Annotated in this window: 235 protein-coding genes, 1 tRNA gene and 2 pseudogenes (2 of these 238 only partly in view); 127 read left to right on the plus strand and 111 right to left on the minus strand. The window is 69.1% G+C overall.

What is annotated here, in order from left to right; genetic code table 11:
• Both upp and ITJ64_RS04165 read left to right on the plus strand, forming a co-directional pair.
• A protein-coding gene (gene upp, locus ITJ64_RS04160; protein ID WP_173183097.1) for a uracil phosphoribosyltransferase crosses the window boundary here: on the plus strand, nt 1-173 show its 3' portion. 460 nt of this gene lie to the left of the window's left edge; the window shows 173 of its 633 coding nt (coding positions 461-633); its start codon lies beyond the left edge, outside the window; its stop codon occupies nt 171-173.
• A 72-nt stretch (nt 174-245) separates the two neighbouring features.
• Entirely contained in the window at nt 246-1,151 is a 906-nt protein-coding gene (locus ITJ64_RS04165; RefSeq protein ID WP_370545031.1) for an NAD(P)H-dependent flavin oxidoreductase, read from the plus strand.
• A 276-nt stretch (nt 1,152-1,427) separates the two neighbouring features.
• Here ITJ64_RS04165 and ITJ64_RS04170 read toward each other — a convergent pair whose 3' ends face one another.
• Entirely contained in the window at nt 1,428-2,921 is a 1,494-nt protein-coding gene (locus ITJ64_RS04170) for an MFS transporter (protein ID WP_194679485.1), read from the minus strand.
• A 394-nt stretch (nt 2,922-3,315) separates the two neighbouring features.
• On the opposite strand from ITJ64_RS04170, the gene ITJ64_RS04175 reads away from it, so the two are divergent.
• Nucleotides 3,316-4,014, plus strand: a complete 699-nt coding sequence (locus tag ITJ64_RS04175) for a winged helix-turn-helix domain-containing protein (protein ID WP_194680730.1) — start codon at nt 3,316-3,318, stop codon at nt 4,012-4,014.
• A gap of 261 nt (nt 4,015-4,275) precedes the next feature.
• Here ITJ64_RS04175 and ITJ64_RS04180 read toward each other — a convergent pair whose 3' ends face one another.
• Nucleotides 4,276-5,748: a cell wall-binding repeat-containing protein gene (locus tag ITJ64_RS04180; protein ID WP_194679486.1), complete on the minus strand. Its 1,473-nt coding sequence runs from the start codon at nt 5,746-5,748 to the stop codon at nt 4,276-4,278.
• Between the two features lie 196 nt (nt 5,749-5,944).
• Between ITJ64_RS04180 and ITJ64_RS04185 the strand changes: the two genes are divergently transcribed.
• Both ITJ64_RS04185 and ITJ64_RS04190 read left to right on the plus strand, forming a co-directional pair.
• Entirely contained in the window at nt 5,945-6,388 is a 444-nt protein-coding gene (locus ITJ64_RS04185) for a MarR family winged helix-turn-helix transcriptional regulator (protein WP_194679487.1), read from the plus strand.
• Between the two features lie 78 nt (nt 6,389-6,466).
• Nucleotides 6,467-7,849 (plus strand): deoxyribodipyrimidine photo-lyase, encoded by a 1,383-nt coding sequence (locus ITJ64_RS04190; protein ID WP_194679488.1) that lies wholly within the window; start codon nt 6,467-6,469, stop codon nt 7,847-7,849.
• A 73-nt stretch (nt 7,850-7,922) separates the two neighbouring features.
• Here ITJ64_RS04190 and ITJ64_RS04195 read toward each other — a convergent pair whose 3' ends face one another.
• The 7 genes from ITJ64_RS04195 to ITJ64_RS04225 form a co-directional block, all read right to left on the minus strand.
• Nucleotides 7,923-9,449, minus strand: a complete 1,527-nt coding sequence (locus ITJ64_RS04195) for an FAD-dependent oxidoreductase (RefSeq protein ID WP_194679489.1) — start codon at nt 9,447-9,449, stop codon at nt 7,923-7,925.
• Nucleotides 9,446-10,384: an FAD:protein FMN transferase gene (locus ITJ64_RS04200; protein WP_194679490.1), complete on the minus strand. Its 939-nt coding sequence runs from the start codon at nt 10,382-10,384 to the stop codon at nt 9,446-9,448. Before ITJ64_RS04200 ends, ITJ64_RS04195 begins: the two co-directional genes overlap by 4 nt.
• Before the next feature lie 32 nt (nt 10,385-10,416).
• The gene (locus ITJ64_RS04205; RefSeq protein WP_370545032.1) at nt 10,417-10,911 is read right to left on the minus strand and encodes a hypothetical protein; all 495 of its coding nucleotides are present in this window, start codon (nt 10,909-10,911) and stop codon (nt 10,417-10,419) included.
• Nucleotides 10,912-11,083: 172 nt separating this feature from the next.
• Nucleotides 11,084-11,752 (minus strand): trimeric intracellular cation channel family protein, encoded by a 669-nt coding sequence (locus ITJ64_RS04210; protein ID WP_194679491.1) that lies wholly within the window; start codon nt 11,750-11,752, stop codon nt 11,084-11,086.
• 83 nt (nt 11,753-11,835) lie between these two features.
• Nucleotides 11,836-13,479 carry a carboxylesterase/lipase family protein gene (locus ITJ64_RS04215; RefSeq protein WP_194679492.1) on the minus strand — a complete coding sequence of 548 codons (1,644 nt, stop codon included), beginning with the start codon at nt 13,477-13,479 and terminating at the stop codon, nt 11,836-11,838.
• Nucleotides 13,480-13,488: 9 nt separating this feature from the next.
• Entirely contained in the window at nt 13,489-14,820 is a 1,332-nt protein-coding gene (locus ITJ64_RS04220) for an MFS transporter (RefSeq protein WP_194679493.1), read from the minus strand.
• A gap of 53 nt (nt 14,821-14,873) precedes the next feature.
• Nucleotides 14,874-16,478 (minus strand): FAD-dependent oxidoreductase, encoded by a 1,605-nt coding sequence (locus ITJ64_RS04225; protein ID WP_194679494.1) that lies wholly within the window; start codon nt 16,476-16,478, stop codon nt 14,874-14,876.
• Nucleotides 16,479-16,560: 82 nt separating this feature from the next.
• Between ITJ64_RS04225 and ITJ64_RS04230 the strand changes: the two genes are divergently transcribed.
• Nucleotides 16,561-16,740, plus strand: a complete 180-nt coding sequence (locus tag ITJ64_RS04230; RefSeq protein ID WP_173183081.1) for a hypothetical protein — start codon at nt 16,561-16,563, stop codon at nt 16,738-16,740.
• A gap of 84 nt (nt 16,741-16,824) precedes the next feature.
• Here the strand turns inward: ITJ64_RS04230 and argG are convergent, their stop codons facing one another.
• Entirely contained in the window at nt 16,825-18,264 is a 1,440-nt protein-coding gene (gene argG / locus ITJ64_RS04235; RefSeq protein ID WP_194679495.1) for an argininosuccinate synthase, read from the minus strand.
• A 55-nt stretch (nt 18,265-18,319) separates the two neighbouring features.
• Here argG and ITJ64_RS04240 point away from each other — a divergent pair, with 55 nt between their 5' ends.
• Complete coding sequence (locus ITJ64_RS04240) at nt 18,320-19,675, plus strand: alpha-amylase family glycosyl hydrolase (protein WP_194679496.1); 1,356 nt, start codon at nt 18,320-18,322, stop codon at nt 19,673-19,675.
• Nucleotides 19,676-19,716: 41 nt separating this feature from the next.
• Here ITJ64_RS04240 and ITJ64_RS04245 read toward each other — a convergent pair whose 3' ends face one another.
• From ITJ64_RS04245 to ITJ64_RS04255, 3 genes are all read right to left on the minus strand, one after another.
• Nucleotides 19,717-20,049 (minus strand): hypothetical protein, encoded by a 333-nt coding sequence (locus tag ITJ64_RS04245; protein ID WP_194679497.1) that lies wholly within the window; start codon nt 20,047-20,049, stop codon nt 19,717-19,719.
• Nucleotides 20,050-20,118: 69 nt separating this feature from the next.
• Nucleotides 20,119-21,009 carry a CoA ester lyase gene (locus ITJ64_RS04250; protein ID WP_194679498.1) on the minus strand — a complete coding sequence of 297 codons (891 nt, stop codon included), beginning with the start codon at nt 21,007-21,009 and terminating at the stop codon, nt 20,119-20,121.
• A gap of 134 nt (nt 21,010-21,143) precedes the next feature.
• Nucleotides 21,144-22,037 carry an SDR family oxidoreductase gene (locus ITJ64_RS04255; protein ID WP_194679499.1) on the minus strand — a complete coding sequence of 298 codons (894 nt, stop codon included), beginning with the start codon at nt 22,035-22,037 and terminating at the stop codon, nt 21,144-21,146.
• Between the two features lie 120 nt (nt 22,038-22,157).
• On the opposite strand from ITJ64_RS04255, the gene ITJ64_RS04260 reads away from it, so the two are divergent.
• The gene (locus ITJ64_RS04260) at nt 22,158-24,116 is read left to right on the plus strand and encodes a glycoside hydrolase family 15 protein (protein WP_194679500.1); all 1,959 of its coding nucleotides are present in this window, start codon (nt 22,158-22,160) and stop codon (nt 24,114-24,116) included.
• Between the two features lie 38 nt (nt 24,117-24,154).
• Here ITJ64_RS04260 and ITJ64_RS04265 read toward each other — a convergent pair whose 3' ends face one another.
• Complete coding sequence (locus ITJ64_RS04265; RefSeq protein WP_194679501.1) at nt 24,155-24,934, minus strand: GntR family transcriptional regulator; 780 nt, start codon at nt 24,932-24,934, stop codon at nt 24,155-24,157.
• Nucleotides 24,935-25,036: 102 nt separating this feature from the next.
• Here ITJ64_RS04265 and ITJ64_RS04270 point away from each other — a divergent pair, with 102 nt between their 5' ends.
• The 4 genes from ITJ64_RS04270 to ITJ64_RS04285 all read left to right on the plus strand — a co-directional run bounded on the left by ITJ64_RS04270 (nt 25,037) and on the right by ITJ64_RS04285 (nt 29,028).
• Nucleotides 25,037-25,807 carry a nucleoside phosphorylase gene (locus ITJ64_RS04270; protein WP_194679502.1) on the plus strand — a complete coding sequence of 257 codons (771 nt, stop codon included), beginning with the start codon at nt 25,037-25,039 and terminating at the stop codon, nt 25,805-25,807.
• 98 nt (nt 25,808-25,905) lie between these two features.
• Nucleotides 25,906-26,871, plus strand: coding sequence for a nucleoside hydrolase (locus ITJ64_RS04275; protein WP_194679503.1), 966 nt, complete (start codon nt 25,906-25,908; stop codon nt 26,869-26,871).
• 1 nt (nt 26,872) lies between these two features.
• The gene (gene add / locus ITJ64_RS04280) at nt 26,873-27,850 is read left to right on the plus strand and encodes an adenosine deaminase (protein ID WP_194679504.1); all 978 of its coding nucleotides are present in this window, start codon (nt 26,873-26,875) and stop codon (nt 27,848-27,850) included.
• 65 nt (nt 27,851-27,915) lie between these two features.
• The gene (locus ITJ64_RS04285) at nt 27,916-29,028 is read left to right on the plus strand and encodes a BMP family protein (protein WP_194679505.1); all 1,113 of its coding nucleotides are present in this window, start codon (nt 27,916-27,918) and stop codon (nt 29,026-29,028) included.
• Nucleotides 29,029-29,068: 40 nt separating this feature from the next.
• On the opposite strand, the gene ITJ64_RS04290 is transcribed toward ITJ64_RS04285, so the two are convergent.
• The 4 genes from ITJ64_RS04290 to ITJ64_RS04305 form a co-directional block, all read right to left on the minus strand.
• Entirely contained in the window at nt 29,069-29,545 is a 477-nt protein-coding gene (locus ITJ64_RS04290) for a hypothetical protein (protein ID WP_194680732.1), read from the minus strand.
• A 100-nt stretch (nt 29,546-29,645) separates the two neighbouring features.
• Nucleotides 29,646-30,236, minus strand: coding sequence for a serine O-acetyltransferase EpsC (epsC, locus tag ITJ64_RS04295; RefSeq protein WP_194680733.1), 591 nt, complete (start codon nt 30,234-30,236; stop codon nt 29,646-29,648).
• 118 nt (nt 30,237-30,354) lie between these two features.
• Complete coding sequence (gene cysK, locus ITJ64_RS04300; protein WP_194679506.1) at nt 30,355-31,293, minus strand: cysteine synthase A; 939 nt, start codon at nt 31,291-31,293, stop codon at nt 30,355-30,357.
• Nucleotides 31,294-31,497: 204 nt separating this feature from the next.
• Complete coding sequence (locus ITJ64_RS04305) at nt 31,498-31,965, minus strand: DUF4190 domain-containing protein (RefSeq protein ID WP_194679507.1); 468 nt, start codon at nt 31,963-31,965, stop codon at nt 31,498-31,500.
• A 230-nt stretch (nt 31,966-32,195) separates the two neighbouring features.
• Here ITJ64_RS04305 and ITJ64_RS04310 point away from each other — a divergent pair, with 230 nt between their 5' ends.
• Nucleotides 32,196-33,131, plus strand: a complete 936-nt coding sequence (locus ITJ64_RS04310; protein WP_370545034.1) for an aldose 1-epimerase family protein — start codon at nt 32,196-32,198, stop codon at nt 33,129-33,131.
• On the opposite strand, the gene ITJ64_RS04315 is transcribed toward ITJ64_RS04310, so the two are convergent.
• Nucleotides 33,132-34,586, minus strand: coding sequence for an MFS transporter (locus ITJ64_RS04315; protein ID WP_370545035.1), 1,455 nt, complete (start codon nt 34,584-34,586; stop codon nt 33,132-33,134).
• A gap of 157 nt (nt 34,587-34,743) precedes the next feature.
• On the opposite strand from ITJ64_RS04315, the gene ITJ64_RS04320 reads away from it, so the two are divergent.
• Nucleotides 34,744-35,397, plus strand: a complete 654-nt coding sequence (locus ITJ64_RS04320) for a TMEM175 family protein (RefSeq protein ID WP_194679509.1) — start codon at nt 34,744-34,746, stop codon at nt 35,395-35,397.
• Here the strand turns inward: ITJ64_RS04320 and ITJ64_RS04325 are convergent.
• Nucleotides 35,303-36,211: an alpha/beta hydrolase gene (locus ITJ64_RS04325; protein WP_194679510.1), complete on the minus strand. Its 909-nt coding sequence runs from the start codon at nt 36,209-36,211 to the stop codon at nt 35,303-35,305. The genes ITJ64_RS04320 and ITJ64_RS04325 overlap by 95 nt on opposite strands.
• A gap of 31 nt (nt 36,212-36,242) precedes the next feature.
• Between ITJ64_RS04325 and ITJ64_RS04330 the strand changes: the two genes are divergently transcribed.
• From ITJ64_RS04330 to ITJ64_RS04350, 5 genes are all read left to right on the plus strand, one after another.
• Nucleotides 36,243-36,677, plus strand: a complete 435-nt coding sequence (locus ITJ64_RS04330; RefSeq protein ID WP_194679511.1) for a YchJ family protein — start codon at nt 36,243-36,245, stop codon at nt 36,675-36,677.
• Between the two features lie 114 nt (nt 36,678-36,791).
• Nucleotides 36,792-37,181: a hypothetical protein gene (locus ITJ64_RS04335; protein WP_194679512.1), complete on the plus strand. Its 390-nt coding sequence runs from the start codon at nt 36,792-36,794 to the stop codon at nt 37,179-37,181.
• A gap of 97 nt (nt 37,182-37,278) precedes the next feature.
• Nucleotides 37,279-37,929 carry a DUF5701 family protein gene (locus ITJ64_RS04340; protein WP_194679513.1) on the plus strand — a complete coding sequence of 217 codons (651 nt, stop codon included), beginning with the start codon at nt 37,279-37,281 and terminating at the stop codon, nt 37,927-37,929.
• Nucleotides 37,930-38,004: 75 nt separating this feature from the next.
• Nucleotides 38,005-38,235 (plus strand): type II toxin-antitoxin system ParD family antitoxin, encoded by a 231-nt coding sequence (locus ITJ64_RS04345; RefSeq protein ID WP_194679514.1) that lies wholly within the window; start codon nt 38,005-38,007, stop codon nt 38,233-38,235.
• On the plus strand, nt 38,232-38,549 hold the full coding sequence (locus ITJ64_RS04350; RefSeq protein WP_194679515.1) for a type II toxin-antitoxin system RelE/ParE family toxin: 318 nt from the start codon (nt 38,232-38,234) through the stop codon (nt 38,547-38,549). Before ITJ64_RS04345 ends, ITJ64_RS04350 begins: the two co-directional genes overlap by 4 nt.
• A 243-nt stretch (nt 38,550-38,792) precedes the next feature.
• Here the strand turns inward: ITJ64_RS04350 and ITJ64_RS04355 are convergent.
• Nucleotides 38,793-38,869 (minus strand) — tRNA-Arg (locus tag ITJ64_RS04355).
• 124 nt (nt 38,870-38,993) lie between these two features.
• On the opposite strand from ITJ64_RS04355, the gene ITJ64_RS04360 reads away from it, so the two are divergent.
• Complete coding sequence (locus ITJ64_RS04360) at nt 38,994-42,077, plus strand: DEAD/DEAH box helicase (RefSeq protein WP_194679516.1); 3,084 nt, start codon at nt 38,994-38,996, stop codon at nt 42,075-42,077.
• 39 nt (nt 42,078-42,116) lie between these two features.
• Here the strand turns inward: ITJ64_RS04360 and ITJ64_RS04365 are convergent, their stop codons facing one another.
• Both ITJ64_RS04365 and ald read right to left on the minus strand, forming a co-directional pair.
• Nucleotides 42,117-42,524: a hypothetical protein gene (locus ITJ64_RS04365; protein WP_194679517.1), complete on the minus strand. Its 408-nt coding sequence runs from the start codon at nt 42,522-42,524 to the stop codon at nt 42,117-42,119.
• A gap of 149 nt (nt 42,525-42,673) precedes the next feature.
• Nucleotides 42,674-43,831 carry an alanine dehydrogenase gene (gene ald, locus ITJ64_RS04370; RefSeq protein WP_194679518.1) on the minus strand — a complete coding sequence of 386 codons (1,158 nt, stop codon included), beginning with the start codon at nt 43,829-43,831 and terminating at the stop codon, nt 42,674-42,676.
• Nucleotides 43,832-43,973: 142 nt separating this feature from the next.
• On the opposite strand from ald, the gene ITJ64_RS04375 reads away from it, so the two are divergent.
• Entirely contained in the window at nt 43,974-44,486 is a 513-nt protein-coding gene (locus ITJ64_RS04375) for an Lrp/AsnC family transcriptional regulator (protein ID WP_194680735.1), read from the plus strand.
• Between the two features lie 50 nt (nt 44,487-44,536).
• Here ITJ64_RS04375 and ITJ64_RS04380 read toward each other — a convergent pair whose 3' ends face one another.
• The 6 genes from ITJ64_RS04380 to ITJ64_RS04405 form a co-directional block, all read right to left on the minus strand.
• Entirely contained in the window at nt 44,537-45,043 is a 507-nt protein-coding gene (locus ITJ64_RS04380) for a nucleoside deaminase (RefSeq protein ID WP_194679519.1), read from the minus strand.
• A gap of 69 nt (nt 45,044-45,112) precedes the next feature.
• On the minus strand, nt 45,113-46,333 hold the full coding sequence (locus ITJ64_RS04385; RefSeq protein ID WP_194679520.1) for a cation:proton antiporter: 1,221 nt from the start codon (nt 46,331-46,333) through the stop codon (nt 45,113-45,115).
• 100 nt (nt 46,334-46,433) lie between these two features.
• Nucleotides 46,434-47,555, minus strand: a complete 1,122-nt coding sequence (locus ITJ64_RS04390) for a bifunctional 2-methylcitrate synthase/citrate synthase (protein WP_194679521.1) — start codon at nt 47,553-47,555, stop codon at nt 46,434-46,436.
• Nucleotides 47,556-47,599: 44 nt separating this feature from the next.
• The gene (prpB, locus tag ITJ64_RS04395) at nt 47,600-48,505 is read right to left on the minus strand and encodes a methylisocitrate lyase (protein WP_194679522.1); all 906 of its coding nucleotides are present in this window, start codon (nt 48,503-48,505) and stop codon (nt 47,600-47,602) included.
• Nucleotides 48,505-50,013, minus strand: a complete 1,509-nt coding sequence (locus ITJ64_RS04400) for an MmgE/PrpD family protein (RefSeq protein ID WP_194679523.1) — start codon at nt 50,011-50,013, stop codon at nt 48,505-48,507. Before ITJ64_RS04400 ends, prpB begins: the two co-directional genes overlap by 1 nt.
• Nucleotides 50,010-50,765 (minus strand): GntR family transcriptional regulator, encoded by a 756-nt coding sequence (locus ITJ64_RS04405; protein WP_228507659.1) that lies wholly within the window; start codon nt 50,763-50,765, stop codon nt 50,010-50,012. The genes ITJ64_RS04400 and ITJ64_RS04405 overlap by 4 nt, the downstream gene beginning before the upstream one ends.
• A gap of 104 nt (nt 50,766-50,869) precedes the next feature.
• On the opposite strand from ITJ64_RS04405, the gene ITJ64_RS04410 reads away from it, so the two are divergent.
• Both ITJ64_RS04410 and ITJ64_RS04415 read left to right on the plus strand, forming a co-directional pair.
• A complete protein-coding gene (locus ITJ64_RS04410; RefSeq protein ID WP_194679524.1) occupies nt 50,870-51,748 on the plus strand; it encodes a neutral zinc metallopeptidase in 879 nt (292 codons plus the stop codon).
• Between the two features lie 123 nt (nt 51,749-51,871).
• On the plus strand, nt 51,872-52,273 hold the full coding sequence (locus tag ITJ64_RS04415; RefSeq protein WP_228508068.1) for a tryptophan synthase subunit alpha: 402 nt from the start codon (nt 51,872-51,874) through the stop codon (nt 52,271-52,273).
• Nucleotides 52,274-52,292: 19 nt separating this feature from the next.
• Here ITJ64_RS04415 and ITJ64_RS04420 read toward each other — a convergent pair whose 3' ends face one another.
• A complete protein-coding gene (locus ITJ64_RS04420) occupies nt 52,293-52,580 on the minus strand; it encodes a hypothetical protein (protein ID WP_194679525.1) in 288 nt (95 codons plus the stop codon).
• Nucleotides 52,581-52,716: 136 nt separating this feature from the next.
• Complete coding sequence (locus tag ITJ64_RS04425; protein WP_194679526.1) at nt 52,717-52,878, minus strand: hypothetical protein; 162 nt, start codon at nt 52,876-52,878, stop codon at nt 52,717-52,719.
• Between the two features lie 108 nt (nt 52,879-52,986).
• Between ITJ64_RS04425 and ITJ64_RS04430 the strand changes: the two genes are divergently transcribed.
• Both ITJ64_RS04430 and ITJ64_RS04435 read left to right on the plus strand, forming a co-directional pair.
• The gene (locus tag ITJ64_RS04430; RefSeq protein ID WP_194679527.1) at nt 52,987-53,544 is read left to right on the plus strand and encodes a tetratricopeptide repeat protein; all 558 of its coding nucleotides are present in this window, start codon (nt 52,987-52,989) and stop codon (nt 53,542-53,544) included.
• 84 nt (nt 53,545-53,628) lie between these two features.
• On the plus strand, nt 53,629-53,931 hold the full coding sequence (locus tag ITJ64_RS04435; protein WP_194679528.1) for a hypothetical protein: 303 nt from the start codon (nt 53,629-53,631) through the stop codon (nt 53,929-53,931).
• A gap of 112 nt (nt 53,932-54,043) precedes the next feature.
• On the opposite strand, the gene ITJ64_RS04440 is transcribed toward ITJ64_RS04435, so the two are convergent.
• A complete protein-coding gene (locus ITJ64_RS04440) occupies nt 54,044-55,240 on the minus strand; it encodes an LLM class flavin-dependent oxidoreductase (RefSeq protein WP_194679529.1) in 1,197 nt (398 codons plus the stop codon).
• A gap of 156 nt (nt 55,241-55,396) precedes the next feature.
• Here ITJ64_RS04440 and ITJ64_RS04445 point away from each other — a divergent pair, with 156 nt between their 5' ends.
• Both ITJ64_RS04445 and ITJ64_RS04450 read left to right on the plus strand, forming a co-directional pair.
• The gene (locus ITJ64_RS04445) at nt 55,397-55,696 is read left to right on the plus strand and encodes a helix-turn-helix domain-containing protein (RefSeq protein ID WP_194679530.1); all 300 of its coding nucleotides are present in this window, start codon (nt 55,397-55,399) and stop codon (nt 55,694-55,696) included.
• Entirely contained in the window at nt 55,696-56,934 is a 1,239-nt protein-coding gene (locus ITJ64_RS04450) for a type II toxin-antitoxin system HipA family toxin (RefSeq protein ID WP_194679531.1), read from the plus strand. The genes ITJ64_RS04445 and ITJ64_RS04450 overlap by 1 nt, the downstream gene beginning before the upstream one ends.
• A 10-nt stretch (nt 56,935-56,944) precedes the next feature.
• On the opposite strand, the gene ITJ64_RS04455 is transcribed toward ITJ64_RS04450, so the two are convergent.
• The 7 genes from ITJ64_RS04455 to ITJ64_RS04485 all read right to left on the minus strand — a co-directional run bounded on the left by ITJ64_RS04455 (nt 56,945) and on the right by ITJ64_RS04485 (nt 62,606).
• On the minus strand, nt 56,945-57,586 hold the full coding sequence (locus tag ITJ64_RS04455) for a GNAT family N-acetyltransferase (RefSeq protein ID WP_194679532.1): 642 nt from the start codon (nt 57,584-57,586) through the stop codon (nt 56,945-56,947).
• Nucleotides 57,587-57,608: 22 nt separating this feature from the next.
• The gene (locus tag ITJ64_RS04460; RefSeq protein WP_194679533.1) at nt 57,609-58,589 is read right to left on the minus strand and encodes an alpha/beta fold hydrolase; all 981 of its coding nucleotides are present in this window, start codon (nt 58,587-58,589) and stop codon (nt 57,609-57,611) included.
• 11 nt (nt 58,590-58,600) lie between these two features.
• The gene (locus ITJ64_RS04465) at nt 58,601-58,891 is read right to left on the minus strand and encodes a hypothetical protein (protein WP_194679534.1); all 291 of its coding nucleotides are present in this window, start codon (nt 58,889-58,891) and stop codon (nt 58,601-58,603) included.
• Nucleotides 58,892-58,966: 75 nt separating this feature from the next.
• Nucleotides 58,967-59,785 carry a carbohydrate ABC transporter permease gene (locus ITJ64_RS04470; protein ID WP_228507662.1) on the minus strand — a complete coding sequence of 273 codons (819 nt, stop codon included), beginning with the start codon at nt 59,783-59,785 and terminating at the stop codon, nt 58,967-58,969.
• An 11-nt stretch (nt 59,786-59,796) separates the two neighbouring features.
• On the minus strand, nt 59,797-60,774 hold the full coding sequence (locus ITJ64_RS04475) for a carbohydrate ABC transporter permease (protein WP_194679536.1): 978 nt from the start codon (nt 60,772-60,774) through the stop codon (nt 59,797-59,799).
• Complete coding sequence (locus ITJ64_RS04480; protein ID WP_228507667.1) at nt 60,764-62,161, minus strand: ABC transporter substrate-binding protein; 1,398 nt, start codon at nt 62,159-62,161, stop codon at nt 60,764-60,766. Before ITJ64_RS04480 ends, ITJ64_RS04475 begins: the two co-directional genes overlap by 11 nt.
• Nucleotides 62,162-62,360: 199 nt before the next feature.
• Nucleotides 62,361-62,606 carry a hypothetical protein gene (locus tag ITJ64_RS04485; RefSeq protein ID WP_173183037.1) on the minus strand — a complete coding sequence of 82 codons (246 nt, stop codon included), beginning with the start codon at nt 62,604-62,606 and terminating at the stop codon, nt 62,361-62,363.
• Between the two features lie 22 nt (nt 62,607-62,628).
• Between ITJ64_RS04485 and ITJ64_RS04490 the strand changes: the two genes are divergently transcribed.
• Complete coding sequence (locus tag ITJ64_RS04490; protein ID WP_194679537.1) at nt 62,629-63,084, plus strand: MarR family winged helix-turn-helix transcriptional regulator; 456 nt, start codon at nt 62,629-62,631, stop codon at nt 63,082-63,084.
• A gap of 16 nt (nt 63,085-63,100) precedes the next feature.
• Here the strand turns inward: ITJ64_RS04490 and ITJ64_RS04495 are convergent, their stop codons facing one another.
• The 3 genes from ITJ64_RS04495 to ITJ64_RS04505 form a co-directional block, all read right to left on the minus strand.
• On the minus strand, nt 63,101-64,330 hold the full coding sequence (locus tag ITJ64_RS04495; protein ID WP_194679538.1) for a kynureninase: 1,230 nt from the start codon (nt 64,328-64,330) through the stop codon (nt 63,101-63,103).
• 46 nt (nt 64,331-64,376) lie between these two features.
• Nucleotides 64,377-65,291, minus strand: coding sequence for a cation diffusion facilitator family transporter (locus ITJ64_RS04500; protein ID WP_194679539.1), 915 nt, complete (start codon nt 65,289-65,291; stop codon nt 64,377-64,379).
• Between the two features lie 72 nt (nt 65,292-65,363).
• Nucleotides 65,364-65,639, minus strand: coding sequence for a hypothetical protein (locus tag ITJ64_RS04505; RefSeq protein ID WP_194679540.1), 276 nt, complete (start codon nt 65,637-65,639; stop codon nt 65,364-65,366).
• A gap of 168 nt (nt 65,640-65,807) precedes the next feature.
• Here ITJ64_RS04505 and ITJ64_RS04510 point away from each other — a divergent pair, with 168 nt between their 5' ends.
• The 4 genes from ITJ64_RS04510 (at nt 65,808) to ITJ64_RS04525 (ending at nt 69,535) form a co-directional block, all read left to right on the plus strand.
• A complete protein-coding gene (locus tag ITJ64_RS04510) occupies nt 65,808-66,800 on the plus strand; it encodes an APC family permease (RefSeq protein WP_194679541.1) in 993 nt (330 codons plus the stop codon).
• A 147-nt stretch (nt 66,801-66,947) separates the two neighbouring features.
• Nucleotides 66,948-68,357, plus strand: coding sequence for an L-serine ammonia-lyase (locus tag ITJ64_RS04515; RefSeq protein WP_194679542.1), 1,410 nt, complete (start codon nt 66,948-66,950; stop codon nt 68,355-68,357).
• A 71-nt stretch (nt 68,358-68,428) separates the two neighbouring features.
• Nucleotides 68,429-69,004, plus strand: a complete 576-nt coding sequence (locus ITJ64_RS04520; RefSeq protein WP_194679543.1) for a hypothetical protein — start codon at nt 68,429-68,431, stop codon at nt 69,002-69,004.
• Between the two features lie 105 nt (nt 69,005-69,109).
• Complete coding sequence (locus ITJ64_RS04525; RefSeq protein ID WP_194679544.1) at nt 69,110-69,535, plus strand: hypothetical protein; 426 nt, start codon at nt 69,110-69,112, stop codon at nt 69,533-69,535.
• Nucleotides 69,536-69,562: 27 nt separating this feature from the next.
• Here the strand turns inward: ITJ64_RS04525 and ITJ64_RS04530 are convergent, their stop codons facing one another.
• From ITJ64_RS04530 to ITJ64_RS04580, 11 genes are all read right to left on the minus strand, one after another.
• Nucleotides 69,563-70,798, minus strand: a complete 1,236-nt coding sequence (locus ITJ64_RS04530; RefSeq protein WP_194679545.1) for a hypothetical protein — start codon at nt 70,796-70,798, stop codon at nt 69,563-69,565.
• A 217-nt stretch (nt 70,799-71,015) separates the two neighbouring features.
• Nucleotides 71,016-71,297 (minus strand): hypothetical protein, encoded by a 282-nt coding sequence (locus ITJ64_RS04535; protein ID WP_194679546.1) that lies wholly within the window; start codon nt 71,295-71,297, stop codon nt 71,016-71,018.
• Nucleotides 71,298-71,301: 4 nt separating this feature from the next.
• Entirely contained in the window at nt 71,302-72,255 is a 954-nt protein-coding gene (locus ITJ64_RS04540; RefSeq protein ID WP_194679547.1) for an Asp23/Gls24 family envelope stress response protein, read from the minus strand.
• Nucleotides 72,256-72,286: 31 nt separating this feature from the next.
• Nucleotides 72,287-72,895 carry a hypothetical protein gene (locus ITJ64_RS04545; RefSeq protein WP_194679548.1) on the minus strand — a complete coding sequence of 203 codons (609 nt, stop codon included), beginning with the start codon at nt 72,893-72,895 and terminating at the stop codon, nt 72,287-72,289.
• Nucleotides 72,892-73,470 (minus strand): DUF6286 domain-containing protein, encoded by a 579-nt coding sequence (locus ITJ64_RS04550; RefSeq protein ID WP_194679549.1) that lies wholly within the window; start codon nt 73,468-73,470, stop codon nt 72,892-72,894. The genes ITJ64_RS04545 and ITJ64_RS04550 overlap by 4 nt, the downstream gene beginning before the upstream one ends.
• Nucleotides 73,467-73,829 carry a hypothetical protein gene (locus ITJ64_RS04555; RefSeq protein WP_194679550.1) on the minus strand — a complete coding sequence of 121 codons (363 nt, stop codon included), beginning with the start codon at nt 73,827-73,829 and terminating at the stop codon, nt 73,467-73,469. Before ITJ64_RS04555 ends, ITJ64_RS04550 begins: the two co-directional genes overlap by 4 nt.
• Nucleotides 73,826-74,014, minus strand: coding sequence for a DUF2273 domain-containing protein (locus ITJ64_RS04560; protein ID WP_194679551.1), 189 nt, complete (start codon nt 74,012-74,014; stop codon nt 73,826-73,828). Before ITJ64_RS04560 ends, ITJ64_RS04555 begins: the two co-directional genes overlap by 4 nt.
• Entirely contained in the window at nt 74,011-74,430 is a 420-nt protein-coding gene (locus ITJ64_RS04565; RefSeq protein ID WP_194679552.1) for an Asp23/Gls24 family envelope stress response protein, read from the minus strand. The genes ITJ64_RS04560 and ITJ64_RS04565 overlap by 4 nt, the downstream gene beginning before the upstream one ends.
• A gap of 146 nt (nt 74,431-74,576) precedes the next feature.
• Nucleotides 74,577-75,821, minus strand: a complete 1,245-nt coding sequence (locus tag ITJ64_RS04570) for an FtsX-like permease family protein (RefSeq protein ID WP_194679553.1) — start codon at nt 75,819-75,821, stop codon at nt 74,577-74,579.
• Entirely contained in the window at nt 75,818-76,519 is a 702-nt protein-coding gene (locus ITJ64_RS04575) for an ABC transporter ATP-binding protein (RefSeq protein ID WP_194679554.1), read from the minus strand. The genes ITJ64_RS04570 and ITJ64_RS04575 overlap by 4 nt, the downstream gene beginning before the upstream one ends.
• Nucleotides 76,516-77,541, minus strand: coding sequence for a hypothetical protein (locus ITJ64_RS04580; RefSeq protein ID WP_228507669.1), 1,026 nt, complete (start codon nt 77,539-77,541; stop codon nt 76,516-76,518). Before ITJ64_RS04580 ends, ITJ64_RS04575 begins: the two co-directional genes overlap by 4 nt.
• Nucleotides 77,542-77,738: 197 nt before the next feature.
• Here ITJ64_RS04580 and ITJ64_RS04585 point away from each other — a divergent pair, with 197 nt between their 5' ends.
• Genes ITJ64_RS04585 through ITJ64_RS04600 form a run of 4 tightly spaced genes read left to right on the plus strand, consistent with a single transcriptional unit; the run spans nt 77,739 to nt 81,680 of the window.
• Nucleotides 77,739-78,767: an iron-siderophore ABC transporter substrate-binding protein gene (locus tag ITJ64_RS04585; protein WP_194679556.1), complete on the plus strand. Its 1,029-nt coding sequence runs from the start codon at nt 77,739-77,741 to the stop codon at nt 78,765-78,767.
• The gene (locus tag ITJ64_RS04590; protein WP_370545038.1) at nt 78,764-79,810 is read left to right on the plus strand and encodes a FecCD family ABC transporter permease; all 1,047 of its coding nucleotides are present in this window, start codon (nt 78,764-78,766) and stop codon (nt 79,808-79,810) included. The genes ITJ64_RS04585 and ITJ64_RS04590 overlap by 4 nt, the downstream gene beginning before the upstream one ends.
• Before the next feature lie 2 nt (nt 79,811-79,812).
• Entirely contained in the window at nt 79,813-80,859 is a 1,047-nt protein-coding gene (locus ITJ64_RS04595; protein ID WP_228508080.1) for an iron chelate uptake ABC transporter family permease subunit, read from the plus strand.
• The gene (locus ITJ64_RS04600) at nt 80,856-81,680 is read left to right on the plus strand and encodes an ABC transporter ATP-binding protein (protein ID WP_194679558.1); all 825 of its coding nucleotides are present in this window, start codon (nt 80,856-80,858) and stop codon (nt 81,678-81,680) included. The genes ITJ64_RS04595 and ITJ64_RS04600 overlap by 4 nt, the downstream gene beginning before the upstream one ends.
• Here ITJ64_RS04600 and ITJ64_RS04605 read toward each other — a convergent pair.
• A complete protein-coding gene (locus ITJ64_RS04605; protein WP_194679559.1) occupies nt 81,677-82,009 on the minus strand; it encodes a hypothetical protein in 333 nt (110 codons plus the stop codon). The genes ITJ64_RS04600 and ITJ64_RS04605 overlap by 4 nt on opposite strands.
• A gap of 95 nt (nt 82,010-82,104) precedes the next feature.
• On the opposite strand from ITJ64_RS04605, the gene ITJ64_RS04610 reads away from it, so the two are divergent.
• The gene (locus tag ITJ64_RS04610) at nt 82,105-83,328 is read left to right on the plus strand and encodes an MFS transporter (RefSeq protein ID WP_194679560.1); all 1,224 of its coding nucleotides are present in this window, start codon (nt 82,105-82,107) and stop codon (nt 83,326-83,328) included.
• Between the two features lie 18 nt (nt 83,329-83,346).
• Here the strand turns inward: ITJ64_RS04610 and ITJ64_RS04615 are convergent, their stop codons facing one another.
• Nucleotides 83,347-84,183 (minus strand): alpha/beta fold hydrolase, encoded by an 837-nt coding sequence (locus tag ITJ64_RS04615; RefSeq protein ID WP_194679561.1) that lies wholly within the window; start codon nt 84,181-84,183, stop codon nt 83,347-83,349.
• A 90-nt stretch (nt 84,184-84,273) separates the two neighbouring features.
• Between ITJ64_RS04615 and ITJ64_RS04620 the strand changes: the two genes are divergently transcribed.
• Together ITJ64_RS04620 and ITJ64_RS04625 are read left to right on the plus strand one after the other, a co-directional pair.
• Nucleotides 84,274-84,834, plus strand: coding sequence for a TetR/AcrR family transcriptional regulator (locus tag ITJ64_RS04620; protein ID WP_194679562.1), 561 nt, complete (start codon nt 84,274-84,276; stop codon nt 84,832-84,834).
• 105 nt (nt 84,835-84,939) lie between these two features.
• Entirely contained in the window at nt 84,940-86,301 is a 1,362-nt protein-coding gene (locus ITJ64_RS04625; protein ID WP_194679563.1) for an HNH endonuclease signature motif containing protein, read from the plus strand.
• A gap of 152 nt (nt 86,302-86,453) precedes the next feature.
• On the opposite strand, the gene ITJ64_RS04630 is transcribed toward ITJ64_RS04625, so the two are convergent.
• The gene (locus ITJ64_RS04630; RefSeq protein ID WP_194679564.1) at nt 86,454-87,461 is read right to left on the minus strand and encodes an LLM class flavin-dependent oxidoreductase; all 1,008 of its coding nucleotides are present in this window, start codon (nt 87,459-87,461) and stop codon (nt 86,454-86,456) included.
• Between the two features lie 572 nt (nt 87,462-88,033).
• Here ITJ64_RS04630 and ITJ64_RS04635 point away from each other — a divergent pair.
• The 9 genes and pseudogenes from ITJ64_RS04635 to ITJ64_RS19260 all read left to right on the plus strand — a co-directional run bounded on the left by ITJ64_RS04635 (nt 88,034) and on the right by ITJ64_RS19260 (nt 98,878).
• Nucleotides 88,034-88,726, plus strand: coding sequence for a GntR family transcriptional regulator (locus ITJ64_RS04635; RefSeq protein ID WP_194679565.1), 693 nt, complete (start codon nt 88,034-88,036; stop codon nt 88,724-88,726).
• A gap of 89 nt (nt 88,727-88,815) precedes the next feature.
• The gene (locus ITJ64_RS04640) at nt 88,816-89,790 is read left to right on the plus strand and encodes a carbohydrate ABC transporter permease (protein WP_194679566.1); all 975 of its coding nucleotides are present in this window, start codon (nt 88,816-88,818) and stop codon (nt 89,788-89,790) included.
• Nucleotides 89,790-90,611, plus strand: coding sequence for a carbohydrate ABC transporter permease (locus tag ITJ64_RS04645; RefSeq protein WP_194679567.1), 822 nt, complete (start codon nt 89,790-89,792; stop codon nt 90,609-90,611). The genes ITJ64_RS04640 and ITJ64_RS04645 overlap by 1 nt, the downstream gene beginning before the upstream one ends.
• Before the next feature lie 9 nt (nt 90,612-90,620).
• A complete protein-coding gene (locus ITJ64_RS04650) occupies nt 90,621-93,320 on the plus strand; it encodes an alpha-L-rhamnosidase (protein ID WP_194679568.1) in 2,700 nt (899 codons plus the stop codon).
• Nucleotides 93,321-93,378: 58 nt separating this feature from the next.
• Nucleotides 93,379-94,647, plus strand: coding sequence for an ABC transporter substrate-binding protein (locus tag ITJ64_RS04655; protein WP_194679569.1), 1,269 nt, complete (start codon nt 93,379-93,381; stop codon nt 94,645-94,647).
• 94 nt (nt 94,648-94,741) lie between these two features.
• Nucleotides 94,742-95,629: a dihydrodipicolinate synthase family protein gene (locus tag ITJ64_RS04660; protein WP_194679570.1), complete on the plus strand. Its 888-nt coding sequence runs from the start codon at nt 94,742-94,744 to the stop codon at nt 95,627-95,629.
• A gap of 48 nt (nt 95,630-95,677) precedes the next feature.
• Entirely contained in the window at nt 95,678-97,393 is a 1,716-nt protein-coding gene (locus ITJ64_RS04665; RefSeq protein ID WP_370545039.1) for a fucose isomerase, read from the plus strand.
• A gap of 7 nt (nt 97,394-97,400) precedes the next feature.
• A pseudogene (locus ITJ64_RS18785) lies at nt 97,401-98,117 on the plus strand (FGGY family carbohydrate kinase); the annotation flags it as partial.
• Nucleotides 98,069-98,878 (plus strand): FGGY-family carbohydrate kinase, encoded by an 810-nt coding sequence (locus ITJ64_RS19260; protein WP_370545145.1) that lies wholly within the window; start codon nt 98,069-98,071, stop codon nt 98,876-98,878. The pseudogene ITJ64_RS18785 and the gene ITJ64_RS19260, both read left to right, overlap by 49 nt.
• A 78-nt stretch (nt 98,879-98,956) precedes the next feature.
• On the opposite strand, the gene ITJ64_RS04675 is transcribed toward ITJ64_RS19260, so the two are convergent.
• From ITJ64_RS04675 to ITJ64_RS04685, 3 genes are read right to left on the minus strand one after another with little or no spacing between them, the layout of a single operon-like run.
• Nucleotides 98,957-99,586, minus strand: coding sequence for an AMP-binding protein (locus tag ITJ64_RS04675; RefSeq protein WP_194679571.1), 630 nt, complete (start codon nt 99,584-99,586; stop codon nt 98,957-98,959).
• A complete protein-coding gene (locus ITJ64_RS04680; protein WP_370545146.1) occupies nt 99,568-100,278 on the minus strand; it encodes an AMP-binding protein in 711 nt (236 codons plus the stop codon). The genes ITJ64_RS04675 and ITJ64_RS04680 overlap by 19 nt, the downstream gene beginning before the upstream one ends.
• A gap of 27 nt (nt 100,279-100,305) precedes the next feature.
• Nucleotides 100,306-101,172 carry an NmrA/HSCARG family protein gene (locus ITJ64_RS04685; protein ID WP_194679573.1) on the minus strand — a complete coding sequence of 289 codons (867 nt, stop codon included), beginning with the start codon at nt 101,170-101,172 and terminating at the stop codon, nt 100,306-100,308.
• Between the two features lie 78 nt (nt 101,173-101,250).
• On the opposite strand from ITJ64_RS04685, the gene ITJ64_RS04690 reads away from it, so the two are divergent.
• Entirely contained in the window at nt 101,251-101,682 is a 432-nt protein-coding gene (locus ITJ64_RS04690) for a MarR family transcriptional regulator (protein ID WP_194679574.1), read from the plus strand.
• A gap of 52 nt (nt 101,683-101,734) precedes the next feature.
• On the opposite strand, the gene ITJ64_RS04695 is transcribed toward ITJ64_RS04690, so the two are convergent.
• Complete coding sequence (locus tag ITJ64_RS04695) at nt 101,735-102,391, minus strand: TetR/AcrR family transcriptional regulator (RefSeq protein WP_194679575.1); 657 nt, start codon at nt 102,389-102,391, stop codon at nt 101,735-101,737.
• A 129-nt stretch (nt 102,392-102,520) separates the two neighbouring features.
• On the opposite strand from ITJ64_RS04695, the gene ITJ64_RS04700 reads away from it, so the two are divergent.
• Genes ITJ64_RS04700 through ITJ64_RS04720 form a run of 5 tightly spaced genes read left to right on the plus strand, consistent with a single transcriptional unit; the run spans nt 102,521 to nt 108,658 of the window.
• Entirely contained in the window at nt 102,521-103,915 is a 1,395-nt protein-coding gene (locus ITJ64_RS04700) for a GH1 family beta-glucosidase (RefSeq protein WP_194679576.1), read from the plus strand.
• Between the two features lie 31 nt (nt 103,916-103,946).
• Nucleotides 103,947-105,188 (plus strand): sugar ABC transporter substrate-binding protein, encoded by a 1,242-nt coding sequence (locus tag ITJ64_RS04705; protein WP_194679577.1) that lies wholly within the window; start codon nt 103,947-103,949, stop codon nt 105,186-105,188.
• Complete coding sequence (locus tag ITJ64_RS04710; RefSeq protein WP_194679578.1) at nt 105,181-106,119, plus strand: carbohydrate ABC transporter permease; 939 nt, start codon at nt 105,181-105,183, stop codon at nt 106,117-106,119. Before ITJ64_RS04705 ends, ITJ64_RS04710 begins: the two co-directional genes overlap by 8 nt.
• On the plus strand, nt 106,116-107,027 hold the full coding sequence (locus ITJ64_RS04715; RefSeq protein ID WP_194679579.1) for a carbohydrate ABC transporter permease: 912 nt from the start codon (nt 106,116-106,118) through the stop codon (nt 107,025-107,027). The genes ITJ64_RS04710 and ITJ64_RS04715 overlap by 4 nt, the downstream gene beginning before the upstream one ends.
• Entirely contained in the window at nt 107,024-108,658 is a 1,635-nt protein-coding gene (locus tag ITJ64_RS04720; protein WP_194679580.1) for a beta-galactosidase, read from the plus strand. The genes ITJ64_RS04715 and ITJ64_RS04720 overlap by 4 nt, the downstream gene beginning before the upstream one ends.
• A gap of 19 nt (nt 108,659-108,677) precedes the next feature.
• Here the strand turns inward: ITJ64_RS04720 and ITJ64_RS04725 are convergent, their stop codons facing one another.
• Entirely contained in the window at nt 108,678-109,184 is a 507-nt protein-coding gene (locus tag ITJ64_RS04725) for an isochorismatase family protein (RefSeq protein ID WP_194679581.1), read from the minus strand.
• A 12-nt stretch (nt 109,185-109,196) separates the two neighbouring features.
• Here ITJ64_RS04725 and ITJ64_RS04730 point away from each other — a divergent pair, with 12 nt between their 5' ends.
• Complete coding sequence (locus ITJ64_RS04730) at nt 109,197-109,724, plus strand: TetR/AcrR family transcriptional regulator (RefSeq protein WP_194679582.1); 528 nt, start codon at nt 109,197-109,199, stop codon at nt 109,722-109,724.
• Nucleotides 109,725-109,736: 12 nt separating this feature from the next.
• On the opposite strand, the gene ITJ64_RS04735 is transcribed toward ITJ64_RS04730, so the two are convergent.
• The 4 genes and pseudogenes from ITJ64_RS04735 to ITJ64_RS04750 all read right to left on the minus strand — a co-directional run bounded on the left by ITJ64_RS04735 (nt 109,737) and on the right by ITJ64_RS04750 (nt 113,318).
• On the minus strand, nt 109,737-110,984 hold the full coding sequence (locus ITJ64_RS04735; protein ID WP_194679583.1) for an MFS transporter: 1,248 nt from the start codon (nt 110,982-110,984) through the stop codon (nt 109,737-109,739).
• Nucleotides 110,981-111,802: an alpha/beta fold hydrolase gene (locus ITJ64_RS04740; protein ID WP_194679584.1), complete on the minus strand. Its 822-nt coding sequence runs from the start codon at nt 111,800-111,802 to the stop codon at nt 110,981-110,983. Before ITJ64_RS04740 ends, ITJ64_RS04735 begins: the two co-directional genes overlap by 4 nt.
• Before the next feature lie 90 nt (nt 111,803-111,892).
• A pseudogene (locus tag ITJ64_RS04745) lies at nt 111,893-112,747 on the minus strand (LLM class flavin-dependent oxidoreductase); the annotation flags it as partial.
• Between the two features lie 40 nt (nt 112,748-112,787).
• Nucleotides 112,788-113,318, minus strand: coding sequence for a TetR/AcrR family transcriptional regulator (locus ITJ64_RS04750; RefSeq protein ID WP_194679586.1), 531 nt, complete (start codon nt 113,316-113,318; stop codon nt 112,788-112,790).
• A gap of 96 nt (nt 113,319-113,414) precedes the next feature.
• Between ITJ64_RS04750 and ITJ64_RS04755 the strand changes: the two genes are divergently transcribed.
• From ITJ64_RS04755 to ITJ64_RS04780, 6 genes are all read left to right on the plus strand, one after another.
• The gene (locus tag ITJ64_RS04755) at nt 113,415-114,857 is read left to right on the plus strand and encodes an MFS transporter (protein WP_194679587.1); all 1,443 of its coding nucleotides are present in this window, start codon (nt 113,415-113,417) and stop codon (nt 114,855-114,857) included.
• Between the two features lie 13 nt (nt 114,858-114,870).
• Entirely contained in the window at nt 114,871-115,716 is an 846-nt protein-coding gene (locus ITJ64_RS04760; RefSeq protein ID WP_194679588.1) for an SDR family NAD(P)-dependent oxidoreductase, read from the plus strand.
• A gap of 134 nt (nt 115,717-115,850) precedes the next feature.
• Nucleotides 115,851-116,897, plus strand: a complete 1,047-nt coding sequence (locus tag ITJ64_RS04765; protein WP_370545040.1) for a transporter — start codon at nt 115,851-115,853, stop codon at nt 116,895-116,897.
• Between the two features lie 93 nt (nt 116,898-116,990).
• On the plus strand, nt 116,991-118,193 hold the full coding sequence (locus ITJ64_RS04770; protein WP_194679590.1) for a nucleoside hydrolase: 1,203 nt from the start codon (nt 116,991-116,993) through the stop codon (nt 118,191-118,193).
• A gap of 15 nt (nt 118,194-118,208) precedes the next feature.
• Entirely contained in the window at nt 118,209-119,078 is an 870-nt protein-coding gene (locus ITJ64_RS04775) for an oxidoreductase (protein ID WP_194679591.1), read from the plus strand.
• Between the two features lie 5 nt (nt 119,079-119,083).
• The gene (locus tag ITJ64_RS04780) at nt 119,084-119,938 is read left to right on the plus strand and encodes an SDR family NAD(P)-dependent oxidoreductase (RefSeq protein ID WP_194679592.1); all 855 of its coding nucleotides are present in this window, start codon (nt 119,084-119,086) and stop codon (nt 119,936-119,938) included.
• Between the two features lie 62 nt (nt 119,939-120,000).
• Here the strand turns inward: ITJ64_RS04780 and ITJ64_RS04785 are convergent, their stop codons facing one another.
• Nucleotides 120,001-122,505, minus strand: a complete 2,505-nt coding sequence (locus ITJ64_RS04785; RefSeq protein ID WP_194679593.1) for an excinuclease ABC subunit UvrA — start codon at nt 122,503-122,505, stop codon at nt 120,001-120,003.
• A gap of 123 nt (nt 122,506-122,628) precedes the next feature.
• Between ITJ64_RS04785 and ITJ64_RS04790 the strand changes: the two genes are divergently transcribed.
• On the plus strand, nt 122,629-123,660 hold the full coding sequence (locus ITJ64_RS04790) for an NADPH:quinone reductase (RefSeq protein WP_194679594.1): 1,032 nt from the start codon (nt 122,629-122,631) through the stop codon (nt 123,658-123,660).
• Between the two features lie 10 nt (nt 123,661-123,670).
• Here the strand turns inward: ITJ64_RS04790 and ITJ64_RS04795 are convergent, their stop codons facing one another.
• The 4 genes from ITJ64_RS04795 to ITJ64_RS04810 all read right to left on the minus strand — a co-directional run bounded on the left by ITJ64_RS04795 (nt 123,671) and on the right by ITJ64_RS04810 (nt 127,173).
• Nucleotides 123,671-124,297: a DNA-3-methyladenine glycosylase 2 family protein gene (locus ITJ64_RS04795; RefSeq protein ID WP_194679595.1), complete on the minus strand. Its 627-nt coding sequence runs from the start codon at nt 124,295-124,297 to the stop codon at nt 123,671-123,673.
• Complete coding sequence (locus ITJ64_RS04800) at nt 124,294-124,662, minus strand: RidA family protein (RefSeq protein ID WP_194679596.1); 369 nt, start codon at nt 124,660-124,662, stop codon at nt 124,294-124,296. The genes ITJ64_RS04795 and ITJ64_RS04800 overlap by 4 nt, the downstream gene beginning before the upstream one ends.
• A 20-nt stretch (nt 124,663-124,682) precedes the next feature.
• The gene (locus tag ITJ64_RS04805) at nt 124,683-125,411 is read right to left on the minus strand and encodes an alpha/beta fold hydrolase (RefSeq protein ID WP_194679597.1); all 729 of its coding nucleotides are present in this window, start codon (nt 125,409-125,411) and stop codon (nt 124,683-124,685) included.
• Between the two features lie 121 nt (nt 125,412-125,532).
• Nucleotides 125,533-127,173 (minus strand): GAF domain-containing protein, encoded by a 1,641-nt coding sequence (locus ITJ64_RS04810; RefSeq protein ID WP_194679598.1) that lies wholly within the window; start codon nt 127,171-127,173, stop codon nt 125,533-125,535.
• 79 nt (nt 127,174-127,252) lie between these two features.
• Here ITJ64_RS04810 and ITJ64_RS04815 point away from each other — a divergent pair, with 79 nt between their 5' ends.
• From ITJ64_RS04815 to ITJ64_RS04875, 13 genes are all read left to right on the plus strand, one after another.
• The gene (locus tag ITJ64_RS04815; RefSeq protein ID WP_194679599.1) at nt 127,253-127,939 is read left to right on the plus strand and encodes a response regulator transcription factor; all 687 of its coding nucleotides are present in this window, start codon (nt 127,253-127,255) and stop codon (nt 127,937-127,939) included.
• An 84-nt stretch (nt 127,940-128,023) separates the two neighbouring features.
• Nucleotides 128,024-128,860, plus strand: a complete 837-nt coding sequence (locus ITJ64_RS04820; protein WP_194679600.1) for a GntR family transcriptional regulator — start codon at nt 128,024-128,026, stop codon at nt 128,858-128,860.
• A 38-nt stretch (nt 128,861-128,898) separates the two neighbouring features.
• Nucleotides 128,899-130,263, plus strand: coding sequence for a PTS sugar transporter subunit IIC (locus ITJ64_RS04825; protein WP_194679601.1), 1,365 nt, complete (start codon nt 128,899-128,901; stop codon nt 130,261-130,263).
• Nucleotides 130,264-130,295: 32 nt separating this feature from the next.
• A complete protein-coding gene (locus ITJ64_RS04830) occupies nt 130,296-130,637 on the plus strand; it encodes a PTS lactose/cellobiose transporter subunit IIA (protein ID WP_255524898.1) in 342 nt (113 codons plus the stop codon).
• A gap of 2 nt (nt 130,638-130,639) precedes the next feature.
• Nucleotides 130,640-130,972: a PTS sugar transporter subunit IIB gene (locus ITJ64_RS04835; protein WP_194679603.1), complete on the plus strand. Its 333-nt coding sequence runs from the start codon at nt 130,640-130,642 to the stop codon at nt 130,970-130,972.
• Nucleotides 130,969-131,718, plus strand: coding sequence for an amidohydrolase family protein (locus ITJ64_RS04840; RefSeq protein WP_194679604.1), 750 nt, complete (start codon nt 130,969-130,971; stop codon nt 131,716-131,718). The genes ITJ64_RS04835 and ITJ64_RS04840 overlap by 4 nt, the downstream gene beginning before the upstream one ends.
• Complete coding sequence (locus tag ITJ64_RS04845) at nt 131,715-132,437, plus strand: amidohydrolase family protein (RefSeq protein WP_194679605.1); 723 nt, start codon at nt 131,715-131,717, stop codon at nt 132,435-132,437. Before ITJ64_RS04840 ends, ITJ64_RS04845 begins: the two co-directional genes overlap by 4 nt.
• On the plus strand, nt 132,434-133,426 hold the full coding sequence (locus ITJ64_RS04850) for an SIS domain-containing protein (protein ID WP_194679606.1): 993 nt from the start codon (nt 132,434-132,436) through the stop codon (nt 133,424-133,426). The genes ITJ64_RS04845 and ITJ64_RS04850 overlap by 4 nt, the downstream gene beginning before the upstream one ends.
• Nucleotides 133,423-134,397, plus strand: coding sequence for an HPr family phosphocarrier protein (locus ITJ64_RS19265; protein WP_194679607.1), 975 nt, complete (start codon nt 133,423-133,425; stop codon nt 134,395-134,397). Before ITJ64_RS04850 ends, ITJ64_RS19265 begins: the two co-directional genes overlap by 4 nt.
• A gap of 9 nt (nt 134,398-134,406) precedes the next feature.
• The gene (tdh, locus tag ITJ64_RS04860; RefSeq protein ID WP_194679608.1) at nt 134,407-135,438 is read left to right on the plus strand and encodes an L-threonine 3-dehydrogenase; all 1,032 of its coding nucleotides are present in this window, start codon (nt 134,407-134,409) and stop codon (nt 135,436-135,438) included.
• On the plus strand, nt 135,438-136,613 hold the full coding sequence (locus tag ITJ64_RS04865) for a glycine C-acetyltransferase (protein WP_194680740.1): 1,176 nt from the start codon (nt 135,438-135,440) through the stop codon (nt 136,611-136,613). The genes tdh and ITJ64_RS04865 overlap by 1 nt, the downstream gene beginning before the upstream one ends.
• A 159-nt stretch (nt 136,614-136,772) precedes the next feature.
• Nucleotides 136,773-137,186 carry a MarR family winged helix-turn-helix transcriptional regulator gene (locus ITJ64_RS04870; protein ID WP_228507671.1) on the plus strand — a complete coding sequence of 138 codons (414 nt, stop codon included), beginning with the start codon at nt 136,773-136,775 and terminating at the stop codon, nt 137,184-137,186.
• A gap of 5 nt (nt 137,187-137,191) precedes the next feature.
• Nucleotides 137,192-138,289, plus strand: a complete 1,098-nt coding sequence (locus ITJ64_RS04875) for a CE1758 family FMN-dependent luciferase-like monooxygenase (RefSeq protein WP_228507676.1) — start codon at nt 137,192-137,194, stop codon at nt 138,287-138,289.
• 44 nt (nt 138,290-138,333) lie between these two features.
• Here ITJ64_RS04875 and ITJ64_RS04880 read toward each other — a convergent pair whose 3' ends face one another.
• The 8 genes from ITJ64_RS04880 to ITJ64_RS04915 form a co-directional block, all read right to left on the minus strand.
• Complete coding sequence (locus tag ITJ64_RS04880) at nt 138,334-139,092, minus strand: SDR family NAD(P)-dependent oxidoreductase (protein ID WP_194679610.1); 759 nt, start codon at nt 139,090-139,092, stop codon at nt 138,334-138,336.
• A 32-nt stretch (nt 139,093-139,124) separates the two neighbouring features.
• Entirely contained in the window at nt 139,125-139,439 is a 315-nt protein-coding gene (locus tag ITJ64_RS04885; protein ID WP_194679611.1) for a hypothetical protein, read from the minus strand.
• 86 nt (nt 139,440-139,525) lie between these two features.
• Nucleotides 139,526-139,975 carry a MarR family winged helix-turn-helix transcriptional regulator gene (locus tag ITJ64_RS04890; protein WP_194679612.1) on the minus strand — a complete coding sequence of 150 codons (450 nt, stop codon included), beginning with the start codon at nt 139,973-139,975 and terminating at the stop codon, nt 139,526-139,528.
• Between the two features lie 23 nt (nt 139,976-139,998).
• Nucleotides 139,999-140,748 carry a maleylpyruvate isomerase family mycothiol-dependent enzyme gene (locus ITJ64_RS04895; protein ID WP_194680742.1) on the minus strand — a complete coding sequence of 250 codons (750 nt, stop codon included), beginning with the start codon at nt 140,746-140,748 and terminating at the stop codon, nt 139,999-140,001.
• Nucleotide 140,749: 1 nt separating this feature from the next.
• Complete coding sequence (locus ITJ64_RS04900) at nt 140,750-141,586, minus strand: fumarylacetoacetate hydrolase family protein (protein WP_194679613.1); 837 nt, start codon at nt 141,584-141,586, stop codon at nt 140,750-140,752.
• A gap of 15 nt (nt 141,587-141,601) precedes the next feature.
• Nucleotides 141,602-142,678 carry a cupin domain-containing protein gene (locus ITJ64_RS04905; RefSeq protein ID WP_194679614.1) on the minus strand — a complete coding sequence of 359 codons (1,077 nt, stop codon included), beginning with the start codon at nt 142,676-142,678 and terminating at the stop codon, nt 141,602-141,604.
• A gap of 86 nt (nt 142,679-142,764) precedes the next feature.
• A complete protein-coding gene (locus ITJ64_RS04910; protein ID WP_194679615.1) occupies nt 142,765-143,505 on the minus strand; it encodes an SDR family NAD(P)-dependent oxidoreductase in 741 nt (246 codons plus the stop codon).
• Between the two features lie 31 nt (nt 143,506-143,536).
• Nucleotides 143,537-143,998 carry an SRPBCC family protein gene (locus ITJ64_RS04915; protein ID WP_194679616.1) on the minus strand — a complete coding sequence of 154 codons (462 nt, stop codon included), beginning with the start codon at nt 143,996-143,998 and terminating at the stop codon, nt 143,537-143,539.
• Between the two features lie 184 nt (nt 143,999-144,182).
• On the opposite strand from ITJ64_RS04915, the gene ITJ64_RS04920 reads away from it, so the two are divergent.
• Complete coding sequence (locus ITJ64_RS04920) at nt 144,183-144,992, plus strand: GntR family transcriptional regulator (protein WP_194679617.1); 810 nt, start codon at nt 144,183-144,185, stop codon at nt 144,990-144,992.
• A 57-nt stretch (nt 144,993-145,049) separates the two neighbouring features.
• Here the strand turns inward: ITJ64_RS04920 and ITJ64_RS04925 are convergent, their stop codons facing one another.
• Nucleotides 145,050-145,970 carry a VOC family protein gene (locus ITJ64_RS04925; RefSeq protein ID WP_194679618.1) on the minus strand — a complete coding sequence of 307 codons (921 nt, stop codon included), beginning with the start codon at nt 145,968-145,970 and terminating at the stop codon, nt 145,050-145,052.
• Between the two features lie 88 nt (nt 145,971-146,058).
• Between ITJ64_RS04925 and ITJ64_RS04930 the strand changes: the two genes are divergently transcribed.
• From ITJ64_RS04930 to ITJ64_RS04940, 3 genes are all read left to right on the plus strand, one after another.
• On the plus strand, nt 146,059-146,826 hold the full coding sequence (locus ITJ64_RS04930) for an IclR family transcriptional regulator (protein WP_194679619.1): 768 nt from the start codon (nt 146,059-146,061) through the stop codon (nt 146,824-146,826).
• Nucleotides 146,827-146,916: 90 nt separating this feature from the next.
• Complete coding sequence (locus ITJ64_RS04935; RefSeq protein ID WP_194679620.1) at nt 146,917-148,167, plus strand: flavin-dependent oxidoreductase; 1,251 nt, start codon at nt 146,917-146,919, stop codon at nt 148,165-148,167.
• Nucleotides 148,164-148,952: an SDR family NAD(P)-dependent oxidoreductase gene (locus tag ITJ64_RS04940; RefSeq protein WP_194679621.1), complete on the plus strand. Its 789-nt coding sequence runs from the start codon at nt 148,164-148,166 to the stop codon at nt 148,950-148,952. The genes ITJ64_RS04935 and ITJ64_RS04940 overlap by 4 nt, the downstream gene beginning before the upstream one ends.
• A gap of 87 nt (nt 148,953-149,039) precedes the next feature.
• Here ITJ64_RS04940 and ITJ64_RS04945 read toward each other — a convergent pair whose 3' ends face one another.
• Genes ITJ64_RS04945 through ITJ64_RS04965 form a run of 5 tightly spaced genes read right to left on the minus strand, consistent with a single transcriptional unit; the run spans nt 149,040 to nt 154,634 of the window.
• Nucleotides 149,040-150,500 carry an aldehyde dehydrogenase family protein gene (locus ITJ64_RS04945; RefSeq protein ID WP_194679622.1) on the minus strand — a complete coding sequence of 487 codons (1,461 nt, stop codon included), beginning with the start codon at nt 150,498-150,500 and terminating at the stop codon, nt 149,040-149,042.
• Nucleotides 150,501-150,530: 30 nt separating this feature from the next.
• A complete protein-coding gene (locus ITJ64_RS04950) occupies nt 150,531-151,544 on the minus strand; it encodes a PDR/VanB family oxidoreductase (RefSeq protein ID WP_194679623.1) in 1,014 nt (337 codons plus the stop codon).
• Nucleotides 151,526-152,623 carry an aromatic ring-hydroxylating dioxygenase subunit alpha gene (locus tag ITJ64_RS04955; RefSeq protein ID WP_194679624.1) on the minus strand — a complete coding sequence of 366 codons (1,098 nt, stop codon included), beginning with the start codon at nt 152,621-152,623 and terminating at the stop codon, nt 151,526-151,528. Before ITJ64_RS04955 ends, ITJ64_RS04950 begins: the two co-directional genes overlap by 19 nt.
• A 41-nt stretch (nt 152,624-152,664) precedes the next feature.
• Complete coding sequence (locus ITJ64_RS04960; protein WP_370545041.1) at nt 152,665-153,747, minus strand: zinc-binding alcohol dehydrogenase family protein; 1,083 nt, start codon at nt 153,745-153,747, stop codon at nt 152,665-152,667.
• Nucleotides 153,744-154,634 carry a fumarylacetoacetate hydrolase family protein gene (locus ITJ64_RS04965; protein WP_194679625.1) on the minus strand — a complete coding sequence of 297 codons (891 nt, stop codon included), beginning with the start codon at nt 154,632-154,634 and terminating at the stop codon, nt 153,744-153,746. Before ITJ64_RS04965 ends, ITJ64_RS04960 begins: the two co-directional genes overlap by 4 nt.
• A 182-nt stretch (nt 154,635-154,816) precedes the next feature.
• Between ITJ64_RS04965 and ITJ64_RS04970 the strand changes: the two genes are divergently transcribed.
• Nucleotides 154,817-155,185 carry a nuclear transport factor 2 family protein gene (locus ITJ64_RS04970; protein WP_194679626.1) on the plus strand — a complete coding sequence of 123 codons (369 nt, stop codon included), beginning with the start codon at nt 154,817-154,819 and terminating at the stop codon, nt 155,183-155,185.
• On the opposite strand, the gene ITJ64_RS04975 is transcribed toward ITJ64_RS04970, so the two are convergent.
• The 5 genes from ITJ64_RS04975 to ITJ64_RS04995 are packed head-to-tail and all read right to left on the minus strand — an operon-like array spanning nt 155,176 to nt 159,181.
• On the minus strand, nt 155,176-156,051 hold the full coding sequence (locus ITJ64_RS04975; protein ID WP_194679627.1) for a fumarylacetoacetate hydrolase family protein: 876 nt from the start codon (nt 156,049-156,051) through the stop codon (nt 155,176-155,178). The two genes, ITJ64_RS04970 and ITJ64_RS04975, sit on opposite strands and share 10 nt — an antisense overlap.
• On the minus strand, nt 156,048-156,839 hold the full coding sequence (locus ITJ64_RS04980) for an IclR family transcriptional regulator (protein ID WP_370545042.1): 792 nt from the start codon (nt 156,837-156,839) through the stop codon (nt 156,048-156,050). Before ITJ64_RS04980 ends, ITJ64_RS04975 begins: the two co-directional genes overlap by 4 nt.
• A gap of 7 nt (nt 156,840-156,846) precedes the next feature.
• Complete coding sequence (locus tag ITJ64_RS04985; RefSeq protein ID WP_194679629.1) at nt 156,847-157,308, minus strand: nuclear transport factor 2 family protein; 462 nt, start codon at nt 157,306-157,308, stop codon at nt 156,847-156,849.
• Nucleotides 157,305-158,462: an NADH:flavin oxidoreductase gene (locus ITJ64_RS04990; RefSeq protein ID WP_194679630.1), complete on the minus strand. Its 1,158-nt coding sequence runs from the start codon at nt 158,460-158,462 to the stop codon at nt 157,305-157,307. Before ITJ64_RS04990 ends, ITJ64_RS04985 begins: the two co-directional genes overlap by 4 nt.
• The gene (locus ITJ64_RS04995) at nt 158,459-159,181 is read right to left on the minus strand and encodes an SDR family NAD(P)-dependent oxidoreductase (protein WP_194679631.1); all 723 of its coding nucleotides are present in this window, start codon (nt 159,179-159,181) and stop codon (nt 158,459-158,461) included. Before ITJ64_RS04995 ends, ITJ64_RS04990 begins: the two co-directional genes overlap by 4 nt.
• 189 nt (nt 159,182-159,370) lie before the next feature.
• Between ITJ64_RS04995 and ITJ64_RS05000 the strand changes: the two genes are divergently transcribed.
• The 6 genes from ITJ64_RS05000 to ITJ64_RS05025 are packed head-to-tail and all read left to right on the plus strand — an operon-like array spanning nt 159,371 to nt 164,375.
• Nucleotides 159,371-159,826 (plus strand): SRPBCC family protein, encoded by a 456-nt coding sequence (locus ITJ64_RS05000; RefSeq protein ID WP_194679632.1) that lies wholly within the window; start codon nt 159,371-159,373, stop codon nt 159,824-159,826.
• 53 nt (nt 159,827-159,879) lie between these two features.
• Complete coding sequence (locus ITJ64_RS05005; protein WP_194679633.1) at nt 159,880-161,214, plus strand: MFS transporter; 1,335 nt, start codon at nt 159,880-159,882, stop codon at nt 161,212-161,214.
• 5 nt (nt 161,215-161,219) lie between these two features.
• Entirely contained in the window at nt 161,220-162,161 is a 942-nt protein-coding gene (locus ITJ64_RS05010) for a VOC family protein (RefSeq protein WP_194679634.1), read from the plus strand.
• On the plus strand, nt 162,158-162,925 hold the full coding sequence (locus ITJ64_RS05015; protein ID WP_194679635.1) for an SDR family NAD(P)-dependent oxidoreductase: 768 nt from the start codon (nt 162,158-162,160) through the stop codon (nt 162,923-162,925). The genes ITJ64_RS05010 and ITJ64_RS05015 overlap by 4 nt, the downstream gene beginning before the upstream one ends.
• Entirely contained in the window at nt 162,922-163,497 is a 576-nt protein-coding gene (locus tag ITJ64_RS05020; protein WP_194679636.1) for a nuclear transport factor 2 family protein, read from the plus strand. Before ITJ64_RS05015 ends, ITJ64_RS05020 begins: the two co-directional genes overlap by 4 nt.
• Nucleotides 163,494-164,375, plus strand: a complete 882-nt coding sequence (locus ITJ64_RS05025; RefSeq protein ID WP_194679637.1) for an alpha/beta fold hydrolase — start codon at nt 163,494-163,496, stop codon at nt 164,373-164,375. Before ITJ64_RS05020 ends, ITJ64_RS05025 begins: the two co-directional genes overlap by 4 nt.
• On the opposite strand, the gene ITJ64_RS05030 is transcribed toward ITJ64_RS05025, so the two are convergent.
• Entirely contained in the window at nt 164,366-164,629 is a 264-nt protein-coding gene (locus tag ITJ64_RS05030) for a hypothetical protein (RefSeq protein WP_194679638.1), read from the minus strand. The two genes, ITJ64_RS05025 and ITJ64_RS05030, sit on opposite strands and share 10 nt — an antisense overlap.
• 222 nt (nt 164,630-164,851) lie before the next feature.
• On the opposite strand from ITJ64_RS05030, the gene ITJ64_RS19080 reads away from it, so the two are divergent.
• The 3 genes from ITJ64_RS19080 (at nt 164,852) to ITJ64_RS18805 (ending at nt 166,669) form a co-directional block, all read left to right on the plus strand.
• Nucleotides 164,852-164,983 (plus strand): hypothetical protein, encoded by a 132-nt coding sequence (locus ITJ64_RS19080; protein WP_255524899.1) that lies wholly within the window; start codon nt 164,852-164,854, stop codon nt 164,981-164,983.
• A 398-nt stretch (nt 164,984-165,381) separates the two neighbouring features.
• Nucleotides 165,382-165,780, plus strand: a complete 399-nt coding sequence (locus ITJ64_RS05035; RefSeq protein WP_194679639.1) for a hypothetical protein — start codon at nt 165,382-165,384, stop codon at nt 165,778-165,780.
• 448 nt (nt 165,781-166,228) lie between these two features.
• Nucleotides 166,229-166,669 carry a hypothetical protein gene (locus tag ITJ64_RS18805; protein WP_228507681.1) on the plus strand — a complete coding sequence of 147 codons (441 nt, stop codon included), beginning with the start codon at nt 166,229-166,231 and terminating at the stop codon, nt 166,667-166,669.
• 370 nt (nt 166,670-167,039) lie between these two features.
• On the opposite strand, the gene ITJ64_RS05045 is transcribed toward ITJ64_RS18805, so the two are convergent.
• From ITJ64_RS05045 to ITJ64_RS05055, 3 genes are read right to left on the minus strand one after another with little or no spacing between them, the layout of a single operon-like run.
• On the minus strand, nt 167,040-168,056 hold the full coding sequence (locus ITJ64_RS05045) for a magnesium and cobalt transport protein CorA (RefSeq protein ID WP_194679641.1): 1,017 nt from the start codon (nt 168,054-168,056) through the stop codon (nt 167,040-167,042).
• 17 nt (nt 168,057-168,073) lie between these two features.
• A complete protein-coding gene (locus ITJ64_RS05050; RefSeq protein WP_194679642.1) occupies nt 168,074-168,640 on the minus strand; it encodes a hypothetical protein in 567 nt (188 codons plus the stop codon).
• Nucleotides 168,589-169,062 carry a hypothetical protein gene (locus tag ITJ64_RS05055; protein ID WP_194679643.1) on the minus strand — a complete coding sequence of 158 codons (474 nt, stop codon included), beginning with the start codon at nt 169,060-169,062 and terminating at the stop codon, nt 168,589-168,591. The genes ITJ64_RS05050 and ITJ64_RS05055 overlap by 52 nt, the downstream gene beginning before the upstream one ends.
• A gap of 342 nt (nt 169,063-169,404) precedes the next feature.
• Here ITJ64_RS05055 and ITJ64_RS19085 point away from each other — a divergent pair, with 342 nt between their 5' ends.
• Genes ITJ64_RS19085 through ITJ64_RS05090 form a run of 7 tightly spaced genes read left to right on the plus strand, consistent with a single transcriptional unit; the run spans nt 169,405 to nt 177,670 of the window.
• Nucleotides 169,405-169,494 carry a potassium-transporting ATPase subunit F gene (locus ITJ64_RS19085; protein WP_194679644.1) on the plus strand — a complete coding sequence of 30 codons (90 nt, stop codon included), beginning with the start codon at nt 169,405-169,407 and terminating at the stop codon, nt 169,492-169,494.
• A 1-nt stretch (nt 169,495) separates the two neighbouring features.
• Nucleotides 169,496-171,169: a potassium-transporting ATPase subunit KdpA gene (gene kdpA / locus ITJ64_RS05065; RefSeq protein WP_194679645.1), complete on the plus strand. Its 1,674-nt coding sequence runs from the start codon at nt 169,496-169,498 to the stop codon at nt 171,167-171,169.
• A complete protein-coding gene (gene kdpB / locus ITJ64_RS05070; protein WP_194679646.1) occupies nt 171,169-173,328 on the plus strand; it encodes a potassium-transporting ATPase subunit KdpB in 2,160 nt (719 codons plus the stop codon). The genes kdpA and kdpB overlap by 1 nt, the downstream gene beginning before the upstream one ends.
• An 18-nt stretch (nt 173,329-173,346) precedes the next feature.
• Complete coding sequence (kdpC, locus tag ITJ64_RS05075; protein WP_194679647.1) at nt 173,347-173,949, plus strand: potassium-transporting ATPase subunit KdpC; 603 nt, start codon at nt 173,347-173,349, stop codon at nt 173,947-173,949.
• Nucleotides 173,950-173,977: 28 nt separating this feature from the next.
• Nucleotides 173,978-176,455 carry a DUF4118 domain-containing protein gene (locus ITJ64_RS05080; RefSeq protein WP_194679648.1) on the plus strand — a complete coding sequence of 826 codons (2,478 nt, stop codon included), beginning with the start codon at nt 173,978-173,980 and terminating at the stop codon, nt 176,453-176,455.
• Nucleotides 176,452-177,153, plus strand: a complete 702-nt coding sequence (locus ITJ64_RS05085; protein ID WP_194679649.1) for a response regulator — start codon at nt 176,452-176,454, stop codon at nt 177,151-177,153. Before ITJ64_RS05080 ends, ITJ64_RS05085 begins: the two co-directional genes overlap by 4 nt.
• Nucleotides 177,140-177,670 carry a hypothetical protein gene (locus ITJ64_RS05090; RefSeq protein ID WP_194679650.1) on the plus strand — a complete coding sequence of 177 codons (531 nt, stop codon included), beginning with the start codon at nt 177,140-177,142 and terminating at the stop codon, nt 177,668-177,670. Before ITJ64_RS05085 ends, ITJ64_RS05090 begins: the two co-directional genes overlap by 14 nt.
• Nucleotides 177,671-178,124: 454 nt before the next feature.
• Here the strand turns inward: ITJ64_RS05090 and ITJ64_RS05095 are convergent, their stop codons facing one another.
• The 3 genes from ITJ64_RS05095 to ITJ64_RS05105 all read right to left on the minus strand — a co-directional run bounded on the left by ITJ64_RS05095 (nt 178,125) and on the right by ITJ64_RS05105 (nt 180,942).
• Nucleotides 178,125-179,051 (minus strand): LysR family transcriptional regulator, encoded by a 927-nt coding sequence (locus tag ITJ64_RS05095; protein ID WP_194679651.1) that lies wholly within the window; start codon nt 179,049-179,051, stop codon nt 178,125-178,127.
• Between the two features lie 154 nt (nt 179,052-179,205).
• Entirely contained in the window at nt 179,206-180,057 is an 852-nt protein-coding gene (locus tag ITJ64_RS05100) for an SDR family NAD(P)-dependent oxidoreductase (protein ID WP_194679652.1), read from the minus strand.
• A gap of 39 nt (nt 180,058-180,096) precedes the next feature.
• On the minus strand, nt 180,097-180,942 hold the full coding sequence (locus tag ITJ64_RS05105) for an oxidoreductase (RefSeq protein WP_228507683.1): 846 nt from the start codon (nt 180,940-180,942) through the stop codon (nt 180,097-180,099).
• A gap of 202 nt (nt 180,943-181,144) precedes the next feature.
• Between ITJ64_RS05105 and ITJ64_RS05110 the strand changes: the two genes are divergently transcribed.
• The 14 genes from ITJ64_RS05110 to ITJ64_RS05175 all read left to right on the plus strand — a co-directional run bounded on the left by ITJ64_RS05110 (nt 181,145) and on the right by ITJ64_RS05175 (nt 192,524).
• Nucleotides 181,145-182,059: a DMT family transporter gene (locus ITJ64_RS05110; RefSeq protein WP_194679654.1), complete on the plus strand. Its 915-nt coding sequence runs from the start codon at nt 181,145-181,147 to the stop codon at nt 182,057-182,059.
• Nucleotides 182,056-183,117: a hypothetical protein gene (locus ITJ64_RS05115; RefSeq protein ID WP_194679655.1), complete on the plus strand. Its 1,062-nt coding sequence runs from the start codon at nt 182,056-182,058 to the stop codon at nt 183,115-183,117. Before ITJ64_RS05110 ends, ITJ64_RS05115 begins: the two co-directional genes overlap by 4 nt.
• Entirely contained in the window at nt 183,114-184,091 is a 978-nt protein-coding gene (locus ITJ64_RS19270) for a GlxA family transcriptional regulator (RefSeq protein WP_370545045.1), read from the plus strand. Before ITJ64_RS05115 ends, ITJ64_RS19270 begins: the two co-directional genes overlap by 4 nt.
• Before the next feature lie 124 nt (nt 184,092-184,215).
• Entirely contained in the window at nt 184,216-184,518 is a 303-nt protein-coding gene (locus tag ITJ64_RS05125) for a tautomerase family protein (RefSeq protein ID WP_194679656.1), read from the plus strand.
• A gap of 121 nt (nt 184,519-184,639) precedes the next feature.
• A complete protein-coding gene (locus ITJ64_RS05130) occupies nt 184,640-185,860 on the plus strand; it encodes an alpha/beta fold hydrolase (protein ID WP_194679657.1) in 1,221 nt (406 codons plus the stop codon).
• Between the two features lie 40 nt (nt 185,861-185,900).
• Nucleotides 185,901-186,725 carry an NAD(P)H-binding protein gene (locus ITJ64_RS05135; protein WP_194679658.1) on the plus strand — a complete coding sequence of 275 codons (825 nt, stop codon included), beginning with the start codon at nt 185,901-185,903 and terminating at the stop codon, nt 186,723-186,725.
• Complete coding sequence (locus ITJ64_RS05140) at nt 186,722-186,967, plus strand: PLDc N-terminal domain-containing protein (RefSeq protein ID WP_194679659.1); 246 nt, start codon at nt 186,722-186,724, stop codon at nt 186,965-186,967. The genes ITJ64_RS05135 and ITJ64_RS05140 overlap by 4 nt, the downstream gene beginning before the upstream one ends.
• Before the next feature lie 10 nt (nt 186,968-186,977).
• A complete protein-coding gene (locus ITJ64_RS05145; protein WP_194679660.1) occupies nt 186,978-187,364 on the plus strand; it encodes a nuclear transport factor 2 family protein in 387 nt (128 codons plus the stop codon).
• A gap of 37 nt (nt 187,365-187,401) precedes the next feature.
• Nucleotides 187,402-188,196 carry an alpha/beta fold hydrolase gene (locus ITJ64_RS05150; protein ID WP_194679661.1) on the plus strand — a complete coding sequence of 265 codons (795 nt, stop codon included), beginning with the start codon at nt 187,402-187,404 and terminating at the stop codon, nt 188,194-188,196.
• Between the two features lie 40 nt (nt 188,197-188,236).
• Nucleotides 188,237-188,956 carry an SDR family oxidoreductase gene (locus ITJ64_RS05155; RefSeq protein WP_194679662.1) on the plus strand — a complete coding sequence of 240 codons (720 nt, stop codon included), beginning with the start codon at nt 188,237-188,239 and terminating at the stop codon, nt 188,954-188,956.
• Nucleotides 188,957-188,983: 27 nt separating this feature from the next.
• A complete protein-coding gene (locus tag ITJ64_RS05160) occupies nt 188,984-189,778 on the plus strand; it encodes an SDR family NAD(P)-dependent oxidoreductase (protein ID WP_194679663.1) in 795 nt (264 codons plus the stop codon).
• The gene (locus ITJ64_RS05165; RefSeq protein ID WP_194679664.1) at nt 189,775-190,413 is read left to right on the plus strand and encodes a TMEM175 family protein; all 639 of its coding nucleotides are present in this window, start codon (nt 189,775-189,777) and stop codon (nt 190,411-190,413) included. The genes ITJ64_RS05160 and ITJ64_RS05165 overlap by 4 nt, the downstream gene beginning before the upstream one ends.
• 79 nt (nt 190,414-190,492) lie before the next feature.
• Nucleotides 190,493-191,278, plus strand: a complete 786-nt coding sequence (locus tag ITJ64_RS05170) for a type 1 glutamine amidotransferase domain-containing protein (RefSeq protein ID WP_194679665.1) — start codon at nt 190,493-190,495, stop codon at nt 191,276-191,278.
• Between the two features lie 403 nt (nt 191,279-191,681).
• A complete protein-coding gene (locus ITJ64_RS05175) occupies nt 191,682-192,524 on the plus strand; it encodes an alpha/beta fold hydrolase (RefSeq protein ID WP_194679666.1) in 843 nt (280 codons plus the stop codon).
• A gap of 47 nt (nt 192,525-192,571) precedes the next feature.
• Here ITJ64_RS05175 and ITJ64_RS05180 read toward each other — a convergent pair whose 3' ends face one another.
• On the minus strand, nt 192,572-193,528 hold the full coding sequence (locus ITJ64_RS05180) for a GlxA family transcriptional regulator (protein WP_370545046.1): 957 nt from the start codon (nt 193,526-193,528) through the stop codon (nt 192,572-192,574).
• A 379-nt stretch (nt 193,529-193,907) separates the two neighbouring features.
• Nucleotides 193,908-194,939 carry an amidohydrolase family protein gene (locus tag ITJ64_RS05185; RefSeq protein WP_194679668.1) on the minus strand — a complete coding sequence of 344 codons (1,032 nt, stop codon included), beginning with the start codon at nt 194,937-194,939 and terminating at the stop codon, nt 193,908-193,910.
• A gap of 228 nt (nt 194,940-195,167) precedes the next feature.
• On the opposite strand from ITJ64_RS05185, the gene ITJ64_RS05190 reads away from it, so the two are divergent.
• Entirely contained in the window at nt 195,168-195,812 is a 645-nt protein-coding gene (locus tag ITJ64_RS05190) for a TetR/AcrR family transcriptional regulator (RefSeq protein ID WP_194679669.1), read from the plus strand.
• Entirely contained in the window at nt 195,809-197,497 is a 1,689-nt protein-coding gene (locus ITJ64_RS05195) for an MDR family MFS transporter (RefSeq protein WP_194679670.1), read from the plus strand. Before ITJ64_RS05190 ends, ITJ64_RS05195 begins: the two co-directional genes overlap by 4 nt.
• On the opposite strand, the gene ITJ64_RS05200 is transcribed toward ITJ64_RS05195, so the two are convergent.
• Nucleotides 197,494-198,057, minus strand: a complete 564-nt coding sequence (locus tag ITJ64_RS05200; protein ID WP_194679671.1) for a TetR/AcrR family transcriptional regulator — start codon at nt 198,055-198,057, stop codon at nt 197,494-197,496. The two genes, ITJ64_RS05195 and ITJ64_RS05200, sit on opposite strands and share 4 nt — an antisense overlap.
• 50 nt (nt 198,058-198,107) lie before the next feature.
• Here ITJ64_RS05200 and ITJ64_RS05205 point away from each other — a divergent pair, with 50 nt between their 5' ends.
• Nucleotides 198,108-198,842, plus strand: coding sequence for an SDR family oxidoreductase (locus ITJ64_RS05205; RefSeq protein ID WP_228507685.1), 735 nt, complete (start codon nt 198,108-198,110; stop codon nt 198,840-198,842).
• Nucleotides 198,843-198,908: 66 nt separating this feature from the next.
• Here the strand turns inward: ITJ64_RS05205 and ITJ64_RS05210 are convergent, their stop codons facing one another.
• Nucleotides 198,909-199,427, minus strand: coding sequence for a hypothetical protein (locus ITJ64_RS05210; protein ID WP_194679672.1), 519 nt, complete (start codon nt 199,425-199,427; stop codon nt 198,909-198,911).
• Nucleotides 199,428-199,597: 170 nt separating this feature from the next.
• Between ITJ64_RS05210 and ITJ64_RS05215 the strand changes: the two genes are divergently transcribed.
• Nucleotides 199,598-200,767 carry a hypothetical protein gene (locus ITJ64_RS05215; RefSeq protein ID WP_194679673.1) on the plus strand — a complete coding sequence of 390 codons (1,170 nt, stop codon included), beginning with the start codon at nt 199,598-199,600 and terminating at the stop codon, nt 200,765-200,767.
• Nucleotides 200,768-201,422: 655 nt separating this feature from the next.
• Here ITJ64_RS05215 and ITJ64_RS05220 read toward each other — a convergent pair.
• The 6 genes from ITJ64_RS05220 to ITJ64_RS05245 form a co-directional block, all read right to left on the minus strand.
• A complete protein-coding gene (locus ITJ64_RS05220) occupies nt 201,423-202,997 on the minus strand; it encodes an arylsulfatase (RefSeq protein ID WP_194680746.1) in 1,575 nt (524 codons plus the stop codon).
• A gap of 89 nt (nt 202,998-203,086) precedes the next feature.
• Entirely contained in the window at nt 203,087-203,701 is a 615-nt protein-coding gene (locus ITJ64_RS05225; RefSeq protein WP_194679674.1) for a TetR/AcrR family transcriptional regulator, read from the minus strand.
• A gap of 80 nt (nt 203,702-203,781) precedes the next feature.
• On the minus strand, nt 203,782-205,422 hold the full coding sequence (locus tag ITJ64_RS05230) for an ABC transporter ATP-binding protein (RefSeq protein ID WP_194679675.1): 1,641 nt from the start codon (nt 205,420-205,422) through the stop codon (nt 203,782-203,784).
• Nucleotides 205,419-206,288: an ABC transporter permease gene (locus ITJ64_RS05235; protein WP_194679676.1), complete on the minus strand. Its 870-nt coding sequence runs from the start codon at nt 206,286-206,288 to the stop codon at nt 205,419-205,421. Before ITJ64_RS05235 ends, ITJ64_RS05230 begins: the two co-directional genes overlap by 4 nt.
• 2 nt (nt 206,289-206,290) lie before the next feature.
• The gene (locus ITJ64_RS05240) at nt 206,291-207,238 is read right to left on the minus strand and encodes an ABC transporter permease (protein WP_194679677.1); all 948 of its coding nucleotides are present in this window, start codon (nt 207,236-207,238) and stop codon (nt 206,291-206,293) included.
• Nucleotides 207,239-207,241: 3 nt separating this feature from the next.
• A complete protein-coding gene (locus tag ITJ64_RS05245; RefSeq protein WP_194679678.1) occupies nt 207,242-208,813 on the minus strand; it encodes an ABC transporter substrate-binding protein in 1,572 nt (523 codons plus the stop codon).
• A gap of 145 nt (nt 208,814-208,958) precedes the next feature.
• On the opposite strand from ITJ64_RS05245, the gene ITJ64_RS05250 reads away from it, so the two are divergent.
• From ITJ64_RS05250 to ITJ64_RS05270, 5 genes are all read left to right on the plus strand, one after another.
• Entirely contained in the window at nt 208,959-209,918 is a 960-nt protein-coding gene (locus tag ITJ64_RS05250; RefSeq protein ID WP_194679679.1) for a formylglycine-generating enzyme family protein, read from the plus strand.
• Nucleotides 209,915-210,277, plus strand: coding sequence for a YidH family protein (locus ITJ64_RS05255; RefSeq protein WP_194679680.1), 363 nt, complete (start codon nt 209,915-209,917; stop codon nt 210,275-210,277). The genes ITJ64_RS05250 and ITJ64_RS05255 overlap by 4 nt, the downstream gene beginning before the upstream one ends.
• Nucleotides 210,274-210,600, plus strand: coding sequence for a DUF202 domain-containing protein (locus ITJ64_RS05260; protein WP_194679681.1), 327 nt, complete (start codon nt 210,274-210,276; stop codon nt 210,598-210,600). The genes ITJ64_RS05255 and ITJ64_RS05260 overlap by 4 nt, the downstream gene beginning before the upstream one ends.
• Before the next feature lie 424 nt (nt 210,601-211,024).
• A complete protein-coding gene (locus ITJ64_RS05265; RefSeq protein ID WP_194679682.1) occupies nt 211,025-211,177 on the plus strand; it encodes a helix-turn-helix domain-containing protein in 153 nt (50 codons plus the stop codon).
• Between the two features lie 241 nt (nt 211,178-211,418).
• Nucleotides 211,419-212,468: a TerC family protein gene (locus ITJ64_RS05270; RefSeq protein WP_194679683.1), complete on the plus strand. Its 1,050-nt coding sequence runs from the start codon at nt 211,419-211,421 to the stop codon at nt 212,466-212,468.
• Between the two features lie 51 nt (nt 212,469-212,519).
• Here the strand turns inward: ITJ64_RS05270 and ITJ64_RS05275 are convergent, their stop codons facing one another.
• The 3 genes from ITJ64_RS05275 to ITJ64_RS05285 all read right to left on the minus strand — a co-directional run bounded on the left by ITJ64_RS05275 (nt 212,520) and on the right by ITJ64_RS05285 (nt 214,623).
• Nucleotides 212,520-212,885, minus strand: coding sequence for a cupin domain-containing protein (locus ITJ64_RS05275; protein ID WP_228507687.1), 366 nt, complete (start codon nt 212,883-212,885; stop codon nt 212,520-212,522).
• Between the two features lie 396 nt (nt 212,886-213,281).
• Entirely contained in the window at nt 213,282-213,818 is a 537-nt protein-coding gene (locus tag ITJ64_RS05280) for a DUF2231 domain-containing protein (RefSeq protein ID WP_194679684.1), read from the minus strand.
• A gap of 70 nt (nt 213,819-213,888) precedes the next feature.
• The gene (locus tag ITJ64_RS05285; RefSeq protein WP_194679685.1) at nt 213,889-214,623 is read right to left on the minus strand and encodes a VIT family protein; all 735 of its coding nucleotides are present in this window, start codon (nt 214,621-214,623) and stop codon (nt 213,889-213,891) included.
• 135 nt (nt 214,624-214,758) lie between these two features.
• On the opposite strand from ITJ64_RS05285, the gene ITJ64_RS05290 reads away from it, so the two are divergent.
• The 7 genes from ITJ64_RS05290 to ITJ64_RS05320 all read left to right on the plus strand — a co-directional run bounded on the left by ITJ64_RS05290 (nt 214,759) and on the right by ITJ64_RS05320 (nt 220,731).
• Nucleotides 214,759-216,183, plus strand: coding sequence for a ferric reductase-like transmembrane domain-containing protein (locus tag ITJ64_RS05290; protein WP_228507689.1), 1,425 nt, complete (start codon nt 214,759-214,761; stop codon nt 216,181-216,183).
• Complete coding sequence (locus ITJ64_RS05295) at nt 216,180-216,716, plus strand: FMN-binding protein (protein ID WP_194679686.1); 537 nt, start codon at nt 216,180-216,182, stop codon at nt 216,714-216,716. Before ITJ64_RS05290 ends, ITJ64_RS05295 begins: the two co-directional genes overlap by 4 nt.
• A 2-nt stretch (nt 216,717-216,718) precedes the next feature.
• Entirely contained in the window at nt 216,719-217,477 is a 759-nt protein-coding gene (locus tag ITJ64_RS05300) for an FAD:protein FMN transferase (protein WP_370545047.1), read from the plus strand.
• A 36-nt stretch (nt 217,478-217,513) separates the two neighbouring features.
• The gene (locus ITJ64_RS05305; protein WP_194679687.1) at nt 217,514-218,182 is read left to right on the plus strand and encodes a response regulator transcription factor; all 669 of its coding nucleotides are present in this window, start codon (nt 217,514-217,516) and stop codon (nt 218,180-218,182) included.
• Nucleotides 218,179-219,399, plus strand: coding sequence for a HAMP domain-containing sensor histidine kinase (locus ITJ64_RS19275; RefSeq protein ID WP_194679688.1), 1,221 nt, complete (start codon nt 218,179-218,181; stop codon nt 219,397-219,399). Before ITJ64_RS05305 ends, ITJ64_RS19275 begins: the two co-directional genes overlap by 4 nt.
• A 207-nt stretch (nt 219,400-219,606) precedes the next feature.
• Nucleotides 219,607-220,461, plus strand: a complete 855-nt coding sequence (locus ITJ64_RS05315) for a polymer-forming cytoskeletal protein (RefSeq protein ID WP_194679689.1) — start codon at nt 219,607-219,609, stop codon at nt 220,459-220,461.
• Nucleotides 220,462-220,464: 3 nt separating this feature from the next.
• The gene (locus tag ITJ64_RS05320; protein ID WP_194679690.1) at nt 220,465-220,731 is read left to right on the plus strand and encodes a hypothetical protein; all 267 of its coding nucleotides are present in this window, start codon (nt 220,465-220,467) and stop codon (nt 220,729-220,731) included.
• Nucleotides 220,732-220,922: 191 nt separating this feature from the next.
• Here the strand turns inward: ITJ64_RS05320 and ITJ64_RS05325 are convergent, their stop codons facing one another.
• Both ITJ64_RS05325 and ITJ64_RS05330 read right to left on the minus strand, forming a co-directional pair.
• Nucleotides 220,923-221,462 carry a flavodoxin domain-containing protein gene (locus tag ITJ64_RS05325; RefSeq protein ID WP_194679691.1) on the minus strand — a complete coding sequence of 180 codons (540 nt, stop codon included), beginning with the start codon at nt 221,460-221,462 and terminating at the stop codon, nt 220,923-220,925.
• A 70-nt stretch (nt 221,463-221,532) separates the two neighbouring features.
• Entirely contained in the window at nt 221,533-222,087 is a 555-nt protein-coding gene (locus ITJ64_RS05330) for a BON domain-containing protein (protein ID WP_194679692.1), read from the minus strand.
• Between the two features lie 603 nt (nt 222,088-222,690).
• Here ITJ64_RS05330 and ITJ64_RS05335 point away from each other — a divergent pair.
• Nucleotides 222,691-222,860, plus strand: partial view of a hypothetical protein gene (locus tag ITJ64_RS05335; protein ID WP_194679693.1) — the 5' portion only. The gene runs 283 nt beyond the window's last position; only the first 170 of its 453 coding nucleotides appear in the window; its start codon is at nt 222,691-222,693; its stop codon lies off the right edge, out of view.

Here is a 222,860-nt window from a genome sequence, read left to right on the forward strand (position 1 = left end):
TCACCGCGATCTGCCTGCTCGGCGCCCCCGAGGGTGTCGCGGCGCTCGAGAAGGCCACGGAAGGACGCGACGTCACCCTCGTGCTCGGCGCCCTCGACGAGCGCCTGAACGAGAAGGGCTACATCGTGCCGGGCCTCGGCGACGCGGGCGACCGCCTGTACGGCCTGGTCTAGCCGGCCGCCCACCCTCCCGACCCGCCCGTCGCTCGCCCGCCCGTCGCCCACCCACCGCCTCCGCTCGCTCGCATGGTCTCGCTCGACGACACTCTCGGGGTCGAGACCCCCGTCGTGCTAGGGCCCTTCGGCGGGGTCTCGTCGATCGAGCTCACGGCGCTCGTGAGCGATCGCGGCGGGCTCGGCTCGTTCGGGCTGTACGGGTACGACGCCGACCGCATCCGGCAGACCGCCGCGGCCATGCAAGCCCGCACGCCGCGGCCGTTCGCCCTCAACCTGTGGGTGCCGACCGGTGACGAAGCCGAGCCCGCCGACGCGGCGACGGCGTTCGCGGAGGCGGCGGCATCCGTCGCGTCGCTGTTCGCCGAGGTGGGGCTCGAACCGCCCGGGCTGCCCGAGAGCTTCCTGCCGCCGTTCGGCGAGCAGGTCGACGCCGTGCTGGAGGTGCGGCCGTCCGCCGTGTCGTTCGTGTTCGGCGTGCCGCCCGCCGACGTCGTCGAGCGTGCGCACCGCGCGGGGATCGTCGTGCTCGGCACCGCCACCACCGTCGACGAGGCGGTCGCGCTCGAGCAGGGCGGGGTCGACGTCGTCGTCGCCTCGGGCTCGGAAGCCGGAGGGCACCGCACCTCGTTCCTCCGCCCGGCCGAGCAGTCGCTGGTCGGCACGATGGCGCTGGTGCCGCAGGTGGTCGATGCCGTCGGCGTGCCGGTCGTGGCGGCCGGCGGCATCGCCGATCGGCGCGGGGTGGCGGCGGCCTTCGCGCTCGGCGCCGTCGGGGTTCAAGTAGGCACGGCGTTCCTGCGGACCCGGCAGTCGGCCGCGCCCGAGTCGCACCAACAGGCCATCGCCGCCGCCGCGGCCCACGACACCGTGCTCACCCGGGCGATGAGCGGCCGCCTCGCCCGCGGACTGCCGAACCGGGCCCTCCGCCGGATCGAGGCGGGCGGCGCGATCGCCCCCTTCCCGGCGCAGAACTAGCTGACCGGGCGCTTCCGCTCCGAGGCGTCCCGCCTCGATCGACCCGAGCTGCTCTCGCTCTGGGCCGGTCAGGCCGCGGGGCTCTCCCGGCTCGACGACGCCGAGGCCGTCTTCGACGAGCTCCGCGCCGGCGTCCCGCCCGCTGACCCGCCCGCCCGCTGACCCGCCCACCCGCTGGCGGGCCCACGCCCGGGCAATTCGCTAGACGCCGGCCCGCCAGGGCCCGAGCGCCGGCACCCGACGCCTCACGCCGAGGCCCCGGTGACGCGACCCCGTCTACGGAGCCGCTGAACCGGCCGGCTCGCCGGCATCCGGAGCGGCCGCCTGCTTCGCCCGCCGCCGCAGGTCGAGCAGCCCGATCACGAGCGCCACCGCCAGCAACCCCAGCGCCACGAAGAACGCGTTGCGGAACCCGTCGTGGTAGATCATCACGTTGTCGGCGTTGCCCGGCCCCTCGCGGTACAGCGTCGCGAAGAAGATCGACGAGGCCGCCGCGACGCCCATCGCCGTGCCGACGCGCTGGCCGACCTGCGCCATCGAACCGGCCACGCCGCCCTCGGTCACCGGGATCTCGGCGAGCGTCAGCGTCTGGTTCGGCGAGATCACGAAGCCTCCGCCGGCCCCCGCGACCGCCATGGCCCCGGCCATCAGCCAGATCGACCATCCGGCCGGCGGCAGCACCGCCGCCAGCAGCACCAGCACGAAGCCGACCATCGCCACGACGACGCCGATGACGACGAGCTTGCGGCCGACGCGCATCACGAGCCGCCCGCCGATCAGCGACGCGATCGCCGAGGTCAGCGCGAACGGGATGCTCACCATCCCCGCGAACACCGGCTCGAACCCGAGCCCCTCCTGCAGGAACAGCGTCGTCAGCAGGAACACCGCCGGCACCGCCGCGAACCAGGCCGTCGCGAGCAGCAGCCCGTTGCGGTACGAGCTGATCGTGAAGAGCGAGAAGCGGATGGCCGGCGACTTGCCGCTCGCCTGGTACCGCCGCTCCCACCAGATGAACAGCGCCACGGCGACGACCGTGCCCGCCAGCCAGAACCAGCGGAAGTTGCTGTCATCGGGCCCACCGGTGGTCAGCACGAACGGCAGCATGAAGGTGAAGACGGATGCTCCGAGCAGCACGATCCCGACGAGGTCGAGGTTCCTCGCGCCGGGGTCGCGCACCTGCGTCTTGGGCAGCAGCCTGATGGCGATCAGCAGCAACACGATGCCGAGCGGCACGTTCATCCAGAACAGCAGGCGCCAGCCATCGGTGGGCCCGCCGATCGCGATGAGCAGCCCGCCGAGCGTCGGACCGAACGCCGTCGCCACGCCGATCGTCGCCCCGAAGAGTCCGAAGGCGCGGCCGCGCTCCTCGCCCTGGAAGAGCTGCTGCACGAGCCCGAGCACCTGCGGCATCTGGATGCCCGCCGCCACACCCTGCACGATGCGCGCGATCACGAGCGTGTTGATGTCCGGCGCCACCGCGCAGGCCGCGCTCGCGAGGGTGAAGGCGCTGAGGCCGATGATGAACAGCAGCTTGCGCGAGTAGAGGTCGCCGAGCCGGCCGGAGGGCACGAGCGCCAGGCCGAACGCGAGGGCGTACCCGGCGACGATGATCTGCAGCTCGGTCGGGCCGGCGCCGAGCGACTTCTCGATCGACGGCAGCCCGACGTTCACCTTCGACAGGTCGAGGATCGTCAGCGCGGCGACCGCGACGCAGACCGCGAAGGCCTGCCAGCGGGCCCGGTCGGCGATGGGTGGGGACGTCTGGGTCATGCCTCGCTCCGGGTCATGGGGTCGAACCTATACCTCGGGCGACGCCGTGCCACTGCACAGAAGTCGAGTGGATGCTTGACTTTCGTCTCACGGATCCGCTTTGATTGTGCACATGACTGACAACGCGTTCGCCCCGACCTCCTTTGAGGCCCCCGGGAACGCCGGCATGATGGCCGGCGGCGCCGTCATGTGCTGTCGAATGTGTCGCTGACGAGAACCTTCCTCCTCTCGCTCGAGCATCGACCCCCGCGCATCTGATCGCGGAGAGCGTCGTGCTCCCCGGCATCCGTCTCATCTGATTCGGTCTGCCGTCTCCGGATCCGCACCAGGATCCTCCGGAATGACACATCTCCGGCCCGTCGACCACGGGCCGCTCCCGCAAGGACACTCCGCCATGTCGATCGCCCACCTGGATTCCCGCCCCACCACCGTCACCCCCCTCCGTTCGGGCGTCGCCGCGGAGCCCACCGCCCGCATCCGCGCCGTGCCCGACGGCACCGAGGCCCGCGGCTTCGTGCTCTACGTCGGCATCGACGAGGACAAGGCCGCCGCCGACGGAACCGACCTCGGCCGCATCGTCGAGCAGCTCAAGGCCCTCGCCGCGCAGATCGCGCCGTCGTCGGAGACCTATGCCGCCGTCGCCCTCGCCCCCCGCGGCGCCGGCGGTCGCGACGTCGAGGTCGTGCGCCTCGCCCTGCAGGACCCGGCCGCCCTCGCCAAGCACCGCCAGGCTCCCGAGGAGGAGCAGGACCGCGCCCGCGACGGCGTCGTCGTCGACCTCTCCCGCAAGCGGGTGCTGCTCGACAACCAGGCCGCCAACCTCACCTACAAGGAGTTCGAGCTGCTGCAGTACCTCGTTCTGCGCGAGGGCCGCACCATCGAGCGCGCCGAGCTGATCGCGTCGCTCTGGTCGGCCGGCGACGAGGAGGTGCCGAACGAGCGCACCATCGACGTGCACGTGCGGCGCCTGCGCTCGAAGCTCGGCGACTACGAGGACATCGTGCGCACCGTGCGCGGCGTCGGCTACCGCTTCGACCGGCACGCCGACGTCTCGGTGCGCCACACCTCGACGCCCTCGCCCGACCTGTTCTGAGCCCTGCGTGCCCCTCGTTGTGGTGACACAGCGAACTCCCAGAAAAATAACGATTCGATAACTAGCGCTCCGTTACCTAGCCGTTATATATTCATGGAGCGGAAGTTGTTTGCTGTGGCAGCTCCCGCGGAATGTGATTGCAGGACACTCTTGGTGCAAGGGAGAGGGCCCGTCGTTAGCCTCTACGACGGGCCCTCAATCATTTAACCTGCGGGGCCTATTGCCCCCTGCCCCTGCCCTTGCCTCTCCCGGCTCGCCGGTTCAGCTGCACGGTGTGAGCTGCTCGACCTCCGGGCTCAGGGCCCTCTCGCCGCCGAGCAGCACGACGTGCTGGGCCCCCAGCCGCGCCATGTCGTCGAGCACCGACTGAGGCACGCAGTTCCCGGGGACCGTGTAGATCGGAGAGTGCCCGGCCCCGGCGGCCACACTCCCGACCAGCGCGTCGGGGAAGTTCAGCCCGGTGGCGAAATACACCGTGTCGGCCGTCGAGAAGACCGCCTTCGACACCGCCACCGCGGTCTCGTATCGATCAGCACCCATCAACCGGTCGACACTCGCCAGCCCCTTCAGCGTCGTCTCGATTCCATTCGAGACCGCATTGGGCCCGCCGACGACGGCCAGCCGCGACGTCGACAACCCCGACAGCGCCGCCTTCGTTTCCGCATCCACTGTCTCGGCCTGCCCGTTGACCATCAGCACCGGCTCGCCTCCGCTCCCGGCCGCGGCCCCCGCGGCCAGCGCATCCGGGAAGTTCAGCCCCGTGGTCACGAACGAATGCGCCGACGTCCCGAAGAACTGCTTCGCGATGGCCCGACTCACGACGAACCGATCGGCCCCACCGATCCGCTCGACCTTCGCCCCGACCGGCAGCAGCCGCGCGATCTCCGCCACCACTCCGTCCGAAATGGCCGCCGGCCCACCCACGACCGTCACCTTCATCGGCCTCAACCGCGATATCTCCCCCGCCGTAGCGCTTGGCAACGTCGCCTTGGTCGCCAGCAGCAACGCGGCCCCACTCTTCACGGCAGCCGGCGCAGCACTCAACGCATCGGCATACCCCTCCCCCGACGCCACCACCACATCCGCGGGCCCCACCGGATGCTCCCGCTGCGCCACCCCCGCAGCCACCGCAAACCGATCGGCACCCCCCACCCGCACCACGTCCGGCCCCCCGCCTACGTTCAGGACGACAACGGCAGGATCGGACGCACAGGCCCCGCCGCCAAAGGTAGCCAGGCAGTACTGGAATGTGTCCAACCCGATGTATGCAGGGTCCGTGAGGTTGTAGGTGAAAGCCCCGAAAAACGGGCTCGCCATGAAACTACCGTGCGTCGGCTTGGTGAGCCATGTCGGCTGCAAGCCACCCGACGGTTGATCATTGGCCATGACGCCCGGGGTGGTTACGACGAGAGGCGATCCGGCGGTGACGTCATATTGGTCGGGAACAGCGACTGACGCAGTGACGTCGATGTTTACTGTGGCGTCAGCCGAAACACACGGGCCACCGTCGAAATCTGCCGCCAGGCAATACGTGAAGTCGTCGTGACCGACGAAGGTTGCGTCGGTGGGTTCGTAAAGGAAGCCGCCCGGCACGGTCATGAAGTTGACGCTTCCATGTTTCGTTTTCGTCTTGAGCGTGTAGTGCAACCCAGGTGTGTCGTTCGCCAGATAGCCTGGACTTTCGACCTTCAGCTGCACCCCCTGATATGAGCTGTAGAAGTCATCCCTTGCCACCGGCAGACTGTCCGCAGATGCTGGCGAACTGCCAAGGCAGGTGACTGTGAGCAGGACAACAGCTGCTGAAGGCACCACAACGGGTGCTGTGAGTCGCCGCATGAAAATCAACCTCGCTTTTGATATTTGCTCAACTATAGACACAGCTGTAGCGTCTGTCGAGTAGACCTCAGGCACGAGAACTATCGGAGGGTCCATGGGCGCGGAGGTGGGGCCGGTCGCGGCGTGGGAGTCGTTGTTCCGCGCGCAGGTGAGCGTGATGCGGGAGTTGGCCGCCGAGTTCCCGTCGAGCATCGTGTCGTTGAACGAATACGACGTGCTGTTCAACCTGTCGCTGTGCCCGGGGCGCACACTGCGCATCAAGGATCTGGGCGAGAAGGTGCTGCTCACCCAGCCGAGCATCAGCCGGCTCGTGGATCGGCTGGTGGCGCGCGGCATCCTCGAGAAGGCCGACGACCCGAACGACGGGCGGGGCACGCTGGTGCGGCTGACCGACGAGGGCGTCAACGTCTACCGGCAGGCCGCCGTCGTGCACGCGCAGTCGATCACCGCGCACATGACCGGGCACCTCTCCCCCGACGAGCTGGCCGAGCTGGCCCGCCTCTGCGACAAACTCCGCGAGGGCGTCTCCGGCCACTGACTCCAGAATTGACCCCGGCCGCGAAGGCCACCTGCGATCGCGAGGGAGACGCGGCGGGGGGCCGCGGGGTGGGGTTGGATGGGGAGGGTGAGCGAGAGAGCTACTTCCGTCGTCTGGTTCCGCGAAGACCTGCGCGTGGCCGACAACCCGGCCCTGCACGAGGCCGTGCGGCGCGGCGACCCGATCGTGTGCCTGTACGTGCTCGACGACGAGTCGCCGGGCATCCGGCCGATCGGTGGGGCGGCCCGGTGGTGGCTGCATCACTCGCTCGAGGCGCTCGGCGAGCGGCTGCGCGAGGTGGGGCTGACGCTGACCCTGCGGCGGGGCCCGGCGCGCGAGGTGGTTCAGAGCGTCGTCGACGAGGTCGGTGCGACGCGGGTGCTGTGGAACCGACGGTACGGCGAGATCGAGCGGGGCATCGACGGCGACCTCAAGGCGGGCCTGCGCAAAGCAGGCCTGGAGGTCGAGAGCTTCCAGGGCTCCCTGATCGCCGAACCGTGGACGGTACTGACCGGCCAGGGCGGCTGGTACAAGGTCTTCACCCCCTTCTATCGGGCGGTGCTCGCGAAGCAGACACCGCGGCATCCGCTGCCGGCGCCGACGAAGGACGACGGGCTGCACCACCGCGAGGTCCGGTCCGACGCGCTCGGCGACTGGGCCCTGCTGCCCACGAAGCCCGACTGGGCGGGCGGGCTGCGCGAGCGCTGGCGACCGGGCGAGGCGGGGGCGGCCGAGCGGATGGAGACGTTCCTGACCGAGCGGGTGTCCCATTACGTCGCCGAGCAGGATCTGCCGGGCGAGGAGGGCACCTCGATGCTGTCACCGCACCTGCGCTGGGGCGAGATCAGTCCATTCCAGTTCTGGCATGCGCTCGACGGGCACCGCGCCCGGGCCTCGAAAGACGCCGAGGGAGCCGCCGCCGTGCTGCGGCAGCTGATCTGGCGCGAGTTCTCGTACCACCTGCTCTACCACCTGCCCTCGATCACCACCGAGAACATGCGGTCGGAGTTCGACCGCTTCCCCTGGGCCGAGCTGACGGACGCCGAGCTGCAGCAGTGGCAGCAGGGCGAGACGGGCATTCCGCTCGTCGACGCCGGCATGCGCGAGCTGTGGCAGACGGGCGTGATGCACAACCGGGTGCGGATGGTCGTGGCGTCGTTCCTCGTCAAGAACCTCCGGGTCGACTGGCGCGTCGGCGAGGCCTGGTTCTGGGACACGCTGGTCGACGCCGATCCGGCCGCGAACGCCCTGAACTGGCAGTGGGTGGCGGGGTCGGGTCCGGACGCGGCGCCGTACTTCCGCATCTTCAACCCCGAGCTGCAGGCGTCCAAGTTCGACAAGCACGGCTCGTACGTCAATCGCTACGTCCCCGAGGCGGGCACGCCGGCCTACCCCGAGCCGATGGTCGACCTCAAGGAGTCGCGCCGGGCCGCGCTCGACGCCTACGCGACGGTCAGATGAGCCAGGTGAATCAGATGAGCCAGATGAATCAGGTGAGCCAGGTGAAGACGGTCACGCAGGGCCTGGCAAGGGCTCAGTAGCCCGCGAACGCGTCCGTGTGCACCCGCCGTGCCCCCGCCCGCCGCAGCTGCGCCGCGACATGGTCCACGTACCCGGGAGGCCCTGACACGTACGCCCGCCGGGACGCGAGGTCGGGCAACGTCGCACGAGCCGCCTCGGCCGTGAGCCGCGCGGGCCCGAGGTACGTCCACCCGGGCGCCAGCTCGGCGGGCCGGTCCGGTGCGATCACCAGCACGCGGATGCCCGTGGCCGCGATCTCGTCGGCATATGCCAGCTCGTCCGGAGCCGACGCCGAGTAGATCAGCACCACGTCGCCCGCCGTGCCGCGCCGGGCCCGTTCGGCGAGCTGGCTGACGAACGGCGTGACACCGATCCCGCCGGCGGCGAGCACCAGCGGCACCGAGACGTCGGACGGCAGCAGGAAGTCCCCGCCCACCCAGGTGGCGTTCACGGTCGTCCCGGGCGTCAGGGAGGTCAGCGTCCGCTTGAACGAGCTCGACGGGTCCGAGAGCTTCACCCCGAGCGAGACCGGCGCGGGCGTCGAGGCGTGCAGGCGGGCGGGTGGCGGCGTGGTGATGCTGAACATCCGCCGCGCACCGCGGGTGTCGGGGCGCGCGTGCGGCAGCGACAGCTCGAGGTACTGTCCGGCGCGGAAGGGAACAGGCGAGAGGGGCTCGAAGTCGAACGCCGCCGAGGTCGGGGTCAGCGCGCGGCTGCCCGCGAAGCGGAGGCGCACCCCCCGCCGCTGGCCGAACGCGAAGGCGACGACGTTGCCGATCACGAGCGCGATCTCAGGCGTCGAGTAGACCGTTCCGATCGTGAACGGGATCGAGAACGGCACCGCGACGACCACCGCGACGAGCAGCTGCTGCCAGCGCCGGGGCGGCAGCGTCAGCGGCTCGCTCAGCATGAAGCCGGCGAGGAAGACGATCGGGAACGACCCGTAGGCGAGCACCAGGGCGTCGGGGAAGGCGGTGCCGGTCAGCATGATCCGGCCGATCGTGATCGCTCCGGCGGCCACGACGAAGGTGAGGCCGAGGGCCAGCTTGCGGGTGCGCCAGAGCACGAGGAACGCACCGATCGCCACGAACGGCAGCAGCACCGGCGTCGCCACCCACCACGCCGACGGGTACAGGCCGGTGACGCTCATCACCACGGCCGCCGCGGCGACCGGGTTCAGGATGTGCCGGCCCCGGAAGGCGAGCACGAACTTCGACGCCGCCGCGAGCACGCCGGTCAGGGCGATCAGCGCGAGCCCGGCGGGGTCGGCCGTCGGCATGAAGACGAAGACGATGATCAGCCCCGAGATCGCCGACGACGGCAGGTGCGCGCGGGTGCGGAACAGCCGCGCCAGCAGCCAGCTCGCGGCCGCGGTCGCCACCACCGCCACCACCGTCGACAGCAGCAGCTGCAGCGGCGTGTAGAACAGCTGCCCGAGGGCGCCGGCGACGATCGCGATCACGACCAGCGCCGCGAGCACCAGCACGATCAGGTTGTACATCGTGACGCGCCCGATCAGCGTGTCGAGTCGTGCTTTCATGCGAAGAGCTCCCCGGGGAAGTCACGGGAGCGCTCGGCGCGCCCGTCGGCGTACATGCGGACATAGCTGAAGTGGAATGTCTTCGCCAGCTGGTGCGCGCCGGTGAAGAAGAGGGCGGTCGCGAGACCGTCGGCGAGGGCGGTCGACGAGGCGACGACCCAGGTGGCGATCACCTCGCGGGCGGGCGATCCGGTGCGCGGGTCGACGATGTGGTGCAGCCCGTCGCCCCAGGCCCGCCGGTTGCTCGCCGAGGCGCAGAGCGAGAGGCCGGCGAACTCGGCCACGCCGATCGCCTTGCGCGGGTCGAGCGGATGCTCGAGCCCCACCCGCACGGGAGCACCGCCCGAGTGCGCCAGATCCCCGCTCCCGTCGACGACGTACTCGCGGTGACCGGCGTCGCGCAGCACGGTCGCGACCAGGTCGACGAGGTACCCCTTGCCGGCGGCACCGAGGTCGATCACCGTTCCGGCGGGGGCCGAGACGGTCACGCCGGAACCCGGCGACGCGGAGGCGCGGGTGACGGTGGTGGACCAGCGGGGGCGGGCTCGGGCATCCGGAATCGAGGACTCACCCGCGGGCGACGCACGCAGTGAGTAATTCGCGTCGTATCCGAGCTGTTCGAGGCGCGCGCCGACCAGCGGGTCGACCGCCCCGTCGGTGGCGGCGTGCAGCCGGTCGTAGAGCTCGAACAGCGGCTCCGCGTCGGCCGGGAACTCGACCGAGGCCGCCCCGCGGGCGAGCGCCGTGACGAGCGAGTCGGGCCGGAACCGCGAGTAGTCGCGGTCGAAGGCCTCGACCCGCATGAGAACGGCGGCCCGGGTGGCCGCCGGGAGCGGCTGCGGCGTCTCGATCTGCCAGTGCGTGCCGATCGCCTCGAAGTCGAAGCGCGCCGGACTCGGCGCCGGGGCGACGGGAACGGACGGATCGGCGATCATGGCGAGGTCGATGGCGGCGAGGACGGCCGGCGTCAGGCCGCGTCGGACTTGATGGTCTCGACGGCCTCGTTGAAGCCGCCGCTCGTCAGGCTCGAGCCGGCGACGCGGGACACGTCGATCTCGTCGATGTCCTTGCCCACGACGACCTCGGAGATGCCGTCGGCGAACTGGGTCTGGTAGTTGACCGAGTTCGGGTTGGTGGCCTCGGGCGTGACCGTGACGGCGGTGATGACGTCGCCCGCGAGGGTGAGCGAGACGTCGATCTCCTCCTGGCCGTTGGGCGAGGTGTAGCTGCCCTTGGCCTCGTAGGTGCCGTCTTTGTAGGTGGACGAGGCGGAGGAGGAGCCGGCGGCGGCGGTCGCGCCCGGAGTCGCGGCCGGGGTCGCCGCGGCCGAGGCGGCCGGCGTGGAGGCCGAACCGGTGTCCGACTCGGCCGTCGCATCGGTGGCGCAGCCGGCCAGGGCGACGGAGAGGGAGACTCCGGCGAGGGCGGAGAGGCCGATCTTCTTCTGTCGGGTGGTCATCATGGGCGCATCCTGTCGTTCGGGAGGGGGCGGGCGGGGGTGCGAGCGGTCTCGACGGTATTCAGCGAAGCTGGCAGAGCCCTATGGCGATTCTCTGCGCCCGGCCTGAAGCCGGTGTGCGAGGAGGGCTGCCGACGGCCTCATCCTCGGACAACGGGGGTCGCCGCCGAAACGTTCAGGCGCGTTTCTGCCGCCGCAGCCGCCGGAGGGTGCTGATGGTGCGCTGCTCCGGCAGGCTCCAGCCGAAGCGCACGGCCAGCAGGCGGATGAGCGTGGTCACGATCACGCAGCCGATGCCCGCGATCGTGATGTTCGCGCCCACGCCGATGGCCACGGTGAGGAAGATCGCGCCCACGCCCGCCGCGACGGCGTAGAGCGACCCGACGTGCATCACGCCGATCGGCAGCCCGAGCAGGATGTCGCGGAGCATTCCACCGCCGACCGCCGCCACGATCCCGACGAAGATCGCCGGCACCACGGGCAGGCCGAACGAGAGCGCCTTGCTCGTGCCGATCGCGCAGAACAGCCCGAGGCTGACGGCGTCGAGCACCGTGACCAGCACGTTCAGCCGCGTGAACACGCGCTCGAGCGCCATTCCGAGCAGCGCGGCCACGATCGCGACGGGGATGAACCAGTTCGACTCCAGCGCCGCCGGCACGGTGTTCAGCAGCAGGTCGCGGATGAGACCGCCGCCGAACCCGGCGACCACCCCGATCAGGCCGACGCCGAGCAGGTCGAGCCGTCGGTCCTTGAACTGCGCCGCGAACGACGCCCCCTGAACGCTGCCGAGGCCGGTCGCCGCGAGGTCGAGCCAGAACGGCGTGACGAACTGCTCGGCGACCATGCAGCATTCCTATCACGACGGCACGACGCGGCGGGTGCGGCGGCCGGCAGGCGAGGGCAGAGGGGCGGATGCTCGCCCGCTCGTCACCGGAAGGCGAGGATCTCCGGCCCCCACGCCTCGCGGATCTCCCCGTCGGGGTCGTGCTCGACCCGCTCCTCGCGGTCGATGATGAGCGTGGGACGGGTCTCGGGATCGTAGGGCGGCCAGGGCACGACGTCGTCGGAGCCCGCGGCGTCCGGATCTGCGCCGGCCGAGAGCTCGGGCGCCTCACCGCGGGCGAACGCGATCCAGCGGCCGCGCATCCGCCCCGCCACCCGCAGCGCCTCGGGTCGGCCGCCCAGCCCGAACACGATGTCGCGGCCGCGCGGCGCGAACGAGCCGAAGACGTAGGCCAGCTCGGCGGCGTGGGTGGCGCCGATGCCGGTGACCTTGAGGAGGGGCGTGGCGTGGTCGAAGCGGTACATCCAGGTGGGGGCGTTCCGGCTGTGGGCCTCGGCGAGCCAGATGCTGGGCATCCGGAACCCCGCGTCGCGGGAGACCTCGGCGGGTGTGCGGCGCCGGGGGTAGCTCGGGTAGGCGCTCGTGATGCGCGCCCCCGCCTCGTCGAAACCGGGCGCACCGGGGTTGTCGGCGGCGATCTCGGCGAACATCTGCTCGATCTTCTCGGAGGTGATCGGCAGGAGCGGCGAACGCATCAGCTTGAAGAACGACGACTCGTCGCGGTTGGTGCCGATGATCAGCGGCAGGCGGGGCACATGCCCCTCGCGGAATGCGGTCAGCGGGTACTCGGGCACGACCTCGTCGTCGATCACGGGCGCCATCGCGAGCGTGCCGGGCACCGAGCCGGAGACCTCGTGCACCAGCTCGGCGCCGGCGTCGACGAGGTCGAAGGGGTCGAGCTCGCGCAGGCGGTGGGCGTCGCCCGGCTCGATGCCGACGATGTCGAGGAAGCGGTGGGCCACGGTGGCCGCGCGCTCCCGGCCGTAGACCGAGGTGACGGGGGCGCTCTGCGCGATGGCCCGGTGGAAGAGGCCGGCCGTCAGGGGCGAGGCCATCAACGCGATGACGGATGCTCCCCCGGCCGATTCGCCGAACAGCGTGACGTTGCCGGGGTCGCCGCCGAAGGCGGCGATGTTCTGCTGCACCCACGTCAGGCCCGCGATCTGGTCACGGAGGCCGACGTTCGCGTCGAAGCCGTGGCCGAACGACTCCCCGGTCGCGCGGTTCAGGGAGGAGAAGTCGACGAAGCCCAGGATGCCCAGCCGGTAGTTGACCGTGACCACGACGACGTCGCCCTCGGCCGCGAGGGTCGTGGCGTCGTAGAAGCGCTGGGCGGTGGAGCCGGCGAAGTAGCCGCCGCCGTGGATCCAGACCATGACCGGCCGGCCCGCCGCGCCGGACGCGCCCGCGCCACCCGGCGCACCCGCCGGGGCCGCCGCGCCCGCCGGCGCCCAGACGTTGACCGTCAGGCAGTCCTCGCTGAGCGGCACCGAGGGGTCGACGTCCATCGACTTCAGCACGTGCTGCGGGGCCATCGCCCCGAACGCCGTCGCATCCCGCAGCTCGTGCCAGGGCGCGGGCGGCTGCGGCCGGCGGAAGCGGCGGTTCCCGGTGGGCGCGGCCGCGAACGGGATGCCCTTCCAGCTGAGCACCTCGCCGTCCCGGGCGCCGCGCACGGCACCGGCGGCGGTCTTGCGGATGAGCGATTCCCGGTCTCCGCGCGTCATGCTCCGATGCTACTCACGGCGGCTGGGTTCGGCCGGAGCGTCGGCGACGCCCGCGTCGACCGCCGGCGAGGCACCCTCCGGCGCTCCGGAGTCGCCCGCCGCCTCCTTCTCGGCCACCGCCCGCGACGCCGCGATCGCCGCGCGCCCCGAGGGCAGCGCGATCGCGACCACCACCACGACCACCGTCACCGCGCCCGCCACGACGAGCAGCAGCTGCACGCTGATCACGTCGGCCAGCGGCCCGAAGACGCTCATGCCGATGGGGGCGGCCAGCGCCATCACGATCCCCACGTAGCTGAACACCCGCCCGTGCTTGTCGGGGTCGACCGTCTCCTGCACCAGCGTCATGAACGGCGCCGAGAACAGGGGCACCAGCAGGCCGAAGCCGAACATGAAGCCGTAGAACACCCAGAGGTTCGGGCTCAGCCCGAGGGCCGTGGTGAACACGGCGAAGCCGAAGGTGGCGAACAGGATCAGCCCCATCCGGCTGAACCGGGCGAGCACGGTCGAGACGAGGACGCCGCCGATGATCATGCCGACGCTGAAGGCGAGTTCGAGCACCGTCACCATCCACACCTCGTCGCCGAAGGTGCGCGCGACCAGCAGCGGGGTGATGAACGACGGCGCCACCGTGAGCAGGAAGATGATGGCGAACACCACCAGCAGCCAGCGCACCACCTTGTGCCGCCAGATGTACTGCAGCCCCTCGACGAGGTCGTAGCGGAAGCTCGTCTCCTTCGCCGCGATCGACGCCAGCGTCGGCACCGTCACGAACGCGAGCAGGCCGACGCCGATCACCGCCGTCACCACGTCGATGAAGAACACCGGCACGATGCCGAACACCCCGAACACCGCCCCCGCCGCGGCGGGCGCGAGCAGCGCCATGGCCGACTGGATGGTCTGGAACAGCCCGTTCACCCGCATCAGCTGATCGGGCGGCGCGATCTGCGGGATCATCGCCTGCACAGCCGGCGACTGCACCCCGGCCCCGATCGAGCGCACGCCGACCGCGACGAGGATGATCCACAGATCGGTGAGGCCGTTGAGCATCAGCAGGGCCAGCGCGAGCGTGGCCAGCGCGATGCTGCTGTCGGCGATCATCACGAGCACCTTGCGGTTGACCCGGTCGGCGATCACCCCGCCGAAGATCGACACGATGCCCTGCGGCAGGAAGGCGGCGAGCGCGTAGAGCGCCACGGCCAGCCCCGACCGGGTCTCGAAGGTGACGTACCACATGACCGCGTACTGCACGATCATCGACCCGAACAGCGACACCGTCTGCCCGGTGAGGAACAGACCGGTGTTCCTCTTCCAGTGCTCCGGAGCTTCGGCGGTGGTCATGTGAACAGCGTACACATCACCACCGACACCGGGGAAGGTGCGGGCCGGAACCCCTAGGCGCTGTGCCGGTGGCGGGTGCGCGGCAGGGTCGGCAGGTCGCTCAGCGCCGGGCCCTCGAGCCGCGTGCCGTCGGCCGCGAAGCGCGAGGCGTGCAGCGGGCAGTCCCAGCTGCGCTCGGCGTCGTTCCACTCCAGCACCCCGCCGAGGTGCGGGCAGACGGCGCTCACGGCACAGGTGCGACCCTCCACCGTCGAGATCCCCACGGGGCGACCGGCCGAGTTGGCCACCACTCCCTCGCCCTCCCGGGGCTTCGGCACGGGCGTCGAGCGGGTCTCGGCGCCCAGCCACCCCTTGGCCGTCTGAAGGCCCACGGATGCTCCTGCCGCCGCCCCCTTGGCCAGGTCGGCCGGCCGCGTGAGCCGCGTGCCGAGCACCGTCTGCCAGTGCGCCCGCTCACGCCGCGGCGTGCCGGTCAGCTCGTCGGTCAGCCGGATGGCGGCCCCCGCCGAATTGGTCAGCCCCCACTTGGCGTACCCGGTCGCGAGGAGGATCCGGCCGCGACCCCGCGGCAGCGACCCCACGAAGGGGATCATGTTGAGCGACTCGTAGTCCTGCGCCGACCAGGCGTGCGTCAGCCGGGCCCCCGGCCACTGAGCCTCGGTCCAGCGCTCGAGCTGGGCGACGCGCTCCTTCTCGGAGCGGTCGCCGGGGCGCCCGACCGAGTGGCCGTCGCCGCCGATCACCAGCAGCTCCGTCCCCTCGTGCGGGGCCGTGCGCACCGAGCGCGAGCCCTCCTCGGCCGAGTCGCCGACGGAGATGAACATGCCGTCCGGGAGTGCGCCGGCACGGGCATCCGGAATCTCGAACGCCAGCCCGTAGCTGCGGAGGCCCTCGACCTTGGCGAAGTAGAGGCCCCGGTCGAGGATCGGCGTCGCCGTCGCGAGCACGACCGACCCGGCCCGCAGCTCGCCGCGGCTCGTGCGCACGCGCGCCGGCTTCGAGGCACGCACCCCGGTGACGCGGGTCTGCGTGTGCAGCACCCCGCCGGCGGCGACGAAGGCGGCGGCGAGCGCCTCGAGCACGTCCATCGTGTCGAGCTGCGCCTGCTCGGGCAGAGCGACACCGAAGGCGAAGGGGAACGGCACGTCGACGTCGTCGGGGGTGACGAGCGACACCGGCAGCCCGGCCTCGCGCGCGGCCCGGTACTCGGCGTCGACCGTGTCGGCGGCCTTCGAGTCGGGGTGCTGGGCGTAGCTGTAGGCGGTGCGGTACTCCACCGGCACCCCCGCCTCCTCGCAGAACCCGAGCAGCCACTCCTGCCCGTCGCGGTTCATCGCGGCATAGGCCTTCAGGATGCGCGACGAGTGGTGCGAGCGGATGCTCGAGAAGCGGCTGCCCTGCAGGAGCGACACCTTCCCGGTCGTGTTGCCCGAGGCCAGCGCGCCGATGTCGAGGGCTTCGAGCACCGCGACCCGCTTGCCGGCGCGGGCGAGCCGAAGGGCGGTGATCAGGCCGGTCAGGCCGGCGCCCACGACGGCGACGTCGTGGACGGGGCTCGGGTCGAAGGGCGTCGCGACGGATGCGCGGGCGGGCCGGTCGCGCCAGAGCGAGCGTCCGGCGGGCGGCTGGGCCGAGGCACTGGGGTGAGAGTCAGGCATCTCCTCAGTACACTCCTCCCGCCGCCCGAAAGGTGCGTAAGTTGGAGGGGTTGCAGCTATCGATTTCCCCGAGAGGAACGGCATGTCCGACGTGAACGACCGAATCGAAGACCCCGACCTGACCGACATCGGCGCGGAGGACGTCGATCTCGACGACACCGTCAGCATCGACGAGGTGCAGGACGACGACGCGGAGGAGATCAACCCCGTGTTCGGCGACGACCAGGAGGTCATCGCCGACAACCTCAACTACGACGAGTAGCCCTCACGCCAACGGCCCCGGCCGCCCGGCTCGATGAGCGGGTGACCGGGGTCGTCGTGCGTGCGGGCCTGGGCGCGGACGACGTCAGTCGGTGCCGGCGTCGAACGCCGCACCCTCGGAGGCCGCATCCGTCGCCCGCTCCAGGGCGTCCTCGGAGGCGGAGACGTGGCCGCCCTCGAGGATCGAGCTCGCCTCGCCCTGCTCCAGCTCGCCCACCAGCTCGGCGGTCGCGCCGCCGATGATGCCGGCGGTGGCGTACTGCTCGAGGCGGGCGCGCGAGTCGGCGATGTCGAGGTTGCGCATGGTGAGCTGGCCGATGCGGTCGTCGGGGCCGAAGGCGGCGTCGCCGACGCGCTCCATCGACAGCTTGCCGGGGTGGTAGCTGAGCGCCGGGCCGGTGGTGTCGAGGATCGTGTAGTCGTCGCCGCGGCGCAGGCGCAGCACGACCTCGCCGGTGACGGCCGAGCCGACCCAGCGCTGGATCGACTCGCGGAGCATCAGCGACTGCGGGTCGAGCCAGCGACCCTCGTACATCAGGCGGCCGAGGCGGCGGCCCTCGGTGTGGTAGTTCGCCACCGTGTCCTCGTTGTGGATGGCGTTCAGCAGGCGCTCGTAGGCGATGTGCAGCAGCGCCATGCCCGGGGCCTCGTAGATGCCGCGGCTCTTGGCCTCGATGATGCGGTTCTCGATCTGGTCGCTGACGCCCAGCCCGTGGCGGCCGCCGATGGCGTTGGCCTCGAAGACCAGCGCCACGGCATCGTCGTACTCGACGCCGTTGATCGCGACCGGACGTCCGGCCTCGAACCGCACCGACACCTCCTCGGTGGCGACCTCGACGTCGTCGCGCCAGGCGGCGACGCCCATGATCGGCTCGATCAGGTCGAGCCCGGCCGAGAGCTCCTCGAGGCGCTTGGCCTCATGGGTGGCGCCCCAGATGTTGGCGTCGGTGCTGTAGGCCTTCTCGGTGGAGTCGCGGTAGGGGAAGCCGCGCTCGACGAGCCACTCGCTCATCTCGGTGCGGCCGCCGAGCTCGCCGACGAACGAGGCGTCGAGCCAGGGCTTGTAGACGCGCAGGCGCGGGTTGGCCAGCAGGCCGTAGCGGTAGAACCGCTCGATGTCGTTGCCCTTGTAGGTGGAGCCGTCGCCCCAGATGTCGACGCCGTCCTCCTTCATGGCGCGCACCAGCAGCGTGCCGGTGACGGCGCGGCCGAGCGGCGTGGTGTTGAAGTAGGTCTTGCCGCCGGAGCGGATGTGGAACGCGCCGCACTGCAGCGCCACCAGGCCCTCCTCGACCAGAGCGGCCTTCGCGTCGACGAGACGGGCGATCTCGGCGCCGTACTCGAGGGCGCGGCCCGGCACCTTGTCGATCTCGGGCTCGTCGTACTGGCCGATGTCGGCCGTGTAGGTGCAGGGCACCGCGCCCTTCTCGCGCATCCACGCCACGGCGCAGGAGGTGTCGAGGCCTCCCGAGAATGCGATGCCGACGCGTTCGCCGACGGGGAGCCTGCTCAGTACCTTGGACATGCCCTAAATCCTATGGTCTCGCCGCACCCGCCTCGGAACGGTGTTGACTGACGGGATGAGCTCCTGGGTCGACCACGTGATGTGGTGGCATGTCTATCCGCTCGGCTTCACGGGGGCACCCGTGCGTCCCGAGGCGGGTGAGGCTGCGTCGACGGATGCTCCCGCCCACCGCCTCGGCCGCCTCGAGTCCTGGCTCGACCACGTGGTCGACCTCGGCCTGAACGGCCTCGCGCTAGGCCCCGTCTTCGCGAGCTCCACCCACGGCTACGACACCACCGACCACTTCCGCATCGACCCGCGGCTCGGCGACGAGGCCGACTTCGACCGGCTGGTCGCCGCCGCGCACGAGCGGGGCGTGCGCGTGCTGCTCGACGGGGTCTTCAACCATGTGGGCCGGGCTCATCCTGCCTTCGCCGCGCTGGAGGAGTCGGGGCCGTCTGCCGCCACCGCCGGCCTCTTCCGGGTCGACTGGGACGGCTGGCAGCCGGGCGACCCCGTGCGCGCCGACGTCTTCGAGGGGCACGACCAGCTCGTCGCCCTCGACCACTCCTCCCCCGCGGTGGCCGACCTCGTGGTCGAGGTCATGACGTACTGGCTCGGCCGCGGCGCCGACGGCTGGCGGCTCGACGCGGCGTACGCGGTGCCGCCGGCGTTCTGGGCCTCGGTGCTGCCGAGGGTGCGGGACGCGCATCCGGAGGCCTGGTTCACCGGCGAGGTGATCCACGGCGACGCGCTCGCGATCGTGGCCGAGTCGGGGCTCGACTCGCTCACCCAGTACGAGCTGTGGCAGGGCCTCTGGCACGGCATCGCCGACGCGAACCTGTTCGAGCTGAAGCACGCCATCGAACGCGGCAACGAGCTGCTCGAGGGCTTCGTGCCGACCACCTTCGTGGGCAATCACGACGTCTCGCGCATCGCCTCGGCGATCCCGGATGCGCGGCATCTGCCGCACGCCCTCGCCCTGCTGTTCACCCTGGCGGGCACGCCGATGGTCTACGCGGGCGACGAGTACGGGCTGCGCGCCGTGAAGGAGGAGCGGCTCGGCGGCGACGACGCGGTGCGGCCGGAGTTCCCGGACTCGCCGCCGTCGCCGGACACTCTTCCCGCCTCGCTGCCGGGTGCCGGGGCGGATGCGGTCGAGCTGCTGGCGCTGCACGGCGAGCTGATCGCGCTGCGGCGGCGGCACGCCTGGCTGCACTCGGCGCGGTCGGACGTGCTGCACGTCACGAACACGGCGCTCGTCGTACGCACGGCGACCGGGTCGGGCGCGGTGGTGACGGCGCTGAACATCGGCGACGAGGCGGTCGCGGTGCCGGCGGGCGGGGCCTCGGCGGTGCTGGCCGGGTCGGCGTCGCTCGCGGCGGGGCGGGCGAGCCTCCCGCCGCACGGGTGGGCGGTGCTCGGCGACTGACGCCCGGTCGGGCCTCGCCGCCAGTCAGGCTTCGCCGCGGGTCAGGCCTCGGTGTGGGCGGCCGACTTGTCCTGAAGGAACTGGCAGAGCGCGGCGGCCACCGCCAGCTCGGCCACCAGGGCCTGAAGGTCGAGCGACGACAGCTCGAGAGGCTTGGTGCGCTCGCCGAGCGTCACGCTCCAGTGCGGATCGCCGACGCTGACCGGCTGCATGTAGATCTCGGTGCCCTCGTTCTTCAACGGGACGACGACGAGACCGGTGTCGGCGCCATCGCCTCCGTGCTGCACCAGGACGTTGATGAGCTGCCCACCCTCGCGGGTGGTGCGGAACTCGTCGAGCCAGGCCTCCAGGGTCTCTTTGCTGTGGAACGGCATCTGCCGATGATATCGGGCGCCACCGACACCGGGGTCGGAGCTGGCCGGATTGCGTCCGCTCGCCGAGGCCTAGAGCGGGCCGACCCCGAACGCCCGCGCCAGGCGGTCGATCTTCTCGGCGCGACCGAGCCGCGGCAGGTCGCTGCCGTCGCGGATGACCCGACCGCGCGCCTCGAAGTCGGACAGGAAGTCGCGCGCCCACGTCACGTCGGACTGCGTCGGGCTGATCGCCTCGTTGATCACGGGCAGCTGGTCGGTGTCGAGGCAGAGCTTGCCGGTGAGCCCGAGCGCGACGGCGGTGGCCGACTGCTCGCGCAGCACGGGGTGGCTCGACGAGACGGTCGGCCCGTCGATCGGGCCGGGCAGGCCGCCGACGCGGCTCGCCACGACGAGGCGCGAGCGCGGGTAGGCCATCGCGATGTCCTCGGCGCTGGTGCCGGTGTCGCGGCGGTAGTCGCCGCTGCCGAAGGCGAGCCGGAACGCGCCTCGGGCGCGGGCGATGTTCACCGCCTCCTCGATGCCGAGGGCCGACTCGATCAGCACGAGCACGGGGGTGGTGCCGCCGAGGCGGTCGAAGGTCTCGGTGACGTGCGAGGCGTCCTCGGTCTTGGCGAGCATCACGCCCTTCAGCCCCGGCAGGCCCTTCAGCTGGTCGACGTCGTCGCTCCAGAAGTCGCTGGCGCGGTCGTTGATGCGCACCCAGGCGCTGCCGCCGCCGCTCAGCCAGGCGGCGACGTCGTCGCGGGAGGAGTCCTTGTGCTTCGGGTCGATCGCGTCCTCGAGGTCGAGCACGAGCTGGTCGGCGCGCGAGCGGGAGGCGCGGTCGAAGTCCTCGGTGCGCCGGGCCGACAGCAGCAGCCACGAGCGCGAGATCTCGGCGGGCACCTCGTGCCGCTCGGCGGCGGGTGCGGCGGGTGCGGCGGGCGCGCTGGTCGGCGTGGTCGTGGTCTCTGACGTCATGGTGCTTCTCTCTTCATCGACAGGCTGCCCCTCAACCCTACGGTCCCCCGCCCCACCTCTCGACTTGCGTGCATAACGAACGCAAGGGGCGAACGCGGGGTGACCCCCGCATCCGCCCCTCAGTCACAGCAGGTCTAGTGCGTCGGGGAGCCCCCGGTGACCGCGATCGTCTCGCCCACCACGTAGCTCGACTCCTGTGAGGCGAGGAAGACGAAGGCCGGGGCCAGCTCGACCGGCTGGCCGGCGCGGCCCATGGGGGTCTCGCTGCCGAACTCCTCGATCTTCTGGTTCGGCACGAAGGCCGGCTGCAGCGGCGTCCAGACGGGGCCGGGGGCCACGCCGTTCACGCGGATGCCGCGCTCGATCAGCTGCTGCGCCATGGCCCGGGTCCAGTTGGCGATGCCCGCCTTCGAGACCGCGTACTCGGCGAGCGACGGCGACGGCACGAAGCCCTGGATGCTCGACGTGGTGATGATCGACGCGCCCGGCTTCAGGTGCGGCGAGGCCGCCTTCGTCAACCAGAACAGCGGGTAGATGTTGGTCTTCAGCACGTGGTCGAGTGTCTCCGTCTCGAAGTCGTCGATGCTGTCGACGGTGGGCATGGTGCCGGCGTTGATGACCAGGATGTCGAGGCCGCCGAGACCCTCGACGGCGTCGGCGACGACCTGCTGGTCGACGGCCTCGTCCTGCAGGTCGCCCGGCAGCAGCACGGCGGTGCGGCCCTCGGCGCGGATCAGCTCGGCGACCTCCTCGGCCTCCGCCTGCTCCTCGGCGAGGTAGCTGAGCGCGACGTCGGCGCCCTCGCGGGCGTAGGCGATCGCGACGGCCCGGCCGATCCCGGAGTCGGCTCCGGTGACCAGCGCCTTGCGGCCCGGCAGACGTCCGGTGCCGACGTAGGTGGTCTCGCCGTGGTCGGGTGCCGGGTCCATCTTGCGGGTGTCGCCGGGGCCGCTCTGCTGCTGGGCCGGGAACGGCGGGCGGGGGTGCTGGGTGGTCGGATCCTGGGGCGTGTACATGGTCTCGGACATGCCCGCCACGCTACGACGGTCGATCCGATCGCGCGCGGGGCTTGCCGCCGATCGGCAGTCGGCGTACTCACGGGCGCGAACCGGTGCCGTGGGCGTCGCACAGGGCCATGATCGAGAGCGATGACACCCTCACCGGCCGACGCCGCGCCCCAGCTCCCCACCCGCTACGTCGACCTGCGCGACTACGCCGCCATCGGCGACGGCCGCACCGTCGCGCTGATCGCCCTCGACGGCCAGGTCGACTGGATGCCCGTGCCGGCCCTGCACTCTCCCCCCGTCTTCGCCGCCCTCGTCGACGCCCCCGGCGGCGGCCGCTTCGAGCTCCGGCCCGTGGACGACTTCACCAGCAAACGCGTCTACCTCCCGGGCACGAACGTGCTGCAGACCACGTTCACCACGGCGACCGGCGTGGTGCGGGTGACGGATGCGCTGGTCACCGGTGTGGCCGGCCGGCTGCCCTGGCTCGAGCTCGCCCGCCGGATCGAGGGGCTCGAGGGCTCGGTGCCGATGCGGTGGGCGGTCGTGCCGGGGGCCGTGTTCGACGGGCTGCAGGACGACGGGGCGGGGCTGGAGGACGGCGACGACACGTCGTCGCACGAGGACGGCGCGGAACGCGCATCCGGAACCATCGACGACCGGGGCGAGGACGGCAGCGACATCCCCGGGGTGAAGCGGATCGACACCGTGCACGGGCCCATCCTGCGCGTCGGGCAGATCGACCTCGTGCTGGTCGGCAGCGAGCACGGCCGGATCGACCCCGCCGAGCCGGGCGACGGGTTCCCCGAGGGGCCGCTGTCGTTCTACGGCGCCTTCACCGCGTCGGCCGGATCGCGGCACCTGCTGACGCTCTGCGGAACCGACGACGAGCCGATCCACGTTCCGGTGCCCGAGAACGTCGACCGCGGCATCGACCGCTCGATCGAGAGCTGGCAGGCCTGGACCCGCGAGTTCGACGGGCCGGAGGACGACGAGGACGACGAGTGGACCGACGTCGTGCAGCGCAGCGCCCTCGCCCTGAAGCTCCTGATCTTCAGCCCCACCGGCTCGATCGCGGCCGCCGCCACCTCGGGCCTGCCCGAGAACCGCACCGGCGGCAAGAACTACGACTACCGCTTCGCCTGGGTGCGCGACCTGGCCTACACCGTCGGCGCGCTGGTCGAGTTCGGCCTGCGAGAGGAGACCCACGCGGCCGTGTCGTGGGTGCTGAAGACGCTGAAGCAGTACGAGGGCGAGCTGCACATCTTCTTCCGCCTCGACGGCTCGCTGCCGGGCGACATGCACGACGCCCCCGCCGAGGGCTGGCGCGGCATCGGCCCGGTGCGCATCGGCAACGACGCGAGCGACCAGCTGCAGCTCGGCGTCTACGCCGACGTCGTGGGGATCATGGCGCGCTACGTGGATGCGGGCAACATCCTCGACGAGCGCACCAGCGAGCTCATCGTCGCCTTCACGGATGCGGCCTGCCACAACTGGCCGAAGAAGGACTCGGGCATGTGGGAGCTGCCCGAGGAGGAGCACTACGTCTCGAGCAAGGTCGGCTGCTGGCAGGCCATCACCGACGCGCTGCACCTCGCCGATATCGGCGAGATCAAGCCGAGCGAGGACGACCTGGCGCACTGGCGCGAGAACCGGCGCCTGATCGAGGAGTGGGTCGCCGAGCACGGCTGGAGCGAGGAGCGCGGCGCCTACCTGATGCACCCGGGCAGCGACCGGCTCGACGCGTCGATCCTGCTGCACGCCGACCGCGCCTTCGGGCCGCGCTCGCGCATGGACGCCACCATCTCCCGCATCGACGAGGAGCTCTCGGCCGGCCCGCTGCTCTACCGCTACAGCGGCGTCGACGAGGAGGAGGGCACGTTCGTGGCGTGCGCCTTCTGGCTGACCGAGGCTCTGGCGCGCACCGGGCGTGTCGACGAGGCGACCGAGCGGATGCGCGCCCTGCTCCCCCTCGCCAACGACGTCGGGCTCTACTCCGAGATCATCGCGGCGTCCGACCACGCGTTCCTCGGCAACCTGCCGCAGGGGCTGAGCCACCTGGCGCTGATCAACGCGGCGCTCTCGATCCGCTCGGCGTCGTAGGCGTTCTGCGCCAGCGCCCGCCGCGGATCGTCGCCGGGTCAGCCCTGGGCGATGGTGAGTGCGCCGAAACCCTGGGTGATGAGGTTCTTCGCCAGGTAGAGCGGCTTGCCGTCGAGCAGCACGTTGTGCGTGAGCACCAGAACGGGTGCCTTCGCGGGCAGGCCGATGCTGCGGCCTCGCTCGGCGCCGGCGCGACCGACCGAGACGTCGTAGACGGCCGGCCCGAGGCGGCCGCCCAGCACGTCCATCACGGCGGCGAGCAGACTGCGGCCCTCCGTCTCGAGCTCGGGCAGCCGGGCCGCGAGCTCCGGGCTCCGCTCGGCCAGCACCGCTCCGGCGGGCAGCACCTCGAGCATCTGCGCCACCGGCTCGCCGTCACGCTTCAGCACGTTCTCCTGCACCCAGGTCTCGCTGTCGGGTTCGAGCTGCAGGCCGCGGCTGATGAAGTCGCTCGTGGGCTGGAGCTCGTGCAGCGTGCGCACCACCTCGACGGCGCCGTCGCCCGTCGCCGCGATTGACTCCAGGGGTCGCAGCTGCTCGAGCCCGACCTGCGGCAGTGCCTCGGCCACGAACCGTCCGATGCCGCGGCGGGTGCGGATCAGCCCGTCCTCTTCGAGCAGCATCAGAGCCTCGCGCACCACCGTGCGGCTGACCCGGAGGGCGACGCCGAGGTCGGTCTCGTTCGGCAGCAGCGAGCCGAGCTCCACCCGTCCGCTCCGGATCGCCTCGGCGAGGGAGGAGTAGACCGCGACCCGCAGAGGCTGCCCCGTGGGCACCACGAGCGGATCGAGTCGGAGGGTGGTGACTGCAGCTGCCATGGACGTTCTCCTCGTCGCGCGGACGTCGGTGCCGATCATCCGTCGGCCATTGACGCCGACCTGGATGTATAACATCATACTCACTCAAGACAGGGAGACACCATGGCATCGACAGCGGTCGACAAGAACTCGGTCGGACTCGGCGAACGGCAGTACCACATCGGCATCGCGCCGGGCGAGGTCTCGACCGTCGCCCTGCTGCCCGGCGACCCCTTCCGGGTGCCGATGATCGCGGAGTTCCTGTCCGACGTGACGACCGTCGCGCATCAGCGGGAGCACCTCACCATGACCGGGCGCTACAAGGGACGGCTGATCACGGCAACCTCCACCGGAATGGGATGCCCGTCGACCGCCATCGCCGCCGAGGAACTGATCCGGGTCGGCGTCACCTCGCTCATCCGGGTGGGCTCATCGGCCGGGCTGCAGACGGGTATCCGACCCGGCGACCTGCTCGTCAGCGAGGGCACGCTGCGGAACGACGGCACGACCGCCGCCTATGCGCACCCGGGATACCCGGCGGTACCCGACCTGCAGATCGCCACCAGCCTCGCCGAGACGGCGCGGTCGCTCACCGCCGGCACCTCGACCACCGTGCACTCAGGCCTGAACGTCAGCGACGACGCGTTCTACGCCGAGACGCCCGAGTGGATCGCCGAGCTGAACGGCCTGGGCATCCTGAACGTCGAGATGGAGAGCTCGGCGCTGTTCGTCGTCGCGCGTCTGCGCGGGGTGCGGGCGGGGATGATCTGCGCGGCCTCGAGCAACCTCCACGACGGCACGAGCCTCTACGACGGCGTCAAGGAGGCGCTGGCGGCGGGCTGGATGACGAGCATCGAGGCGGCGCTCGAGACCGCCGTGCGGCTGGAGCTGTGATGCGCCGGCCCGATCGTAACACCAGCGACACATTGGACGTATAACATCCAACTTCATACCCGCGGCAGCACCTCCGCCGCCCTTCGAGAAGAGTCACGATGAACCCCGTTCCCCTGTACGTCGACTGCGACACCGGCATCGACGACGCCCTCGCGCTCGGCTGGCTGGCCGCATCGCCCGAGGTCGAGGTGGTGGGCGTCGGCACGGTGAGCGGCAACGTGTCGGCCGCGCAGGGGGCCCGCAACACGATCGACGTGCTCGCGCTCGCCGGCCGGTCGTGGCCGGTCGCCGTCGGCGCGGCCGAGCCGTCGGCCGGCGGGTTCACGCGCGCCGGCTTCGACGGCGGCGCCACCCACGTGCACGGGCCGGCCGGGCTCGGTGCATTCTCCGCGCCGTCGTCGGGTGACGAGCCCCTCGCCGTCGATGCGGCCGAGCTGCTGATCTCGCTCGCCCGACGCCACGGCGGAGAGCTGCGCATCCTCGCCGTCGGCCCGCTGACCAACCTCGCCGAGGCCCTGCGCCGGGAGCCGTCGCTGCCCTCCCTGATCGCCGAGGTCACCGTCATGGGAGGTGCGGCGCTCGTGCCCGGCAACATCTCCCCCGTCACCGAGGCCAACATCGGCAACGACCCCGAGGCGGCCCAGGCCGTGCTCTCGGCGCCGTGGCCGGTCACGCTCGTCCCCCTCGACGTGACGCTGGCGCATCCGCTCGACGAGGCCGGTCGCCACCGGCTGCTCGACTCGGGACGGCCCCTCGGCCGCGCACTCGGCGAGATGCTCGACTTCTACTTCGACTTCAACTCCACCTTCTACGGCGAGCGCCGCTCGGCGCTGCACGACCCCCTGGCGGCGGCGATCGCCACCGGGACGGTGCGGCCCACCGTCGCACCGAGGGTGCACGTCGAGGTGGACACCACCGACGGGCCGGGCCGGGGCCAGACCATCTGCGACCTGCGCGGCCGCTTCCTCGGGCATCCCGACCAGCCGGGCGCCCACGTGCGGGTCGTGCTCGAGCTCGGCACCGACTTCGCGCCCGTGCTGCTCGGCCGGCTGCTGGAGGTGTGACGTGCTGATCGATCTGCACTCCCATCTCGAGGGGCGGCTGCGCCCGTCGACGGCCGCCGAGCTCGCCGGGGCGGCCGGCCTCCCCGAGCCTCCGGCGGGGTGGGCGGATGCTCTGCAGCTGACCGGCCCCGCCGACCTGACGGTCTACCTGCAGAAGGTGGCGTCGAGCTACCCGTTCTTCCGGCGCCGGGAGATGCTCGCCCGGATCGCGCGGGAGGCCGTGGAGGACGCGGCCGCCGACGGAGGCGACTACCTCGAGCTGCGCTTCGGGCCGGCCACCCACGTCTCCGACTCCCTGCCGCTCGACGAGGTCGTGGCGGCGGTCTGCGAAGGTGTCGCCGACGGCGTCGCTCTGACCGGTATGCCGGCGGGCGTCGTGGTGGCCGCGCTGCGGCATCACTCGCCCACGGTCAACGAGGACGTCGCGGCCAGCGCCGCCCGCTTCGCCGGACGCGGCGTCGTCGGCTTCGACCTGGCCGGCGACGAGCTGCTCTTCCCCGCGCTGGAGCCGCATGTCGGTTCCTTCCGGGTCGCCCGAGCCGCCGGTCTCGGGCTCACCTGCCACGCCGCGGAGTCCGCTCCCGGGCACGCCGCCCGGTCGGCGGTCGAACTGCTCGGTGTCAGCCGGATCGGCCACGGTGCGCACCTCGCGAGCGACCCCGACGCACTGGCGTGGATCGTCGACGAGGGGATCGTGATCGAGATCTGTCCCACGTCGAACTGGTACACCGGCGCGATCCCGTCGGTGGCCGCGCATCCGGCGGGGCTGTTCGCCCGCGCCGGGGCGGCCCTCGCGCTCGGCGACGACAACCCGGTGCAGACCGGGTCACCGCTGTCGGCCGAGCGGGCACTGCTCGGCCCGACCCTCGGCTTCACGGCCGCCGACCTCGAGCGGCTCGACCGCACCAGCGCGGCGGCGGTCTTCGCCGACGACTCGGTGCGGCTGGGGCTGATCGCGGCGGCGGCGGGAGGGCACTAGGCACCCGTTCCCACCGCACCACCCGCACCGTTCCGACACCGCATCAGCGAAACCTGGAGATCACGATGACCCTCACCACGAGAACCCGCTTCCTCAGCTTCGGCTCGGTCACGGCCGCCGCCGCCCTCGTTCTGGCGGGCTGCGCCAGTGCCCCGGAGACGGAGGCCGGAGCATCCGGGACCACCACCGACGACTTCCTGCCGTGCGCCGTCTCCGACCTGACCGGGTTCAAGGACGGCCAGTTCAACGAGCTCACCTATGACGGTGTCGCGCAGGCCGCCGACGAGCTCGGTGTCGACACCCGCACCGCCGAATCGACCTCCGAGGACCAGTACGCCGGCAACATCTCGGCCATGGTGAACGAGGACTGCAGCCTCATCGTGACCGTCGGCTTCGCCCTCGCCGCCGCCACCCGTGACTCGGCCGCCGAGAACCCCGACATCGACTACGCCCTGATCGACTCGACCGTCTCCGACGACGACGGCACCCCGGTGGAGGTCGACAACGTGAAGCCCGTGCTCTTCGACACCGCCCAGGCCGCCTACCTCGCCGGCTACCTGTCGGCCGCCGCCTCGAAGACCGGCGTCGTCGGTACCTACGGCGGGATGCCCTTCCCCTCGGTCACCGTCTTCATGGACGGTTTCGTCGACGGGGTCGCGAAGTACAACGAGGCTCACAGTGCGTCGGTCAAAGTGGTCGGCTGGGACAAGGCCGCCCAGGACGGGCTCTTCGTCGGCAACTTCGACGACCAGGTGCAGGCGAAGACCCTGAGCGAGGGCCTGCTCGACCAGAACGTCGACGTGATCATGCCGGTCGCCGGTTCGCTCTTCCTCGCCTCGATCGAGGCCATGAAGGACCGCGGGGTCGACGGTGCGATCCTCGGCGTGAACAACGACGCGTACGAGGCCGAGCCGGAGGGCGCTCCCTACTACCTGACGTCGGTGCTGAAGAACCTGACGACTGCCGCCTCCGAGGTCACGACGGCCGCGGGCGCCGGCGACTTCGACAGCGCACCCTACGTCGGCACCCTGGAGAACGACGGCGTCGGCATCGCGCCGCTGCACGACTGGGAGAGCCGGATCGATCCGTCCGTGATCACGGAGCTCGACCAGCTCAAGGCGGACATCATCGCCGGCACCGTCGTCGTCGAGTCGCCGTCGTCGCCCGCTCAGGGCTGACTCGGCGCGGGCCGTCGGTTCGGGGCGTCGGTTCGGGGCGTCAGGGGCGGGCTTCGTGGTGGCGGCGGCCGTGGGTGCGGCGGTCCTCCTTCATCTCCGCCTCGAAGAGGTGGCGGCGGCCGTCCGCGAGCTGGTCGCGGGCGTCGCGTTCGGCCGCCCGGAAGGCCGCGTAGTAGTTGTCGTCGAAGTCCTCGACGATCTGGAACGTCCAGCGGCCCTCGATGACGTTGCGTCCGACGATCTCGCGGTCGATCCGCTCGGCCAGCTCCTCGTGGCCGGCCTCGCGGAGCAGCCCGATCGCCTCGCCGAGAGCGAGATCGGCCTTGCCGGTCATCCGGTGGAAGCCGTAGAGGAAGCCGCGCGCCTGCTCCACCACTTCCAGCGCCTCGGACAGCTTGCCCAGCGCCTCGACGGTCGCGTCGTCCAGGCCCTCGGGCCGGCGGTGCGCGGCGTCGGGGCCGGCGTCGCGGTCGGTTGCGCCGCGGGTGTCGCCGTCGCGGTCGGTGGGCTCGGGCATCCGCTCGTCACTCTGCTCGGTCATGCTTCGAGCTTGCCCCGATGACGGATGCGCGACCACGCCTCACCCGCCACGGTCGGCCGCGCGGTCGACGCTCGGGTCAGATGTAGATGCCGGGGTCGAGGTAGAAGGCGGGGTCGGTGAGCGAGCCGGGGCCGGTCGAGGCGTGCTGCGAGAGGTCGCGGGCGGGGATGCCGACGAGGATGGCGCCGGCCGGGGCGTCCTTCACGACGACCGCGCCCGCGCCGACGCTCGCATCGGCACCGATGTGCACCGGACCCAGGATCGTGGCGCCCGCGCCGACCGTCACCCGGTCGCCGAGCGTCGGGTGCCGCTTCTCGCGCCGGGTGCTCTTTCCACCCAGCGTGACCGCGTGGTACAGCATCACGTCGTCGCCGATCACCGCGGTCTCGCCGATCACGACGCCCATGCCGTGGTCGATGAACAGCCGTCGGCCGATGCGGGCCCCGGGGTGGATCTCCACGCCGGTGAGGAATCGGGCGAACTGCGACAGCAGCCGCGCGGGCAGCCGGAGCCCCGGGCTGCGCCACCACCGGTGCGCGACCCGGTGCACCCACACCGCATGCACGCCCGGGTACGCCAGCACGATCTCGAGACCCGACCGCGCCGCCGGATCCCGCAGCCGCGCCGCCCGCACGTCCTCCCGCAGCCGCGCCCGCACCCGCGCGATGCCGCCCGCGGGCAGCGCCGACCGGTCGCGTCCGCCGCGGCCGCGCGCGGCGCGCACGTCGTTCGACGGCGGCAGCGCCGACCGGTCGCTCACCCCTCGCCTGCTCGCCGGTCGCGCGTCAGTCGCCGAGGCCGGCCCAGAGGGGCGTCGAGATGTAGCGCTCGCCGAGGTCGCAGACGATCGCGACCACGGTCTTGCCCGCGTTCTCGGGCCGCTTCGCGACCTCGAGGGCCGCCCACATGATGGCGCCCGACGAGATGCCGGCCATGATGCCCTCCTCGCTGGCGAGCTCGCGGCCCACCCGCAGCGCGTCGTCGAGCGAGACGTCGATGATCTCGTCGTAGACCTCGCGGTCGAGGATGTCGGGGACGATGTTCGCGCCGATGCCCTGGATCTTGTGCGGCCCCGCCTTGCCCTCGGTGAGCAGCGGCGAGTCGAGGGGCTCGACGCCGACGATCTGCACGCCGGGCTTGCGCTCCTTGAGCACCTGGCCGACACCGGTGATGGTGCCGCCGGTGCCGATGCCGGCGACGAAGATGTCGACGCCGCCGTCGGTGTCGGCCCAGATCTCCTCGGCGGTGGTGGTGCGGTGGATCTCGGGGTTCGCGGCGTTCTCGAACTGGCGCGCGAGGATCGAGTTCGGAGTGGCGTCGACGATCTCGTGCGCCTTGGCGAGGGCACCGCGGATGCCCTCGGGGCCCGGGGTGAGCACGATCTCTGCCCCGTAGGCACGCATCACGACGCGGCGCTCGGTCGACGCGGTCTCGGGCATGGTGATGATGACCTTGTAACCGCGGGCCGCGCCGACCATGGCCAGCGCGATGCCGGTGTTGCCGCTCGTGCCCTCGACGATGGTGCCGCCCGGCTTCAGCTCGCCCGACTTCTCGGCGGCGTCGATGATGGCCACACCGATCCGGTCCTTCACGCTGTTGGCGGGGTTGTAGAACTCGAGCTTGCCGAGCACCGTGGCGTCGATGCCCTCGGTGAGCCGGTTGATGCGCACGAGCGGGGTGCGGCCGACGAGCTGGGTGACGTCGTCGTAGATGCGAGCAGCCATGGTGAACCGTCTTTCTGGGAGCTTCTGGAGCGTGAACTGGTCGTGGAGCGTCGGTGCCAACTCTAGTTCGACAGCCTCCGCGGAGCCCGAATGTTGCGGCGGCTGTCAGTGAGCGGCGGCCGGCGAGCGGGGGCCGCGCATCCTGAACCGACGACGAAGCCCCGAGGGTCGACCCCCGGGGCTTCGTCGTTCGGCAAAGCCGGATCAGCTGCAGGTGTAGGTGCGGCCGTCGACCTCGTAGACACCGGGGCCGAGATCGGCGCACTGCGCGATGACGCCGCCGATGACCACGATGAAGATGATCACACCGATGATCTGCAGCACCAGCGCGACGATCGAGATGATCAGACCGGCCTTGGCCGGGGTGTTCTTGACCCCGGCGGCCTTCGACTGGCGGCCGGCGATGACGCCCGTGATGATGCCGGCGATCGGCGCCGCGAAGGCGATGATGAAGAAGCCGACGAGACCGAGCACGAGGCTGACGATGCCGAGGGTCTTGCCGGGCACCACCTGGCCCTGGCCGGCGGGCGGGGCGGCGTTGTACTGCGGGGCCGCGTTGTACTGCGGAGCCGCCGGGTACGCCTGGCCGGGCTGCTGGCCCTGCGGCGCCTGGTACTGCGGTGCGGCGGGCGGAGGCGTCGGCTCGCCCGGGCGCTGGCTGTCGTCGGTCATCGTGTCCCCTTCGGTTGATGAGCTGGTGCATCACGAACCTACCGCGAAGCTCCTCCACAGGCTCGGATGCTCGGCGGACCGTCCACAGATGGCCGACGCCGCCCGGGCCGGCGCCGACGAGGCGCTAGCGTGGAGGCGCGATGAGGTCTCGGGCCCGACGTCGCGCCCTGCCCGTCCCGCTCAGCCCGTCCCGTCTCGTCCCGCCCGTCTCGTCTGGAAGAAGCACCGCCGTGAACGCCTCCCGCCGCCCCCTGTCCGGATCGCGGATCGACCTCGAAGCCGGCGCCTACCGCGCCTCGATCGCCAGCATCGGCGCCACCCTGCGCCTGCTCCAGCACGAGGGCCGCGACCTCGTCGTGCCGTTCGGCCTCGACGAGCTGCGCCCCGCCTACCGCGGCGCCACCCTCGCGCCCTGGCCCAACCGCGTGGTCGACGGCCTCTACACCTTCGACGGCATCGACCAGGTGCTCGCCCTCACCGAGCCGGCCCGCGGCCACGCGCTGCACGGGCTGGCGGCCTGGCTCGACTTCGCGGTGCTCGAGCGCGACGCCTCCCGCGTGCTGCTCGGCGCGACCGTCGAGCCCCAGGCGGGCTACCCGCACCGTCTCGAGCTCGCGGTCGAGTACGCGCTCGACGCCGAGGGCGGCCTGCGCCAGTCCGTCACGGCGACGAACGTCTCCGACACCCCGGCGCCGTACGGCACCGGCCCGCACCCCTACCTCGTGGCCGGCCCCGGCCCGGTCGACGAGTGGATGCTCACCCTGCCGGCCGCGGAGGTGCTCACCGTCACGCCCGACCGTCTCATCCCCGTCGCGATCGCCGACGTCGCGAGCGAAGACGGCGGGGTCTTCGACTTCCGCAGCGAGCGCCTGATCGCCGACACCTTCATCGACCACGCGTTCCGCTCGCTCTCGCGCGATGCCGACGGCGTCGCGACGGTCACCGTCCGCTCCCCCGAGGGCACGGCCACCGCCATGACCTTCGGCCCCGAGTGCGGCTGGGTGCAGGTGCACACGGCCGACAACGTCGACCCATCGATGCACCGCGCGGGCCTCGCGGTCGAGCCCATGACCTGCCCGCCCGACGCCTTCAACTCGGGCACCGACCTCATCGTCCTGGCCCCGAACGCCTCGACCACCGCCGCCTGGACCATCGCGGCCGTCTAGCTAGTCGGGCAGGCTCGCGCCGCGCAGCGCCGCCGCGCGCCGCGGGATGAACACCGTCAGCACCACGCCCACCGCCGCCGCGACCGCCGAGATCACGAACGTCACCTGGAACGCCGACGCGCTCGGCGTCGTCACCCCGTTGGCGGTCACCAGGTTCCCGGCGAGCACCACGCCCAGCACCGCGCTGGCGATCGTCGACCCCAGCGTGCGCATCACCGAGTTCAGCCCGTTCGACGCGGCCGTCTCGGTCGCGGGCACCGCCGCCATGATCAGCGTCGGCATCGACGAGTACGCGAACCCCACCCCGAACCCCACCGCGGTGGCGATCACGATCGTGTGCCACACCTCGGTCATCAGGAACAGCGCCAGCACGTAGCCCACGGCGATGATCGCGATCCCGAGCATGAAGCTGGTGCGTGCCCCGCGAGCCTTGATCAGCCGCGCGGCCACGGGCGACATCGCCCACATCACGAGCCCGCTCGGCATCAGGCAGAGCGAGGCGACGAGCATCGTCTGCCCCAGCCCGACCCCGGTGCCGGTCGGCGCCTCGAGCAGCTGCGGCAGCACCACGGTGCTCGCGAAGAACGCGAAGCCGACCGTGATCGACGCGAGGTTGGTCAGCAGCACGGTGCGGCTCGCGGCCACCCGCAGGTCGATCAGCGGGCTCGGCGTGCGCAGCTCGAACACGCCCCAGGCGAGCAGCACGACCGCGCCGCCCACTAGCGACCCGAGCGTCAACGGCGAGCCCCAGCCCCAGCTGCCGCCCTTGGAGACCCCGAGCAGCACCCCCGTCAGACCCACCGCGAGCCCGACCGCGCCGAGCACGTCGAAGCGCCCCTCGCTCCGCAGGGTGCTCACCGGGATCATCCGCCACACCAGCACCAGCCCCACCGCCGCGAGCAGCCCCGAGACGATGAACAGGGCGTGCCAGTCGAGGTACTGCGAGATCACGGCGGCGACCGGGAGGCCGACCGCGCCACCGACGCCGAGCGTGGCGCTGACGAGCGCGACCGCGCCGCCGAGCCGGTCGCGATGCAGCACGTCACGCAAAATGCTGACACCCAGCGGGATCACACCGATCCCCGCCCCCTGCAGCGCCCGCCCCACGATCAGCGGGATCAGCGAGCTCGAGAACAGCGCCACCACCGACCCGACGATCACGAGCGCGAGCAGCACGAGCACCATCCGCCGCTTCCCGTACAGGTCGCCGAGACGCCCGGCGATCGGCGTCGACACGGCGGCGGCGAGCAGCGTCACGGTGACCGCCCACTGTCCGTCCGAGGGCGAGACGTCGAGCAGTGCCGGCAGCGAGGGCACGAGCGGCGTGAGCAGCGTCATCATGAACGCCGCGACGAGCCCCGTGAACGCGAGCGTGAACACGACCGCGCGCTGGTTCACGGGCGCACTCAGGCGGGCGCGCTCCTCGTCGCTGAGCCACGGCACGTCCTGCTGCACGTTCTGATCGTTACCCGATTGCGTCGACGAGATGATTGCCCCCTGTGAAGTAGATACGCGGGTGCAACCGCACGGGCATCCGCTCTATTCCTGCTGATTTCAGGATGCCCGCCCGGCCCCCGCGCCCGACACCCCCGTCGTTCGGCAGAATGGCCCCATGCACACCGAGCGGGGCTTCGATCGACTGGTCAACTTCAGCGACGCCGTCGTGGCCATCGCGATCACGCTGCTGATCCTGCCGCTGGTCGACAGCGTCACCGAGGTCGTCTCGGGCGAGAGCGTCTGGGACGTCGTACTCTCCGACCTGCCCGAGTTCATGGTCTTCATCATCAGCTTCGCGGTGATCGGCCGGTTCTGGATCGCCCACCACCGCGTCTACGAACGCGCGGTCGACTACGACTCGTGGCTGCTCTGGGCGAACCTGTTCTGGCTGCTGACGATCGTCTTCCTGCCGTACCCGACCGAGCTGCTGTCCCAGGGCACGAGCGCCGACGACGGACGGGCGGGCATCTACGTCGGCACGATGCTGCTCAGCAGCCTCGCCCTGCTCTGGCAGCAGGCCATCCTGATCCGCCGCCCCGAGCTCGTGGCGCCCGCGGCTCGGGGCACCCTCTCGATCGTCCCGTCGGTCGTGACCGCCGGAATGATGCTCGTCACGTTCCTCGCGGTGCTGCTCATCCCAGGGCTCGGCCTTTGGGGGCTGTTCCTCCTGGTGCTCACCGGCCCGATGCAGGCGGTCGCCCGGCGGGTGACGGGTCACTCCGACGGGCCTCCTCGACGTCGGTCACGAACGCCGCAGCCGCCGTCCTGAACACGCGCGAGGTCACGGCGCTGACGTGGTCACGGCCCGGCAGCCCGAGGAACCGCGCTCCGGGCAGCTCCTGCGCGAGCATCCGGGAGCCCTCGTGCACCGGGTCGTCCTCCCCCGCGACGATGAAGAGCGGATGCGCGGCCGCCCCCGCCCGCGGCCGGAACGCCCGACGCCGCACGGCCTCGGCCAGCCGGAGCAGCGCTTCGGGGTCGTTGCCGGCGGATGAGGCCATGCCGACGTACCGGGCGGTCTCCGCGTTCAGCGTCGCGCCCTCGCGGTCGTCGGCCCGGGCGGTTGCCCGTGTGGCGGCTCGTGCGGCGGTGAGGTCGAAACCGGCGAACGAGCCGTCGACGGGCGGGCCGCCCATCGTGACCGACCGCACCCGCTCGGGATGCGTCTGCGCGTAGTCGTGCACGAGCCGGGCGCCGAGGGAGTAGCCGATCAGGTGCACGCTCTCGCCGGGCGCCTCGGCGTCGAGCACCGCCGTCAGGTCGTCGCGGAACGCGGGCAGCGCGTAGGCGGCAAGGCTGCGCGGGCGGGCGCTCTCGCCGTGGCCGCGGAGGTCGGGGGCGATCACGCGGAACCCCGCGTCGACCAGGGTGGACACCCAGCGCGTGCGGATCCAGTTCGACCGGCGGTCGGAGGCGAAGCCGTGCACGAGCAGCACGGTCGGGGCGTCGGCCGCGCCTGCTGTCTCGTAGGCGATCCGCACCCCGCCGGCACCGCTGACCGAGCGGACCTCCGGTTGGCTGTCTCCTCCTGCACCGACGGCCACAGTCCGGATCCGTCCACCGTTCGCCTCGATCACCGTCACCCGACCACCCTAGGCGCGCGAGAATGACCGGGTGACAGACTCCTCTCCCTCAGCCGCCGCCTCGCCACCCAGCCTTGCCGCCGATGCCCGCTGCCCCTGCCTCAGCGGCGCGCCCTACGGCGAGTGCTGCGGCCCGTTCCACGCCGGCACCGCGGTCGCGCCCACGGCAGAGCAGCTCATGCGCTCCCGCTTCTCGGCCTTCGCGGTCGGCGATCCGGCCTACCTCCTGGCCACCTGGCACCCCTCGACGCGCCCCTCCCGGCTCGAGCTCGACGGCTCGCTGCGCTGGTACCGCCTCGACATCCTCTCCCGCTCGGCGGGCGGGCCCCTCGACACCGAGGGTGTCGTGGAGTTCGCGGCCCACCACCGCCCCCGACCAGGGCATCCGGGTGCAGCCGGAGTGCAGCACGAGACCAGCCGCTTCGTGCGGGAAGGAGGCCGCTGGTTCTACGTCGACGCCCTCTGAAGTGGGCCCTCCGCTGGCCCCCCGTCTCCGCGCCCGCACCAGGTCGGCGAGCCGACGCGGGCTTGCGCATCCGCGGATCGGGCCCAAGGTGGAAGGACCGACAGAGGAGTCACCATGACCGACAGCAGCAGCACCACGCCCGACGACGCCGACCAGCCCGACGTGCTCGACCTGGGCGGCTCGTTCGGCGCCCCGACGGTCGACGCCGACCCGGTCGACGCGCGTGAGACGGCCGACTCGGTCGACAGCGAGGGCGACGGCGACGCCCGCGAGACGGCCGACCAGCCCGACGGGCGGGACGAGCGCGGCGAGAAGTCGTCCCTCGACCCCGACCACGAGAGCTTCGCCGCCCGCGAGGCGCACTCGGAGGGATCGGGCCCGAACGGCTCGGGCACGAGCAGCCCCGACGGCATCGGCGCCTACAGCGACGGAGCCGACGCCTCGGCCGAGCCCGCCGACACCCACGCCGACAGCCCGAACCCCGACGCCGACGGCGTCGCCTGACCCCTGCCCCCCCGTCGCCATCGCCGCCCGCGGCGCGGCGGACGGGGGAATGGCGGTCGGACCCCCGGCGTTGCAGCCCCTGACCTCGGAGGCCGCCATGACCTTGACCATCGACACCGCCACGACCCACCGCACCCCGCCGCTGAGCGAGCAGCTCCAGCGCCTGATCGACCTCGGCCTGCCCGAACTCGCCGGCATCAGCGCCGAGGAGCTGCGGAGCCGCGCGTCGACCCTGCGCGGCCGTCCGGACTCGATCCTCGTGGTCGGCCCCGCGATCGCCGCGCCCTCACGCCTAGTCACCCTGCTGCGTCGCGGCGGCAAGCCCGGGTTCGTCGCCGACGAGCTGGCCGACGTCGACACCTTCACCGAGCATCCGGATCTCGACGCCTGCCCCGAGGGCTTCTCACTCGCCCACGGCCTCGACCGCGGCGACGACCTGGCCGCCCGCACCCCCGACGAGGCGCTCGCCGAGATCCTCGCGCGCGGCCGCCGCCCGCTGACGGTCGCCGAGAGCATCAGCTGGCTCCTCCAGCAGCCCGAGCACCTGACCCCGAACCGCGCCTTCACGACCCTCGCCACCCGCCGCACCGCCCCCGACGGCACCCTCGACCCCCGGATCCCGACCCTCACGACCGCCACCCCCACCGCCCGCGACCCCCGCTCCCGCCGCGGCGCCCCCCACCTCACCGCCGCCCTCGCCACCACCACCGCCCACGCCACCCTCGCCCACGCCTCGGCCGCCGCCTGACGCTTCCCGCAACCGCATTCTCGGCGACGGCCGAACGACCGTGACAATCTTTGCCACTCGGAGTATCGTGCCGACATGGCATCCATGAATGTGTCCCTCCCCGACGCGCTCAAGGATTTCGTCGAGTCCCAGGTCGGCGAGCGGTACGGCACCAGCAGCGAGTTCATCCGCGAGCTGATCCGCCGCGAGCAGGACCGCGAGAGGCTCCGCGCCCTCGTCACCGACGGCATGACGTCCGGGCCCGGTTCCGAGCTCGACGCGTCCTACTTCGAGTCACTGCGTGCGCGCATCCGCGACGCCGCGTGACGCGCCGCGTCGTCACCACCGCCCGCGCGGGTGAGGACATCGCGTCCGCCGTCGACGCCTACGTGAGCGAGGGGGCGGCGGACGTCGCCCTCGACCTGGTCGACGAACTGGAGAAGCTGCGCGGTCTCCTCGCCGAGTTCCCGTCGCTCGGATCCGCGCGCCTGGCGATCGAACTCGGCATCGCCGAGATCCGCAGCGCCCCGCTCGGCCGCTTCCCGTACGTGGCCATCTACACCGACGACTCGGACGCAGTGCGCATCCACCGCGTGCTCCACACCCGCCGCGACCTCCCCCGCGAGTTCGCATCTGATTGACGGAGTGGTGCCGGCAGCCACTCGCGAGCACCACCCGCACTGCTTCTCACACGCGGCGATCGGGAGACGAATCGGGTGTGGGGAATCGGCACCCTCGTCGTGGGAGCGATCTGCCTGGTCATCCTTATCGTGCCCCGTCGCGTAGGCGCGCAGGTTGCGAGAAGGAAGTGCCGCGACGACGGGAGAGCCGAAGCAGCAGCGGAAACAGCGAAGGCCCCGGTTCTGGGAACCGGGACCTTCGTGTGGTGCGCCCTAAGGGATTCGAACCCCTGGCCTTCTGATCCGTAGTCAGACGCTCTATCCAGCTGAGCTAAGGGCGCAGTGTGTGAGAAACGATCTCCCGCACGAACATCAGAGCCTAGCAGGTGGTTCGGGCAACACAAAGTCGACGCAGGCTCAGCTCGCGAGCACCTCGATGTCGGGGGCGGATGCCACGATTGACCCATGTCCCCCGCACCGCCCCCGAGCTGGCGTTCGGCCGTCGACGCCCTGTCGCCGGCGGGCCCCGAGCGCGCGTCGGCGAGCGCACGAACCGCGGCCGCCAGCGGGTCCGGCGGGTCCGGCGGCGAGGGCAGCACGCCGATGGGCCTCCAGTTCGAGGTGCGCGAAGAGGCTCCGCGCGACCACGACCGCTGGCGGGGCCCGAGCACCCGCGCGGCGACGGCGGAGGGGGCGGCCGCCGAGGGGGCGCCGCGGCGCCTGGCGGTGCGGCCGGTCATCCGCTCGGGCTCGGGGTCGTACGTGAAGGCGAACGTCACGTGGGGCTCGTTCACGCACCAGGTCAACCGGCTCGCCCTCGACCCCGCGCACCACCGCTGGTTCGCACAGTTCGCCGCGCTGCACCGGGCCACCCGCCCCGCGCACGTGGTGCCCGAGACCGACTGGCTCACGCTCGACGACTTCCTCAGCCCGCTGCTCTGGCAGCTGCTGGCCGAGGCGCGCAGGCTCGGCATCGCCCTCGTCAGCTCGGCGAAGAGCGGCACGGTGCAGCTGAGCGGATGCGCGTCCGTCTCCTTCGACGCCCGCCAGCGCTCGGGCGACCTCCGCCTGACCCCGCTCGTCGCGTTCACCGAGACGCCACCCGGCGGCGACGACCCCGAACCCGAACCCGACCCCGACAACATCGAAGGAGATGCAGACACCGACGGCCGCCACCCCGCCCAGCACGCCGGCGCGATCGGCGACCACGGCATCTACGCCTACGACCTGAGCAGCGCCAAGCGGCCGCGGGTCGTGCTGGCGCCGTCCGCGCATCCGCTCAGCACGGAGGAGCAGCGCGCCCTCGGCCGGCCCGCCATCACCGTGCCGGCCGCCGACACCGCGCAGTTCTTCGAGGAGTACTACCCGGCGCTGCGCCGCGGCATCCTGCTGGCGAGCAGCGACGGGAGCGTCGAGCTGCCGACGGTGCCGCCGCCGACCCTGGTGCTGACGGCGCGGTTCCTCGCCGACGACGTGCTGACGCTCGACTGGGAGTGGGCGGGCCTCCGCGACCCCGCGTCCGAGTCGCGCACCCGCGACACCGCTCGGGAGCAGCTCGACACGGTGCTGCGGCGCTTCCCGGCCGCGGCGGTCGAGATCGACGCCGACGCCGCGCCGGTCACGCTTGACGGCGTCACCGCGGCCGCGTTCGCCGAGAAGGCGCTGCCGGCGCTCGATGCGCTGGCGAACATCCGCGTCGACGTGATCGGGCCGCGGCCCGCCTACCGCGAGCTGATCGGCCACCCCGACATCAGCATCACCCACGTCGAGACGCTGAAGCGCGACTGGTTCGACCTCGGCATCGTGATCAACATCGGCGGCTACCGCGTACCGTTCGGCCCGCTGTTCAAGGCGCTCGCCAAGGGGCGCACGCGGCTGCTGATGGTCGACAAGACGTACCTGTCGCTCGAGCATCCGGCGTTCGACCGCCTGCGCGAGCTGCTCGAGGAGTCCACGACGCTCGACGAGTGGGAGACCGGCCTGCGAGTCAGCCGCCACCAGGCCGCCCGCTTCGCCGAGTTCGACGACACGGCCGACGAGAGCCCCGACGCCCTCGCCTGGCGGCAGGCGGTGCGTGCGGCGCAGCAGCTGGCCCAGGCGACGGATGCTCCGGTGCCACCCACCCCGCTGCCCGCCACCGTCTCGGCCACCCTCCGCCCCTACCAGAAGGCGGGGTTCGACTGGCTGGCGTTCCTCCACCGCAACCGGCTCGGCGGCATCCTGGCCGACGACATGGGCCTGGGCAAGACGCTGCAGACCCTGGCGCTGATCGCCCACGCCCGCGAGCACCCGCCCGAGCCCGCCGCCGCGCATCCGCCGCCCTTCCTCGTCGTGGCGCCGACCTCGGTCGTCGGCACCTGGCAGGCCGAGGCCGCCCACTTCACCCCCGCACTCACCGTGCGCGCCGTCACCGCCACCCAGGGCAGCCGCTCCGCCCTGGCCGACGCCAGCGCCGGGGCCGACGTCGTGGTCACGAGCTACGCCCTGTTCCGCCTCGACGCCGCCCACTACCGCGCGCTCGACTGGGCCGGGCTCGTGCTGGACGAGGCCCAGTTCGTGAAGAACCACCTCTCGAAGGCGCACGAGGCGGCCCGCGAGCTCGACGTACCGTTCCGCCTCGCCATCACCGGAACGCCGCTCGAGAACAACCTGCTCGAGCTCTGGGCGCTGCTCGACATCGTGGCGCCGGGGCTGTTCCCGTCGGCACGGCTGTTCGCCGAGAAGTTCCAGCGCCCGATCGAGCGGGGCATCGACCCGCGGGCGCTCGCGACGCTGCGGCAGCGCATCCGCCCGGTGCTGCTGCGCCGCACCAAAGACGCCGTCGCCCCCGAACTTCCGGCGAAGCAGGAGCAGGTGCTGCCGGTCGAGCTCTCCCCCGCGCACCGGCACCTCTACGACACCGTGCTGCAGCGCGAGCGGCAGAAGCTGTTCGGCCTGCTCGACGACCTCGACCGCAACCGCTTCATCGTCTTCCGCTCGCTGACACTGCTCAGGATGCTCAGCCTCGACGCCTCGCTCATCGACGACGCCCACGGGTCCATCCCCTCGTCCAAGCTCGACGTGCTGATCGAGCAGCTCGGCGAGGTGATCGGCGAGGGCCACCGCTCGCTCGTGTTCAGCCAGTTCACGAGCTACCTGGCGAAGGTCGCTGCCCGGCTCGACGCGGAGGGCATCGCCTACGAGTACCTCGACGGCTCGACGCGGCGGCGGCCCGAGGTGGTGCAGCGGTTCCGGGAGGGCACGGCGCCGGTGTTCCTGATCAGCCTCAAGGCCGGCGGCTTCGGGCTCACGCTGACCGAGGCCGACTACGTCTACCTGCTCGACCCGTGGTGGAACCCGGCGTCGGAGTCGCAGGCGATCGACCGCACGCACCGCATCGGGCAGGAGCATCCGGTGAACGTGTACCGGCTGGTCGCGACCGACACCATCGAGGAGAAGGTCATGGCCCTGAAGGAGCACAAGGCCGAGCTCTTCGACGCGGTGCTCGACGACGACGCGCTGTTCTCGCGGTCGCTCACGGCCGACGACCTGCGGGCGCTGCTGTCCTGACGGCCGGCGCCAGCCGGGCGCCCGCGCCCACGGGCTCCGCTAGCCCAGCGCGCCCACCCGCTCGATCAGCTGCTGGATGAACGGGATCAGGTCCTGCACCTGCCCCACGCTCGACATCCCCGTCGCCACGAGCGGCCACACCGAGCCGATCAGCGTGGCGACAACGGCGGCGACCGCGGCCACCCACGACAGGGCCCCGTTCCGCGACACGAACGCGAGCGCCAGGAACCCGAGCGCGACGATCGAGCAGATCACGATCGACGCGGCGATGGCGCCGACCGGCACGTCGAGCGCTCCGACGGTGGTGGCGTCGGCGCCCGCGATCAGGCCGAGCACCGGCAGCATCACGCCGACGACCGTCAGCAGGCAGACGACGACCCCGGTGACGACGGCGGCCCAGACGGCACGCGGGCGGCGGCGGGTGGGGGTGCGGCTGAACGATCGCATGAGGCTCCTCGGATGGCGGCGGCACCGCGCACGCCCTCCGAGCCCACGCGGTTCACTGAGAAGACGGCCCGGCCCCGCGCTTCGTCACGAACGCCCCGCCGCCCCGTCGCTCAGCGGCTCCGCCCGCCGCCCGGCGCGGACAACGCCGGTCAGGCCGAGGCGGGCGAAGCCCCCGCCGCCGCGCCAGCGGGCTCCGCAGCCAGCGCCGACGCGAGCGACGTGTACCCGAAGTGCGGGAACGCCGCCGCCGTCGGCTCGTGCGTCAGCCGCCCGTCCACGGTCGACACCGCCGCCGCGAGCGCGGCGTCCCGCTCCACGGCGTCCCGCCACCCGCGATCGGCCAGCCGCACCACGTACGGCAGCGTCGCGTTCGTCAGCGCCGCCGTCGACGTGGCCGGCACCGCACCGGGCATGTTGGCCACGCAGTAGAAGATCGTCTCCTCGACCGGGTAGGTCGGCTCGTCGTGGGTGGTCGGCCGCGAGTCCTCGAAGCAGCCGCCCTGGTCGATGGCGATGTCCACCAGCACCGAGCCGCGTTTCATCCGCGACACGAGCTCGTGCGAGACGAGCTTCGGCGCCGCGGCACCGGGCACGAGCACCGCGCCGATCACGAGATCGGCCTCCAGCACGCTGCGCTCGACCTCGAACGCGTTCGACACCACGGTCTTCACGCGCCCGGAGAACACCTCGTCGATGTGCCGCAGCCGCGGGATGGACAGGTCGAGCACCGTCACGTCCGCCCCCGCCGCGACGGCCTGCTGCACGGCGTTCTCGCCAGCCTGCCCGCCGCCGATCACCGTGACCTTCGCCGGCCGCACCCCGGGCACGCCGCCTAGCAGCACTCCGCGACCGCCCTTGGACCCCATCAGGTGGTAGCTGCCGACCATCACCGAGAGGCGTCCGGCGACCTCGCTCATGGGGGCGAGCAGCGGCAGCGATCCGTCGGCGAGCTGCACGGTCTCGTAGGCGATCGAGGTCGCCCGAGACGCGATCAGCGCGGCCACGAGCGGTGCTGCGGCGGCCAGGTGCAGGTAGGTGAAGATGAGCTGGCCCGCGCGCATCCGCTCGTATTCGGGCTCGATCGGCTCTTTCACCTTCACGATCATCTCGGCGGCCCAGACGGCGTCGACATCGACGACGGATGCTCCCGCCGCCGCATACTCCTCGTCGACGATCGCCGAGCCGACGCCGGCCCCGGTCTCGACGAGCACCGTGTGCCCGTGCTTGACCAGCTCGAACACCCCCGACGGCGTCATCGCCACCCGGAACTCGTTGTTCTTGATCTCTTTCGGCACCCCGATGATCACGGTGGGCTCCTTCGCTCGTCGTCGACCGTCGCGTTCGCGATCTGGCTCGATTATCGGGCGATCGGATGCTCGTTGTCACCGATCCCGAATATCATTCGGTCGAGGCGGCAGTTCTAGCCGCGTAGTTCGGAGGACGAGGGTGATGGCGCGCACCGACGGAACAGCCGTGATCGACGACATCGACGAGCGGATCGTCTGGGAGCTCTGCCGCGAGGCCCGGCTGCCGAACAAGGAGCTGGCGGAGCGCGTGGGCGTCGCGCCGTCGACGTGTCTCGTGCGGGTGCGGGCGCTGCACGCGAGCGGGGTGCTTCGGTCGTTCCATGCGCAGCCCGACTGGGCGTCGCTCGGGCTGCCGATCGAGGCGATCGTGCAGGTGCGGCTGAAGGCGCAGGCGCGGGCCGAGATCCGCAGCTACGCGCAGCGCGTGATCACGCTGCCGAACGTGCTGAACGTGTTCTTCCTCGGCGGGGCCGACGACTTCCTGATCCACGTGGCCTGCACCTCGACCGGGCAGCTGCGCGACTTCGTGGCCACCGAGCTCAGCATGGACAACTCGGTCGCCTCGACGCAGACCAACATCGTGTTCGACCACCTGATCGGGGTGCAGCACATGCAGCAGGGCAGCTCGTGGAGCGAGGTGCGCGAGGCGCTGTAGGCCGGGCGACACCGGCCAGAAGAGGGCCGAGCGGCCGGGCGGGCGCCGGGCTACTCCTCGTCCCAGAACCCCACGTGCACCGCGGTGGCTTCGGGCAGCGCGACCGGCCCGACCACCTCGACGTCACGCCCGCCCCGCGCGAGCACCTCGCGCGACGGCAGCGCCAGCGTCGGCACGCCCTCCTGGGCGTCGACGAGATCGCGCAGCGCCTCCTCCGAGAGCGCGAACACCACCCGCGGGATGTCGGCCCAGTAGATCGCGCCGGTGCACATCGCGCAGGGCTCGGTGCTCGTGTACAGCGTGGAGGCGGCGAGCTCGTCGCGCTCGAGCTGCTGCCCCGAGTCGCGCACGAGGTTGGTCTCGGCGTGGCCGATGGGGTCGTGCCCCGTGTTGACGGTGTTCATCGCCTCGATGGTGCGTCCGTCGGCGGTCACGAGGAGGGCGCCGAAGGGGTGGTCGCCACGATCGCGGGCGGCGGCCGCCAGGGCGACGGCGCGCTCGAGGTGCGCGAGATCGGCGGGGGCGAGGTCGGTGGGCGCGAGCGGCGGCACGGTCATCCGCCCAGCCTGGCACACGCCACGCGGCTGCCGCCGCTGTCACGGGCTCGGCGGCCGCCGTGCGTGCGGCTACGCCTCGACCGGGACGTGCTCGTCGTCAGGCGGGAGCGGGGCACCACCACGCGAGCGGCGGCGCAGCGTCAGGCCGATCAGCGGGTACAGCAGCACCGAGATCATCCCGGCGCCGACGAGCGCCGCCGCCGTGCCCGGCAGGATGGCCTGGCGGTCGAGCGCGATGCCCGTGACCGCCACGATGATCGGCAGCCCGGTCGCGCCGAAGAGGCCGAGGGCGGCCCGGTCGCGCCGTGACGACCCGGCGGGCGCCGCGAGCAGGCTCGGCAGCCCGCGCACGAGCAGCAGCAGCACCGCGAACACCGGCAGCAGCACGAGCGCCGCCGGGTCGGCGAGGAGGGCGCCGAGGTCGAAGGTGATGCCCGTGTAGATGAAGAACACCGGCACGAGGAAGCCGAAGGCGACCGCCTCGAGCTTCGCGTCGACGAGCTCGAGGTCGGGCTTGTTGACGCCCGAGAGCAGCACGCGGCAGATCACCCCGGCCGCGAAGGCGCCGAGCAGCATGTCGAGCCCGAGGATGACGCTGAGCACCACGAGCGCCGCGATGGCGAGCAGCACGAGGCGCACCGCGAACTGTCCGCTGGTGTGCAGGGTGGCCGTCACGATGCGGTGGAGGCCGGTGCGCGGTCCGCGCGAGGCGGCCAGGATGCCCAGCAGCGCGACGGCCGTGAACCCGATCAGCACGACGGCCGAGATGCCGGGCGAGCGGCCGCTCAGGAAGAGCGAGATGGCGATCAGCGGGCCGAACTCCCCCACGGCGCCGACCGCGGTGACCGCGCGGCCGAACGGGGTGGACAGTTCCCCGGCATCGCGGAGCATCGGCATGATCGTGCCGAGCGCGGTGGACGTCAGGGCGACCCCGATGAACACCGCGGCCTCGAGGTCGGGCGCGATCAGGTAGCCGACCGCGATCGCGGCCACGAGCGAGATGCCCCAGCCGAGCCCGGCGCGGGCGATCGGGCGCCCGGCTATGGCCGCGAAGTCGATCTCGCGGCCCGCCATGAAGAACAGCAGCGCGAGGCCGAACTCGGCGATCGCGCCCGAGAAGGGGCTCGGCCCGAGCCAGCCGAGCACGCTCGGACCCACCAGCACGCCGAGCAGGATCTCGAACACCACGAGCGGCACGCGGGCCACCCGGCCCACGGCCGCGGCGATCAGCGGAGCCGCCACGGCGAGCGCCGCGATCAGCACGATGCCGACCGGATCAGCCTGGTCCATCCCCTACCCCGCCTTCGTCAGCACCATCCTGGCGCACGACGGCCCGGCGAGGCGACCGGCGGAGCCGGCGGGGCGACCGGCCGAGCCGCGCGCGCAGCGCTCAGTCGGTCGGCAGGTGCCGCTCGTCGACCCCGTCGTACGCCGACAGCGGCCGGATCAGCGCGTTCGACGCCAGCTGCTCCCGGATGTGCGCCGTCCACCCCACGATCCGCGACGCCACGAACAGCGGAGTGAACATCTCGGTGTCGAAACCCATCAGGTGGTACGCCGGCCCCGACGGGTAGTCGAGGTTGGGCTTGATGTTCTTCCGGGACTGCATCGCCTCGTCGAGGGCCACGTACAGGTCGAGCAGATCGGGCCGGTCGTACTCGGCCACGAGCGTGTCGAGCGAGGCCTTCATCGTCGGCACCCGCGAGTCGCCGTTCTTGTACACCCGGTGCCCGAAGCCCATGATCTTTCGCTTGGCCGCCAGCGCCTCGTCGAGCCACGCCTCGGCCGCGGAGGCCGAGCCGATCTCGTCGAACACGTGCATCACGGCCTCGTTGGCGCCGCCGTGCAGCGGGCCCTTCAGCGCGCCGATCCCGGCGACGACTGCCGAGTACAGGTCGCTGAGCGTCGAGGTGACGACCCGCGCGGTGAACGTCGAGGCGTTGAACGAGTGCTCCGCGTACAGGATCATCGACACGTCGAACGCCTTCACGACCACGTCGGAGGGCACCGAACCGAAGGTCATCCGCAGGAAGTTCGCCGAGTATCCGAGCGACTCGTCGGGCTCCACCAGCTCCTGCCCGCGGCGGCGGCGCTGGTCGTAGGCGACGATCGCGGGCAGCGCGGCGAGCAGGTGCACGGCCTTGCCGAGCGTCCCCTCCTCCGACGAGTCGTCCCACGAGGGGTCGAGCGCGCCGATCACGCTGACGGCCGTCCGCACGACGTCCATCGGATGCGCGGTCAGCGGCAGCTCGTCGATCACCCGCTTCACGGCCGGATCCAGGGCGCGCTGCGACCGCTCGGCCCGCTCGAAGGCCTCGAGCTCGGGCGCCGACGGCAGCTCACCGTTCCAGAGCAGGTACGCGACCTGCTCGAACGAGCACGACGCGGCCAGCTCCTGCACCGGATACCCCCGGTACAGCAGCGAGTTCGTCTCGGGGTTCACCTTCGACACGGCCGTGTAGTCGACGACGACGCCGGCCAGGCCCTTCTTGATCTCCTGCGGTTCGGTCATGTCAGCACTCCTTCGTGAACAACGTGGGCCGGCCGGTGAGGTGCTCAGCGAGCATCCGGAACCTCGAAATCGAACACCGAGGAGTCGAACGCGTTGTAGGCCGCGTAGTCGAGCAGTTCGTAGAGTCTGGCACGCGTCTGCATCGTGGCGACCTCCCTCTTCAGTGAACCTTCGGCGACGAGTGCGTCGAGCCCGCGCTCGGCCGCGCCCATCGCGATGCGCAGCAGCGAGACCGGGTAGATCACGAGGTTGGCGCCCGCCGACTCGAGTTCGGAGACGCTGAACAGCTCGCTCTTGCCGAACTCGGTCATGTTCGCGAGCATCGGCACGTCGATCGCGGCGCGCATGGCCTCGAACTCCGACAGGTCGGCCATCGCCTCGGGGAAGATGGCGTCGGCACCCGCGTCGACGAGCTGCTTGGCGCGGTCGATCGCGGCGCCGAGGCCGTCGACGGCGCGGATGTCGGTGCGCGCCATGATCAGCAGGTTCGGGTCGCGGCGCGCGTCGGCGGCGGCCCGGATGCGCTTGACCGCCGTGTCGGCGTCGACCACCGCCTTGCCGTCGAGGTGACCGCAGCGCTTGGGGTTGACCTGGTCCTCGATGTGCAGGCCGGAGACGCCGGCGTCCTCGAGCGTCTGCACCGTGCGGGCCACGTTCATCGGCTCGCCGAAGCCCGTGTCGGCGTCGATCAGGGTGGGCAGGTTCGTCATGCGCGAGATCTGGCCGCCGCGGGTGGCCACCTCGGTGAGCGTGGTGAGTCCGATGTCGGGGAAGCCGAGGTCGGCGGCGATGACGGCGCCCGAGATGTAGACGCCGTCGAAGCCCTTCTCCTCGATCAGGCGGGCGCTCAGCGGGTTGAAGGCGCCGGGCATCCGGAGCAGTCGGCCGGAGCTCAGGGCCGAGCGGAAGGCGGCGCGCTTCTCGTGCGCCGGAATCGTGGAGTACAGCATCAGAACAGTCCCTTCGGGGTGGGGATGGCCTCGAGGAGGCCGGGGCGGGCGACGACGTTCAGCTGCCGCACCTCGTCGACCGTGAGCTCGGGCAGGCGCTCGGCGAGGGCGAGGAACCGCTCGATCTCGGCCTCCTGGATGACACCGGCGGCCAGCGTGCGGAACTTCTGCACGTAGTCGGCGCGGGCGAACGGCCGGGCCCCGAGCGGGTGCGCGTCGGCCACCGCGATCTCGTCGACGACGGTCGATCCGTCGGCGAGCACGATCTCGACGCGACCGCCGAACGCCTTCTCGGCGGGGTCGAGGGAGTGGTAGCGGCGGGTCCACTCGGGGTCCTCGAGCGTCTGCACCTTGTGCCAGAGCTCGACGGTGTCGGGTCGCGCGGCCCGCGAGGGGCTGTACGAGTCGACGTGGTGCCAGGCGCCGTCCTGCAGCGCGACCGTGAAGATGTACGGGATGGAGTGGTCGAGCGTCTCCCGGCTGGCCGTCGGGTCGTACTTCTGCGGGTCGTTCGCGCCCGAACCGATCACGAAGTGCGTGTGGTGGCTGGTGTGGATCGTCACGCTCACGACGTTCGCCGGGTCGGTGGTCTCCGGATGCTCGCGGTTGAGCTTGCGGGCCAGGTCGATCCACGCCTGCGCCTGGTACTCGGCCGAGTGCTCCTTCGTGTAGGTGTCGAGGATGGCGCGCTTCGCCTCGCCCGTCTCCGGGAGGGGGACCTGGTAGCGCGCATCCGGCCCGTCGAGGAGCCACGCGATCACGCCGTCCTCCCCCTCGTAGATGGGGGTGGGGCTGGTCTGGCCGCGCATCGCCCGGTCGACGGCCTCGACGGCCATCTTGCCGGCGAAGGCCGGGGCGTGGGCCTTCCAGGTGGAGATCTCGCCCTTGCGCGACTGGCGGGTGGCGGTGGTGGTGTGCAGCGCCTGGCCGACGGCCTGGAAGATCGTCTCGACGTCGAGACCGAGCAGGGTGCCGATGCCGGCGGCGGCCGACGGGCCGAGGTGCGCGACGTGGTCGATCTTGTGCTTGTGCAGGCTGATCGCCTTCACCAGGTCGACCTGGATCTCGTAGCCCGTGGCGATGCCGCGCACGACGTCGGCGCCGGTGCGGCCGACATGCTGGGCCACCGCGAGGATCGGCGGGATGTTGTCGCCCGGGTGCGAGTACTCGGCCGCGAGGAAGGTGTCGTGGTAGTCGAGTTCGCGCACGGCGACCCCGTTCGCCCAGGCCGCCCACTCAGGGCTGTAGCCGCCGGTGACGCCGAAGACCGAGGCGCCCGGAGCGTAGGGGTGGTCGAGCGCCTGGGCGCGGGCGGCGACGCCCGGGGCGCGGGTGATGCTCGCCACCGCGACGGCGGCGTTGTCGATCACGCGGTTGATGACCATTTCGGTCACCTCGGGGCTCACCGCGACCGGGTCGGCGGCGACCTGGGCGATCTTGTGGGCCAGCTGGCCCTCGCGGGGGAGGTTCTCGTCGCTGCGGTGCACGCGCACGTCGTGGAGGTTCATCGGGCGGGGGCGCCTTTCGGTGGGGTGGTGAGGGCGGGGCTGGCGGTGTCGGTGGGGGCGGTGTCGGTGCGGCCGGATGCTCGGGCGGGGGTCGTGGGCGGGTCGGCGTCGAGGGAGCCGAGCGTGGCGCGGAGGCTCCGCGCGAGGTGCACCCGGGTGGCGTCGGCCGCGAGCTGCGGGTCGCCGTCGACGATCGCGTCGACGATCAGCAGGTGCTCGCGGGCGGCCTCGAGCAGGCGAGCGGGGTTGTCGCGGGAGAGGCGGCGGAGGCGCACGAGGTGGGTGCGGACGTTGGTGAGCGCCTGCACGAGGAAGGGGTTCTGCACGGCCTCGTCGATGGCCGCGTCGAAGCGGACGGCGAGGTCGTAGTAGGCGTGCCGGCCCGGATCGGGATCGGCCAGCAGGGCGGGCACCTCCCGCAGCTCGTTCTGCAGGGCGACGAAGGCGGCTGCGGTGCGGCGGCGGGCCGCGAGTGCCGCCGCCTCGGTCTCGAGCGCACGCCGCAGCTCGAAGAGCTCGGTCACGTTCGCCGCCGAGACGGGCGCGACGATCAGGCCGCGGCCACCCTGCGGCTCCACGAGACCGTCGGCGACGAGGCGCGCGAGGGCCTCGCGCACGGGGGTGCGGGAGATGCCGAGGCGGCCCGAGAGCTCCACCTCGGCCAGCACCGCCCCCGGGGCCAGCTGCCACGAGAGGATCTCGGAGCGCAGCGCCTCGTAGGCGAGCTCACCGGCGCGGGCCATCACGCGCATCCGCTCTCTGTATACATCAGGGTCAATCTACGCCTCTTCGTCGGTCGATTCAAGAGGCTGTGTATACATGAGCCCGGATGCCCGTTCCGCAGTACATTCAGCACATGACATTCGACCCGAACGCGAAGATCGACTCCGGCAAGGTCTCGAAGCGGGGTCGAGGGGTGGCCATCGGTGGCGGCAGCGCCGTGGTCGTGCTGGGGCTGTTCCTGCTGTCGCAGCTCACGGGCGTCGACCTCACGGGGCTCGTCGGCGGGGGCACCGGCGGCTCGGACAGCTCGCAGGACCAGACCGTCGCGTGCGAGACCGGGGCCGACGCGAACGCCAGCACCGACTGCCTGATCACCGGCGCGGCGACCTCGCTCGACGTGTACTGGACGGATGCGACCGCCCAGGTGGGGGCCGAGTACCGGGCGCCGGGTGACATCATCCTGTTCGAGCAGTCGACGAACACCGGCTGCGGCCAGGCCACCAGTGCGGTCGGCCCGTTCTACTGCCCGCCCGACGAGCAGATCTACCTCGACACGGGCTTCTTCGACGAGCTGCGCACGCAGTTCGGGGCGAGCGGCGGCACGCTGTCGCAGATGTACGTGATCGCGCACGAGTGGGGGCACCACATCCAGAACCTGACCGGCGTGCTCGCGTCGGAGAACTCGGGCGACACGGGGCCCGCCTCGGCGTCGGTGCGCACCGAGCTGCAGGCCGACTGCTACGCCGGATCGTGGGTAGGTGCCGCGTCGACGATCGCCGACGCCGACGGCACGACGTTCCTCGAGCCGGTCACCGACGCCCAGATCGCGGATGCGCTGAACGCCGCCTCGGTGATCGGCGACGACCGCATCCAGGAGAAGAGCAGCGGGCAGGTGAACCCGGAGGCGTGGACGCACGGGTCGAGCGAGTCGCGGCAGAAGTGGTTCTCGGCGGGGCTGGCGGGCGGGCCGACGGCCTGCGACACCTTCGGGGTCGACGCGTCGCAGCTCTGACCGGTGGCCCGACTCGCGTCGACGCTGCTCGATCGGCTTCCGCGCGGTTCGAGGCCGCCGCTCGGCTCCTGTCGTGAGCGATGCTCCGGTTGGGCGGGTGTCGGGGGTGCCGCTTAGGCTCTTCTGGTGAGCTACGACGAGCATCTTCCCCGGGGGCGCGCCAGTCTCGAGGTGCTGCGCGCCGAGGCGGCCGACGAGCTCGCCACCATCGTGCAGGAGCGGCTGCTCTCGGGCGAAGACCCGTGGGACTTCATGGACGAGCTGCCCTCGGTCGACGAACTCGTGGTCTACCTGCTGCGCGCCGACAACATCGCGTCCAACGGCGGTCGGCGACCGTCGTCGGCCCGCAACTACCGGGTGCTCCGTCAGATCGCGCTCGACCACCCCGACCTGACGCCCGCGGTCTGGCGGCTCATCGGCGACAAAGACGCTCCCGACTGGGCCCCCGGCCCCGGCCGCAACGGCTCGATCTCCCGCCCCGGCGCTCCCGACACCGCCGAGTCGTCCGACCGTCGCGCCGGCTGAGAGCGGCTAGCGGGAGCAGCTAGCGGGAGCGGCCGAACGACGTGAGGCGCTGCCAGAGGGAGGGGCGGACGGGCTGCTCGGCGACGCCGCCGAGGTCTTGCACCTGCACGTGCGCCGTGACGCGGATGGCCGGCGCCTCGGCCGCGGGGCCCGCCGGCATGGGCGTGGGGCCCGTGCTCAGCCCGCCGGACAGCGAGGGGCGGCCCTCGGCGACCCAGTCGAGGTAGGCGGCGTAGGGGTCGTTCGGATCGGGAGCGACCGCGGTGGCGCCGACACCTTCGCCGCGCCGGTAGTGCTTGGTGCCCATCTCGCCTCCCCTGGGGAAAATCGTCGTCGCTTACGGGAAGTTTCGCACGATGCGCCGCGATTCGTTATCGCTTCGTTGCGGCTTGACTTCTCTGCGGGGCTGTGTCGCCGCGGGGTGCGGCGACAGGGGGCGGCGATCAGGCCGAGAGGCGCAGGGGCTCCTCGACCAGTTCGTCGAACGAGAGCGTCACACCGTCGCCGCGGCAGTCGCGGCAGTGGCTGAACTCGTCGTCGTGGAGGCTCTGCACGGGGTCGGCCCCCGAGCCGTCGCAGCGTTCGCAGATGTCGAAATCGTTCATGCCGACATTGTGCGCCGCACCACCGACATCGGCGGCAGCCACGCCGGTCGGGCGCGCTTCACCCAGCCCGCTCCCGGCGGGCTCCGAGCCGGGTGCGAGACTTGAGCGATGAGCACGACGGATGCACGCTGGCAGTCCCGGGTCGACGATCTCTGGGCCCGTTTCGACGACTACGACCCCGAGGCGTTCGTGGCCGAGCTCGAGCGCGTCACGGCGGAGGGCGCCGACGACGTGCCCCGCGCCGTCGTCGAGTTCGAGCGTGCCGGCGGCTTCGACTCGGTCGGGCGCACCGAGGAGGCCGTGCCGCTCTACCGCGCGGCGCTGGCCGCCGGATCCGACGGCGGGGAGCCGGCACTCGACGCGTGGCGACGTCGGCAGGCCACGGTTCAGCTGGCGAGTTCGCTCCGCGCTCTCGGGCGGGCCGAGGAGGCGGTGGCGCTGCTCGAGGCGGAGGCCGCGCATCCGATCGCCGGAGACGACGAGAACGCCCGCGAGGCCGGGAAGCTGCAGGATGCGGTGCTCGCCTTCCTCGCGCTCGCCCTGGCCGACACGGGCCGGGAGCGCGAGGCCGTGGGGGTCGCACTCGGCGCACTGGCGCCGCACGTGCCGCGGTACCGCCGCTCGCTCACGAACTACGCCGCCGCGCTGCGCGGGCCCGCCGATTGACGCCCCGCGAGCGCTGACGGCGGCGGTGATGGGGAGTTCTCCCCATGGTGGGCTCCGCTCGGGCGCGCCTACGCTCGGAGCCTGATGACGAAGCACACCCCGCAGCACGCAACGGCCGAGAACGACGCGGCCTTCGACGACCTGCTCTGGGAGTTCGACGTCACCCGCGAGCGGGCCGACCTCGAGCGCGCATCCGCGACCGCCCCGCCCGAACCCGCGGTGGCGCGGCGGGGGCCCGTCGCGCCGAAGGGCACCTCGTTCGCGCGGCCCGAGCTCAGGACGCGCTGGCAGCGGTTCCGGGGCAACCTCGGCGTGCGCATCCTGAGCTGGGTGCTGCTCGTCGGCGGCACCGCGACCCTCGTCGCCCTGGCGGTCGCCCAGCGCTGACGCCTCTGTACGCTCCGGACGAAGAAACGGGCCCTCCGCGACCACTATGGCGGCGAGGGCCCGTTTCTTAGTCAGGAGCGTACGGCGAGCGAGCGCCGGGGCACCTCGCGGCTCAGAGGCCGAAGGCGGCCCCCGTGTGGGCGCCCGCGGCGGCGGGGGTGCGGTCGTCCTCGGCAGTGGAGCCGGTCCAGTGGTCCTCACCGGCGACGTGACCCTCGCCCGCAGCACCCGCGGCCCGGGCCGCGGCGACGCGCTCGGCGTGCGACGGCGGGTTGCTCGGCACGCCGGCGGGGCGCTGGGAGTCGTTGATCTCGCGGAGGGCGGGCACGATGTCCTCGGCGAGGATGTCGATCTGCTCGAGCACCGTCTTCAGGGGAAGGCCGGCGTGGTCGATCAGGAACATCTGGCGCTGGTAGTCGCCGACGTGGTCGCGCATGGTGGCGTACCGGTCGATGATCTGCTGCGGCGACCCGACGGTGAGCGGGGTCTGCTCCGTGAAGTCCTCCATCGAGGGGCCGTGGCCGTAGACGGGGGCGTTGTCGAAGTAGGGGCGGAACTCGTCGATGGCGTCCTGCGAGTTCTTGCGGGCGAAGAACTGCCCGCCGAGGCCCACGATCGCCTGGTCGGCGCGGCCGTGTCCGTAGTGCTCGAAGCGGCTGCGGTAGAGCGACACCATCTGCTCGGTGTGCTGAATCGGCCAGAAGATGTTGTTGTGGAAGAAGCCGTCGCCGTAATAGGCGGCCTGCTCGGCGATCTGCGGGCTGCGGATGCTGCCGTGCCAGACGAACGGCGGCACACCGTCGAGCGGGCGGGGCGTGGCGGTGAAGCCCTGCAAGGGGGTGCGGAACTTGCCCTCCCAGTCCACGACCTCCTCCTCCCAGAGGCGGCGGAGCAGCGCGTAGTTCTCGATGGCGAGCGGGACGCCCGCGCGGATGTCCTTGCCGAACCAGGGGTAGACCGGCCCGGTGTTGCCGCGGCCCATCATGAGGTCCATGCGGCCGTTCGAGATGACCTGGAGCATCGCGTAGTCCTCGGCGATCTTCACCGGGTCGTTCGTGGTGATCAGGGTCGTCGAGGTCGACAGGACGATGTTCTCGGTCGTGCCCGCGAGGTAGCCCAGCATGGTGGTGGGCGAGGAGGCGACGAACGGCGGGTTGTGGTGCTCGCCGGTGGCGAAGACGTCCAGGCCCGCCTGGTCGGCGTGCTGGGCGATGGTCAGGATGGCGCGAGTGCGCTCGGTGTCATCCGGGGTACGGCCCGTCGTGGGGTCGGTGGTGACGTCGCTGACGGTGAAGATTCCGAACTGCATGGCTGCGACCCTTTCTCAGATCAATGCGTTTGCATGTATCTCGTACAACGCACCACCCCGGTAGGTATTCCCATGCTCGCGACACGACGTGATAGTGTCGCAGATTGACGACGCAAAAAAGTTTTGCGTCGCAGATCACACACCGGAGGTGCCGCAATGAGCAGGCCGGTTCCTCTGCGCGTCAGTCAGTCGGCCGCTGAGATCGGCGAGAACCTCGCCGCGTGGCGAAAGCTGCAGTCGATCACCTCGGCCCAGCTGGCCGAGCGCGCCGGCATCTCCCGTTCCACCCTCTCGAAGCTCGAGCACGGCGACCCGGGTGTCGGCTTCGGCGCCGTGCTCGCGGTGTCGCGCGCTCTCGGTGTGCTCGATGCGCTGGTGCAGGCGACCGATCCCTACCGCACCGATCTCGGACGAGCCCGCGCCGACGAGGCGCTGCCCACCCGGGTGCGGCCCTGATGCGCATCCTCGCCGAGCTCGACGAGGGCGGCACGACGCGACCGGTGGGCGAGCTCTTCTCCACGGTTCGGCGCCGCACGGTCGTCGCGTCGTTCGGCTACGACCGCGGCTACCTCGCCGATCCCTCGGCCTACCCGATCGAACCCGCGCTCCCCCTGCACGCCGGGTCACAGGCGCTCGCCGCCCCGCTGCCGCGGGCTTTCGCCGACGCCGCCCCCGACCGGTGGGGCCGCGCCCTGATCGCGAAGCGGCTGCGCGCCGAGGCGGCTGCCGCCGGCGAGGTCGTGGGCATGATCGACGACCGCGACTACCTGCTCGGCGTGGGTGACGCGACCCGGCACGGCGCCCTGCGGTTCCGCACCGCGCCCGACGGCCCGTTCGAGCATCCGGCCGACACCGTGCCCAAGCTGATCGCGCTGCCCGAGCTGATGCGGGCGGCCGACCGCGTGGCCCGCGACGAGCCCGGCGACCTCGCCGCCGTGAAGCTGCTGCTCGACGCCGGCACCGGGTCACTCGGCGGGGCCCGCCCGAAGGCCTCGGTGCGCGACGGTGAGCGCCTTCTGATCGCGAAGTTCCCCCACCCCGGCGACGAGTGGGACGTGATCGCCTGGGAGAGCGTCGCCCTCGAACTCGCCGGGAAGGCCGGGATCGACGTGCCGGTGACCCAGCACCTCGAGCTCGACGGCCGCAGCGTGCTGCTTCTCGAGCGCTTCGACCGGGCGGGCACCGAGCGGGTCGGCTACATCTCCGCGATGACGATGCTCGAGACGGGCGACGGCGAGCCGCGCGACTACCTCGAGATCGCCGAGGCCCTGGCCGCGCAGAGCGCTCGTGCCACGGCCGACCTCCGCCAGCTGTGGCGGCGCATCGCGTTCTCGATCGCTCTGCACAACACCGACGACCATCTGCGCAACCACGGCTTCCTGCGCGCCCGCGGCGGCTGGACGCTGTCGCCCGCGTTCGACATCAACCCCGAACCGGCCCTCGCCGCCCAGCGGGTGACGTCGGTCGGCGGCGCGTCGACTCCGGATGCCGAGCTGCGCACCCTCCTCGACTACGCGCCCTCCTTCGACCTCGACTCGACCGGGGCGCGGGCCGTTCTGCGGGAGGTCGCGGACGCGGCCCGCGCGTGGCGCACTGTCGCGAAGCGGCACCGCATCGCGCGGGGCGAGCTCGACCGCTTCGCGCCGACCCTCGGCGTCACGGTCGAGCTGGTCGCCGCCGCGGGCGGAGCCTGAGCGCACAGCGTCACCCGAGGAGGGCCGCCAGGGCCGCCGGCGGGGCCGTGATCGCGACGGGCCACGACGGCCGCACGAAGTCGGCCGCCGCGAGGCGGAGGCGCTGCTCGGTGGCACGTTCGCCCGGGCGCGGGCTCGCGAAGGCGAAACCGTTCGGGTGGTAGCCGAGCTTGCGCGAGACCGCGAGCGAGGGCTCGTTCCAGTCGAAGGCGCCCGAGTCGGCGTAGTCGGCGCCGAGGGTGTCGAAGGCGAAGGTCAGCACCGCCTGCCGCATCTCGGTGCCGAGCCCCTGGCCCTGCGCCGAGCGGGTGAGCCACGACCCCGTCGACACCGTGCGCAGGATGCCGAAGTCGTCGGCCTCGAGATCCTGCACGCCGATCGGATGCCCGTCCCGCAGCACCGCGAAGTTCAGCCCCCACGCGTCCGGCCGCAGCTCGGCGCGGCGCCGCCACTGGAACTGCGCCAGCGAGCGGCGGAGCGTCGCGGGCTCCTCCTCGCTCCAGGGCCGCATGAAGGGCATCCGCTCGCCGTGGATGCCCGCAAGCGCCGCATCGGCGAGACCCGGCAGGTCGTCGTCGCGCACGACCCGCAGCACCAGCCGCGGCGTCTCGAGGCGGAGGGCGAACAGGGGCCACACGTCGTCGATGCTCATGACCACAAGAGTAGAAGACGCGTCAGCGCTCGCCCTGCTCCTCCGCCATCGCCTCGGCGTGCTCGCTCTTGCCCTCGGCGATCAGCCGGTCGTCGCGCCGCAGCACGCCGACGAACTCGCGCAGGCGCCCGCCGAGGGCCTTGAGCGCGAGCGCCGGGCTCGTGTGGGTCGGCTCCGGCGTCTCGGCCGCCTCGTGCGACATGCGGTTGAGCAGGCCGTCGGTGTCGCGGGGCGCCCGCGCGAACTCGACGCAGAGCCGGGCGACGCCCTCGGCGTGCTGGTGCATCACCGAGTGGGCGGCGCCGCCGATCTCCCAGGTCGAGGCGAACGGGATGCGCGTGGCCGCCCACTCGGCGAAGGCCTCCGAGACCACGGCGTCGTGCTGCCCGCGCACGATCAGGGTGGCGGCCCGGATGCGCGGGAAGCGGTCCTCGATGCGGAACCGCATCATCGCCGGCAGCACGCGCAGGAACCACTTCGGCCCGCAGGTCAGGTACGAGCCGACGGCGAGCAGCTTCACCTTGACGGGCTCGTGCCAGGCGGCGTGCAGGAAGCGGAACGCCAGCGTCGGCAGCCGCCGCGCCGAGGGGTCGACGACGGGGCTGATCAGCACCACCGTCGTGATGTCCGGCCGCCGGGCCGCGACCTCGGCGACCATCTGGGTGCCCATCGAGTGCCCGACCAGCACGGGGTCGTGGAGGTCGAGCTCGTCGATCACGGCCTCGACGAGGTCGGCGTACTGCTCGATGCTCATCGCGGCGGGCGGATGCGGGACCCCGCCGAATCCGGGCAGGTCGAGGGCGTGCACCGGGCCGAACTCGTTCAGGTTCGGGGCGAGGCGCTCGAAGTAGGTGGCGGCGACGCCGAGGCCGGCCACGAGCACGAAGGCGCGGCCGCCGGGCGAACCGATGGTCGAGACGCGCGTGTAGACGTCGCCGCGCTCGACGCGCCGCACCTCGATCGAGGTGTTCGGCTCGTTCGGGTCCCCTCCTCGCTCCACCATCCGCGTGCGGCTCAGCCGCCGGCGCTCGGCACGTCGGAGGTCGGGTCGGCGATCTCGGGGTCGAACTCGTTCAGGTGGCCGCGCACGACCTGCTCCCAGTCGGTGCCCTCGAGGTTGCCGGCCGTGCCGTCAGGCAGGCTCGTCGTGTAGACGGGCTCGCCCTCTTCGCCGGCGGAGGACTTCACGACGAGGTGGCCAAGGACCGTTCCCGCCCGGGTGATGGCCCACTCTGTCGGACCGCCGCTGAGCGCATAGCTCGAGCCGCGGTGCTCGATGGTGGTGTCGGTCAGTTCGAGTGCCATTCCCTCACCGTATGCCGGGCACCCGTGTGCCGCACGGGAGCGGCCGACGGGGAGCGCCGGCCGCGCATCCGCTCGTCAGCCCTTCAGGCCCGAGGTGCTGATGCCGCTGACGAACTGCTTCTGACCGAGGAAGAACAGGATGATCATCGGCACGGTCGTGATGACCGACGCCGTGACGATGATCTCCCAGTGCCACTCGCCGCCGAAGCCGTAGGCGTCGACCAGCGACTTGAGGCCTCGGGGGATCGTGAAGGTCGAGGTGTCGCGGAGGTAGATCAGGCCGCGCATGAGGTCGGTCCAGGCGGCCTGCGCCTCGAACAGGAACGTCACCACGAGCGCCGGCTTGCAGAGCGGCAGGGCGATGCGCCAGAACATGCCGACGTGGCCGGCGCCGTCGATGCGGGCCGCGTCGAAGTAGTCGCGGGGCACGCCGAGGAAGAACTGCCGCAGCAGGAAGATGTAGAACGCGCTGCCGAACAGGTTGCCCGCCCAGAGCGGCACGAGCGTGCCGACGGCGCCGAGCGAGTTCCAGATCAGGAACGTCGGGATCATCGTCACCGCCCCGGGCAGCATCATCGAGCCGAGCACGAAGGCGAACAGCACGCCCCTTCCGCGGAAGCGGTAGTACGAGAAGCCCCACGCCACGAGCGCGCTGGAGAGCGTCACCGCGGTCGCGGCCAGCACCGTGACGAGCACCGTGTTCAGCAGCCACAGCGCCATCGGCGCCTCCTGCCACACGGTGAGGTAGTTCTCGAGCGTGAAGGTCTTGGGGATGAGCGCGTTGTCGAACACCTCGCCGCGCGGCTTGAACGAGGCGCTGACGAGCCAGACGAAGGGGTAGAGGAACACCACCGAGACCACGACGAGGGCGATGCCCAGGGGTAGGCCGCGCATCCGCCGCCGGTTCATCGATCGCCCCCCTCGTAGTAGACGACCTTCCGCGAGACGACGAACTGCACGGCCGTGATCGCCATGATGATCACGAACAGCAGCCAGGCGAGCGCCGAGGCGTAGCCCATGTGCAGGAACTCGAAGGCCTGCTGGAACAGGTAGATCACGTAGAACAGGGCGGCGTCGTTGCTGTAGGTCGTGTTGCCGCCGCCGAAGAACGCCGTGTAGACCTCGTCGAAGGTCTGCAGGGCGTTGATCGTGTTGATGATCACGATGAAGAACAGCGCCGGGCTGATCAGCGGCACGGTCACGCGCCAGGTGACCTGCAGGCCGTTGGCGCCGTCGAGGCGGGCGGCCTCGAGCACGTCCTCGGGCACGCTGCGGAGGGCGGCGAGCAGGATGATCACCGACGAGCCGACCGTCCAGAGACTCATCAGGATGAGGCCGGGCTTGACCCACGCGGGGTCGGTCGTCCAGGCAGGCCCGTCGATGCCCACCAGCCCGAGTGCGCCGTTGACCAGGCCGTTCTGGCCGTTGAAGAGCAGGAGGAACAGCACGCCGACGGCCACGGGCGGGGTCATCTTCGGCAGGAAGAACACGGTCCTGAAGAATCCGGATGCGCGCCCGGCACGATCCAGGAGCACCGCCAGCACCAGCGAGACGATCACGTACGCGGGGATCTGCAGCACCGCGTAGAAGAGGGTGTTGCCGAGCGCGAGCGCGACCTTCGGGTCGGCGAAGAGCTGGGCGTAGTTGTCGAGGCCGACGAACGACGGATCGTTGATGACGTCGTAGTCGGTGAGGGAGAGGTAGCCGCTGTAGATCAGGGGCCAGAGGGTGAAGACGGCGAAGCCGACGATCCAGGGCGAGAGGAAGGCGAGGGCGGCGAGGAGGTTGCGGCGCCGCGCCCGCCTCAGGCTCGGGCGGACCGGGGCGGTCTCCCGGGACGACCGCCGTGAGCGCGCCGGGCGGACCGCCGTGTCACTCGCCATCCAGCGTCGCCCAGGCCTTGTCGAGCGCCTTCTGGGCCTCGTCCTGCGCCTGGCCGAGCGCCTCCTGCGGCTCCTGCTGGCCGTTCAGCACGCGGTTGACCGCGTCCTGCCAGACCGACTTGAACTCGGCGTCGGCCGGGTTCGCCGGCAGCGAGAAGGTGTGGTCGTTGGCCTCGTACATCGCGGTCACGCCCGAGTCCCAGGGCTCGCCGCCCGAGGTGACCATCGCGCGGATCGCCTCGTCGGCCTCGACGTTCGCCGTGAGGATGCCGGTGAACGGCTTGCCCTCGTCCTGCCGGGCGGCGAGCCGGGCATCCGCCGCCGCCTGCCAGGCGTCCACGCTCGTCATCACGCGCGCCCAGCGGCAGGCCGCCGCGGTGTTCTCGCTGCCGGCCGGGATGGCCCAGGCCGAGCCGCTGGCGTAGGCGAGGGGCTGGCCCTGGCGGTCGCGCACGGTGTCGAAGACGAGCGGGGCGTCGGGCGAGACGTCGTTCAGCACGTTGAGGTACCACTGCTCCATCGGCATGGCGCCGAGCGCGTTCGTGGCGAACTGGTTGCCCGAGCCGAAGAAGTCGGCCGAGTCGCGCACGGCCTTGACCGAGCTGAAGCCGCCCTGGGCGTCGTAGATGCCGACCGCCCATTCGAGCGCGTCGACGACGGCGGGGTCGTCGAGCTCGGCGGTGCGGCCGTCCTCGGAGATGAGGTCGGCGCCGTTCGCCTTGGCCCAGAGCGGCAGGAACTCGGGCAGCTTGCTGTCGTAGCCGATCACGGGCGGGTTCGCGTCGGGCTTCGCGAGGGCAGCGCTGGCCGCGGTGACGGCGGCGGGGTCGCTGCCGTTCACGTCGTCGAGGGTGAGGCCGGTGGCGTCCAGCAGGTCGCCGTTCGCCATCGTGATCTGGATGCCGTTGAACTCGGGGATGCCGTAGATCTCGTCGCCGAAGGTCACCTGCGCGATCGCGGTGTCGCGGTACTGGCCGGTGTCGATGCCCTCGCCGGCGATGCAGGCGTCGAGCGGCAGCAGGGCGCCGCGGGCGGCGAGCGAGCCGATCTGGTCGCGATTCGCGTAGAGCAGCTCGGGCGGCTGGCCCGAGGCGACGGAGGAGAGGAACTGCTGGATGTCGAGGTCGCCCTCGATCAGCTCGACGTCGACGTCGACGTCGCTGCCGAGCTCCTCCTTCGTCGGGTCGAGGCGGGAGGTGGCGACCTCGTCGCTCGCGCCGAAGCCCATCACGGTCAGCTTTCCGGTCAGGGCCGCCGAGGAGTCATAGTCGGTGTCGTCCTGCGTGGCGGATCCGCCCGTGCCGACGGCGCAGCCGCCGAGCCCCAGTGCGATCCCCAGGACGACCGCGGAGGCGGTCATCGTCGTGGCCGTGCGTGCGCTGTCCATGGTCACCCTCGTGCTGCCCGCGCGGGTCTCTCGCGCGTCGTGGTTCGCGGCGCGACCGGTCGCGCCGGGTTCCGACACCGGAACCGAAAATCACGCTGGAACCGCTTCTCGAAGCGACAAGGGGCTTGACAGCCCCACCCCCGTTTGGGCATATTCCGCTGCTCGGCGCGCGGGGCGGCGGCCTGGCCGGCGGCCGGGATCAGGCGGGGCAGTGGAGTTGGGTGCGTTCGCCCGTGCGGTCGATGGTGTGGTCGGCCATGAGGTTGCCGCAGAGGGGGCAGCGGGGGTCGGCTGGGGGCACGTAGGGCGCCTCGGGGCGGCCGATGCCGACCTGGGCCGGGCCCGTGAAGGTGAAGACGATGCGGTTCAGGCGGTTCACGAAGCCGGGCTTGCCGTCGAAGGGGTTCATCGGGTTCGGCTCGCGCGGGGCCTTCTTTCGTGCCATAACGATTAGTATACTAACGATTATGACGACCGGCACCGATCTGCTCGCCCTCGACCGGCAGCTCTGCTACGCGCTCGCGGTCGCGTCCCGCTCCGTGATCGGGGTCTACAAGCCGATCCTCGAGCCGTTGGGGCTGACGCATCCGCAGTACCTCGTGATGCTGGCGCTCTGGGAGCGGGAGCCGCGCTCGCTCGGCGAGCTCGCCACCGCGCTGCGGCTCGAGCCGGCGACGCTCTCGCCGCTGGTGAAGCGGCTCGAGGCGGCCGGGCTGGTGACGCGGGCCCGGTCGGCCAGCGACGAGCGGCAGCTCGCGGTGCAGCTGACGGCGGATGGGCGTCGGCTGCGCGAGCAGGCCGAGCACGTGCCGCCGCAGGTGATCGAGGCGCTCGGCGTCGACGTCTCGGAGCTGCTCGAGCTGCAGGCCCGGCTGACCGCGATCATCGAGCGGATCGCGCCGGTGCCGGCCACCGCATCCTGAAGGCAGTAAATCGCGATCAGGCGCGGATGCACTCCGCGATCACGCCGAGCCCGTCGGCCACCTCGGCGAACGAGGTGCTGAGGGGCGACAGCCCGATGCGGATGCCCCCGGGCGCCCGGTAGTCGGGCAGGACGTCGCGCTGCCACGCCCGGGCGACGACGGCCTGAGCATCCGGATGCCCGAGCGTCACGTGGCCCCCGCGCCGCGACGGGTCGCGCGGTGACGCCAGCGTGAGGCCGAGGCCGGCGAGCTCGCCGTCGAGCGCATCGACGACCATCTCGGTGAGGGCGACCGACTTGGCCCGCACCGCCGGCATGCCCGCGCGCTCGATCAGGTCGAGCATGTCGAGCATCGGCTGCATGCCGAGGATCGACGGCGTGCCGCTGAGCACGCGCCGGATGCCGGCCGCCGGCTCGTAGTGCTCGCCCATCGCGAACGGGTCGGCCGCGCCCATCCAGCCCGTGATCGGCTGACGCAGCTCGGGCTGCAGCCCGGCCCGCACGTAGGCGAACGCGGGGGCGCCCGGGCCACCGTTGAGGTACTTGTAGGTGCAGCCGACGGCGAGGTCGACGCCCCAGCGGTCGAGCTCGGTCGGCACCGAGCCGACGGAGTGGCAGACGTCCCAGAGCACGAGTGCGCCGACGTCGTGGGCGAGGCGGGTGAGCGTCTCGACGTCGGCTAGGTGTCCCGAGCGGTACGAGACGTGGCTGAGCAGCAGCAGCGCGGTGCGCTCGGTGACCAGCTCCTCGATCTGCGTGGGCTCGGGGCCGCCGTCGCGGGGCACCGGGATCCAGCGCACGCTGAGGCCGCACTCGCGCGCGATGCTCTCGACCAGGAAGCGGTCGGTCGGGAAGTCGTCGTCGTCGATCGCGATCTCGTCGCGGCCGGGGCGGGCGGCGACCGCGGCCCGGATGAGCTTGTAGAGCAGCACCGTCGTCGAGTCGCCGACGACGACCTGGCCGGGCGCGGCGCCGAGGGTGAGGGCGCCGATCCGGTCGCCGACCTGCTCGGGGGCGGCCATCCACTGCTCGTCCCAGCCGCGGATGAGTCGGCCGCCCCAGGCGTCGAGGAGTGCCGCCATCCGCTCCTTCGTGGCGGCGACGGGCCGGCCGAGGGAGTTGCCGTCGAAGTAGGCGTGCACGCCGGGGTCGGCGACGAACTCGTCGCGGAAGGGCGCGAGCGCGTCGGCGGCGTCGAGCTCGGCGGCGCGCGCGGCGAGCACCGGCAGGCTGGTGGAGGCGGTCATCCCCCCATGCTCGCAGACGCGAGCCCCGTCACGGCCGGGCGCGGCCTCAGGCGGCGAAGTCGAGGGAGGGCTCGTCGCTGACCGCGAGGGTGAGCACGGCCTTGCCGATCAGGTCGTCGCGCTCGAGGTCGGTCTCGAGGCGGCGGAGCTGGGCGGCCACGCCGTCCTCGTTCTGGTCGCCGACCAGGTCGACGGCGGCCACCAGGAACAGCTTGCCGGGCCCCGAGAACTCGAGGTACAGCGAGGTGACGCGCTGGATCTCGGGGTGCGCGAGGAGCATCCGCCCCGTCTCGGCCCGGTACGAGCCGCTCGGCCCGGCCCCGAGCAGATAGCGCCGGTTGCGGCTGATCAGCAGCAGCGCCACCCCGCCGAGCAGCAGCCCGATCAGGATGGAGCCGATCGCGTCCCAGACCGGGTCGCCCGTCGCCTGGTGCAGGCCGATGCCGCCGGCGGCGATGACGAGGCCGAGGAGGGCCGCGGTGTCCTCGAAGAAGACCGAGCGCAGCGTCGTGTTCGAGCCGTTCACGACGTAGTCGAAGAAGCCGCGCCCGTACTGCTGCGCCGCCTTCCGCCCCTGCAGCACCGACTGCGTCAGCGAGAAGCCCTCGAGCACGAAGGCCACCGCGAGCACGATGTAGTTGAGCGTGTAGTCCTCGACCGCCTCGGGCGCCGCCAGGCTCTGGATGCCGTGGTAGACCGACACCACGGCCCCCACCGTGAAGATGCCGAAGGCGGCGAACAGCGAGAAGATGTAGGCGTCCCGGCCGTAGCCGAGCGGATGCGCGGGGTCCTGCTTCTTCTCCGCCCGCCGGTCGGCGATCAGCAGGAAGATCTCGTTGCCCGCATCCGCCCACGAGTGGGCCGCCTCGGCGAGCATCGACGCCGAACCGGTGAGCGCGGCGACGACCGACTTGGCGGCGGCCACGAGGATGTTGGCGAGGAACGCGATGACGACGGTCATGCGAGCGACGCTACGCCCGCGCGGCCGCGGCCGGTGTCACTCGGGCCGGTGCCGCCGCGGCCGCTGCCGCCGCTACGGCTTCGCCTGCAGGTACCCCGCGCCCCGCAGCATGCGGCGCAGGTCGAGCACCATCTGCTCGTCGACGTCCTTGTGCCGGGGCTTGGTGAGCACGATGCGCTCGTCGCCGAGCTTCACGATGTACTTGCCGTCGTGCTCCTCGCGCACGTCGGCGATCTCCTCGAGCATTCCGATCACGTCGTTCCATTCGAGGTTGTGCGTCGTGGGGTGGTGGCCGATGTGCTCGAGGGTGGTGCGGTGGTGCTGGCTGACGTGATCGATGCCGGACATCGGTGGCCCCTTTCGTTGGTGAACGGATGCCCGTGGGCACGCGCATCCGTTCGACAACCTAGCCGCGCACCCGCCGTCGGGCCCCCGTCATCTGTCGCAAGATGCCTCGACGCGGGGCCGGCGGCAAGGGGGGCGGCGGCCGGACGGGTCGGGGGTACGGTGTGCGCCATGACGAGCGAGACACGCGAGACCGCCCCGAGCGGCACCCAGGACGGCGACGGCGACACCCCGCTGCGCAAGAGGATCACGGGGCCGCTGCTGTTCCTGTTCATCCTCGGCGACGAGTCGGTCAAGAGCAACGTCGTGATGACCGTGATCGAGGTCTCGGGGCTCGTGATCGTGGTGGTCGTCGTGGGCGTGATGCTCAGCGGCGGGGGCGGCGACGTGTCACGCCTCGGGCAGTTCCCGGCCGACGCCTCGCCGGCGCTCGCGGTGCTCGGCGGCGCGATCGTGGCCTACTACTCCTTCGTCGGCTTCGAGACCTCGGCGAACGTGGCCGAGGAGGTGCGCCGGCCCTCGAAGGTCTACCCGAAGGCTCTGTTCGGGGCGCTGATCACGGCGGGCGCGGTGTACGTGCTGGTCGGGGTCGCCTCCTCGATCGCGCTGCCGGCCGACGAGCTCGGCGAGTCGTCGGGGCCGCTGCTGGCGGTCGTCGCGGCGAGCGGGGTGCCGATCCCGAACTGGCTGTTCAGCCTGATCGCCCTGATCGCGGTGGCCAACGGGGCGCTGCTGACGATGATCATGACCAGCCGGCTGAGCTACGGCATGGCGTCGGAGGGGCTGCTGCCGAGCCCGCTCGCGAAGGTGCTGCCGAAGCGCCGCACGCCCTGGGTCGCGATCGTCTGCACCACGATCGTGGCGATGCTGCTGACCCTCGTCGGCGACCTCGAGACGCTCGCCTCGGCGGTCGTGCTGCTGCTGCTGTTCTCGTTCATCAGCACGAACGTGGCGGTGCTGGTGCTGCGGCGCGACACGGTCTCGCACGACCATTTCCGCGTCTGGACGGTCGTGCCCGTGCTCGGGGTGCTCTCGTGCATCCTGCTGCTGACCCAGCAGGAACCGATCGTGTGGGCCTTCGGGGGCGGGTTCCTGGTGCTGGGCGTGGTGCTGTACTTCGCGACCCTGCTCGGTCGACGGATGCGCGACCGCCGCCGCGCCTGACGGCACCCGCGCGGCCCGGGTCGGCCTCGGGCGGCCGGCCTTGATCGGCGGTGGGCGCGCGGGTACAGTCGAACGACTCCGCGCCCGCCCACCCCGCGCGGCCGGAGCTCCCGGCACACGACGCCGGGCACGAAGGAGCAGTGCGCGATGACCGGATCATCCACGGCGACGCCGCCACGACTGGCCGGTGTCTTCGACCTCTTCACGATCGGTCTCGGGCCCTCGAGCTCGCACACCGTCGGCCCGATGCGCGCCGCGAACGCGTTCGCCGACTCCCTCTCCCCCGCCGTGCTGGCCGTTACCGCCGAGGTGCGCGTGACGCTCTTCGGGTCGCTCGCGGCGACCGGGTCGGGGCACGGCACGTTCGGCGCCATCCAGCTCGGGCTCGAAGGGCTGCGGCCCGAGACGACGCTGCCGTCCGAGGCCGAGGAGCGGCTCGCCGCGATCGGCGCCTCGGGGCTCGTACAGCTGGGCGGGCAGTACTCGGTGCGGTGCGCCGTGGGCGACTTCGTGCTGCGGCCGCTGACGATCGCGCCGCGGCATCCGAACGCGCTCACGCTCTCGGCCGTCGATGCGGCGGGCGCGGCGCTCGCGACCGAGACGTACTACTCGGTGGGGGGCGGGTTCGTGCTGCGCGAGGGCGACGACGAGGGCGCGATCGGGCGGGACGAGCATCCGGTGCCCCTGCCCTTCGCCACGGGCGACGAGCTGCTCGCGCGCTGCGACGGGACGGGGCTGTCGATCGCCGAGGTGGTGCGGCGGAACGAGCTGGCGACGCGCACGGCCTCGGCCCTCGACAACGGCCTCGTGGCGATCGAGCAGGCGATGGACGCGTGCTGGCGGAACGCCCTCACCCGCACCGGCGTGCTGCCGGGCGGGCTGAACGTGCGGCGGCGGGCCGGGGTGCTGCACGCGCACCTCGAGGTCGTCGACCCCGAGCGGCGGCCGGAGTTCTGGCAGGAGCGGGTGAACCTCGTGGCCCTGGCGGTGAACGAGGAGAACGCCTCGGGCGGGCGGGTCGTGACGGCGCCGACGAACGGGGCGGCGGGCATCATCCCGGCGGTGCTGTACTACGCGCTGCACTACACGCCGCGTTCGCAGGTTCAGGATGCGCACCGCGGCATCGTGACGGAGTTCCTGCTGACGGCGGCGGCCGTCGGGGCCCTCTACAAGAGCAACGCCTCGATCTCGGGCGCCGAGGTGGGATGCCAGGGCGAGGTCGGCTCGGCGTCGTCGATGGCGGCGGCGGGGCTCGCGGCGGTGCTCGGCGGAAGCCCGCGCCAGGTCGAGAACGCGGCCGAGATCGCGATGGAGCACAACCTCGGCCTCACCTGCGACCCGATCGGCGGGCTCGTGCAGGTGCCGTGCATCGAGCGCAACGCCCTCGCGGCTGCCAAGGCCGTGAACGCGGCGAAGATGGCGCTCTGGGGCGACGGCACGCACCACGTCTCGCTCGACCAGGTGATCGCGACGATGCGCGAGACCGGCGCCGACATGTCTAGCAAGTACAAGGAGACGGCGCGCGGGGGGCTCGCGGTGAACGTGCCGAACTGCTGAGGCTGCTGCCGCTGCGGCCTGCCCCGGTCGGGGGCGCGCGTGCGGGCGCGGGTGCTCCCTAGGCTGGCGCCATGGCCCTTCCCCGCACGCCCGTCGACCGCCGCACCGTGCTCGCCGGGGCGGCCTGGTCGGTGCCCGTCATCGCGGTCGCGCTCGGCGCCCCGGCGGCGGCCGCCAGCACCACGATCGACGTCGACTTCGCCTTCGTCCTCCTCCAGCTGAAAAGGTCGGACACCGTTGCCGGGGTCATCGCGATCACCAGCACCGGCACGGATGCGGTGCCCGACCAGGACGTCTCGGTGACCATCACCGGCCTCGACTCCCCGACGGACGGGACCTACCTCACCGAATTCGGGCCGGTGCTCAGCGGCGACGGCCTCGTCGACAAGGGCGACGGCACGCGGGTGCCGACCGTGAACAGCGCCTTCGTCGCCGTGGCCGATCCGGTCGGAGGAACACTGACCCTGACCGCCGATCGGTTCACCATCCCGTCCGGCGTCGTCTACCTCGCGGTGTTCTTCACCTGGCCCGCCACGAACCGCTATGTCGACGGCCTGGTGCTGGCAGGCTCCTTCACCATCACGCCGCCTTCGGGGCCTGCCCTCACCGGCACATTGAACCAGGTCACCCTGCTCGCACCGGCCTGACTGCTCGACCTGTCAAGCCCCTGAGCGCCGACGGCGATCGGGGCGACGGTTGACGCAGAGGGTGGCCGAGCAGCGGGCGCCGGCGCGGACACGCGAGGAGGCGCCATGCGCGAGCGCGAGACCGGGAGGCGCGGCACCGACCGGGGCGGCTGGCCGATGCTGGGCGCGTTCGTCGAGAGCACGGTCGGTGACCGGCTGGTGCTGACGTTCGCGCTGTCCGACGTGCTGCCGGCCGGGCGCGTGGAGGCCGTGGTGCTCGGCGTCGACGCGCTGCGCGACGGCGCGGGGCGGCGGGTGACGCTCTACGCGGTGTTCGAGCCGCAGTCGGTGCACGTCTTCAGCCGCTGCGGCGACCTGGAGCGGCGGCACGACGACGCCGAGGTCACCTATCCCGGCAGCGCCGTCTGCATCGCGCTCGACCTCCCCGGTCCCGAGCTCTGCCTCGAGAGCCAGCCCGAGGTGCGCGGTTTCGCGGTGATCGACGGGGTCACGCGGCAGGAGCACGCCCCGGTCACCCTGCTCCCGGCCTGACCCGTACGCTCCCGTCCTGACCCGTCGCTAGGCGCCGGCGCGGATCGCGATGCTCGGCGACTTGAAGCCGGTCGCGAGCACGGTCGGCCCGCCTCCGGCGGCGGCCACCTTCTGCACGTCGAGCGTGCCGCGGCTGCCGATGAAGACGTCTCCGGCGGCCGAGACGGTGACCGCCGACGGAAAGACGAGGTCGGAGGCGACGGTCGTCTGAACCCGGTCGGGCGTGACCCGGATGACGAAGCCGTACTGGGCGTCGGCGATGTAGACGTCCCCGGTGGGCGAGACGGCGATGGACGTCGGTGCGTCCAGCCCGCTGCCGATCGTCGTCTGCGCCCCGCCGTCCGCCGGGAGCCAGAGCACGCGGAACCGGCCGATCTCGGCGAGGTAGACGTCGCCCGCCGGCGAGACGGCGATCGCAGCCACATCGTCGAGCCCCGATGCGATCACGGTCTGCGTTCCGCCGTCGGCCGGGATCCGCACCGCCTCCCCGGTTCCGCTGTCGGCGACGTAGACGTCTCCGGACGCCGTGACCGCGACCCCGACGGGGCTCACGAAGCCGGCGCCGACGGTCGTCGGCCCCGAGCCGTCGGCGCCGAACCGCAGCACCCGGCTGTTGCGGGTGTCGGCCACGTAGAAGTCGCCCGCCGCCGTGACGGTGAAGCCGACGGGCCCGCCGGTGCCGGTGACGACGACCTGCTCGGCCCCACCCCCGCCCGGGATGCGCACGATGGTGTCCGTCGCCTGATCGGCGACGAAGACGTCGGGGATGGGGCCGTAGCCGAGCAGCGTCGAGACCTGGCCGCCCGCGGCGGTGGACACGCTCGTCACGATCTCGGCCTTCACCCCGCCCCGCACCTCGGCGGTGACCGTGTAGACGGCGCCCGCCACGAGCTGGTCGCTGGTGAGCACGAAGCCCGTGCCGAAGACCGCCGACGCCCAGACGCTCTCCCCCGTGCTGAGGACGGTCGCCGAGTCGCCGGCGTCGACCGGCTGCACCGCGACCCTGACCTGGGCGCGCGGGGCGAGGTCGGACGGCGTCGTGATCGTCAGCACCGCGGGGGTGCCGAAGGTGATGGCGGACGGCGTCCAGACCGCCGACAGCCGGGTCACCGGTGTGCTGGCGGCTGCGGCCGGCACGCCGACGGCCAGCGCGATGACCGGCGCGCTCCACGCGGCCCCCTGCAGCAGTTGTCGCCGGGAGACGCTCGAGCCGGCTGACAGGCCGGCCGGATGCTCGGACGGGGTGATCGCGCGCTCGCTCATGTGGTCCTCTCGAGACCGGCCCAGTCTGGACGAACCCGCCGCCAGGGGGAACAGCCGCTTCCGGACATGTCCGCTACCGGCCACGCCGCCCGCCCGCGCACCCGCGCACCCGCCCACGGCGGATGTCGGTACGGGAGGAGAATCGGGCACATGAGCCGCATGCGAGCCCGAAGGCCGCATTCTCCTCCCGTACCGACGAGGCGCGGGCGGGGTGGGGTCAGTCGCGCATCCGGCGGGCGAGGTGGGCGGCCACGGCTGAGACCACGATCGCGGCGACGATCTTGACGAGGGTCGGATGCTCGCGGTAGAGCTTCTCGGCCCGGTCCCACAGGGTGGCCGCCGTGTCGCTCGCGCGGTCGGCGGCGTCGCGGGCGTCGTCCGAGACCCGGTCGGCCGCGTCGCGGGCCTTCTCGGCCGCGGCGTCGGCGGTCTTGCGGGCGTTCTTCGCGAGGGTCTCCGCGGTGTCCTTCGCCAGTTCGGCGGCGTCGTTCGATGCCATGCTGCTACTCCTTCGTCGGGGTGGTGTCGGTGGTGGCCGCGGGCTCCGTGGTGGGCGCGGGCTCCGTGGTGGGCTCGGCCGGGTCGGGGGTGACGGCCTGCTTCACGGCGTCGGCGGCGTCGCGGGCTGCGTCGGCTGCGGCGTCCGCCGCGTCGCTCGCCGCAGCGGCGGCACGGCTGGCGGCGTCCGCGGCGTCCTCGGCGGCCTGGGCCGCGTCCGGCCCCGGAGCGGCATCGCCGGACCGGGCGCCGGCGTCGTCGGCACGGTCGGAAGCCGTCTCCCGGACGTGGTCCGCGGCGTCCGACGCGGAGTCGCGCACCGCGTCAGCCGCGTCCGACGCGGCGTTCCGGACGGTGTCGGCGGCGGTCGCCGCGCTGGAGCGGACGGTGGCCGCCGCGTCGGCCGCGCCGGAGCGGACGGTGGCCGCCGCGTCGGCCGCGCCGGAGCGGACGGTGGCCGCCGCGTCGGCCGCGCCCGAGCGCGCCGTGGCGACCGCGTCGGCGGTCGTCGCGGCCGCGGTCTCGACCGCGGGCTCGGTGTCGAAGGGGCCGTGCACGTCGGTGATCACGACGTCGATCGACGCCGGGTGCTCGTCGAGCTGGGCGACGGCGTGGGTGATCTGGGTGCGGGCCGTGTCGGCGACGTCGGTGACGTTGGCCGGGTACTCGACCACGAGCGAGACCGTGACGGCGAGTCCGGCGTCGCGTCGCGAGATCGAGACGCCCGGGTAGGCGCCCGATCCGGTGACCGAGCGGCGCACCGAGTCGACGGCCCGCCCGAAGGGGGTGCCGAGGCGGTGCACGCCGCTGACGCCGAGGGCCGTGTCGGCCACGGTGCGGGCCAGCACCTCCGCCGGGTCCGGGTTCGGGTCGGCGGGCGGTGGCACCTGACCGAGGTCGATCGGCTCGATGTGGCGACCGGCGGCGGCGGGGGTGGGAGTGTGGGTGGTGTTGCTCATGACTCTGTCCTGTCTGCGTTCTTCAGGCGGCTCACGCGACCCGGGCGGTCGAGGCCACCCGGCTGCGCAGCCCGCTCACGATCTGGATGACGACCGGCGTCTGCCGGCCGAGCAGCGCGTCCCACTCGCCGACGGCGCGGTCGATCGACTCGCGCACCGCCACCGGGGAGGCGCCGCGACGGGCGTGCGCGGTGATGCGGAGCACGTTCTGCCGCCGCACCCGGAAGGCCGTGACGTCGAGGGCGACGATCGAGGGATCCCGCGACAGCGCGTCCGACAGCAGGTCCGACGCGACCTTCGCGTCGACGATCAGGTCGCCGCCGGCCGGCGTGGCCCCCTGAGACGCGGAGCCGGCGCCCACCCGCAGCAGCGTCCCGGTGCGCCCCCGCCCCTGCCGCAGCGCGAACCACACCAGCACCGCGATCAGCAGCAGGCACCCCGCCGCAGCGGCCCACGCCACCCACGGCGCCCCCGAGAGGGACGACGAGACGGCGGAACCCGCACCGTCGACGGCACCCGAGACGGCGTCGCGCGCATCCGGGATCAGCACCCCGACAGCGGTCGCCCCGCCCACGACGAGCAGCACGAGGCCGACGACGAGGAGCAGCAGGCGGTTGAGGAATCGGTTGGTGGTGGTCATGCTCCGACGGTTCCGTTCTCGGTCAGCCGGACGCTCGCGCGGAGCCCCGGGGTGAAGTCGTAGCCCGCGAGCTCGGCCTCGACGGCGGCACGGATGGCGCCGACATCGGCCGCGCGGCCCGAGCTGCGGGTCACGACGACGGATGCGCGACGGCGCCCCACCGCGACGTGCACCTGCTCGGGGTCGACGTCGCCCGCGAAGGCGGCGGCGCGGGCGAGGCTCGCCGCGATGACGCGGTCGTCGACCACGGCGGCGGTGCGGTCGCGGCGCGAACCGCGACGACCGCGGCGGGCCGGCTTCAGCGCGGCGACCACGAGCACGACGCCGATCACGGCGACGACCGCCCCGATCGCGACGAGCAGCGCGGTCGGCGCGGCGACGGCTCCCGACAGCGATCCGGCCGCGTCGGCCGGTGCGACGAGCAGCGCGGGCCGGCCGAGGGCCGCGAGCACCAGTTCGGTGCCCGCCCAGGCGACGAGCAGCGCGAGCACGACGGCGACCGCGATGGCCGCCCCCGCGCGGGAGGAATGGGTCTCGCGCCGCACCAGGCGGCGGTAGAGGGCGGGTGTGCTCATGCGACCCTCCTCCTCTCTCTCAGATCGGCGCCGGTGATCCGCAGATCGACCCGTCCGATGCTCGAACCGGTCAGTGCGAGCAGGCGGTCCCGGATGCTCGACTGCGCCGAGGCGACGCGCTCGAGCAGCGTGCCCGAACGCTCGCCGCCCCGCGGCGCCACGCCGAGCGGCGACAGGCGGATCGGGGTGCGGGCCGTGACGACCAGCACCCCCCGCTCGTCGGCGAGCTCGACGGACACCGCGGAGGCGTCGACGTCGAGGGCGTCGGCGGTGACGGCCGACACCACGCGCCGGACGGCGCGCGGCGCGATCACGGTGCGCCCGTGCAGACCCGAGCCGGCCGCCACCGCTGCGGTCACGACGACCGCCGCCCTCGGAGCGACTCGCCGAGCGAGCGGAGGTCGAGCTTGCCCTCGGCCACCCGGCCGGCGGCCCAACCGATCGCCATCGCGAGGGCCACGAACACGAAGGCCCAGAAGCCGAGCGTGATCGCGGTCAGCGCGAGCACGGCGCCGATCAGGACGCCGGTGGTGGCGGAGCTCACTGGACGCGGCTCTCGGCGGCGTCGTCGCCCTCGTCGTCCGAGGGGATGTGCACGTCGGACACGGTCACGTTGACCTCGGCGACCTCCATGCCGACGACGGTGGTGATGGCGCGGCTGACGCTCGCGCGGATCTCGTCGGCGAGCTTCTGCAGGTCGACGGGGTACTCGGCGACGACGGTGATGTCGGCGGCGACCTGGCGCTCGCCGACCTCGACCTTGACGCCCTGGCCGCGGTCCTGCGCGTTGATGGCGTTGCGGATGGCGCCGATGGCGCGGGCGGCGCCGCCGCCCAGGTCGTGCACGCCGTAGACCTCGCGTGCGGCGATGCCGGCGACCTTCTCGACCACGCCGTCGGCGACGGTGTTGGTGCCCTTCGAGGAGGTGGTGGAGTGCTTGGCGGTGGTGGTGTCGGTCATGATCTCTCCTTGGGTAGAGGCCCCCGGGTGGAGGCTCCGTGGAAGCGGGTCTTCACCAGTGAGACGTGATCAGGATCGACAAGGGCATAGGCACTCAGGGAGCGTTCAGGGAGGAAGCGCGACGGGGCTCAGCGCCCCTGGGCGAGCTAGTAGCGGATGGCGTCGATGACCTTGACGCGCACCGCGACGAGCGCCGGCAGGATGCCCGCCAGCGCCCCCACGGCCGACGCCGCCACGAGCCCGAGCACCGCCGCGTCGACCGGGAACGGCGGGAAGTCGGTGACGAGCCCCTGACCGACCAGGTCGTGCACCATCGGGCTCTGCACGATCAGGATCGCGGCCGCCACCCCGGCGGCCCCGGCGGCGACCGTCGCCACCACGCTCTCCATCATCACCGCGAAGAACACCCGGCCCGCGGTCGCCCCGAAGCTGCGCCGGATGCCGATCTCCCGCACCCGCTGCTTGACCGTCACGAGGGCGATGTTGACCAGCCCGAGCGCTCCGAGCAGCAGCACGAGCAGGGCGATGCCGCCGACGATCATCTGCGTCACGAGGAAGGGGTCGTCGCCGTACTGCGCGGCGTCCTGGCGCTGCACGTCGACGGTCGCCCCGTCTCCGACCGCCGCCGCGAGGTCGCGCTTCACGGCCGCGGCGAGCGCCTCCCAGTCGCCGACGGGCACCCAGAGCTCGTACTGGGTCGACGACCCGGCGAAGGGGTCGACCGCGGCGCCGGCACCCGCATCCGCCTGCTGGAAGGCCGCGAGCTGGTCGGCGAGCATGAACATCGCCGGCTCGGTCTCCCAGTCGGCCGAGGGGTAGACCCCCACGATCACCGCGGTCGTGCCGTCGTCACCGCCGAGCGAGAGCAGCGGATGCGCGTCGAGCGCCGGCTGCCCGAGGGAATCCCAGAACACCGAGTTCACGATCACGCGGGGCGCGAGCTGTTCGGCGTCGGCCGCCGTGAACCAGGCGCCCTCCGAGATGCGCACGCGGTGCATCTCGCCGTAGGGCTGGTCGACGGCCTGGGTGCCGACGGAGAGCACGCCGTTCGGCGAGTCGACGGGCACCGAGGCGTTCACCACCCGGCTGGCGTAGTCGATGCCGTAGCGCGAGACGGTCTCGACCCAGGCGGTCTGCAGCGTCTCGGCGTCGACCTGCCCGCCGTCCTGGCTGTAGGCCGAGACGTAGAGGGTGGCGGGGCGCCCGCTCTGGCGCTCGCTCAGCTCGGCGGTCGACTGCTGGAGGATGCCGCCGAGCGCCACGACGGTGGTGAGCGAGCAGACGGCCACGGCGACGCCGATCAGCGAGAGCAGCACGCGGGTGCGGTGGATGCGCAGCTCCTGCCACGCCTCGAGCACCGCCCCGACGAGCCCGGTGAGCAGGCGGCTCACGCGGCCCCCACCTCCGCGCCCACCCGCGTCAGCACCCCGTGGTCGAGCCTGTAGTGGTCCCGCGACCGCTCGGCGATCGCCGGGTCGTGCGTGATCACCACGAGCGCCGCCCGCGTGCGCGTGGCGACCTCGTCGATCAGCTCCATCACGCTCTGCCCGGTGTCGAGGTCGAGCGCCCCGGTCGGCTCGTCGGCGAGGATCAGCCGCGGCCCGCGAACGAGCGACCGGGCGATCGCGACGCGCTGCTGCTCGCCGCCCGAGAGCCGGTCGGGCAGGCTCTCCAGGCGGTGGCCGAGACCGACCTCCTCGAGCATCTCGGCCGCGATCGCCCGCCGCCGCCAGAACTGGCGCCCCTCGGCGTAGAGCAGGGGCATGATCACGTTCTCGAGCGCCGTGCGCCCGGGCAGCAGGTTGAACTGCTGGAAGACGAAGCCGATCTCGCGGCCGCGCACCCGGTCGCGCTCGCGCGAGGCGTACTGCTTCACCGGCCGACCGGCGAACTCCAGCACACCGCTGGTGGGGGTGTCGAGGAGGCCGAGCAGGTTCAGCAGCGTCGACTTGCCCGAGCCGGATCGGCCGACGACCGAGATGCGGTCGTCCTCCTCCACGTCGAGGTCGACGCCGTTCAGGATGGTCAGGGCCGGCTGATCCGGCGGGAGCACCGTGCGCGTCACCGACGCGAGGTGCAGCAGGGTCACGAGAACGATCCGCAGACGCCGCTGCCGTCGGGCAGGGTCGTGCAGCCGTCGGTCCCGTCGGCGGGAACCGCGGCGGCGCCCGGCGCGAACTGCAGCACCGTGTCGCCCTCGGCGAGCCCGCCGGTGATCTCGACCGTGCTGCCGTCGCTCAAGCCGAGGCCCACGGGCCGCTCCTCGTTCGCGCCGTCGGCGGTGACCACCCAGACGGTGCCGCTCTGGGCCGCGCCGCGCACGGCCGTGGTCGGCACGACCAGCACGTTCTCGGCCTTGCCGCCCGCGATCGTCAGCTGCGCGGCGAGCCCCGGGAACACGGTGACGCCGTCGGGCACCGGGCAGCTCACGGTGGTGGTGCTCCCGGATGCTCCGCCACCGCCTCCTCCGCCGCCCCCGTCGGTCGCACCGCCCGTGACGCCTCCGGCACCGCCGCCCGAGCCGCCCTCCGACGCCCCGGCCAGCGGGGTGCGGATGCTCAGTCCCGTGCACGTGAACGGAGCCGGCCCGCCGGTGATCGCCACCGACGCCTCGGTCGGCCGGTTCACCAGCCGGTACTGCTGCGCGGGCTGCAGCGAGCCCGACACCGAGAACGTGGGCGGCGCCATCTGCCCGGCGGCCTCGCCGATCGCGACGGTCTGCCCGGGGATCACCCCGAGCGAGCTGAGCGTGCCCGAGATGGGTGCGAGCACCTGCTCGTAGCGGAAGATCGCGGGCAGCGGCTTGCCCTCGGCGTCGACCGTCTCGGCCGGGTCGCGCTCGATCTCGACCTTGACGTCGAACACCACGTCACCGGCCGCGATCGACGCCCCGACCGCGGCGAACACCTCGTCGACCGCACCCGCCGCCGTGGACTTCACCGGCACCGCCGGATCGGCCGACACGGTGGCGTCGAGCACCACGTCGTTCGTGATCGTGCCCCGCGCGACGGCCACCGTCGGCTCGACCAGCGCGCCCGTGGGCACCGCCGGATCGGCCTCGGCGGGCCGATCGGGAAAGAACGCCAGCTTGCCCAGAGCCACTGCGATCACCGCGATCAGAACGATCCGGACGACCGGGAAGACCCATCTCCTCGCCACACCCACGACACACCCTCCTGTCCCCCGCATCGAATCCTAGGGGGTTTGCAATCCAGCCGTCGGCTCCCGTAGTTTGGTTAGGCAATCCTAATGCGCCGTCACAGCAGCGCAGATCTGCGAACTCCCGCATCCCACCGAAAGGCACCTCCATGCCCCGCGCCACGCGCTTCGCCGCCCTCACCACGGCGGCCCTGCTCACCGCCTCGCTCGCCGCCTGCTCGTCCTCCTCGTCGGCCGAGACCGACGCCTCCTCCACCGGCGGCGCCTTCGAGCCGATCACCATCGAGCACGCCCTCGGCACCACCGTGATCGAGACGCAGCCCGAGCGCGTCGCCACCGTCAACTGGGCGAACCACGAGGTGCCGCTCGCCCTCGGCGTCGTGCCCGTCGGCATGGCCGCGGCGAACTTCGGCGACGACGACGGCGACGGCCTGCTGCCCTGGGTCGAGGAGAAGCTCACCGAGCTCGGCGCCGAGACGCCCGTGCTCTTCGACGAGACCGACGGCATCGACTTCGAGGCCGTGGCCGACACCGACCCCGACGTGATCCTCGCCGCGTACTCCGGACTGACCCAGGAGGACTACGACACCCTGAGCGAGATCGCCCCCGTCGTGGCCTACCCCGAGACCGCCTGGGGCACCCCGTGGCGCGAGATGATCGAGCTGAACAGCGAGGCCATCGGCAAGAAGGCCGAGGGCGAGCAGCTCATCTCCGACCTCGAGACCCAGATCTCCGACGCCGCCGCGAAGTACCCGCAGCTCGAGGGCACCTCGGCCGCGTTCCTCACCCACGTCGACACCGCCGACCTCAGCGAGGTCAGCTTCTACACGACGCACGACACCCGGGCGATGTTCTTCGACGACCTCGGCCTGAGCACCCCCGAGAGCATCGCCACCGCCTCGGCGACCACCGACCTCTTCGCCCTCACCCAGAGCGCCGAGCAGGCCGACGCGTTCACCGACATCGACATCATCGTCACCTACGGCGGCGACGAGCTGCTGACCGCCCTCGAGGCCGACCCGCTGCTGTCGCAGATGCCGGCCGTGGCGAACAAGGCGATCGTCGCCCTGCCCGGCACCACCCCGCTCGGCACCGCCGCGAACCCCACGCCGTTGTCGATCTCGTGGGTGCTCGACGACTACCTGGCGCTGCTCGCCGAGGCCGCCGACAAGGCGTGACCTCGACCACCCTCGCACCCGCCGTCTCGGGAGCCGCCGTCGTGCGGCGCCCGAGACGGCTGCGTGCGCTTTGGCTGCTGATCGCGGCCGCGGTGCTGGTCGCGCTCGCGGCGGCGAGTGTCGCCGTGGGGTCGCGCGAAGTGGGCTGGGACGACATCGTCGCGGCCCTGGGCGGCGCCACCGACGGCTTCGACCGGGCGGCGGTCGCGACGCGCATCCCCCGCACCCTGCTCGCCGTGCTGGCGGGGGCCGCCCTCGCGGTGTCGGGGGCCGTGATGCAGGGCGTCACGCGCAACCCGCTGGCCGACCCGGGCATCCTGGGCGTGAACATGGGCGCGTCGCTCGCCGTGGTGACCGGCATCGCCTTCTTCGGCCTCGCGAGCGCCTCGGCGCAGATCTGGGTGGCCATCGCCGGTGCCGCGATCGCCGCCGCGTTCGTCTACGTAGTGGGCTCGCTCGGCCGCGGCGGCGCGACCCCCCTGAAGCTGGCCCTGGCGGGCGCCGCCACCTCGGCCGCCCTGGTCTCGTTCACCAGCGCCATCGTGCTGCCGCGCGGCGACATCTCCGACAGCGTGCGCTCGTGGCAGATCGGCGGCGTCGGCGGGGCGACCGGCGCGAGCATCCAGCAGGTGCTGCCGTTCCTCGTCGTGGGCTTCGTGATCTGCCTGCTCTCGGCGCGCGGGCTCAACTCGCTCGCCCTCGGCGACGAGCTCGCGGCCGGCCTCGGCGAGCGCGTGGCCCTGGCGCGGGGCGGCGCGGCGCTCGGCTCGGTCGTGCTCTGCGGCGCCGTCACCGCGATCGCCGGTCCGATCGCGTTCGTGGGCCTCGTCGTGCCGCACGCCTGCCGGCTGCTGGTCGGCGTCGACCACCGCTGGCTGCTGCCGTTCTCGGCCGTCGTGGGCGCGTGCCTGCTGACGGGCGCCGACATCCTCGGCCGCATCGTCGCGCGCCCCGCCGAGATCGACGTGGGCATCATCACCGCGCTCGTGGGAGCGCCCTTCTTCATCGCGATCGTGCGCCGGCAGAAGGTGAAGAGCCTGTGACGCTGCTCGACCGCGCCCCGACGGCGACGACGGATGCGGTGCAGCACGGCCGCGCGGCGCGCAGTCGCCGGCGCCGCACCGTGATCGTGGTGCTCGCCCTGCTCATCGCGGTGATGGCCGCCGTCAGCCTGATGGCCGGCCGCACCTTCTACCCGCCCGCCGACGTGATCGGCGTCATCCTGGGGCAGGACGTGCCGGGCGCCTCGTTCACCGTCGGCCGCTTGCGCCTGCCCCGCACCGCCCTCGCCGTGCTCGCGGGCCTCTCGTTCGGTCTCGGCGGGGTCGCGTTCCAGACCATGCTGCGGAACCCGCTCGCGAGCCCCGACATCATCGGCATCAGCTCGGGCGCGAGTGCCGCGGCGGCCTTCGCGATCGTCACCCTGTCGCTCGGCGCGACCGAGGTCTCGGTGTTCGCCATCGTCGTCGGGCTCGCCGTGGCGCTGCTCATCTACCTGCTCTCGTACCGCAGCGGGGTGGCCGGCACCCGGCTCATCCTGATCGGCATCGGCGTCGCCGCCATGCTCGACAGCGTCACCGCCTACGTGCTCTCGCAGGCCGCGCAGTGGGACCTGCAGGAGGCAATGCGCTGGCTCACCGGCAGCCTGAACGGCACCAGCTGGCCGCAGGTGCTGCCCGTGCTGGCGGCCGTCGCGGTGCTCTCCCCCGTGCTGCTCGGCCAGGGCCGCAACCTCGCGGTCACCCAGCTCGGCGATGACGCCGCCTCGGCCCTCGGCGTGCGGGTCGACCGCACCAGGCTCATCGTCATCGTCGCCGCCGTCGGCCTGATCGCCTTCGCCACGGCGGCCGCCGGGCCGATCGCGTTCGTCGCGTTCCTCTCGGGGCCGATCGCGGCGCGGCTGGTGGGGCCGGGCGGCTCCCTGCTCGTGCCCGCGGCGCTCGTCGGGGCGCTGCTCGTGGTGGTCGCCGACTTCGTGGGCCAGTTCGCGTTCGGCACGCGCTACCCCGTCGGGGTGGTCACGGGAGTGCTCGGCGCTCCCTATCTGGTGTATCTGATCATCCGCTCGAACCGCTCAGGAGGCTCGCTGTGACCCGTGGCCACACCCTCGCCGCCGCCGACCTCACGCTCGGCTACGGCGACCGCACCGTCGTCGACGGCCTCGACCTGACCGTGCCGCCCGGCGCCGTCACCGCGATCGTGGGCGCCAACGCCTGCGGCAAGTCGACGCTGCTGCGCTCGATGTCGCGGCTGCTCGCCCCGAAGGGCGGCCAGGTGCTGCTCGACGGCAAGCAGGTGCACCGGATGCCCGCCAAGGAGCTCGCGCGCACCCTCGGCCTCCTGCCGCAGTCGCCCATCGCGCCCGAGGGCATCACGGTCTCCGACCTCGTGGGCCGCGGGCGGCACCCGCACCAGAGCCTGTTCGCGCGCTGGAACGCCGCCGACGACGCCGCCGTGGCGGCCGCCCTGGAGGCCACCGAGACCGTCGCGCTCGCCGACCGCCCCGTCGACGAGCTCTCGGGCGGCCAGCGCCAGCGGGTCTGGATCGCGATGGCGCTCGCGCAGCAGACCGACCTGCTGCTGCTGGACGAGCCGACGACCTTCCTCGACGTCAGCCATCAGATCGACGTGCTCGACCTGCTCACCGACCTCAACCGCACCCGCGGCACCACGATCGTGATGGTGCTGCACGACCTCAACCTGGCCGCGCGCTACGCCGACCACCTCGTGGCGCTCGCCGACGGACGGGTGCACGCCGCGGGCACCCCCGCCGAGGTGCTCACCGAGGAGGTCGTGCGCACCGTCTTCGGGCTGGAGAACCGCATCATCGCCGACCCCACCTCGGGGAAGCCGCTGATGCTGCCGCTCGGACGGCACCACGTGGTGACCCGCGACGAGCACCCCGTCGGCTAGAGGTCGAGCTCCTCGTAGCTCGGCATCCCGACGCCGTCGGGCTGCACCGGCGACGGCGAGGTCAGCTGCTCCAGCTTCGTGCGCATCGCGCGCTCGGTCTCGGTGTTGTCGGGTTCGGGCATGGAGGACCGCGTGGTCTCGGCCATCAGCACGGTGCCCTGGTCGAGCACGAAGGTCGCCTCGACGTCGGACCCGTCGGCACCGTAGCCGCTCAGCGTGACCGTATCGGCGGTGTGGGCGCGGGCGACGGCGGCGCTGTACTCCGTCAGGAGGTCGGCGGCCTCGTCTCCCACCAGGAGGGACTTGTCGGCGAACGTCACGTGCTTCATGCGCCAGACCGTACGCGCGGGCACGGCGGCGCGGTGGGGGCTTGCGCTCCGGCCGGGCATCTGGCACGGGCATCCGGACTGTTAGCGTGAGAACGGTGACCGCCGAACGCCTGCGCCCGACGACCGCCGCCCGCCGGGCCCGCATCGGCGCCGCCGTGCTGTTCTTCACGAACGGCGCCATCTTCGCGAACCTGCTGCCGCGCTACCCCGAGCTGGTCGAGCAGCTCGACCTCAGCAAGGCGTCGTTCGGCCTCGCGGTCGCGGCGTTCCCGGTGGGGGCGCTGCTCGCCGGGCTGAGCGCCGGGGCCCTGGTGCGGCGCTTCCGTTCGTCGCGGGTCGCCGTGCTGGCCACGATCCTGTCGGCGGTGGGCATCCTGATCGCGGGTTCGGGCTCGTCGTGGGCGGTGCTCGCCGGCGGCCTGTTCGTCGCCGGGGCGATGGACTCCATCACCGACGTCGCGCAGAACTCGCACGCACTGCGGGTGCAGCGGCTCTACGGCCGCTCGATCCTCAATTCCTTCCACGCGATCTGGAGCATCGGGGCTGTCTCGGGCGGCGTGCTCGGAGCGGCGGCGGCACAGTTCGCGGTGCCGATGCCGCTGCACCTCGCCCTCAGCGGGGTGCTCTTCTCGCTCGCGGCCCTCGTCGCCTACCGCCTGCTGCTGCCCGGCCCGGAGCCGCTGGACGTCGCGGAGCCGGCCGCCTCCGTCGCCGAGGCCGCCTCGCGCACCCGGGCCGGCCTCGGCGCGCTCGCGAAGTACGGGGTGCTGCTCGCCCTCGTGGTGATCGCCTCGGCGGGCGCCATCGTCGAGGACTCCGGCGCCTCCTGGTCGGCCCTGTACCTCTCCGGCTCGCTCGGCGCCTCGGCGTTCCTCGCGGGCATCGGCTTCGTGGCCCTGCAGGGCATGCAGTTCGTGGGCCGGATGCTCGGCGACGGCCTGGTCGACCGCTTCGGTCAGCGCGCGGTGGCCCGGGCCGGTGGCGCGATCGTGCTGGTGGGCATGGGGCTCGCGCTGGCGTTCCCCACCGTCTGGGGCACGATCGCGGGCTTCGGACTCGCGGGGCTCGGGGTGTCGACCCTGATCCCCGCGGCGATGCAGGCGGCCGACGAGCTGCCCGGCTTTCGCCCGGGCACGGGGCTGACGATCGTCAGCTGGCTGCTGCGCGTCGGCTTCCTCGTCTCGCCGCCGATCGTCGGGGCGGTCGCCGACGCGACCAGCCTGCGGGTCGGGCTGGTGATCGTGCCGGTGGCGGGGCTGCTGGTGCTCGTCTTCGCGGGGGTGCTGACCACCCGCCGCCGCCTCCCCGCCGCCGGCTAGCCCTCCTCCTAGGGGCGGCTACTTCCCCAGGAAGGCGAGCAGCGCCTCGTTGACCTCGGCCGCGTGCGTCCAGAGCAGGCCGTGCGGGGCGCCCTCGATCTCGACGTAGTCGGCGTTCGGCAGCGACTTCGCGAAGAGGCGCCCGGTGGCGTCGATCGGCAGGATGCGGTCGCCGGTGCCGTGCAGAATGAGCGCCGGCACGTCGATCTTGGCGATGTCGGCCCGGAAGTCGGTGAACCAGGTCAGCGGAGCGCCGGCCGCGGCGAAGAAGCCGCTGCCGGCGGCGGTGTTCCAGCTGGCGCGCACGACCTCCTCGGAGATGCGGCTGCCGAGGTTCTCGTCGAGGTTGTAGAAGTCCTGGTAGAAGCCGGTGAAGTAGGCGTAGCGGTCGCTCTTCACGGCGTCGACGATGCCCTCGAAGAACTCCCGCGGCGCCGCGCCCTCGGGGTTGTCGTCGGTCTTCAGCAGGTAGGGCTCGAGCGAAGCCAGGAACGCGGCCTTCGCCACCCGGCCGGAGCCGTAGCGCCCGAGGTAGCGACCCACCTCGCCGGTGCCCATCGAGAACCCGACGAGCACCGCATCCGTCACGTCGAGGGTCTCGAGCACCGCGTTCAGGTCGCTCGCGAAGGTGTCGTAGTCGTACCCGGTGGTCGGCTGGCTCGACCGCCCGAAGCCGCGGCGGTCGTAGGTGATGACGCGGTAGCCGGCGTCGAGCAGGGCGGCCGACTGCTTCTCCCAGGAGTGGCCGTCGAGCGGGAAGCCGTGGATCAGCACGACCGCCTGGCCCGTGCCGTGGTCTTCGTAGTACAGCTCGATCGAGTCGGTGTTCTCGGTGCCGACGGTGATGTAGCCCATGTCTGTCTTCCTTCCGACGTGAGAACGCTCGTTCTCGCTTCCCTTCGAGTATATGAGAACCATCGTTCTCAACGCAAGTACACTGGGTGCATGACTGCAGAGACGGATGTTCGGGAGCGCGTTCTCGACGCGGCGGACTCCCTCTTCTACTCCCGCGGCTTCAGCGCCGTGGGGATGGACGAGGTGCGCGACGCCGCGGGGGTCAGCCTGCGCCGGCTGTACTCCGCGTTCCCGTCGAAGGAGAGCATCGTGCTCGCCATGCTCGAGCGGCGGCACGAGCAGTGGACGACCGAGCTGCGCGCCGTCGTCGACAGCCGCGACGACCCCCGCGCGCGCATCCTCGCCGTCTACGACTACCTCTCGGCCTGGTTCGCCGACGAGAGCTTCCGCGGCTGCGGCTTCATCAACGCGTTCGGCGAGCTCGGCGGCGTGAGCCCGGCGGTGACCTCGCTGATCCGCGCCCACAAGCAGTCCTTCCAGGACGAGATGGCGCGCCTCGCCGACGAGGCCGGGGCGCCGCCGCCGCTCGCGCCGCAGCTCGCCATCCTCGCGGAAGGCGCGCAGACCACCGCCGCGATCGCGGGCGACCCCTTGGCGGCGGGGCACGCCCGCGCGGCGGCCGAGATCCTCGTCGACGCCGCCCTGGCCTGAGCCGTGCGGCGGCGCTCGTGCCGCTCGTGAGTTCCGCGCTGCCAGAACCGCCCGCAAGTCCCTCATAAACGAGCTTTCATCAGCTGTTTCTGATAGAATCTCAGCATGACTCCAGCTGCCCGCATCCACGAGATGGCCGCTGTGCTCTGCGGCCGTTCGGGCGCGGGTCTGGCTGGTCTCGGCGACGACGAGTTGCTCGAAATGGTGGCCGCCTACGAGGCTCTCGGGCGTGCGGTGTCGGCGCATCAGGTCCAGCTCGCCGGGGAAGTCGGGGTGCGGTCTCGGTCGGAGCTGGGCGACGAGGGCCTGAGCCGGTCGCAGAACTTCACGAGCCCGGTCGCGCTCGTCGCGAAGGTCACGGGCGCGTCGGCGCGAGCGTGCAAGGCGCGGCTCGAGCTCGGTCGGAAGCTTCGTGGTGCGGTGCTGCTGGGTGGCGGCGAGGGGCCTGCACCGTTCCCGATCGTCACCCGCGTGCTCGACGAGGGTGTGCTCGGCACCGAAGCCGCGGCGGCCATCGTGAAGCAGTGCGCTGTGCTCGCCGACCGCGGATGCCCGGCCGACGTCGTGAGCCTCGCTGAGGAGACCCTCGTCGACCAGACCATCGCGTGCCGACTCACCGCCGACGAGACCTTCCGAGCTGCCATTCACCTGCGCGAAGTGCTCGACCCCGATGGTGCGGAACCGCGTGATGAGGTGCTGCAGATGCAGCGGTCCCTCACCATCGCGCAATCGTCGGATGGGATGTACCGGGGGAAGTTCGCGCTCACGCCTGAGCAGGGCGGCGTGTGGTTCTCGAGCATCCGGGCGATGCAGAGCCCCAGGGTGTCGGGGCCGCGGTTCGTCGATGGGGACGAGTACGCGACCGCTGATGGCCGTACCGCAGCGCAGAAGAACGCCGACACGGTCACGGAACTCATCGCCCGCGCCGCTGGCGCCGAAGACATGCCCCGCATCAACGGGGCGATCGCCACCGTCAACGTGCACATGACACTCGACGACCTCGAGAAGGGCCGCGGTGTCGGGTGGATCGACGGCATCGACCAGCCCGTCCCCGCCTCCACCGTCGAGCAGCTGCAATGCAGCTCCCCCGTTGCCGCCACGCTCTTCGGCGACCGGGGCGAGGTGCTGTTCCACGGCAAGGCCAAGCGGCTCTTCACCCCAGCGCAGAACCGGGCACTCGCCGCGCGCGACGGTGGCTGCGTGTGGCCCAGTTGCGACCGGCCACCTTCGTTCTGCGAAACACATCACGCGGACGAATGGGTTTCAGACGATCATCCGCCCGGCAGAACCGACATCGACAACGGCGTTCTGCTCTGCCACTTCCATCATTCCCACTTGCATAAGACCCCATGGAAATTGACCATGCAAGGCGGCGTGCCACATCTCATTCCACCGCGGTGGGTCGACACGGAACAGAAGCCGATCCCGACCACCCGGCGACGCACCATCCAGCGACCCGCCGCTTAGCCAACCACCGCATCCCGAGGGCAAGCGCGAAGCGCGCGGCAGCACACCCGGCTGCCGCGCGCTGACGCGCTTGCCCGAGATGGACATGGCTGAGTCAGTAGGGCAGCCGCGTCGCACTCGGGCCTGTGTTAGGAGGTCGCCGGCCGGTTGGTCTAGGCGGCGACCCGCGCGTGCGCGTCGGCGAGCAGCTCGACCGAGCGCAGGCGCGCCGCCGTCGCCAGGGAGGCGTGCGCCACGATGACCTCGTCGATGTCGGCCGTGCGGGCGAAGTCCTCGACGTAGTCGGCGACCTCGGTGCCCGTGCCGATGCCGGTGTAGGTCGTCATGGTGGCGACGTGCGCACCGGCCGGCGTGGTCAGCAGGTAGTCGAGCTCGTCGTCGCCGAATCGGCGATCGAGCGGGATGCGGCCGCTCTGGCGCAGCAGCATCATCAGCCGGGCCCGCTTCGTGCGCGCGAACTGCTGCTCGGCGTCGTCACGGTCGTCGGCCGCGATCGCGTTCATCCCGGCGATGACGTGCGGCCGGTCGAGCTGTTCGGACGGAGTGAACTCACGTCGGTAGACCGCCACGGCGTCGTGCAGCGCATCCGGAGCGAAGTGCGACGCGAAGGCGTAGGGCAGCCCGTAAGCCGCGGCGAGCCGGGCACCGAACAGCGACGACCCGAGGATGTACAGCGGCACCCGCGAGTGGGCACCCGGTGTGGCGCCGACGCCGGGCACGCGGGACTCCCCCGCCAGGAAGCCCTGCAGCTCGAGCACGTCCTCGGGGAACCGCTCCGACGACGCGGGATCGCGGCGGAGCGCCCGGAAGGTCGCCTGGTCGCTGCCGGGCGCCCGCCCGAGCCCCAGGTCGATGCGGCCCGGGTGCAGCGCTTCGAGGGTGCCGAACTGCTCGGCGATCGTCAGCGGCGCGTGGTTCGGCAGCATCACGCCGCCGGCCCCGAGCCGGATCGTCGACGTCTGCGAGGCCACGTGGGCGATCAGCACGGCGGTCGCGCTCGACGCGATCGACTCCATGTTGTGGTGCTCGGCGTACCAGACCCGCCGGTAGCCGCTCGCCTCGGCCTGCTGGGCGAGCGCGACGGAGGCGGCGAAGCTGTCGCGCACCGTCTCGCCGGGGGCGATCGGGGCGAGGTCGAGGATCGAGAGGGGAACGGTCATGGAAGGGACAACGCGGGCGGGCGGCGGAGCCTTCCCGACCGGCCGCCCGGCGCGGTATCCGATCGCTGCGGGATACCGGAGCCGAATCGGCAGAAGTCGTTCAGCACAGAGCTGCGGACACTAGTGGTCATGTCGACAATTCCCCTGAGTCGCCAGCGGTAGTGAGTTCGGGCGCTGCCGGGCAGCTGACCCTAGCCACCGGTCTGACGTTCGAGTCGGGACTGGGCGCTCAAGACCTACCAAACGCGGAGTGATTGTTCTGACGGGCGAGGTCACTACATTTCGCCGACCTGTCATCCACTTGACATAAGGAACATTATCGGTCTCGAATGATCGTGCCTGAACGGCATGTCTCAGGGTCCGCGTATCGTGACTCATGTCAAGGCAGACGGAACGAAACCTAAAGCCGCGTCATGGCCGGCTGGCGGTATCCATTCGTCTCAGTGAGAGGTGGGCAATTCGTCTCGTCAGAGCGCCTCACTGGGCTCACCATCGACTTGACAGGCAACAAATTGTGTCGTCTACTGGATACCGTTAACGGTAATCGGACAACGAGTGGAAGGGACGACAACATGATCACAACGCTTCTTCCCGTCCGACAGCAATCGCTTGGGTCTCAGGTGAGTTCGGTGCTACGCGATCTCATCATTCGTAGAGAACTCGCTCCAGGTACCCACCTAGTCGAAGACGCTCTAGCAGCGGAATACGATGTGAGTCGCGGCCCAATCCGTGACGCCCTCCGCCAGCTCGAGAGCGAGGGATTGGTCGAATCCCGCCGCCGTGGAATCTTCGTCGTCGGCATTGAGCTTCGAGATATTGAAGACCTCTATTCACTGCGCGAGGCGATTGAAGAACTTGCGTTGCGTCTTGCCATGGAACGCGCGACACCGGACCAGTGGGTCGAAGGTCGTCGTCTGGTAGACGCCATGCGCGCTGCCGCAGACCGGCAGGACGAGCAGGAGTTTGCGCGGGCCGACGTGGACTTTCACGCGCTGCTCTACCGACTCAGCGGACACCGTCGCCTCGTCGATGTCTGGGGACAGTACGAACCCATTCTGACGAGTCTGCTTCAGGTGACGGTCGCCGAAGACGTCGACCTCCACCCGTCTGCCGAGGATCACCAGCGTCTCCTTGACATTGTCGCAACCGGCGATCAGGACGCAGCTGTGCGCGCCATCCGTGAGCACCTGGAGGGTGCAAAGCACCGAATGATCCATGCTTACAGCGCATCAGTCGGCGAACTTCAAGCAGAAACCGCCAGCTGAGCCGACATTAACCGAGCCCCGAAATAAGAGCTTCGGCACTCATCTCAGCGCGCCCACCGCGCAAATTGATCTCAATGAGGAGTCTCCCCATGACCACTGTCGTCGACAGCACCGTGAACCCCCTGGCGGGTTACGAAGACGAGGAACGCGGCCTCGAGCCGGCCGGCAGAGGCAACGGCAAGCGCCCCCGCGGCGGCCAGCGCTTCTCGCGCCAGCTGCTCTGGTTCGCCCTACCTGCCCTCGTGTTCTACGTCTTCGTGGTGGTGGTGCCCACCCTCCGCGGTGGTCTGCTGGCCTTCACGAACTGGGACGGCCTCTCCCAGGCCTACGAGTTCATCGGCATCGACAACTTCGTGCGGGTGTTCACCGAGCCTGCCGCCCTGCAGGCCCTCGGCACCACGCTCATAATCGCCGCCGCGATCACCGTGTTCCAGAACCTGATCGGGCTGCTGCTGGCACTGGGGGTGAACAGCCGCATCAAGTCGCGCAACGTGCTGCGGGTGGTGTTCTTCGCCCCGGTGGTCATCACTCCGGTCGTGGTCGCCTACCTATGGAAGTTCATGCTCACCCCCGAGGGCGCCGTGAACAGCGCGCTCGGCGGTCTCGGGCTCGGCTCCCTGCAGCAGGACTGGCTCGGCAACCCCACGCTCGCTCTGGTGTCGGTGATCTTCGTGGCCGTCTGGCAGAACGCCGGGTTCTCGATGGTGATCTTCCTGGCCGGGCTGCAGTCCATCCCGCAGGAGCTGATGGAGGCCGCCGAGGTCGACGGCGCCGGTGCCTGGCGCCGCTTCCGGAGCGTGGTGTGGCCGCTGCTCGCCCCGGCCACCACCATCAACCTCATGCTCACGGTGATCGCGGGCCTCAAGATGTTCTCCGAGGTCTTCGTGCTCACCGGAGGCGGGCCGGGAACCGCCACTCAGACCCTCTCCACCCTCATCTACAAGAGCGCGTTCCAGTTCAACGAGTTCGCCTACAGCATCGCGCTGGCGCTCGTGCTGGCCGTGATCGTGGCCGTGATCTCCGGTGCGCAGTACCGGCTCGCCAACCGGAAGGACCAGTTCTGATGGGCCGCTACACGGTCAAGACCCTCGGCCTCGAGGTGGTGATGTACCTCGCGGCGATCGTGTTCATCTTCCCCGTCTACATCCTGCTGAACCTCTCCTTCCGGCCCAGCAACGACCAGGCCTCGCCCGTGGTGCCGCTCACCAGCCCCACCATCGACAACTACGTCAACGCCTGGAACGAGGCCGGCCTCGCGCAGGCCCTGCTAAACAGCGCCATCATCACGATAGTCAGCGTGACGCTCACGGTTGTGATCTCCTCGCTCGCCGCCTACCCGCTTGCCCGCGTCACCTCGAGGCTGTCGACGGGCGTCTTCTGGCTCATCCTCGCCGGGCTCCTCATCCCGTTCCAGGTCGCGCTCATCCCGCTCTACCAGACCATCCGCGACCTCGGACTGCTCGGCAGCATCTGGTCGCTGGTGATCTTCTACGCCGGGCTGCAGGTTCCGTTCTCGGTGTTCCTCTACACCGGGTTCTTGCGCACCCTGCCGCGCGACTATGAGGAGGCCGCCTCCCTCGACGGCGCCGGGCAGCTGCGCACCTTCGTGAGCGTGGTCTTCCCGTTGCTGCGACCGATCACCGGCACCGTCGTCATCCTTAACGCCATCGCGGTGTGGAACGACTTCCTGGTTCCCCTGCTCTATCTCAGCGGCACCACCCAGCAGACCATCACGGTGGCCCTCTACAGCTTCGTGGGCCAGTACGTGTCGAACTGGCCGATCGTGTTCGCCGGGCTCGTAATCAGCATCATCCCGGTGCTGCTGGTCTACTTCCTGCTGCAGAAGCACATCATCCAGGGCTTCGCGGGCGGACTGAAAGGCTAGGACGAACGGATGCTCGAACCCTACGATCTCGAGACCGACCGCCAGACCGCCCCCAGTGGCATCGTGTCACCGCCCTCCTTCAGCTGGCGGCTGCGCGGAACGGCTCGCGGCGATTCTCAAACCGCTTATCGCATCACGGTGAATGCCGAGCTCGGGCTTGGTAGCGCGTCCCTCGTCTGGGACTCCGGATGGCACGACTCCGCCTCCACCGCGGGCATCCCCTACACCGGTGCCCCGCTGATGTCGTCGACCGCCTACAGCTGGCGCCTCGAACTCCGCGGCGCCCGAGGCGAGACCCCGACTACCGCGGCCAGGTTCGAGACTGCGGTTGTGCATCCCGACGAATGGCGCGCCCACTGGATCGCCCGCAACCCGATCTACACCCAGATCGCCCCCGTGCCGCAGGACACCGACATCAGCTACACCGTTAACAAGCTCAAGCCGGTGCGCCGCTTCGCCAAGCACTTCACCCTCGACGCCGTGCCCCGCCGGGCCGTGGTGCACTCCTCGGCCAAGGGGATCTACCGGCTGTACGTGAACGGGCACCGGGTGGGCCGCGACGAGCTGGTGCCGGGCTGGACCGAGTACCGCGAGCGGATCGCCTATCAGAGCCACGATGTCACCGCGCTGCTGGTGGAGGGCGAGAACTCCATCGCGGCTCTGCTCGGCGACGGCTGGTGGTGCGGCTTCATTGGCACCGACCGCCGGCACCACGCCCAGCACTACGGCGACGAGCCCGCGTTCCTGGCCCAGCTCGAACTCGGTGCCGCCGATGGCGGCCGCACAGTGGTGGCCACCGACGAGACCTGGCGTGAGAGCGCCAGCGAGATCCTCTACGCCGACCTGCTCATGGGCCAGTACGAAGACGCCCGGCAGCGCGTCGACGACTGGCACCTCACGAGCCACCCGATCGGGGAGTGGTCGAGCGCTGTGGTGGTCGACTCCGGCCACTCCCTTCTGGTGCCCGAGAGCGACCCGGCGGTGCGGGCGATCGAGGCACTCCCGGCGCGGAGCGTGACCACGCGCATCCCGGGCCACCACGTGGTCGACTTCGGCCAGAACCTGGTGGGACACGTGGCACTCACCCTGCGCGGCGTGCCAGCCGGCACCCGTGTGCAGCTCGACCACGCCGAGGTGCTGAAGGACGACGGCTCGCTCTACACCGAGAACCTCCGCACCGTCGAGGCCACCGACGTCTACGTCACCCGCGGCGACGAGGTCGAGGTGTTCGAGCCGCGCTTCACCCTGCACGGCTTCCGCTTCGCCGAGATCTCCGGGCTCGAGGCGGCTCCGGATGCGGCCGACATCGAGGCGGTCGTCATCCACAACGACTTCGCCCCGGCCGGCGAACTGGAGACCGACGACGGCGCGCTCAACCAGCTGGTGTCGAACATCCGCTGGGGCCTGCGGGACAACTTCGTGGCCGTGCCCACCGACTGCCCGCAGCGCGACGAGCGGCTGGGCTGGACGGCAGATGCGCAAGTGTTCACCCCGACGGCGCTGTACGAGGCGCAGCTGCTGCCGTTCCTTCGGCGCTGGCTGCGCGATCTGCGCAGCGCCCAGTCGGCCGAGGGCGCCTTTCCCGACACGGCACCGCACATGGTGCACAAGCGGGAGGGCGCGCCGGCCTGGGGCGACGGCGGGGTCACCATCCCGTGGGCGCTCTACACCGCCACCGGATCGGAGGAGGTACTGCGCGAGTCCATCGACTCGATGGTGGCGTGGGTGCGCTACCTGCACCTGCACAACCCCGGGCTGCTCTGGGTGAACCGGCGCGGCAACGACTACGGCGACTGGCTCTCAGTGGGCGAGCAGACCTCGAAGGACGTGCTGGCCACCGCCTACTTCGCCCGCAGCACCGAGCTCACCGCCCGGGCGCTGCGCGTGCTCGGCCGCAACAGCGAGGCGGCGGAATTCGAGGAGCTGCTCGCGGGCATTCGCTCGGCCTTCCTGGAGGCCTACGTCACCGACGACGGCCTGGTGGAAGGTGACACCCAGACCGGCTACCTGCTCGCCCTGGGCTTCGACCTGGTGCCGGCCGAGTGGCGCGACGCCGTGGCCGCACACCTGGTGCGGGCGGTCGAGCGGCGCGGTCCGGCCCTCACCACCGGCTTCATCGGGGTGGCCCTGCTGCTGCCCGTGCTCACCTCGATCGGCCGCTCCGACCTGGCGTTCTCGCTGCTGCACCGCGACGAGTACCCGTCCTGGCTGTACTCGGTCAAGAACGGTGCCACCACCATCTGGGAGCGCTGGGACGGCTGGACAAGCGAGCACGGCTTCCAGTCGGCGCGCATGAACAGCTTCAACCACTACTCCTTCGGCTCGGTGGGCGAGTGGCTCTACCGCTCGCTCGCCGGCATCGGCCAGACCGATCGCAGCGTCGCCTTCGGCGAGCTGGAGATCGCACCGCAGTTCGACCCGTCGCTCACCCGGGTGCGGGCCGCCCACGAGTCGCCGCGTGGCCGCATCGAGGCTTCCTGGCACCGATCGGAGGGCCGGGTCGAGTTCGCGCTCACCGTGCCGCCCGGATCGACCGCCCACGTGGCGCTGCCCGCCCGGGCCGCGTCGCAGATCGAGGAAGGAGGCGCAGCCGCAGTGGATGCCGAGGGCATAGCCCTCGAAACGGAGACCGACCAGGTCGTCCGATTCACCGTGGAGTCCGGAAGCTACCACTTCCGGCTTCCCGACCCGGCGCTCGTCGCCGTCTGAAGCACCAGCATCACATCACGGGGCGACCACGCCCCCTTCCCAAGGAGTGTACAAAACAATGACGTTCAAGAAGACGATCGCCGTCGCCGGCCTCGCCGTCACGGCACTCGCTCTCGCCGGCTGCGCCGGCGGGGGCTCCGACACCGCATCGGGCGGAGACCCGAACACGCTCACCATCGCCACCACCTCCAGCAACCAGACCGCGATGGACGCCGTGATCGCGGCGTACAAGGAGGCTAACCCCGAGCTCGACGTGACGGTCAACTACGCCGACACCGAGCAGTACCAGACGACGCTACGCACCCAGCTCTCCTCGGGCACCGCGCCGGACGTGTTCACGGCGTGGGCGGGATCCGGGAACCCCGGGGCGATCGACATCCTGCAGGCCGCCGGCTACCTCGCCGACCTCAGCGACAGCCCCTGGGTCGACCAGGTGCAGCCCGACGTCGCCGACTCGCTCAAGATCGACGGAAAGACCTACGGCCTGCCCTCGAAGCTCGATGCCGTGGGCGCCATCTACAACCAGGGCACCCTCGACGGCCTCGGCCTCATCGCCCCGACCACCTGGGATGAGCTGCTCACGTTCTGCGGCGACGTGAAGGATGCGGGCAAGGTCGCCTTCTCTCTCGGCGCGCAGACCCCGTGGGTGACCCAGCTGATCGACTACGCCCTGGTGGCCAACACTGTCTACGCCGACGACCCCGAGTTCGACCAGGAGCTCGCCGCAGGCGACGCCACCTTCGTGGGCTCGGGCTGGGAGGACGCGATGAACCAGTACCTCGAGATGAACGAGGCCGGCTGCTTCAACGAGAACGTGCTCGGCACCGACGTCAACGCCAGCTACGCCGCACTGAACAACGGCGACGCCGTGGCCGTGGTGCAGGTGCTGGCATCCTTCCCGCAGATCCAGTCCACCGCCGCGGAGGGAACCGAGTACGGCTTCTTCGCCCTGCCGGCGAACGACACCGGCACCACCCGCATCCCCACCGGCATCGGAGTGAGCTACGCGCTCAACGCGAAGGCCAAGAACACGGATGCGGGCCAGGCCTTCATCGATTGGCTGGGCACCCCCGAGGCCATCACCACCTGGTTCGAGGCGTCGCCCGGCATCCCGGCCATCCCCACCGAGGGGGTCGTGACCAACCCGGTGATCTCGGGAGCGGAGGCCATCATCGCGGCCGGCGACACCGCTCCCTTCCCCGACCAGAGCTGGCCGAGCGCGAAGGTGCAGGATGCGCACCTCACCGGCGTGCAGGAGCTGTTCTCCGGCCAGAAGAAGGTGGAGGACGTGCTGGCGGGGCTCGACGCCGCCTACGGCAGCAACTAGTCGCCGCCGGTGCGGCCCCGCTTCGGCGGGGCCGCACCCCATCCGTTCGACCCTCCTTACCGGCCCCCTTTCAATGGAAGAGACCACCACCGCCATGCCTTCACCCGCTGTCGCCCCCGAGATCCTCACCGCCGTGCCCGTCGCGTTCCGCGCCGACGGCAGCCTGAACGAGGAGGGCTCGCGCGAGATCCTCCAGGCCGTCGCCCGCTCGGGTGTGCAGGGTGCCCTGGTGCTCGGCACCACCGGGGAGTTCCCCGCGCTGTCCGAGCGCGAGCGGGGCATCCTCACCGAGATCGCGCTCGAGGAGCTGAGCGAACTGCGCGCCGTGGTGCACGTCGGTGCTGCCAGCCAGTACGAGGTCTCGCGCCTGATCGAGCAGGCACGAGCCGCCGGAGCCCGCGAGATCGCCATCCTCACGCCCTACTACCTGCCCACCACGCCCTCCGCCATCCTCGAGTTCTACCGCACGCTCGCCGACCAGAGCGACGGACTCGACGCCTACGTCTACCTCTTCCGCGACCGCACCAGCAACGACGTGAGCGAGGAACTGCTCGCGCAGATCGCCGAGCTTCCCAACATCGTCGGCGTAAAGCTGAGCGGGGAGTCGCTCGAGCAGGTGGCCCGCTTTCGCGCCGCCGTGCCGGCCGACTTCCTCATCTACACCGGCGGCGACCGCGACCTGGCCCGGGCTCACGACTTCGGGGCGCAGGGCGTCATCTCCGGGGTCGCCTCGGTGTTCGCCGGCCCGTTCGTGCGGCTGCGCGAGGCGCTCGTCTCCGGCAATTCGTCGCGCGTGGCCGAACTGCAGCACGAGGTCGACGCCGCCGTCGACCTCGTGCGCGGCGACCCGCTGCGCATGAAGGCCATCCTGCGACTTCAGGGGATCGACGCCGGGCACGCCCGGATGGCCCTCGACGAGCCCACCGACCGCGACCTAGCCGACTTCGCGGCCGCCATCCCCCGGTTCGCCGCACTCGTCTAGCGCCACCGACCGACCCACCCCACACCCCCACCACGTCGAGGAGTCCCTGTGACCACGCCCTACACCCTGCCCGCCGCCTCCGACCGCGGCGAGGTGGCCCCGAACACCGCCTACCTCATCGCCAGCGGCGACCTGCGCGAGTCGGCAAACACCGCCGGCTGGGCCACTCAGGCCACCCTCGAGGCCGCCCTCACCGCGGCCTTCGAGCGCCGCGGCTGGAGTGTCGTGCGCGCCAACCCGGTCGACCCCGAGACGGGCCACGGCTTCATCTCGAGCCAGCGCATGGGCCTCGAGGTGTTCAAGTCCATCCCCACCCACGCCCCGCTCATCGTGGCCGAGGCCGTCTGGCAGTACAGCCACCACGTGCTGGCGGGCCTCCGCACCCACCAGGGCCCCATCCTCACCGCCGCCAACTTCGCCGGCGACTGGCCTGGCCTCGTGGGCCTCCTCGGCCTGAACGCCGGCCTCACCAAGATGAACACCCCCTACTCCACCGTGTGGAGCGTCGACTTCACCGACGACTGGGCCCAGGAGCGCATCGCCGAGTGGATCGAGTCGGGCGCCATCGTGCACGACGCCTCGCACGTGCGCGACCTCCCCGCCCTCGACGCCCTCCCCTCCACCGACGAGGTCGAGCTCGGCAAGGCCGTCGCGGCGCAGCTGCTCACCGACAAGGCCATCATCGGCGTCTTCGACGAGGGCTGCATGGGCATGTACAACGCCATCATCGACGACGAGCTGCTCAACCACCTCGGCATCTACAAGGAGCGCCTCTCGCAGAGCGCCCTGTTCGCCGAGATGCAGCGCGTCACCGACGCCGAGGCCGAGGCCGTCGGCCGTTGGCTCACCGAGGCCGGCATGACCTTCACGACCGGCACCGACGACGCCACGGAGCTCACCGAGCGCCAGCTGCTCGAGCAGCACAAGATGTACATCGCCGCGCTGCGCATCAGCGACGACTTCGGCCTGGATGCGGTGGGCATCCAGTACCAGCAGGGCCTCAAGGACCTGACCCCCGCATCCGACCTGCCCGAGGGCCTGCTCAACAACGTCGAGCGCCCCCCGGTCACCAGCCGCGACGGCTCGCGCGTGCTCTGGGAGGGCAAGGCGCTCCCGCACTTCAACGAGGCCGACGAGGGTGTGGCCGTCGACGCGCTGCTCACCAACCGCGTCTGGACCGCCATGGGCCTCGACCCCGCCACCACCCTGCACGACGTGCGCTGGGGCGAGGACTACGACGGGCAGTTCGTCTGGATCTACGAGATCTCGGGCTCCGTGCCGCCCTCGCACTTCGAGAACGGCTACGCGGATGCGGTGGGCTGGCGGCAGGACCCGGTGTTCTTTCCGGCCGGAGGCTCCACCATCAGGGGCGTCTCGAAGGCGGGCGAAATCGTCTGGTCGCGCCTCTACGTGCAGGCCGGGGAGCTGCACTTCGACATCGGCCGCGCCTCCGCGGTGAGCCTGCCGGCCGCGGAGACCGAGCGCCGCTGGAACGCCACCAACCCCGAGTGGCCTATCATGCACGTAGTGCTGCACGGCATCACCCGCGATCAGTTCATGGCCCGCCATAAGGCCAACCACGCCCAGGTCGCCTACGCGCCCGACGCCGAGACGGCCGACAAGGCCCTGATCGCAAAGGCGACCGCGCTGGCCGCCCTCGGCGTGAAGGTGCACATCGCCGGCGACGTCGCGGCGCTCGAGGGCATCTCGGTGCCCGCAGCGGGAGTCACCGCCGTGCCCGCCACCGCCGGCGCGACCGCCTGACCCGGCCATGACAATCGAGGCGGTTCTCGGGGTCGACATCGGCACCTCCAGCAGCAAAGGCGTGCTGGTGGCGCTCGACGGGCGCATCCTCGCCACGGCCGTGCGCAACCACGACGTGTCGCGCCCCGCGCCCGGCCAAGTGGAGATGGACGGCGGGGTGTGGTGGGACGAGTTTGTCTCGATCTCCCGCGAGCTGCTGCCCGCGGTTCCGGATCCGGTCGTGACGGCCGTCGGCGTCAGCGGCATGGGACCGTGCGTGCTCGTCACCGACGAGGCGGGTGCACCCCTGCGGCCGGCGATCCTCTACGGGATCGATACCCGCGCCACGGCCGAGATCGCCTCACTCACCGAGGAGCTCGGTCAGGATGCGGTGGTCGAACGCTGCGGGTCGGCCCTCTCCACGCAGGCGGCTGGCCCCAAGCTCGCCTGGATCGCCCGGCACGAGCCCGCGATCGCGGCGGCCGCCCGCAGGCTCTTCATGCCGAGCTCCTTCTTGGCGAACCGCCTCACGGGCGCCTACATGCTCGACCACCACTCGGCCAGCCAGTGCACGCCCATGTACGACACCGCGACGCACCAGTGGTACGAGCCGTGGGCCGCGCGGGTGACTGAGGGGTTCGGGGAGCCGGGTGCATCCGGAGCCCGCGCCGGAGCCTTCGAGCTCCCGCGCCTGGTGTGGCCCGGCGACGTCGCGGGCACCGTGACGGCGGGAGCCGCCGCCGCGACCGGGCTGCCCGAGGGCGTGCCGGTGATCGCCGGCACCATCGACGCCTGGTCGGAGGCCCTGAGCGTGGGCGCCGTGAGCGTCGGCGACCTGATGCTGATGTACGGCACCACGATGTTCCTGGTCGATACCACGGCCGAGCGCACCACCTCCTCGGTGCTCTGGGGCGCGGTGGGCGCCCTCCCCGGCACCTACAACCTCGCGGGCGGCATGGCCACCTCGGGCGCCATCACGGGCTGGCTGCGCACCCTGTTCGGCTCCCCCGAGTTCACCGAGCTGCTCGCCGAGGCCTCGGCCTCGGGACCGGGGGCACGCGGGCTGCTGATGCTGCCCTTACCCTCGACTCCACTCGCGGCGACCTCTACCGCGCCACCCTCGAGGCCACGGCCTTCGGGGTGCGGCATAACGTGCGCGAGTTCCGGGCGCTCGGCGGTGCCGTCTCGCGCACCGTAGCGGTGGGCGGAGGCACGCAGGGCGGGCTGTGGACGCAGATCGTCTCCGACGTCACCGGGCTCGAGCAGCTGGTGCCGAGCGTCACAATCGGCCCCAGCTTCGGCGCGGCGTACCTGGCCGCCTCCTCCGTGGCGGAGGTCTCGATCGAGGCCTGGAGCCCGATCATCGACGCCGTGCGCCCGAACCCCACGAACAAACAGAAGTACGACAGGTTGTTCAGCCTTTACCTCGAGCTGTATGAGGTCACCAAAGGTGATCAACCATGCCCTTCGTCAGCTTGTCTAGATAGTCGATTATTCTTCTCTTGACTCTGATGCGGCCGCGTCTCTGATTGACCGGCGCCGCATTCTGCCAGAGGCGTCTCGCAACGGAGTAGAGCTGAAATGTCATTCGCGAGGAACCTTCTCCGCGTCTACTCGCGATCGCAGCCAATCGTGTATTTGCTGGCGATCGATCTCATTGCCGTCGGTGTCGATGATGGCGTGCACGCGCTGGCCGAGATCGTCGTCGGGCACGCGCACGACGGCCGCCGACCGCACTGACGGGTGCTGCTCGAGCTGCTGCTCGACCTCGATGGGGTAGAAAGAAGTGCTGCCGGTGGTGATCTGGTCGTCGATGCGGTCGACCGCATACAGGTAGCCGTCGTCGTCGAGCCGGCCGACGTCGGCGAGGGTGTCCCAGCCTTCGGTGCGCTTCGACTCGGCGCCCAAATAGCGGTAGGGGATGTCACCGTCGCAGGTCATCTGGATGAGGCCGGTCGACCCCCGGGGCAGTTCGTCGCCGCGCTTGTCGACGATGCGCATCCGCGAGCCTCCGACGGGGCGCCCGACGGAACCAGGATGCGCGAGCCACTCGAGCACCCGCTCGGGGGCGAGCCAGTCGATCCAGGCCCGCTTCAGCCAGGGCGCGCAGGGGGCACCGATGTGAAGGATCGATTCGAGCAAGCTGAGGTCGGCGGCCGCGCGGGCCTCGGGGCCGAGAAGCCAGAGGTGGTTCATCATGGTGGGCACGAGCATGGGCCCAGGTGATGCGGTGGCGGTCGAGTGCCCCCGAGCGCGGCGGCGGGCTCGAAGGCGGGCATCTGCGCGAGCGCGTGCCCGGTCATGAGGCCGCGCATGGCGTAGGTGAACGGCGCCGAGTGGTAGAGCGGGCCGGCCACCAGCTGGGTTGGCCCGCAGCGGGATGAACGCGGCCACACGGGCGTTGGGGTCGAGGTGAGCGGAGGCCTGGGCCACGACGATCTTCGGCCGGCCGGTGCTGCCCGAGGACGTCGGTGCCTTCCAGGAGAGGGCGGCCGGATGCGTGTCGAGTCGTGTCCTCGCCCCCGGGCCCACCCGGAAAGATCGGCATCCGCGTAAATGGTGGTGCGGCCGGGGAACTCGGCCGGGGTCGCGCCGAGCACTATCCGGGAGTCGGCGAGTTCCACCACGGCTCGCTGCTCGGCGAGGGAGAAGCGGTGCGAGAGCGACTGCACGGTCGCACCGACCTTCCATGCGGCCGCGCAGGCCACCACGAACTCGGCCGTGCTGGGCAGGCGCACCGAGACGAAGTCGTCGGGGCGCACGCTGGCGTCGAGCAGGAGCGCGGCGTAGTAGTCGCTCTGCAGGTCGAGCTCGCGGCGGGTGACGGTGCGCTGCTCTCCTGCAGTCTCGGTCACGGCGACGGCATCGGGCTCGCGGCCGGCCCAGTACCCGAACGTCTCGCCGATACCTGGGGCGCCCGATGCGTCGTGCGATCAGGACGGGATCTTCCAGTCGACGGCCTCGAGCCAGCTGGTGAAATCGAGCAGGCCCGGCGCGAGTTCGCGGGTGGTTTCGAAGTCGGCGTCGTAGGCGGGGAGTTCGGCGAACCAGCGGAACATGGCCGCGGCGTCGCTCGGGCCCAGCGCCTCCACAGGGATGGCCTCGTAGCGACCGGGCAGACCCACGTAGTGGCCGAGCGCCTCCGCGATCTGACTGCCCGTGAGCTCGTCGCCCGCGATCTCGACGGCGCCTTCAGGCAGCCGGTGGCCACGGATGACGCGGGCCGCCACCACGCCGATGTCCCGCACCGAGATCATCTGCAGCGGGATGCCGTCGGCCAGCGGCTTCCGCACCACGATCTCGCCGTCTTCGAGCGTCACCCCGCGCTGCAGAAAGTTCTCCATGAAGAACACCGGCCGGATGAACGTGGCATGCACGCCGAGCTCCTCGAGCCGCTTCTCGACCAGGCGTTTCGATTCGAAATGCGGCACCCCGGAGTCGCGCTCCGCTCCGCCGACCGAGGAGAACACCACGTGCTCGACGCCGGCCTTCGCCGCAGCGTCGGCGATCACGATGCCCTGAGCCGACTCCCCGTCGATACCGTCGGGGCCATCGGGGGTCGTCATGAAGAAGAGCGTGTGCACGCCCTCGAGGCCGGCCAGCACCGACTCCCCGTCGGCGGAATCGACCCGCACCACCTCGACGCCGAGCTCAGCCAGTGCCGCCGCCTTCTCCGACCTGGGGTCGCGCACCAACGCCCGCACGCGATCGCCCTCGTTCAGCAGGGCATCGACGACCGCGCCGCCCTGGTTGCCGGTCGCCCCGAAGACGGCAACGGTTTCTCCTGTTGTCTCGGCCATGCTCATCCTTTGCTCGTAAGATCTGATGTATCGACAAGAACATAAGTCGGCTAACTAATATTCCAGGAGACCCCGCTCGTGTCCAGCGCCGTGCCGATCAGTTCCCTAATCCCGGCACTGGCCCGTGCCCATCGAGCGCTTGCCGGCGACCTGATCCGCGAGTTCGGCCTCGCCCCCGGCCAGGAGTCCGTCCTCATGCTGCTCTGGGAGAGCGAACCGCGCACCCAATCGGAGATCACCCGCGCCCTCGGAGTCGAACCTCCAACCGCGGCCAAGGCCCTGGCCAGGATGGAGGCGGCCGGGTTCCTCGAGCGCACCCGCTCGAGCGCCGACGCCCGCGTGATGCTCGTCACCCTCACCGAGAAGGGCCGCGCGCTTGAGACACCCGTCCGCGCCGCGTGGGCGACCCTGGAGGAGCGCACCGTCGGCTCGTTCTCAGAGGCCGACCGCACGGAGTTCGCCCGGCTGATCAGGCAGGCGATCACCGGCGTGGAGCGTAGCCACCCCTGACACCTGAACTGGAGGCACCGGGACGTGCGCTCGGGTGGGTCGGGAACCGATGTCAGGCCCGGCCGTCGGGCGGCGACGCCCGGAGTTCCTCGGTCACGGCACGGATCAGCAGCCGGGTGGCCGCCCCCATGTCGACGGACTGCTTGTCGAGCAGCCACTGCTCCTGCAAGCCGTCCATAGCGCCAATGATGCCGTTGGCCGCCGCCCGGATGTCGCTCTCCCCCGGGTCGCGCCCGGTCGCCTCGGCGAGTGCGGTGGTGACCATCGTGCGGAGCCCCTCGAATCGGCTGGTGAAGAACGCGCGCGCGGGGTGCGTGTCGGTGACCGATTCGCCGAGTAGCACCGAATAGGCCTGGATGATGCCGGGCCGTTGTTCGTTGCGCTCGACCGTCCGGATCAGGTGCTCAAGCAACTCCGCCCCCTCGGGCGCGTGGCGCCCTTCGAGCGTGGAGACGTCGGCCTCGTCGCGGTACTCCAGGAGCGCGATCAGGAGCTGCTCCTTCGACCCGAAGTGGTGCAGCACCCCCGCGTGGGTCATGCCCGCCCGCTCGGCGATCTCGGCCAGCGACCCGTTGGCGTAGCCCCGTTCGGCGAACACGCTCATCGCGGCGTCGAGGATCTCCGCCCGTCGTTTCCCCGATCGCTTCTGAGGGCGAGTCGCCTTCGCGGCTCCCGACGACGGCGCCGCGGCCGGCCATACATCAGGCATTGTCATGAACCCCTCCCGGCACGATGATACCTCGATTCATTTACTTACATTGCGGTTAGTAAGTCTTTATGTGATACTCGATCCACCGCGCCGGGAGGGTGTGGGAAGAGCACGAGAGAACGGTCGAGGATGACGCTGCCCGAACTGAGCAACCTGCCCGAGGACTTCATCTGGGGCGTGGCGACTGCGGCCTACCAGATCGAGGGAGCCGTCGATGCCGACGGTCGTGGCCCGAGCATCTGGGATGTGTTCAGTCACACCCCCGGCCGCACCAAGCACGGCGACGACGGCGACATCGCTTGCGACCACCGCACTTACTGGCGCAACGACCTCGAGCTCATCGCCTCGCTCGACGTACCGGCCTACCGGCTCTCACTCTCCTGGCCACGACTGCAGCCGGGCGGCACAGGCCAGCTCAACGCCGTCGCCGTGCGCTGGTACCGCGACCTCCTCGCCACCGCGCGCTCGCTCGGCATCGCCCCCTACGTGACCCTCTACCACTGGGATCTGCCGCAGGAGCTCGAAGACCAGGGCGGCTGGCCCGAGCGCCGCACCGCCGAACTTTTCGGTGAATACAGCCGGCTCGTGGCCGACGCCCTCGGCGATCTGGTCGAGGGGTGGATCACCGTGAACGAGGCGTGGTGCGCCTCCTTCCTTGGCTATGGAGCCGGTGTGCATGCCCCCGGTCGCCATGATCTTCGGGCGGCGGTGGCGGCCGCGCACCACCTGAACCTGGCGCACGGCTACGCGACGGCGGGCATCCGCTCGATCTTCCCGCGGGCCAGCATCGGCGTGACGAACATCATCGCCGAACTCGTTCCGGCCGACCGCGAGCGCGATGCCGACGCGGTGGCGCGGCTCGATGCCGTGAACCACCAGCTGTTCCTCGCACCGGTGTACCACGGCGAGTACCCGTCGCTCCTGCGCGACCTGCTCGAGCCCTACGGCTTCGCCGAGCTCGTGCAGCCGGGCGACCTCGAGGTCATCAGCGCCCCGACCGACTTCGCGGGCGTCAACCACTACCAGCGGGTGATCGTGAGCGACGACCCGACGGTCGAGCTGACGGGTGCCCGTGAGGTGCCGGCCGGTGTCGCCCGCACCTCCTTCGACTGGTCGATCACTCCGGATGCGCTCACCCGCGTTCTGCAGAACGTCGCCGAGTACACCGACCTGCCGATCTACATCACGGAGAACGGTGCGAGCTTCACCGACAACATCCGCCCCGACGGCGCGGTGGAAGACCCGGAGCGTGTCGACTACCTCACCGGCTATCTCGGGGCGATCGACGACGCGATCGCCGCCGGCGTCGACGTGCGCGGCTACTTCGCCTGGTCGCTGCTCGACAACTTCGAGTGGGCCGAGGGCTACGAGAAGCGTTTCGGTCTCGTCTTCGTGGAGTTCGGCTCACAGCGCCGGGTGCCCAAGCGCTCGGCCGCCCACTACACCGCCATCATCCGCTCACATCGTGACGCGATCGAATCCCGCACAGACTTCGCGCCAGCCCACCAGGGCGCTTCCCTCTGATATCCCTAGTAACCGAGAGAAAGATCCTTCGATGAAGAAGAAATACCTGACCGCAGCAGCCCTCACGGGGGTGCTCGGCGTCGCCCTCGCCGGACTCACCGCCTGCTCCAACGGGTCGTCCGCCGACGGCGGAACAGAGACGATCGTGTTCCAGAACCAATTCTCCGACGCGGAGTCGGCCGAGGCCGAGAAGCTGGTGGCCGAATACGAGGCCGACAACCCGGGCGTGGAGATCACCCTCCAGCGCGACAACGACGCCTCGTACTACGACAAGCTGGTCACTCAGATCACTGCAGGCAAGGGGCCGGACATCGTGCGCCTGGAGCCCCCGAAGGTCTCGCAGTACGCCTCGAGCGGGTTCCTCGCCCCAATCGACGAGGCCCTCGGCGACGACGCCGACTACTTCGCCAACACCCTGGAAGCGGCCCGACTCGACGGCAAGACCTACGGGCTCCCGCAGGACGTGTCGACACTCGCCCTCTTCTACCGCACCGACCTGCTGGCCGCCGCGGGCATCCAGACCCCGCCCGCCACGTGGGATGAGCTGAAGACCGACGCTGTGAAGCTCACCGGCAATGGCAAGTACGGCATCGGCCTCTTCGGCGGCTGGGGTGCGTACGAGTTCTACCCGTGGCTCTGGCAGGCCGGCGCCGAGGTCGTAAACGACGACGGCACGAAGGCGGTCTTCGACTCCCCCGAAGGCGTCGACGCGCTGACCTTCTGGACCGACCTGCAGGCCACGGCGATGCCCCCGGGCATGGCATCGGCCACCGAAGACGACGTGCGCGGCCCGTTTGTGAACGGCGACATCGCGATGTTCACCTCCGGTCCGTACATGGCCTCCACGCTGACCGAGGCCGGGCTGACCCCCGAGCAGTGGGGTGTGGCGCCGCTGCCGAAGGGCAAGGACGAGGCGTCGGTGCTTGGCGGCATGGATCTCGCGGTGTTGCAGAACTCGCAGCACAAGGAGGCGGCCATCGACTTCCTCGCCTGGTTCGGCTCCGACGACGTGCAGACCACGTGGGCCAGCGACCTCGGCTACGTGCCCGCGAAGAAGTCGCTCTACGAAGCCGCTCCCTTCTCGACCGACCCGAACACGGTGACCTTCGGCGAGATCATCGAGAACTCCCGCTCTCGTCCCACCATCACGCGCGCGGCCGACGTCGACGGCGCTCTGGGTGACGCCGTCGCGGCCGGACTCTCCGGGTCGTCGAGCCCCGCGGATGCGATGAAGGCGGCTGCCGAGAAAGCGAACGCTGCGATCAATGGCTGACAGCCTCACCGGCACCCTCCCCGCCGTCGCGACCTCGCGGCGGCGGCGGAGGGGCCGGGACCGTTTCGTGCCGGTGGCGATGCTCGCCCCGATCACCGTGGTGTCGGCGGTCGTCATCGGCTTTCCGATCCTGTTCGTAATCGCGGAGAGCTTCTTCGACGTGAACCCGAGCCGCCACGCCGGGTGGGAGTTCGCGGGCCTGGAGAACTACTTCGCCATCGCCCAGGACGCCGAGATCGGCCCGGTGTTGCTCAACAGTGCCGTCTGGACCTTCGGATCGGTGGCGCTGCAGTTCGTGCTTGCCTTCGCCGCCGCGCTCGTGGTGCGCGAAGCGCTGCAGGGTCGCGCTTGGGCTTGGCTCCGCGCCGCCTACATCATTCCCTGGGCCACCCCCATCATCGTCGGTGCGATGGCCTGGCGCTGGTTGTACCAGCCGCAGTTCGGCCTCGTCAATTCCGTGCTCCAGCAGATCGGGCTCGGCGACTTCGCTCATGCCTGGCTGAGCGACCCGGCCACCGCCCTCGGCGCCGTGATGGTGACGAACGTCTGGCGCGGCTTCCCCTTCATCATGGTGATGCTGCTCTCGGGCATGGCCGCCATTCCCGAGGAGGTCTACGAGGCCGCCAAGGTCGACGGTGCCGGCGCGATGCAGCGGGTCTTCTGGATCACCCTGCCGATGCTCCGCCCCGTCATCCTGCTCAGCACCCTCATGTCGCTCATCTGGACGTTCAACAACTTCGGCCTCATCTACGTGATGACCGGCGGCGGACCCGACGGCGCCAGCGACATCCTCACCACCTTCGTCTACAAGAACGCATTCGAACGCTTCGACTTCGGCTACGCCTCCGCGCTGTCAGTGTTCCTGTTCGTGATCGTCTCGGCCGGCTCGCTACTCTACGTGCGGGCTCTCGGAAAGGATGCCCTGAAGTGACCACCGCTCTCGAAGTCGTCGTCGCCGTCGACGAGGTCGCGGCCGTGCCGCCGGCCCTCCGCGCCCGCCGACGCCGCCGCCCCCGCCCCTCCGGCGGACTCATCGCGGTGCGCATCCTCGCCGTCGTGATCGGGTTGTTCGCCGTGCTCCCGGTGCTCTGGACCGTGCTGGCCTCGTTCAAGGGGTCGCAGGAGGTTTTCCAGTCGCCGCCCACCATCCTCCCCGCGAATCCGACGCTCGAGAGCTACGCCTACGTGCTCTCGCGCGGCGCCTTCGGCAACTGGGTGGTGAACTCCGTCATCGTCGCCGTGGCGACGGTCGCGATCGGGCTCCTCATCGGCACCCTCGGCGGCTACGCTCTCTCGCGCTTCGCCATCCGCGGCAAGCGGTACGTGCTGGTGGGCCTCATCATGACCCAGATGTTCCCGGCCGTGCTCCTGATCATCCCGCTGTTCTGGCTCATCTCGACCATCGGACTCTACGACTCGCTACCCGCGCTCGTCATCGCCGGGGTCGCGACCTCGGCGCCGCTCGGGGTGTGGCTCATGAAGACCGCCTTCGACGAGGTCCCGCGAGAGCTCGACGAGGCGGCCCGGGTCGACGGAGCTGGCTGGTTCGGCGCCCTGTTCCGGGTCGTGCTGCCGGCTGCCCGCCCGGGCGTGGTGGCGACGGGCATCTTCCTGTTCATCGGCGCATGGGAGGAGTTCCTCTTCGCTCTCACTTTCACGAGCTCCGATGACAAGCGCACTCTCCCGGTCGGTCTCTCTCAGCTGAGCTCGGCGTTCGAGGTGAACTGGAACGACGTGTCGGCCATGAGTGTGCTGGTCCTGCTGCCGTCGCTGGTGCTATTCATCTTCATACAGCGCTGGCTGATTGGCGGCGCCATCGCCGGCGGGGTGAAGGGATGAGCACCGACCGGCACCTGCCGGCGATCACCGGCGAGGTGCAGTTCTGGAGGATGGAGCCGCGGCACTGGGAGCCGGCCCTCCGCGCGGTGCGGGAACTCGGAATTCGCTCGGTCGCCACCTACCTCTCGTGGCGCCGGCACGAGCCCGTGCGCGGCGAACGCGACCTCGACGGCCGCACCGACCCCTCGCTCGACGTTCGCGCCTTCCTGCGGCTGTGTCGCGAGAACGACCTCACCGTCATCCTGAAACCCGGGCCGTGGATCTGCGCCGAGGAGCCGAACGGCGGCTTCCCGGACTGGATCGTGGCCGAGACCGACCTGCTCGCCCGCGACCACGCCGGGGAGGTGGTGATCGGCTACAACCCGCCGTTCCTGCACCCCATGCCGAGCTATGCCAGCTCGCGCTTCCGCGCCGAGACCGAGCGCTGGCTGCGCTGGGTCTGGGGCGAGCTCGCCGAATTCACGGGGCCCGAGGGTCCGGTGGTCGCCACGCAGTATGACAACGAGCCCAGCCTCGGGTTCCGCGACACCATGTATGGCTTCGACCACCACCCCGAGGCTCTCGCCTCGTGGGAGCGCCGACGGCCCGGCGCGCCGGCCCCGCAGCCGCGCGTCGACGGGCCGCTCGAGCCGACCGAGGCCGAACTCGACTGGATCGCCTGGCAGCACGAGTACATCTCCGACTACCTGGCCTGGATCGCCGCGGTGACGGCAGATGCCGCGCCGGGGCTCCTCGGCACGGTGAACCTCAACACCCACCCCGTGCGCGGTGAGCCGCAGAGCGGCCCGGTCATCGCGGCCGCCCTGCCGGGCGCCGTGGTCGGCGAGGACCACTACTTCGTGCCGCCGCTCGACGAGAACGACCTGGCGGGGCTCGCCCTCGCCGCGGCGCAGGCCGCCACTAGCGACACCGCTCGCATCTGGGCTCCGGAGATGCAGTCCGGCATCTGGCGCTCGCCCGGCGAGCTGGTCGAGTACCCCGACCCGACCGACGACGAGCTGGCGGCGTGGTGGGGCGCGGCGATCGCCCTGGGGTACCAGGGCTTCAATCTCTACATGCTCGTCGATCGCGAGAACTGGGAGTTCGCGCCGATCGGGCCCGACGGCAGCCATCGCCCGCTCGCGGAGGCGGTCGCGCGGCTCGTCGCGACGCTGGAGTCGGTGCCCGGGCTTGACGGCTACCGGCCGCTGGTCGACGAGACCCTGCCCTGGTCGGATGCCTTGCGCAGCCGCGCCTACCGCATCCGCGGACGGCAGGCCGACCCGACGACGCCGTGGGATCTCCCCGAGGCCCGGGCGGCTTACGACGCCGTCGAGGCCGCGGCGTTCCAGGCCGTGCTGGCCGGCCGGCAGTTCGCGCTCGACCCGGGGGCGGATGCGCCGTCGGTCGCCCGCACACCGCCGGTCGCCTCGCCCGCGGGGGTTCTCGCCCGCATCCACGAGAATGCGGAGGGCGAACGCCTTCTGCACGTGGTGCGCTGGTCGCGAACCGCTTCCGCAGAGGTCGCACTCGTTCTTCGCGAGCACCAGGGCTCGCTCGTGCACACGCTCGATGGAACCGTCACCCCAATCGACGACGACGGCCGAGTGACGCTGTCACCCGGTGCGGGGCTCCAGCTGTATCGAGTGTGACCTCCGCGGGGATCGCGGCTCAGTAGTCGAGGATCGTCATGAGCTTCTGGCCGAGCGGGCTCGTCCAGTCGATCGCGAGCTCGGAGATGATCTGGTCGACGGTGGTGATCACGGCGCCGGCATTCTCCATGCGTCGGAGCGACAGGTCGTCGCCGAACTTGGTGTGCGAGGCCGAGGCATCCGCCGACACCTGCACCTCGTAGCCCTCGTCGAGCAGCTGCAGCACGGGGAACGTGACGCAGATCTCGGTGGTGACACCGGCGACGAAGAGCTTGCGGCGGCCGAGCGCCTTGACGGTGTCGCTGAACCCCTCGTGGTGCATCGCGTTCACGATGCCGGGGCGCTTGACGCGGGCGGCGTAGGCCTCGGGCAGGATCTCGGCGAGCTCCGGGATGAGCAGGCCCTGGGCGTACTCCTCCATGCTCGAGGTCAGCACCACGGGGATCTCGGCCGCTGCCGCGATCTTCGCGAGCTTGATCGTGTTCTCCCGCACCAGGTTGATGTCGTGCGAGTGGGTCCAGGCCATGGTGCCCACGGGGTGTCATTGCGCGCCCTCCAGGTCGAGCTCGGCGTGAGCCACAACGTGCTGCACCAGCGCTTCCGCTCGAAAGCCGGTCTCTGGCGCGCGGCGGTCGACCACGGCTTCGGGGGGCTCCTGAGCGGCATCGACTGGGAGCCCGACCTCGACTGCGCACCACTCGACCGGCTCCTCGGCCTCATTCGCACCTTCGTGCTGGCCAACGAGAGCCGCCCGGATCTCCTCCGCCTGGTGCAGACCGAGGGCGCGCGGGCCTCCGACCGCCTCGACTACCTCTACGAGAACTACGTCGTCGTCCTTGAGCAGATCATCCGCCCCACTGTCGACGCACTGACGGCCGACGGGCTGCTCCGCCCGGCGGACTGGCCGAGCCTGTACTTCCTCATCACCTCGGGTGGCACAGCCCTGTTCGGGAGTCCGGCCCTGGCGCACCTGATCGAACCGGATGCCGCGGCCGACCCGGATGCCTCCGCCCGGCACGCCGACTTCGTGGCCGACGTCATCGTCGCCGGCCTGCGCTCGCGCTGAGCTCCGCGGCGGTCACCCGTCGCGACCGGTGCGCAGCGCCAGCCGCGACTGCGCCACCAGTCCGACCAACGCCGCGACGATCAGCACCAGCACGTACACCCGGGTGACGGGCACGAGGCCGAGGGTGCGTACGAGCAGGCCCGCGATGATGATCGGCACACTGAAGGAGAGGTAGCAGACCACGAAGATACTGGCGAAGAGCTCAGCGCGCTGGTGCGACGCGGTGAGCGGCACAATCAGGCGCACGGCCCCGGAGAAATCGATGCCGAAGCCGACGCCGGCCACCACGGTGCCGACGAAGAACAGGGGCAGCGAAGTCGACCCGATCGCCACGACCACCGCTGTCGCACCCACGATCACGAGCGCGTTGCCGAGCAGCACGACGGTACGCGGCGCCACCCACCCGAGTGCGATGCCGGAGAGCGCGCCCACGAGGCAGAGCGCCAGGATGGCAAGGCCATCCACCACCCCGCTCTCGACCAAAAAGACCTGAACCAGCACGAGCGGGACGAGCCCCAGGTACAGGCCGCCGAGCATCCAGGAGGAGATGTGCACCGGGATGGCGGCCACGAACTCGGCGCGCGCTCGCGGCGGCACCGAGATGCGCGGGATCAGCGAGTGCACCGCCCCCGGACGGTGCGACACCGGTTCAGGCGAGATCGCGACGACCACAAGCCCAAGCACGAAAAGCACGATCAGCGACCCGAAGATAATGAGGTTGGGGCTGTCGGCGTACTGAACCGCGATGCCTCCGCCGAGCGCACCCAAACCCAGGCCGCCGGTCGGCGTGGCGCTGCCGATGAGCGCACCCAGCTTCTTGCGGTTCGCCGGCGCGTATTCAACGATGGCGGCCGTGAACGCGCCAGCAGCGGCGCCGGTGGCGATGCCCTGCACGACCCGCGCAGCGATGATCCAGCCGATGTCCGGCGCCACGAGGAACAGCGCCATGGAGAGAATCTCCCCCGCCAGCGCGCCGATCAGCACCGGGCGGCGCCCGATGTGATCCGACAGCGAACCGGCGACCAACAGGGCAACCAGCAAGGCGACGGCGTAGATCGCGAAGGCGAAGGTGAGCATCCAGACCGGGAACCCCCAGGTCTGCTGCTCGAGCTGGAACAACGGTGAGGGTGCACCGGCGGCGACGAACATGCCGAGGAACGACACGGTCACGCCGACGAACGTCAGCATCAGGGGCGACCGGAAACCCCGGTCGCCCTCTTCTTCGACGCGCTCTCGCCGCGCCGCGCCGTCGCCGGTCACTCGGCGATGAATTTCAGCAGATCGTCGACCAGCTGCTTCTGGTACCAGCCCCAGATGCCGTGCGAGGCGCCCTCATACTCTTTGAGACGGCCGTGCTTCACGAGATGGATCGACTTGCGTGCCGCATCGGCGATGGGCACGATCTGGTCGTCGGTGCCGTGCGCAATGAAGATCGGCACGTCGAGGGCTTGCAGATCCTCCGTCAGGTCGGTCTCCGAGAACGCTGCGACGCAGTCGTAGGCTGCCGCCAACCCCGCCATCTCGCTCTGCCGCCAGAAGTTCAAGACGAGACCGCGCGACTCGGCCACGCCCGGCCGGTTGAAGCCGAAGAACGGCTGCGCGAGCTCGAACCAGTACTCCGAGCTGTCGGCCAGCACATGTGCCCGGATGTCGTCGAACACGGCGATGGGAAGGCCGTCGGGGTTCGAGTCGGACTGCACCATGACGGGCGGGATGGCACCGGCGGTGAAGACCTTGCGCACGCGACCGTTCGCGTAGCGGGCCGCGAACCGCACGGCCTCGCCGCCGCCCGTGGAGTGGCCCACCGTCACGATGTCGTGCAGGTCAAGCGACCCCGCGAGCTCACCCAGGTCGCGGGCATAGGTGTCGATGTCGTTGCCGGTGTAGGTCTTGGTAGAGCGGCCGTGGCCGCGGCGGTCGTGCGCGATGGCGCGGAAGCCCGCGTCGGCGACCAGTTTCAGCTCGAGTTTCCAGGCATCCGAGCTGAGCGGCCAGCCGTGGCTGAACAGCACCGGGCGACCGGAGCCCTGATCGGTGTAGTAGATCTCGGTTCCGTCGGAGGTTGTGAAGTAAGGCATGTGGCCACCCTCCCGCCACCGGGCCCAGTGCGAAAAGCCGGGGGACGCGACACCGAACCGCCACGCTACCGTGACACTAGATCAGCCCCGGCGCTCGGCCGCCACGAGCTCGCGCACTGCGGGCGCTGTCTCCTCGCCGTAGGCGGCCAGATCACGAGCGTCGTCGCTCGCCAGGATGAACGTGCCGATGCCACCCTCCAGGGCGAGCTCCGCCAACCGCTGGGCGAACTCGGCCGGGTCGGCGGCCAGCCGGTCGACGTTCGCCAGCCGGCGGATCTCCCGAGGGTCGCGACCCACCGACCGCGCTGCCTCGTCGATCGCGGCATTGCCGGCCTCGAGACCGCCTGGCTGCAGCCGACCGAGCGAAGGCAGCCATCCGTCGGCCTTGCGCCCGGTGAGCGCGAGCATGCGCGGCTTGTACGCCCCGATCCAGATCGGCACCGGATGCGCCGGTGCCGGCCCGCGCTTGGCTCCCCGCACTCGGTAGTGCGTTCCCGTAGTAAACACACCACGCCGCTCGCTTGTATCCCAGAGTTCCCGGATGACGTCGATCGCCTCCTCGAGGGCCGTGACGGCTTCACCGGGGGTGCGACGGATGCCACCCATCGCCTCGATGGCGTCCCAGAATCCGCCGGCGCCGAGAGCCAGATCGAAGCGCCCTCCCGAGAGGAGGTCGAGGCTGGCGGCAGCTCGGGCCACGACTGCGGGCGGGCGGAGCGGCACGTTCAGCACGTTGGGGGCCACGCGGATCGTCGAGGTCTGCGCAGCCACGAAGGTCATCAACGTCCAGGTGTCGAGGAACGCCGATTGGTAGGGATGATCCTGGAAGGTCACGAGGTCGAGCCCCGCACGCTCGGCCGCCTGGGCGAGCGCCACCGGCACCGTCGGGTCGGCAGCCGTGGGAGTGATGAAGGCGCCGAACTCCAGCGCGTGTCCGTAATCCATGTGCTTCCTCTCGCCGGGGCGCCCTCGTCGGCGCCGTTCGCTACGGGTTCAGGCCCCGCAGGCAGATCTCGACCACCCGGTCGAGTTGCCCGGAATGCGGGTACTCGGCCAGACCGATGCCGCTGAGCATACGGAGGATGTCGTCGGCCGTCACCTCGTGACGCACCGTGCCCGCCCGCTGGGCGGCCTCGAGCAGCGGCGTCGCCGTGGCGTAGATGCGTCGGCGGGCGTCGACCACGAGTTCGGTGTCGTGGGCCATCTCCTCGGCGAAGGCGCGCTTCCCGATGATGAACTCGACGAAGCAGCGGAGCCACGAGTCGAGTGCAGCGCGGGCGTTCGCCGCCCCGTCGACCGGAGCGAGGAGCTGCTCCACCTGTTCGGCGTAGACCGCCTCGAAGAGGGCGGCGCGGGTGGGGAACCGGCGATAGAGGGTTCCGCTGCCGACCCCCGCACGGCGCGCGATCTCTTCGAACGAGGTGCCGGCGCCGTCTTCGGCGAAGGCGGCCGTGGCCACCTCCACGATTCGGCGGGAGTTGCGCAGGGCGTCTGCCCGCAGCGGTCGCTCGGCCATCGACGATCTTCTTTCTTTGATGGAATAAACGGGGATACCCCTCCGTTTATGATTTAGAATCGGAGACATCCCTCCGGTTGAGTCTAAGGAGTTCTCATGCCAACCGCGTCACCGACCGGGCGCTTCACCCGCAGCGTCGCCCTCGCGCTCATCATGGGCGCCCAGCTCATGATGGTGCTCGACACCTCGATCGTCACCACTGCCCTCCCCCGGCTCGTCGCCGACCTCGGCTTCTCGCCCGCCTCGCTGTCCTGGGTGCAGAACGCCTACGTGCTCGCGTTCGGCGGTCTGCTGCTGCTCGGTGCCCGCGTGGGCGACCTGGCGGGGCGGCGCCGCGTGTTCGTGCTCGGCGTCGCCGTCTTCGCCGCCGCCTCGCTCGCGGCCGGTCTGGCCGTGGGCGCCCCGATGATGATCGCGGCGCGCATCGTGCAGGGCGCCGCGGCCGCGTTCGCCATCCCGTCGACGCTCGCCCTTCTCGTCAACGCCTATCCCGAGCCCGAGCAGCGTAGTCGCGCCATTGCGATCTACAGCGCGGTCATCGGCGCGGGCGCGAGCGTCGGCATCATCGTGGGCGGCGTCTTCACCGACCTGCTCTCGTGGCGCTGGGGGCTCCTCATCAACGTGCCGATCGGCATCCTGGTGATCGTGCTCGCCCCGCGCTTTCTCACCGAGACGCCCCGTCGGCGCGGCGGCTTCGACCTGCCCGGTGCCATCACCATCACCCTCGGCATGACGGCTCTCGTCTACGGTCTCATCGAGTCGAGCACCCGCGGCTGGACCGATCCCGTGGTGCTGGGGTCGCTGATCCTCTCGGTGCTGTTGGTCGCGGCCTTCATCGGGATCGAACGGCGCAGCAAGGAGCCGATCGTGCCGCTCGCGCTGTTCCGTGATCTGACGCGCTCCGGCGCCTACCTCGGCCGCGTGCTCATCGTCGGCGCGATGTTCTCGACGTTCTACTTCCTCAGCCAGTACCTGCAGAACGTGCTGCACTTCAGCGCGCTGGAAGCCGGGCTCAGCTACATCCCGCTGACCGGGATGTTCTTCGCCACCGTGTACGTCGTCGGTCCGCTGACCCGCCGCATCGGGCGGGAGTGGTTGCTCGTGGCCTCTCTCGTCGTGGCCCTCGTCGGCATGGCGTGGCTCTCGACCATCGGGGCGGGATCCGCGTTCTTCCCGTGGATCGTGCTGCCGCTCCTCGTGCTCGGCATCGGTCAGGGCATCGCGATCATCCTGCTCACCCAGCTGGGTATGGCGGGGGTTCCCGCCGAGCAGTCCGGTGCCGGGTCAGGGCTCGTGAACGCCGCCCACCAGCTGGGCGGCTCCATCGGCCTGGCCATCCTCGCCGGCGTGTTCATCGCCGTCGGAGGTGACCACACCGCGGTCGCCGACCAGGTGACCGGGTACCAGACCGTCTTCCACATCGCGACCGGGTTCTACCTGCTCGCAATCATCGTGGCCGTCGTGATGCTTGTCATCTCGCGTGCCTCCCGTCACTCCGAGGTCGCCGCCCCGGCGGCCGCGGTCTCCACACAGAACTGAAAGGACACCTGACATGACAACCTGGCTCATCACCGGCGCCGCCACCGGCCTCGGCCGCGCGATCTCCGAGGAGGTGCTGGCCCGCGGCGACTCCGCCATCGTGACCGGCCCGCACACCGCCTCCCTTCAGGATCTGGCCGAGCGCTACCCGTCCACCGCCGTCGTCGCCGAGCTCGACGTGACGCGGGCCGACCAGCGCGAGGCCGTGCTCTCGACGGCTGAGCGTCTCGGCGGCATCGACGTGCTCGTCAACAACGCTGCCGTCGACTTCGTCGGGGCCATCGAGGAGCAGACGGATGCCGACATCCGCTCCCAGTTCGAGGTGAACCTCTTCGGGGCCCTGGCTCTCACCCGCGTCGTGCTGCCGGGCATGCGCGCCCGCCGGCGCGGCACGATCGTGAACATCTCGTCCATGGACGGCATCGCGAGCCTTCCCGGCAACGCGATCTACTCGGCCTCGAAGTTCGCACTCGAAGGGCTGACCGAGGCGCTCTGGCAGGAGCTCGAGCCCATCGGCCTCCGGGCACTGCTGGTCGAGCCGGGCTCGTTCCGCACCGGCATCGAGCACCGCACGCACGCCTCCGGCGAGGCCATCGAAGACTACGCTGCGACCGGTGGTGTCTTCCGCGGCATGCTGGGCGCCCTGACGCCCGAGGTGTTCCCCGGCGACCCGGCCCGCGCCGCCGCTGTCATCTACGACACGGTCGCGTCGGATGACGGCGCGCACTGGCTGGTGCTCGGCAGCGACGCCCACCGACGCATTCAGGCCAAGCTCGACGCTTTCGGCGCCGAGTTCGCCGCCGGGCGAGATCGGGCTGAAAGCACCGACTTCCCGGGGAGCGGCCCCGCCGTCCTCTGAATCACACCATCGCGCTAGGACCGGACGGTGCGGCAATGCCACGTCAGCGTGACGAGGCATTGCCGCACCAGCCGGGTCGCGGCGTTTCCCGCAGCGCCACAACAGTAGAGGCAGACCGAGATCGAGGAGTCGACGTGTCACAGGACAGTTCGAAATCGGACCCGGTCACAGCCCGCGCCGAGAAGGTGGTGGCGCGGCGGATTCCGCTGAACACGTTCGCGATCGCCCTCGGACTCACCGGGCTCGCAACGACGTGGTCGGCGGCGGCGGCCGCAGCCGACCTGCCGATCGCGGTGCCCCAGGTGTTCTGGGGCATCGCGTTGGTCTCCTTGATCTGGCTCATCGCCGCCCACCTGGCACGCGGCTTGCAGAGCGGCGTGCCGCTCCGCAAGCAACTCCACGACCCGGCGCAGGGTCCGCTCGCGGCGATCGTCCCGATCGCCGGCATGCTGATGGGCGTCGACCTCTTCACGTGGGCTCCGCTGCTCGGCGCGGTGGTCATCGTCGTCTGCATGACGGTCACCCTCATGCTGGCCGGCTGGCTGCTGAGCCGCTGGCTCACGGCTCAGATCGAGCTCGGGGCGGTGCACGGGGGCTACCTGCTGCCGACAGTGGCGGGAGGATTCGTGGCGGCGCGGGCCGCCGCCACGATCGGGCTGACCGGTCTCGGCTGGGCTGCTTTCGGTGTGGGGCTGCTGTTCTGGGCGGTGGTGACGACGCTCATCCTCGTGCGTCTTGTGGCGAGGACCGCCCTGCCGGACGCCCTCGTTCCCACGCTCACGGTGCTCCTGGCGCCTCCGGCGGTGGGCGGCCTCGCCCTGTTCGCGCTCGACGACGGCGAGGTGACTCCATTTTCGTCGGCTCTTGCCGGTCTCACAGTGCTGCTCGGTGTCGTGCAGCTCGCCCTGATCCCGCAATACCGCCGCCTGCCGTTCTCCCTCGGCTTCTGGTCGTTCACGTTCCCGGTGGCCGCGGTGCTGGCGTACGCGATCGAGTGGACCGTTCTGCTCCAGTTGCCGGAGGCACCGGTCGTGGGGTGGGTGCTCGCGGTCGTGATGACGCTCTTCATCGGCGCCATCGGCATCCGGTCACTCCAGGCCGTCACCGGATCAGGCGCTCGTCGGAGCGCCGAACAAGTGCTGAGCACGGCCGATGCGCTTGACGCGGCCGTCGGCCGGTAGCCGCGTGCGCCGGCGCGGGACACGCTAGCGTGACGCTGGGATGCCACCGCACCCTGGTCGACCCCGTCCTTCCGCAGCACGAATACTGAAGCGATGACGACGGCTTGGAACGAGATATCCACGAGGGCGGCACGGGCGCGAAGGGTGACTGTGGCGGTGGGAGCCGTTGTGGGATCGGTCCTCGCGCTGTCGGCGTGCACCGGAGCGCTTTCACCGGTCGACACCGACCCGGCGACCGCTCCTCCGACCAGTGCCACCAACGCGGCAAACGAGCCATCTGTCGGCGATGACGAGGAGCTCTTTATCCTCGACAACGACTGGAGTCTGACAGGGGGCGGCGACATGCTGATCCTCTTGGCGGATTCCGACGCCACCGTGCTCGGGACGACCACCACCACGGGCGATGCCTGGGCTCACCAGGGGACGGCGGCTGCGCTCAGCTTTCTGGAAGCGGTAGGACGAGACGACGTCACCGTCGCAGAGGGTCAGCGCTATCCACTCATCAACACGGCGGCCCGCATGCAGTCTCGCGCGGATCTCTACGGAGGCCGGAACAGCTGGATGGGGGTGTTCAATCCATCGGAGGACGACCCGGGCGTCACAGTGGCCCCCGATGCGACGGCGGTCACGGAGCCTGTGAACGGTTGGGCTCAGTCACTCGCAGCCGCCGATTCGAGTGCGGCCGATTACATGATCGAGCAGGTGCAGGCATTCCCGGGCCGGGTCACGATCGTGACCACAGGGCCGCTGACCAACGTCGCAGCCGCCATTCGGCAGGACCCGAACTTCGCAGCGACGGCCAAAGGCATTGTGATCGGCGGCGGAAACATTGAGCAGATGTCGCCCGAGGAAGCGGACGCCGGGTTCAATTCCAGCGAGGGATTCAACTTCCGTTTCGACCCTGAAGCGGCGCACATTGCACTGACCGCCGAATGGAACTCACTCGTCGCCGTGGGCGACGTCACCGACTCGGTGGTGCTCGACGATGCTCTGCTCGATCGAGTTCGAGAGACGACCACTCCGGCGAGCGAGCTCATGGCGCGGCTCGCCTATGTCGGTTTCCCGATCTGGGACGAAACCACAGCGGCCGTCGCGGCCCACCCGGAGTTGATCACGCGAAGTATCCCCCTCCGGATGGACGTCGACCTGAGCGAAGGACCGAACTACGGCGCGGCCCGCGTATGGGCCGATGGCGATTCCCCGGGTCTCGGTGAGCAGTTGGTCACCTTCGTGCAGGCCGTCGATATTGACGGGGTGGCGGACACCTACGTCGATGCCACTCACACAACCACCTAGGGAGGGATTCGGATCATGACACCTGTATGGCTGATCACAGGGACGTCGCGAGGTTTCGGAAAGGAACTCGCTCGCGCCGTGCTCGAGAAGGGCGATCGACTGGTCGCCACAGCGCGCCGGGCGGAGCAACTGCAGTACCTCATCGACCGGTATGGCGAAGCGGTGCGCGTCTTTGCGCTGGATGTGACCGACGCGAAGGCTGCAGCCGACGCGGTCGCGTATGCCATCGCCGAGTTCGGCGCTCTCAACGTCGTGGTGAACAACGCCGGTTTCGCAAACAGTGCGCCCATCGAGGAGATGGCAGACAGTGACTTCCGGGGCCAATTCGAGGCGAACCTCTTTGGCACGGTCAACGTCACGCGAGCAGCATTGCCCGTCATGCGGGCACAGCGATCGGGAACGATTGTGCAGTTCTCCTCCGTCGGCGGCCGGGTGGGCGGCACGCCTGGCATGGGCGCGTACCAGGCGGCCAAGTTCGCGGTGGAGGGCTTCTCCGAAGTGCTGGCAAACGAAGTCAAGCCCTTGGGCATCCGCGTGATGATCGTGGAACCGGGGGCCTTCCGCACCGACTGGCAGGGGTCGTCGATGACCCTGGCGCCCGTCGGGCCCGATTACGAACAGACGGTCGGCGCACTGAACGCATACCGGGCCGCCAACGCGAGCAACCAGCCGGGTGATCCGGCACGCGCCGCCGACATCATCGTCGACACGGTCCACGGCGACGACCTTCCGATGCGGCTCGTGCTCGGAACCGGCGCCGTCGACATGATTCGCACCGCGGCTGAGGCGCGCGCCGCCGAGACCGAGAAATGGGCGACGGTGAGCGCCGCCGCCGACTTCCCCCAGGCCGAGCGCGCCCGCGCCTCCACCGAAGACAAGGAGTGAACACAATGAACAGCACTACGACAGCCACCTGGGTGATCACCGGAGCATCGAGCGGCCTTGGCTACGACCTGGCGGAACGCGTGCTGGAGAATGGCCACGAGGTCGTGCTCGCCGCACGGAACGTCCATGCCATGCACGAGCTGGCCGAGCGGCATAGCGACACGGCCCTCGTGGTAGGCGTGGATGTCGCAGATCGGCACCAGCGCGCGAACCTCCTCTCCCGGACGTATGAGCGGTTCGGCAAGATTGACTTCCTCGTCAACAACGCCGGCATCGACTACCTCGGCGCGATCGAGGAACAACGTGAGGAGGACTACCGTCGGATCTTCGAGGTCAACTTCTTCGCCGCCGTCGAATTGCTGAGGCTCGCTCTGCCGGCCATGCGGAAACGTCGATCGGGAACCATCGTGAACATGTCTTCGATGGACGGCATCGCGAGCCTCCCCGGCAACGCGTTCTACTCCGCGAGCAAGTTCGCGTTAGAAGGTCTCACCGAATCGCTCTGGCAGGAGATTGAGCCCGTGGGCTTGAAAGCCGTGCTCGTGGAACCCGGCTCCTTTCTGACGGGCATTGACTCCCGCACCCGCTTCTCAGGTGAACTCATACCCGATTACGACGCATCATCGGGCAACTTTTTTCGCGCGATGCAGAACGTCGAATCGTTGAAGGATGTGATGTTTCCGGGAGACCCGAAGCGAGCGGCCGAGGTCCTCTTCGAGCAACTCACGGGAGACCTAACCGGGCACCGAATCATCCTTGGTAGCGACGCGCTGCAGCGCATCCGGATCAAGATGGATGATCTGCAAGCCGACTTCGATGCCTCGCAGCGGATCGCGCACACCACCGATTTCGTCCGCTAGTGAGCTGCGGTGTGCCGGGGTGCGGCCTGCTCTGGCGCGGCCCGGGTTCTGGATCCGGTGTGTCAGGGTGCGAGGCGCCCTGCGAGATACGGTCCCGTGACACTGGCTGGGTCGATGGCCACTTCGTGCGGTGAGCCCTGCGCCACAATACGGCCGCCTTGCGGCCCGCCCACCGGGCCAAGGTCGATCAGGCGGTCGGCAGCGGCCAGCAAGTCGAGGTCGTGATCGATCACCAGCACCGTCGCGCCGGCGTCGATCAGCCGGTCGAGTACAGCCACGAGCGTGCGGATGTCGAGCGGATGCAACCCCGTCGACGGCTCGTCGAACACATAGAGCACGCCGCGCTGACTATTGCGGAGGCGCGAGGCGATGCGTAGCCGCTGCGCCTCACCCCCCGAGAGCGAGGGCGTCGCCTCCCCGAGCCGCAAATAACCCAGCCCCACGTCGTCGATGGGCCTCAGCCGACGGTCGACCCCCGGCCACTCCTCGAGCACCGCGAGCGCCTCGTGCACCGTGAGCCGCAGAACGTCGGCGATCGTGTGCCCCTCCACCGTCACCTCGAGCATCTCAAGCGCGTATCGCCCGCCCTCGCATGTGGGGCAGGTCTCCCGGACGTCGGGCAGGTACTGCACGTCGAGGTCGAGGTAGCCGATGCCGAGGCAGGTCGGGCACTGCCCCTGTTTGGTGTTGTAGGAGAAGTGACCGGCCTTCCATCCGCGCGCCCGTGCATCCGGGCTCTCGGCGAACACCGCACGGATGGCGTCGAAGGCACCCGAGTAGGTGGCCGGCGTCGAGCGGGCGTTCGCGCCGATCGGCGTCGCGTCGATCTCGGCGAGCCCGCGGATACCGGGGGCTTCGAGCGAGGTCACGTGCGCCGGCAGGGGCTGACCCGCGAGCTGCGCGGTGAGTGCGGGCACGAGGCTCTCCAGCAGCAGCGCCGACTTGCCGGCTCCGGACGGACCGGCGATGGCCGTGAGGGCGTGCAGCGGCACCTCGAGGCGCACGTCGTTGAGATTGTGAAGGGCGGACACCTCGAGCGTGAGGTCTCCGGCGTCGAGGGGCCGCGGCATCCGCTCGATTAGGGGGCCCGGGGTGAGGAAAGGGCCGATCAGCGACGACGGGTCGGCAGCCACCTCGGTCGGGGTGCCCTGCCCGATGGCGGTGCCGCCCGCCGAGCCTGCGCCCGGGCCCAGTTCGATGACCCAGTCGGCCTCGGCGATGACCTCGACGTCGTGCTCGACCATAACGACCGAGTTGCCGGCATCGACCAGTGCGTCGATGGTGGCGATGAGCCCGCCGATGTTGCTCGGGTGCAGCCCCACCGAGGGCTCGTCGAGGACGTAGAGCATGCCGGTGGTGTCGGCCCGCACGGTCGAGCTGAGTTCGAGGCGCTGGCGTTCGCCCGTGGAGAGGGTGGATCCGGCGCGATCGAGGCCGAGGTAGCCGAGGCCGAGCTGCAGCAATGGGTCGAGCAGGCTCAGGATCTCGCGGGTGAGGGTCTCGGCCGGCCGCGTGATCTCCTCCGGCGTCTGGGCCAGGAGGCCCTCCACAAAGCCGCGCAGCCCCTCGAGGGGCAGGCTCGAGATCTCGGCCAGGTTGCTGCCGTCAAGCATGCTGGTGAGTGCCTCGGGGCGCAGGCGCGTTCCGTGGCAGACGCTGCAGGTCTCCCAGTGTAGGAACTGCTCCTGCCGGGCGCGCGTGCTCGCGGTGTCGGACTTCGCCGCCCGCCGCACCGCCGCGATCGCGTTCTCGTAGTGCACCTGGAGGGTGACCGGGCGCGGGCCGGCTTCACCGAGCCGCACCTCGCGCACCACGGGCTCGCCGTGCAGCACGATGTCGTGCTCGCGGTCGCTCAGGTCGCGCCAGGGAACATCGAGGCGCACCCCGAGTTGGGCGGCGGCGTAGCGAGAGAGACGCATGCCGCCGACGTTCCAGGGCAGGACCGCCCCCTGCTCGATGGTGAGCTCCGGGTCGGGCACCAGCCGATCGGTATCGATCTCGAACCGCTCGCCGACACCGTCGCATCCGGGACAGGCGCCTTCGGAGTTGAAAGCGAAGGACTCGGCACTCGGCGTGGGAAAGTGCACGCCGCAGACCGGGCAGACGATCTCCTCGCGGAACGACTGTAGCGAGGGCGGCACAATGTGGCCGTTCGGGCACCGGTGCGACCCGAGCCGGGACATCGACAGCCGCAGCGCGTTCAGCACCGAGCTCATTGTGCCCACTGTGCTGCGCGGACCGGGAACGGGCGGTCGCTGCCGGAGCGCCACCGCCGCGGGCAGGTGGGAGATGCGGTCGGCGTCGGGCCGCTGGGCCTGGCTCAGCCGGCGGCGGCTGAATGTCGAGAGCCCCTCGAGGAACCGCTGCATGCCCTCGGCGAAGAGCGTGCCCATGGCCAGGGAGCTCTTGCCCGACCCGGAGACGCCGGTGATCGCCACGACACGGTGCAGCGGGATGTCCACGTCGAGGTCGTGCAGATTGTTATGGCGGATGCCGCGGGCCTCGATGGCGACAGGCGGCTCCGGGCGAGCGCGGGGCGGCTCAGGGATGCGGTAGGCGTCGCTCATTACTTTCAGTATCGCGCAACGAGGCCAGATACGACTTCTCCGAGCGTCACGCTAGCTATACGGGAACCCTTCAAGGCCCGTGGTCCGCGGAATGACTCAATTGTGACTGGCGTTAGGCACTACATGAGAGCCATCGTTTACTCTGAAACCGGCGCGTCCGACGTCTTGCGTGAAGTTGATCGGCCCATACCCGAGCCTGGTCCAGGAGAGGTACGCGTGCGCGTTTTTGTGTCGGGCGTGAATCCCACGGATTGGCGCAACAGGACCGGTAGCGCCTCTATCGCAAGCGAGAATGGTGAGCAGACCCCTAATCAGGATGGTTCAGGTGTGATCGACGCCGTCGGCCCGGGTGTTATTGGACTGGCCGTTGGAGACCGGGTATGGCTGTTCCTCTCGGCATTCCAGCGTCCTACCGGCACCGCGCAAGAATTCACCATATTGCCCATCGAGCGGGTCGCCGCGTTGCCAGACGGAGTCTCCTTCGACGTGGGGGCCTCTCTCGGCGTGCCGGCGCTCACTGCGCATCGGGCGCTGACTGTTCACGAGGACGGCCCGTCGCGACTGGCGCCCGGCGCCCTCAAAGGCCGTTTCGTGCTCGTGGCGGGCGGAGCCGGTGCGGTAGGTCACGCCGCCATCCAGCTCGCGCACTGGGCAGGAGCGACGATCATCACCACTGTCTCGTCCGCCGAGAAGGCGGCCCTCGCGACCGCGGCGGGGGCAGACGTCGTCGTGAATTACCGGGAGGAGGACGCGGCGGCGCGCATCCGGGAAGCTGCACCCGCCGGCGTCGACATCGTGGTGGAGGTCTCCCCCTCGGCCAATGCGGCGCTGAACGCGGCGGTCATTGCGAACCGCGGCGTCGTGGCAGTATACGCCACCGACGGAGATGGCCGACTGACTCTGGATGTGCGTCAGCACTTCGGTCTCAACGTGCGTTACCAGTTTGTGCTGCTCTACACGTTCGGCGCTGCGGCGCTGGCCGCGGCGGTCGCCGACGTGGGAGCCGCCCTCCGCGACGGCGCCCTGCCCGTGGGCTCCGAAGCGGGCCTGCCGATCACTCGGTTCACGCTCGAGGAGACCGCTGCAGCGCACGACGCCGTGGCAGCGGGCGCGGTCGGCAAGGTGCTTATCGACGTCACGGTCGCCGGCCTCTGACGGTTCGCACTCAGCCCAGGCTTCGCCACAAGAGCGCGCTGGCGTAGGTGCGCAGCGGGGCCCACGCTTCGCCGCGCTGCCGCGTCTGGTCGATCGTGGGGACGGCGTCCAGGCCGTCCAGCGCCGCAACGGCGTTCCGTATGCCCAGGTCACCCGCAGGAAGCACGTCCGGTCGGTGCAATTGATGGATGAGGAACATCTCCGCCGACCATGGGCCGACGCCGCGAACACTGAGCAGCGCCGCCTTGGCCTGCTCGTCGCCCCAGTGGTCGAGAGCGTCAATAGCCAGATCGCCTGAGTTCACGCGGGCCGCGAGGTCGCCGACATACGCCGCCTTCGCGTTCGACATGCCGAACGAGCGGAGCGTGTCATGTCCGAGCGCGAGCACGGCCGCGGGGGTAGGGGTACCCCCCGCGGCCGTGGCCAGCCGGTCGTACACCACCAGAGCGACCTTGGTCGAGATCTGCTGGCTGATGATGTGCAGGCTCATCGCGGCGAAGTTGCTCTCCGCCGTGCGCCCGCCGTCGTGGAACTCGAACGGATCAACTGGGCCGAAACGCTCGATCAACGCCCCGAAGGCCGGCTCCGCCGCGGCGAGTGCCGCGTAGGCGGCCCCCCGCCCGGCGAGATCGTTCACGTGCCCGGCAGCACCGCGATGCAGTCGATCTCCACCCCGTAACCCGGCAGGGTGGCCCCCACCAGAGTGCGGGCAGGCAGTCGCGACTGGAACGCGGCGGTGTACGCGGCGTTGAATGCCGGGAGCTGACCGAGGTCGGCCAGGAAGACACCGCAGCGAACCACGTCGGCGAGCGTCGCCCCGGCGGTCTTCAGGATCGCCTCGACGTTGTCGAGCGCGGCGCGGGTCTGCTCGCCCAGACCGCCCTCGACGAGGGTTCCGTCGCGGAGCGGCGTCTGGCCCGAGACGAACACGAACCGGCCTTCGGCGATGATGGCTGGCACGTACGGCCGACCGCTCTCGCCCTCGAGGACGACTGTTCCCATGGCGTGTGCCTCTCCTTCCGCTACTCGCCGGAGACCGCGGCGGCGGCCTCACGGATGAGGTCGACGACATGGCCGGCCTCGGGGATGCCGACCGTGTGCGACCCGCCCTCGAGTTCCACGGTGCGCTTCGATCCGGCGCGCTCCGCCATGAAGCGGTGCGCCTCGGCCGGGATGTTCTTGTCGGCGGAGCCGAAGAGGAACCACGACGGACGGGTCTTCCACGCGGGCTCGCCCGAGGGCTCGTTCAGCGCGGCCTCGGTGATCGGGCGCTGCGTGACGGCCATGACCGCGGCGACCTCCGCCGAGGAGTCGGCGGCGAACTGGCCGTGGTACTTGTCCTGCACGATGTAGAGGTCGTTGCCTCCCTCGGCCAGCGGAACGGCCGTGAGCGTGTCGCCGAGGCTGCCGCCCTCGTACTTGCCGGAGAGCTGGGCTGCGCTCTCGCCGGCCTCCGGTGCGAACGCGCCGATGAACACGAGCGCCTTGACCGCGTCGGTCGCGCCGTTGCTGATGACGGAACCGCCGTAGGAGTGGCCCACGAGCACGATGTCGCCCGACACGTCGCCGAGCACATCCCGCAGATACCCCGCGTCGAAGGCGACACCGCGCAGCGGGTTGGCCAAGGCGATCACCGGGAAGCCGTCTGCGAGCAGCTTCTCGATAACACCGCTCCAGCTGGCGGATTCGGCGAAGGCCCCGTGAACGAGGACGACGGTCGGTCGGCCGGCGGCCGGAGTGGTGATGCTCATGGGGGATTCTCCTTGGTGTCGTGGATGACCCAACGATTCCGCAGCACGGTCTCGAGGGCAATCATGCGGGCGCACCGTCCGGATGCCCCGGCGGCCTTCCCGCGATCGTCACGCCACCCGGCTAGTCGCGCCGCCCCGTCGGGAGCACGACGGTGATGGTCGTGCCCCGGCCCACCGGGCTCAGGATCTCGATGCTCCCGCCCAGCGCCTCGACTCGGTCGGCGATTCCAATCAGTCCGCTGCCCATCTCCGGATCCGCTCCCCCGCGCCCGTCGTCGCGGACCTCGATCCGCAGGCCGTCGTCGACCAGACCGAGCACGACGTCCGCCTTGGCCTGCGGCGCGTGCTTCGCGGTGTTGGTGAGCCCCTCGGAGACGACGAAGTAGGCGGCCACCTCGACGTGCGCATCCAGCCGCCCTAGGTCACCGACCGTCAGGTCGGTGGCGATTCCCGACCGCCTGGCCAGGGAGCGCAGCGCCGGGGCGAGGCCGCCCTCGGTCAGGATGGCCGGGTGCACACCGCGGGACAACTCGCGCAGTCCGTCGATCGTGTCGTCGAGCAGCACCCCCACCGCGTCGAGGATCTCTCGGGCGGGCTCGTCCTCCGCCACCGCGCCCTGGGCCCGCACGACCCCGAGACCGACGGCGACGAGGCGCTGCTGCACGCCGTCGTGCAGGTCGCGCTCGAACCGCCGGCGCGTGTCATCGGCCATGTGCACCAGCCGCACCCGGGAGTCCAGCAGCGCCCGGCGGGACTCCAGATTCGCGATCGCGGTGGCGACCAGGTCCGCGAAGTCGCGCATCCGCTGTTCGGTGTCGTCGGGAAGGCTGCGATCGGCCGTGCCGATCACGATGGCCCCCCACAAGCGACCGTCTACCCGGATGGGCGCCCCGGCCGCACTGCGGATGCCTGCCGCGGTGAGCTGCTCGGCCAGCGGACCGCGCGCCCGCCGATAGTCGTCGACCCGCGCCGCTTCGCCGGTGGCGAGGATGCGGCCGGCCACACTCGTGCCCTGCGCCGAGATGCGGGTTCCGGTGACCAGTCCGCCGTCGAGCGGGCCCCAGCTCGCCACGAAGGTCGCCGTTCCGTCGGTCTCGTAGCGCAGCAGCTTGGTGCCCTGCACCCGCAGGAGCCGGGCCAGCTCCTCGGCGACGGCGTCGAAGACCTCCATCGGTTCGGCCGACTTCGCCACGAGCCCCGCGACACGGCGCAGCGCCTCCTGCTCGAGCACGACCCGTTCGAGCTCTGCGCGGGTCGCCGCGTTGACGATGGCGGCGGCGATCAGCTGACTGAAGGCGGCGAGGCACTCCTCGGCGTCGGCGCCCAGCTCCTCGCCCGTCGTGTGCACGTAGAGGGCGCCCCAGACGTGGTCGTCGACGCTGATCGGCACCCCGACCGACGACCGGACGCCGAGCCGGCCGCGCAGGGTACGGCCCACTGGATCGGTCGCCCCCTCCCAGGTCTCACGGACGGCGCGGCCGCTCTCGATCACGTGGCGGGTCGAGGGATCGTCGGCGAGCGACCATCGGTCGAGCACCACGGAGGGCGCTCCGGTGGCGGCCCACGCGACCTCGACTTCGACCTCGGAGGGGGTCGCGAGCCGCAAAACGGCGACATGGGTGGCACCGAGGAGCTCCGCGGCGAAGCCCGCGACGGTCTCGAGCACCTCGGTCACGGAGACCCCGCCGGCGATGAGTTCTGTGGCGGCCCGGAGCACCGAACGCCCGTCGCGCAGACCCCTGCCGATCACGTCGTGGTTCACCGCTCCTCCTCATCGGCGTTTGCCGCCATCACCGAACAGCCACACAATGGCAGAGATGATGTCACAGATGGCCCCTCGGATGACAGCGGGCGACCCGAGCGGCCGCCCGCGGATCGTGATCGCCGACGACGAGGTGCTACTCCGCGACGGGCTGGCACTGCTGCTCCGGCAATCGGGGTTCGACGTGGTGGGCACGGCGGCGGATGCGACCCAGCTGGAGCGCGTGCTGGCCGAGACGCCTTGCGATCTCGTGATCGTCGACATCCGGATGCCGCCGACCAACACCACCGAGGGACTGGTCGCCGCACGCCACATCCACGACGACTACCCGCGGCTGCGCGTGCTCGTGCTCTCCTCGTACATCGAGGTCGAGCACGCGGTGGAGCTGCTCTCCGGCAGCGAGGGGATCGGCTACCTGCTCAAGCAGCGCGTCTCGGCGGTCGGCGAGTTCGTCTCGGCCCTGCACCGAGTGCTGCAGGGCGAAGCGGTCATCGATCCCGAGCTCGTGCGCGAACTGCTGCAGGCGCGACGCACCGTCGATCCGCTGGCCGTGCTCACCCCGCGGGAGCGCGACGTGCTCGAACTGATGGCGCAGGGCCGATCTAACGGCGGCGTGGCCGCGACCCTGCACCTCTCCGAGGCGACCGTGGAGAAGTACGTGCACCGCATCCTCAACAAACTCGACCTTACCGACGACGACGGGTCGAGCAACCGCCGGGTGCTGGCGGTGCTCGCCCTGCTGGACAACGCCGGTTCGAAGAGCTGAGAGGATACCCTTGCGCTCCCGCTAGTGCACTGGCATCGTGGTCTAGACCAGCGGTGGGGACCGCTGGTACTGACCGGAGGTACGATGCCCCAGTACGGCATGTTCGAGATCCGCGCCGTCGACCCCGACGCGCCGGAGCCGTTGTACGTTCAGATCCGCACCCAGATCGAACAGGCGATCGTGTCGGGTCGGCTCTCCAAAGGCCAGCTCCTGCTGCCCGAGCGCGAGCTGGCCGACCGCTTCGAGGTGACCCGCATGACCCTGCGTCAGGCGGTCAGCACCCTCGAGATGGCGGGCCTACTCTCCCGGTTGCCGGGCGTCGGCACCTTCGTCAGTGAACGGATGCGTGTCGAAGACGTGCTCTCGTTCTCCGACAAGGCGAAGGAGCAGGGTCGCACCCCGGGCTCACGTCTCCTCGTCGCCGAGGTGGTGCCCGGCATCCCGAGCATCAACATGGCGTTGCACCTGCCGCCCCGCGCGGAGCTGGTGCACATCCGCCGGCTGCGCTCCGTGAACGGCCTGCCGGTGCAGGTCGGCTCCGGCCACCTGGAGTCCGCGCGGTTCCCGGGCATGGTCGGGCACCTTCGGGCGCTTGGCGACGCCTCGTTCTACACGCTGCTCCGCGAGGTCTACGGAGTGGTCGTGCACCAGGTCCACGAGACCATCGAAGCCGCGGTCGTCGGGCCCGAACAAGCCCCCCTGCTCGAGTGCGACCCGGGCCTGCCCGCGTTCCTGCGGGAACTGACAGCCGTCACCGAAGACGGCGAACCGGTCGAGTACGGGCACACCCTCGTCCGTGGCGACCGGTGCAACTACAGCTTCACCCTCACTCAGCGCAACGGCGCGACGGGTGCTCTCTCCGTTCATTTCGACACCCGGCCGGATGCCCTCTCGCCGAGCGAAGCGCTCACCTTCGTCTGAAGAGTGTCGCTGACCCGATCCCCCTGGAGGACCAGCCCATGAGCATCGCACATCACCAGCGGTCCCGGTTCGAGGCCCGTCTCGACTCAGTGTCGGCGTGGGTCGAGAAGTACATCACCCCGCCCCTCGTGAAACTGGGCAACCAGCGTCACTTCCTGGCCATCCGTGCGGGCCTGACCCGCATCATCCCCATCATCGTGATCGGCGCGGTTCCACTCATCATCACGAACTTCCCGATCGAGGGGTGGGCCGACGTCATCGCGCCCATCGCGGTGCCGCTGAACACGCTCTATCAGATGACCTTCGGGTTTATCGGGCTCTGGGCAGCCCTGAGTATCGGGGCCGAGATGGGGAGGGTGTACAAACTCGACCCCGTCTTGTCGGCCATCATCACGGCGTCGTGCTTCATGCTCACCGCGGCTCCCGCAAACCTCGAGGAGGGCGTGCTGCCCTTCGCGAACTTCGGGGCGGGAGGGTTATTCACCGCCATCCTGATCGCCGTCGTGGTGGCCGAGGTCACCCGCTTCATGCGGGATCACAAGATGGTGATCACGATGCCCGCCGGGGTGCCGGCCAACATCGCCGCGAGCTTCTCGGCCCTGTTCCCGTTGGCCGTGCTGCTGGTGTTCTTCTGGCTCATCCGCTACGTGTTCAGCTTCGATCTGACCGTTGCGATCTCCACCGTGGTGAGCCCGCTGCTGCTGGCGGCCGACTCCTGGTACGCCGCGCTCATCGCGATCATCGTCTGCCAGCTGCTCTGGTTCGTCGGCATCCACGGCGGAGCCATCACGTTCTGGGGTGTGCTGTACCCGTTCCTTCTAGCCAACGTCGCCGCTAACGCCGAGGCCGCCGCAGCCGGCGAGCCCCTCCCACACGTGTTTACCGAGCCGTTCCTGTTCATGTACGGCATGATGGGCGGCGTCGGCAGCACCTTGCCGCTCGTGATCTTCTTCCTCGTGCTGGCCAAGTCCGCGCGCCTCAAGCAGGTCGGCAAGCTCAGCATCGGGCCGGCGCTGTTCAACATCAACGAGCCGGTCACCTTCGGAACGCCGATCGCCTTCAACCCGGTGATGCTACTCCCCTGGGTCTTCGGCACCAGCGCGGTCGGCGTCGTGATCGGCTACGCCGCCACGTCGTGGGGCTGGGTCTCCGCCGCCTACATCCAGGTGCCGTGGACCACGCCGCCGTTCATCAACGCGTGGCTCGCCACGGGCGGCGACTGGCGGGCCGTGGTGCTGCAGGCGATCATCTTCGCACTGATGGCCATCGTCTGGTTCATCTTCTTCCGCATCTGGGACGGCCGCCTCCGCGCCGAGGAGCTGGCGCTGGCCGGCGACGCCCCGACCGCCGCGACCGACGACACCGTCACCGGCCCGACCACCCAAGAGACGGTGAACTCATGACCCCCCACACGACTCCACTCGAAGAGATCGTGATGCCGATGATCGCGGCCGCCGGTGAAGGGCGGGCTCTGGTCTTCGAAGCGCTCGACACCGCGCTCGACGGCGACGTGGCCGGAGCGGAGGCCCTGCTTGCCGAAGCCGATGAGCGCATCCGTGAAGCACACCTCATCCAGTTCCGCGAGCTTATCCGCCCCGAGGCCGCTGGCGAGAACGTGCCGGTGAAGCTGATCGTGGTGCACGCGATGGACACGCTGATGATCACGATGTCCGAGCGCGACCTCGCCAAGCGATTGATCGACCGGCGCTGGAGCCGCCGGGTGGGGGCCGCCGACCCCACCGCCTCGCAGACCCCCACCCCCTCCGAAGGAGAATGACGATGCCCGCCCTCAAAGTCCTGTTCATCTGCGCCGCCGGCATGTCGTCGAGTCTCATCAAGTCGAAGGTCGAGGCCGAGGCCGCGCGCCGTCAGATCTACCTCGAGCTCGAGGCCGTTCCCGCCGTCATGATCTCGCGGGCCGACCTCACCGGCGCCGACGTGGTGCTCGTGGCCCCCCAGGTGCGCGGCCAGCTCGCGCAGTTCAAGGAGTGGGCGGCCGAGGAGGGCGCCCCGATCGAGGCGATCGCCTTCCACCACTACGGCCTCGCGGATGCCGACGGCATCCTCGCGCAGGTCGAGCGGCTGACAACGGCGACGAGCCCGAAGCCATGATCGTCGACCTCCACGCGCACCTCGGTGCGCGGAAACGCGCGCGCTATTCGGGCGAGGAGATCCTCCGCGACATGGATGCCGCCGGTGTCGACCACGCCTGCGTCTTCAGCTTCGTCGAGAGCCTTGACAACCACTATCCGGCGCGCCAGGCGGCCGAGCATCCCGACCGCTTCACGGCGTTCTGCATGGTCGACCCCTGGAACCCCGACTCGGCCACCGCTATGCGCCGTTGCTTCGAACAGGGCATGAGGGGCGTGAAGTTCCACCCCATGCGCCAGGCCGTCGCCGTCGACCGGGTGGACGTGATGGCCCCCTTCCTCGACCTCTGCGAGGAGTTCGGCGCGGTGTTCTTCGCCCACGGCTCGAGCGAGTCGTTCAACAGCCCGGGCAAGTTCGCCCGGCTGGCGCGGCGCTGGCCGACAGTGCCGATCGTGATCGGTCACAGCGGCGGGCCCTGGGGCCTGCCGGAGGCCATCGACGTGGCAACCGACCATCCGAACGTGCGGCTCTCCACCTCGCTGGTGCCGGTTCCGGCACTGCGCCGGATCGTCGACCGGATCGGGCCGGAGCGGTTGCTGCTGGCCTCGGACGTGCCGTTCGGTTCGTTCGATTTCGAGATCGCGAAGGTGCGGGCGGCCGTGCCGGAGACGGCCGACCTCGTGCTCGGCGGCAACCTCGCCCGCCTCATCGGCCTCACGGCGGTCGCGGCGGGAGGGGTCGGCGGTCTGGCGGTGGCGACGTCGTGATCATCGATGCCCACACGCACATCGGCCGGGTGCGCGGTCGCACCTTCACCGCCGGCGACCTCCTGGGCCGCCTGGACGCAGCCGGCGTCGACCGCGCAGTCGTGTTCAGCTTCGTCGAGAACATCGACAACGACACCGTCGCTGAAGCCGCCCGCCGGCACCCCGACCGGCTCATCCCTTTCGCGGTCGTGAATCCCTGGCAGGACGACGCGGAGACCGAGTTGCGCCGCCGCCTGGACGACGGTTTCCGCGGCGTGAAGCTGCATCCGGTGCGACACGGCTACCCGCTGGACCGCCGCGAGCTCACCGATCCCCTCTTCGAGATCGCCGCCGCCGCCCGGGTGCCGGTGCTCTCCTTCGGCGGTGACGACCTCTTCTCGACCCCCGACCGGTTCACCTCGATGGCCCGCCGGCATCCGTCGGTCGACCTGATCATGGCGCACATGGGCTTCAGCAACGAGCGCGACGGCGCCCAGCGATCCGCCACCGAGAACCCCAACGTCTACGTCGAGACCAGCGGGGTGCAGAGCGCCCGCTACATCGTCGGGGCCGTGCAGGCTGCCGGCGCCGAAAAGGTGGTGTTCGGGTCGAACATCCCTCACGAAGACCTGGCCGAGAGCATCGCCATGACCCTCACGGCTGCCGGCCCCGACCACGCCGACGCCGTCTTCCACCAGAATCTCAGCCGCCTTCTGGGCGAGAACGGACGACCAGCATGACCCGCCGAGACGACTTCCGCCGTGACGTCGGCGCCGAGCCGCAGGTGCTCGATCAACTCCTCACTGCCTACGAGGGCACCGACGGTCCGCTGCGGGCGATCCCCGTGATCGGACACCCGGATGCGCCGATCGTGTTCGCCGGGATGGGCTCGAGTCACAACGCCTCAATGGCCGCCTCGTGGTGGCTGCAGCGGCGCGGCGTCCCGAGCTGGACGAGCTACTCCTCCAAGTTCGCACCGACCGCCCCGCCCCCGGCCTCGACGCTGGTCGCGGTCTCCAAGAGCGGCTCGTCCGTCGAGACGCTCGCGGCCGTCGAGCACTTCCGCGCCGCGGGCGGCGACCGCGTGATCGTCGTGACCAACGAGGAGAACAGCGTGCTCGCCGAGCGCGGCGATCTCGTGCTGCCGATCCTCGCCGGGCGCGAAGGGCCGATCTCAGCGAAGTCGTACGCCGCCACGGTGGCCGTGCTGCTGCTCCTGACCGGTGCCTGGCTCGACGAACCGGAACTGCGGCCGAGCACGCTGCGGCCGGCGGTGCGGGCGGGTCTCGACCTGATCGACCGATTCGACCACGTCGGCGACGAGATCGCCGCCGAGCTCTCGGCCACCCCCGTGCTGCACGTGCTCGGTTCCGGCGCCGGGGTGGCCGGGGCTCGGGAAGGCGCGGTGATCTTCAAGGAGGGCCCGGGCGTACCGGCCGAGGCGCTGACGGCCGCCGAGTGGCTGCACGGCGCCTACCGCGCGGTGCGCCCGGGTCGGTTCACGGCCCTGCTCCTCCTCGGCTCGCCGGCCGGGAGCCGTGACGGCGAGGTGCGCGCCAAGGTGGAATCCCTGGGCGGGGCGGTGGTGGAGATCGGGCCGCTGGTCGTGGGAGATCCGGCGCTCGGCCTCCCCGGGGTGCCGCGCTCGGCACTGCCGCTGGTCGAGGGCCTCGCCCTCGAGCTCTGCTCGCTGGCGGTGTGGAAGTCAAGGCCGGAGGCGACCTCATGACGGCGACCCGCGCGGTCGCGCCGCCTCGCCCGCCGACCGCGGTTCTCCTCGACTTCGATGGCACCCTCGTACTGAGCGAGGAGCGCAACGCCCGCATCTGGGACCACGTGTTCGACCGCATCGGCTACCGGCCGGATGCCACCGAGCGACACCGCCTGCTCGGGCGCCGCCTGCACGAGATCGCGGTCGATTTCCCTGCCGTCGCCGCGGGCGCGCACACCGTCGCCGACGTCGAGCGGCTCTACCGCGGCTTCGACGCCGAGCTGCCCCGCCACGACGTGGTGCTCGCGCCCGGCGTGAGGGCGTTCCTGGAGCGCCTGGCCGCGCGAGGCATCCCGGTCGCCGTGGTTAGCTCGGCGCACTCGCGCACCATCGCCGAGCTGCTCGAGGCGGAGGGCCTGACGGCGCGGGTGACGACCATCGCGGGCGGTGAGAACTCACCGGTGGGCAAACCCGACCCGGCGCCCTACCGCGAAGCCCTCGGCCGGCTCAGCCTCCCCGCCACCGGCACGGTCGCCGTAGAGGACAGCCCGGTGGGGCTCTCCTCGGCCCGGGGCGCCGGGGTGTTCGCCGTCGGCATCCTCTCCACCCACCGCCGCGACGAACTGGCGTTCGCCGACCTCGTCGTCGCCTCGTTCGACGAGCTGTCGCACGGGCTCCTGCCCGGTCCCTTCCCCGACCCGACCGAAAGAGAGACCCTCACGCTCACCAGGACAGCCGTCGTCGGCTCCACCGGCGGGTTGCACGCCCGGCCCGCCGCCCAGTTCGTGAAGGCCGTCAAGGCCAGCGGCATCCCGGTCACCATCTCGAAACCGGGCGGCAGCGGGCGGGATGCCGCGAGCATCCTGACCCTGCTCGCCCTCGACGCGCAGCAGGGCGAAGCCGTCGAGCTGACGGCCGGTGGCGACGACGCCGAGCGGGTGCTCGGCGAGCTCGTCGCCCTCGTGGAGAGCAACCTCGATGTGGCGTAGGTGGTCGCGATGAAAGCGCTGGCGAAGGACACCACGGGCCCCGGTCTCGTGCTGACCGACCGACCCGACCCGGTCGGCGGCCCCTTCGACGTGACGATCGCGGTGCTCCGCACGGGCATCTGCGGCACCGACCTGCACATCGAGAGCTGGGACGACTGGGCCGCGGGGGTCATCCGGCCACCCCTCATCCCCGGCCACGAGTTCTCGGGACGGGTGGTGGAGGTCGGCGACGCCGTGACCTCCGTGCGGGTGGGTGACCTCGTCTCCGGCGAGGGTCACATCGTCTGCGGTGTCTGCCGCAATTGCCGAGCCGGTCGCCGTCATCTGTGCGTGCACACCTTGAGCGTCGGGGTGAACCGCGACGGCGCGTTCGCGCAGTACGTCGCGCTGCCCGAGCAGAACATCTGGGTGCACCCGGCCGATATCGACCTCGATCTTGCCGCCATCTTCGATCCGCTCGGCAACGCCGTGCACACCGCACTCTCTTACGAGATGGCGGGCGAGGACGTGCTGATCACCGGCGCCGGGCCGATCGGGCTGATGGCGGCACGCGTGGCCAAGCACGTCGGGTCGCGCAACGTCGTGATCACCGACGTCAACGCCGAGCGGCTCGCCCTCGCGCGGTCGATGGGGGTGGATGTCGCCGTCGACGTCTCCTCGGACTCCGTCGCCGATGCCCAGCAGACGCTCGGGATGCGCGAGGGCTTCGATGTGGGGCTCGAGATCAGCGGTCGCCCCTCGGCCCTGGTGGAGATGCTCGAAAACATGAACCACGGCGGCAAGGTGGCGCTGCTCGGCCTTCCGACGGAGCGCTTCGACATCGACTGGGCGAGCGTGGTGGGGCGCATGATCACGATCAAGGGCATCTACGGGCGCCAGATGTTCGAGACCTGGTACCTCATGGCCGCCATGCTGCACTCCGGTCTCGACGTGCAGCCTGTCATCACCGACCGCCTTCCGGCCGCGGACTGGGCGGAGGGCTTCGACATCGCCCGCCGCGGCGCCGGCGGCAAGGTCGTTCTCGATTGGAGCACCCTGTGATCAACGACAGCACCCTCGACGAACTCGACGCGACTCTCGACGAAATCTGCGACGCCGGGCTCTGGAAGGTCGAGAACCCGCTCGACTCGCCGCAGGGCGGGCACATCGTCTCGCACGGCGAGCAACTGGTGAATTTCTGCTCGAACAACTACCTCGGGCTCGCCGACCACTCGGCGGTGGTCGCGGCCGCCAAGCACTCCCTCGACCGCTGGGGCTTCGGCATGGCCAGCGTGCGCTTCATCAGCGGCACACAGTCGCAGCACCTGGACCTGGAGGCGGCGCTCACCGATTTCCTGGGCACCGAGGCCTCCGTGCTCTTCCCCTCGTGCTTCGACGCCAACGGCGCCGTCTTCGAGACGCTGCTCGACGACCGCGACGCGGTGATCTCGGACGAGCTGAACCACGCCTCCATCATCGACGGCATCCGGTTGTCGAAGGCGGCGCGGCATCGTTACCACAACCGCGACATGGCCGACCTCGAACTGAAGCTCCAGGCCACGGCCGGGGCCCGACGCCGCCTGATCGTGACCGACGGCGTGTTCTCGATGGACGGCTATGTCGCCCCGCTCGACGAGATCGTCGCGCTGGCGCGCCGCTATGACGCGATGGTGATGGTGGACGACTCGCACGCGGCCGGGTTCGTCGGGCGGCGGGGAGCCGGCACACCGGAGCTGTTCGGGGTGACCGATGACGTCGACATCCTCACCGGGACCCTCGGCAAGGCGCTCGGCGGCGCCTCCGGCGGGTATGTCTCTGGCCGCTCCCCCGTCGTGGAGCTGCTGCGGCAACGCGGGCGGCCCTATCTCTTCTCGAACTCCGTACCCCCGGTGGTGGTCGCCGGGAGCCTCGCGGCCCTGGAGATCGTGACCTCTCCCGACGGCGACGCCCGACGGGCGCAGCTGGCGGCCAACGCGGCGCGGTTGCGCGAGGGCCTCACCGGCCTGGGCTTCGAATTGCTGCCGGGCGCCCACCCCATCATCCCGGTGATGATCCCGGAGGCCCCGGAAGCGGCCTCGCTCGCGACCGCACTCCGGCGGCAGGGTGTCGCGGTGACGGCCTTCGTCTACCCCGTCGTACCGCTCGGCCGCTCGCGCATCCGGGTGCAGGTGTCGGCGGCACATACGGAGGAGGACATCGCGATCTGCCTGGGGGCGTTCGCGGGCGCTCTGGTCTGACCGGCGGTCGGCGGGAATGCGCCGAGGGATTTACTTGTTCAGACAGGTAATATCCGCGACAAGGGAGAGAACGTGAACAGGTCTGCCACGGAACCCACACCGATTCCGGCCTCGGCCGACAACGGCGTGGTTAGTCACGCCATCTTTCGGATGACGCGGTTGCACAAGCTCCGGGCCGGCCAGCTCCTGCGCGAAGTGGGACTCCACCCGGCTCAGGAGCTCGTGATGATGCAGCTCTGGGACAGCGGGCGGCAGCGCCAGACCGATCTGGTGCGCCAGCTCGGGTCGGATGCCGCCACCATGACCCGCACCATCCAGCGGCTCGAGAACGCGGGCTTCGTGCGGCGGCTGCCCTGCGACGACGACAAGCGGGTGACCCTCGTCGAGTCGACGGAAGCAGGGTCGGCGTTGCGACCGCGGGTCGACGCCCTCTGGTCCGAACTCGAGGCCGACACCGTCCGCGGACTCTCCCCTGCCGAACGAACGCTCTTTCTCGGGCTGCTGAACCGCACCGAGACGACCCTGGCCACCGCCGTCGATACGGCAGGCGCCTCCACCACCGACAGAAAGTGACCACCATGACCGACGAGACCACTCCCGAACCCGGAGCCGTGCAGTTCGGCTTCTTCAGCATCGGCGACCGCAAGGCCGACCCGGCGACCGGCCGCATTCCCACGGAGACCGAAAGACTGCACGGCATGGTCGACCTCGCCGTGGCGGCGGAGGCATCCGGACTCGACGTGTTCGCCATCGGCGAGCACCACAACCCGCCGTACGTCACCTCGGCCCAGACCACCCTGCTCGCCTACATGGCAGCGCGCACGGAACGTCTGCGGCTGTCGACGGCCACCACGCTCATCACCACGAACGACCCGGTGCGGCTGGCCGAAGAGCACGCCGTGCTGCAGCACCTCTCGCGTGGCCGGAGCGACCTGATGCTCGGCCGCGGCAACACCGGCCCGGTCTACGCCTGGTTCGGCAAAGACGTCCGCGACGACGTGGCGCTCTCGGTCGAGAACTACGACCTGCTGCGCCGGCTCTGGCGCGAGGAGCAGGTCGACTGGTCGGGCCGGTTCCGCACTTCGCTCACCGCCTTCACCTCGATGCCACGGCCCTTCGACGACACGCCGCCGTTCGTCTGGCACGGCTCGGTGCGCACGCCGGAGATCGCCGACCAGGCCGCGTACTACGCCGACGGCTTCTTCTCGAACCACCTCTTCGCACCCTCGCAGCACACCCAGCGCATGGTGCAGCTCTACCGCGAGCGCTGGGAGCACCACGGGCACGGGCCGGGCGAGCAGGCCGTCGTCGGTCTCGGGTCGCACGTGTTCATCGCCAAGAACTCGCAACAGGCGCTCGACCAGTACCGGCCCTACTTCCGCAACAGCGGCATGTTCGGCTCGATGCAGCTCGAGGACTACATGGCGGCCACGCCGTTCGTCGCCGGCAGTCCGCAGGAGGTCATCGACAAGGTGCTCGGCTTCCGCGAGTACGCCGGCGACATCGCGCGGCTGCTGTTCACCGTCGAGATCGGTGGCGTTCCCGGGTGGTTGGCACAGGAGCAGATCGAACTCCTCGGCTCGGAGGTCGTTCCGGTGCTGCGGCGCGAGATGTCGTTCAGCGGCGACCGTCGCTTCGCCGGTGAGGCGCCGCGCGAGGCGACGCTCGCCGGCTAGCGACGGGCTCGGTTCGACTCCGGGGCTCGGTTCGACTCCGGGGCTCAGTGCGTGGAGTAGCCTCCGTCGACGAGCAGCGACGTGCCGGTGACGAACGACGAGAGCTCCGAGCCGAGCCACACGACTGCGTTGCCGATGTCGCGCGGCAGGCCGAGGCGACCGATCGGATGCTCCTTCAACAGCATGTCGCTGAAGCCCGGGTGCTGCACGTCGAGCGCCTCGATCATGGGGGTGCGGATGACGCCCGGCAGGATCGTGTTTACCCGGATGCCGCGCCCCGAATACTCCATCGCCGCCGCCTTGGTGAGGCCGATCACCGCGTGCTTTGACGACACGTAGGCGGACTGCCCGGGCAGCGCGACGATGCCGAGCGCCGAGGCGGTGTTGATGATGGAGCCCTCGCCCTGCTTGAGCATCTGCGGGATCTCGGCCTTCATGCTGATGAACACGCCCGTGTAGTTCACGGCGATGAGCTTCTGGAACTCCTCGACCGGCACGTCGGCCAGGTCGAGGCCCGAGAACTCGATTCCGGCGTTGTTGTGCGCGACGTCGAGGCGGCCGTAGGTCTCGACGGTCTTCGCCACCAGCCCCTCGAACGAGGCGAGGTCGGTGACGTCGGTCTTGTGGAAGAAGGCGTCGTCACCGGCGCCCACGTACTCGATGGTCTCCCGTCCCGCGTCCTCCGAGATGTCGGCGACGGCGACCCGTGCTCCGTTCTCGAGCAGGACCCTTACCGTCTCCCGGCCGATTCCGCCGCCGGCTCCGGTGACGAGGGCGACCTTGCCGCTGAGTGTGTCTGGCATTCTTGCTCCTTCTATGTGGGGGTGGATGTGACTCAGAGAGGCTTTCCGCGCAGGTGGCGCGTGACGGTGATCGCGACGAGCAGGGCCAACCCGTTGAAGGCCGGCTCGACCGGCACACCCCGGGAGGAGGCGTAGTCGCGGATGTCGTCAGAAGTCATTCCGGCGTCGAGCGCGTCGTAGTAGGTACTCGGCGAGATCGCGAGACTCGTGAAGCCGCCGGCCACCGCCGCCTCCACGTGGTCGTGCAGCGGGCGGGAACGAATGGTGGCGGGCCAGAACTCGTACGACAGGGCATGCCTGTCGGAGTTCGTGAGGGGCGTTTCGGCCACCGGATCGGGTAGTGCCACGACATCCTCTGCTTTCGCGTCATTGCGTCGAGTAAGTGTATACACATATCGGCGCGTAACACCAGAGCGAGTAGCCCGATCAGAGGTCAGGGAGCGTCGGGGGCAGTGCGCCCGGCCGCCGCCGCTAGCACCTTCCCTAACAGCCGACGGAGATCGCGCTGCTCGTCCGGCGAGAGCGTGGCTGTGAGCACGTCGTCGACGCGAGCCACCCGCGGCAACAGTGCCCGCACCTCCACCCGCCCCGCATCGGTGAGCTCGAGCACGTTGCGCCGCCGATCGGTCGACGCCCGGATGCGCGCGATGAGTTCCCGGCGCTCGAGCCGGGCGACGATGTCGGCGATGGTCGAGCGGTCGAGGTCGAGCTCGACGCAGAGCTGCTGCTGACTCGCCCCGGGGGTGCGCGCGAGCACCGCGAGCACGCCGAACTGCACGCTCGTCACCTCGGCGGAGACCTCGCGCTGCCAGGCCGCGACGTGGGCCTGCTGGGCGCGACGGATGAGGTACCCGGTGTAGTCGGAGACGTCGCGCGGATCCATCGGCCCGATTATCGCACGCGGGGTCAGAGCCAGCGGGGCGGTTCCGGCAGCTCTCCCCCACCCGCCCGTTCGACGCCGACGGCGTTGCGCCCCGTGGCCCAACTGGCGAGCTGCGCCGCGGTGCCCGTGAGGACGATGGCTTCGGGGGCGGTCGGGACAGCCTCGCGCCCCGGCCGGTCCGTCGGGGCGAACGCGTACACCGGCAGCCCCTCCTGCACACGGCGACGATCCCAGGAGCGCGCCACGTCGTCGAGCAGCGCATCCACCAGACCCGGCGGGAAGTCGCGGAACGACCCGCCGCTGCCGAGGTCGACGGCATGGATCCAGACCTCGCGGGTGCGCATCCACACGGTCTCCGACACCGGCACCAGCCGGCCGAGCGCGGTGCGCACCTCGTTCGACCACGCAGCATCCGGCAGGTCGCGCCACTCGACGCTCAGGTGGATGGCGGCGTGGTCGGAGAGGTTCCGCAGCGCCTGCGGCGGCAACGTGGCCGCCACGTCGATCTCTTCGGCCCGCTGCGTCGGCGACTCGTACATCGGCGTCTCGACGCCGGTCGCCGCCCACTCCGTCAGCCGCGTGATGGCGCGGGCGTTGAGCCCGACGTGCGCGATGACGTGCCGGCGATCCCAGCCGGGCAGCAGCGACGGCTCGTCGAACTCGGCGTCGCCGAGCTCGGCGAGCTTGCGCGAATAGTACGCCTGCCCGCGCCGGGCGAGGAGCAGTGCGTCGATGATGGCCGGATCGGTGACCCGGTCGGTGCGGGCGACGATGTCAGTCCCCCTCGACGATCACCTGGTTGACGAGCGTGCCGATGCCCTCGACGGAGGTGCTGAGGCTGTTGCCGTCGACGAGGTAGCGCGGAGGCTTCCGGGCGTGCCCGACGCCCCCGGGGGTGCCGCTCGCGATGACGTCGCCGGGGTTGAGCGTGAAGATCTGCGAGATGTACGACACCAGCGCGGCCGGGTCGAAGACGAGGTCGTCGGTGATGGCGCTCTGCACGACCTCGCCGTCGACCTCGGTGCGCAGCTCGGTGTCGACGCCGTAGTCGTCGGCTGTCACGAGCACCGGTCCGAAGGGCGCCGACTTCTCGAACGACTTGCCCTGGAACCACTCCGGCGTGCGGTACTGGTAGTCGCGCATCGTCAGGTCGTTCATGACCGAGTAGCCGGCGATGGCCAGCGCTGCGGCGTCGCGGTCGAGCCGGCGCGCGGCGGCACCGATGACGATCGCGAGCTCGCCCTCCCAGTCGAGGGCCTGTGCCGCGTAAGCGGGCAGCACGATCGGGTCGTACGGACCGATCACCGCTTCGGGGTACTTCGCGAACAGCGTCGGGTACTCCGGCAGCTCGCGCCCCATCTCGAGGATGTGCGACCGGTAGTTCAGGCCCACGCAGACGATCTTCGAGGGGGCGGGCACTACCGGCGCCCATGCGCTCCTCTCGATCGAGTTGAGCGGATGCGCGGGGCCGGCTCCGGCGGCGGCGAAGGCCTTCCAGTCGTCTCGGGCGAGCAGGGCGCCGATATCGGGCACCCCGAGCTCCACGGCCGTGCCGTTGTCAATCCGCACCGCTACGGTGCCGGTGGGGGTTCGGAGGGTTGCGAGTCTCATCGAAGTGCTCTCGTTCTAGTCGGCGGACGGGATGTAGCTGCGAGCGAAGTTCAGGCGGTCCATGATCGGTCCGTCCGAGAATCGGAAGAGGTCGAACGAGGTGTCGGCGTGCAACGACCACGGCACCCAGCTGGGCACCACGAAGAGGTCTCCGGTCTCGAGCCGCGTCTCGACGCCGCCGAGCACGACCGTGCCCTCCCCCTCGAACACCTGCCAGACCGACGAACCGACCTCGTGGCGTTCGGGCGTCGAGATGCCCGGGCGCAGTCGGTGGAACTCGCAGCGGATGGTCGACATCACGTCGCCACCGGTGGTCGGGTTCACGAAGCGGATGGCGGCGTGCCCCTGTTCGAGCGTGGCGGGGAATCCCTCGTCCTCCAGTGCGAGCTGCTCGCGGAGCGCGGCATCCGTGTGCTCCCAGCGATAGGCGCTGAGCGGCGAGCTCACCTTGTTTTGCAGCACCGACATCGGGCGGAGCCCCGGATGCGCCCACAGGCGTTCGGCGCGCGACACCGGCGGCGACGCCTCGTCCGTCACGCGTTCGGAGCCGAACTCGAAGAACCCGACATCCATCTGGCTGGCGAAGGGGATGTCGAGCCCGTCGATCCAGGCCATCGGGTTCGGCGTGTCGTTGTGGTGACCGTGGAAGTTCCAGCCCGGCGTGAGCAGCAGGTCGCCCCGCCGCATCGCGACCGGGTCGCCGTTGACCACCGTCCACACCCCCTCGCCTTCCACCACGAAGCGGAAGGCGTTCTGTGAGTGGCGGTGTTCGGGCGCCGTCTCGTGCCCGCCGAGGTACTGAATGGCGCACCAGAGCGTGGGGGTCACATAGCCCGTACCGGGCAGGCCCGGGTTGGTGAGACCGACCGCGCGACGCTCACCACCGCGACCGACGGGCACGAGTTCGCCCGAGCGCTCCGCGATGTCGAAGAGCGTCCTCCACCGCCACACGTGCGGCACCGCTTTCGGTGCCGGCGTCATGGGCATGAGGTCGTCGCGCTGCGTCCAGAGCGGGGCCATGTCGTTGGCCGCGAAATCGCGGTAGAGCTGTTCGAGTTCCGGCGTGTCGGCCGAACCGTCCATCTGCTGCATTGCATCCTCCTCGAGCGACTGTCTCGATAATACTCAGTACCCCAACGGTTGGGAAGACCCCGCGGGCCGGGCCCGAAGGCCCGGGGTCAGTTGGCCAGCCAGCCGCCGTCGACCGGCAGCACCGTGCCGTTCACGAACGACGCCGCATCCGAGCACAGCCACACCACGGCCTCCGCGATCTCCCGCGGCTGGCCGTACCGGTTCTCGACCGTTCGGGCGATGATTGTGTTCATGATCTCGGTCGGCACGGCGGCGGTCATCGGCGTCTGGATGGGCCCCGGGGCGACGGCGTTGATCCGCACCCCCGTGCCGCCGTGGTCGATCGCCGCCGCCTTGGTGAGCCCGGCCACGGCATGCTTGCTGGCGGTGTAGGCCACCTGGCCTCCGGCGCCCACGAACGACCAGATCGACGCCGTGTTGACGATTGCGCCCGACCCGGCCGCGAGCATCTGTCGCAACTCGTACTTCATGCCGTAGAACACGCCGCCCAGGTTGATCCGGAGCACGCGGTCGAAGTCGTCCTCGTCGAGGTCGGGCACCGGCCCCACGATCGAGATGCCGGCGTTGTTGTGCGCGTAGTCGAGTCGACCGAACCGCGTCACGGCCTGGTCGACCACGTCGCGCACCGCCGCGGGGTCGGAGATGTCGGCGACGACCGGCAGCACCTCGGCACCCAGGGTCTCCACGGCGGCCACGGTCTCGTCGAGCCCCGCCCGGTCGGTCACCACCACCCTCGCGCCACGGCGGGCGAACGCCAGGGCGCTCTCGGTGCCGATGCCACCGGCCGCCCCGGTGACGAGGGCCACTTTTCCGTCGAATTCAGACATCCGCTTCTCTCCTCGCTCGTCGTCGACCGGGTCAGCTCGCGACGCCGGCGGTGACGCGATCGCGCACGGCGTTGAGAGTGGTGCGGACGGCGGCGAGGTAGTCGCCCTGCATCTGCGCGCCGTACTCGCGCTCCTGGTCGCTGCCGGGCTCGACGCCGTCGAACACGATGCGGAAGGTGAAGGTGAGCTGGTCGTCGCCGTTCTCGTCGACACCGATCTCGTTGTCGATGGTGCCGCGGGCCGAACCGTGCGTGCGCACGAAGTGCACTAGCTTCTTGGGGTAGAAGGTCACGACCTCCCGCACGGGACCGTTGTGCACGATGTCGCGCACGAGGCCTCCTTCGAAACGCTCGACCACCGTGCAGGCCGTGATGGCCTCGACGTAGGGCAAGGGGTTCTCTGCCTTCTCGACCAGCCCCGCCCAGACATCGTCGACGGTCAGGATCGGGAGGGTTCCGTCGTTCATCGGGATGCTCTTAGTGAGTTCGATCATTGTTCACTCCATCGTAGAAAGCCGCCACGCCGTCGTGGCCGGACCGGATCGTTGTACCGGCACTCTACCCGTCTCGCGTCAATGTGTCTACACTTTATTGGATGGCGGTACGACCTCGTTCGGTCGACGGCTGTATACACTAAGTACGCGCGACAGCGCCGATTCGAATCAGACAGGATGCACGATGCCGGTTCGCACCGACGAGGGGTACGAGAAGCTCTCGATCCCCACGTTCACGAAGACCCGCGACACGAGCGACCAGATCCACGCCTACCTCCGCCACCTCATCATCGACGAGGTGCTCCCGGCGGGAAGTGAGCTGAACCAGGCCGAGCTCGCCCGACGCATGGGCGTCTCGCGCATCCCGATGCGGGAGGCCTTCCGGATGCTGCAGCAAGAGGGTCTCATCGACGTGCAGCTGAACCAGCGTGCCGTCATCCGCGAACTCGACGCCCACGAGGTCGACGACCTGTACGGCACGCGCATCGCCCTCGAGTCGCTCGGGGTGCGGATCACCTCCGGCCACCTCACCGAGGCGGAGGACGCGAGCGCCAGCACGCTCCTGCAGCTGATGCGCGACTCCGTGGCGAGTGGCGACATGGCGGCCTGGGTCGCGGCGCACCGGCGCTTCCACTCGGTGTGCACCATCCGAGCCGGCGAGCCGCTCGCCCGGCTCATCCTGAGCTACTCCGAGCGCACCGAGCGCTATCTGCGATTCGCCCAGCTCGCCCACCCGGGCGCCTTCGGGTCGGCGGAGCTCGAGCACCAGGCCATCCTCGACGCCCTGCGCAGCGGCGACGCCGCTCGGGGCGGAGCCCTCATGGCCGAGCACCTCTCGCACACAGCGCGGATCGTGCTCGCCGACCTCGGAAGCACCGACGAAGCAGGCTCGACCATCACCGAGGCCTTGGCGATGTCGACCGGCGCCGAAACGGGAACGCGCCCGGGCGTGGGGCCCGGGCGCGCGTCGTTCGACGGCCGACCGATCGACTGACCCGACCAGCCGAGTGCCGATCGGGTCAGTGCATGATCGGTTCAGTGCTCGATCACGTCAGTGCACGATGAGGTCGGGGTTCACCGGCCCCCAGCTGTTCACCGCGATGGCGTCAACCTCCCAGGTGCGCGGGTACTGAGGGAACTCGTTGTGCCACGGTCGCGGCTCGAAGTACCCCTTCGACTCGTCGATGATCTGATCGAGCTGGGTGAAGAGCTCGATCATGTTGCCATCGGGGTCTTTGTGGTACGTGAAGATGTTGTGGCCGGGGCCGTGCCGCCCCGGGCCCCAATCGAGCCGGTACTCGTACGACGCCAGGTGGTCGAGCATGGTCTGCAGGTGGTTCAGATCGCGCATCTCGTAGGCGATGTGGTGCATGCCCTGCTTGATCGACGACTCGAGGAAGTTCGCGGCGTGGTGGTCGGAGTTGCAGCGGAGGAACACGAAGAAGTCGCCGATGGTGTCCGACCATTTGAATCCGAGCAGGTCTTTGTAGAAGCTCTCGAAGGTGCCGAGGTCGGGCACGAAGGCGGCGACGTGGCCGAGCTTGGTGGGTCGGATGGGCGTGTACCCGGTGACCCCGCTCCCCGATTGCCCGTCGAACAGGTGGATCGGCGTGCCCGTTAGCGGCTCGTTCAGCACCAGCACGTCGGGAGTCGACGGGGCGATGTCGCTGCGCCGCTCGGTCTCATAGCCGGCCTCGCGGAGCCGCCGCTGCGCATCCGCCAGGTCTTCGAAGATCTCATAGCCCACGAAGCTCCTCGGCACGACAGCGCCGCTCTTCAGCACCACCGAGTGGTGGTCGAAGGTGGTGGTGAGGAACGCCTCGTCACTCCCCTTCTCGACGAGCACGAAGTCGAGCACGTTCGTGTAGTAGTCGACCATGCGATCGAGATCGGTCGTCTCGAAGCCGACGTAGCCGAGCTTGGACACCGTGACGGGCGTGCCGCCGGGCGGACGAACGCGATTTTCACTCATGGGATTGTTCCTGTCTGTCGAGAGCTTCCTTGCTGTCGAGCAATAGTGTATACACATTAGCAGCGAGACGTCAACGTATCATTCAGCCATGTCTAGCACTCCCTCCGAGTTGCCCCCCTACGCGATCGAATCGGTCGACAACGCTCTGCGCCTGCTGCTGCTGTTCCAGAACCGGCAGAAGCTCCGGGTGAGCGACGTCAGCGAGGAACTCGGCATCGCACGCTCGACCGCCCATCGACTGCTGGCCACGATGGCCCATCGCGGGTTCGTGTTCCAGGAGCGGGGCTCGAAGGGGTACTACCTCGGTCGCGCCCTGCTCGAGATCGGGCTCTCGGCCTCTGGGCACCAGGGCATCCGGAGGGCGGCCCGCCCGCATCTCGAGCAGCTCGCCGAGGTGACGCACGAGACCGCCAGCCTGATGGTGCTGGAGGGCGGGGGCAGTCGGTTCATCGACAGTATCGAGAGCGACCAACTGGTGCGGGTCGCCTCGCGCACGGGAACGCTGCTGCCAGCCCAGGCCTCCTCCGGCGGCAAGGTGCTGCTGGCCGAGCTCGACGAGACCGAGCTGCGCACTCTCTTCGCCTCGGGGTTCAACGCGCTCACGACGCAGACCATCACCAACTGGTCCGACCTGCTGAGCGAGCTGAAGGTGGTGCGCGACCGCGGGTACGCCACCAACCGCGGCGAGACACTCACCGGTCTCCGCGCGATCGCCGTGCCGGTGCGCGACCACGAGGGCCGCACGATCGCATCGCTCGCCCTGAGCGTGCCCGACCAGCGGGTGGCGCTCTCCGCGCTCGAATCGTTCCTGCCCGACCTGCGAGCGACGGCGGAGGCGATTTCCTTAGATCTCTAAGTATTCCGCACAGGAGAATTTTTAACTAATAATTCTTCCTGCGACAACAGTACGCCTACCATCGTGCCAACAGTCACAGGAGGAACAATCATGGACGGATCCACCGCTCTCATCGCCGGAGGCGGCATCGGCGGGCTGACCCTCGCCCTCGAGCTGCACGCCGCCGGCATCCCGTGCCGGGTCTTCGAAGCAGCACCGGAGCTGCGACCGCTCGGCGTCGGCGTCAACATCCTTCCCCACGCGTCGGCGGTGCTCGACGGGCTGGGGCTTACCCCCGCGATGGCCGAGATCGCGATCGAGACTATCGAGTCGGGGTTCTTCAACCGCTTCGGCCAGGAGATCTTCACGGAGCCCGCCGGCAAGCGGGCCGGGTACGACCACGCCCAGTGGAGCGTGCACCGGGGCGACTTCCAGATGATGCTCTACCGCACCGTCGTCGAGCGACTCGGCGAGGACGCCGTGCAGCTCGATCACAAGCTCATCGGTTTCGAGCAGGACGCGGACGGCGTCACGGCGCACTTCCAGTCGCTCGCCACGGGCGAGCCGCTCCCCTCGGCCCGCGGCGGCATCCTCGTCGGCGCCGACGGGATCCACTCGGCGGTGCGCAAGCAGCTCTACCCGAACGAGGGCCGCCCGCGCTACTCGGGCATCAAGATGTGGCGCGGCACATCGGTGGCCCCGGCCTTCCTGAGCGGCGCCACGATGGTGCGCGCCGGCTGGCTGCAGGACGGCAAGCTCGTCATCTACCCGATCCGCGAGAACGTCGACGGCCAGGGCAACCAGCTGGTCAACTGGGTGGCCGAACTCGAGACCGACTTCGAGGCCGACCGCAACTGGGGAGCGCGCGGCGACCTCGAAGAGTTCATCGGCGCGTTCGAGGACTGGACCTTCGACTGGCTCGACGTGCCCGCGCTCATCCGCTCCTCGGAGGCCATCTTCGAGTACCCGATGGTCGACCAGGATCCGCTCGAGCAGTGGACCTTCGGACGCGTGACCCTGCTCGGCGACGCCGCGCACCCCATGGTGCCGCGCGGCTCGAACGGGGCAGGCCAAGCCATCCTCGACGCCCCGGTGCTCCGCCGCTTCCTCGAGACGGCCGCCAGTCCCGCCGAGGCACTCGCGCAGTACGAAGCCGTGCGGCTGCCGGCCACCACGGCCGTGGTGCTGAAGAACCGCGACACGCCGCCCGACGCCATCCTCCGCGAGGTCTGGGAGCGCACCGACGACAAGCCCTTCGACGACATCGGAACGGTCATCTCGCACGACGAGCTGGTGGCGCTGTCGAACTCGTACAAGACCGTGGCCGGCTTCGCCGTGCCCGTCGGCGGTGACGGCGAATGAGCACGTCCGACGGCACTCCGGCGGGCGCGCCCGTCGGCCCGCCCGTGGTCGTCATCACGGGTGGCGCCCGCGGCATCGGCGCTTCCCTGAGCCGCGACTTCGCCGAGGCCGGTGCCCGGGTCGCCATCGCCGACGTGCTCGACGAGGAGGGTGTCGCGTTGGCGTCGGCCCTCACCGCCGACGGCCGTGAGGCCTTCTTCCGCAGTACCGACGTCACGAGCGCGGAGTCACTCGACGCGCTCGTGGCCGAGACCGTCGAGCGGTTCGGCCGCATCGATGCGCTGATCAACAACGCCGCCATCTACCAGGGGTTGGGGGGCAAGACACCGTTCTCCGAGATCTCCCCCGAGCTCTGGGATCGCGTGATGTCGGTCAACGTGAAGGGCGTCTGGCTCGCCACGCGCGCCGTCTACGAGACGATGAAGGCCCAGGGCTACGGCCGCGTGGTGAACGTCGCCTCAGCCACCGTGCACACCGGCGTGCCCTTCTTCGCGCACTACACCGCGTCCAAGGGCGCGGTGATCGCGCTCACCCGCTCGCTGGCGAAAGAGGTGGGCCGCGACGGTATCACGGTGAACGCCGTGGCACCGGGGCTGGTCGACAACGAGTCGTCGGCCGCGCTCAACGACAAGAGCTACTTCCCGGTGCTGGCGCAGATGCGCGCCATCCCTCGCAGCATGCTGCCCGACGACCTATCGGGTGTCATGAAGTTCCTCACGTCGCCCGCCAGCGATTTCGTGACCGGCCAGACCATCGTGGTCGACGGGGGCGTCGCGTTCTCCTGACCGAGCGCCCCTCACCCCACGAGGAAGGCCCCGCAGCATCCTCCGGCTGCGGGGCCTTCCTCGTGGAACGTTTTCCTCTAGGGGGCGCTAGATCTGCGCCTGCATGTCGGTGCGGTCGGCGATGATCTGGAGCTCGGTCGACTCGTCCACCGAGATCTCGCCGTGGCCGCGACCCACGCCGCTCTGTTTGAACCCGCCGAACGGCATCGACGCATCCGACGCCCCCACCCGGTGCACGTTCACGAACACGGAGCCGGCCTGGATGCGCCGGGCCAGCCCGAAGGCGTGCTCGGTGTCGTCCGACCAGACCGAGGCCGCGAGTCCGTACTCGCTGTCGTTCGCGAGCGCGACCGCCTCCTCCTCGCTGTCGAAGGGCAGGATGGGCACCGCGGGCCCGAACTGCTCCTGCTGCACCAGCGGGGAGTGCTGGTCGAGGCCCGACACCACGGTGGGCAGCATGAAGAAACCGTCGGTCTCCTCGACCCCCTCGTACCGGCCCGCCGGTCGCACGCTAGCCCCCTCGCGCCGGCTCGCCTCGACGAGTTCCTTCACCGTGTTCAGCTGCGCCTTGTTGTTTAGCGGGCCCATCGAGACGGCCGGGTCGAGCCCGAAGCCCACCACGAGCTCGTCCGCCGCCGCGGTGAACGCGTCGACGAATTCGCTGTAGCGCGAGCGGTGCACGTAGAGGCGCTTCGGGGCGTAGCAGACCTGCCCCGACGTCATGAAGGCACCGCGCAGGATGCCCTGCACCAGTCTGTGGTTCACGGTCGCGCTCTCGAGCACGATGGCGGGGTCGTTCCCGCCGAGCTCGAGGCCGAGGCTCTTGAGATTGCTGCTGGCGTCGCGCATGATGGTGCGCCCGGTCTCGGTGCTGCCGGTGAAGCTCACCCGCCTGACTTTCGGATGCGTGGTGAGCGCCACGCCGACTTCGCCACCGGAGCCGGCCACCACCGAGAGCACACCCTCGGGCAGTTCCTGCACGAGGCGCTGCAACGTGGCCGAGAGGGCCAGTGGGGCGTTCTCGGGCAGCTTCACCACGACGGTGTTGCCGGCCAGCAGGGCCGGTGCGTACATCAGCGTGGCCAGGAGCACGGGGTAGTTCCAGGGCACGATCACTGCGACCACGCCCATCGCCACGCGGCGCTCGATGATGCGGCCGCGCGCGTCGTCGAGCACGGTCTCGCGCTCGACATAGTCGGCCAGGCCTGCGTAGTAGCGGATGGTCTTGGCGGTGTTCGTGATCTCGGCCGTCGCATCCGCCAGCACCTTGCCGTGCTCACGGGTGAGGAGCTCGGCGATAGCGGCCCGCTCGAGGTCGATGGCGTCGGCCGCGCGGAACAGGGCGGCGGCGCGCTCGTGCGCACCGAGGCCCGACCACGACGGGAAGGCGGCATACGCCCGGTCGACGGCCTCCTCGGCCACGGCGGCGCGGCCGCGGGTGAGCACCCCGACCTCCTCCACGAGGCGGGCGGGGTTCCGCACCGAGAACGGTTCGCCGACGTGCGTCGTGGCGGCGCGGACCGGCGGGGTGAGAGTGCTGTCGGGCATGGTTGTTGTCCTTCGCTCGGGCGGGATCGGCTAGGAGACGTCGATCGTGACGACGGGGAGGGAGTGGCCGGCCGGGCGCTCCCGGCCGTCGGCGGGTACGGTGCGGATGACGCGCGACACGCAGCAGCACATCTTCGTGGCGGCGTTCTGCTGCCGCTCGCTGTAGAACACGTCGCGGTGATCGATTGTGCCGTCGAGCTCCAGCACGCGCACCTCGCAGAGCCCGCACTCTCCCTTGCGGCAGTCGAACATCATGTCCACGCCGGCGGATTCGAGGGCCTCGAGCATCGACCGACCGGTCGGGATGGTGGCTTCGACGCCCAGGCGCGGAATGCGCACCACGAACTCCTCCGGGTCGAACCAGCCGCTGTTGCCGAAGGTCTCGTAGCGGAGGTTCGGGTACGACAGGCCGCTGTCGGTCCACTGTCGGCGCACCGCATCCATCAGCCGGATGGGGCCGCACATGTAGAGCTCGGTGTGCACGTCGAGGCCGGCCAGCAGGGCGGGCACCTGCAGGGAGGTATCTTCGTCGTCGACGTGCACCACGAGGTTCTCGCCGTGCTCCTCGCGCAGCGGCTCGAGGTAGGCCATCGCCTCGCGGCTGCGGCCCGCGTAGACCAGCGTGTAGTCGGCGCGCGCGTCCTTGAGGGTGCGCGCCATGTTCACGAGCGCGGTCACACCGATGCCCCCGGCCAGCAGCACGTACCGTTTCGCCCCGATGCGCAGCGGGAAGTTCTGCAGCGGCTGCGTGATCTCGAGCCGGTCGCCCACGGCCAGACCGTGCATGTACACCGAGCCGCCACGCGACGCGGGCGCCTTGAACACCGTGATGGTGAGGCGGGTGCCGTCGTCGCTCGACTCGACGATCGAGTACGACCGCTTGTCTTGCTCGCCGTCGATGACGACCTTGAGGTCGACGTGCGAACCCGGCTCCGCGCGCTTGGGCAGCTGCGGCTCCAGCACGATGCGCTGGATGTCGATCGCCACCTGGTCGATCGCGACGACGGAGGCGTGCTGCCAGACCTCTACGTTCGTGGCTGCCACGGTGCCCCCTCGGCTTCCAGTGCGCGCTCGATCAGGCGACGGATCCACATGCCGCCGGCGTCGATGTTGAGGTTGTAGAACTCGTAGCTCGGCATGGCGTCGATGGCCACCTGTTGCGCGTTCAGCATCGCGGTGTCTTCGCGGAACACCCCCGCGATGCCGTCCTTGATCTGCGTGGTGAGCTTCTGGCTGTCAAGCAGGTAGTTGCGCATCCAGGCCCAGAAGTAGCGGCTCGTGGTGTCGGTCGAGGGCGAGATGGTGTTCATCACGTACCCGTTGATGCCCTGGCTGCGATCGCCCTCGGGCGCACCTGTGCCGGTCTTCGCCACTCCCACGTCGATGCAGATGGTGGAGGGGAACTCGTACCGGATGATCTGCCAGCGGTCGACGTTGCCCTCGAACCCGGGGAACTTCGCGTTCATCTGCCCGCGCATGAACGGCACCGGCTCGATGTCGATCATCCAGCGCGAGAGCGTCACGCTGTTCGCGCCGTGGGTCACGATGAAGTCGGACGAACTGATGTTCTTGCCGCCGATGCTCGAGGTGTGGATGAACTCCTCGTGCGTGAGGTCCATCAGGTTGTCGAGCACGAGCTGGTAGTTGCAGTCGAGGTCGATGGTCTCGCCGTCGCCCGCCCACTTCGGGTCGTCCATCTGATGCATATCGGGGATCTTGTCGGGGTCGGCCAGCAGCGGGTCGCCGAGCCAGACCCAGATGAAGCGGTACCGCTCGACCGCGGGGAACGAGGGCACCGTGGCGCTGGGGTTCAGCACCTCCTGCGCGGGCATCGAGACGCAGCGCCCGGCCGAGTTGTAGACGATGCCGTGATACGGGCACTGGATGCCGTCTTTCCCGACGACCTTGCCCATCGAGAGGGGCGCGAGCCGGTGCCAGCAGGCATCCGCGAGCGCCACCACCTCACCGTCTTCGGTGCGGTAGAGCGCGAGCGGCTGGTTGGCCACCCGCACGGCGAGGGGCTTCCGCACCACCTCGCGGTCCCACGCCGCGACGTACCAGGCGTTCAACGGGAAGCGGAGGGTCTTGTTGGTGGTGGAGCTGGTGGATTCGACGATCGTCATGAGATCTTCCTCTCGAGTACCGGCGGTTTCGGTGGAGCTGGTCAGTCGACCGTGAGGGCGACGCGGCCGACGTTGCCCCCGCTCTCGACGTACTGGTGGGCGGCGGCGGCGTCGGTGAGCGAGAAGGTGCGGTCGACGACGCTCCGGAAGCCCGCCGACACCTCGCCCCAGGCCTTCTTCGCCGAGTTCAGGTTGCTCGAACGCACCCCCACCACCCGCTGGCCGAGCGAGTACAGGCGCTGCAGGTTGATCGGCACCTGGTGGCCGAGGAAAGCTCCGGAGCTGACGACGGTGCCGCCGGGGGCGAGCACCTCGAAGCCGTGCTCCCAGATGAGCGGGGCTCCGAGGTTGTCGACGATGACCTGGGCCCCCTTGCCGCCGAACGCCTCGCGCACGCGGTCGGGGAAGTCGCCGTCGATGGCGTCGAGCACGTGGGTGAAGCCGAGTTCGCGCAACCGCTCGCGCTTGCTCTCGTGCCGGGAGGTCACGATCACGTCGGCACCGAGGTGCTTGGCGAGGAGCGCCGTGGTCGACCCGAGCGCGCTCGTGGCGCCCTGCACGATCACCCGGGTGCCGGGGCCCACTCCCCCGGCGCGGTCGAACTGGTTCATCGCCACCCCGCCCGCGAGCGCCACCGACACGGCCTCGACCGGGTCGATGTCGGCGGTCACCGGGAGGAGGTTCGCGGCGGGCACCCGACTGTACTGGGCGTACGCGCCCTGGCGGTGGGTGCCGATGATCGCCACGCTCGAGGCCAACTCGCCGAACCCGGCGAGCACCATCTCGTCATCCGCGGGCACGACCACGGGGAACACGGCGACGCGGTCGCCCACGCTCACCCCGTCGACCCCGGGCCCCACCGCGGCGACCGTGCCGGCGTGCTCGGCGCCGAGCACGTGCGGGAACTGGAAGGTGGCGTACGGATGCTTGCCCGAACGGGCCACGATGTCGAGCAGGCGCCCGACACTGACGGCTCCGACGCGCACCAGCACGTCACCCGGCCCGGGCTCCGGCACGGGCATCGATTCCGGCTTCAGCACCTCAGGACCACCGAACTCCCGGAAGACGACCCCCGTCATCTCGCTCGGCACACTCTGCACGGCGGGCCAGGCGACGGCGGTCACGACGCCACCACCGTGTTCGTCAAGCGCCCCACACCCTCGACCTCGGCCACGATCACGTCGCCCACCGAGAGGAAGTCGCCTCGCGGCATCCCGACCCCCGCCGGTGTGCCGGTGAGGATGAGGTCGCCCGGCTCGAGCGTCAGCCACCGACTGGCCGCCGCCACCAGGCGGTCGACGTCGACCACCATCTGGGCGGTGGAGGAATCCTGTTTGGTGACACCGTTGACCGTCAGCGTGACGGCCAGGTTCTGCGGGTCGGCGATGGTGAAGGCCGGCACGAAGCCGGGGCCGATGGGGCAGAACCCGTCGAGGCTCTTATGCGCCACCCAGTCCCAGGCGAAGGCCGGGAACACCGATTCGGTGCGCTTGAAGTAGCCGCGCGCCGAGATGTCGTTCGCCACGAGGTAGCCGGCCACGTGCGACCGGGCCTCCTCGACCGGCACGTCACGGCAGCGGTCGGCGATCACCACCGCCAGCTCCGCCTCCCAGTCGAGCTTCGGATCGGGGCGGCCCGGGTAGGGGATGCCGTCGCCGTCGCCGATGACCGTCGTGGTCGGCGACTTGAGGAAGAAGAAGGGCTCGGCCTCGGGGTCGGGCCGGTCGGTGCCCATCTCGGCAGCGTGGTCGTAGTAGTTCGCGCCCGCGCAGATGATCTTGTTCGGGAAGGTCAGCGGAGCGAGCAGCTTCGCGCCGTCGACGCGGCTGAGCGAGTCGGGATCGGTCGAGCGGAGGGCCTCGTTCCAGCGCGGCCAGTCGGCGAGCGCCGCCAGCAGGGTGGTGGGCCACTCCTCCGGAAGTTGGCGGATGTCGGCGCCGACCTGGAGTCCCAGTCGAGGCACGGTGTCGCCGGCGGTGTATTGAACGACCGACCATGCGGGCTGATTCATGACTTCTCCTATCGAACGCTCCATCGCGCTCCTTAAGTGTATACACAAAAGCCTGATTGACACAAGACGGGAGGTCGGCGGGGATTGTGATCATTAAGTGTAGACACATTGGTGAACGACTTCTATATTGGAGCCAGCCGATCCGAGGCCCTTCAGCAATGACGCTAATCCAGGAGACCGAAATGACCACTCTCAGCACCCTCAGCACGCACGATGTCTTCGCCGCGATCGATGCCAACAAGAGCGCCGAGTTCGCGGAACTCTTCACCCCCACCGGCCGCTTCACCTTCGCCAACGGCGATCCCATGGTGGGCCCGGAGGCGATCAAGGGCGGCGTGGAGTACTTCTACACGACCATCAAGGGGCTGCGGCACCAGGTCGTGCAGGAGTGGACCGTCGGGCACGACACGATCGTCGAACTCTCGGTCTCGTACGACCGCCACGACGGCGGCAACGTCACCATCCCGGTCACCACCATCTGGTCGGTCGACGACGAAGGCCGGTTCGAGGACTACCGCATCTTCGGCGATCTGACGCCTGTCTACGCCTGACGGCGCCGGAACGTCGTGGTGACGGAGCCGACCTTCTCGACCGACACCGTCACGGTGTCGCCCGACGCGAGGAAGGCTCCGTCGCCCGCCCCCACGCCCGCCGGCGTGCCGGTGAGGATGACGTCACCCGGCTCGAGCGTGGTGAGACGCGAGGCGAACGCGACCAGCTCCACCACCGAGAAGTGCAGGTCGGCGGTCGTGCCGTCCTGACGGAGCCGACCGTTCACCGTCGTGCGTACGGCGAGCGGCTCCTCCCCGAGCTCCCAGGCCGGCAGCAGGTAGGGCCCGATCGGGCAGAACCCGTCCTGGCCCTTGTGCGCCAGCCAGTCGAAGGCGAACGCCGGCCCGAGGGGCGTCGCCACGCGGAACGGCCGTCGCGCCGACACGTCGTCGGCCACGATGTACCCGGCGATGTGGGCGGATGCCTCCCCCGGCTCGATCCGCGAGGCCCGCACCCCGATCACCACCCCGAGCTCTGCCTCGAAGTCGAGGTTCACCTCCGGCCCGAGATCGGTCAGCACGGTTGCGCCGTCGCCGACGATCGCGCTGGCGGGCTTCAGGAACAGGTAGGGCTGCGCGCCCTCCGGTGGCGGCGGCAGCTTCATCTCGGCCATGTGGTCGGTGAAATTGGCCCCGGCGGCCAGGAGCTTGCCCGGCCGCTCGACCGCGGGCAGGTCGAGCACCGGGTCATCGGCGAGCTCCTCCCCGAGTTCGACGTGGCGCAGGGCCGCACTCGCAGCGGGCCAGGAACGCAGCAGCTCGTCGATGGTGAGATGCCGCACGGCCCGCGGCGCGCGATGGAACCGGCCATCGTGCTCGACGACGATCTGCCTCGAGCCGTCGACCGAGGCTTGGGCCAGTCTCATCCGGAGATCGTCTCGGCCGAGCGTGGCTGCGCCTCGACGGGCTTGCTCAACCAGGCCGCCGTGATCTGCGCGACCGACTCGGCCGCACGCTCGATGATCCGCTCGCGCGCTGCTGGACTGAGCCGGAATTCCGGGCCGGCGACGGTGATCGTCATCGGCGGCTGCCCCACCAGACCGAGGCCCACGGCGCAGGCCCAGACGCCAGGCTCGAGCTCCTGCTCGCTCGTCGACCAGCCACGTGCACCCGTGCGGTCGATCTCCACGAGGTCGGGCTGCGCGTCCTGGGGCAACACCTCGATCCTGCGCTGTCGCTCGTCATCTGACATCATGGCCAGCAGCATCCGCGTGGTGGCGCCCGCGCCGAACTCGAAGATGTGCCCCACCGGGAAGTCCAGGCGAAGGGCGTGCGGCGAGGGGATGCTCAGCATGCAGACCGCCACATTGCCGGCCTGCCGGGTCAGCATCACACTCTCCCCCACCTCCAGCGCCAACGCGTGCACGAACGGCGAAGCGATGGCCACCGCGTTCTGCACCACCATGGCGGCACGGGCGGTGGGCAGGATGCGCGGGGTCAGCTGCAACTGCGAGCCCGGGCCGTCTTCCAGCATGCCGAGCTCGCGGAAGAGCGCCGTGTAGCGGTAGATGCTCCCCATCGGCAGGCCCAGCAGCACGGCGAGATCGGCGGGGGTGTGTCGTGGCGACTCCGGAGTGAACGCGAGCAGCAGTTGCAGGGCGCGCCGGGCGCTCCCGACCCCGTGCGTCGTCTTGGTCTCATCGTCGATCGACACGATTCCCTCAGTCCTGCGGGGCATCCTGCGCCGCCGTGGGAAATTGTTGCACCTTGTGGATCAGTCGCCAATCACCGCGGAAGAGCGGGGTGATGACGTGGGTGCGCCAGCGCCACACGCCGTCGACCACCTCCCAGGTGGAGTCGAACCAGCAGGCCGACACCGTGTGGGCCAGCCCCTGCTCGTCCTGCGCGAAGAGGGTGAGGTAGTTCCGCGAGCGCAACAGGTCGTCACGCGCGGGATCGGGCTGCTCGATGGCGAGCGTCGAGAGCACGTGCTGGGTGCGCGAGTCCTCGCGCACCACGGTGCGCCCCCACTCGGCCGCGGCCTCGGGGCCGGGCGCCGAGGCGAAGTGATAGCGCCCGTGCGAGAAGAGCCGGCCGAGCCGTTCCCAATCCTTCGTGTCGGAAGCGATCGCGTATTCGAACAGCTGCCGTTCGATCTCGGCCCTGCCGTCGGTGCTGATCATGCGTCGATCTCCTCTCGTCCCCAGTAGCCCCGCTCCTTGCGGGATTCCGGCCAGCTCTCGCAGATGGTGCCGGTGAGTTGTGTGCGCAGACAGGTCGGCGGGTCGCACGGGCACCCGGCGGGGTCGTGCGCACCCGCCGCGGCGTCGCGCGCCCAGTCGGGATTGCCGAGCATCGGGCGTGCGAGGGCCACCGCCGCGACGAGGCCGCCGGCGATGAGGCTGTCCATCTTCTGCGGGTCGGTGAGGCCGCCGTTCGCGATCACGGGCACGCGCACGGCGGCCTGCAGTGCGATGGCGGTGCCGAGCTGGTGGCCCCACCGCCGCACCTCGCCCGGGGTGGAGATGCCGCGCAGCGTCTCGAAGGTCGAGACCGTCGGCAGGAAGAAGGCCGCGCCGAGCGACTCGAGACGGATGGTCAGTTCCACGGCTTCATGCAGCGTCCAGCCGTCGGCGACCGCCTCGTCGGAGAGCAGCTGCACACCCACAGGGCCGGCGTCGCCGAATCCGCGCTGCACCCGGTCGAAGGCCTCGAGCACGAAGCGGATACGGTTCTCGAACGACCCGCCGTAGGCATCCGTTCGCTGATTGGTGCGCGGGGAGAGGAACTGCGAGGGCAGGAAGCCCTGCGAGGCGTGAAGCATCACCCCGTCGAACCCGGCCTCGGCCAGGAGCGACGCCGCGCGCTCGAAGTGATCGAGCGTCTCACGGATGTCGTCGACCGTCATCTCGGTCGGAGTCACCACCCGGTCGCCGACCAGCCGGAATTCGAGTGCGGAGGGCGCGAGCCGCGGCTGGTCGTCGTAGCGGTCCCAAGGGCCGCCGTACCGGCCGGCGTGCCCGATCTGGGCGATCAGCAGAGCGCCCTCATCGTGCACGGCGTCGGCCAGGGCGCGGAGCCCGGGCAGTTTGTCGCGCGAATCGACGATGGTCTGCCGGGGCAACTGACGCCCGGCCTCGCTGATGGTGAAGTGCTCGGTCATGATCACCGAGGCGCCTCCCCGGGCGCGCCGGGCGTAGTGCTCGACCTCGGCCGTCGACACCGTGCCGTCGAGGTTCGCGTAGGCGACCGTCATGGGCGCGAGCCAGAGCCGGCTGGCCGCCTCGGCGTCACCGACGCGCACCGAGGAGAAGAGGGAGGGGAAGGCCGTACTCATCCGCTGAACACTCCCCCGTCGACGAAGATCGTCTTGCCGGTGATGAAGGAGGCGCGGTCGTCGAGCAGGAACGCGACCGCCGCCGCGATGTCGGCGGGAGTGCCGTGCCGACCGAGGGGCGGCAACGGCACGGTGTCGTCGTGGATGAACTCCGCGCTGAGCGGGGTGTCGGTCATGCCCGGCGCGACGGCGTTGACGCGGATGCCCACGGCGGCGAGCTCGGCGGCATACGCCTTCACGAGCATCCCGGCCCCGGCCTTCGAGGCGCTGTAGGGCCCGCGGTCGATCAACGGCCGCACCGCGCCGCCGGAGGTGATGGCCACGACGCTGCCGCGCTTGCCCCGGGTGACGAGGGCGCGCGCCGCGGCGCCGATGACGTTGAAGGTGCCGGTGAGATTCACGTCCAGCACCCTCTGCCAGGCCTCGGCCGACACCTCGAGGAGCGGGGTGAAGCCCTCGCGCCCCGGCCGCGCGGCCATGATGCCGGCGCTGTGCACGAGGTAGCCCTCGTCGGCGCCGGCGAACGCCTCGGCGAACACGCTCTCGCAGGCGGCCGCCGAGGTGACGTCCAGCCTCACCGGCGTCGCCGCTGCGCCGAGCTCGTCGGCCACGCGCTGCGCGTTCGCCTCGTCGATGTCGGCCACCACCACCGGCAGCCCCTGATCGATCAGGGTGCGCGCCACAGCGCGGCCGATTCCGCTGCCACCCCCGGTGACCACCGCCACCCTCGTCGGCTCGGCCGATGGGAACGCGCGTTCGTCTGATGGTGACGTCATTGTCTTCACCGATTTCCTTTCGGGGCTTGACCGAGAATCGCTCTCGCTCTATGTTTACACATCGTAAGAGTGATTTCTACATTGTAAAGATGGAGATTCACAGGCACCCATTCGAAGAAGAAAGGCGGATGCATGTTCACCATCACGCGCCGGTTCCCCGTCAACGAAGCCGGCCAGCCCCGTCTGGACCGCACCGACGTCTGGAAGGGTCTCGAGCAGAAGGCGCGCGACGCCACCCGGTTCGTCGCCCGCATGCAGGAGTGCGTCGTGATCGAGGACGTCGGTTACGAACTCACCCGCGACATCATCATCCGCGACGAGCCGCATCGCGAGCGCGTTACCTTCACCCCCGAGGTCGAGGTCGTGTTCGAGCGCATCGGCGGCAACACCACCGGGTACATCACGAACGAGATTCACGAGGAGGACGGCGAGCTCGTGCTGCAGTTCTCCTTCAACTTGGAGAAGGAGGGTCTGCCCGACGGCAGCGAGGCCGAGAAGGAGTACTTCGGCCGCGTCGAGGCGGAGTACGCCGACGCCATCGCCACGACCCTCGGTACCATCCGCGCCACCAAGAAGAACGCAGCCTGACCTCCCCTCCCCCTTCCCGCTGTGCCGCTCGACATCAAAGGAGATCCCCGAGCATGACTGCTTCAACGACGACGACCGTCAGGACTGACACCGAAAAACGAGAGCTCCGAAAGGTGCTCTGGTCGGCCTGGCTCGGCACCGCCATCGAGTTCTACGACTTCGCCCTCTACACGGCCATGGCCACCCTGGTGCTCGGGCCGCTGTTCTTCAACAACCTCGATCCGCTGGTCGCGACCATCGCGTCGCTCAGCACCTTGGCCCTCGGCTACATCGTGCGCCCGCTCGGCGCGATCATCTTCGGCCACTTCGGCGACCGCCTGGGCCGGAAGGTCTCGCTGGTCGTGACGATGCTCCTGATGGGAGGAGCGACCACCGCGATCGGTCTGCTGCCTACCCTCGACCAGATTGGGCAGCTCGCTCCCATCCTCCTCATCGTGCTGCGCATCCTGCAGGGCATCGGGGTGGGCGGTGAATGGGGAGGTGCCGCGCTGATGGCGTACGAGCACGCGCCGAAGGAGCGCCGCGGCTTCGCCGGCAGTGTCGTGAACGCAGGCACTCCGGCCGGCGTCGTGCTTGCATCCGGTGTGCTCGCCCTGTTCCTGCTGCTCCCGGCCGATCAGTTCAACTCCTGGGGCTGGCGCGTGCCGTTCCTGCTGAGCGCCCTGCTCGTGGTGTTCGCGCTCTGGATCCGGTTGAAAGTCTCGGAGTCGCCGGTGTTCCTGCAGGAGGTCAAGGAGAACGGGCGGGATCGCGTGCCGCTGCTGCGCGTGCTGAAGAGCCCGTTCGGCGCCATCCTCACTCTGCTGGTGGCGGTGTCGCCCTTCGTCTACAACTCCCTGGTGAACAGCTTCGGCCTGCTCTGGGCGGTCGAGGGCGGTCAGCTCCAGCGCTCCGACGTGCTCTTCGCGCAGACCATCGCAGCGCTGGCCAACATCCCGCTCGCGCTGTTCTTCGGCTGGCTCTCCGACCGCGTGGGCCGCAAGCTCGTGATCGGCGCCGGCATGGTGGGGGCCGCCCTCTACTCGATGGTCTTCCTCCTCCTGCTGCAGTCGGGGAACCTCGGGCTGACAGTTCTGGCCTACGTGGGTGCCGTCGTGTTCATGGCCGCGATGTTCGGGCCCATCTCGGCGTTCATCAGTGAGCTATTCAGCGCCAAGGCGCGCTACACCGGAGCCTCGCTGGGCTACCAGCTGGCCTCGACCATCGGTGGCCTCGCGCCGGCGATCTTCTCCTCCTTCCTGGTGGCGGGCCTCGGCCAGACCGCCGTCTGGGTGTCGGCCGTCATGCTCGGCATGGGGCTGCTCAGCCTGATCTTCCTCCTCATCGCCCGCCCGTACCGCACGGTCGTGGAACCCGCGGCCCCGGCCTCGGTACCCGTGGGGGCCTAGCAGAAATGGAGTCGATCATCACGAACCCTGTCACCTCCGCCACCGCTCCGACCGCCACCTCGACGGTTCGGGTCAACACCATCGGCTACGTCGCCTTCGACACCCCCGACGTGGAGCGCCTTACCGAGTACTACACCTCGGCGCTCGGCTTCACGCTCGTCGATGGCGACGGTCGCTCGGCCTACCTCTCGGCCGACGGCAGCAACCACGCCGTCGTGCTGAACCAGGCCGACGAAGCCCGAGCCCGCGCCCGTGTGGGGTACCGTGTCGACGGTTCGCTCGACGACGCGGCGACCCGGCTGACCCGGGCCGGCTACCAGGTGGAACGACGAACGGATGTCAGCCCCACCGAGACGACGGTGCTCGCGCTGGCCGAGCCGCAGACGGGCATGCCCATCCATCTGTACGACTCGTCAGTGGAGATCGCCCGGCCCGGAACCGATGCCGTCGCTCCCACGAAGCTGGGGCACGTCGCGGCCTACGTGCCGAGCCTGGACGCGATGCAGTCCTTCTACGAAGAGCTGCTCGGCTTCCAGTGGTCGGACACCATCGGCGACTTCTTCGTGTTCATGCGCTGCAACACCGACCACCACGCGGCGAACTTCATGAAGAGCGACAAGTACTCCGGCATGCACCACGTGGCCTATGAGATGCGCGACCTCACGCACCTGCAGAACATGCTCGACCACCTTGCCTCCCGCGAGGTGCGGCTGGAGTGGGGCCCCGGCCGCCACGGCCCGGGTCACAACATCTTCACCTACCACCGCGACCCCGACGGCAACGTCATCGAGCTCTTTACCCAGCTCGACGTGATGGACGACGCGACCGGCAATTATGAGCCGCGCCCGTGGCACGACGGAGTGCTGCAGTACCCCCGCACCTGGGAGGCTGACCTCAAGGCCCAGAACAGCTGGGGCCCGGGCAACCCGGCTATGAGGGACCGGTGAACTCGGCCGGCCGCGACCGGTCGGCCGAGTTCGCCGGCCGGGTCGCGCTCGTCACGGGCGCGGCCGGTGGCATCGGCCGCGCCAGCGCCCTGGAGCTGGCTGCCCGCGGCGCTGCCGTGATGGTGGGCGACATCGACGAGCGCGGGGAGGCGACGGCCCGCGAGATCCGCGAGGCGGGCGGCCTGGCCGCCTCCGTCGTCGTCGACGTCGGCGACGCCGAGAGCGTGCACGCGATGGTCGACGCGACGATCGCGGAGTTCGGCCGGCTCGACTTCGCGCACAACAACGCGGGCGTGTCGGCGATCGGGCGCACGGCCGACCTGGAGCCCGAACAGTTCGAACGCGTCATCCGCGTCAACCTTCTGGGGGTGTTCCACTGCATAAAGTACGAGATCCCCCGGATGCTCGAGGTTGGCGGTGGCGCGATCGTCAACACCGCCTCGATGTGGGCGTTCACCGGGTCGGCGGGCAAATCGGCCTATGCCGCGAGCAAGCACGGGGTGGCGGGGCTCACCCGCACGGCCGCCGTGGAGTACGGGGCGGAGGGGCTGCGGATTAACGCCGTCGCGCCGGGCCCGATCGAGACCGCCATGACCCGAGCCGCCCCCGACGACCTGATGGCGCGCATCGTCGAGCACACCGCGGTGAAGCGGATTGGCGCCCCCGAGGAGATCGCACGCGCCGTCGCCTGGCTGTGCTCCGACGAGTCGAGCTACGTCAACGGCACCGTGATGCCGGTCGACGGCGGATGGCTCGCTTCGTGACCGCACTCCCCTCCCGCCCCGTCACGACGATCGACGAGCTGCTCGCGGCGCATAACATCCAGCAGCTCGCGCTCGACTACGCCCTCGCGCACGACTCCCGCGACCTCGACGCGATGGAGCAGCTGTTCGTCCCCACCGACCTCGAGGTCGACTTCCCCCGTTTCACCGGGCGCATCCTGCTGCGCTCCCTGCGGGCGTACTTCGAGGTGGCGGGGCCCACCATCCTCTTCGTCACGAACCACCGGCTGGAACTCGTCGAGCCCGACTCGGCCCGCGGCACCGTCTCGTGCTTCGCGCAGCTCGAGGTCGACGGCCGCTTCGTGCAGCAGGCCATCCAGTATCGCGACGAATACGTGCGGAACGACGGCGTGTGGCGATTCCTCACGCGGGAGCACCTGCTCTGGTACGGGGTCGAGGAGCCCACGAACCCCTACCGGCAGCCGAAGTCGCAGTGGCCGGCCGAGGTCACCGGTCGCGGCAGCCTGCCCGAGGACTTCGACTCGTGGCGACGCTACTACGGGATCGCGGAGGCCCCGACCGGCCACTACCGGGGCCGGAGCACCCCTGCGTGACGGGCGCGCTCTGGAACCACGAGACCGCCGTGCTCGACGACGAACTGCGGCTGCATTACGTGATTGCAGGCTCGGGCTCCCGTGTGGTGCTGCTGCTCCACGGCTACCCGCAGACCTGGTGGTCGTGGCACAAAGTCATCCCGCTGCTCACGGGCGCGGAGTTCCGGGTGATCGCCCCTGACTACCGGGGAGCCGGCGCGAGCACGAAGCCCGCCTCGGGCTACGACAAGCTCACCCTGGCCGGCGACCTCCACACCCTCGTACGGGAGCATCTCGGCATCACCGACCCTGTCACGATCGTGGGCCACGACATCGGCCTGATGGTCGGGTTCGCCTTCGCCAGCCGTTTCCCGGCGGATGTCGCGGAGCTCGTGCTGGTCGACGCCCCCCTCCCGGGCACCGCCGCCTTCGACGAGGCCCGGGCGGAGCCGAACCTCTGGCACTTCGCCTTCCACGCGTCGCGCGACTTCCCCGAGATGCTGACGGCCGGCCGCGAGGAGGCGTACATCCGCGCCTTCATCACGACCCGGCTGCTGAATGCGGGAGCGATCTCGCCCGACGACATCGACCGCTACGCGGCGGCCTACGCGTTGCCCGGTGCGATGCGGGCCGGGTTCGAGCTGTACCGCGAGTTCGCGAACGACGGCGCGGCCAACCGCGCCTTCCTCGCCGCCCACGGCAAGCTCACCACGCCCGTGCTCGCCGTGGCCGGCGATCGCGGCGGCAGCCACTGGAGGATGCAGCGCATGGCCGAGGAGGTCGCGACCACGGTGACCTATGCCGCGGCCCCCGGCTCCGGCCACTGGGTACCCGAGGAAGCCCCGCAGTTCCTGGCCGACGCCGTGATCCACTTCGTGGCCGAGAACCGTCACTTGTAGGTGGAGTCGGCGTCGGGCTGACCGTAGAAGCCGGTGGGCGCATCCGGGATGCCGTAGAAGGCTCGCCACGACGGCAGGTCTTCGGGCAAACTGCCGCGACCAGTGGCTTCGGCGGGCCACTTCGTGTTCGGCTGGTCGAATGGGCGCTCAGGCAGCTCGATGCCGTACCAGAGCGGGTGCCCGCGCTCTGCGAAGAGCCATTCACCGTCAGTCCGCTCGTAGCGGTCAAAGTACTGGATGGCCTGCTCGATCAAGGAACTGCCGATCGAGAGCTTTGCGAAGCAGTACACGCTACCGTGCGCGTGATCCTCGTCGTCGTTAGTACTGAGAGCAAATTCGCTGCATCACTGGTGGATGCGTACTGAAGTTGCGGGTGCTTGTTTGCTTGCTTGCCGCTCATCGGCGTTCCATAGTTATGTCTGTTTCCATCGGCTATCGGGTGAGTCCTCCCTGCTCACGCTCAGCTCGTCCCGGAGGTGCCCACCGACTGGACCGCCGACAACGTCACCCTGTACCGGTTCTGGTCGGCCGCCTGGGGCAACAAGTACTGGCTCACCCAGGAATGGGCGCCGATAGCGAGCTGGCAGCTCGCCCGGTCAAAAACGTGAGGGGTGGCGCATCGTGCGTCACCCCACACCCCGTCGTACGCCAGCCCCATTGGGGCGCACATCCACTTAGATGGCTCGCCGGAGCTCACCGAAGGGACGGCCGTGGACACCATCTCCACCGACTGCATGGCGCTTGATAGCAGGCGGCCCGAGATGTCGGACCACTCCTCGACGGATTTAGAAGCGGGGTCACGATCGACCTGAAATCCGACATTCACGATCTAGCAGCTCTGTTTGACAAAGCTGGGGGGACAGTATTCAAGAAATGAAGCGCGTACCCTCACGCCGCCATCATCGGAGAGGAGGAGGGGGCAGAAACACATGTAGTTCAAACATGCTGATAATAACCGTTATGTCAATAGCGCGCTATTTGAGCCATAGCGCACTATCATCCAATCATGGCACAGACCCCTTCCCCGCTGCATGCGAACCTGATGACGGACGTGTGGGAATTGGCGAGCCGGAAGGCTGCGCTGGCTGCGCAGCTGGCTGAAATTGATCAGCTTCACCGAGAGGCTGTCACGCTCGCGCATGCGTTTGGGATCAAGCAGCCCGTTCTGGCCAAGCTGAGTGACGTCACGCCAGGCAGGATTTCGCAGATCGTCCTGTCAACGGAAACTCCTGACGCCGACCCGGACGAATTCCATAGTGCCGTCTTCAAGGCGCTCGAATGGGGTGACGATCATCGCGAGCGCATCCAACGAGCGATCGCGAAAGCGAACCCCGAGGCGTTCGTCGAAAAATTTGAGCTCGTGCATGGCCGCTCCCCTGCCTCGAGGCGCCCTGCACGCCCGTAAAAGTCCGGAGCGCGCGATCGCCGCTTGCACGGCCGCGCGTGCGGCGTCGAGGCGTGCGCTTGCCCCGGCCCGGTGGTGAATCGCCCAGCTGCATCCTGCGCCGCGGGAGCGGCGACCACAGCGTGTGCGGACGGCCCGAGTGGGATGACCCGGCTCTGCTCGAACCAGTCGAGCTCAATGACCCAGGCTTGCCGCACCGATTCTTAACGGGTCGGTCCAAAGCCGAGGTGGTACAAGTTCGCGACCTCTTGGAGCGCTGGATCATCGAGGGTGATGTCCTGGGTGCTGTCTAGTTCGACGTGCGCACCGTCGAAGATCGCCCAGCACTCAAAGTCCCCGAGGCGCGAGACGTATCGGATGCCGGCGTACAGCGTGTCACCGTGCTCATCGGTGCGGAATAGGCCCAGCCAGCGATCGCCCGGGTAAGGAGCCGATTCGGTCCGCGAACGTGGGCGACGTCGAGGTTTTCGATATCGTGCTGCAGGAGCAGCTCGGGCGCCTGCTCAGTGAGGAACGTGTGCGTCATGGGTGCTTCCACGTCAACGAAGGGCAACGACCCGGCGACATGGAAGGTCCGGAGGCGCCTTGTAGCAATCCAGCCGGCTGGAACCTCGCAGGGTCCGATGCGGCTCTGGTCGAGGTCGTGGGCGATGAGGGCCCGCTGCGTAGATGCCTTGGCTCGAAATCCGGCCAGAGTCTCGGCGTAGGCCCCGGTGGCTTCCGTGGCCCCGTAGAGCACACCGGCGCCGGGAACGTCGAATCTGTTCCCTGCCCGAACGTTGAGAGCATCGACGGGGTTCAGACGGGAGAAGCGCAGCGGCGGGTCCGCGCGCTCGACTCTGCTGAGCAGGTGAGGCGTTTCGACGGTCGCTGGCTCAGCCAGCATTGACGAAGGCGCGCGCGGCCGCCAGGACATCGCGGACGTGGCCTGCGGCGATCTCTTCCGCGGCGTCAATCGACTCAACCATTCGGAGGGCCTGGGTCTGACCTTTTGTGGACGCGTAGGCGCGCGAGTCCGAACGGGCTGTCGTCGGCGAGGAGCACGGCTTCCAGTTCCGATTCGACACGGCACGGGGCTGAAACAATTCCGAAAAGCTCTTGGTAAGCGACCATGTCTGGTCAGAGAACAATCAGCGCGGTTGGTGGGAAGGGCTGCCCTCATCTCTATCCGGCACGGACGTCGAATTCGCAACCTCTGATCGTTTCATTGCGCCCTATGGCTTCGTCCCAATACCCCAGCCTGGCAGATCAAACGGTTCTCAGAGCCACCTCTTGCGTTTGAAGATGGCGTAAAGCACACCACCCATGGCGACCATGCCGAGAACGGCGAGGGGGTAGCCCAGCGGCCAACGGAGCTCGGGCATGAAGTCGAAGTTCATGCCGTAGATGGTGCCGATGAGCGTCGGGGCGAAGAGGATGGCGGCCCACGAAGAGATCTTCTTGATCTCCTCGTTCTGGGCGAGCCCGGTCTCGGTGAGTCGGCGGGTCTCCTCGTTCTGTTTCTGTGTGACGAGGGTCGAGTGCACCGTGAGCGCGTTCTCCAGCAGAGTGCGGAATCCGTCGGCCTTGTCGACCGCGCGCTGCACATGGTCGAGCACGTCACGGAGTGAGCGCTGGAGCTCGATGTCGACCTGGTACTTCGTCGATCCCTTCAGGAGTCGGTCGAGCATGTCTGGCATCGGACCGATGGCGCGCTGAAAGCTGATGACCTCGCGTAGGAGCTCGTAGATGCGACGGGACACCCCCGGGTCGTCACCGAACAGCTGATCCTGGATCTCGTCGATGTCGTTCTCGAGGCCGTCGATGACGGGCTCGTATCCGTCGACCACCTCATCGAAGATCGTGTAAAGCACCGCTTCGGGGCCCAGGCACAGCAGCTCAGGCTCCTCTTCCATTCGGTGCCGCACTACTCGCAGGTCGGGATTCTCCGCATGCCTGACGGTCACGACGAATCCGGGTCCGACGAAGACGTGCACCTCGCCGAACTCGACCGTCTCCGACGCGTCGAGGTAGCGGGCGGGCCTAATGACGACGAAGAGGGTCTCGCCGAACCGCTCGAGTTTCGCCCGCTGATGTCCTTTCAACGCGTCCTCGACCGCGAGTTGATGGAGCCCGAACTCGGCCGCGACGGAGCGGAGCTCCTCGGAGTTCGGCCGGTAGAGGCCGATCCAGGCCATCCCGTGGCGTTCGCGGAGCAGCTCGTAGGTCTCGTCGAGGCTGTGCGGGCTCTCGGTGCGGCGTCCGTTGACGTAGATGGCGTTGTCGATGATGGCCATGGCCGCTCCGTTCGGGGTCAGTAGAGCCGCTCCGGGTGCTGGGAGCGGCGACGGATGTCGTGCAGGGCCACCGGGCGGGCGATCACGAAGGCGACGAGGTCACCGGCGTGGATGTCGACGGGCAGAACGCACTGCAGGTCACCATAGCGTCGGCAGGGCCGCGCGACGAACAGCGCGTCCTGCGCCCGCGACTGCCGCCCGATCAGCCGGAACGTGCTCTCGAGTGGTTCGCACCCGTCCAGCTCCGCGTCGACCCAGAGGTCGTATCCGTCACCGTCGGGCGAGATGGTCACTGCCTCGACGGCGGTGACGACGATGGCGCAGTGGCGGTCACCTGCAGCCATCGACCAGGAGCGCGCGGCGGATTCGGAGACCCGGGTGCATGGTGTGCCGACGGCTCGCGCCATGCCCGTCATGGATTCGCTGGCGATCGTGACATCGTCGCGGGTGACCGCGGCGGCCCGGGGCCACAACGCGAGATCGGGGTGCTCGATGTGGTGGCGTCTGTACCAGTTCAGAGTGTGGATCATGCTCATGACGCCGCCGCCGTGCGCAGTTGCCGGCAGCTGATCGATCCGGCGCACGGCACGGCGACGAGGTCGCCGACCGCCACGTCCTCGGGCAGCGTCACGGCGGCGCCGCCGAGCTGGAACGGGCGGGTGTGTCTGGTCGACGTGCGTCCGATCATGCGCACCTCATCGAGATGAGCAGGGACGGCCCCTAGATCGGCATCGAGTGTCAGCACCCCCAGTCGATCGATGGAGGTGATGCGGGCGACGACGACGGAGGCCTGCTCCCGGTCGGAGGGGCGGCCGTGGGTGCCGGGGATGACGGCGGCGGCGATGTGCACGCAGGGGGTGTCGCAGATGTCGACGAGGCGGAGCATCGACACTCCGGAGACGATGACGTCGGTGGTGGTGGGGTGCGTCCACTCGGGCCACCGGTCGATGGTGAGGGGGTCGGGGATCGAGGCGCGGAGTGTGGGGAGGATGCTGGTGAGGGTCACAGAGGAAGGTCTACGCCGCTGGAGGAGGCATGTGGTGGTTCCTAACGGGATACGATCGCCGATGCCCTGAATCCTGACGGGAATCATGATGCCGGCCCCTCGACGCCGATGCGGTAACAGGATTCTGTATGTGTTTTCGCCCCTTCAGGCGGTACAGCGTCAGGAACTCGTTAGGACGCCCGATTCGGGCCGATCGGGCGAGCACAATCATGATCCGTACCCGTGCGCCCACCCTGGGCGCCTGTCGGATGGAGAAACCACAGTGCTCGACGTCGTCTACATCGTCGCGATCCTCGCCGTCTTCGGCGTGGTCGCTCTTGTCGCCTGGGGGGTCGGGAAGCTGTGATCGTTCTCGAACTCGTCGCCGCGATCCTGGGTGTGGCCGGAGTGGCCTACCTCGTTGTCGCTCTCGTGAAGCCGGAGAAGTTCTGACATGGAGGCTTGGCTTCTGGTCGCGCAGTTCGCGACCCTTGCGATCATCCTCGCGGTGATCCACCGTCCCCTCGGCGACTACATGGCGTGGACCTTCACCTCCGCGAGAGACCTGAAGGTCGAACGCGGCCTCTATCGTGTCGTCGGCGTCGATTCCGCCGGAGAGCAGAGCTGGGGCGCGTACCTCCGCGGTGTGCTCGCCTTCTCGCTCATCGGCGTGCTGTTCGTCTACGCCCTGCAGCGGCTGCAGGCGGTGCTGCCCTACTCGCTGGGCCTGCCTGCCGTTCCCGAGGGACTGTCGTTCAACACCGCGGTCTCGTTCGTGACCAACACGAACTGGCAGTCGTACTCGCCTGAAGTGACCATGGGCTACACCGTGCAGATCGCCGGCCTGGCCGTGCAGAACTTCGTCTCGGCCGGTGTCGGCATCGCCGTGGCCGTCGCGCTCATCCGCGGTTTCTCGCGCCGGAGCACGGGCACGCTGGGCAACTTCTGGGTCGACCTGACCCGCGCCACGTTACGCATCCTGCTTCCGCTCGCGGTGATCTCGAGCATCGTGCTGATCGCGGGAGGCGTGATCCAGAACTTCAACGGGTTCACCGAGGTCAGCACTCTCACGGGTGGCACCGCGACCGTTCCCGGCGGACCCGTGGCCTCTCAGGAGGCCATCAAACTGCTCGGCACGAACGGTGGCGGTTTCTTCAACGTGAACTCGGCGCATCCGTTCGAGAACCCGACGCCCTGGACGAACCTGTTCGAGATCGTGCTGATGCTCGCCATCCCGTTCTCACTCCCCCGCACCTTCGGCAAGATGGTCGGCGACACCCGCCAGGGCTTCGCGATCCTCGCCGCGATGGCCACGCTCTTCATCGTGTCGCTCGCCGCGCTGACCACGTTCGAGATCATCGGATCGGGCACCGGTCCCCAGCTGGCCGGCGGCGCGATGGAGGGCAAGGAGCAGAGGTTCGGCATCGCCGCCTCGACGCTCTTCGCGACGACCTCCACGATCACCTCCACCGGCGCGGTCAACTCGATGCACGACAGCTTCACGTCGCTCGGCGGCATGATGACGCTGTTCAACATGATGCTCGGCGAGATCGCCCCCGGCGGTGTCGGATCGGGACTCTACGGCATGTTGATCATCGCGATCATCACCGTGTTCATCGCGGGCCTCCTGGTCGGCCGCACCCCGGAGTACCTGGGCAAGAAGCTCGGCCCGCGCGAGATCAAGCTGGCGAGCCTCTACATCCTCACCACGCCCACGATCGTGCTCGTCGGCACCGCGCTCAGCTTCGCGATCCCGGTCATCCGTGAGGATGTCGAGGGCACGTCGATCTGGAACCCGGGCCTGCACGGCTTCACCGAGGTGCTCTACGCGTTCACCTCGGCCGGCAACAACAACGGCTCGGCGTTCGCCGGCATCACCGCCAACACCCCGTGGTTCAACACCGCGCTCGGCGTGGCGATGCTGCTCGGCCGGTTCATCCCGATCGTGTTCGTGCTCGCTCTGGCCGGATCGCTGGCCGCGCAGAACAAGGTGCCCGTCACTGCCGGCACCCTGCCCACCCACCGCCCGCAGTTCGTGGGCCTCCTCGTCGGCGTCGTGCTCATCGTCGTCGCTCTCACCTACTTCCCCGTGCTCGCACTCGGACCGCTCGCCGAAGGGCTTCAGTAATGTCCACGCTCACCCCGACCAGCTCACCCGAGCCGTCAACCCGACCCGCCGCCGCGGAACACACGCCAGGCGCGCGCACCTTCAGCCTCGCCCAATTGGCGAAGGGCCTGCCAGGGGCCGTGCGCAAGCTCGATCCGCGCGAGATGTGGCACAACCCCGTCATGTTCCTCGTGGAGGTGGGCGCTGCGCTCACCACCGTGATCGCGATCGCCCAGCCCTTCCTGCCCGCCGAGACCGGACCGCAGGCCACCTCGCTGGCCTTCACCTGGGCGATCGCGGTCTGGCTCTGGCTCACCGTGCTGTTCGCGAATCTCGCCGAGTCGGTGGCCGAGGGCCGCGGCAAGGCGCAGGCCGCCACGCTCCGCGCCACCCGCACGAGCACCATGGCCGCCCGGGTCGAGAACTACGACGCTGCGAAGGACCCGGCGGCTCTGCAGGCCTCCACGGCCCAGGTGGCATCCGCCGACCTGAAGCTCGGCGATGTCGTGGTGGTCGTGGCCGGGGAGCTCGTGCCCGGCGACGGCGACATCATCGACGGGATCGCCTCGATCGACGAGTCGGCCATCACGGGCGAATCCGCTCCGGTGGTGCGGGAATCCGGTGGAGACCGGAGCGCGGTCACGGGCGGCACCCGGGTGCTCTCGGATCGTGTCGTGGTGAAGATCACGTCGAAGCCCGGCGAGACCTTCGTCGACCGGATGATCCGGCTCGTCGAGGGCGCCTCGCGGCAGAAGACGCCCAACGAGATCGCCCTCAACATCCTGCTCGCGAGCCTCTCGATCATCTTCCTGATCGTGGTGCTCACGCTCGGCCCCATCGCCGGGTACTCGGATGCGGCCCCCTCCATCGCGGTGATGGTCGCGCTCCTGGTCTGCCTCATCCCCACCACCATCGGGGCGCTGCTCTCAGCGATCGGCATCGCCGGCATGGACCGACTGGTGCAGCGCAACGTGCTCGCGATGTCGGGCCGCGCGGTCGAGGCCGCCGGCGACGTGACGACCCTGCTGATGGACAAGACCGGAACGATCACCTACGGCAACCGCCGTGCCTCTGAGTTCCGCACCCTGACGGGAGTCGACAGCATCGCTCTCCGCGATGCGGCGGCGCTCTCGTCGCTCTCCGACCCCACCCCCGAGGGCAAGTCGATCGTCGACCTGGCCGAGGGCCAGGGTTTCCGGCGCCCGTCATCGGTCGACGGCGAGATCGTGCCGTTCACCGCCCAGACCCGGATGAGCGGCATCGACTTCGCCGACGGCCGCCAGATCCGCAAGGGCGCCGGTTCCGCCGTCACCGCCTGGGCCCGCGAGACCGGTACGGCGGGCAGCTCGCTCTTCGATGAGCTGCAGGAGCAGACGGACGCGATCGCCGGTCTCGGCGGCACCCCGCTCGTCGTCGCCGTGCGCGAACCCGGCCGGCCGGCCGAGCTCCTCGGCGTGGTCTACCTGAAGGACATCGTGAAGGAGGGCATGGCGAGCCGCTTCGCCGAACTGCGCTCGATGGGCATCCGCACGGTCATGATCACGGGTGACAACCCGCTCACCGCCAAGGCGATCGCCGACGAGGCGGGCGTGGACGACTACCTCGCGGAGGCGACCCCGGAGGACAAGCTCGCGCTGATCAAGAAGGAGCAGGAGGGCGGCCGCCTCGTCGCCATGACCGGTGACGGCACCAACGACGCCCCTGCCCTCGCGCAGGCGGATGTCGGCGTGGCGATGAACACGGGTACGAGTGCGGCCAAAGAGGCCGGCAACATGGTCGACCTCGACTCCGACCCCACGAAGCTCATCGACATCGTGGCGATCGGCAAGCAGCTGCTGATCACCCGCGGAGCCCTCACGACCTTCTCCATCGCGAACGACGTGGCGAAGTACTTCGCCATCATCCCCGCGATGTTCGCGGCCGTGTTCCCGGGGCTCGGGCTGCTCAACATCATGGGCCTGCACTCCCCCTCGTCGGCGATCCTCTCCGCGGTGATCTTCAACGCCCTCGTGATCGTCGTGCTCATCCCGCTGGCGCTCAGGGGTGTGAAGTACCGGCCGATGTCGGCGTCGCGCATCCTCAACCGCAACATCCTCATCTACGGACTGGGCGGGGTGATCGCTCCCTTCATCGGGATCAAGATCATCGACCTCGTCGTCAGCCTCATCCCCGGCTTCTAGAAAGAACAGGACAGAGAAATGGCTACCAATCGCGGGTTCGCCCGCCCCTACTGGGTCGCGATCCGGTACATGATCGTCGCCACGGTCGTGCTCGGCATCGCCTACCCCGTCGCCATCCTCGGCATCGGGCAGCTCGCGCTGCCGGCCCAGGCCAACGGCAGCGTGGTCACGGTCGACGGTGAGACGGTCGGTTCGTCGCTCATCGGCCAGTCGTTCACCGACGAGGACGGGAACGCTCTCCCCGAGTGGTTCCAGTCGCGGCCCTCCGCGGCCGGCTACGACGGCGGAGCCTCCGTCGGGTCGAACTACGGGCCCGAGAACGCCGACTTCATCGCCGAGATCGAGGCCCGTCAGGCCGCGATCGCCGAGAGCGACGGCGTGGCGGTCGGTGACATCCCGGTGGATGCGCTCACCACGTCCGGCTCGGGTCTCGACCCGCACATCAGCCCGGAGTACGCCTACGAGCAGGTCGCCCGCATCGCGGACGAGCGCGGTGTCGACGTGGCGGAGGTGACCGGCCTGGTCGACGCGTTCGTGCAGGGCCGCGACCTCGGCTACCTCGGCGAGCCGACAGTCAACGTGCTGCAGCTCAACGTGGCCCTCGCGCAGCTCGGCAGCTGAGCATGAGTCCATTCACCGCGGAGGGACGATGAAGCAGGGGCGGCTCCGGGTGCTGCTCGGGGCCGCCCCCGGCGTGGGCAAGACGTACGCCATGCTCGAAGAGGGTCGACGGCTCCGCTCTCAAGGGAAAGACGTGGTGGTCGCGGTCGTGGAGACCCACGGCCGCGCCGCCACCAGGGCGATGACGCTCGGCTTCGAGATCGTGCCGCGCACGCGCGTCTCGCACCGCGGCGTCGAACTCGAGGAGATGGACCTCGACGCCGTGCTCGCCCGCGCGCCCCAGGTGGCTCTCGTCGACGAGCTCGCCCACACCAATGCGCCCGGCCTCGCCCACGAGAAGCGCTGGCGCGACGTCGAGACGCTGCTGGACGCCGGGATCGACGTGATCTCGACCGTGAACATCCAACACATCGAGTCGCTCAACGACGTCGTGCAGCAGATCACGGGTGTGCCCCAGCGCGAGACCATCCCCGACGCCGTGCTGCGGGAGGCCGATCAGATCGAGGTCGTCGACCTCGCCCCGCAGGCCCTCCGCGACCGCCTCTCGGAAGGCGTGGTCTACCCCGAGGCCCGCATCGACGCCGCGCTGTCGAACTACTTCCGCCTCGGCAACCTCACCGCGCTGCGCGAACTCGCGCTGCTCTGGCTCGCCGACGAGGTCGACTCCTCGCTGCAGAAGTACCGCACCGAGCACGGCATCGGCCAGAAGTGGGAGGCCCGCGAACGCGTGGTCGTCGCGCTCACCGGCGGGCCGGAGGGCGAGACGCTGCTGCGCCGCGGCTCGCGCATCGCCGCACGTTCGGCAGGTGGCCAGCTGCTGGCGGTGCACGTCACCAGTCAGGACGGACTGCGGCAGCCCGACCCGGGCGCTCTCGCCGCTCAGCGATCTCTCGTGGAGAGCCTCGGCGGGAGCTTCCACCAGGTCGTGGGCAGCGACATCCCCCAGGCACTGGTGCAGTTCGCGAAGGCGTCGAACGCCACCCAGCTGGTCATCGGTGTGAGCCGCCGGAGCCGCCTCGCCGCTCTCACCGGCCCCGGGATCGGCGCCACCGTGATCCGGGAGTCCGGCGACATCGACGTGCACATCGTCAACCACGCGGCGGCCGGCGGATCCCGGCTCTCGCTGCCCCACCCCCAGGGCTCACTCACCACCCGGCGGCGCGTATACGGATTCGTGCTCGCTCTCGTCTGCGGGCCGCTGCTCACCTGGTTGCTGTCGTCGTTCCGCAACGAGGACTCCATCACCTCCGACGTGCTGAGCTATCAGCTCCTCGTCGTGGTCGTTGCTCTCGTCGGTGGAATCTGGCCGGCCCTGTTCGCCGCGGTGCTGAGCGGGATCACCCTCGACTTCTTCTTCGTCGATCCGCTGTACACGGTCACCGTCGACGAACCCCTGCACCTCCTCGCCCTCCTGCTCTACGTGGTGATCGCCGTGCTGGTGTCGATCGTGGTCGACCAGGCCGCCCGTCGCAGCCGCGTGGCCCGCCGCTCGGCCGCCGAGTCGGAGCTGATCGCCGGTGTCGCCGGCGAGGTGCTGCGCGGGCAGGACGCGTTCCAGGCCTTCGTGACCCGCACCAGGGAGGCATTCGGTCTGACCGGTGTGCGCATCCTCATCGGCGACCGCGTGCTCGCCACCGACGGGGAGCCCGCGGGCGACGATGCCGTCGACCGTGTGCCCATCAACGACGAGTCCGTGCTCGAACTGCACGGGGCCGCCCTGCAGGGATCCGACCGTCGTCTGCTCGGCGTGATCGTGCTGCAGCTCGCGGCGGCGATCGAGCACGCCGACCTGGAGGAGACCGCCCGCGAGATGGCACCGCTCGCCGCGGCCGACAAGGTGCGCAGCGCCCTGCTCGCCGCCGTCGGGCACGACCTCCGCCGCCCTCTGGCCGGAGCCACCGCCGCCGTCACCGGACTGCGCGCCTCCGGTTCGCAGCTGTCCGACACCGATCGCGACGAGCTCCTCGACACCGCCGAGACCTCCCTGAAGCAGCTCACCGATCTGCTCACCAACCTCCTCGACGTCAGCCGCGTGCAGGCCGGAGTGCTCGCCGTCACGCTCGAGGCCATCGATCTCGCCGACCTCGTGCCCACGGCACTGGAGGAGCTCGGCGTCGGGCCGGAGGCGGTCGATCTCGAGATCCCCGCCGAGCTGCCCCAACTGGAGGCCGACCCGGTGCTGCTGGAACGTGTGCTGGTCAACCTGCTCTCGAACGCGCTGAAGTACTCCCCCATCGATCAGAAGGTCGTGATCGCCGCATCCGCCTTCCACGACACGGTGCAGATCAGGGTCATCGACCGGGGGCCCGGAGTGCCGAACGACCGGAGAGAAGACATCTTCGTGCCATTCCAGCGCCTCGGCGACACCGACAACACCACCGGCCTCGGGCTGGGCCTCGCGCTCTCGAAAGGATTCGTCGAGGGCATGAACGGCACCCTCGAGTTCGAGGAGACACCCGGTGGTGGCTCCACGATGGTCATCACCCTCGCCGCGGTGGCCGCATGAGGATCCTGATCGCCGACGACGACCCGCAGATCCTCCGAGCGCTGCGCGTGACGCTCGGTTCACAGGGGCACGAGATCCTCACCGCCGCCGATGGCAAGGAGACAATCGCAGCGGCGGCGCGAACACCGCCCGACCTACTCATCCTCGACCTGGGGATGCCCCACCTCGACGGGATGGACGTCATCCGCACCGTACGAGCCTGGTCGTCGCTGCCGATCCTCGTGGTGTCGGGGCGCACGGATGCCGCCGACAAGGTCGACGCCCTCGACGCGGGCGCAGACGACTACGTGACCAAACCCTTCGCGATCGATGAGCTGCTCGCCCGCGTGCGGGCCCTCACACGCCGCACGCCGACAACCCTCAACCGACCCGTCGTCACGCTCAGTGGAGTGACGATCGACCTGGTGGCCCACGTGATCACCCGTGAGGGCCAGCGAGGCGCCATCAAGCTGACCCCGACGGAGTGGAAGATCCTCGAGCTGCTCGTGCGCAACCCCCACCGCCTCCTCACCCACGCCGACCTCTTCACCGAGATCTGGGGCACCCCCAACGTGCACGAGACCGGTTACCTGCGGCTGTACATCGGCCAGCTCCGTAAGAAGCTCGAACCCGACCCCTCACGACCGAAGCACATCCTCACCGAGACCGGGATGGGCTACCGCTTCGAACCCGACCCGCCCGCCGATGCCGCACCCTGACTTCGCCCGGACGATTCCCGGCCTGCCCGCCCCTCTCTGCACGACGAACGCAGTCTGGGGGCTCGAGTACCGCGACCACAGCATCCAGCGCACCGCTCTAAGGCGTGGAGGCATCGCAGTGTTCCCGCCAGGAACCAGCAGCCGAGAGGCCGCGAGACTCATCAACTATTACTGGTGGATCGACTTCATCGGCATCAGAGCCTTCGCGATCGCCCTCCCGCTGCTACTCGTGACCATCCACACCTCGCTCACCATCGCCCCGATCCTCACCATCGCCATCGGGGTCGCGATCGACACCGCCGCATTCATGGGAGTAGCACTCGTCCTGAGATGCGGCCTGCCGTCCAGCAAGCTCGTGCGATTCCTGACTTTCGACCCAGCCGGTAGGGGACTGCAGGTGCTGGCTCGTGATCTCAGCAAAGCGAGAGAACCTGGAACCGATGCAGTCCAGGATGAGGTCCTCTGGGCTTCCGCCTGGGAGGCAGCCCTAGAACAGCCATCCCGGCCCACCGGCTGAAGACTCCATCTCTTCCCTAGGCTGGGGTGCATGAATACGGTCGTGGGATGGTGGGATCGGCACCAGGTTTCCCTCTACTTCACTGCGATCGTTCTCGGCGGCCTCATCGGGTCGCTCGCGCCGGCGATCGCGCCGGCCCTCACGCCCCGGATGTGCCGCCTGCCCGCCATCGGTCTGATGCCCGTTTACCCCGCCCGACTTAATTGCCCGCAAAGGTTCCATATCTGCAACACGGGCCGCGTCTCGAAAAGCTAAAGGTTAGCGAGACAGCGCCAGTAAAACTCGCCACTCCCACGTCCTGAGATTTCGGCGCCACACTTAGAACATCGCGAATCTGGTGTGTGGTCGAACACCGCACCTGACCTCTCGGCCTGACGACGGCTAAGAGCTCGTCATGTCAATAAAAGGAGCGCGGAGCGCTCGAGCTCAACTGGGCTGAATTGCCCGCGGGCCGTCAAGAGATGCTCCCCGCTGGCAGCTGCTCTATCGCAGCGTTCCGGATAGCTGAACAGATTTGTAAGAGCCCAGCGTCACCAGCCGAAGCTCGTCGCGAGACGAGAACAATACTGCGGTAGATCGGCAACTGCAGTTCCAGCAAGAGGACGTTCTCGGGAACGTCGACGGCTCCCAGTTGTGGGATAAGGGCAACGCCAACGCCCGCCGACACGAGGGCAAGTTGCACACTGAAGTCGGTAGCCTCCGCTACGGCGCGTGGGGCGAAACCGGCGAGATCGGTGGCTCTGTGGACCATGTCGTAACAGGTCCACTCTTGACTAGGAACGATCCAGTCGTGGGCCGCGAAGTCCTCGAGATTGGCGGTGCCGTTTCCTGTTTCAGTCCAATCATCGACGTTGACGGCCAACTGGACGGTCTCCGTTGCAACCGGAGAAACCACCAATCCCGGTCCGGAGATCGGTGGTGTATTTGAGTAGTTGTGTGCCAGCGCGAGCTCGATGTCGCCAGCGGTTAGCGCCGGGATGGAGTCGCTGGGCTCCAATTCGATGAGACGCATGTGCAGCCCTTGCCCGAATGCAGAAGCGAGGCCGCTCCAGGCGCGAGGGACGATTGCCCGAGCGGCGGTCGGGAACGCACCTACTCGATAGGTTCCTGCTACGCCGTCTCTTATCGAAGCGACCTCCATTTCGGCAACGGTCAGCATGTCTACGATGCTGCTTCCGTGACGGGCTAGGAGTTGGCCAGCTGGGGTGACAACGATGCGGCGTCCTTGCTTTTCCGTGAGGGGGACCCCGATTTCACGTTCCAGTGTGGCTAATTGCATCGATATGCCGGGTGCCGTGAGGTTCAGTGATTTCGCCACAGCGGCGATCGTGCCCAGTCGATCGAGCTCGGCCAGCATATTGAGTTTCCGCACGTCTAACACAAAGCCATTGTTGCTCTCAGCTTGGCTTAAAGTAAGTAGGCCTTAATTATTTCCTGAGTGGCAGCTGCCGTCTCGCACGAGTGTGCAGAACTCGACGAACAGGCCGATCCCTTTGGTGCAGGACCGGCCTGACCTCAAATTGAGATGGCAGGGGTCACACTCGGACGAAATCCGTCGTCGGGGCGATCAGGCGGCATGTTGCGAAGTCGGCTCGAAGGTCATCGAGTTTCGCCCCGATCCGAACCATGGCGTCGGAGCCCAGAATGAGACGGTGAAACGTCGGGCCGGCGGTCAGCTGTTCGTAAATGACGCGTGCTGCGAGCTTCGGGTCACCCGGGAACATCACGTCGCTGAGTTCCTCGACGTTCGCCATGGCGCGGAAGAAGTTGCCCGAGGACGCGTCATAGTCCGGCATTAGGTCGCCGGAGAAGTGCGTGCGGCCATCGATGCCGGTGAGGAACGATCCTGGCTCGATGATTACTGCGCGCAGGCCCGCGGGCTCGATCTCTTCCCAGAGCGATTCGGTCAGACCTTCGAGCGCGAATTTGCTTGCCGAGTAGAAGGCGTTGCCGGGAAGGCTAGCTAGGCCATCCATCGACGACATATTGACGATCATGCCGGCTCGACGAGCGCGCATGCCCGGTAAAGCAAGCCGGATCAAAGCAACGGCGGCGAAGAAGTTCACCTCGAATACTTTCCGGTAGTCGGCTTCGTGCTGTTCTTCGATCGCGCCGAGATAGTCGATTCCCGCGTTGTTGACGAGGAAATCGATCTTGCCGAAATGAAGTTCTGCCTCACCTATCAGATTCGATCGCTGGTCTGCGTCGGCGACGTCGGTCACGACTACGAGGCTCGATTCGGGATAAAGAGAAGCCAATCGGTTCATGGCTTCGCCAGATCGAGCAGCCAGTACGACATCGTCGCCCTGGGAGAGTACGTATTCGGCCAGGTCGTATCCGAGGCCGCTGGAGGCCCCGGTGATGACCCAGGTGGGTGTGGTGTTCATAGCAATCTCATTTCCTTTAGCTGGAGCTGAATGGGGAGGTTATGCGCTCAGCGGGTAGTCTGCGGAGGCGCTGACATGAGCCCACTTCTGCGTCTCTGCGGCCCGAACCTCAGCCGCATCCTGGATCATCTTCACAGCGCCGGCGCCAAGGACGAGGCGCATAGGCAAGTCGCCGCCGTTGACTGTCGTGACGATCGCGGACGCCGCTCGCGCGGGGTCGCCGGGCTGGTTGTCGGCATTTGCGGCGCGATAGGCGTTGAGGGAGCCCACTGTCTCTTCGTAATCCGCACCAACGGGGTGAAGGACCATGGAGGACCCTTGCCAGTCGGTTCGGAAAGCGCCGGGCTCGACGATCATCACCTGGATTCCAAACGGTCTCACTTCGTTCGCGAGAACCTCGGAGAAGCCTTCGACGGCGAATTTCGCAGTTTGGTAGGCGCCCATGCCGGGGGTGCCGCCGACGCGGCCGCCGACTGACGAGAACTGGATGATGGTGCCAGATCGTTGCACTCGCATGATCGGTAAAGCGGCTTTCGTGACGTTGACCGTGCCGAACAGGTTCGCTTCGATCTGAGCACGAAAATCCGCATCGGAGGTTTCTTCGATGGGAGCGCTATTGGCGTAGCCGGCGTTGTTCACGACTACGTCCAAGGATCCGAATTCCGTGACGGCAAATGCAACCGCGTCACGGGCGGCGTCGGCGTTGGTGACATCGAGGGCAAAGGTGCGGATCGCTTCGCCGTATTGATCCTGGAGCGCGGCGAGCTGGTCGGGGCGGCGAGCCGTAGCGACGAGTCGATCGCCGCTTTCGAGAACGGCTCGGGACAATTCTTGTCCGAACCCTCTCGAGCTTCCTGTGATGAGCCAGGTTTTAGACACAAGCATTCCAATCGATAGTCGAGCAGGTTTCCGCCGAAGCGATGGTGGCTGAAGTCTGCGCCGAGCGCCGCGAGACCTCTATTCACTTTTTGTTCGCTGTCACCACAACAAAATTGATTCGCCGCCAGCAAAAAGGCAAACAAATATTTTAGCCACAGCGAATAAAAAGTAAATAGACGTGAACTTCGGGCGCAGTCATGCTTCGGCTATGACCTCCAAGAAAGCACTCCTCGCCGGCCTCGCCGTTGTCGTCCTGTGGGCCAGTGCGTTCCCCGCCATTCGCGTCTCCGCGCCCGAGCTCGGCCCTGTTGGACTGTCGCTCATTCGATTGGTGGTCGCCGCGGTTGCGCTGGTAGTCCTGGCGCTGTTCATGAAGGTGCGGCTGCCCGCACGCAAAGACCTGTTGTCGATTGTCATCGCCGCGTTCTTCGGGATGACGGCATACCAACTACTCCTGAACACGGGGGAGTTATACGTGCCCGCCGGTACCGCAAGCATCATCGTCGCCACCGCCCCGCTTGTGTCAGTCGGGATCGCTGCCATCGCCTTCAAGGAAAAGCTTTCGGTGGTCCGCATCATCGGCAGCGGCGTCGCCATCGCCGGGGTGTGCGTGGTGTGTTTGGCCCGAGCAGGACTTAGCCTCACCGCAGCTGTCTGGATCATCGTCGCCGCGATGATCGTGCAGGGCGTGTACCACCCGCTCTCGCGGATGCTGCTTCGTCGCTACACCGCTATGGAAGTTGCAACCTACGCGATGATCGCCGGCACCATCATGACGTTGCCGCTTGTTCCCATCGACTGGCCTCAGCTCGTGTCGGCCAGCGGCGCCGCATGGCTCGGCGCTGCATATCTGGGACTCCTGCCCTCAGCCCTGGGCTTCGTGCTCTGGGGATACGCGATTGCCCGGATGCCCGTCGTCGCGTCGACCTCTCTGCTGTATCTGGTGCCGGCCGTCGCGGTACTCATCTCGTTCCTCTGGCTCGGCGAGATCCCCCTCACCAGCGAACTCGTCGGAGGGGCGATCGTCATCGTCGGAGTTGCCGCGATCAGCCAAGGCGACCGAATCATGACCCGATTCCGCAAGAAGCCGATCGCCTCACCCACATTGGACGTGAACGCATGACACTCAAACGCACCACCACACGATTTCCCCTGAACACACTCGCGATCGCCTTCGGCCTCGCCGGACTCGCGAACGTCTGGACTGCAGCCACCGCTGCACTGAACCTCACACCCGTCTTCGCCGTCATCGCCTGGCTGCTCGCACTAGCGGCCTGGGTCTGGCTCATCGTGGCGCATCTGGACCGCGGCCGTCGAAGCACCAGCACGCTCCGCAGCCAACTCCGGGACCCCATCCAAGGGCCAATCGCCGCACTCGTTCCCGTCGTCGGAATGCTGCTCGCTGCCGCCCTCCGAGTGGTCTGGCTCGATACGGCACGAATTCTCGTCGTGGTGTTCATCTGCCTCACAGCCGCGTTCGCAGCCTGGCTCCTGTCCACCTGGCTCCGCGGAGGGCTCGAGATCGACGCCGTACACGGTGGATATTTCCTACCCACCGTTGCAGGAGGCTTCATCGCTGCGATAACAGCCGCGGAAGTCGGCCTGCCCGCGGTCGCGGTCGGGGCCTTCGCGGTCGGCGCATTCTTCTGGGCAGTGATGTTCGCACTCATCGGCGCCCGACTGATGTTCCGGCCACCCCTTCCCACACCCCTCGTCCCGACGCTCGCCATCTTCGTTGCGCCACCCGCCGTCGCCGGCACTGCCTGGTACTCCATCGTTGGCGCAACGGATCCGATCGCAGTCGGCCTAGCGGGACTGACCATCCTGATGTTGCTCGTACAACTCAGCCTCATCCCGTTCTACCGACGGTTGCCCTTCTCGCTGGGATTCTGGTCGTTCACCTTCCCCTTCGCTGCGGTCGCTGCCGACGGCATCGGTTGGCTCGCGCGCCTGCACCCGTGGGGATGGCCAGTGCCCGTCATTGTCTCCACCGCCATCATCACCGCACTCGTCGCCGCGATCGCCATCAAATCCATCAGGCTTCGGTTCCCCGAACACCACCCGACTGACACCCCCGCAGTCGCACCGGCACCGACCGGCAGCAGCATGCCTTCACTGGCCGTCGACGTCGCGGCATCCACTCGACTGGCCGTAATGCCGCAACGAGAGCAAATCCCGTGAGCATCGCAAGGCGACTTGTCGGGATTCTCATCTACGACAACGTGACGATGATCGACGTCGCGGGACCGGCTGACGTATTCCATCACGCCAACACATTTGGAGCTCGCTACAAAACAATGCTGTTGTCTCCCGACGGAAAGGACGCGCGAGCATCGAACGGACTGCGCCTACCGGCTGATGGCGCCGCAACAAGCGGCCACATCCTCGACACAGTAATCATTCCCGGCGCCTACGGCGTAACAGCCGTCCCATTCCCTGCACCCCTCATCGGGGCGGTCCGCGCCCTCACGGGCACAGCGAAACGAATAGCCTCCGTCTGCACAGGAGCATTCCTACTGGCAACAATCGGCCTCCTCGACTACCGCCGCGCCACCACGCACTGGCTCCACATCGACGAGTTTGCGGCGGCATTCCCGCACACCACAGTCGAGCCAGACGCACTCTTCGTCAAAGACGGCCGAATCATCACCTCAGCCGGAGTGAGCTCCGGGATCGACCTGGCGCTATCTCTGGTCGAAGACGACTATGGCCCAGACGTTGCTCGCAGCGTCGCGAAACAAATGGTCGTCTTCATGCAGCGCCCCGGTTCGCAGTCCCAATTCTCCGCACCATCACGAGCCGCGGTGGCAATAAACAACCCACTGCGCCCACTCCTTGACTCGATCGCCGCAGATCCGGCCGAGAACTTCTCTCTCGCCCGAATGGCCGTAATTTCATCCGTCAGCGTCCGACAGCTCGCCCGGCTGTTCCACGACGATGTCGGCACCACCCCGGCACGCTACGTGGAACTCGTCCGAATTGAAGCCGCCCAGGCCCTCCTGCAAGGAGGCGCAACAGTCGCCCACGCGGCACTTGTCAGCGGGTTCGGAACCGCAGAAACCCTCCGACGTGTCTTCGTCTCCCGCATCGGCAAAAGCCCCACGCTGTACCTCGAAACCCTCCGGCACGATGCTGCATTTCAGCGAGCCAGCTAGCCGCTCAACCCCCGGCAAGATCTGTGGGAATGCTGGCACGCACAGCGGTTCTGCTCTCCAAACCGCAAGCGCAGACTGAGGCCACCGGCCGCCCAGCGTCGGCATCCAACCCAAGGAGAATCCCATGCCGCTCGTCCGCGTAACACTCGTCGATGGCGTTTTCACCGAACAGCAGAAGCACGCCATGGCCGCCGACCTGACCGACGTGATGCTCAAGTACGAAGGCTCCGAAGCCTTCCGCGAAGTCGTCTGGGTGCTGCTCGAAGAGCTCCACACCGACGGCTGGCACATGGGCGGCCTGCCCTTCCGTGGCCCGGCCACCATCGTCGACCACCTCGAACGGTCCAAGAACGCCTACGAAGCCATCGACGGCCACCCGGTGACCCGCGACGAACTCGCCGCAGCCGCCCCCCTCATCTCCCTGTAATCCGCCCCGTCCAGACCGTGCACGCGCCCTCAGGACGCCAAACACAGTCAGGGGAGGACCTTCGAAAGCAAGGCCCACCCCCGCCCAGCTCCACCCCGCGACACCTAGCTTGAGGTCTCTGATGGTCACCGTTCATCATCGCTACGTCCAGATCGATGGACAGTCGATCTACTACCGCGAAGCCGGAGCCGGCAACCCACACAATGTGCTCCTGCTGCACGGGGCGCCAGCCAGCTCGTTCATGTTCCGTGACCTCATCCCCCTGCTCGCCACCAAATACCACGTCATTGCTCCCGACTATCTCGGATTCGGTCTCTCCGACGCTCCACCAGTCGACCAGTTCGAGTACACCTTCCACAGCCTTGCGCGCACCATGACGCGGCTCACTTCGACCCTCGGCTTCACCGACTACGCCCTCTACGTGCAGGACTACGGAGCTCCAGTCGGGTGGCGCATGGCAATGAACGCTCCCGAAGCAGTCGCCGGCATCATCACGCAGAACGGAAACGCCTACGACGACGGATTCGCTGCCTCCTTCTGGGAACCTCTATGGGCCTACGCCCAAGACCCCACGGCGGAAACCGAACCGCCGTTACGAGCCAGCTTCACCGAAGACGCAATCCGGTGGCAGTACCTCCACGGTGTCACCGACCCCACCCTGGTCAGCCCCGACACCTGGCTGCACGACGCAACAGCCGCGAACCGACCTGGAGTACCCGAGATCCATCTGGCGCTGTATCGCGACTACCCCGCCAACGTCGCCCTCTACCCGGCCGTGCACGAATACTTCCGGGAACACCAACCACCCATGCTCGTCGTCTGGGGCGCGAAAGACGAAATCTTCCTCCCGGCAGGCGCACAGGCCTTTCTGCGCGACTTGCCGAATGCCATCCTGCACCTACGACATGGTGGCCACTTCCTCCTCGAAAGCGATCTCGACGGAACCGCCAGCCTCATCCTCGAATTTCTCGAGCACCTGTGGGATAACCACGCGAACGAAGTCGAACTCGACCCGATCGCAGTGCCAGAACCCGTGGCGTCATACCTGACCCGGTCCCAGAGCACCGACCCGGCCACGGCGCTTGAGCTCCTCGGGGAAACCGCCCGGATCACAGACGGCAGTACGTCCTACACCGGCCGGGAACAGCTGCTCGAATTCCTGCAGCACGCCAGCACTGAATTCACCTACACGTCCTCGTTGCTCAGAGCGCGGCGGCACGGTCCCGTCGTCACCATCACCAACCGGCTCGACGGTGACTTCCCGGGCGGCACCGTCACCCTCGAGTACCGATTTGTCATCGACGCCGACAGCCGCATCGGCACCCTCACCATCGACACCTGACACAACCGTCATCCCTCCCTCCACGCCTGAAAGGCACCTCATGAGCACGTTCCTCATCATCGGCGGCACCGGAAAAGTCGGCCGCCGCCTCACCAAAGAGCTCCGCGACCGAGGCCACGTCGCCCGAACCGCCAGCCGGAGCGCCGGCGATGTCATCTTCGACTGGACGAAACCCGAGACATACGCCGGAGCAGTCGACGGAATCGATGGAATGTTCATCGTCGGCCCGGGATCTGCCCGTGATTGGTCCGCCGACCTCGGCAGCCTCCTCACCGTCGCCTACGACAGCGGTGTCACCCACACAGTGCTGCTGTCCGCCCGAGGCGTTGAATTCCTCCCCGGTGGTGCCGTCGCCACGGCAGAGAAAGCCGTGCGCAACAGCCTCATTCCGTGGACAATCCTCCGACCCTCGCACTTCGCCCAGAACTTCACGGAAGCGATGTTCGTCCCCGTCGACGGAATCATCTCGAGCCCTGTCGCCGACGGCGCAGAACCGTTCATCGACGTCGAAGATATCGCCCAGGTCGCAGCAGCAGTTCTGGCAGATGCCTCCTGGAAATACGACACCATCGCCCTCTCCGGGCCAGCCGCACACACCTTCGACGAAGCAGCTGCCATCATCGGCGACAACGCCGGGCTCACGATCAACTTCTACGACGAAGACCCCGACCTTCACACCATCCGACTGCGCCAAAACGGAACCCCCGAGGGTTACATAACCTGGCGCATGGCAATGCTCAACGGAATCCGTCGCGGCGACGACGCCTACCTCAGCGATGGAGTGCAGCGCGTCCTCGGCCGTCCCGCGGCATCGTTCGCGGACTGGGCGGCCCGGGAAGCATCAACACTGACCACAGTCTCATGAACGACGTCGACGGCACCCATGTCGTCATACTCGTCACCGTCACCGTCGTATGGATAGCGCTCTGGGTTCTTGCCGTCGTGAGCATCATCCGAACACCCGGACTCAGCGGATTCGAGCGCGGTATTTGGGTCACAATCGCCATCCTGTTTCCGCTCCTCGGCCCACTTCTTTGGGCCGTCTGGGGGCGCACCCGCACACGCCGCGGCCCCTTAGCTGCTCGTGACATCCGCCCCACCCAATAAGGAGAATCACATGAGCACATACGAAAGCCGCGCGACGTTCGTCAACGACCTCCGCTCAGCACTCAGCACGCAAGACAAAACCAAACTGACAGCCCTCGTCCATAACGACGTCGTGTGGGCTCTCCCCGGCGACAACGCCGTGTCCGGCGAGACCGTCGGCGTCGACGGAATCTTCACCCGTCTGGCAAAGCTGTCCAGCTTCGACGTCCGCATCGAGATCCAGAACGGGATGGTCAGCCCGGACGGAGTAGCAATGGTGCTTCACAACACGGGCACACACAACGGCCTCACCCTCGACGAATACCTCGTATCAGCCGTGACCCTTGTCGGCGACAAGGCATCCCGCATCGACACCTATATCAGCGACATCCCCATGATGGACGCCTACTTCGTATGACAACCCCCACCATTGGACCCCACGCGAAGGAAGACTGATGAGCCAGCAACAGACCGCCGCAATTCGCGACGTGCACCTCGCCTACACCGCCACCGGGACCGGACCGGTTGCAGTGTGGGCGCACGCCCTCACCTCAAGCTCGTGGGCGCAAGAACACGCCGGTGAGTTCGACTGGCAACCCATCTCCGACGCCGGCAAAACGCTCGTGCGCTACGACGCGAGAGGGCACGGCAAATCCACTGGCTCTCCCGTCGATACGGACTACCAGTGGGAAAGTCTCGCGCTCGATCTCCTCGCCCTGATCAAAAGCCTGTCATCAGGTGTGCCCGTAGCCGGCATTGGCTCGTCGATGGGAACAGCCACACTTCTTCACGCAGCCGTCTTACCCGGGCAGCACTTCACTCGTCTCGTCCTCACCTCCCCACCGACGGCGTGGGCAAGCAGAGCCGCGCAAGCCCAGAAGTATCGACAGACAGCGGATCTCGCTGAGTCCGCAGGCGCGGCTGCATTCGGAGAGCTGCTGGCTACATATCCAGTGCCGCCCATCTTCGCCGCCCTGCCCGGATACCCACCTCCTCTCGATGTGAACAACGACCTCCTCCCGCACGTTCTGCGCGGTGCGGGAAGTTCAGACCTCCCATCAAAAGAGGCCCTCGCCCAACTGCAGTTGCCCGTTCTGGTCCTCGCGTGGACCGGTGACCCCACGCACCCGAAAGAGACCGCGATGGAACTCGCAAGCGCGATACCGGGCGCGGAGCTGCGCGTGGCGAGCACCCCGCAAGAGCTCTCGAGCTGGGGGCACGTTGCCGCGAAGTTCCTATCTGCCGAATGAACCACGCCATCAACCACCGCTACATCCCAGAAAGGCAGTCATGACTCTCCGCAACAAACGAATCGTCATCGTTGGTGGCAGCTCCGGAATCGGGCTCGCAACCGCCCAATCGGCGCTTGCCGCGGGCGCGCACGTCATGATCGTGTCCAGTCGTCAGGCCAGCATCGACAGAGCCCTAGCCGTACTGAATGGCCCCGTCACCGGGCACACGATCGACGTTCTCGACAAGAAAACTGTCACCGCCTTCTTCGATGATCTCGGCGAGATCGACCATCTCGTCTATACCGCCGGAGAACCACTCACCGTGACTCCCATCATCGGAATGGACATCTCTGCAGCACAGGACTTCTTTCAAGTCCGCTACTTCGGCGCGCTCACCACGATCAGCGCCGCTGCGCCTCACCTCCATCCTGGAGGCTCGATAACCCTGACCAGCGGCTCCGCCCGCACCCGACCGGGGGCCGGCTGGTCCCTTGGAGCAAGCATCTCCGGTGCAGTGACCAGCCTCACCAAAGCCCTCGCCATTGAACTCACCCCCATCCGGGTCAACTGCGTAGAGCCGGGCATCATCCGAAGCCCCCTCTGGGACGCAATGACCGAAACAGACCGCCACCAGATGTACGAGCAGCAGGGAGCCACTCTCCCCGCCGGCCGCATCGGGGAAGTCACCGACGTCGCCCAAGCCTTCCTGTACGCCATGACACAGACCTTCACCACCGGAACGAGCATTCCGGTCGATGGCGGCGCACCTCTCGTCTAATCACATAGCCCGACGCAAGGAGAAAAAATGGCTCGCGTATTCATCACCGGTTCCAGTACCGGCCTCGGCCTCGCAGCAGCCCAACTACTCGCCAGCGAGGGCCACGCCGTTGTCATCCACGGCAGAGACAAGAGCCGCACCCAGCAAGCGCGCCGCCAGGTGCCGGCTGCGGTCGGCACCGTGACGGGCGACCTCGCGCAGGCAGTCGAGGTGCGAAACGTCGCAGATCAAGCCAACGAGCTCGGCCCGTTCGACGCAGTCATTCACAACGCCGGCCTGGGGTTCCGCGAACCGACGAGGAACACCACGACTGATGGGCACGCACGAGTGCTAGCCGTGAACGTACTGGCCCCGTATCTCCTCACAGCGTGGATGACGCCAGCAAAACGACTGGTCTACATGAGCAGCGGCCTTCACCGTTCCGGCGACGACAGCCTCCACGACATCGACTGGAACTCGCGACCCTGGAACGGATATCAGGCCTACAACGACAGCAAACTCTTCGATGCCACGCTCGCGTTCTCCATGGCCCGCCTCCGGCCCGAAACGCTCACCAATGCACTCGAGCCAGGCTGGGTTGCGACCAGGATGGGCGGAGCAGGAGCACCCGACGACCTCGCCCTCGCCCACGTCACCCAGTTCTGGCTCGCCGTCAGCGACGACCCGCAGGCACTCGTTTCCGGGCACTACTTCTTCCACCAGAAATTGGCCACCGCCCACCCATCAGCTACCAAACACTCATTCCAAGACAAACTTCTCGACCACTTGGAGCTACTGACCGGAGTCCGGATACCGACCATCCCCGCAACCGTCAGCCCATGACCGAGACGATGCGGGCCCCACCACCCGGCGAGGGCTCACCGCGACGACTAGAAGCCCTCAACGACGGCATCTTCGCGATCGTCATGACCATCATCGTGCTCGAAGTGCGCATTCCGGATGGCCCGGAATCCTCCCTCGGCACGCAACTCCTCGCCGTCGTTCCCACCCTTCTGACCTACGCACTCACCTTCGCCACGCTCGGCATTCTCTGGTTCGGAAACCGCGCCCAATCCGAATACATCGCGGTCGCCAACCACCCCCTCATTTGGCTGAACCTCGTCTTCCTCGGAACGATTGCCCTCGTGCCATTCTCGGCAGCGCTTTTGGGGCGATACCCCACTTCCCGCTTCGCCGTCGTCGAGTACGGGCTACATCTCACCGTCGCGGCCTTCATCCACGGCTTCACCTGGCTCTACGTCGTCCACCACCCTTTACTACTCCGCCGAGCACTCTCACCCCGGTATCGACAGCTCAGCCAGATCACCACATTCGCAATCGCCATCGGCTACGCCCTCGCAACCCTTATCGGCTTCTTCATACCGCTCGCCGGACTGATCGCTTTCGTGCTCGTACCCGTCCCCTTCGTCGCCGGCTGGTACTACCAGATGCTTGCCCGCATCAACAACGGCCGATGACACAACACCTTCGCCCCGAGCACAGATTCGAAGCGCGCCACACAGACCGGACAACACCAACTCGAACAAGGAGCACCCCGTGCCAACCGTACTTTTCGCCATCACCGCATCCAACATCTGGACCATGAAAGACGGGTCGACAATCCCGGCTGGTTTCTGGGCCGAAGAGGTCGTGGATCCGTACCGAATCCTGACCACTGCAGGCATAACTGTGCGCATCGCGACACCAGATGGAGCTCCAGCACCACTCCAGCCGTACAGTCTCGACGAGTCGATGACCGGATCACCCGAACGCACCGCCGAGTTGAAGGATGCCCTCGCGGGGCTTGCCCGTCAATTGGAGACACCGGAGGTCCTTGCGGACGTCGACGCCGACAGCATCAACTCGCTTTTCATCCCAGGTGGAACCGGGCCCATGGAAGACCTCTATAAAGACGCAGACCTCGGCCGCCTCATCAACGCGCTAGACAGCCACGACGCCTACATCGCGACTGCGTGCCATGGAACCGTTGCCCTCCTCAGCGCACGGGACGAGAAGGACCCCTGGACTTTTGCCGGCTACGAAATGACCGGGTTCTCCAACGAAGAAGAAGACCAGGGCGGTCCCGAAGACGCCGCACCGTTCACACTAGAAACGCGCCTGCGTAACGAGGGCGCTCAGTATGTCTCTGGAGGACCGTGGGCTCCCATTGTGGTCACCGACCGCAACCTCATCAGCGGACAAAACCCAGCATCCGCCGCAGAAGTCGCGCGACAGCTCGCCTCCGCGCTGAGCTATTCAGCCGTGGCGGCCGCACCCATCTCGGCTGCGGCTAAGCGTACTGACGGCGGCAGCTATGTGGCCGCGCACACATGCGGCACATAGACGTTGATTATGGACGTTATGACAATAGTGATGCGCTAGACCCGCCCGGACTCATTGTTGCCGAGATCGCGCAAGAACTCTCTGCAGTGCGCATCGGACTCAGCTCCGGAGCCGACTTTTCCTAGCCATGCGTCGAAGGCGGGCGAGCTTATGAGCTTGAACTCTACCCGCGGGGTGTGATGGGTACCGTCCTGGTGGACTTTCGGAAACGAGCAACACGACGGGCCCCGGATTGATCCACGTCCGCGCGCTGCCGACAGGGATGCACGTCCGGATGTCTGGGATCTCTGGCCCTGGCTGCGGGGCGCTGGATAGGCACGATCCCGAGACTGGGTTCATCGCCTCATTCGGGGTGATATCGAGGGGCCCTCCGGCTCCGTACTTCAGCGAGGAAAAACAAATCATGTCCGTCATCTCAGTGGGTAAAGAGAACAGCACGTCGATCGACCTGTACTACGAGGATCACGGGGCGGGGCAGCCGATCGTCCTGATCCACGGCTACCCGCTGAGCGGGGCGTCGTGGCTGCCTCAGACGCGAGCGCTTCTCGCGGCCGGCTACCGGGTCATCACCTACGACCGTCGCGGGTTCGGCAAGTCGAGCCAGCCGAGCGTCGGCTACGACTACGACACCTTCGCCGCCGATCTCGATACCGTGCTGACGACCCTCGACCTGCGCGACGTCCTGCTCGTGGGCTTCTCGATGGGTACGGGCGAGGTGGGCCGCTACACCGCCAAGTACGGGACCGATCGCCTCGCGAAGATCGCCTTCCTCGCTCCGATCGAACCGTTCCTGCTGAAGACCGATGACAACCCGAACGGACTCCCACAGGAGGCTTTCGACGGTTTCGTCACCGCCGCGAAAGACGACCCATACGCGTACTACACCGCCTTCTACAGCGACTTCTACAACCTCGACGAGAACCTCGGCAGCAGGGTCAGCCAGGAAGTGGTGACCAACAGCTGGAACGTGGCCACCGCCGGCTCCATGCGCGCCGCGTGGGCTGTGGTGCCGGCCTGGCACGAAGATTTCCGCGGAGACATCGAGAAGATCCGCGCCAGTGGAGTCCGGAGCCTCATCATGCAGGGCACGCTGGACCGCATCCTGCCCATCGATGTGACTGGTCGCGCCTTCCACGCGGTCTTCCCGGAGAGCGAATACATCGAGATCAAGGGAGCTCCGCACGGTTTCGGCTGGACCCATTCCGCCGAGGTCAACGACCACCTGCTGCACTTTCTCGCGTCGTAACGATCTGCGCGCAGCTTGACGATGACCCGATCGGATTCGCGCCCGCTTCACGCGGCGCGGGTCTGACCGGCGGCGGAGGAGAAGCGGCGCTGGTACACCGACGGCGGCACCGACAGGTGGGCGATGAAGGCGCGTCTTAGCGATTCGGGTGTGCCGAAGCCGGAGTCCTGGGCAACGCGCGTGACGGTGTGACCCAGATCGAGAAGCGACTTCGCCTTGTCCACCCGCACGATCTCCACGTACTTGCCCGGAGTCGTCGCAAGCTCGTCATTGAACAACCGAGAGAGGTGCCGAGGACTCACCCGAGCGATCGCCGCCATGCTTGAGGCGGTGTGCTGAGCCGACGGGTCGGCCATGACCGCGCTCACCACCACGCGCAGGAGCGACGCCTCCCCCACCGGAGCGAGCAGACTGTCGGAGAACTGGGTCTGTCCACCATCCCGCCGAAGATAGACGACCAAGGCGCGAGCGACACCTCGCGCGACCTCGGCGCCCTCATCCTGCTCGAGGAGCGTCAACGCCAGATCGATCCCGGCCGTCACACCAGCCGAGGTGTACGTCGCGTCGTCCTCGACCACGATGGCGTCCGGCTGGACCCGTATGCCGGGATAGCGCTGCGCGAGCTCCCGTGTGTGATGCCAGTGGGTGGTGGCTCGCTTGCCGTCGAGCAGACCTGCCGCGGCCAGCACGAACGCTCCGGTGCAGATCGACGCCGTGCGGGCTGCGCGTTCCGACATACTCACCGCCGCCGACGCCAGAGCTTCGGTGACCTCGCCCGCGGGAAACGCCTCACCGCCGGTGACGACCACCGTATCGAACGACCCCCGCGACGCGGCCGAGAAGTCCACGGGAATCCTCATCCCCATCGAGGTCCGCACGTCGCGGCCGTCGACCGAGACCATGCTCATCCGGTAGTCGGCACCGAAGTGATTCGCCTCAGCGAAGACCTCAGCCGGTCCGGCGAGGTCGAGCAGCTTCATATCGTCGAACACGAGCAGGGCCACTCGGTGACCAGAACTCGACATGGTCGGCCTCTCGCATGCTCACTAGGCGGTGCATCGTCAGAATGACCGACCCGTCACACGCATAAAGCGAATGCAAACGGTGCGAGCAAGTAAAGCACGAGCGCGCCCCACCATCAACGCCCCCAGGGCAGACATCGGCAAGTCACTCGTATCTCTAAAACCTAAAGGTTTAGAAGACAGCGCCAGTAGATGTCGCCACTCCCCCGTCGTGCGATCTCAGGGCCGCGTGTTCGAGACCGTCAGTTTGGTTTGTGAGCAAGTGCGTCACCGTTTGGCCTCAGTGACTGCTGGTGCCAGTGAAGGCTGGGAGTCTGAAGACATATTTCAAGGTGAACGTAGGGCCGCGCAGTCATTGCACTTATTTCGCCAATCGAGGGAAGAGCTTCTCGGCGGCGGAGCGGTGCACCTGCCCCAGCCGTTCCGCGCCGGGGCCGTCGTAGACGGCCAGGGCGTGGTCGAAACGGGCACTCCACTCTGGGTCTGCGTAGGGGAAATCGCTTCCGTAGAGGATGTGGCCCGGTTCCGCGAACGCCAGCAGCGACGGCAGCGATGTGGGGCTGGCGGATAGGGCCGTGTCGAAGTAGAACTTCCGCAGGCCCGCCTGGATGCTTTCAGGCGTGGTGCCGGGGTTGAAGAGTGCGGCAGCACTGAATCGGTCTGCGGCGTAGGGAAGGAAACCGCCGGCGTGAGAGAGGATCACACGCAGGTTTGGATGGCGGTCGAACACCCCGTGCGCGACGAGGTCCACGGCGGTGCGCGTGGTGTCGAACGGGAAGTCCAGCAGCGCAGTGGGCATTCCCGGCAGCTGCGGGATCGGCGGCGCGGTGGGGTGCACGAAGACCACGGCCGAGCGCGCGGAGAGCTCCGCCCACAGCGGCTCATACGCGGCATCCCCCAGATACCGCCCGTGCGCGTTCGACAGCAGGAGCACGCCGTCGGCGTGGAGTTCGTCGAGGGCCCGCACGGCTTCGGTGACTGCGCCGTCGAAGTCCGGCAGTGGCAGAACGGCGAAGTGCCCGAAGCGGTCAGGGTGTTCCCTGACCAGTTCAGCCTGATAGTCGTTGAGGTCGCGGGCGAGGTCGCGAGCCGCGGCGTCGTCACCGAAGTGCACACCGGGTGCGCTGATCGACAGAATCCCCGTCTCGATACCTGACGCATCCATCATGGAGATCGCCGCCTGGGGATCCCAGTCGGGCATCAGCCAGCCTCCGACGGTTCGCGGACCCTGACGCGCCGCGGTCCCACCACTTTCCGCCCACGGATTCCATTGCGCAGAACCGCCGGCCACTGCCTGCGCCCCACTCCCTGTCATCAGACTTCCCGCTGCCGCCAGCGCCTCGAAGTAACGAGGCGGAAGCAGGTGCTGATGCACATCGATCTTGCCCGGCATGGTGACCTTCCGATTGTTCTGATGAACGCCGATGGTTGCGTGCGCTCCAAATGTTAACTAGTTTACAGGCGTCTAGTAAATGACAACAGTACATCAAATCAGACATCGATAATCACATTTGTGCAGAGACTGCTTTCATGCATAAACTGCATGAATGCAGCCACTGCACTAATGCATTAACTGCACCGAATGTCGTGTTCGGACAAATCGACCGGATCGGAGTCGCACATGGTTGACGGGTTGCGCGAACGGAAGCGAGCGGCGACGCAGGAGACCATCGAGCGGGCCGCCATTGCGCTTGCGCTCGAGCACGGCTTCGAGAACGTCACCGTGGACATGATCTGCGAGGCGAGCATGGTCTCCCAGCGCACCTTCTTCAACTATTTCGGATCGAAGGAGGGGGTGATTCTCGGAGGCGCGCCACCCCTGCCGGGGGATGAACAGGTGCGCACCTTCACCCATGAGGGCGGTTCGAACCTCCTCGCCGACTTCCTCACCATGATCACGTCCTCGCTGCTGGAGCGTGAACCCGATGCAGCCCTGTTCCAGGACCGACGAACGTTGATCATGCGCACCCCAGAACTCTTGATGAGGGAAACGGCTCGCATGAGCGAATCCGAGGACCAGTTCGTGGCCATCATCCTGACCCGCTTCGAGATCCAGGGCCGAGTCGCAGCCGACCAGCCCGAGCTGGAGGAAGAGGCCCGGATGGTTGTCGCCCTGACCACAGGCGTCCTGCAGTACGTGAGACGTCGATGGGTAGATTCGCCGGCGGGAGCGTCCACCCGGGATCTCCTTCGCACCTCCATCGAACTCATCCACAGCATCACCAACGATCCAGCTCACAACCCGAAGGGCACGGAACACCGATGACCGACACATCCCTCAGCGAGCAGGGCACCAGCACAGCTCCGACGTCGCGACGCCACATCCTGCTCATCTTCGCCGGCCTGATCCTGACCATGCTGCTCGCCTCGCTCGACCAGAGCATGTTCTCCACGGCGTTGCCGACGATCGTCGGGGAACTCAACGGTGTCGACAGCATGCTGTGGGTGACCACCGCCTACATCCTCGCCTCCACGATCATGCTGCCGGTCTATGGCAAGCTCAGCGACTTGATCGGACGGAAAGGGCTGTTCATCGGCGCGATCAGCCTGTTCGTCCTCGGCTCCATCATCGGCGGAATGGCACAGGACATGACCGTGCTCATCGCCGGTCGAGCCGTGCAAGGCCTGGGCGGCGGCGGGCTCATGATCCTGTCGCAGGCGATCATCGCGGACGTCGTTCCCGCCCGCGAGCGCGGCCGGTACATGGGGATCATGGGTGGGGTGTTCGCGATCTCGTCGGTCGCCGGACCCCTGCTCGGGGGATGGTTCACAGAGGGTCCTGGCTGGCGGTGGGGCCTGTGGATCAACATTCCCCTGGGAGTGCTCGCCATCGTCTCCGCGGTACTCTTCCTCCACCTGCCCAAGAACACAGCAGGGCGACCCACAGTCGACTTCCTCGGGATGGGGCTTCTCGCCGCTGCGTCCACCGGCCTGGTCCTGGTCACCACCTGGGGCGGGAGAACCTATGACTGGGACTCAGCTGTGATCATCTCCCTGATCAGTGCGACCATCGTGGCGGGCATCGCCTTCGTGCTGGTCGAGCGTCGCGCCGCCGAGCCGATCATGCCACTTCACCTGTTCAAAGACCGCAACTTCAACCTGACCACGGTCGCCGGCCTGATCACCGGAATCGCGATGTTCGGTGCTATCGCCTACATCCCCACCTACCTACAAATGGTCACGGGAGTGGACGCGACGGAGGCGGGTCTGTTGATGATTCCCTTGATGGCTGCCCTGCTGGTCAGCTCGATCGTCTCCGGCCAGCTCGTCAGCAAGTTCGGTCGCTACAAGTGGCTTCCCGTCGTAGGAACGGCAGTCATCGCCGTCTCTCTGGCTCTCCTGTCCACGATGACGCCGTCGTTGGAGATCTGGATCCTCTGCACCTACCTCGCGATCATGGGCCTGGGGTTGGGCATGAGCATGCAGATTCTCATCCTGATCGTGCAGAACTCGTTCCCCGGTTCCCAGGTCGGGACCGCGACCGCGACGAACAACTACTTCCGGCAGATCGGCGCCAGCCTGGGCACCGCCGTCGTGGGCAGCCTCTTCGTTGCAAAGCTCACAGACCTGCTCGCTCAGCGCCTTCCGGCCGGCGCCGCCACAGCGGCGGGGGGAAGCAATTCGTTCACTCCCGCACTGGTACGAGACCTGCCCGATGCTGTCCGAAACGTCATCGTCGGCGCCTACAACGACGCACTCGCGCCCGTGTTCCTCTACATGGTCCCGCTGGTCGTCGCAGCAGCTGTGCTACTGCTGTTCATCAAAGAGAAGCCCCTGGCCACCACGATCGAACGGGAGATCCTTCCCGAATCCCTCGAGATCGATGGCGCCGACAGCGCCGCTCTCTCGCCGATTTCGAGCGGGGCGCAGCAGCCCGATGTGCACCAGAGCCCGGAGGACACAACGCCTTCGCAGCCGCGCCAGGGTGCCGAAGGTCGACTATCCAGTTAGTCGGTCCAGGCGGCGGAGATGCTGCGATCCACGACCCGACGCCAGCCATTCGGGGCACCAGGGTCGCGGCTGGCCATCCCGGCCATCCACAGCACGGTCATGAGGTCGTCTGGGGTGAACTCCTCCGACAGCACACCGGCATCGTGGGCGTTCTCGACGAGTTCTGCCCCGAGCGCCATGGACCGCTCACAGGCATTGATGAGCAGCACGGCGTCAGGATAGCGGCGCAACATCGCGTCATTCATCGCCGGGTCGCTGAGCTGCAGACCGATCATCTCGGAGATGAACGTCTCCAACCGCGCTCGGGGAGAGTCCTCCGCCAATGTCCGATCTCTGAGCGTCGCGAGCTTCGCTCCGGCGATGTCATCGACCACAGCATCGATGAGCTCTTCTCGGGAGCCGACGCGGTTGTAGAGCGTTCCGATGCTCACGCCGGCTTCCCGGGCGATGTCTTCCAGGGGGGCGGCCAGGCCCCGGCGGGAGAACACGGACACCGCCGCCGCACGCAGCTTCTCGAGGTTCGCCTGCGCGTCTCGGCGCAGGCCCGGGGTAGTGGTCACGGTGACTCCAGTAGAAATTGAGGCTTGTCTCAACATAGACTCTCGAGGAGTTGAGAACCATCTCAACTTACCGTACCGGAACGAATCAGGCTCGGCGGTGGGCCACAGAGGAACAGATCATGCCACTCATCACCATCATCGGAGCAGGCCCCGGCCTCGGGTTGGAGATCGCCCGCGCCTTCGGGCAGAAGGGCTTCGAGGTCGCTCTCGTCGCCCGCGACCAGACCAAGCTCGACTCACTCGCACAGACCCTCGCCGGCGAAGGCATCCACGCCCAGGGTTTCGCCGCCGACATCAGCCGGCCCGCCACGATCACGAAGGCACTTGGGTCGATCCGGGACACACTCGGCCCCATCGACGTGCTCGAGTTCTCGCCCGCCGACCGGACCCTGAAATCCGTCGACGCCCTGAACGTCACCGTGGAGAACCTCCAGCCGCAGCTCGACTTCTACCTGGGCGGCGCCGTGACTGCGATCGGCGCGGTTCTGCCGGACATGGTCGCCCGCGGCACCGGGACCGTCCTCGTGACGACGGGTGGCGGCTCCCTCGCCCCGACGCCGGCTCGCGGCAACATCAACATCGCTGCAGCCGGACTCCGCAACTGGACACTCAATCTCAACACCGCCCTTGCCAATACTGGTGTCTATGTCGCTTTCGTCGCGATCACCGCCCTGATCGGTGGCGGTCGCCCGGATGCTGAGCCTGACGTCATCGCGCAGTCCTACGTGAAGCTCTACGACGAGCGACGGGATGCAGAGCTGCACTACGTCGCCTACGACGGCTGACATCAATCCCGTCCGGGGCCCAGCCGCCGGACGGGACCCAGCCCCATCCCGAACCTCTGGGCGAGCTCAGCCGGCGGCGGCCACGGCGGCCGAGGCCGCGAATGTGCGAAGCATCGCGACCTGGTGGGCGATACTCGGCGGCTCGGCGGCCATCTGCCATGTGGACACGAGCGCCACCATCCCGCCGATGGCAAAGATCCGCGCATCTCCGGTCAGTGCAATCGTGGATCGGGTGGGATCGCGGTCCGACTCCGTCAGCCAGGTAGTGACCGCCGCCGCGAGTACCTCGGCGACTCGTTCGCCGCGAGGGATCGCACGGAGCCTGTCGAAGAACTCGCGATCAGTTCGACCGGCCGCCAGAAGCGGCTCGATCCCGCTCTCCCGGACAGCGTCGGCGAGGGCAAGCCCAAGGTTCGCAGCACTCTGATCCAGGACCTGCCGATCACCGAGCAGCCGACTGATCCAGACGTCCGTCGCGAGGTCACCGACGTTGCTGTAGTGGTTGTGCAGTGCCTGCCGGCTCAAACCGGCCCGCTGCGCGACCGCGCTCATGGAGATCACCTCGCCTTTGGGCGACTCGGTCACGAGAGCGGTCAACGCTCGAATAAGGGCAGCGCGAGTCCTGGTGACTCGCGGGTCCACTCGAGGTGGGCCCGTTAGGGCCGTCTCCAATTGCTCTGACATGGGTCCATCTTGTCAGACTCGGACCAATGATGTACATTTGTCATTTAGTTGACGACTGTAAGGAAGAAGATATGACGCACGCCATCGAATCGGCACCGCATCGGGGAGATGCTCCGCCGCACCCGGAATTCGAAGCTGCGGTGGCAGGAGGCCCACTGACGTCCGAGGGCCCGGGATCCATGCACCGCTACAGGAACGTGATCCTCGGCGGTGTCGCCATCCTGCTCCTGGCGATGGCTATGCTGACCAGCTATTCGAGCGCGTTCGGCAATCCGACACCGAACAACGTGCACCTGGCTGTGACAGGCGATGCGGGCACGATCGTCGCTCTGGAACAGCAGGATTCCCTCGACATCACGGTAGTGGCCTCGGAGGCGGAGGCCCAGGCCGCTGTCTTGGCTCGAGACGCGGACGGCGCTGTCGTTCTCCCTTCCCCCGGGGCCGGCGCCGCTGTCACCACGTATGTCGCCAGCGGCGGGGGGCGAGGTCTCAGCCAGGCGGTCTCCGGAATCGGAGACTCCATCGCCGGAGAGCTGAACGCCACAAACGAGACCACTGATCTTGCGCCGTTGGCGCAGAACGACCCGGTCGGTTCCATCGAGTTCTACGCGATCCTCTTCGCAGGCTTGGGGGCGGCGCTCGGCGCAACGATCTTCGGGCGCATCCTCGGCACCGTCGACACCTCGGCGAAGTTCGTCGAGCGCAGCGTGGTCCTCGTCGCCTACTCAGGTATTCTCGCCGGGTCGATCACCGTCTGGATCGACTCGGGCCTGAATGCGGTGACCGTCGATCCCGGAGCCGTGTTCGCGGTTCTCTGGTTGACCGCCGTCGCCATCGGCGGCGCGGTCACCGGCGTGGCCGCTCTGGGGGGAACCATCGCGGCACTGATCATGACCCTGGCACTGGTGGTCCTCGGCAACACATCCTCGGGAGGCCCGCTCGGCATTCACCTCCTCAACGACTTCTTTCAGACCCTCTACTACGTCTTCCCCCAGGGAGACGCGCTCGACCTCCTCCGGTCCGTCCAGTACTTCGACGGCGCGGCGGTCACAGGTCCGATCATCCGGCTGGGCGTCTGGGCGACCTCAGGGATCCTGCTGACCCTCACAGCCATGCTCATCCGAAGCCGACGAGAAGCCAAGGCTCGACAGAAGAATGCCGCCCGCCCAGCAACCGACTTCCGTGCGACTGCCACAGCACCGGCCGCCCAGCCTGACGCCACCGCAATCACAAGCGGCTGAACACCCCGATGCAAGAGCAACGAACGAGATGGGGCAGATCGCAATACTCCGTGACGGCAGAGCGGCCGAGGGTTCACCACCCCAGCCAACCCTGCAGAAAGCGGGACCATCAGCTGCCCCTGAGTCCTTCCCGGACATCAGGGAAACCGCTGTGTGAACAACCTGCTCACTGAGCAGGGCACTCGATGGGACCATTCCGTGCCGAAAACAGAATACCGGATCCGCAGTTTCGAACGGCGCTTATGAGAGCGGGCCGCGGCCGCCTCGACGCGGTCATGGTCTTCAACGTGCGCGACGAGATCCGCCAGCCGCCCCTCTCGGACCCAAGACACGCGTAGCCATACAGCTGGCTTCACAACCTGCCACAGAGCGCGATGAGCCATCTCGAAAACAAGAGTTTTACTAGAGACCAGCCGCGGCGCGTTTCGCCGCTGAAGAAGTCCGTACTCCCCGGGAGCGCGGCGGCAAGACGCAAGCGTTGATCGCCGCCGTCCAACTAGTCGCGTCCGATTGATCGACTGAAGCTGGCACTGATCCCGTGACAGCCAACAGCCCAAACGCGGCGACCGCTGGGCGGAGCTGGCGGTGGGGTCTCGTCGTCAGGACCTAGATGTTGACTCATCGGAATTACGATCAACTCCTATCGACCGTTGTCCTAACCCGCGGCTTGGCCTTCGGGGATTCCTCGTTGGCGATAGTCGGCGAGCACGGCGTCCCAGGGGATCACGCCGTTGCTGCGTGCCCAGTCGTGCCAGAGTGCCGTCAGTTCTTGGACAAGCTCGGGCTCTGCCGCGGAGCGATCAACGGTCTCTCCCCTATCTGCCGAGATGTCGTATAGCTCCCAGGGGGAATCGTTTTCTCGCACGAGCTTCCAGGTGCCCCGTCGCACGGCCGCGTTGCCGATGTGTTCCCAGAAGAGTGGTCGCTCATCGAGGTCGCTCTCGGCCGAGGGGTTCCGCCATTGCTCGAGGAGGCTCACTCCCGGGCCGTCGCTTGCGCCGCCGATTGCGTCCATGACGGTCGGGACGATGTCGACGAGGTGGCCCGGGTGGGTACTGATCTCGCCCCCATTCACCCCGCCCGCCGGCCAGGAGGCGATGAACGATGAGGAAATCCCGCCTTCATGCACCCACCTTTTGTACAGCCGGAAGGGCGTGTTCGACACGTTCGCCCAGGCTCGTCCGTAGCTTGCATAGCTCTCTTCAGGGCCGGGCGTGATCGAGGGGTTGTTGCCGACTGCGACGGTCACGCCGTCGCGGGTCTCCGGGGGGCAGATCTCAGGATTGAACTTCTTTCCGGCCGACGTCGGGGGCAGCGGCTCGGCGCACGCACCGTTGTCGGAACTGAAGAGGATGAGGGTGTCATCCAGCTGGCCGAGTCGCTCGAGCGTATGGATGACTCCACCGATACCGCGATCCATCACCTCGACCTGTGCGGCGTATGTGGCCATCCGTTCGATTTCCCACTCATGCTCGGGGGCGTCCTCCCAGGCAGGCACTTCCGGGTCGCGGGGCGAGAGTTCTGCCGCACTGTGCAGGGAGAGTTCCTGCTGGCGCTCGAAGCGTTCCTGCCGCAGTCTGTCCCAGCCTGCGGCGAATCGCTGGCGGTACTTGGCGATGTCCTTTTCGCGGGCGTGGAGCGGCCAATGGGGTGCCGTGTGAGCCAGGTAGAGGAAGAACGGGGTGCCTTGAGTATGGGCGCGCTCGATGAAATCGGATGCGTAGGCCGAGATGTCGTCCGTGAAGTAATAGTCACCCTGGAATACCTCGGAAGGTACGCTCTCTTCACCACTCATCAGGCGTGGCTGATAGTAGCTGCCGCAGCCAGGGAGGATCCCGTAGAACTCGTTGAACCCGCGCCGTGTCGGCCAGGTCTCGTTCGGAGTTGCGGTGTCGGACGAGAGGTGCCATTTGCCCGAGAGACACGTGGCGTATCCCTCGGCGCCGAGACGTTCAGCCAGGGTTGGCGCTGACGCGCTGAGCGACCCGACGTACCCGCGTGGGCGGTCGTCCCCGGTGAGGATGCCAATTCCGACGGAGTGCGGATGGCGGCCGGTGAGCAGGGCTGCGCGGGAGGGGCTGCAGCGCGGCGTGACGTAGAAGGAACTCATCCTCGTCCCTCGGCCAGCCAGTCGGTCGAGGTTCGGCGTGTCGATTTCCCCGCCGAAGACGCCGAGATCCGAGTACCCCAGGTCATCCGCGAGGATTACGAGAACATTAGGTCGTTTCATGAAGTCAGATTCCAATCTGGCATTGTCCTACCGATCGCTTGGTCGGTTAGAGCGTGCATAGGGAGCCGCATCACGCCGGTGTCCGGCGGTTAGCTCTTGAGGAAGGGGCGGAGAATGTCCACGAACTGGGTCATCAGGGCATGCCTACTCAACGTGGCCGGTTCCAGAATCCATTGAATGCGCAGACCATCAGCCATCCCGATGAGCCAGCGCGCAATTGTTTCCGCGGTGACTCCATCCGGGAGTTTCTCGGGATCGAGTAAGGGGTCGAGGGTAGTTGTGGCCTTGCGGATCGTGTCACGGTAGCGATTCAGAGTCCACGAGTGGCCGGGGTGCGATGTGGAGAGGCTTTCTGCCGAAATCACCGCGAACAACTGCACGAGCGGGGCGTTCTTCTCGTTGCGAGCGAGCGTGGACAGGAATGCCTGAAAGTAGTCGTAGCCACTGTCCAAGAGTCGCTGCTCTTCTGTGTTGTTGCGTTGCTCCCGTTCTTGGAGCACCGCGAGCAAGAGCGAGGCCTTGGAACGAAAATGATGCAGCAGGCCGGGCTGAGTGAGTCCGGCGTGGTCGGCGACCTCGGCAAGACTAACGCCATTGAAACCTCGGGCCGAGAACAATTCCATCGCGGAGTTCAGGATCTGCCGACGCCGGGCGTCACCGTGCGGGCGGGTTGTCTTCGGTCGTCGCGCAGGAATGTCGGTCATCCTCTGATTCTGCCCTGCCGGCGGCTCGTCGACCGGATGCGCTCGCTGCCGCGCCAGGACGCTGGCGCGAAGCGTGGGAGTCATCGCGTGAACCGTTCATTTAGGCCCGGCGTCGAGCTGAGAAGCTTGCGGGTGTACTCATCGCGGGGGTTGTCGAAGACTTGAGCCGTCGTGCCTTGTTCTACGAGCTGGCCGCGATACATCACCGCCACCCGGTGGCTGATGTTCCGCACCACGGCGAGGTCGTGGGAGATGAACAAGTATCCGACTCCGAGTTCGTCCTGAAGATCCTTCAGTAGCTCGAGGATCTGCGCCTGAATGGACACGTCCAGAGCCGACACGGGCTCATCGAGAATCAGCACCTTCGGACGCGCGGCCAGTGCTCGCGCGATACCGATTCGCTGGCGCTGCCCGCCCGAGAATGCGTAGGGATAACGGTCCAGCTGATCGGCGTTGAGTCCCACCCGCTCCATCAGGTCTTCGCACCTCGCCCTGATTTCGGACGCAGGGACGCCGACGACAACTAGAGCTTCTTCGAGGGATTGCCCCGCAGTACGTCGGGGATTGAGTGAGGAGTAGGGGTCCTGGAACACGTATTGGATGTTGTTGCTGATGAAACGCCTGTCTCTCGGTCCTCTCCCGGTCACGTCGCGGCCGTCGATGGTGATGCTGCCTGACGCGGCTTTGTTTATGCCGACGATAGTGCGCGAGAGGGTGCTCTTTCCGCACCCCGACTCGCCAACCAAGCCGAGGGTCTCGCCCTCGGAGACCTGCAACGACACGCCATTGACCGCGAAGATGGGTTCGGGACGGCGGAAGAGGCCCCGACGGTTCGTGTTGACGTCGGTGCGGAGCTCATTCACTTCGAGTACTGGTTTGGGCGTCGCCGGCGGTGTCGGCCTCAACGGTGCGTCGATTCGTGGAACGGCGTCCATCAGCGAGATCGTGTAGGGATCACGGGGCGCGCGGAGTACTTGTTCGACCGGGCCCTTTTCAACTATGCGGCCGTGGTACATCACCACGACATCGTCGCAGAGCTCGGCGACGACCCCCATGTCGTGGGTGATGAACAGAATAGCGACGCCGAGATCGTCTCTGAGTGTGCGGATGAGATCGAGGATCTGTGCCTGGATGGTCACATCGAGGGCGGTAGTCGGCTCGTCGGCGATCAGGAGCGAGGGGCTGTTGGCCAGCGCGATCGCGATCACGACGCGTTGCTTCATTCCGCCGGAGAACTCGTGTGGGTAACGTTCCGCCGCCGTGGTGGGATTTGGGATTCCAACCTGGTCGAGAAGTTCGAGGCTGCGGCTTTTCGCGGTCGCCTTGTCGCTGCCGTGAATGAGCAGGGACTCTTCGATCTGCGCACCGATCCTCATCACCGGGTTGAGCGCGGCCTGAGGGTCTTGGAAGATCATCGCCAAGTCCTTCCCGCGTCGCCGGCGCAGCTGCTTGGCGTTGAGACGTCGGAGGTCATTCCCGGAGAGAGCAATCTCTCCGCTCTCGATCACGCCCGGGGAGCGGACCATCCCCATGACCGCCCTCGAGGTGACCGACTTGCCCGACCCGGATTCCCCGACGATGCCGAGGATCTGCCCGCGCTTGAGTTCGAATGACACTCCATCGACAGCTCGTATGGTTCCCGCCGGGGTATCGAACGTCACGACGAGGTCGTGCACATCGAGAAGGACTTCGCGGTTTTCCTGTGGGATCTTTGCGCTCATTTGCGGTTGACCGTCTCATTGAGGGCGTCGGCGAGGAGGCTGAACGCGAGGGCGAGAAGAAGGAGAAGTACTGTTGGGCCCAGGATGTAGGTGGGTGCCTGGTTGATGAACCGGGTTCCCACGTTCAGGAGTGCTCCAAGTGATGGTTGGGGCGGCTGGATACCGAGTCCCACGATGCTGAGGGCGGCCTCGATGAAGATGGCCTGCACGACGAACACGGCCCCCTGCACGAGGATCGGGTCGATGGCGTTGGGCAGGATGTGCCTGCCCAGCACTGTGAGGCGGCTCACACCGAGGGTCTCGGCCGCAGTCACGTATTCGCGTTGCATCTGGGACATCAACGCGGCACGTGCCAGCCGGCCGAAGGCCGGCAGACCACTGATGGTGATCGCGATCACCAGCGACACCCATCCGGGTCCGACGACGAGGACGATACAGATGCCGAGGACGAGCCCCGGGAAGCCCAGGATGATGTCGAGTACTCTCTGCACGATCGTCCCTGCCACTCGCGAGAGCGCACCGATGAGCCCGAGGATCGTGCCGAGAATCATGCTGACGGGCACGGCGACGACGATGATGCTGAAGTCGGTTCGGAGACCGTAGAGGGAGCGCACGAAGATGTCGCGGCCGAGTTCATCGGTTCCGAACAGGTGGGTGAATGAGGGCGCTAACAGCGACTCGGACGACTGTACGTCATATCCGTCGGGGAACAGAAGTGGTGCAGACACCGAGAGGAGTGCCAGTACCAGAATTACGATGATGCCGACGAGACCCCGTGGGCTCTTCAGCGCGGCGCCGTATCGGCGGAGTGAGGGCGATACGCCGCTGCGGCGAGGTCTGCGAGAAGGAGGTGCGGTGGTTGTCATGGTCAGGCCTCCAGTCGAATCCGCGGGTCCAGAGCGGCCAAAGCGATTTCGGTGATGATCTGGATGAGTACCGCGAGGATCACGGCGCCCAGGATGAGGATCTGGATGATGAAGTAGTCGCGATCTTGTACCGCTTGGACGGCAAGCTGGCCCAGACCGTTCCTGGCGAAGATCGCTTCGATCACGATCGCCCCGCCGAGGAGTTCGCCGATCCGGAGACCGATCGCCACCACCGCAGTGCCCAGGCTGTTGCGCAGCACGTGCCGGTAGGTGATCCGTCGTGGCGACGCGCCCTTTGCGAATGCGAGATCCACGAAGTCTTCTCCGCGCACGTTCTGCATCGACGTCTGGACAAGCCGGGCGACGACTGCTGCCTGAGGCAGTGCGAGCGCGAATGCCGGGAGCAGGAGGTATTGGATGCCGATTTCGGGGTTCTCGAGCAGACCGACCTCTCCCGAGACCGGGAGAAGCCGCCAGGTCACTCCGAACACGAGGATCAGGAGCAGACCGGTCAGGAACGGCGGCGTGGCCAGCAGCAGCGTATTGAGAACGTCGAGGACACCCCGGCTCACCTTGGCACGCGGCGAGCCCGACAGGATTCCAAGGGTCAGGCCGACCACGATCATGATGACTGTCGCGAGAGCGGCTAGTTCCAGTGTGCTCTCGAGACGGTCGAGGACGAGCTCGGCGACGGGGCGCTGGAAGATGTATGAGTTCCCGAAGTCTCCGCGGAAGATTCCCGTTATCCAGTTGATGTACTGCGCGATGAGCGGGTCGTCGAGACCGCTCTGTTCTCGGATGGCTGCGACCTGCTCGGGGGTTGCATCCGCGCCGGCTAGCGCCGCGGCGGGATCACCGGGCGCAAGCCGAGGCAGAAGAAAGGCGATTATCGAACTGACGACGATCACCAATGCAACCGAGGGCAGCTTCCTGAGGAGGAAGCGAGTCATGGGCTACTCCGAAATGTAGGCGTCGTTGAGAAGGAGGTTGCCGCGCTTGGACACGCCGATACCCTGAACGTCTGTGGACGAGACGACCTTGTACGGCGCCTGCACGATCGGAACGACCCAGGCTTGCTCCAGGATGTACTCCGTCAGGGCACCTAGCGCTTTCTCGTTCTCTTCATCGCTCGCCGCCGAGGTGAGGTTGTTTCGGAGGTCCTGGTACTCGGGCGAATCGAAGTGAGAGGGGTTGTTCGCGCGCAACGACGGCAAAGAACTGATGAGCGTGCTCGGGCCGAGGCCGACCTGGCTGTGCAGGAGCAGGAACGCCGGGCCCAGGTTGGCCTGGTTCTGAAGCGAGTTGAACGTGGTCTCGTCAACGGACACTGCCGTCGGCGCCAGACCAATCGCGGTGAGGTTGTTGGCGATGATCTCGTACTCGCTCTGGATGGCCGGGAGGGCGACGACGGTGATGGGCACCTCGGCACCTGTTGCTCCTGCCTCTTCGACCAGCTGCTTGGCTTTCTCCGGATCGTATGCATAGTGATTCACCTGGTCGTCGGTCACGCCCGGCGCGTCCGCGCCCCAGAAAAGGTCGGTGACTGTCCCGCCCCCGGCGAAGACCTGGTCGTTGATGCGGTCCCGATCGATCGCATAGGCGATCGCTTGACGCACCTTCGGATTGTCGAATGGCGCCTTGGTGACGTCCATGCCGAATGGGTAGATCGTGCCGCCGGCGTCGATGGTGGTGTACTGGGGCTGCGATTCGAAGCCCTTCGCGTCGGTGAGACCCAGGTTGTACGCGATGTTGGCACCGTTGCTGCGCAGAGCGGAAAGCTGCGCGGTGCTGTCCGCGAGCTTGTCGATCTCGATCGTGTCAGCGTACTGACCGCCGGCGGCGGCATTCCAGTAGCCGTCGAAGCGTTCGAGTGTGATCGATGTGCCCGGCCGATAGGTGCCCCATTTGTATGGTCCCGTTCCAACGACCTGTGACCCGTCCGCCAGTCCCGCATAGGTTTCCTGATCGACGATGTATGTCTGCTCGAGGAAGTCGAAGATCGTCGCCTCACTAAGGCGCTGGGAGAAGGTGACGGTCAGACTGGTCGGGCTGGCGACGTCGATCGAGGAGAACTGCTTCGCGATGAAGCCGACCTGCGAGCCGCTGTCCGCCTCGGTGGTCTTCATGAACGAGAACTTCACATCGTCGGCGGTCATCGGCCGTCCGGTGTGGAAAGTCACGTCGTCCTGCAGTGTGAACGTAACCGACATACCGTCGTCGGCGAAAGTCCAGTCCTTTGCGAGCACCGGCTCCGGGGTACCTGACTCAGGGTCAATATAGGTCAGGGGCTGGAAGACGTTTCCGATCCACGGGTAGTTCCCCGTCCGGCCCCCCAGGATAACGTTGGGCTGGAAATCGCCTGGCTGGGCGACCACGATCTGGCCCCCGCGCACGGGGGTAGAGATTGGTCCAGCGCCGCCTGATACTGCAGATGTGCAGCCGGCCAGCGCGATCGCCGTAAGCGCCGCTACGCCGGCTACAAGAATGCCGGCAGCTCGGCGGTCCGATCGTGGGTACAGCTTCATTGATGTTTCTCCTCATCATTGAGTGACGACGTGCTGGCGGATGATCTTGCCTTGTCACGACAGTACACGACCAACCGAGTACTCGGTAGTTTAGGATGAGTATTGAAAACGAAACCGGGGGCGATTGCCCCCTCGAAAGATTGTCATGGCCATCCACTCCACTCGGCGCACATCCCCCAACTCCTGCTGCGCACCCCAACGACCGGCCCTCGTCGCCGCGGCAGCCGGCGATTTCTTGACGCACGGAGAACATCGCATCGAGCAGGCTCCGATACCTCGGCAGAGCTTCATCATGGGCGACTCCTCGGCAGACGGAAACCCAAGCGATGGGGAGACACCACTTCACACCGTGACGGTGGAAGAGTTCAGCATCGACACCACAACGGTCACGAACACCGAATTTGAGCGATTTGCGCGCGCCACGGGGTACATCACCGAAGCAGAAGAGGAGGGTTCGTCCGCAGTGTTTCATTTGGCCATCGACCGCGATTCTTCGCAGATAGAGATCCTGGGCACCTACCCCGGGACCCCCTGGTGGCTCGGTGTAGCAGGGGCCGATTGGCGCCATCCCTCTGGCCCGAACAGCTCTCTCGACGGGCTCGCCGACCACCCAGTCGTCCATGTGACCTGGAACGACGCGTCGGCATATTGCAGGTGGGCAGGTAGACGGCTTCCGACAGAGGCGGAGTGGGAAGCCGCCAGTCGTGGCGGTCTCGACGGCGCCCGATACCCCTGGGGCGATAGCTGGGACAGCGACAATCTCAGAGCCAACATCTGGCAAGGCGAGTTCCCGACAATCAACACCCTCGGCGACGGGTACCTCTTGACTGCACCGGTTCGCACATACTCACCCAACGCCTACGGGCTTTGGCAGACGGTCGGCAACGTCTGGGAATGGTGCTCCGATTGGTATGACGCCGAGTTCTACAGCAAATCTCCGGGTTTGTCCCCGGTGGGCCCCCCATCGGGCACTCAACGCGTCCTTCGAGGAGGATCGTTCCTCTGCCACGACTCCTACTGCAACCGCTATCGAAACTCGGCCCGCTCAAGCAACACCCCCAACTCGTCCATGTCCAACTCCGGTTTTCGGACGGTCGCCCGATGAGCGCGAAGAGGTTTCCGTCATCCGTCTATCGTCATGGAACTGAACCAGACGTCCGTTTCTCTCTCGCGAATGAGCGAACTTTCCTGGCGTGGACGCGCACTGCTCTCGCTCTCATAGGTGGCGGTGTCGCGCTGGAAGCGTTACCGCTTCCCTTGGAGCCCACACTCCGGTTGGTCTCTGCGTTCATTCTCGTCGGCGCCGGGATCCTGGTCCCTGCGCAAGCCTGGTTCGGCTGGTCCCGCGCTGAACGTGCAATAAGACGGGGAGATCCCCTGCCGCACCCGTTCTTTGCGGCGCCTCTCGCCATTGCGATCGCGCTCGTCGGCATACTGTTGCTCGCAGCGATTATCGTGCGATGACAGCTCAACTCTTCGACCCCGGCCTTCAACCGGAACGAACGATCCTGGCATGGCGCCGCACCATTCTCTCGTTCGCAATCGCATCAGTCGTCGTCGCTCGGTTCGCGTACGATCCCATGTGGCTCACCACCGCCGGATTTGGGATAGCGATCAGTGCAACCGGATGGATCTGCATTGAACGCAGACAGCGAACATCAATCCGGAGCTTGCTCGCAGGCAATATTGCACGTCCCGCTGGAGTCGCAATCACCATCGCCGCAATCGCGACGCTGTGCCTCGGCATTGCAGGTGGAATTTGGCTCATTCTGGGAACCGGGAACTGAGAATCACTTTCGTCCACCCAATCAAAGTGTCGGTCAAGCACTTGGAGGCTTGCGATGTGCGCGGGGATGGAGCTAACCTCCTCCGGGTGAACTGCCCTGTAGGCGCGCCCTCAATGTAAATTCACCAAGACGAACCGCCCACCGTTGAACCCGGAGGAAAAGCGCACCGCCAACCACCAGCGGCCCGCGAAGATTGTCGATGAGGTTGAACCTGTTGCCAAGTGGAATGTCACGGTAAGGCGACCGGGTACTGAGCTATCTCGAAAACCTAAAGATTAACGAGACAGCGCCTATAAGCGTCGCCACTCCCCTGGCCTGCAAGCTCAAAGCCGCGCGTTAGAAATCGTAAGTGCGGTGCATTATCGAACATTGCATCCGGCCACTCGGTCTGACGACGGATAAGAACTCGGTATGTCAACACAGGATGATTGCGGCGGTCGCGCAGAACGCGGACGCGACGGTCCAGAACATCTCCGAGGTGGTCGGCATCTCGACCCGCTCGGCCGTGAAGATCCTGAACGACCTCGAGCGTTCGAGCTATCTCGAGCGGGAGCACGGCGCTCAGCGCAACCATTGAGTCCTGCACCCGGAGCGCCCACTCGGGCATCCTTCGAACTCCACCCACACCGTCGGCGAGTTCATCGCGGCGATCGCCGATCTTGCGCCGCGACCCGCACTTGACATGAAGCACACTTCATGTTCGGATCGGTTCCGAAGGGGAGTAATCCCACTTCCGTGTCGTCAGTACGGCCCCGAGCGGGGCCCGGTGCGGTAGGGCCACCAGGCCGATGAGACCTTCACGATGAGTGGAGGTTGTCGTGGATGTACCGCTGTGGGCCTGGTTCGCCGTCCTGGGAGTGGTCCTCCTGATGCTGGCGGTCGATCTGATCGCTCACCGGAGCGCCCATGTCATCAGGGTGAGAGAGGCCGCCGCCTGGTCGGCGGTCTGGGTCGCGCTGGGCGTCGGGTTCGGGATGCTCGTCTGGAGCATCTGGGGAGCGGAGTTCGGTCAGCAGTACTTCGCGGGCTACCTGATCGAGAAGTCGCTCGCCGTCGACAACGTCTTCGTCTGGGCCATCATCTTCGCCGCGTTCGCCGTTCCGCGCGAGTACCAGCACCGCGTACTGTTCTTCGGCGTGCTCGGTGCGCTGATCTTCCGGGGCGCATTCATCGCCGCCGGCTCTGCCCTGATCGAGAACTTCTCCTGGGTGCTCTACGTCTTCGCCGCATTCCTGATCTACACCGGATGGCGCATGTTCCGCAGCCGGAACGAGCACATCCACCCCGAGAACTCCCGAATCCTCAAGGCATTCCGACGCTTCGTGCCGATGACAGACGCCTACCACGGGCAGCGCTTCCTCGTCCGGTCGCGGGGCGTTCTCCTCGCGACACCGCTGCTCGCGGTGCTCGTACTCGTCGAGCTCACCGACATCGTCTTCGCCGTCGACTCCATCCCCGCGATATTCGCCGTCACATCGGAGCCGTTCCTCGTCTTCACCGCGAACGCCTTCGCCATCCTCGGACTTCGGGCGATGTACTTCCTGCTCGCCGATCTGATCCACCGCTTCATCTACCTCAAGGTCGGCCTGTCGGCCGTGCTCATCTGGGTCGGTGTCAAGATGTTTCTCCTGGACGTGCTCTACATCCCGACCACCGTCAGCCTCGCCGTCGTCGTCGTCATCATCACCGTGTCGATCGTCGCTAGCCTCCGCGCCACCCGAGGTCAGGGCCGACGTCCCGCCGAATCGGCACCCGCAGGCTCGTTCCGCCTCGCCACCGACGAGGAGATCGCCGCTCTCGAGCCGGTGTTCCGCAAGCCGTTCCGGAACACCGCCCGTCCAGGTTCCGCTCCGAGGTCGGGAGAATAGCGGATGCTCAGCGAACGCCACCTCGGGCTGTCGTATCGAGCTCGGCCCGCGTCATGCCGCACTCGATCGGTGATTAGTCTCGGGGCCCAGGGATGTCGGGGACTCGTCTCCTGCGCCTCCACGCTTGAGTTCCACCAGGATGACGTGGGTGGGGGTCAGGCCCGTGTTCTCGCCCCAGTGGCTTTGCGCTGGAAGCCAGACAGCGGTGCCTGCAGTCATCTGCGTGTCGACCGCTGCGCGATCCGACCGGAGCCTCCGGCTGAAGTCCGTGAGCGTCACCATCACGGTGTTGGGATGACGGTGAGGAACGGTCTGGGTTCCGGGCACGTCCACGTAATCGAGCACCCTGACGAACTCGTTCTCCCACAGGATCGTGTAGTTGTCCGGATTGGTCACGGTCGGATCGTCGTCGATCATGCTGGAACCGTACGCTATCGATCGCCTTCGAGCCACCCGTACTCGAGGGCCCAGACGACCTCAGCCTCCGTCAGCGCTGATCCAGCCTGCTCGGCGTATTGAACTTCCTCTTGTCGCACTGCAGTGCGGGGAAGCTGCTCGGGCTGATCTAGCGGATGAGCCGGAATTCCATCATCATCATCATCATCGGACACGACGCACCACCTTCGCTCCGTACTGCTCGGGTATTCATGGCGACGAGCGGTCGGTTTGGTGAAGGAGCCTCAGCCGGCCCGCTCACGGTCACCAGATATCTGGTATGTTACGCCGGTCTGTGATCCGCGTCGCGTGAATCCTCGGAGAATACGGCCCGACGCAGCAAGAAGCACGGATGGGCGGCCTCGGAGTAGGGGTACTTCACTCCGATTCGTCGTCACCGGATGACGGCGTGCTCATGTCCTCGGTCCAGACCGCGGTGGCGCCGCTGTGGCCGATGAGGACGGCTTGCACGGTGGTGCCGCCCGCAACCACGAGTGCGAGGACGATCAGCACGATCGGCACCCACCGCGGGCGAGGACGGGCAGCGTCCGAAGGGCCAGCCTCGTCGGAGCCTGCGAACCGTGCGCGCTTCTCCCGGATGCTCCACCACAGCAGCGCGCCTGCGACCAGGACGAGACCGATCATCCACGGGAGGAGCCCGTCGGCCAGGGCGGCGTGGGTCTCGATGAGGTCGTTCTCACCGACGCGCTCCTCGAGTCGCTCGCCCGACTGCGTGGAGATCGGCACGAGCACGAGTGCCACCAGCGAGACAGCGAGGGGCAGGTAGCCCGCCCACCGCCGACAGCGAGGCCAGACGGCTGTGAGAACGATCAGGAGGGCGGCCAACGGAACGATCACCTCGGTCGCGTGCACGATGAACGGATGCAAGGGAAGACCGAAGAAGGTGTCGAACATGCTCCCAGGCTGGGCGTGGATTCTTCCAGGATTCTTTGAAGCGGCCATGAGCCGCCGGGGCCCTGTGAGGTCAGACGACGCCTGATGCTCCGAGGAGCACGCCGATGCCGTAGGTCCCAACCAGCGCCAGGGCTCCGCCGATGACGACCCGCAGTGTGGCTCGCCGCCGGGAGCTGCCCCCGATCGTCGCCGACAGGGTTCCGGTGATGGTCAGGGCCACCAGGACTGCGACGAAGGTGACGGGGATCCGCCAGTCGGCCGGGGGCAGAAGGATGGCGAGCATCGGCAGGATGGCGCCGATCGTGAATGCGGCCGCCGATGCCGCGGCCGCATGCCAGGGGCTCACGACGTCGTCCTGGTCGATGTTGAGTTCGATCGAGAGGTGCGCCGCCAGGGCGTCGTGCTCGGTGAGTTCGACGGCCACCTGCCGGGCGGTCGTCTCGCTCAGCCCCTTCGCCCGGTAGAGGGCGGTGAGCTCGTCGAGCTCTTCGGCGGGCATGTCGCGCAGTTCGGCGCGCTCCTTCGCGATGAGGGCTTTCTCGCTGTCGCTCTGGCTGCTGACCGAGACGTACTCCCCCAGCGCCATCGAGACCGCGCCGCCGACGAGGCCGGCCACGCCCGCGGTGAGGATGGGACCGGTCGCACTCGTGGCACCGGCGACGCCGACGACGATCGCGGCGACCGAGACGATGCCGTCGTTGGCACCGAGCACGCCGGCGCGCAGCCAGTTGAGGCGCTGCGCGATGCCGCCGCGATGGGGTTCGCTCGCGTGCAGCCCGGGTTCGGTGGTGCCGTCGGTCGACATGCGCTCACTCAAGCACCGATGCCCCCGCGGTTCAACATCGGTGAGGCTAAGCAACCCGGGGCCGGCTAAGAAACCTGGAAGAATTCGGGGCGATCGTTGGGAGGAAAGAAGACACCCACCCGAATCGAGAACACGATGACCCTCAGAACGGCTCCCGTCGGCCCCGTGCGCCCCCGTCGTGCGGTCGACCCGGTCGACCGCACGCGGCGCATCCGCGGTCGGCGACGGATGCGCGCGGCCGATGCAATGGTCGCCCTCGTCTGGGCGTCGGCCGCCGCCGCCGTGACCCTATGGCTCGCCTACGGCGGCTTGAACGCTGTCAGCGACCTCGGTTCGGCACTGACCGCCGCGGGCATCGTGACCGGTCTGGTCGGCACCGACCTCATCCTGGTGATGCTCGTGCTCGCCGCCCGCATCCCGGCGATCGACCGGGTGGTCGGGCAGGACACGGCGATGGCGTTCCACCGGCAGCTCGGCAAGCCCGCGCTGTACCTGATCCTCGCGCATGGCGCCCTGCTGACCGTCGGCTACGCATTGGCGGACGGGTCGAACATCATCACCGAGACGATCAGCCTGTTCCAGGGCCCAGACATGGCGCTCGCCTACCTCGGCCTCGGGCTGCTCGTCACCGTCGTGGTCACCTCGGTCGTCGCGGTGCGGCGGCACTTCTCGTACGAGGCCTGGCACCTCATCCACCTTCTCAGCTACGTGGCCGTGGTCGTGGCGCTACCGCATCAGCTGAGCGCCGGTGGCGTGCTGGGCGACGGCACGGTGCAGCGGGTCTACTGGATCGCGCTGTACGTGCTCGCGTTCGGCTCGATCGCCGTGTTCCGCTTCGCGGTGCCCGCGCTGCGGAGCGCCCGCCATGGCATCCGGGTTGCCGGCGTCGAACAGGTCGCCCCCGGTGTGGTCTCGATCCACCTCACCGGGCGGGAGCTTGACCGCCTGCAGACCGCGGGTGGGCAGTATGCGATCTGGCGGTTCTGGACCGGCGCGACCTGGTGGCACGCGCATCCGATCTCCTTCTCCGCGGTGCCCACCACGTCGTGGGCGCGTCTCACCGTTCGCGACCTCGGCAGTGGCAGCGCGGCGATCTCCCGGGTGCGGCCCGGCACCCGGGTGTCGATCGAGGGGCCCTACGGCGTGTTCACCGAGGCGCACCGGGTGGCCCCGAAGCTGGCCGTGGTCGCGGCGGGTATCGGCATCACGCCGATCCGTTCGATGCTCGAGCACTCGGCTCTGCGCCCCGGTGAGGCCACGGTGCTGCTGCGCGGGAGTGACCCCTCGCAGAGCTACCTGTGGAACGAGGTCGGCACCCTCCGCAGCATGCAGGGCAACGCGGTCTCCTCGATGATCGGCCCGCGACCTCAGGGCCTCGCCACCTGGATGTCGGCCGAGGCACTCAGCCGCGGGGTCACGATCGGCACGGTCTTCCCCGAACTGCTGACCTCCGATCTGTACGTGTGCGGGCCGCAGTCCTGGGCCGACCTGGTGATCCGTGACGCCCGGGCGGCGGGGCTGCCTGACGAGCAGATCCACGTCGAGAGGTTCCACTGGTGAGGGCGCGCGCACTCGCCCTCAGCATCCTGTCGTCGGTGGCCGTGCTGACCGTGGGATGGCAGCTCGGCACGCAGGGCCAGACCTCGACGGCTCCGGATGCGGCGGCCCCCACGGCTGCCGGCTCCGCGACGACGGCTCCCACCACGCCCGCGACTCCGAGCGGCGGGACCACGCCCACCGCGGCGGCCACCCCCATCCCCACCGCCACCAACGGCGGCGCGAGCCCCTCAGCCCCGGCGTCGGACGGCGCCTCGGACACGTTCACCGGCACTTCCGTGCAGACCCGCTTCGGCCCGGTGCAGGTGCAGGTGCAGATCACCGTCGCGAACGGCAGCATCACCGACGTCACCGCGCTGCAGCTCACCGACAAGGATCAGCGCTCGGTGTCGATCAGCAACCGGGCCGCCCCAGTACTCCGCCAGGAGGTGCTGACCGCGCAGTCGGCGAACGTCCAGGGCATCTCGGGCGCCACCTACACCAGCGACGCCTACCTCCGCTCGCTCCAGTCGGCCCTCGACCAGGCCGGACTCTGACCGTGGGCGTGCACGTGTTCGACACCATGGGCACCACGGTGAGTCTGCGCTTCGCCGGCGCCACCGCCCCCGCATCCGTTCTCGACGAGGTCGAGGAGGCGTTCCGAGCCTTCGACGAGCGGTTCAGTCTCTATCGTCCCGACTCCGAGATCAGCCGGGTGGCCCGCGGCGAGCTGCACCTCACCAGGGCGAGCGCCGAACTGCGCATCGCCTACGCCGAGGCCCTCGACTGGTCGCAGAGCACCGGTGGCGCCTTCACGCCCCACCGTCCCGATGGCGTGATCGACCTCTCGGGCACCGTCAAGGCCAAAGCGATGGAAGCGGCCGCGCAGGTTCTCGAGTCGTCCGGCGAAGCCCACTGGATGCTCGTGGCCGGCGGCGACATCCTCGTCCGCGGCAGCCTCGGCGACCTGCCGTGGCGCGCCGGCGTGGTCGACCCCGACGACCGGGATGCGCTGCTCTGCAGCGTCGAGCTCACCGGCCGACGCACTGCCCTGGCCACCTCGGGCACCGCGGAGCGGGGCGAGCACATCTGGCGCTGCGGCGACCCCAGCGGGCCACAGCGCTACCGCCAGGTGACCGTGCTCGCCGACGACATCGTCACCGCCGACGTGCTGGCCACAGCCCTCGTCGCGGGCGGGCCCGAGCGCTGCCCGGAGCTGCTCGCGCGGTTCGACATCGATGCGCTGATGGTCGATGAAGCAGGGCACCTCACCGCGACACCGGGGCTGCAGTGCGCCCGGGGGCTCACGTCGGCATGAGCCCCCCCTGCCCCCTCGTCTCCCTATACTTCGAGCATGCCGGAGCGCCCACGCATCCTTCTCGTCGAGGACGACGCGCGCCTGGCACAGATGCTCGAGCAGCTGCTCGCCGCCGAAGGCTACGAGACCGTGGTCGCCCGAGACGGCCAGCGCGCCCTCCACGAGGGCCTGACGCAGCAGTTCGACGCCCTCGTGCTCGACCGGGGGCTGCCGGTGATGGAGGGGCTGGACGTGCTGACCCGGCTCCGCAGCCGCGGCATCCTGACCCCGGCCCTGGTGCTCTCGGCGCTGGGCAATCCGGCCGACCGCGTCGAGGGCCTCGACCGGGGTGCCGAGGACTACCTCGCCAAACCCTTCGACATCGACGAGCTGCTCGCGCGCATCCGTGCGCTCCTCCGCCGGCACAGCAGTATGGTGCCCGTGCTGGCACTGCCGAACGGGTCGCTCGACACGGCGAGCCGCACCGTCACGACGCGGGAGGGAGCGGACGTGACCCTCTCCGAGCGCGAGTCGCAGCTGCTCGAACGGCTTGCCCGACGACCCGGCCAGGTATTCGAACGCAACGATCTGCTCGCGAGCGTGTTCCCCGATGCCGACGACCCCGGCGTGGTCGACACCTACGTGCACTACCTGCGCAAGAAGCTCGGCCGCGACGCCGTGACGACGGTCCGCGGAATCGGCTACCGGCTCGGATCCCTCGCGTGAGAACGCTACGCACGGGCGACGACCTCAGAGGCTCGTCTCTGAGGCTCACTGCGCAGTTCACCGCCCTGGTGCTGATCATCCTCGCGATCGTCGGCACCATCGTCTATTTCATCGTCTGCACGAGCGTGACCGAGTCGAATGAGCGCGCCCTCGTCGCGGCCACCCGGCTCGACTCACCGCAGGATGCACCGAGCGGCACCTTCCTCTCCCTGATCGACGGGCGCACGGGCAACCAGCTCATCTCCTCCGATGACCTCCCCCCGGGACTGCTCGACACGGACGCGATCCGAGCAGTCGCGGGCGGCGGCGGGGACGTGCAGAACCGACGCACTGTCGACGGCCGCGACTATCTCCTCCTTACCACCTCGGCCACCGGGGACCGCAACCACGACCGGGTCGTGCAGGTCGCCCTCGACCTGCACGAGAGCACCGAAGAGCTGGGCAGGCTCGCGACCGCGCTGATCGTCGGAGGGCTCATCGCAGCAGTACTCGCCTTCGCTGCGGCCTACCTGATGGCACGCCGCGCCATCCGCCCCCTGGCCGAGGCGCTGGCTCTCCAGCGTCGCTTCGTCGCCGATGCCAGCCATGAACTCCGCACACCACTGACTCTGCTCAGCACGCGGGCGCAGATGCTCAAGCGCCGTCCCGGCCCCGACCTCCCCGACGACGTCACCGCCTCGGTCGACGAAATCGTGGCCGACACGCGAGCCCTCACCGAGATCCTCGAAGATCTCTTGATCGCCGCCGACCCACGGACCGTGGCCGACCCGACTCCGGTCGACCTCGCGAAGGTCGCCGACGACGCCATCGCGCTGCTCCACGACGAGGCGACCCGACGCGGAGTCTCCCTCGTCCGGGCGGGCGACCCGGCACCCGTCACCATCACCGGGTCGAGGGCCGCTCTGCTGCGGCTGGTGATCGCCCTGTCGACCAACGCGCTCGACCATGCCCGTTCCGCGGTGGCGGTCACGGTCTCGGCGTCGAACGGAAAAGCATTCGTGCGCGTCACCGACGACGGACCGGGATTCCCGCCGGAGGTCGCGTCCACGGCCTTCGACCGCTTCGCCAGCCGCCGAAACGACGACGGTGCCACGCGCCACTACGGACTGGGATTGGCGATAGTCGCGGAAATCGTCGAGCGTCACCGCGGCTCAGTCACCATCGAGCACCCCCAGACCGGCGCATCCGTGCTGTGCGTATTCGAGCCCTCACGCTGAACCCGAGCACCGCCATGCGCAGCGATCTGCTCCACGGCGCCAAGCTCAGCAGCGCCGGACTTCGGCGACACGCTGACGATCGGTCCTCCCACGGCACAGACGCGATCTCTGCTCCGGTTGCGGCACTGGGACTTACGTCCTCTCCAGGGTCACTGCGGCCACTCAGACTGTGGCCACGCCCACCACCTGTCTTGAGAGGCACACCCCATGAGACTCGCACCTGTCCCCCGTCGGATACTCGGCACGACGTTTGCGCTCGGTATCGTCGCCTTCTCCCTTGCTGGCAGGGCCAGTGCGGCAGGAGCGGCTTCAGCCGCGGATGCGCTGTCCTCCGTCGGCAACGCCGAGGGCCCCCAGTTCTACACGGGGGCGGTCGTCAATGTCACCGACACGGTCGACGGCGATGTGTACGCAGCCGGACAGAGTGTGACGATCAGCGGTGACGTCACCGGTGATGTGATCGCGGCAGCCCAGACGATCACGATCACCGGGACGGTCGACGGCAGCGTCCGGCTTGCCGCTCAGAACGTGACGATCAGCGGCGACGTCACCCGAAGCGGAACCGTCTTCGCCGCAGACATCGCCGTCACACCCACGGGCTCGTTCGGTGACGACGTTGTCGGGAGCGCCGCCACGGCCGCCATCTCCGGTGACATCGGCCGCGACTTGCTGCTCAGCGTGGATCGACTCGCCATCAGTGGCGCGGTCGGCGGCGACGTGTCGTACACCAGCGACAACGAGGCCCTGATCGACGACGGCGCCGTCACCGGCTCCGTCGAACGCATCGAGCCGGCCCAGGCACCGGAACCATCCCCCGGGGCCGTCATCGGCGGATGGTTCCTCGGGCTGCTCTACGCACTCGTCGCCCTCAGCCTCATCACCCTGCTCGCGGGACTCCTTATCCCCCGCTGGCTTCACCAGGTCACGGATCACTTGCTGCCGTCGCCGTGGAAGGCGCTTCTGGTCGGTTTCATCGCTTCGATCACCGTTCCCGCCGCGCTGGTGTTCCTGCTGGTCACGATAGTCGGCGCACCACTGGCGCTGGCAGGCATCCTGATCTAGTCCGTGCTCACTCTCGCCGCGTTCGTCTACGGCGCCTACTACCTTGGTCGGATCGTGTTCCGGGGCGGGCAGCGTCCGGTTGTGAAGGCCTTGACAGGAGGCGGGATCCTCATCGTCGCCTTGAATATCCCCTGGCTGAACATCCTCGTCTGGACGGCCCTGGTCTGTGTCGGCCTCGGTGCGCGGCTGCTCGAGTTCGCCCGGCTGCGCCCCTGGAGCACGACCTCGCGCATCACCGCATCGGAGGTCCCCGCACATGGTGAGAAGTGAGTTCCCCATGGACGACGGCCGTCGGACGGGTTGGTATGACGACGGATCGTCGATTAGTGATCGCTGGTGGACAGGGCAGGAGTGGCTGGATCTCTACGCATTCGAGCCACTCTCCGGCCGCCGAGGCAAGCCTCTTCCCGCGGTCTTCGTGCCTCACGACCTCGTCGTGCGCGCGGACGAACCGGAAGAGATCACGCCCTCTCCGGGCGGATGAGCGTCGTGAGTTCGGTGCCCCAGTGCGCGGCGCGGCTGCGTTCTCCGGGCTCGAGGCGGTGATTCCCCATCACGGAGAAGCTCACCGGCTTGGCCACCAGGCAGATCTGAAAGCGATGCAACGTCTGTGCGATGTCATGTCCCGCTGATCCGACGAACAGTCGCGGTCCGCGAATGCGGGTGTCGAAGACCGCCACCTGCGTTCCGGACGGGATCGCTGCTGAATGGAGCCATTCGCGCATGCCGCTCGAGTCGTTCTCGCCGCGGTCCAGCTGGAGACCGGAGAAGGTGTCGATGGCAAGAAGCGCCGCCTGACCGCGGCTCTCGGCTGTACTGAGCCCATGGTTGTGAGTCGGAGCACCTAGCACGAGGAGATCCACCGCCGGCAGGGTGGCCGGATCGATGTCGTGTGCGGCGACCACGGTCACCTCACCGTAAGGGCCCGCCCCCGTCCCGATCTCGTCCGCGATCGCATGGGTGGCCCCGAACAGTGACTCGAACACGATCAGGATGCGCATGTACAGAATCTCATCCGGCTGACACGAATCCTCGCGACGCACGGCCGAAGCAACCTGCCGTGTTTCAGCGTCATCGGATGGCCGGGCGCGTGAGGGCGAGCCTGTTCTCGACGCGGTGGGCCCGACCGCTGCGGTCGGCTAGGTCGCCGACCCTGATGCGGGTGTCGGCGCCGTCCACGCGGCCCGTGAGGATGACGTTGCCGTCACACACCTCGATGCCGACCCCATCTGCCGCGCCGCACGCCGTCAGCGCGTCGGCTACGGAGGCCGCGATGCGTGCGTCCGAGGGGTTGCCGGCCCCGGTTCGGACCGTGACGTCGTTGGCGACCGCTCTGACCCCGGGCACGTGAAGGGCGGTTCGGGCGGCGGTGTGGCGATGCCAGGAGTACGGCACATGTCCGGTGAGGGTGACCACGCCGTCCTGAACGATCACATCGACTGTTTGAGCGTCGACACCTCGGGTGGTTTCGAACTCGGCGATGATCTGGTGCCTGAGTTGCGCATCCGTGGGTTTCGCATTCCCCTCTTCTATCCGGAACGCTTGCGGGACGGTCGGCGGCAGATCCCGTGCGCGCGGATCCGGCACGGCAACGCGACTCGGGAGCGCAGATGGCATGGAGTTCATGCTCCCAACCCTCGTCCGGTTCCGGATGAGGGATGGGGACCAAAGTCATTCGGCTGAGGCCTGCACTGTGCTGCACCCGACGTGCACTCGCGCTCATGCTCCGGCGGTCGGGTGGGACTTTGGTCCCATGTCCACGCCGGGTCGCCGATACTGTCGCAGTCACGGGCTGGTCCCGGAGGCCGCAGAGACTCAGGGACGGCCCGTCCCGACTGTCGCACGGCTGATGCGACGAGGCGGTCCGACCCCAACAAGGGATCGCCTCGTCGCATGTTGGGTTGCTACCCCCAGACACTGGGAGGTGAGCAATGGACGCTCTGGGACTTGGATCTCTGAAGAAGTTCGACGGGAGCTCGCGACCGCCGTCGATGTGCTCGACGACCGAGCCCGGAAGCTTTTCGCGTCCGACTATCGTCACCACCACCGGTCTCGTCGTCGTGGCCCTCACCGCCGGCTCAGCTCCTGTCACCTCACTCGACGTGTCGGCGGTCGTCGAGTTCATGGAACGCTCCTCCCTCGCACTCGCACTACTGCACGCACGACAGGAACAGCAGCGCAGCACGACCGCCGTGGACCACGCCCGAATGGCCCGCGACCTCCACGACCATGTCATCAAGCAGCTGCTCAACCGGCATCGGCATTCAGGCATTCGCAGCGACGCTTGCCGAACCGCGCGACGAGGTCACGTCCTTCATCGATGAGATCGATGCGGTGATCGCCGGCATTCGTGCAGCTGCGTTCACCCTCACCCGACCGACGCAGGCTGCTGTCAGTGT

It is taken from the genome of Herbiconiux sp. VKM Ac-1786 (assembly GCF_015350805.1).
Lineage (GTDB): Bacteria > Actinomycetota > Actinomycetes > Actinomycetales > Microbacteriaceae > Herbiconiux.

Coding starts and splice junctions, on each gene's coding strand:
- ITJ64_RS04165 (WP_370545031.1), top strand. CDS start 246: ATGGTCTCGCTCGACGACACTCTCGGGGTCGAGACCCCCGTCGTGCTA.
- ITJ64_RS04170 (WP_194679485.1), bottom strand. CDS start 2,921: ATGACCCAGACGTCCCCACCCATCGCCGACCGGGCCCGCTGGCAGGCC.
- ITJ64_RS04175 (WP_194680730.1), top strand. CDS start 3,316: ATGTCGATCGCCCACCTGGATTCCCGCCCCACCACCGTCACCCCCCTC.
- ITJ64_RS04185 (WP_194679487.1), top strand. CDS start 5,945: ATGGGCGCGGAGGTGGGGCCGGTCGCGGCGTGGGAGTCGTTGTTCCGC.
- ITJ64_RS04190 (WP_194679488.1), top strand. CDS start 6,467: ATGGGGAGGGTGAGCGAGAGAGCTACTTCCGTCGTCTGGTTCCGCGAA.
- ITJ64_RS04195 (WP_194679489.1), bottom strand. CDS start 9,449: ATGAAAGCACGACTCGACACGCTGATCGGGCGCGTCACGATGTACAAC.
- ITJ64_RS04200 (WP_194679490.1), bottom strand. CDS start 10,384: ATGATCGCCGATCCGTCCGTTCCCGTCGCCCCGGCGCCGAGTCCGGCG.
- ITJ64_RS04205 (WP_370545032.1), bottom strand. CDS start 10,911: ATGATGACCACCCGACAGAAGAAGATCGGCCTCTCCGCCCTCGCCGGA.
- ITJ64_RS04210 (WP_194679491.1), bottom strand. CDS start 11,752: ATGGTCGCCGAGCAGTTCGTCACGCCGTTCTGGCTCGACCTCGCGGCG.
- ITJ64_RS04215 (WP_194679492.1), bottom strand. CDS start 13,479: ATGACGCGCGGAGACCGGGAATCGCTCATCCGCAAGACCGCCGCCGGT.
- ITJ64_RS04220 (WP_194679493.1), bottom strand. CDS start 14,820: ATGACCACCGCCGAAGCTCCGGAGCACTGGAAGAGGAACACCGGTCTG.
- ITJ64_RS04225 (WP_194679494.1), bottom strand. CDS start 16,478: ATGCCTGACTCTCACCCCAGTGCCTCGGCCCAGCCGCCCGCCGGACGC.
- ITJ64_RS04230 (WP_173183081.1), top strand. CDS start 16,561: ATGTCCGACGTGAACGACCGAATCGAAGACCCCGACCTGACCGACATC.
- argG (WP_194679495.1), bottom strand. CDS start 18,264: ATGTCCAAGGTACTGAGCAGGCTCCCCGTCGGCGAACGCGTCGGCATC.
- ITJ64_RS04240 (WP_194679496.1), top strand. CDS start 18,320: ATGAGCTCCTGGGTCGACCACGTGATGTGGTGGCATGTCTATCCGCTC.
- ITJ64_RS04245 (WP_194679497.1), bottom strand. CDS start 20,049: ATGCCGTTCCACAGCAAAGAGACCCTGGAGGCCTGGCTCGACGAGTTC.
- ITJ64_RS04250 (WP_194679498.1), bottom strand. CDS start 21,009: ATGACGTCAGAGACCACGACCACGCCGACCAGCGCGCCCGCCGCACCC.
- ITJ64_RS04255 (WP_194679499.1), bottom strand. CDS start 22,037: ATGTCCGAGACCATGTACACGCCCCAGGATCCGACCACCCAGCACCCC.
- ITJ64_RS04260 (WP_194679500.1), top strand. CDS start 22,158: ATGACACCCTCACCGGCCGACGCCGCGCCCCAGCTCCCCACCCGCTAC.
- ITJ64_RS04265 (WP_194679501.1), bottom strand. CDS start 24,934: ATGGCAGCTGCAGTCACCACCCTCCGACTCGATCCGCTCGTGGTGCCC.
- ITJ64_RS04270 (WP_194679502.1), top strand. CDS start 25,037: ATGGCATCGACAGCGGTCGACAAGAACTCGGTCGGACTCGGCGAACGG.
- ITJ64_RS04275 (WP_194679503.1), top strand. CDS start 25,906: ATGAACCCCGTTCCCCTGTACGTCGACTGCGACACCGGCATCGACGAC.
- ITJ64_RS04285 (WP_194679505.1), top strand. CDS start 27,916: ATGACCCTCACCACGAGAACCCGCTTCCTCAGCTTCGGCTCGGTCACG.
- ITJ64_RS04290 (WP_194680732.1), bottom strand. CDS start 29,545: ATGCCCGAGCCCACCGACCGCGACGGCGACACCCGCGGCGCAACCGAC.
- cysK (WP_194679506.1), bottom strand. CDS start 31,293: ATGGCTGCTCGCATCTACGACGACGTCACCCAGCTCGTCGGCCGCACC.
- ITJ64_RS04305 (WP_194679507.1), bottom strand. CDS start 31,965: ATGACCGACGACAGCCAGCGCCCGGGCGAGCCGACGCCTCCGCCCGCC.
- ITJ64_RS04320 (WP_194679509.1), top strand. CDS start 34,744: ATGCACACCGAGCGGGGCTTCGATCGACTGGTCAACTTCAGCGACGCC.
- ITJ64_RS04335 (WP_194679512.1), top strand. CDS start 36,792: ATGACCGACAGCAGCAGCACCACGCCCGACGACGCCGACCAGCCCGAC.
- ITJ64_RS04340 (WP_194679513.1), top strand. CDS start 37,279: ATGACCTTGACCATCGACACCGCCACGACCCACCGCACCCCGCCGCTG.
- ITJ64_RS04345 (WP_194679514.1), top strand. CDS start 38,005: ATGGCATCCATGAATGTGTCCCTCCCCGACGCGCTCAAGGATTTCGTC.
- ITJ64_RS04360 (WP_194679516.1), top strand. CDS start 38,994: ATGTCCCCCGCACCGCCCCCGAGCTGGCGTTCGGCCGTCGACGCCCTG.
- ITJ64_RS04365 (WP_194679517.1), bottom strand. CDS start 42,524: ATGCGATCGTTCAGCCGCACCCCCACCCGCCGCCGCCCGCGTGCCGTC.
- ITJ64_RS04375 (WP_194680735.1), top strand. CDS start 43,974: ATGGCGCGCACCGACGGAACAGCCGTGATCGACGACATCGACGAGCGG.
- ITJ64_RS04380 (WP_194679519.1), bottom strand. CDS start 45,043: ATGACCGTGCCGCCGCTCGCGCCCACCGACCTCGCCCCCGCCGATCTC.
- ITJ64_RS04385 (WP_194679520.1), bottom strand. CDS start 46,333: ATGGACCAGGCTGATCCGGTCGGCATCGTGCTGATCGCGGCGCTCGCC.
- ITJ64_RS04390 (WP_194679521.1), bottom strand. CDS start 47,555: ATGACCGAACCGCAGGAGATCAAGAAGGGCCTGGCCGGCGTCGTCGTC.
- prpB (WP_194679522.1), bottom strand. CDS start 48,505: ATGCTGTACTCCACGATTCCGGCGCACGAGAAGCGCGCCGCCTTCCGC.
- ITJ64_RS04400 (WP_194679523.1), bottom strand. CDS start 50,013: ATGAACCTCCACGACGTGCGCGTGCACCGCAGCGACGAGAACCTCCCC.
- ITJ64_RS04405 (WP_228507659.1), bottom strand. CDS start 50,765: ATGCGCGTGATGGCCCGCGCCGGTGAGCTCGCCTACGAGGCGCTGCGC.
- ITJ64_RS04410 (WP_194679524.1), top strand. CDS start 50,870: ATGACATTCGACCCGAACGCGAAGATCGACTCCGGCAAGGTCTCGAAG.
- ITJ64_RS04420 (WP_194679525.1), bottom strand. CDS start 52,580: ATGGGCACCAAGCACTACCGGCGCGGCGAAGGTGTCGGCGCCACCGCG.
- ITJ64_RS04425 (WP_194679526.1), bottom strand. CDS start 52,878: ATGAACGATTTCGACATCTGCGAACGCTGCGACGGCTCGGGGGCCGAC.
- ITJ64_RS04430 (WP_194679527.1), top strand. CDS start 52,987: ATGAGCACGACGGATGCACGCTGGCAGTCCCGGGTCGACGATCTCTGG.
- ITJ64_RS04435 (WP_194679528.1), top strand. CDS start 53,629: ATGACGAAGCACACCCCGCAGCACGCAACGGCCGAGAACGACGCGGCC.
- ITJ64_RS04440 (WP_194679529.1), bottom strand. CDS start 55,240: ATGCAGTTCGGAATCTTCACCGTCAGCGACGTCACCACCGACCCCACG.
- ITJ64_RS04445 (WP_194679530.1), top strand. CDS start 55,397: ATGAGCAGGCCGGTTCCTCTGCGCGTCAGTCAGTCGGCCGCTGAGATC.
- ITJ64_RS04450 (WP_194679531.1), top strand. CDS start 55,696: ATGCGCATCCTCGCCGAGCTCGACGAGGGCGGCACGACGCGACCGGTG.
- ITJ64_RS04455 (WP_194679532.1), bottom strand. CDS start 57,586: ATGAGCATCGACGACGTGTGGCCCCTGTTCGCCCTCCGCCTCGAGACG.
- ITJ64_RS04460 (WP_194679533.1), bottom strand. CDS start 58,589: ATGGTGGAGCGAGGAGGGGACCCGAACGAGCCGAACACCTCGATCGAG.
- ITJ64_RS04465 (WP_194679534.1), bottom strand. CDS start 58,891: ATGGCACTCGAACTGACCGACACCACCATCGAGCACCGCGGCTCGAGC.
- ITJ64_RS04470 (WP_228507662.1), bottom strand. CDS start 59,785: ATGCGCGGCCTACCCCTGGGCATCGCCCTCGTCGTGGTCTCGGTGGTG.
- ITJ64_RS04475 (WP_194679536.1), bottom strand. CDS start 60,774: ATGGCGAGTGACACGGCGGTCCGCCCGGCGCGCTCACGGCGGTCGTCC.
- ITJ64_RS04480 (WP_228507667.1), bottom strand. CDS start 62,161: ATGGACAGCGCACGCACGGCCACGACGATGACCGCCTCCGCGGTCGTC.
- ITJ64_RS04485 (WP_173183037.1), bottom strand. CDS start 62,606: ATGGCACGAAAGAAGGCCCCGCGCGAGCCGAACCCGATGAACCCCTTC.
- ITJ64_RS04490 (WP_194679537.1), top strand. CDS start 62,629: ATGACGACCGGCACCGATCTGCTCGCCCTCGACCGGCAGCTCTGCTAC.
- ITJ64_RS04495 (WP_194679538.1), bottom strand. CDS start 64,330: ATGACCGCCTCCACCAGCCTGCCGGTGCTCGCCGCGCGCGCCGCCGAG.
- ITJ64_RS04500 (WP_194679539.1), bottom strand. CDS start 65,291: ATGACCGTCGTCATCGCGTTCCTCGCCAACATCCTCGTGGCCGCCGCC.
- ITJ64_RS04505 (WP_194679540.1), bottom strand. CDS start 65,639: ATGTCCGGCATCGATCACGTCAGCCAGCACCACCGCACCACCCTCGAG.
- ITJ64_RS04510 (WP_194679541.1), top strand. CDS start 65,808: ATGACGAGCGAGACACGCGAGACCGCCCCGAGCGGCACCCAGGACGGC.
- ITJ64_RS04515 (WP_194679542.1), top strand. CDS start 66,948: ATGACCGGATCATCCACGGCGACGCCGCCACGACTGGCCGGTGTCTTC.
- ITJ64_RS04520 (WP_194679543.1), top strand. CDS start 68,429: ATGGCCCTTCCCCGCACGCCCGTCGACCGCCGCACCGTGCTCGCCGGG.
- ITJ64_RS04525 (WP_194679544.1), top strand. CDS start 69,110: ATGCGCGAGCGCGAGACCGGGAGGCGCGGCACCGACCGGGGCGGCTGG.
- ITJ64_RS04530 (WP_194679545.1), bottom strand. CDS start 70,798: ATGAGCGAGCGCGCGATCACCCCGTCCGAGCATCCGGCCGGCCTGTCA.
- ITJ64_RS04535 (WP_194679546.1), bottom strand. CDS start 71,297: ATGGCATCGAACGACGCCGCCGAACTGGCGAAGGACACCGCGGAGACC.
- ITJ64_RS04540 (WP_194679547.1), bottom strand. CDS start 72,255: ATGAGCAACACCACCCACACTCCCACCCCCGCCGCCGCCGGTCGCCAC.
- ITJ64_RS04545 (WP_194679548.1), bottom strand. CDS start 72,895: ATGACCACCACCAACCGATTCCTCAACCGCCTGCTGCTCCTCGTCGTC.
- ITJ64_RS04550 (WP_194679549.1), bottom strand. CDS start 73,470: ATGAGCACACCCGCCCTCTACCGCCGCCTGGTGCGGCGCGAGACCCAT.
- ITJ64_RS04565 (WP_194679552.1), bottom strand. CDS start 74,430: ATGACCGACACCACCACCGCCAAGCACTCCACCACCTCCTCGAAGGGC.
- ITJ64_RS04585 (WP_194679556.1), top strand. CDS start 77,739: ATGCCCCGCGCCACGCGCTTCGCCGCCCTCACCACGGCGGCCCTGCTC.
- ITJ64_RS04605 (WP_194679559.1), bottom strand. CDS start 82,009: ATGAAGCACGTGACGTTCGCCGACAAGTCCCTCCTGGTGGGAGACGAG.
- ITJ64_RS04615 (WP_194679561.1), bottom strand. CDS start 84,183: ATGGGCTACATCACCGTCGGCACCGAGAACACCGACTCGATCGAGCTG.
- ITJ64_RS04620 (WP_194679562.1), top strand. CDS start 84,274: ATGACTGCAGAGACGGATGTTCGGGAGCGCGTTCTCGACGCGGCGGAC.
- ITJ64_RS04625 (WP_194679563.1), top strand. CDS start 84,940: ATGACTCCAGCTGCCCGCATCCACGAGATGGCCGCTGTGCTCTGCGGC.
- ITJ64_RS04630 (WP_194679564.1), bottom strand. CDS start 87,461: ATGACCGTTCCCCTCTCGATCCTCGACCTCGCCCCGATCGCCCCCGGC.
- ITJ64_RS04635 (WP_194679565.1), top strand. CDS start 88,034: ATGATCACAACGCTTCTTCCCGTCCGACAGCAATCGCTTGGGTCTCAG.
- ITJ64_RS04640 (WP_194679566.1), top strand. CDS start 88,816: ATGACCACTGTCGTCGACAGCACCGTGAACCCCCTGGCGGGTTACGAA.
- ITJ64_RS04645 (WP_194679567.1), top strand. CDS start 89,790: ATGGGCCGCTACACGGTCAAGACCCTCGGCCTCGAGGTGGTGATGTAC.
- ITJ64_RS04650 (WP_194679568.1), top strand. CDS start 90,621: ATGCTCGAACCCTACGATCTCGAGACCGACCGCCAGACCGCCCCCAGT.
- ITJ64_RS04655 (WP_194679569.1), top strand. CDS start 93,379: ATGACGTTCAAGAAGACGATCGCCGTCGCCGGCCTCGCCGTCACGGCA.
- ITJ64_RS04660 (WP_194679570.1), top strand. CDS start 94,742: ATGCCTTCACCCGCTGTCGCCCCCGAGATCCTCACCGCCGTGCCCGTC.
- ITJ64_RS04675 (WP_194679571.1), bottom strand. CDS start 99,586: ATGCTCGTGCCCACCATGATGAACCACCTCTGGCTTCTCGGCCCCGAG.
- ITJ64_RS04685 (WP_194679573.1), bottom strand. CDS start 101,172: ATGGCCGAGACAACAGGAGAAACCGTTGCCGTCTTCGGGGCGACCGGC.
- ITJ64_RS04695 (WP_194679575.1), bottom strand. CDS start 102,391: ATGCCTGATGTATGGCCGGCCGCGGCGCCGTCGTCGGGAGCCGCGAAG.
- ITJ64_RS04700 (WP_194679576.1), top strand. CDS start 102,521: ATGACGCTGCCCGAACTGAGCAACCTGCCCGAGGACTTCATCTGGGGC.
- ITJ64_RS04705 (WP_194679577.1), top strand. CDS start 103,947: ATGAAGAAGAAATACCTGACCGCAGCAGCCCTCACGGGGGTGCTCGGC.
- ITJ64_RS04710 (WP_194679578.1), top strand. CDS start 105,181: ATGGCTGACAGCCTCACCGGCACCCTCCCCGCCGTCGCGACCTCGCGG.
- ITJ64_RS04720 (WP_194679580.1), top strand. CDS start 107,024: ATGAGCACCGACCGGCACCTGCCGGCGATCACCGGCGAGGTGCAGTTC.
- ITJ64_RS04725 (WP_194679581.1), bottom strand. CDS start 109,184: ATGGCCTGGACCCACTCGCACGACATCAACCTGGTGCGGGAGAACACG.
- ITJ64_RS04740 (WP_194679584.1), bottom strand. CDS start 111,802: ATGCCTTACTTCACAACCTCCGACGGAACCGAGATCTACTACACCGAT.
- ITJ64_RS04750 (WP_194679586.1), bottom strand. CDS start 113,318: ATGGCCGAGCGACCGCTGCGGGCAGACGCCCTGCGCAACTCCCGCCGA.
- ITJ64_RS04755 (WP_194679587.1), top strand. CDS start 113,415: ATGCCAACCGCGTCACCGACCGGGCGCTTCACCCGCAGCGTCGCCCTC.
- ITJ64_RS04760 (WP_194679588.1), top strand. CDS start 114,871: ATGACAACCTGGCTCATCACCGGCGCCGCCACCGGCCTCGGCCGCGCG.
- ITJ64_RS04770 (WP_194679590.1), top strand. CDS start 116,991: ATGACGACGGCTTGGAACGAGATATCCACGAGGGCGGCACGGGCGCGA.
- ITJ64_RS04775 (WP_194679591.1), top strand. CDS start 118,209: ATGACACCTGTATGGCTGATCACAGGGACGTCGCGAGGTTTCGGAAAG.
- ITJ64_RS04780 (WP_194679592.1), top strand. CDS start 119,084: ATGAACAGCACTACGACAGCCACCTGGGTGATCACCGGAGCATCGAGC.
- ITJ64_RS04785 (WP_194679593.1), bottom strand. CDS start 122,505: ATGAGCGACGCCTACCGCATCCCTGAGCCGCCCCGCGCTCGCCCGGAG.
- ITJ64_RS04790 (WP_194679594.1), top strand. CDS start 122,629: ATGAGAGCCATCGTTTACTCTGAAACCGGCGCGTCCGACGTCTTGCGT.
- ITJ64_RS04800 (WP_194679596.1), bottom strand. CDS start 124,662: ATGGGAACAGTCGTCCTCGAGGGCGAGAGCGGTCGGCCGTACGTGCCA.
- ITJ64_RS04805 (WP_194679597.1), bottom strand. CDS start 125,411: ATGAGCATCACCACTCCGGCCGCCGGCCGACCGACCGTCGTCCTCGTT.
- ITJ64_RS04815 (WP_194679599.1), top strand. CDS start 127,253: ATGACAGCGGGCGACCCGAGCGGCCGCCCGCGGATCGTGATCGCCGAC.
- ITJ64_RS04820 (WP_194679600.1), top strand. CDS start 128,024: ATGCCCCAGTACGGCATGTTCGAGATCCGCGCCGTCGACCCCGACGCG.
- ITJ64_RS04825 (WP_194679601.1), top strand. CDS start 128,899: ATGAGCATCGCACATCACCAGCGGTCCCGGTTCGAGGCCCGTCTCGAC.
- ITJ64_RS04830 (WP_255524898.1), top strand. CDS start 130,296: ATGCCGATGATCGCGGCCGCCGGTGAAGGGCGGGCTCTGGTCTTCGAA.
- ITJ64_RS04835 (WP_194679603.1), top strand. CDS start 130,640: ATGCCCGCCCTCAAAGTCCTGTTCATCTGCGCCGCCGGCATGTCGTCG.
- ITJ64_RS04840 (WP_194679604.1), top strand. CDS start 130,969: ATGATCGTCGACCTCCACGCGCACCTCGGTGCGCGGAAACGCGCGCGC.
- ITJ64_RS04850 (WP_194679606.1), top strand. CDS start 132,434: ATGACCCGCCGAGACGACTTCCGCCGTGACGTCGGCGCCGAGCCGCAG.
- ITJ64_RS19265 (WP_194679607.1), top strand. CDS start 133,423: ATGACGGCGACCCGCGCGGTCGCGCCGCCTCGCCCGCCGACCGCGGTT.
- tdh (WP_194679608.1), top strand. CDS start 134,407: ATGAAAGCGCTGGCGAAGGACACCACGGGCCCCGGTCTCGTGCTGACC.
- ITJ64_RS04875 (WP_228507676.1), top strand. CDS start 137,192: ATGACCGACGAGACCACTCCCGAACCCGGAGCCGTGCAGTTCGGCTTC.
- ITJ64_RS04880 (WP_194679610.1), bottom strand. CDS start 139,092: ATGCCAGACACACTCAGCGGCAAGGTCGCCCTCGTCACCGGAGCCGGC.
- ITJ64_RS04890 (WP_194679612.1), bottom strand. CDS start 139,975: ATGGATCCGCGCGACGTCTCCGACTACACCGGGTACCTCATCCGTCGC.
- ITJ64_RS04900 (WP_194679613.1), bottom strand. CDS start 141,586: ATGAGACTCGCAACCCTCCGAACCCCCACCGGCACCGTAGCGGTGCGG.
- ITJ64_RS04905 (WP_194679614.1), bottom strand. CDS start 142,678: ATGCAGCAGATGGACGGTTCGGCCGACACGCCGGAACTCGAACAGCTC.
- ITJ64_RS04910 (WP_194679615.1), bottom strand. CDS start 143,505: ATGTCTGAATTCGACGGAAAAGTGGCCCTCGTCACCGGGGCGGCCGGT.
- ITJ64_RS04915 (WP_194679616.1), bottom strand. CDS start 143,998: ATGATCGAACTCACTAAGAGCATCCCGATGAACGACGGAACCCTCCCG.
- ITJ64_RS04920 (WP_194679617.1), top strand. CDS start 144,183: ATGCCGGTTCGCACCGACGAGGGGTACGAGAAGCTCTCGATCCCCACG.
- ITJ64_RS04925 (WP_194679618.1), bottom strand. CDS start 145,970: ATGAGTGAAAATCGCGTTCGTCCGCCCGGCGGCACGCCCGTCACGGTG.
- ITJ64_RS04930 (WP_194679619.1), top strand. CDS start 146,059: ATGTCTAGCACTCCCTCCGAGTTGCCCCCCTACGCGATCGAATCGGTC.
- ITJ64_RS04935 (WP_194679620.1), top strand. CDS start 146,917: ATGGACGGATCCACCGCTCTCATCGCCGGAGGCGGCATCGGCGGGCTG.
- ITJ64_RS04940 (WP_194679621.1), top strand. CDS start 148,164: ATGAGCACGTCCGACGGCACTCCGGCGGGCGCGCCCGTCGGCCCGCCC.
- ITJ64_RS04945 (WP_194679622.1), bottom strand. CDS start 150,500: ATGCCCGACAGCACTCTCACCCCGCCGGTCCGCGCCGCCACGACGCAC.
- ITJ64_RS04955 (WP_194679624.1), bottom strand. CDS start 152,623: ATGACGATCGTCGAATCCACCAGCTCCACCACCAACAAGACCCTCCGC.
- ITJ64_RS04965 (WP_194679625.1), bottom strand. CDS start 154,634: ATGAATCAGCCCGCATGGTCGGTCGTTCAATACACCGCCGGCGACACC.
- ITJ64_RS04970 (WP_194679626.1), top strand. CDS start 154,817: ATGACCACTCTCAGCACCCTCAGCACGCACGATGTCTTCGCCGCGATC.
- ITJ64_RS04975 (WP_194679627.1), bottom strand. CDS start 156,051: ATGAGACTGGCCCAAGCCTCGGTCGACGGCTCGAGGCAGATCGTCGTC.
- ITJ64_RS04985 (WP_194679629.1), bottom strand. CDS start 157,308: ATGATCAGCACCGACGGCAGGGCCGAGATCGAACGGCAGCTGTTCGAA.
- ITJ64_RS04990 (WP_194679630.1), bottom strand. CDS start 158,462: ATGAGTACGGCCTTCCCCTCCCTCTTCTCCTCGGTGCGCGTCGGTGAC.
- ITJ64_RS05000 (WP_194679632.1), top strand. CDS start 159,371: ATGTTCACCATCACGCGCCGGTTCCCCGTCAACGAAGCCGGCCAGCCC.
- ITJ64_RS05005 (WP_194679633.1), top strand. CDS start 159,880: ATGACTGCTTCAACGACGACGACCGTCAGGACTGACACCGAAAAACGA.
- ITJ64_RS05010 (WP_194679634.1), top strand. CDS start 161,220: ATGGAGTCGATCATCACGAACCCTGTCACCTCCGCCACCGCTCCGACC.
- ITJ64_RS05035 (WP_194679639.1), top strand. CDS start 165,382: ATGGCACAGACCCCTTCCCCGCTGCATGCGAACCTGATGACGGACGTG.
- ITJ64_RS05045 (WP_194679641.1), bottom strand. CDS start 168,056: ATGGCCATCATCGACAACGCCATCTACGTCAACGGACGCCGCACCGAG.
- kdpA (WP_194679645.1), top strand. CDS start 169,496: ATGGAGGCTTGGCTTCTGGTCGCGCAGTTCGCGACCCTTGCGATCATC.
- kdpB (WP_194679646.1), top strand. CDS start 171,169: ATGTCCACGCTCACCCCGACCAGCTCACCCGAGCCGTCAACCCGACCC.
- kdpC (WP_194679647.1), top strand. CDS start 173,347: ATGGCTACCAATCGCGGGTTCGCCCGCCCCTACTGGGTCGCGATCCGG.
- ITJ64_RS05080 (WP_194679648.1), top strand. CDS start 173,978: ATGAAGCAGGGGCGGCTCCGGGTGCTGCTCGGGGCCGCCCCCGGCGTG.
- ITJ64_RS05085 (WP_194679649.1), top strand. CDS start 176,452: ATGAGGATCCTGATCGCCGACGACGACCCGCAGATCCTCCGAGCGCTG.
- ITJ64_RS05090 (WP_194679650.1), top strand. CDS start 177,140: ATGCCGCACCCTGACTTCGCCCGGACGATTCCCGGCCTGCCCGCCCCT.
- ITJ64_RS05100 (WP_194679652.1), bottom strand. CDS start 180,057: ATGAACACCACACCCACCTGGGTCATCACCGGGGCCTCCAGCGGCCTC.
- ITJ64_RS05105 (WP_228507683.1), bottom strand. CDS start 180,942: ATGCTTGTGTCTAAAACCTGGCTCATCACAGGAAGCTCGAGAGGGTTC.
- ITJ64_RS05110 (WP_194679654.1), top strand. CDS start 181,145: ATGACCTCCAAGAAAGCACTCCTCGCCGGCCTCGCCGTTGTCGTCCTG.
- ITJ64_RS05115 (WP_194679655.1), top strand. CDS start 182,056: ATGACACTCAAACGCACCACCACACGATTTCCCCTGAACACACTCGCG.
- ITJ64_RS05125 (WP_194679656.1), top strand. CDS start 184,216: ATGCCGCTCGTCCGCGTAACACTCGTCGATGGCGTTTTCACCGAACAG.
- ITJ64_RS05130 (WP_194679657.1), top strand. CDS start 184,640: ATGGTCACCGTTCATCATCGCTACGTCCAGATCGATGGACAGTCGATC.
- ITJ64_RS05135 (WP_194679658.1), top strand. CDS start 185,901: ATGAGCACGTTCCTCATCATCGGCGGCACCGGAAAAGTCGGCCGCCGC.
- ITJ64_RS05140 (WP_194679659.1), top strand. CDS start 186,722: ATGAACGACGTCGACGGCACCCATGTCGTCATACTCGTCACCGTCACC.
- ITJ64_RS05145 (WP_194679660.1), top strand. CDS start 186,978: ATGAGCACATACGAAAGCCGCGCGACGTTCGTCAACGACCTCCGCTCA.
- ITJ64_RS05150 (WP_194679661.1), top strand. CDS start 187,402: ATGAGCCAGCAACAGACCGCCGCAATTCGCGACGTGCACCTCGCCTAC.
- ITJ64_RS05155 (WP_194679662.1), top strand. CDS start 188,237: ATGACTCTCCGCAACAAACGAATCGTCATCGTTGGTGGCAGCTCCGGA.
- ITJ64_RS05160 (WP_194679663.1), top strand. CDS start 188,984: ATGGCTCGCGTATTCATCACCGGTTCCAGTACCGGCCTCGGCCTCGCA.
- ITJ64_RS05165 (WP_194679664.1), top strand. CDS start 189,775: ATGACCGAGACGATGCGGGCCCCACCACCCGGCGAGGGCTCACCGCGA.
- ITJ64_RS05175 (WP_194679666.1), top strand. CDS start 191,682: ATGTCCGTCATCTCAGTGGGTAAAGAGAACAGCACGTCGATCGACCTG.
- ITJ64_RS05185 (WP_194679668.1), bottom strand. CDS start 194,939: ATGCCGGGCAAGATCGATGTGCATCAGCACCTGCTTCCGCCTCGTTAC.
- ITJ64_RS05190 (WP_194679669.1), top strand. CDS start 195,168: ATGGTTGACGGGTTGCGCGAACGGAAGCGAGCGGCGACGCAGGAGACC.
- ITJ64_RS05195 (WP_194679670.1), top strand. CDS start 195,809: ATGACCGACACATCCCTCAGCGAGCAGGGCACCAGCACAGCTCCGACG.
- ITJ64_RS05215 (WP_194679673.1), top strand. CDS start 199,598: ATGACGCACGCCATCGAATCGGCACCGCATCGGGGAGATGCTCCGCCG.
- ITJ64_RS05220 (WP_194680746.1), bottom strand. CDS start 202,997: ATGAAACGACCTAATGTTCTCGTAATCCTCGCGGATGACCTGGGGTAC.
- ITJ64_RS05225 (WP_194679674.1), bottom strand. CDS start 203,701: ATGACCGACATTCCTGCGCGACGACCGAAGACAACCCGCCCGCACGGT.
- ITJ64_RS05230 (WP_194679675.1), bottom strand. CDS start 205,422: ATGAGCGCAAAGATCCCACAGGAAAACCGCGAAGTCCTTCTCGATGTG.
- ITJ64_RS05235 (WP_194679676.1), bottom strand. CDS start 206,288: ATGACAACCACCGCACCTCCTTCTCGCAGACCTCGCCGCAGCGGCGTA.
- ITJ64_RS05240 (WP_194679677.1), bottom strand. CDS start 207,238: ATGACTCGCTTCCTCCTCAGGAAGCTGCCCTCGGTTGCATTGGTGATC.
- ITJ64_RS05245 (WP_194679678.1), bottom strand. CDS start 208,813: ATGAAGCTGTACCCACGATCGGACCGCCGAGCTGCCGGCATTCTTGTA.
- ITJ64_RS05250 (WP_194679679.1), top strand. CDS start 208,959: ATGGCCATCCACTCCACTCGGCGCACATCCCCCAACTCCTGCTGCGCA.
- ITJ64_RS05255 (WP_194679680.1), top strand. CDS start 209,915: ATGAGCGCGAAGAGGTTTCCGTCATCCGTCTATCGTCATGGAACTGAA.
- ITJ64_RS05260 (WP_194679681.1), top strand. CDS start 210,274: ATGACAGCTCAACTCTTCGACCCCGGCCTTCAACCGGAACGAACGATC.
- ITJ64_RS05265 (WP_194679682.1), top strand. CDS start 211,025: ATGATTGCGGCGGTCGCGCAGAACGCGGACGCGACGGTCCAGAACATC.
- ITJ64_RS05275 (WP_228507687.1), bottom strand. CDS start 212,885: ATGATCGACGACGATCCGACCGTGACCAATCCGGACAACTACACGATC.
- ITJ64_RS05280 (WP_194679684.1), bottom strand. CDS start 213,818: ATGTTCGACACCTTCTTCGGTCTTCCCTTGCATCCGTTCATCGTGCAC.
- ITJ64_RS05285 (WP_194679685.1), bottom strand. CDS start 214,623: ATGTCGACCGACGGCACCACCGAACCCGGGCTGCACGCGAGCGAACCC.
- ITJ64_RS05290 (WP_228507689.1), top strand. CDS start 214,759: ATGACCCTCAGAACGGCTCCCGTCGGCCCCGTGCGCCCCCGTCGTGCG.
- ITJ64_RS05305 (WP_194679687.1), top strand. CDS start 217,514: ATGCCGGAGCGCCCACGCATCCTTCTCGTCGAGGACGACGCGCGCCTG.
- ITJ64_RS05315 (WP_194679689.1), top strand. CDS start 219,607: ATGAGACTCGCACCTGTCCCCCGTCGGATACTCGGCACGACGTTTGCG.
- ITJ64_RS05325 (WP_194679691.1), bottom strand. CDS start 221,462: ATGCGCATCCTGATCGTGTTCGAGTCACTGTTCGGGGCCACCCATGCG.
- ITJ64_RS05330 (WP_194679692.1), bottom strand. CDS start 222,087: ATGAACTCCATGCCATCTGCGCTCCCGAGTCGCGTTGCCGTGCCGGAT.